Origin of the sequence: Sphingobium sp. BYY-5 (assembly GCF_022758885.1) — a bacterium.
In the GTDB taxonomy this organism is placed as follows: Bacteria; Pseudomonadota; Alphaproteobacteria; order Sphingomonadales; family Sphingomonadaceae; genus Sphingobium.
The window spans coordinates 1,373,367-1,597,389 of sequence record NZ_JALEBH010000001.1; the positions used below are offsets into that span (position 1 = coordinate 1,373,367).

The 224,023-nt window shown below is 64.7% G+C and carries 218 protein-coding genes, 1 tRNA gene and 3 pseudogenes (2 of these 222 only partly in view); 85 read left to right on the forward strand and 137 right to left on the reverse strand.

The genetic code is table 11. From position 1 onward, the window contains the following. Positions 1–82: the 5' portion of a GTP cyclohydrolase I FolE gene (gene folE, locus MOK15_RS06500; RefSeq protein ID WP_242930849.1), read on the reverse strand. The gene continues 524 nt to the left of window position 1, outside the view; only the first 82 of its 606 coding nucleotides appear in the window; its start codon is at positions 80–82; its stop codon lies off the left edge, out of view. Between the two features lie 157 nt (positions 83–239). Here folE and MOK15_RS06505 point away from each other — a divergent pair, with 157 nt between their 5' ends. Further along, entirely contained in the window at positions 240–839 is a 600-nt protein-coding gene (locus MOK15_RS06505) for a nucleotidyltransferase family protein (protein WP_242930850.1), read from the forward strand. Between the two features lie 3 nt (positions 840–842). Here the strand turns inward: MOK15_RS06505 and MOK15_RS06510 are convergent, their stop codons facing one another. Both MOK15_RS06510 and MOK15_RS06515 read right to left on the reverse strand, forming a co-directional pair. Further along, positions 843–2,513 (reverse strand): MFS transporter, encoded by a 1,671-nt coding sequence (locus MOK15_RS06510; protein WP_242930851.1) that lies wholly within the window; start codon positions 2,511–2,513, stop codon positions 843–845. Between the two features lie 39 nt (positions 2,514–2,552). Then, a complete protein-coding gene (locus MOK15_RS06515) occupies positions 2,553–3,287 on the reverse strand; it encodes a metallophosphoesterase family protein (protein ID WP_242932658.1) in 735 nt (244 codons plus the stop codon). A gap of 230 nt (positions 3,288–3,517) precedes the next feature. Between MOK15_RS06515 and MOK15_RS06520 the strand changes: the two genes are divergently transcribed. The 5 genes from MOK15_RS06520 to pgl all read left to right on the forward strand — a co-directional run bounded on the left by MOK15_RS06520 (position 3,518) and on the right by pgl (position 9,261). Continuing rightward, a complete protein-coding gene (locus MOK15_RS06520; RefSeq protein WP_242932659.1) occupies positions 3,518–4,726 on the forward strand; it encodes an acetyl-CoA C-acetyltransferase in 1,209 nt (402 codons plus the stop codon). A 104-nt stretch (positions 4,727–4,830) separates the two neighbouring features. Continuing rightward, the gene (locus tag MOK15_RS06525) at positions 4,831–7,008 is read left to right on the forward strand and encodes a 3-hydroxyacyl-CoA dehydrogenase NAD-binding domain-containing protein (protein ID WP_242930852.1); all 2,178 of its coding nucleotides are present in this window, start codon (positions 4,831–4,833) and stop codon (positions 7,006–7,008) included. A 68-nt stretch (positions 7,009–7,076) separates the two neighbouring features. After that, entirely contained in the window at positions 7,077–8,078 is a 1,002-nt protein-coding gene (gene galE / locus MOK15_RS06530; protein ID WP_242930853.1) for a UDP-glucose 4-epimerase GalE, read from the forward strand. Beyond that, positions 8,075–8,563 carry a YbaK/EbsC family protein gene (locus MOK15_RS06535; RefSeq protein WP_242930854.1) on the forward strand — a complete coding sequence of 163 codons (489 nt, stop codon included), beginning with the start codon at positions 8,075–8,077 and terminating at the stop codon, positions 8,561–8,563. Before galE ends, MOK15_RS06535 begins: the two co-directional genes overlap by 4 nt. 5 nt (positions 8,564–8,568) lie before the next feature. Further along, positions 8,569–9,261, forward strand: a complete 693-nt coding sequence (gene pgl, locus MOK15_RS06540) for a 6-phosphogluconolactonase (RefSeq protein ID WP_242930855.1) — start codon at positions 8,569–8,571, stop codon at positions 9,259–9,261. Positions 9,262–9,379: 118 nt separating this feature from the next. On the opposite strand, the gene MOK15_RS06545 is transcribed toward pgl, so the two are convergent. After that, positions 9,380–9,643: a hypothetical protein gene (locus MOK15_RS06545; RefSeq protein ID WP_242930856.1), complete on the reverse strand. Its 264-nt coding sequence runs from the start codon at positions 9,641–9,643 to the stop codon at positions 9,380–9,382. Between the two features lie 57 nt (positions 9,644–9,700). On the opposite strand from MOK15_RS06545, the gene MOK15_RS06550 reads away from it, so the two are divergent. Next, on the forward strand, positions 9,701–10,837 hold the full coding sequence (locus MOK15_RS06550; protein ID WP_242930857.1) for an aminotransferase class I/II-fold pyridoxal phosphate-dependent enzyme: 1,137 nt from the start codon (positions 9,701–9,703) through the stop codon (positions 10,835–10,837). Here the strand turns inward: MOK15_RS06550 and MOK15_RS06555 are convergent. Beyond that, complete coding sequence (locus MOK15_RS06555; protein ID WP_242930858.1) at positions 10,834–11,130, reverse strand: chorismate mutase; 297 nt, start codon at positions 11,128–11,130, stop codon at positions 10,834–10,836. The two genes, MOK15_RS06550 and MOK15_RS06555, sit on opposite strands and share 4 nt — an antisense overlap. A gap of 213 nt (positions 11,131–11,343) precedes the next feature. Between MOK15_RS06555 and rpsD the strand changes: the two genes are divergently transcribed. Continuing rightward, on the forward strand, positions 11,344–11,958 hold the full coding sequence (gene rpsD, locus MOK15_RS06560) for a 30S ribosomal protein S4 (RefSeq protein ID WP_242930859.1): 615 nt from the start codon (positions 11,344–11,346) through the stop codon (positions 11,956–11,958). 208 nt (positions 11,959–12,166) lie between these two features. Here rpsD and MOK15_RS06565 read toward each other — a convergent pair whose 3' ends face one another. After that, positions 12,167–12,733 (reverse strand): hypothetical protein, encoded by a 567-nt coding sequence (locus MOK15_RS06565; protein WP_242930860.1) that lies wholly within the window; start codon positions 12,731–12,733, stop codon positions 12,167–12,169. A gap of 72 nt (positions 12,734–12,805) precedes the next feature. Here MOK15_RS06565 and MOK15_RS06570 point away from each other — a divergent pair, with 72 nt between their 5' ends. The 4 genes from MOK15_RS06570 to MOK15_RS06585 all read left to right on the forward strand — a co-directional run bounded on the left by MOK15_RS06570 (position 12,806) and on the right by MOK15_RS06585 (position 16,449). Further along, positions 12,806–14,476, forward strand: coding sequence for a M28 family metallopeptidase (locus MOK15_RS06570; RefSeq protein ID WP_242930861.1), 1,671 nt, complete (start codon positions 12,806–12,808; stop codon positions 14,474–14,476). Positions 14,477–14,541: 65 nt separating this feature from the next. Then, positions 14,542–14,892, forward strand: a complete 351-nt coding sequence (locus tag MOK15_RS06575) for a hypothetical protein (RefSeq protein ID WP_242930862.1) — start codon at positions 14,542–14,544, stop codon at positions 14,890–14,892. After that, positions 14,892–16,028: a glutathionylspermidine synthase family protein gene (locus MOK15_RS06580; RefSeq protein ID WP_242930863.1), complete on the forward strand. Its 1,137-nt coding sequence runs from the start codon at positions 14,892–14,894 to the stop codon at positions 16,026–16,028. Before MOK15_RS06575 ends, MOK15_RS06580 begins: the two co-directional genes overlap by 1 nt. Positions 16,029–16,089: 61 nt before the next feature. Further along, positions 16,090–16,449 carry a hypothetical protein gene (locus MOK15_RS06585; RefSeq protein ID WP_242930864.1) on the forward strand — a complete coding sequence of 120 codons (360 nt, stop codon included), beginning with the start codon at positions 16,090–16,092 and terminating at the stop codon, positions 16,447–16,449. Between the two features lie 4 nt (positions 16,450–16,453). Here the strand turns inward: MOK15_RS06585 and MOK15_RS06590 are convergent, their stop codons facing one another. Continuing rightward, positions 16,454–16,906, reverse strand: a complete 453-nt coding sequence (locus MOK15_RS06590) for a DUF6265 family protein (RefSeq protein WP_242930865.1) — start codon at positions 16,904–16,906, stop codon at positions 16,454–16,456. A 95-nt stretch (positions 16,907–17,001) separates the two neighbouring features. Between MOK15_RS06590 and MOK15_RS06595 the strand changes: the two genes are divergently transcribed. The 6 genes from MOK15_RS06595 (at position 17,002) to MOK15_RS06620 (ending at position 20,441) form a co-directional block, all read left to right on the forward strand. Continuing rightward, a complete protein-coding gene (locus MOK15_RS06595) occupies positions 17,002–18,003 on the forward strand; it encodes an agmatine deiminase family protein (RefSeq protein WP_242930866.1) in 1,002 nt (333 codons plus the stop codon). Between the two features lie 82 nt (positions 18,004–18,085). After that, the gene (locus MOK15_RS06600; protein ID WP_242930867.1) at positions 18,086–18,460 is read left to right on the forward strand and encodes a DUF2501 domain-containing protein; all 375 of its coding nucleotides are present in this window, start codon (positions 18,086–18,088) and stop codon (positions 18,458–18,460) included. A 247-nt stretch (positions 18,461–18,707) separates the two neighbouring features. Continuing rightward, on the forward strand, positions 18,708–19,556 hold the full coding sequence (aguB, locus tag MOK15_RS06605; protein ID WP_242930868.1) for an N-carbamoylputrescine amidase: 849 nt from the start codon (positions 18,708–18,710) through the stop codon (positions 19,554–19,556). Positions 19,557–19,611: 55 nt separating this feature from the next. Then, complete coding sequence (locus tag MOK15_RS06610) at positions 19,612–19,821, forward strand: hypothetical protein (RefSeq protein WP_242930869.1); 210 nt, start codon at positions 19,612–19,614, stop codon at positions 19,819–19,821. Positions 19,822–19,828: 7 nt separating this feature from the next. Further along, a complete protein-coding gene (gene folK / locus MOK15_RS06615) occupies positions 19,829–20,344 on the forward strand; it encodes a 2-amino-4-hydroxy-6-hydroxymethyldihydropteridine diphosphokinase (RefSeq protein WP_242930870.1) in 516 nt (171 codons plus the stop codon). A gap of 21 nt (positions 20,345–20,365) precedes the next feature. Continuing rightward, a tRNA-Lys gene (locus MOK15_RS06620) sits at positions 20,366–20,441 on the forward strand. A 155-nt stretch (positions 20,442–20,596) separates the two neighbouring features. On the opposite strand, the gene MOK15_RS06625 is transcribed toward MOK15_RS06620, so the two are convergent. Both MOK15_RS06625 and MOK15_RS06630 read right to left on the reverse strand, forming a co-directional pair. Next, on the reverse strand, positions 20,597–21,211 hold the full coding sequence (locus MOK15_RS06625; RefSeq protein WP_242930871.1) for a class I SAM-dependent methyltransferase: 615 nt from the start codon (positions 21,209–21,211) through the stop codon (positions 20,597–20,599). 192 nt (positions 21,212–21,403) lie between these two features. Next, a complete protein-coding gene (locus MOK15_RS06630) occupies positions 21,404–22,600 on the reverse strand; it encodes a serine hydrolase domain-containing protein (protein WP_242930872.1) in 1,197 nt (398 codons plus the stop codon). Between the two features lie 139 nt (positions 22,601–22,739). Here MOK15_RS06630 and MOK15_RS06635 point away from each other — a divergent pair, with 139 nt between their 5' ends. The 4 genes from MOK15_RS06635 (at position 22,740) to MOK15_RS06650 (ending at position 29,953) form a co-directional block, all read left to right on the forward strand. Then, positions 22,740–23,252, forward strand: coding sequence for a sigma-70 family RNA polymerase sigma factor (locus MOK15_RS06635; protein ID WP_242932660.1), 513 nt, complete (start codon positions 22,740–22,742; stop codon positions 23,250–23,252). 55 nt (positions 23,253–23,307) lie between these two features. Beyond that, positions 23,308–24,234 carry a FecR domain-containing protein gene (locus tag MOK15_RS06640; protein WP_242932661.1) on the forward strand — a complete coding sequence of 309 codons (927 nt, stop codon included), beginning with the start codon at positions 23,308–23,310 and terminating at the stop codon, positions 24,232–24,234. Beyond that, on the forward strand, positions 24,218–26,653 hold the full coding sequence (locus tag MOK15_RS06645; protein WP_242930873.1) for a TonB-dependent receptor: 2,436 nt from the start codon (positions 24,218–24,220) through the stop codon (positions 26,651–26,653). The genes MOK15_RS06640 and MOK15_RS06645 overlap by 17 nt, the downstream gene beginning before the upstream one ends. A gap of 96 nt (positions 26,654–26,749) precedes the next feature. Beyond that, positions 26,750–29,953: an autotransporter outer membrane beta-barrel domain-containing protein gene (locus MOK15_RS06650; RefSeq protein ID WP_242930874.1), complete on the forward strand. Its 3,204-nt coding sequence runs from the start codon at positions 26,750–26,752 to the stop codon at positions 29,951–29,953. A gap of 161 nt (positions 29,954–30,114) precedes the next feature. On the opposite strand, the gene MOK15_RS06655 is transcribed toward MOK15_RS06650, so the two are convergent. The 6 genes from MOK15_RS06655 to gatC all read right to left on the reverse strand — a co-directional run bounded on the left by MOK15_RS06655 (position 30,115) and on the right by gatC (position 35,009). Beyond that, positions 30,115–30,558, reverse strand: a complete 444-nt coding sequence (locus MOK15_RS06655) for a DUF2846 domain-containing protein (protein WP_242930875.1) — start codon at positions 30,556–30,558, stop codon at positions 30,115–30,117. Positions 30,559–30,580: 22 nt separating this feature from the next. Further along, entirely contained in the window at positions 30,581–31,123 is a 543-nt protein-coding gene (locus tag MOK15_RS06660) for a hypothetical protein (RefSeq protein ID WP_242930876.1), read from the reverse strand. A gap of 95 nt (positions 31,124–31,218) precedes the next feature. Then, on the reverse strand, positions 31,219–32,718 hold the full coding sequence (gene gatB / locus MOK15_RS06665) for an Asp-tRNA(Asn)/Glu-tRNA(Gln) amidotransferase subunit GatB (RefSeq protein ID WP_242930877.1): 1,500 nt from the start codon (positions 32,716–32,718) through the stop codon (positions 31,219–31,221). After that, entirely contained in the window at positions 32,715–33,134 is a 420-nt protein-coding gene (locus tag MOK15_RS06670) for a hypothetical protein (RefSeq protein ID WP_242930878.1), read from the reverse strand. The genes gatB and MOK15_RS06670 overlap by 4 nt, the downstream gene beginning before the upstream one ends. Next, a complete protein-coding gene (gene gatA, locus MOK15_RS06675; RefSeq protein ID WP_242930879.1) occupies positions 33,125–34,609 on the reverse strand; it encodes an Asp-tRNA(Asn)/Glu-tRNA(Gln) amidotransferase subunit GatA in 1,485 nt (494 codons plus the stop codon). The genes MOK15_RS06670 and gatA overlap by 10 nt, the downstream gene beginning before the upstream one ends. Before the next feature lie 112 nt (positions 34,610–34,721). Beyond that, positions 34,722–35,009: an Asp-tRNA(Asn)/Glu-tRNA(Gln) amidotransferase subunit GatC gene (gene gatC / locus MOK15_RS06680; protein ID WP_242930880.1), complete on the reverse strand. Its 288-nt coding sequence runs from the start codon at positions 35,007–35,009 to the stop codon at positions 34,722–34,724. Between the two features lie 125 nt (positions 35,010–35,134). Here gatC and MOK15_RS06685 point away from each other — a divergent pair, with 125 nt between their 5' ends. Beyond that, positions 35,135–36,265, forward strand: a complete 1,131-nt coding sequence (locus MOK15_RS06685) for a DUF3089 domain-containing protein (protein WP_242930881.1) — start codon at positions 35,135–35,137, stop codon at positions 36,263–36,265. A gap of 55 nt (positions 36,266–36,320) precedes the next feature. Then, the gene (gene ruvX / locus MOK15_RS06690; RefSeq protein ID WP_242932662.1) at positions 36,321–36,788 is read left to right on the forward strand and encodes a Holliday junction resolvase RuvX; all 468 of its coding nucleotides are present in this window, start codon (positions 36,321–36,323) and stop codon (positions 36,786–36,788) included. A 128-nt stretch (positions 36,789–36,916) separates the two neighbouring features. Here ruvX and MOK15_RS06695 read toward each other — a convergent pair whose 3' ends face one another. Continuing rightward, complete coding sequence (locus tag MOK15_RS06695; RefSeq protein WP_242930882.1) at positions 36,917–37,078, reverse strand: hypothetical protein; 162 nt, start codon at positions 37,076–37,078, stop codon at positions 36,917–36,919. A gap of 245 nt (positions 37,079–37,323) precedes the next feature. Here MOK15_RS06695 and MOK15_RS06700 point away from each other — a divergent pair, with 245 nt between their 5' ends. Beyond that, positions 37,324–38,547, forward strand: coding sequence for an IS256 family transposase (locus MOK15_RS06700; protein ID WP_242929997.1), 1,224 nt, complete (start codon positions 37,324–37,326; stop codon positions 38,545–38,547). Between the two features lie 3 nt (positions 38,548–38,550). On the opposite strand, the gene MOK15_RS06705 is transcribed toward MOK15_RS06700, so the two are convergent. The 9 genes and pseudogenes from MOK15_RS06705 to recO form a co-directional block, all read right to left on the reverse strand. Further along, on the reverse strand, positions 38,551–39,006 hold the full coding sequence (locus MOK15_RS06705) for a hypothetical protein (protein WP_242930883.1): 456 nt from the start codon (positions 39,004–39,006) through the stop codon (positions 38,551–38,553). Positions 39,007–39,404: 398 nt separating this feature from the next. Further along, positions 39,405–39,722, reverse strand: a pseudogene (locus tag MOK15_RS06710) (transposase); the annotation flags it as partial. Between the two features lie 3 nt (positions 39,723–39,725). Next, positions 39,726–39,989 (reverse strand): annotated as a pseudogene (locus MOK15_RS06715) (phage integrase N-terminal SAM-like domain-containing protein); the annotation flags it as partial. 168 nt (positions 39,990–40,157) lie between these two features. Next, positions 40,158–40,949: a LysR family transcriptional regulator gene (locus tag MOK15_RS06720; RefSeq protein WP_242930884.1), complete on the reverse strand. Its 792-nt coding sequence runs from the start codon at positions 40,947–40,949 to the stop codon at positions 40,158–40,160. After that, positions 40,946–41,344 carry a Co2+/Mg2+ efflux protein ApaG gene (gene apaG / locus MOK15_RS06725; protein WP_242932663.1) on the reverse strand — a complete coding sequence of 133 codons (399 nt, stop codon included), beginning with the start codon at positions 41,342–41,344 and terminating at the stop codon, positions 40,946–40,948. The genes MOK15_RS06720 and apaG overlap by 4 nt, the downstream gene beginning before the upstream one ends. Before the next feature lie 38 nt (positions 41,345–41,382). Next, positions 41,383–42,591: an aminotransferase class I/II-fold pyridoxal phosphate-dependent enzyme gene (locus MOK15_RS06730; protein WP_242930885.1), complete on the reverse strand. Its 1,209-nt coding sequence runs from the start codon at positions 42,589–42,591 to the stop codon at positions 41,383–41,385. Continuing rightward, on the reverse strand, positions 42,588–43,580 hold the full coding sequence (locus tag MOK15_RS06735) for a threonine dehydratase (RefSeq protein ID WP_242930886.1): 993 nt from the start codon (positions 43,578–43,580) through the stop codon (positions 42,588–42,590). The genes MOK15_RS06730 and MOK15_RS06735 overlap by 4 nt, the downstream gene beginning before the upstream one ends. Before the next feature lie 69 nt (positions 43,581–43,649). After that, positions 43,650–44,693, reverse strand: coding sequence for a 3-isopropylmalate dehydrogenase (gene leuB, locus MOK15_RS06740; protein ID WP_242930887.1), 1,044 nt, complete (start codon positions 44,691–44,693; stop codon positions 43,650–43,652). Between the two features lie 90 nt (positions 44,694–44,783). Next, entirely contained in the window at positions 44,784–45,518 is a 735-nt protein-coding gene (gene recO, locus MOK15_RS06745; RefSeq protein WP_242930888.1) for a DNA repair protein RecO, read from the reverse strand. 496 nt (positions 45,519–46,014) lie between these two features. Between recO and MOK15_RS06750 the strand changes: the two genes are divergently transcribed. Continuing rightward, complete coding sequence (locus tag MOK15_RS06750) at positions 46,015–46,266, forward strand: hypothetical protein (RefSeq protein WP_242930889.1); 252 nt, start codon at positions 46,015–46,017, stop codon at positions 46,264–46,266. A gap of 57 nt (positions 46,267–46,323) precedes the next feature. Here MOK15_RS06750 and MOK15_RS06755 read toward each other — a convergent pair whose 3' ends face one another. The 3 genes from MOK15_RS06755 to uvrC all read right to left on the reverse strand — a co-directional run bounded on the left by MOK15_RS06755 (position 46,324) and on the right by uvrC (position 50,789). After that, complete coding sequence (locus MOK15_RS06755; RefSeq protein ID WP_242930890.1) at positions 46,324–46,767, reverse strand: ester cyclase; 444 nt, start codon at positions 46,765–46,767, stop codon at positions 46,324–46,326. A 193-nt stretch (positions 46,768–46,960) separates the two neighbouring features. Then, a complete protein-coding gene (locus MOK15_RS06760) occupies positions 46,961–48,574 on the reverse strand; it encodes a methyl-accepting chemotaxis protein (RefSeq protein ID WP_242930891.1) in 1,614 nt (537 codons plus the stop codon). 301 nt (positions 48,575–48,875) lie between these two features. Further along, positions 48,876–50,789 carry an excinuclease ABC subunit UvrC gene (uvrC, locus tag MOK15_RS06765; RefSeq protein WP_242932664.1) on the reverse strand — a complete coding sequence of 638 codons (1,914 nt, stop codon included), beginning with the start codon at positions 50,787–50,789 and terminating at the stop codon, positions 48,876–48,878. Positions 50,790–51,088: 299 nt separating this feature from the next. Between uvrC and MOK15_RS06770 the strand changes: the two genes are divergently transcribed. Further along, positions 51,089–52,141: an NAD(P)-dependent alcohol dehydrogenase gene (locus tag MOK15_RS06770; RefSeq protein WP_242930892.1), complete on the forward strand. Its 1,053-nt coding sequence runs from the start codon at positions 51,089–51,091 to the stop codon at positions 52,139–52,141. Between the two features lie 40 nt (positions 52,142–52,181). Here the strand turns inward: MOK15_RS06770 and MOK15_RS06775 are convergent, their stop codons facing one another. The 3 genes from MOK15_RS06775 to epsC all read right to left on the reverse strand — a co-directional run bounded on the left by MOK15_RS06775 (position 52,182) and on the right by epsC (position 53,845). Then, the gene (locus MOK15_RS06775; RefSeq protein WP_242930893.1) at positions 52,182–52,508 is read right to left on the reverse strand and encodes a YnfA family protein; all 327 of its coding nucleotides are present in this window, start codon (positions 52,506–52,508) and stop codon (positions 52,182–52,184) included. A gap of 285 nt (positions 52,509–52,793) precedes the next feature. Continuing rightward, positions 52,794–53,132, reverse strand: coding sequence for a DUF2794 domain-containing protein (locus MOK15_RS06780; protein ID WP_242930894.1), 339 nt, complete (start codon positions 53,130–53,132; stop codon positions 52,794–52,796). Next, positions 53,132–53,845 (reverse strand): serine O-acetyltransferase EpsC, encoded by a 714-nt coding sequence (epsC, locus tag MOK15_RS06785; protein ID WP_242930895.1) that lies wholly within the window; start codon positions 53,843–53,845, stop codon positions 53,132–53,134. Before epsC ends, MOK15_RS06780 begins: the two co-directional genes overlap by 1 nt. A gap of 164 nt (positions 53,846–54,009) precedes the next feature. Here epsC and MOK15_RS06790 point away from each other — a divergent pair, with 164 nt between their 5' ends. Together MOK15_RS06790 and MOK15_RS06795 are read left to right on the forward strand one after the other, a co-directional pair. Beyond that, positions 54,010–54,783, forward strand: coding sequence for a sulfite exporter TauE/SafE family protein (locus MOK15_RS06790; RefSeq protein ID WP_242930896.1), 774 nt, complete (start codon positions 54,010–54,012; stop codon positions 54,781–54,783). A 38-nt stretch (positions 54,784–54,821) separates the two neighbouring features. After that, positions 54,822–55,751 (forward strand): hydrogen peroxide-inducible genes activator, encoded by a 930-nt coding sequence (locus MOK15_RS06795; RefSeq protein ID WP_242930897.1) that lies wholly within the window; start codon positions 54,822–54,824, stop codon positions 55,749–55,751. A gap of 210 nt (positions 55,752–55,961) precedes the next feature. On the opposite strand, the gene MOK15_RS06800 is transcribed toward MOK15_RS06795, so the two are convergent. Genes MOK15_RS06800 through pgsA form a run of 3 tightly spaced genes read right to left on the reverse strand, consistent with a single transcriptional unit; the run spans position 55,962 to position 57,242 of the window. Continuing rightward, on the reverse strand, positions 55,962–56,405 hold the full coding sequence (locus MOK15_RS06800) for a molybdenum cofactor biosynthesis protein MoaE (protein ID WP_242930898.1): 444 nt from the start codon (positions 56,403–56,405) through the stop codon (positions 55,962–55,964). Next, positions 56,402–56,656, reverse strand: a complete 255-nt coding sequence (moaD, locus tag MOK15_RS06805) for a molybdopterin converting factor subunit 1 (protein ID WP_242932665.1) — start codon at positions 56,654–56,656, stop codon at positions 56,402–56,404. Before moaD ends, MOK15_RS06800 begins: the two co-directional genes overlap by 4 nt. A 22-nt stretch (positions 56,657–56,678) precedes the next feature. Continuing rightward, the gene (gene pgsA / locus MOK15_RS06810; protein WP_242932666.1) at positions 56,679–57,242 is read right to left on the reverse strand and encodes a CDP-diacylglycerol--glycerol-3-phosphate 3-phosphatidyltransferase; all 564 of its coding nucleotides are present in this window, start codon (positions 57,240–57,242) and stop codon (positions 56,679–56,681) included. A 131-nt stretch (positions 57,243–57,373) separates the two neighbouring features. Here pgsA and MOK15_RS06815 point away from each other — a divergent pair, with 131 nt between their 5' ends. Continuing rightward, positions 57,374–58,684 carry an MFS transporter gene (locus MOK15_RS06815; protein ID WP_242930899.1) on the forward strand — a complete coding sequence of 437 codons (1,311 nt, stop codon included), beginning with the start codon at positions 57,374–57,376 and terminating at the stop codon, positions 58,682–58,684. A gap of 83 nt (positions 58,685–58,767) precedes the next feature. Here MOK15_RS06815 and MOK15_RS06820 read toward each other — a convergent pair whose 3' ends face one another. After that, a complete protein-coding gene (locus MOK15_RS06820; protein ID WP_242930900.1) occupies positions 58,768–58,959 on the reverse strand; it encodes a hypothetical protein in 192 nt (63 codons plus the stop codon). Between the two features lie 108 nt (positions 58,960–59,067). Between MOK15_RS06820 and MOK15_RS06825 the strand changes: the two genes are divergently transcribed. Then, positions 59,068–61,140, forward strand: coding sequence for a PBP1A family penicillin-binding protein (locus MOK15_RS06825; RefSeq protein WP_242930901.1), 2,073 nt, complete (start codon positions 59,068–59,070; stop codon positions 61,138–61,140). A gap of 1 nt (position 61,141) precedes the next feature. Here the strand turns inward: MOK15_RS06825 and MOK15_RS06830 are convergent, their stop codons facing one another. Together MOK15_RS06830 and MOK15_RS06835 are read right to left on the reverse strand one after the other, a co-directional pair. After that, positions 61,142–62,314: an NAD(P)/FAD-dependent oxidoreductase gene (locus MOK15_RS06830; protein WP_242930902.1), complete on the reverse strand. Its 1,173-nt coding sequence runs from the start codon at positions 62,312–62,314 to the stop codon at positions 61,142–61,144. Further along, positions 62,315–62,770, reverse strand: a complete 456-nt coding sequence (locus tag MOK15_RS06835) for a YaiI/YqxD family protein (RefSeq protein WP_242930903.1) — start codon at positions 62,768–62,770, stop codon at positions 62,315–62,317. A 380-nt stretch (positions 62,771–63,150) separates the two neighbouring features. Between MOK15_RS06835 and MOK15_RS06840 the strand changes: the two genes are divergently transcribed. The 4 genes from MOK15_RS06840 to MOK15_RS06855 all read left to right on the forward strand — a co-directional run bounded on the left by MOK15_RS06840 (position 63,151) and on the right by MOK15_RS06855 (position 66,358). After that, a complete protein-coding gene (locus tag MOK15_RS06840) occupies positions 63,151–63,573 on the forward strand; it encodes an iron-sulfur cluster assembly scaffold protein (protein ID WP_242930904.1) in 423 nt (140 codons plus the stop codon). After that, positions 63,573–65,375, forward strand: coding sequence for a cation:proton antiporter (locus tag MOK15_RS06845; protein WP_242930905.1), 1,803 nt, complete (start codon positions 63,573–63,575; stop codon positions 65,373–65,375). Before MOK15_RS06840 ends, MOK15_RS06845 begins: the two co-directional genes overlap by 1 nt. Further along, positions 65,372–65,698 carry a DUF423 domain-containing protein gene (locus tag MOK15_RS06850; protein WP_242930906.1) on the forward strand — a complete coding sequence of 109 codons (327 nt, stop codon included), beginning with the start codon at positions 65,372–65,374 and terminating at the stop codon, positions 65,696–65,698. The genes MOK15_RS06845 and MOK15_RS06850 overlap by 4 nt, the downstream gene beginning before the upstream one ends. 195 nt (positions 65,699–65,893) lie before the next feature. Continuing rightward, positions 65,894–66,358: a transcriptional repressor gene (locus MOK15_RS06855; protein ID WP_242930907.1), complete on the forward strand. Its 465-nt coding sequence runs from the start codon at positions 65,894–65,896 to the stop codon at positions 66,356–66,358. A gap of 48 nt (positions 66,359–66,406) precedes the next feature. On the opposite strand, the gene MOK15_RS21850 is transcribed toward MOK15_RS06855, so the two are convergent. Beyond that, positions 66,407–67,123 carry a TIGR02594 family protein gene (locus tag MOK15_RS21850; protein WP_278254127.1) on the reverse strand — a complete coding sequence of 239 codons (717 nt, stop codon included), beginning with the start codon at positions 67,121–67,123 and terminating at the stop codon, positions 66,407–66,409. A gap of 226 nt (positions 67,124–67,349) precedes the next feature. On the opposite strand from MOK15_RS21850, the gene dxs reads away from it, so the two are divergent. The 4 genes from dxs (at position 67,350) to MOK15_RS06885 (ending at position 71,828) form a co-directional block, all read left to right on the forward strand. After that, positions 67,350–69,269 (forward strand): 1-deoxy-D-xylulose-5-phosphate synthase, encoded by a 1,920-nt coding sequence (gene dxs, locus MOK15_RS06870; protein WP_242930908.1) that lies wholly within the window; start codon positions 67,350–67,352, stop codon positions 69,267–69,269. Further along, the gene (locus tag MOK15_RS06875) at positions 69,269–70,771 is read left to right on the forward strand and encodes a DUF4403 family protein (protein WP_242930909.1); all 1,503 of its coding nucleotides are present in this window, start codon (positions 69,269–69,271) and stop codon (positions 70,769–70,771) included. Before dxs ends, MOK15_RS06875 begins: the two co-directional genes overlap by 1 nt. A 285-nt stretch (positions 70,772–71,056) precedes the next feature. Then, positions 71,057–71,506, forward strand: coding sequence for an SRPBCC family protein (locus MOK15_RS06880; protein ID WP_242930910.1), 450 nt, complete (start codon positions 71,057–71,059; stop codon positions 71,504–71,506). Beyond that, entirely contained in the window at positions 71,493–71,828 is a 336-nt protein-coding gene (locus MOK15_RS06885) for a metalloregulator ArsR/SmtB family transcription factor (RefSeq protein WP_242930911.1), read from the forward strand. Before MOK15_RS06880 ends, MOK15_RS06885 begins: the two co-directional genes overlap by 14 nt. Before the next feature lie 18 nt (positions 71,829–71,846). On the opposite strand, the gene MOK15_RS06890 is transcribed toward MOK15_RS06885, so the two are convergent. The 8 genes from MOK15_RS06890 to gpmA form a co-directional block, all read right to left on the reverse strand. Then, a complete protein-coding gene (locus MOK15_RS06890; protein ID WP_242930912.1) occupies positions 71,847–72,266 on the reverse strand; it encodes a DUF3035 domain-containing protein in 420 nt (139 codons plus the stop codon). Then, entirely contained in the window at positions 72,263–72,781 is a 519-nt protein-coding gene (lspA, locus tag MOK15_RS06895) for a signal peptidase II (protein WP_242930913.1), read from the reverse strand. Before lspA ends, MOK15_RS06890 begins: the two co-directional genes overlap by 4 nt. A 119-nt stretch (positions 72,782–72,900) precedes the next feature. Next, the gene (ileS, locus tag MOK15_RS06900) at positions 72,901–75,819 is read right to left on the reverse strand and encodes an isoleucine--tRNA ligase (RefSeq protein WP_242930914.1); all 2,919 of its coding nucleotides are present in this window, start codon (positions 75,817–75,819) and stop codon (positions 72,901–72,903) included. 125 nt (positions 75,820–75,944) lie between these two features. Next, a complete protein-coding gene (locus tag MOK15_RS06905; RefSeq protein ID WP_242930915.1) occupies positions 75,945–76,886 on the reverse strand; it encodes a bifunctional riboflavin kinase/FAD synthetase in 942 nt (313 codons plus the stop codon). A 157-nt stretch (positions 76,887–77,043) separates the two neighbouring features. Further along, complete coding sequence (locus MOK15_RS06910) at positions 77,044–77,532, reverse strand: dihydrofolate reductase (protein WP_242930916.1); 489 nt, start codon at positions 77,530–77,532, stop codon at positions 77,044–77,046. Between the two features lie 112 nt (positions 77,533–77,644). Then, a complete protein-coding gene (locus tag MOK15_RS06915; RefSeq protein WP_242930917.1) occupies positions 77,645–78,715 on the reverse strand; it encodes a 5-(carboxyamino)imidazole ribonucleotide synthase in 1,071 nt (356 codons plus the stop codon). Positions 78,716–78,726: 11 nt separating this feature from the next. Beyond that, complete coding sequence (purE, locus tag MOK15_RS06920; RefSeq protein ID WP_242930918.1) at positions 78,727–79,215, reverse strand: 5-(carboxyamino)imidazole ribonucleotide mutase; 489 nt, start codon at positions 79,213–79,215, stop codon at positions 78,727–78,729. Positions 79,216–79,394: 179 nt separating this feature from the next. Then, positions 79,395–80,081 (reverse strand): 2,3-diphosphoglycerate-dependent phosphoglycerate mutase, encoded by a 687-nt coding sequence (gene gpmA / locus MOK15_RS06925; RefSeq protein ID WP_242930919.1) that lies wholly within the window; start codon positions 80,079–80,081, stop codon positions 79,395–79,397. Between the two features lie 152 nt (positions 80,082–80,233). Here gpmA and sppA point away from each other — a divergent pair, with 152 nt between their 5' ends. Both sppA and MOK15_RS06935 read left to right on the forward strand, forming a co-directional pair. Then, a complete protein-coding gene (gene sppA / locus MOK15_RS06930; RefSeq protein ID WP_242930920.1) occupies positions 80,234–82,117 on the forward strand; it encodes a signal peptide peptidase SppA in 1,884 nt (627 codons plus the stop codon). A 92-nt stretch (positions 82,118–82,209) separates the two neighbouring features. Beyond that, positions 82,210–82,716, forward strand: a complete 507-nt coding sequence (locus MOK15_RS06935) for a hypothetical protein (RefSeq protein ID WP_242930921.1) — start codon at positions 82,210–82,212, stop codon at positions 82,714–82,716. A 13-nt stretch (positions 82,717–82,729) separates the two neighbouring features. Here MOK15_RS06935 and MOK15_RS06940 read toward each other — a convergent pair whose 3' ends face one another. From MOK15_RS06940 to MOK15_RS06960, 5 genes are all read right to left on the reverse strand, one after another. Beyond that, positions 82,730–83,371 (reverse strand): trimeric intracellular cation channel family protein, encoded by a 642-nt coding sequence (locus MOK15_RS06940; protein WP_242930922.1) that lies wholly within the window; start codon positions 83,369–83,371, stop codon positions 82,730–82,732. A gap of 75 nt (positions 83,372–83,446) precedes the next feature. Next, positions 83,447–84,709 carry a M20/M25/M40 family metallo-hydrolase gene (locus MOK15_RS06945; protein WP_242932668.1) on the reverse strand — a complete coding sequence of 421 codons (1,263 nt, stop codon included), beginning with the start codon at positions 84,707–84,709 and terminating at the stop codon, positions 83,447–83,449. 44 nt (positions 84,710–84,753) lie between these two features. Then, complete coding sequence (locus MOK15_RS06950) at positions 84,754–85,299, reverse strand: glutathione peroxidase (RefSeq protein ID WP_242930923.1); 546 nt, start codon at positions 85,297–85,299, stop codon at positions 84,754–84,756. A gap of 43 nt (positions 85,300–85,342) precedes the next feature. Then, positions 85,343–86,056 (reverse strand): VIT family protein, encoded by a 714-nt coding sequence (locus MOK15_RS06955; protein WP_242930924.1) that lies wholly within the window; start codon positions 86,054–86,056, stop codon positions 85,343–85,345. A gap of 118 nt (positions 86,057–86,174) precedes the next feature. After that, a complete protein-coding gene (locus MOK15_RS06960) occupies positions 86,175–87,956 on the reverse strand; it encodes an ATP-binding cassette domain-containing protein (RefSeq protein WP_242930925.1) in 1,782 nt (593 codons plus the stop codon). Positions 87,957–88,148: 192 nt separating this feature from the next. On the opposite strand from MOK15_RS06960, the gene MOK15_RS06965 reads away from it, so the two are divergent. The 4 genes from MOK15_RS06965 to MOK15_RS06980 all read left to right on the forward strand — a co-directional run bounded on the left by MOK15_RS06965 (position 88,149) and on the right by MOK15_RS06980 (position 91,603). Further along, positions 88,149–88,880 (forward strand): SIMPL domain-containing protein, encoded by a 732-nt coding sequence (locus MOK15_RS06965; RefSeq protein WP_242930926.1) that lies wholly within the window; start codon positions 88,149–88,151, stop codon positions 88,878–88,880. Positions 88,881–89,055: 175 nt separating this feature from the next. Beyond that, on the forward strand, positions 89,056–89,394 hold the full coding sequence (locus MOK15_RS06970) for a hypothetical protein (protein WP_242930927.1): 339 nt from the start codon (positions 89,056–89,058) through the stop codon (positions 89,392–89,394). Positions 89,395–89,439: 45 nt separating this feature from the next. Next, positions 89,440–90,105: a response regulator transcription factor gene (locus tag MOK15_RS06975; protein WP_242930928.1), complete on the forward strand. Its 666-nt coding sequence runs from the start codon at positions 89,440–89,442 to the stop codon at positions 90,103–90,105. A 190-nt stretch (positions 90,106–90,295) separates the two neighbouring features. Then, positions 90,296–91,603 (forward strand): HAMP domain-containing sensor histidine kinase, encoded by a 1,308-nt coding sequence (locus MOK15_RS06980; protein ID WP_347567218.1) that lies wholly within the window; start codon positions 90,296–90,298, stop codon positions 91,601–91,603. A 190-nt stretch (positions 91,604–91,793) separates the two neighbouring features. Here the strand turns inward: MOK15_RS06980 and MOK15_RS06985 are convergent, their stop codons facing one another. After that, entirely contained in the window at positions 91,794–92,354 is a 561-nt protein-coding gene (locus MOK15_RS06985) for a sugar O-acetyltransferase (protein WP_242930930.1), read from the reverse strand. 689 nt (positions 92,355–93,043) lie between these two features. Here MOK15_RS06985 and MOK15_RS06990 point away from each other — a divergent pair. Beyond that, a complete protein-coding gene (locus MOK15_RS06990) occupies positions 93,044–93,397 on the forward strand; it encodes a YbaN family protein (protein ID WP_242930931.1) in 354 nt (117 codons plus the stop codon). 318 nt (positions 93,398–93,715) lie between these two features. Here MOK15_RS06990 and MOK15_RS06995 read toward each other — a convergent pair whose 3' ends face one another. From MOK15_RS06995 to MOK15_RS07040, 10 genes are all read right to left on the reverse strand, one after another. Continuing rightward, the gene (locus MOK15_RS06995; RefSeq protein ID WP_242930932.1) at positions 93,716–94,789 is read right to left on the reverse strand and encodes an OmpA family protein; all 1,074 of its coding nucleotides are present in this window, start codon (positions 94,787–94,789) and stop codon (positions 93,716–93,718) included. Between the two features lie 200 nt (positions 94,790–94,989). Then, entirely contained in the window at positions 94,990–95,493 is a 504-nt protein-coding gene (locus tag MOK15_RS07000) for a DUF2793 domain-containing protein (protein WP_242930933.1), read from the reverse strand. Positions 95,494–95,531: 38 nt separating this feature from the next. Beyond that, positions 95,532–96,515, reverse strand: a complete 984-nt coding sequence (locus MOK15_RS07005; protein WP_242930934.1) for a hypothetical protein — start codon at positions 96,513–96,515, stop codon at positions 95,532–95,534. A 243-nt stretch (positions 96,516–96,758) separates the two neighbouring features. Then, a complete protein-coding gene (locus MOK15_RS07010; RefSeq protein ID WP_242930935.1) occupies positions 96,759–97,136 on the reverse strand; it encodes a C40 family peptidase in 378 nt (125 codons plus the stop codon). Positions 97,137–97,146: 10 nt separating this feature from the next. Then, positions 97,147–97,965 carry a DUF2163 domain-containing protein gene (locus MOK15_RS07015; RefSeq protein ID WP_242930936.1) on the reverse strand — a complete coding sequence of 273 codons (819 nt, stop codon included), beginning with the start codon at positions 97,963–97,965 and terminating at the stop codon, positions 97,147–97,149. After that, positions 97,962–100,289: a DUF2460 domain-containing protein gene (locus tag MOK15_RS07020; protein ID WP_242930937.1), complete on the reverse strand. Its 2,328-nt coding sequence runs from the start codon at positions 100,287–100,289 to the stop codon at positions 97,962–97,964. The genes MOK15_RS07015 and MOK15_RS07020 overlap by 4 nt, the downstream gene beginning before the upstream one ends. Continuing rightward, on the reverse strand, positions 100,286–100,849 hold the full coding sequence (locus MOK15_RS07025) for a tail tape measure protein (RefSeq protein ID WP_242930938.1): 564 nt from the start codon (positions 100,847–100,849) through the stop codon (positions 100,286–100,288). Before MOK15_RS07025 ends, MOK15_RS07020 begins: the two co-directional genes overlap by 4 nt. 182 nt (positions 100,850–101,031) lie before the next feature. Then, on the reverse strand, positions 101,032–101,232 hold the full coding sequence (locus tag MOK15_RS07030) for a phage tail assembly chaperone (protein ID WP_242930939.1): 201 nt from the start codon (positions 101,230–101,232) through the stop codon (positions 101,032–101,034). Continuing rightward, positions 101,229–101,537, reverse strand: coding sequence for a gene transfer agent family protein (locus tag MOK15_RS07035; RefSeq protein ID WP_242930940.1), 309 nt, complete (start codon positions 101,535–101,537; stop codon positions 101,229–101,231). Before MOK15_RS07035 ends, MOK15_RS07030 begins: the two co-directional genes overlap by 4 nt. Then, positions 101,534–101,941 (reverse strand): phage major tail protein, TP901-1 family, encoded by a 408-nt coding sequence (locus MOK15_RS07040; RefSeq protein WP_242930941.1) that lies wholly within the window; start codon positions 101,939–101,941, stop codon positions 101,534–101,536. The genes MOK15_RS07035 and MOK15_RS07040 overlap by 4 nt, the downstream gene beginning before the upstream one ends. Positions 101,942–102,078: 137 nt before the next feature. Between MOK15_RS07040 and MOK15_RS07045 the strand changes: the two genes are divergently transcribed. Further along, a complete protein-coding gene (locus MOK15_RS07045) occupies positions 102,079–102,402 on the forward strand; it encodes a hypothetical protein (RefSeq protein ID WP_242930942.1) in 324 nt (107 codons plus the stop codon). A gap of 117 nt (positions 102,403–102,519) precedes the next feature. Here the strand turns inward: MOK15_RS07045 and MOK15_RS07050 are convergent, their stop codons facing one another. From MOK15_RS07050 to MOK15_RS07090, 10 genes are all read right to left on the reverse strand, one after another. Continuing rightward, complete coding sequence (locus MOK15_RS07050; protein WP_242930943.1) at positions 102,520–103,212, reverse strand: isoprenylcysteine carboxylmethyltransferase family protein; 693 nt, start codon at positions 103,210–103,212, stop codon at positions 102,520–102,522. Between the two features lie 247 nt (positions 103,213–103,459). Further along, positions 103,460–103,861: a DUF3168 domain-containing protein gene (locus tag MOK15_RS07055; RefSeq protein ID WP_242930944.1), complete on the reverse strand. Its 402-nt coding sequence runs from the start codon at positions 103,859–103,861 to the stop codon at positions 103,460–103,462. Beyond that, complete coding sequence (locus MOK15_RS07060; protein ID WP_242930945.1) at positions 103,858–104,058, reverse strand: hypothetical protein; 201 nt, start codon at positions 104,056–104,058, stop codon at positions 103,858–103,860. Before MOK15_RS07060 ends, MOK15_RS07055 begins: the two co-directional genes overlap by 4 nt. Further along, complete coding sequence (locus MOK15_RS07065; RefSeq protein WP_242930946.1) at positions 104,055–104,591, reverse strand: hypothetical protein; 537 nt, start codon at positions 104,589–104,591, stop codon at positions 104,055–104,057. The genes MOK15_RS07060 and MOK15_RS07065 overlap by 4 nt, the downstream gene beginning before the upstream one ends. Further along, positions 104,591–104,869 (reverse strand): hypothetical protein, encoded by a 279-nt coding sequence (locus MOK15_RS07070; protein WP_242930947.1) that lies wholly within the window; start codon positions 104,867–104,869, stop codon positions 104,591–104,593. Before MOK15_RS07070 ends, MOK15_RS07065 begins: the two co-directional genes overlap by 1 nt. Continuing rightward, positions 104,866–105,036 (reverse strand): hypothetical protein, encoded by a 171-nt coding sequence (locus tag MOK15_RS07075; protein ID WP_242930948.1) that lies wholly within the window; start codon positions 105,034–105,036, stop codon positions 104,866–104,868. Before MOK15_RS07075 ends, MOK15_RS07070 begins: the two co-directional genes overlap by 4 nt. After that, on the reverse strand, positions 105,023–106,405 hold the full coding sequence (locus MOK15_RS21995) for a tail fiber domain-containing protein (protein ID WP_242930949.1): 1,383 nt from the start codon (positions 106,403–106,405) through the stop codon (positions 105,023–105,025). The genes MOK15_RS07075 and MOK15_RS21995 overlap by 14 nt, the downstream gene beginning before the upstream one ends. 270 nt (positions 106,406–106,675) lie before the next feature. After that, entirely contained in the window at positions 106,676–107,803 is a 1,128-nt protein-coding gene (locus tag MOK15_RS07085) for a phage major capsid protein (RefSeq protein ID WP_242930950.1), read from the reverse strand. A gap of 164 nt (positions 107,804–107,967) precedes the next feature. After that, a complete protein-coding gene (locus tag MOK15_RS21860; RefSeq protein WP_278254128.1) occupies positions 107,968–108,093 on the reverse strand; it encodes a hypothetical protein in 126 nt (41 codons plus the stop codon). A gap of 69 nt (positions 108,094–108,162) precedes the next feature. Next, positions 108,163–108,492, reverse strand: coding sequence for a hypothetical protein (locus tag MOK15_RS07090; RefSeq protein WP_242930951.1), 330 nt, complete (start codon positions 108,490–108,492; stop codon positions 108,163–108,165). Positions 108,493–108,578: 86 nt separating this feature from the next. On the opposite strand from MOK15_RS07090, the gene MOK15_RS07095 reads away from it, so the two are divergent. Then, positions 108,579–109,247 carry a phytanoyl-CoA dioxygenase family protein gene (locus tag MOK15_RS07095; protein ID WP_242930952.1) on the forward strand — a complete coding sequence of 223 codons (669 nt, stop codon included), beginning with the start codon at positions 108,579–108,581 and terminating at the stop codon, positions 109,245–109,247. On the opposite strand, the gene MOK15_RS07100 is transcribed toward MOK15_RS07095, so the two are convergent. Together MOK15_RS07100 and MOK15_RS07105 are read right to left on the reverse strand one after the other, a co-directional pair. Continuing rightward, complete coding sequence (locus tag MOK15_RS07100) at positions 109,244–109,645, reverse strand: HK97 family phage prohead protease (RefSeq protein WP_242930953.1); 402 nt, start codon at positions 109,643–109,645, stop codon at positions 109,244–109,246. The two genes, MOK15_RS07095 and MOK15_RS07100, sit on opposite strands and share 4 nt — an antisense overlap. 172 nt (positions 109,646–109,817) lie before the next feature. Next, positions 109,818–110,138 (reverse strand): DUF6127 family protein, encoded by a 321-nt coding sequence (locus MOK15_RS07105; RefSeq protein WP_242930954.1) that lies wholly within the window; start codon positions 110,136–110,138, stop codon positions 109,818–109,820. A gap of 69 nt (positions 110,139–110,207) precedes the next feature. On the opposite strand from MOK15_RS07105, the gene MOK15_RS07110 reads away from it, so the two are divergent. Further along, the gene (locus MOK15_RS07110; RefSeq protein ID WP_242930955.1) at positions 110,208–110,381 is read left to right on the forward strand and encodes a hypothetical protein; all 174 of its coding nucleotides are present in this window, start codon (positions 110,208–110,210) and stop codon (positions 110,379–110,381) included. A gap of 9 nt (positions 110,382–110,390) precedes the next feature. Here the strand turns inward: MOK15_RS07110 and MOK15_RS07115 are convergent, their stop codons facing one another. The 6 genes from MOK15_RS07115 to MOK15_RS07140 form a co-directional block, all read right to left on the reverse strand. Then, entirely contained in the window at positions 110,391–111,524 is a 1,134-nt protein-coding gene (locus MOK15_RS07115; protein WP_242930956.1) for a phage portal protein, read from the reverse strand. A 350-nt stretch (positions 111,525–111,874) separates the two neighbouring features. Then, positions 111,875–112,213 carry a hypothetical protein gene (locus MOK15_RS07120; RefSeq protein ID WP_242930957.1) on the reverse strand — a complete coding sequence of 113 codons (339 nt, stop codon included), beginning with the start codon at positions 112,211–112,213 and terminating at the stop codon, positions 111,875–111,877. 334 nt (positions 112,214–112,547) lie between these two features. Further along, on the reverse strand, positions 112,548–113,252 hold the full coding sequence (locus tag MOK15_RS07125; protein ID WP_242930958.1) for a hypothetical protein: 705 nt from the start codon (positions 113,250–113,252) through the stop codon (positions 112,548–112,550). 9 nt (positions 113,253–113,261) lie between these two features. After that, complete coding sequence (locus tag MOK15_RS07130) at positions 113,262–113,798, reverse strand: glycoside hydrolase family 55 protein (protein WP_242930959.1); 537 nt, start codon at positions 113,796–113,798, stop codon at positions 113,262–113,264. 141 nt (positions 113,799–113,939) lie between these two features. Further along, positions 113,940–115,265, reverse strand: coding sequence for a terminase family protein (locus MOK15_RS07135; RefSeq protein ID WP_242930960.1), 1,326 nt, complete (start codon positions 115,263–115,265; stop codon positions 113,940–113,942). A gap of 121 nt (positions 115,266–115,386) precedes the next feature. Continuing rightward, positions 115,387–116,694 (reverse strand): M20/M25/M40 family metallo-hydrolase, encoded by a 1,308-nt coding sequence (locus tag MOK15_RS07140; protein ID WP_242930961.1) that lies wholly within the window; start codon positions 116,692–116,694, stop codon positions 115,387–115,389. Positions 116,695–116,844: 150 nt separating this feature from the next. Here MOK15_RS07140 and MOK15_RS07145 point away from each other — a divergent pair, with 150 nt between their 5' ends. Beyond that, positions 116,845–117,858: a nucleoside hydrolase gene (locus MOK15_RS07145; protein WP_242930962.1), complete on the forward strand. Its 1,014-nt coding sequence runs from the start codon at positions 116,845–116,847 to the stop codon at positions 117,856–117,858. Between the two features lie 105 nt (positions 117,859–117,963). Beyond that, on the forward strand, positions 117,964–118,650 hold the full coding sequence (locus tag MOK15_RS07150) for a hypothetical protein (protein WP_242930963.1): 687 nt from the start codon (positions 117,964–117,966) through the stop codon (positions 118,648–118,650). A gap of 116 nt (positions 118,651–118,766) precedes the next feature. Here MOK15_RS07150 and MOK15_RS07155 read toward each other — a convergent pair whose 3' ends face one another. The 4 genes from MOK15_RS07155 to MOK15_RS07170 form a co-directional block, all read right to left on the reverse strand. After that, complete coding sequence (locus tag MOK15_RS07155; protein WP_242930964.1) at positions 118,767–119,018, reverse strand: hypothetical protein; 252 nt, start codon at positions 119,016–119,018, stop codon at positions 118,767–118,769. 124 nt (positions 119,019–119,142) lie between these two features. Then, entirely contained in the window at positions 119,143–119,559 is a 417-nt protein-coding gene (locus MOK15_RS07160; RefSeq protein WP_242930965.1) for a YdeI/OmpD-associated family protein, read from the reverse strand. Positions 119,560–119,647: 88 nt separating this feature from the next. Then, positions 119,648–120,178, reverse strand: a complete 531-nt coding sequence (locus tag MOK15_RS07165; RefSeq protein WP_242930966.1) for a hypothetical protein — start codon at positions 120,176–120,178, stop codon at positions 119,648–119,650. Between the two features lie 157 nt (positions 120,179–120,335). Next, complete coding sequence (locus MOK15_RS07170) at positions 120,336–120,980, reverse strand: glutathione S-transferase family protein (protein WP_242930967.1); 645 nt, start codon at positions 120,978–120,980, stop codon at positions 120,336–120,338. A 209-nt stretch (positions 120,981–121,189) separates the two neighbouring features. On the opposite strand from MOK15_RS07170, the gene MOK15_RS07175 reads away from it, so the two are divergent. After that, on the forward strand, positions 121,190–121,912 hold the full coding sequence (locus tag MOK15_RS07175) for a hypothetical protein (protein ID WP_242930968.1): 723 nt from the start codon (positions 121,190–121,192) through the stop codon (positions 121,910–121,912). 348 nt (positions 121,913–122,260) lie between these two features. On the opposite strand, the gene MOK15_RS07180 is transcribed toward MOK15_RS07175, so the two are convergent. The 3 genes from MOK15_RS07180 to MOK15_RS07190 all read right to left on the reverse strand — a co-directional run bounded on the left by MOK15_RS07180 (position 122,261) and on the right by MOK15_RS07190 (position 126,593). After that, positions 122,261–123,541 (reverse strand): amidohydrolase family protein, encoded by a 1,281-nt coding sequence (locus MOK15_RS07180; RefSeq protein WP_242930969.1) that lies wholly within the window; start codon positions 123,539–123,541, stop codon positions 122,261–122,263. A 119-nt stretch (positions 123,542–123,660) separates the two neighbouring features. Then, positions 123,661–125,070, reverse strand: coding sequence for an amidohydrolase (locus MOK15_RS07185; RefSeq protein ID WP_242930970.1), 1,410 nt, complete (start codon positions 125,068–125,070; stop codon positions 123,661–123,663). Continuing rightward, entirely contained in the window at positions 125,067–126,593 is a 1,527-nt protein-coding gene (locus MOK15_RS07190; protein ID WP_242930971.1) for a peptide MFS transporter, read from the reverse strand. The genes MOK15_RS07185 and MOK15_RS07190 overlap by 4 nt, the downstream gene beginning before the upstream one ends. Positions 126,594–126,756: 163 nt before the next feature. Between MOK15_RS07190 and MOK15_RS07195 the strand changes: the two genes are divergently transcribed. Next, complete coding sequence (locus tag MOK15_RS07195) at positions 126,757–127,335, forward strand: nitroreductase (RefSeq protein WP_242930972.1); 579 nt, start codon at positions 126,757–126,759, stop codon at positions 127,333–127,335. 71 nt (positions 127,336–127,406) lie between these two features. Continuing rightward, complete coding sequence (locus MOK15_RS07200) at positions 127,407–127,751, forward strand: GntR family transcriptional regulator (protein ID WP_242930973.1); 345 nt, start codon at positions 127,407–127,409, stop codon at positions 127,749–127,751. Between the two features lie 198 nt (positions 127,752–127,949). Here the strand turns inward: MOK15_RS07200 and MOK15_RS07205 are convergent, their stop codons facing one another. The 8 genes from MOK15_RS07205 to MOK15_RS07235 form a co-directional block, all read right to left on the reverse strand. Then, positions 127,950–129,989: a tetratricopeptide repeat protein gene (locus tag MOK15_RS07205; RefSeq protein WP_242930974.1), complete on the reverse strand. Its 2,040-nt coding sequence runs from the start codon at positions 129,987–129,989 to the stop codon at positions 127,950–127,952. 3 nt (positions 129,990–129,992) lie between these two features. Continuing rightward, positions 129,993–131,357: a PEP-CTERM-box response regulator transcription factor gene (gene prsR, locus MOK15_RS07210; RefSeq protein ID WP_242930975.1), complete on the reverse strand. Its 1,365-nt coding sequence runs from the start codon at positions 131,355–131,357 to the stop codon at positions 129,993–129,995. Next, positions 131,357–133,420 (reverse strand): XrtA/PEP-CTERM system histidine kinase PrsK, encoded by a 2,064-nt coding sequence (prsK, locus tag MOK15_RS07215; RefSeq protein WP_242930976.1) that lies wholly within the window; start codon positions 133,418–133,420, stop codon positions 131,357–131,359. Before prsK ends, prsR begins: the two co-directional genes overlap by 1 nt. A gap of 10 nt (positions 133,421–133,430) precedes the next feature. Continuing rightward, positions 133,431–134,819 carry a TIGR03013 family XrtA/PEP-CTERM system glycosyltransferase gene (locus MOK15_RS07220; protein ID WP_242930977.1) on the reverse strand — a complete coding sequence of 463 codons (1,389 nt, stop codon included), beginning with the start codon at positions 134,817–134,819 and terminating at the stop codon, positions 133,431–133,433. A 177-nt stretch (positions 134,820–134,996) separates the two neighbouring features. Continuing rightward, complete coding sequence (locus MOK15_RS07225; RefSeq protein WP_242930978.1) at positions 134,997–135,257, reverse strand: hypothetical protein; 261 nt, start codon at positions 135,255–135,257, stop codon at positions 134,997–134,999. A 258-nt stretch (positions 135,258–135,515) separates the two neighbouring features. Further along, positions 135,516–136,154, reverse strand: coding sequence for a sigma-70 family RNA polymerase sigma factor (locus MOK15_RS07230; RefSeq protein ID WP_242930979.1), 639 nt, complete (start codon positions 136,152–136,154; stop codon positions 135,516–135,518). Positions 136,155–136,288: 134 nt separating this feature from the next. Continuing rightward, positions 136,289–136,417 carry a hypothetical protein gene (locus tag MOK15_RS21865; protein ID WP_278254129.1) on the reverse strand — a complete coding sequence of 43 codons (129 nt, stop codon included), beginning with the start codon at positions 136,415–136,417 and terminating at the stop codon, positions 136,289–136,291. A gap of 74 nt (positions 136,418–136,491) precedes the next feature. Continuing rightward, positions 136,492–137,283, reverse strand: a complete 792-nt coding sequence (locus MOK15_RS07235; protein ID WP_242932669.1) for a response regulator — start codon at positions 137,281–137,283, stop codon at positions 136,492–136,494. Between the two features lie 283 nt (positions 137,284–137,566). Between MOK15_RS07235 and MOK15_RS07240 the strand changes: the two genes are divergently transcribed. Then, complete coding sequence (locus tag MOK15_RS07240) at positions 137,567–137,791, forward strand: NepR family anti-sigma factor (protein ID WP_242930980.1); 225 nt, start codon at positions 137,567–137,569, stop codon at positions 137,789–137,791. An 88-nt stretch (positions 137,792–137,879) separates the two neighbouring features. Continuing rightward, positions 137,880–139,385: a sensor histidine kinase gene (locus MOK15_RS07245; RefSeq protein WP_242932670.1), complete on the forward strand. Its 1,506-nt coding sequence runs from the start codon at positions 137,880–137,882 to the stop codon at positions 139,383–139,385. Between the two features lie 31 nt (positions 139,386–139,416). Here MOK15_RS07245 and tgt read toward each other — a convergent pair whose 3' ends face one another. After that, positions 139,417–140,547 carry a tRNA guanosine(34) transglycosylase Tgt gene (gene tgt / locus MOK15_RS07250; RefSeq protein ID WP_242930981.1) on the reverse strand — a complete coding sequence of 377 codons (1,131 nt, stop codon included), beginning with the start codon at positions 140,545–140,547 and terminating at the stop codon, positions 139,417–139,419. A gap of 39 nt (positions 140,548–140,586) precedes the next feature. Then, positions 140,587–140,766 carry a hypothetical protein gene (locus MOK15_RS07255; protein ID WP_347567183.1) on the reverse strand — a complete coding sequence of 60 codons (180 nt, stop codon included), beginning with the start codon at positions 140,764–140,766 and terminating at the stop codon, positions 140,587–140,589. Between the two features lie 230 nt (positions 140,767–140,996). Between MOK15_RS07255 and MOK15_RS07260 the strand changes: the two genes are divergently transcribed. Next, positions 140,997–141,941 (forward strand): crotonase/enoyl-CoA hydratase family protein, encoded by a 945-nt coding sequence (locus MOK15_RS07260; protein WP_242930983.1) that lies wholly within the window; start codon positions 140,997–140,999, stop codon positions 141,939–141,941. A gap of 219 nt (positions 141,942–142,160) precedes the next feature. Here MOK15_RS07260 and MOK15_RS07265 read toward each other — a convergent pair whose 3' ends face one another. Continuing rightward, a complete protein-coding gene (locus tag MOK15_RS07265) occupies positions 142,161–144,143 on the reverse strand; it encodes an EAL domain-containing protein (protein WP_242930984.1) in 1,983 nt (660 codons plus the stop codon). Positions 144,144–144,229: 86 nt separating this feature from the next. Continuing rightward, positions 144,230–147,832 (reverse strand): trifunctional transcriptional regulator/proline dehydrogenase/L-glutamate gamma-semialdehyde dehydrogenase, encoded by a 3,603-nt coding sequence (putA, locus tag MOK15_RS07270; protein WP_242930985.1) that lies wholly within the window; start codon positions 147,830–147,832, stop codon positions 144,230–144,232. A gap of 99 nt (positions 147,833–147,931) precedes the next feature. On the opposite strand from putA, the gene MOK15_RS07275 reads away from it, so the two are divergent. Beyond that, positions 147,932–148,429 carry an Lrp/AsnC family transcriptional regulator gene (locus MOK15_RS07275; RefSeq protein WP_242930986.1) on the forward strand — a complete coding sequence of 166 codons (498 nt, stop codon included), beginning with the start codon at positions 147,932–147,934 and terminating at the stop codon, positions 148,427–148,429. 265 nt (positions 148,430–148,694) lie between these two features. On the opposite strand, the gene MOK15_RS07280 is transcribed toward MOK15_RS07275, so the two are convergent. The 9 genes and pseudogenes from MOK15_RS07280 to MOK15_RS07320 form a co-directional block, all read right to left on the reverse strand. Next, a complete protein-coding gene (locus tag MOK15_RS07280; RefSeq protein WP_242930987.1) occupies positions 148,695–149,924 on the reverse strand; it encodes an SGNH/GDSL hydrolase family protein in 1,230 nt (409 codons plus the stop codon). A gap of 490 nt (positions 149,925–150,414) precedes the next feature. Further along, the gene (locus MOK15_RS07285; protein WP_242930988.1) at positions 150,415–153,324 is read right to left on the reverse strand and encodes a TonB-dependent receptor; all 2,910 of its coding nucleotides are present in this window, start codon (positions 153,322–153,324) and stop codon (positions 150,415–150,417) included. A 187-nt stretch (positions 153,325–153,511) separates the two neighbouring features. Then, positions 153,512–156,223, reverse strand: a complete 2,712-nt coding sequence (galB, locus tag MOK15_RS07290; RefSeq protein WP_242930989.1) for a beta-galactosidase GalB — start codon at positions 156,221–156,223, stop codon at positions 153,512–153,514. A 27-nt stretch (positions 156,224–156,250) separates the two neighbouring features. Next, entirely contained in the window at positions 156,251–157,717 is a 1,467-nt protein-coding gene (locus tag MOK15_RS07295) for a mannitol dehydrogenase family protein (RefSeq protein WP_242930990.1), read from the reverse strand. Beyond that, the gene (uxaC, locus tag MOK15_RS07300) at positions 157,714–159,135 is read right to left on the reverse strand and encodes a glucuronate isomerase (RefSeq protein WP_242930991.1); all 1,422 of its coding nucleotides are present in this window, start codon (positions 159,133–159,135) and stop codon (positions 157,714–157,716) included. Before uxaC ends, MOK15_RS07295 begins: the two co-directional genes overlap by 4 nt. Next, complete coding sequence (locus MOK15_RS07305; RefSeq protein WP_242930992.1) at positions 159,132–160,424, reverse strand: MFS transporter; 1,293 nt, start codon at positions 160,422–160,424, stop codon at positions 159,132–159,134. Before MOK15_RS07305 ends, uxaC begins: the two co-directional genes overlap by 4 nt. Positions 160,425–160,545: 121 nt before the next feature. Further along, positions 160,546–161,757 carry a D-mannonate dehydratase ManD gene (gene manD, locus MOK15_RS07310; protein ID WP_242930993.1) on the reverse strand — a complete coding sequence of 404 codons (1,212 nt, stop codon included), beginning with the start codon at positions 161,755–161,757 and terminating at the stop codon, positions 160,546–160,548. Positions 161,758–161,834: 77 nt separating this feature from the next. Then, positions 161,835–164,207, reverse strand: coding sequence for a glycoside hydrolase family 3 N-terminal domain-containing protein (locus tag MOK15_RS07315; RefSeq protein WP_242930994.1), 2,373 nt, complete (start codon positions 164,205–164,207; stop codon positions 161,835–161,837). Next, positions 164,204–166,588 (reverse strand): annotated as a pseudogene (locus MOK15_RS07320) (glycoside hydrolase family 3 N-terminal domain-containing protein). The gene MOK15_RS07315 and the pseudogene MOK15_RS07320 overlap by 4 nt, the downstream one beginning before the upstream one ends. 141 nt (positions 166,589–166,729) lie before the next feature. On the opposite strand from MOK15_RS07320, the gene MOK15_RS07325 reads away from it, so the two are divergent. Next, positions 166,730–168,874, forward strand: a complete 2,145-nt coding sequence (locus MOK15_RS07325) for an alpha-glucuronidase family glycosyl hydrolase (RefSeq protein ID WP_242930995.1) — start codon at positions 166,730–166,732, stop codon at positions 168,872–168,874. A gap of 77 nt (positions 168,875–168,951) precedes the next feature. Beyond that, positions 168,952–170,028 carry a LacI family DNA-binding transcriptional regulator gene (locus tag MOK15_RS07330; RefSeq protein ID WP_242930996.1) on the forward strand — a complete coding sequence of 359 codons (1,077 nt, stop codon included), beginning with the start codon at positions 168,952–168,954 and terminating at the stop codon, positions 170,026–170,028. A gap of 218 nt (positions 170,029–170,246) precedes the next feature. Here the strand turns inward: MOK15_RS07330 and purB are convergent, their stop codons facing one another. Beyond that, a complete protein-coding gene (gene purB, locus MOK15_RS07335; protein WP_242930997.1) occupies positions 170,247–171,563 on the reverse strand; it encodes an adenylosuccinate lyase in 1,317 nt (438 codons plus the stop codon). 276 nt (positions 171,564–171,839) lie between these two features. On the opposite strand from purB, the gene MOK15_RS07340 reads away from it, so the two are divergent. Further along, a complete protein-coding gene (locus MOK15_RS07340; RefSeq protein WP_242930998.1) occupies positions 171,840–172,250 on the forward strand; it encodes an EF-hand domain-containing protein in 411 nt (136 codons plus the stop codon). A gap of 341 nt (positions 172,251–172,591) precedes the next feature. On the opposite strand, the gene MOK15_RS07345 is transcribed toward MOK15_RS07340, so the two are convergent. Next, positions 172,592–172,798, reverse strand: coding sequence for a hypothetical protein (locus MOK15_RS07345; protein ID WP_242930999.1), 207 nt, complete (start codon positions 172,796–172,798; stop codon positions 172,592–172,594). A 163-nt stretch (positions 172,799–172,961) separates the two neighbouring features. Between MOK15_RS07345 and MOK15_RS07350 the strand changes: the two genes are divergently transcribed. The 8 genes from MOK15_RS07350 to MOK15_RS07385 all read left to right on the forward strand — a co-directional run bounded on the left by MOK15_RS07350 (position 172,962) and on the right by MOK15_RS07385 (position 179,730). Beyond that, positions 172,962–174,104 carry a fumarylacetoacetate hydrolase family protein gene (locus MOK15_RS07350; protein ID WP_242932671.1) on the forward strand — a complete coding sequence of 381 codons (1,143 nt, stop codon included), beginning with the start codon at positions 172,962–172,964 and terminating at the stop codon, positions 174,102–174,104. Then, complete coding sequence (locus tag MOK15_RS07355) at positions 174,101–174,859, forward strand: SDR family oxidoreductase (protein ID WP_242931000.1); 759 nt, start codon at positions 174,101–174,103, stop codon at positions 174,857–174,859. Before MOK15_RS07350 ends, MOK15_RS07355 begins: the two co-directional genes overlap by 4 nt. 1 nt (position 174,860) lies before the next feature. Further along, entirely contained in the window at positions 174,861–175,736 is an 876-nt protein-coding gene (locus MOK15_RS07360) for an SMP-30/gluconolactonase/LRE family protein (protein ID WP_242931001.1), read from the forward strand. Between the two features lie 21 nt (positions 175,737–175,757). Beyond that, a complete protein-coding gene (locus MOK15_RS07365) occupies positions 175,758–177,170 on the forward strand; it encodes a sugar porter family MFS transporter (protein WP_242931002.1) in 1,413 nt (470 codons plus the stop codon). 32 nt (positions 177,171–177,202) lie between these two features. Next, positions 177,203–178,057 carry an aldose 1-epimerase gene (locus tag MOK15_RS07370; protein ID WP_347567219.1) on the forward strand — a complete coding sequence of 285 codons (855 nt, stop codon included), beginning with the start codon at positions 177,203–177,205 and terminating at the stop codon, positions 178,055–178,057. 32 nt (positions 178,058–178,089) lie between these two features. Further along, the gene (locus tag MOK15_RS07375; RefSeq protein WP_242931003.1) at positions 178,090–178,431 is read left to right on the forward strand and encodes a lipopolysaccharide assembly protein LapA domain-containing protein; all 342 of its coding nucleotides are present in this window, start codon (positions 178,090–178,092) and stop codon (positions 178,429–178,431) included. Then, a complete protein-coding gene (gene pyrF / locus MOK15_RS07380) occupies positions 178,428–179,102 on the forward strand; it encodes an orotidine-5'-phosphate decarboxylase (RefSeq protein WP_242931004.1) in 675 nt (224 codons plus the stop codon). The genes MOK15_RS07375 and pyrF overlap by 4 nt, the downstream gene beginning before the upstream one ends. A 109-nt stretch (positions 179,103–179,211) precedes the next feature. Beyond that, entirely contained in the window at positions 179,212–179,730 is a 519-nt protein-coding gene (locus MOK15_RS07385) for a YbjN domain-containing protein (protein WP_242931005.1), read from the forward strand. Between the two features lie 205 nt (positions 179,731–179,935). Here the strand turns inward: MOK15_RS07385 and MOK15_RS07390 are convergent, their stop codons facing one another. The 7 genes from MOK15_RS07390 to MOK15_RS07420 all read right to left on the reverse strand — a co-directional run bounded on the left by MOK15_RS07390 (position 179,936) and on the right by MOK15_RS07420 (position 190,310). Beyond that, positions 179,936–180,349, reverse strand: a complete 414-nt coding sequence (locus MOK15_RS07390; protein ID WP_242931006.1) for a thioesterase family protein — start codon at positions 180,347–180,349, stop codon at positions 179,936–179,938. 606 nt (positions 180,350–180,955) lie between these two features. Continuing rightward, complete coding sequence (locus MOK15_RS07395; RefSeq protein WP_242931007.1) at positions 180,956–181,609, reverse strand: outer membrane beta-barrel protein; 654 nt, start codon at positions 181,607–181,609, stop codon at positions 180,956–180,958. A 179-nt stretch (positions 181,610–181,788) separates the two neighbouring features. Further along, entirely contained in the window at positions 181,789–183,183 is a 1,395-nt protein-coding gene (locus MOK15_RS07400) for an L-serine ammonia-lyase (RefSeq protein ID WP_347567184.1), read from the reverse strand. A gap of 2 nt (positions 183,184–183,185) precedes the next feature. Then, the gene (locus tag MOK15_RS07405) at positions 183,186–187,385 is read right to left on the reverse strand and encodes a translocation/assembly module TamB domain-containing protein (protein WP_242931008.1); all 4,200 of its coding nucleotides are present in this window, start codon (positions 187,383–187,385) and stop codon (positions 183,186–183,188) included. Beyond that, complete coding sequence (locus MOK15_RS07410) at positions 187,385–189,472, reverse strand: autotransporter assembly complex family protein (protein ID WP_242931009.1); 2,088 nt, start codon at positions 189,470–189,472, stop codon at positions 187,385–187,387. Before MOK15_RS07410 ends, MOK15_RS07405 begins: the two co-directional genes overlap by 1 nt. Before the next feature lie 66 nt (positions 189,473–189,538). Further along, complete coding sequence (locus MOK15_RS07415; RefSeq protein ID WP_242931010.1) at positions 189,539–190,009, reverse strand: DUF1465 family protein; 471 nt, start codon at positions 190,007–190,009, stop codon at positions 189,539–189,541. Positions 190,010–190,130: 121 nt separating this feature from the next. Further along, entirely contained in the window at positions 190,131–190,310 is a 180-nt protein-coding gene (locus MOK15_RS07420) for a DUF465 domain-containing protein (RefSeq protein WP_242932674.1), read from the reverse strand. Between the two features lie 203 nt (positions 190,311–190,513). On the opposite strand from MOK15_RS07420, the gene MOK15_RS07425 reads away from it, so the two are divergent. Next, positions 190,514–190,669 carry a YdcH family protein gene (locus MOK15_RS07425; protein WP_242931011.1) on the forward strand — a complete coding sequence of 52 codons (156 nt, stop codon included), beginning with the start codon at positions 190,514–190,516 and terminating at the stop codon, positions 190,667–190,669. A 10-nt stretch (positions 190,670–190,679) separates the two neighbouring features. On the opposite strand, the gene MOK15_RS07430 is transcribed toward MOK15_RS07425, so the two are convergent. The 6 genes from MOK15_RS07430 to MOK15_RS07455 form a co-directional block, all read right to left on the reverse strand. Further along, positions 190,680–190,889 carry a hypothetical protein gene (locus MOK15_RS07430; protein WP_242931012.1) on the reverse strand — a complete coding sequence of 70 codons (210 nt, stop codon included), beginning with the start codon at positions 190,887–190,889 and terminating at the stop codon, positions 190,680–190,682. Further along, entirely contained in the window at positions 190,877–191,248 is a 372-nt protein-coding gene (locus MOK15_RS07435; RefSeq protein WP_242931013.1) for a PilZ domain-containing protein, read from the reverse strand. The genes MOK15_RS07430 and MOK15_RS07435 overlap by 13 nt, the downstream gene beginning before the upstream one ends. Before the next feature lie 68 nt (positions 191,249–191,316). After that, the gene (gene dksA, locus MOK15_RS07440; protein WP_242931014.1) at positions 191,317–191,781 is read right to left on the reverse strand and encodes an RNA polymerase-binding protein DksA; all 465 of its coding nucleotides are present in this window, start codon (positions 191,779–191,781) and stop codon (positions 191,317–191,319) included. A 122-nt stretch (positions 191,782–191,903) separates the two neighbouring features. Continuing rightward, a complete protein-coding gene (locus MOK15_RS07445; RefSeq protein WP_242931015.1) occupies positions 191,904–192,230 on the reverse strand; it encodes a hypothetical protein in 327 nt (108 codons plus the stop codon). A gap of 87 nt (positions 192,231–192,317) precedes the next feature. Continuing rightward, positions 192,318–192,821 carry a hypothetical protein gene (locus MOK15_RS07450; RefSeq protein ID WP_242931016.1) on the reverse strand — a complete coding sequence of 168 codons (504 nt, stop codon included), beginning with the start codon at positions 192,819–192,821 and terminating at the stop codon, positions 192,318–192,320. A gap of 6 nt (positions 192,822–192,827) precedes the next feature. Then, positions 192,828–193,136 (reverse strand): hypothetical protein, encoded by a 309-nt coding sequence (locus tag MOK15_RS07455; protein WP_242931017.1) that lies wholly within the window; start codon positions 193,134–193,136, stop codon positions 192,828–192,830. 213 nt (positions 193,137–193,349) lie between these two features. Here MOK15_RS07455 and serS point away from each other — a divergent pair, with 213 nt between their 5' ends. From serS to rimO, 4 genes are all read left to right on the forward strand, one after another. Then, complete coding sequence (gene serS, locus MOK15_RS07460; RefSeq protein WP_242931018.1) at positions 193,350–194,627, forward strand: serine--tRNA ligase; 1,278 nt, start codon at positions 193,350–193,352, stop codon at positions 194,625–194,627. 239 nt (positions 194,628–194,866) lie between these two features. After that, positions 194,867–195,925 carry a potassium channel family protein gene (locus tag MOK15_RS07465; protein ID WP_242931019.1) on the forward strand — a complete coding sequence of 353 codons (1,059 nt, stop codon included), beginning with the start codon at positions 194,867–194,869 and terminating at the stop codon, positions 195,923–195,925. A gap of 146 nt (positions 195,926–196,071) precedes the next feature. Beyond that, entirely contained in the window at positions 196,072–198,933 is a 2,862-nt protein-coding gene (locus tag MOK15_RS07470; RefSeq protein WP_242931020.1) for a TonB-dependent receptor, read from the forward strand. Between the two features lie 107 nt (positions 198,934–199,040). Then, positions 199,041–200,420 (forward strand): 30S ribosomal protein S12 methylthiotransferase RimO, encoded by a 1,380-nt coding sequence (gene rimO / locus MOK15_RS07475; RefSeq protein WP_242931021.1) that lies wholly within the window; start codon positions 199,041–199,043, stop codon positions 200,418–200,420. A 106-nt stretch (positions 200,421–200,526) separates the two neighbouring features. Here rimO and MOK15_RS07480 read toward each other — a convergent pair whose 3' ends face one another. Beyond that, positions 200,527–201,375 carry a DUF4163 domain-containing protein gene (locus MOK15_RS07480; RefSeq protein ID WP_242931022.1) on the reverse strand — a complete coding sequence of 283 codons (849 nt, stop codon included), beginning with the start codon at positions 201,373–201,375 and terminating at the stop codon, positions 200,527–200,529. Then, positions 201,375–201,575, reverse strand: coding sequence for a hypothetical protein (locus tag MOK15_RS07485; RefSeq protein WP_242932675.1), 201 nt, complete (start codon positions 201,573–201,575; stop codon positions 201,375–201,377). The genes MOK15_RS07480 and MOK15_RS07485 overlap by 1 nt, the downstream gene beginning before the upstream one ends. 140 nt (positions 201,576–201,715) lie before the next feature. Here MOK15_RS07485 and MOK15_RS07490 point away from each other — a divergent pair, with 140 nt between their 5' ends. The 4 genes from MOK15_RS07490 to argC are packed head-to-tail and all read left to right on the forward strand — an operon-like array spanning position 201,716 to position 205,381. After that, positions 201,716–203,113 carry a leucyl aminopeptidase family protein gene (locus tag MOK15_RS07490; RefSeq protein WP_242931023.1) on the forward strand — a complete coding sequence of 466 codons (1,398 nt, stop codon included), beginning with the start codon at positions 201,716–201,718 and terminating at the stop codon, positions 203,111–203,113. Positions 203,114–203,173: 60 nt separating this feature from the next. Beyond that, positions 203,174–203,572 (forward strand): MarR family winged helix-turn-helix transcriptional regulator, encoded by a 399-nt coding sequence (locus tag MOK15_RS07495; protein ID WP_242931024.1) that lies wholly within the window; start codon positions 203,174–203,176, stop codon positions 203,570–203,572. Then, positions 203,532–204,440 carry an NlpC/P60 family protein gene (locus MOK15_RS07500; protein WP_242931025.1) on the forward strand — a complete coding sequence of 303 codons (909 nt, stop codon included), beginning with the start codon at positions 203,532–203,534 and terminating at the stop codon, positions 204,438–204,440. The genes MOK15_RS07495 and MOK15_RS07500 overlap by 41 nt, the downstream gene beginning before the upstream one ends. Continuing rightward, positions 204,437–205,381 (forward strand): N-acetyl-gamma-glutamyl-phosphate reductase, encoded by a 945-nt coding sequence (argC, locus tag MOK15_RS07505; RefSeq protein WP_242931026.1) that lies wholly within the window; start codon positions 204,437–204,439, stop codon positions 205,379–205,381. Before MOK15_RS07500 ends, argC begins: the two co-directional genes overlap by 4 nt. 391 nt (positions 205,382–205,772) lie before the next feature. On the opposite strand, the gene MOK15_RS07510 is transcribed toward argC, so the two are convergent. Continuing rightward, a complete protein-coding gene (locus MOK15_RS07510; RefSeq protein ID WP_242931027.1) occupies positions 205,773–205,976 on the reverse strand; it encodes a hypothetical protein in 204 nt (67 codons plus the stop codon). A 587-nt stretch (positions 205,977–206,563) separates the two neighbouring features. Between MOK15_RS07510 and MOK15_RS07515 the strand changes: the two genes are divergently transcribed. Both MOK15_RS07515 and MOK15_RS07520 read left to right on the forward strand, forming a co-directional pair. Then, the gene (locus tag MOK15_RS07515) at positions 206,564–206,737 is read left to right on the forward strand and encodes a hypothetical protein (RefSeq protein WP_242931028.1); all 174 of its coding nucleotides are present in this window, start codon (positions 206,564–206,566) and stop codon (positions 206,735–206,737) included. A gap of 48 nt (positions 206,738–206,785) precedes the next feature. Continuing rightward, complete coding sequence (locus MOK15_RS07520; RefSeq protein ID WP_242931029.1) at positions 206,786–208,111, forward strand: sorbosone dehydrogenase family protein; 1,326 nt, start codon at positions 206,786–206,788, stop codon at positions 208,109–208,111. 55 nt (positions 208,112–208,166) lie between these two features. On the opposite strand, the gene MOK15_RS07525 is transcribed toward MOK15_RS07520, so the two are convergent. After that, a complete protein-coding gene (locus tag MOK15_RS07525; protein ID WP_242931030.1) occupies positions 208,167–208,985 on the reverse strand; it encodes an ATP-binding protein in 819 nt (272 codons plus the stop codon). A gap of 135 nt (positions 208,986–209,120) precedes the next feature. Between MOK15_RS07525 and MOK15_RS07530 the strand changes: the two genes are divergently transcribed. Further along, the gene (locus tag MOK15_RS07530) at positions 209,121–210,086 is read left to right on the forward strand and encodes an L-threonylcarbamoyladenylate synthase (RefSeq protein ID WP_242932676.1); all 966 of its coding nucleotides are present in this window, start codon (positions 209,121–209,123) and stop codon (positions 210,084–210,086) included. A gap of 78 nt (positions 210,087–210,164) precedes the next feature. On the opposite strand, the gene MOK15_RS07535 is transcribed toward MOK15_RS07530, so the two are convergent. From MOK15_RS07535 to MOK15_RS07565, 7 genes are all read right to left on the reverse strand, one after another. After that, the gene (locus MOK15_RS07535) at positions 210,165–210,428 is read right to left on the reverse strand and encodes a hypothetical protein (RefSeq protein WP_242932677.1); all 264 of its coding nucleotides are present in this window, start codon (positions 210,426–210,428) and stop codon (positions 210,165–210,167) included. A gap of 525 nt (positions 210,429–210,953) precedes the next feature. After that, entirely contained in the window at positions 210,954–211,487 is a 534-nt protein-coding gene (gene msrA / locus MOK15_RS07540; RefSeq protein ID WP_242931031.1) for a peptide-methionine (S)-S-oxide reductase MsrA, read from the reverse strand. A gap of 79 nt (positions 211,488–211,566) precedes the next feature. Beyond that, entirely contained in the window at positions 211,567–213,273 is a 1,707-nt protein-coding gene (locus tag MOK15_RS07545; protein WP_242931032.1) for a long-chain fatty acid--CoA ligase, read from the reverse strand. 147 nt (positions 213,274–213,420) lie between these two features. Further along, the gene (locus tag MOK15_RS07550; RefSeq protein WP_242932678.1) at positions 213,421–214,104 is read right to left on the reverse strand and encodes a DUF1013 domain-containing protein; all 684 of its coding nucleotides are present in this window, start codon (positions 214,102–214,104) and stop codon (positions 213,421–213,423) included. Between the two features lie 116 nt (positions 214,105–214,220). Further along, on the reverse strand, positions 214,221–215,249 hold the full coding sequence (locus MOK15_RS07555) for a glycosyltransferase family 1 protein (RefSeq protein ID WP_242931033.1): 1,029 nt from the start codon (positions 215,247–215,249) through the stop codon (positions 214,221–214,223). A 72-nt stretch (positions 215,250–215,321) separates the two neighbouring features. Further along, positions 215,322–216,194 (reverse strand): UDP-2,3-diacylglucosamine diphosphatase, encoded by an 873-nt coding sequence (locus tag MOK15_RS07560; RefSeq protein ID WP_242931034.1) that lies wholly within the window; start codon positions 216,192–216,194, stop codon positions 215,322–215,324. Between the two features lie 614 nt (positions 216,195–216,808). Further along, positions 216,809–217,795, reverse strand: a complete 987-nt coding sequence (locus MOK15_RS07565) for an NAD(P)H-quinone oxidoreductase (protein ID WP_242931035.1) — start codon at positions 217,793–217,795, stop codon at positions 216,809–216,811. A gap of 161 nt (positions 217,796–217,956) precedes the next feature. Between MOK15_RS07565 and MOK15_RS07570 the strand changes: the two genes are divergently transcribed. Together MOK15_RS07570 and clpA are read left to right on the forward strand one after the other, a co-directional pair. After that, a complete protein-coding gene (locus MOK15_RS07570) occupies positions 217,957–218,154 on the forward strand; it encodes a DUF1192 domain-containing protein (RefSeq protein WP_242931036.1) in 198 nt (65 codons plus the stop codon). Positions 218,155–218,305: 151 nt separating this feature from the next. Continuing rightward, positions 218,306–220,624: an ATP-dependent Clp protease ATP-binding subunit ClpA gene (clpA, locus tag MOK15_RS07575; RefSeq protein ID WP_242931037.1), complete on the forward strand. Its 2,319-nt coding sequence runs from the start codon at positions 218,306–218,308 to the stop codon at positions 220,622–220,624. Positions 220,625–220,840: 216 nt separating this feature from the next. Here the strand turns inward: clpA and MOK15_RS07580 are convergent, their stop codons facing one another. After that, positions 220,841–221,455, reverse strand: coding sequence for a hypothetical protein (locus MOK15_RS07580; protein WP_242931038.1), 615 nt, complete (start codon positions 221,453–221,455; stop codon positions 220,841–220,843). Positions 221,456–221,621: 166 nt separating this feature from the next. On the opposite strand from MOK15_RS07580, the gene MOK15_RS07585 reads away from it, so the two are divergent. Next, on the forward strand, positions 221,622–222,251 hold the full coding sequence (locus MOK15_RS07585) for a glutathione S-transferase family protein (RefSeq protein ID WP_242931039.1): 630 nt from the start codon (positions 221,622–221,624) through the stop codon (positions 222,249–222,251). Positions 222,252–222,271: 20 nt separating this feature from the next. On the opposite strand, the gene MOK15_RS07590 is transcribed toward MOK15_RS07585, so the two are convergent. Next, entirely contained in the window at positions 222,272–223,138 is an 867-nt protein-coding gene (locus MOK15_RS07590; protein ID WP_242931040.1) for an aldo/keto reductase family oxidoreductase, read from the reverse strand. 71 nt (positions 223,139–223,209) lie between these two features. On the opposite strand from MOK15_RS07590, the gene MOK15_RS07595 reads away from it, so the two are divergent. Further along, positions 223,210–223,827, forward strand: a complete 618-nt coding sequence (locus MOK15_RS07595; RefSeq protein WP_242931041.1) for a TetR/AcrR family transcriptional regulator — start codon at positions 223,210–223,212, stop codon at positions 223,825–223,827. A gap of 57 nt (positions 223,828–223,884) precedes the next feature. On the opposite strand, the gene MOK15_RS07600 is transcribed toward MOK15_RS07595, so the two are convergent. Next, on the reverse strand, positions 223,885–224,023 hold the 3' end of the coding sequence (locus MOK15_RS07600; RefSeq protein ID WP_242932679.1) for a Bax inhibitor-1/YccA family protein. It continues 596 nt past the right edge of the window; the window shows 139 of its 735 coding nt (coding positions 597–735); its start codon lies beyond the right edge, outside the window; it ends in the stop codon at positions 223,885–223,887.

The window sequence follows — 224,023 nt, forward strand, 5'->3', positions numbered from 1 at the left end:
GGGTGCGGATCGCTTCGCTGACTTCGGCCGGAACCGGCTCCTTGCCTTCGCCTACGGTTTCGGCATCGAGGTCATATGCCATGAACAGGGCCACTCCTTATGCTGTCGGCCCCCGCATATGGCGACTCGCTGGTCCGATGACCAGTCCTTTCCCACCGCTGGACACAAGATCGCCCCAGTGGCACATCGCACAGAATCGGGGCACATAATCGGGAACGCCCAGGGCATGACAATCATCGATGCGCACTGAAAAAATCGCCGCCGTCCTGCTGGCGGCCGGCACCTCGTCCCGTTTCGGCGAGGAAGACAAGCTGATGGCCGACCTACGTGGAAAGCCGGTGGTGGCGCATACGCTGGAAACGGTCGCGTCCATGGCCTTTGCCGAATTGGTCGCGGTCACGCGCCCGATCGAACTTGCCCCGGTCATCCACCGCAAGCTCGACCGGCGCGGCTACACCATATTGGTCAACGATCGGCCCGAAGAGGGCATGTCGGGCAGCATCATCCGGGCGGTCAGGCATGTGATGCCGGACCACCGCATCCGGGGCATCCTCATCTGCCTGGCCGACATGCCCGATGTACCGCCCAGCCATTATAACCGCATCTGCCTGGCGGCGGAGGATACAGGATCGGTGATAGCCAGCACGGACGGCTTTTCCTCTTCCCCGCCCGCCTTCATCGGCCGCCAGCATTTCCCCGGCCTTCTGGCGCTGAAAGGCGATCACGGCGCCCGCGCGCTGTTGAGCCGTGGCATCCAGATCGAGACGACCAGCGCCATCCTGCACGATATCGATACGCCCGAAGACCTGGCAGGCAGCGGCCCCGTCACGCCGGGCTGATGGTCAGCTCGACCGGGTGGGATCGGTCAGGCCGTCGCCCATCTCGCGGGCGTCGGGCGCGCGGCTGATCGGCAGCGATCCGGTCTGCCGCTCCAGCCGGCGATGCACGACCGGCGCGTCGGGACCGGAATGCAGCGCGTGGATCGCGTCGCTATTGGCAATGTCGGCGACGGTGCGCCGCTGGTTGTGGCGGACATAATCGAGCCAGGTCGACACATGATAGCGCTCGACCCAAAGATCGGATTCCCCCAGGTCGCGCAGCAATTGCCAGCCATGCGCGCCGTCGCGGCGGCGGATGCGGCGACGCTCGCTCATCGCGGTCAGGAACGGCACGACCGACCCGATCGGGATGCGATATTCGATGGTGATGACGATCGGCCCGCTGCGCGGTTCCACCGGGACGGCGGTGTCGGGTTCATGCCAGTCGTCGCGCGGGTCGAGATTGTCGTTCCCCGTCTGCGGCAGCGGCCGCCACAGGCCCAGCATCGCCGCCACGAACTGCGCCGCAGCCGCGCCATACAGGCCCGCGACAACGCCATGATGTTCCACCACCCAGCCGAACAGCCAGGCGCCGCCCGCCATGCCGCCGAAAGCGATCATCTGGTAGAGCGCGACCGCACGTGCCACCACCCAGCGAGGGGCGGACATCTGCACCGACACGTTGAAGGTGGAGAGCGCCAGCACCCAGCCGGCCCCCGCCAGCATATAGCCCAGGATCGCCAGCGCCAGCCAGCCGCTCGCCCCCGTGAGCGCAGTCCCCAGCGCCATTGCCAGCGCGGCGGAACGAACGATCGTCTCGATCGAGAAGCGCGTGCGCAGGTTGCGGCTGGACAGCGCGCCCAACACCGCGCCGACGCCGAACGCCCCGCTGGTGACGCCGAAGGTCAGCGCCCCGCCGCCCAGCAGATCGCGCGCGACCAGCGGCATCAGCGCGGACACGGCGGCAGCGCCGATGCCGAAGGCCCCGGCGCGCATCAGCACCCGCTTGATCTTCGGCGACGCGGACACATAGCCCACGCCCGCCACCATCGCGACGCCCAGCCGCTCGCGTGGCAGCAGCTTGGGCGGCAGGTCCGGCCGCCAGCGCGCCAGCACGACCAGCAGCCCGACATAGCTGAGCGCATTGACAAGGAAGGCGGCCGCCGCCCCCGCCGCCGCGACAATGATGCCGCCCAGCGCCGGGCCGACGCTGCGCGCCAGGTTGAAGCCCATCGAGTTCATCGCCACTGCGCTGGGCAGGATCGTGCGCGGCACCATGTCGCCGACCGACGCCTGCCATGCGGGACCATTGATCGCGGTGGCGCAGCCCAGCAGGAAGGTGAAGCCCAGCAGCAGCCAGGGCGTCATCAGCCCGGCCCAGGCCGCAGCCGCGAGCAGCGCCGATGTCAGCAGCATCGACGTCTGGCAGGCGATCATCACCTTGCGCCGGTCGAGATTGTCGGCCACCGCCCCCGCCCAGAGCGAGAGCAGCATGATCGGCAGCGTGGTCGCGGCAGGCACCAGCGCGATCAGCAGCGGCGAAGCGGACAGCGACGTCATCATCCAGGCCGCGCCGACCGACTGGATCAGGCCGCCGAAATTGGACGCGAGGCTGGCCGTCCAGATTGCGCGGAAAGTGGGAATGGAAAAGGGTGACGGGGGCTGCTGGGTCGGGGCTTCGGTCACACTGTCCATAGGGCGGATATAACCCCAAGGGACAAAGGCGCAACGCTTCTATACCGTCCCGGTACGCAGCGCCCGCGCCCAGTCGGCACGCCCCCGCGCATCAGCCACCCGCGCGGCGGATTCCCAGTCATAATCGAGCTCGACGATCTCCGCCGTCCAGCCGGACGCGCCCTTCTCCACGATCGCATAGCAGGCATGGGGCGATCCCGTCTCCACCTTGTGCGGAACGGGATGGTCGTCGTCATAGGCAGGCAGGCCGACACTGCCGGGATTGACGATCAATCCGCCACCCGCCCGATGATGGACACGCGGCACATGGGTATGGCCGCACAGGATGAGCGGCGGCGCCACGCCCCCTGCCCGCGCCTCCACTTCCCCTGTCGTGGCAGGCCGAACCCCGTCTCCCTCGATCGTTTCCAGGAAATAGACGAGGTCGCCGTTCGGCGATCCATGGACCATCAGCAGGTCGTCGGCCAGCCAGAGTTGTTCGGGCAGACCCGCGATCCAGTCACGATGGCGAGGTTGCAGGACGGAGTCGGCATGACGATCCGACAGCCCCATCTCTTCCGGCGTCCGGGTCAGCAATTGCCGCTCATGATTGCCCCTGATCGTCGGCAGATCCAGCGCCATCAGCCGGTCGGCCGTCTCGCATGGAAAGAGCGGCCCGGACAGGATGTCGCCCAGATTGACGATGCGATCGATGCCCCGCATGGCGATGTCCGCCAGCACGGCGTCCAGTGCAATGATATTGCCATGGATATCGGAGAGGACGGCGATGCGCATGACCCTGAATGCCACGGAGATTCGTGCGATAAAAGGGAATAAACAGAACAACAACCCGGACAGCAGCAACGCCCATGCAACCGATGCACCCCCATTGCCGTTACGGCAGGGCTGCGGCAGCGAAAGCATCGCAATAGAGGCTTGCACTTTACGTAAACGTAAATACATTCACGGCAACATCTTATGCATTTGGCGATGCGCCGGAGCGCCCCCATGGAGAGGGAATGAACATGGAAGCCTATATTTACGACGCCGTCAGGACGCCCCGTGGCCGGGGCAAGGCGGACGGGTCGCTGCACGAAATCACCCCCATCCAACTGGCGACTCAGGTGCTGGAAGCTGTGCGCGACCGCAACCAGATCGACACCGCCGATGTCGATGACGTGATCCTGGGCTGCGTCAGCCCGGTCGGCGAACAGGGCGCGGACATTGCCCGCGTCGCGGTGCTGAACGCCGACTATGCGCAGACCGTGCCGGGCGTGCAGATCAACCGTTTCTGCGCGTCGGGTTTGGAAGCGGTGAACATGGCCGCCGCAAAAGTCTATTCGGGCGAGGCGATGTTCGCGATCGGCGGCGGCGTCGAGTCCATGAGCCGCGTGCCGATGGCGTCGGACGGCGGCGCCTGGGCGATGGACCCGGCGGTTGCCTACAAGACCTATTTCGCGCCGCAGGGCATCGGCGCGGACGTGATCGCCACCAAGTTCGGCATCAGCCGCGATGACGTGGACGCTTATGCCGTGGAGAGCCAGCGCCGCGCCAAGCAGGCCTGGGACGAAGGCCGCTTCAAAAAGTCGATCCTCCCGGTGAAGGATGTGATTGGCCAGCCCGTGCTGAACCATGACGAACATATGCGCCCCGACGCAACGATGCAGTCGCTTGGGTCGCTCAAGCCCAGCTTCGCTGCGCTGGGCGAGGATATGCCCGGCTTCGACACCGTAGCCCTGCTCCGTTACCCGGAGCTGGAGAAGGTCAACCATGTCCACCATGCCGGCAACAGCAGCGGCATCGTCGATGGCGCCGCCGCCGTGCTGGTCGGCAGCAAGGCGATGGGCGAGAAATATGGGCTGAAGCCCCGCGCCCGTATCAAGGCGATGGCCTCGATCGGGTCGGAACCGCTCATCATGCTGACCGGCCCGGAATTCGTCGCGGGCAAGCTGCTGTCGCGCGCGGGCATGACCACCGCCGACATCGACCTGTGGGAACTGAACGAAGCCTTCGCATCGGTGGTGCTACGCTACATGCAGGCGATGGACCTGGATCACAGCAAGATCAACGTCAATGGCGGCGCGATCGCCATGGGCCATCCGCTGGGCGCGACCGGCGCGATGGTGCTGGGCACGGCGCTGGACGAGCTGGAGCGATCGGGCAAGGGCACGGCGCTCATCAACCTGTGCGTTGGCGCGGGCATGGGCACCGGGATCATCATAGAGCGTATCTAATTCCCATTTCCCGTTCGGGCTGAGCCTGTCGAAGCCCCTTCCTTCTTCAAAGAAAGAGAAGCCCTTCGACAGGCTCAGGGCGAACGGAGAGTAAAGGCAAAGCCATGAACACTATTCGCTTCGACATAGACGCCGACGGCATCGCCACCCTGACCATCGACGTGCCGGACCAGTCGATGAACGTCATCGGCCCGGATTTCCTGGCCGATCTGGATGCCGCGATCACGCGCATCGCGTCGGAAGAGGCCATCAAGGGCGCGGTGATCGGGTCGGGCAAGGACAGCGGCTTCATGGCCGGGATGGACCTGAAATATTTCGCCTCCATGCTGGGCACCGCCGATGGATCGCGCCCTGCCCCCGCCGCCATCTTCGACAAAGTATTCGTGCTGAACGGCCTGTTCCGTCGCCTTGAAACCAGCGGCAAGCCGGTTGCCTGCGCGATCGAGGGCACCTGCGTCGGCGGCGGTTTCGAACTGGCGCTGGCCTGTCACCGCCGCATCGTCGGCGACAGCCCGAAGACCCAGCTTGGCCTGCCCGAAATCCTGATCGGCCTCTTCCCCGGCGGTGGCGGGTCACAGCGCCTGCCGCGCGTCATGGGCGTGCAGGCGTCGCTGATGTACATGTTGCAGGGCAAGCTGTTCCGTCCCGCCGAAGCCGCAATGCTCAAGGTCGTGGACCAGGTCGTACCGCAGGGCACGGCGGTCGCGGCGGCGAAGCTATGGGTGAAGGCCAATCCTAGCGCCAATACCCAGCCCTGGGACGTGAAGGGGTTCAAGGTGCCCGGCGGCGCGGGTGGCTTCAACCCCGGCTTCGTCCAGACCATGGCCGCCGCCCTGCCGATGACGCTGAAGCAGACCCAGCGCAACATGAACGCGCCCATTGCCCTGCTGTCGGCCGTCTATGAAGGCATCACCCTGCCGATGGACCGCGCGATCCGGGTCGAGAGCAAATATTTCGCCAAGGTCGCCGCCGACCCGCAGGCCAGCAACATGATCCGCAGCCTGTTCGTCAACAAACAGGCCGCCGAACGCGGCGCGCGGCGTCCCAAGGGTGAGGCCAAGGCGCCGACGAAGAAACTGGCCATGCTGGGCGCGGGCATGATGGGGGCAGGCATCGCCACCGTCGCCGCGCAGGCGGGGATAGAGGTCGTGCTGTTCGACCGCGATCAGGCCTATGCGCAAAAGGGCAAGGCGCATGTCGAGGCGGTGCTGACCAAGCGCCTGGGCAAGGGCATGACACCGGAAAAGCTGGCGGAGACGCTGGCCCGCGTCACCCCGACCACCGACTATGCCGCGCTTGCCGGGGCCGACTTCGTGATCGAGGCGGTGTTCGAGGATGTCGCTATCAAGGCGGAAGTGACCAAGAAGGTCGAGGAAGTGCTGGGCGCGGACACCATCTTCGGGTCCAACACCTCCACCCTGCCCATCACCAAGCTGGCGCGGGCCTGGTCGAAGCCGGAGAATTTTATTGGCGTCCACTTCTTCTCCCCAGTCGAGAAGATGCCGCTGGTGGAAATCATCCTGGGCAAGCAGACCGGCCCGGCCGCGATCGCCAAGGCGCTGGATTTCGTCAGCCAGATCAAGAAGACCCCGATCGTCGTCCATGACAGCCGCGGCTTCTACACCTCGCGCAGCTTCGGCACCTATGTGCAGGAAGGCGCGGAGCTGGTCGGCGAAGGCGTCAATCCGGCGCTGATCGAAAATGCCGGCAAGCAGCTCGGTATGCCCACCGGCCCGCTGGCGGTCAGCGACGAAGTGTCGATCGAACTGGGCGTCAAGATCATGACCGCCGCGAAGAAGGAACTGGGCGACGCCTATGTTCCCCAGGGTTCGGACGACATCATGGTCAAGATGGTCGATGCCGGACGGCTGGGCCGCAAGAATGGCAAGGGCTGGTACGACTATCCCGAAGACGCGAAGAAGCATCTGTCCCCGGTTCTGGGCGAGATGTTCCCGCGCGCGGCGCAGCAGCCCGACGTGGAGGCGGTGAAGGAACGCCTCCTCTATCGCCAGCTTATCGAATGCGCGCGCTGCTTCGAGGAAGGCGTGCTGGAAACGCCGGAAGATGGCGATATCGGCGCGATCTTCGGCTGGGGCTTTGCGCCTTATACGGGCGGGCCGTTCAGCCATATGGACACGGTGGGCATCTCTCATGTCGTGGCCGTGCTGGACCGGCTGGCCGCCAGCCATGGTGAGCGTTTCGCACCCACAGCACAGTTGCGCGAGATGGCGGCCAACGGCGCGACCTTCTATCGCCCCGTTCCGTCCCGCGCCGCAGCATGACCGATTGGTAAATCGTAACGCTTCTGTATTAGGTCTCCCCGAACATCTCCGGGGAGACCTTTTTTCTTATGAGCAAGCCAACGGTCCTGGTTACGGGCGGCGCCGGCTATATCGGCAGCCATGCGGTGCTGGCGCTGAAGGACGCCGGCTATGGCGTGGTGGTGATCGACAATCTGGTCACGGGCTTTCGCTGGGCGGTGCCGGACGGCGTTACCTTCGTGCAGGGGGACATATCCGACCAGCCGCTGGTGCAGGCGACGTTACGCGATCATGATGTGAAGGCGATCATGCACTTCGCCGGGTCGGTCGTCGTGCCGGAATCGGTCGAGAACCCCCTCAAATATTATCATAATAACAGCGCCAAGACCCGCGACCTGATCGAAAGCGCGGTGGCGGTCGGCGTGCCGCACTTCATCTTCTCCTCCACCGCCGCGACCTACGGCATTCCGGAGGAAAGTCCGGTCAAGGAAACGACGCCGCAGCGGCCGATCAACCCCTATGGCATGTCGAAGCTGATGACCGAATATATGCTGCGCGACGTGGCGGCGGCGCATCCGATCAACTTCTGCGCGCTGCGCTATTTCAACGTCGCGGGCGCGGACCCCGAAGGCCGTACCGGCCAGTCGACGGCGGGCGCGACGCACCTTATCAAGGTCGCGGTCGAAGCGGCGCTGGGCAAGCGCAGCCATGTCTCGGTGTTCGGCACCGATTTCGACACGCCCGACGGCACGGGCGTGCGCGACTATATCCATGTCACCGACCTCGCCAACGCGCATCTGCTGGCGCTGGAGGCGCTGATCGCCAAGCCGGAGCAGAATTATCTGCTCAACTGCGGCTATGGCCGGGGTTTTTCGGTGCTGGAGGTGCTGGACGCCGTCGACCGCGTCACCAACATGACGATCGATCGCCGGCTGGAGGGCCGCCGCGCCGGCGATCCGGATTCGCTGATTTCGGACAATCGCGCAATCATGGCCGAATTTCCCTGGCAGCCGCGCTATGCCGACCTCACGCAGATCGTCACCCATGCGCTCGCCTGGGAACGCAAGCTGAGCGATATACAGAAGACATGAGCGAGGCGAGCGTCCGCGCCTTCTTCGCGGCGAATGCGCCCGATATTGCGATCATCGACCAGGGCGTCAGCACCGCGACGGTGATCGAGGCGGCCGCCGCGCTGGGCGTCGAACCGGCGCGGATCGCCAAGACATTGTCGCTGCGCGTGGGCGAGACGGTCGTGTTGGTCTGCGCGCGGGGCGACGCGCGCCTGTCCAATGGCAAGGCGAAGGCCGCGCTGGGCGCCAAGCCCCGAATGCTGGGCGCCGAAGAGGTGGAGGCGATCACCGGCCATCCGGTCGGCGGCGTCTGCCCGTTCGGCCTGCCCTCTCCCCTGCCCGTTTATTGCGACGTGTCGCTGCGCGATTTCGCCACCGTCTTCCCGGCAGCCGGATCGCGCACCACATCGGTCGAACTGACGCCCGATCGCCTTGCCGCCTTGACCGGCGCGCAATGGATCGACATCTGCACGCTTCCAGAAATCCTGGCTGAAACTGTGGAGTGAGCCTCATGCCGACCGAACATCTTTTCGCCACCGGGGCAGAGGCCGCCGCCGACATCGCCGCGCGCATCGCCACCATCCTGTCCGTTGCGATTGCCGAACGCGGCGTGGCGAGCATCGCCGTTTCGGGCGGGCGATCGCCCCGGCCGGTGCTGGAGGCGCTGAGCGCGGCCGATCTCGACTGGAGCAAGGTCGTGGTGACGCTGGTCGACGAACGCTGGGTCGCGCCCGACAGCGCCGACAGCAATGAACGACTGGTGCGCGAGACGCTGTTGCAGGGTGCGGCGGCGCAGGCCCGCTTCGTGCCGATGAAGACGGACGCCGCCGACGCCTATGCCGGACAGCCGGCGGTTGAGGCGGCGATCGCTACCCTGCCCTGGCCGCTCGACATCGTGCTGCTGGGCATGGGCGATGACGGGCACACCGCTTCGCTCTTTCCCGAAGGGCAGGAACTGGCCGAGGGCCTGTCGTCCACCGCGCTGACCATTGCCGCCACGCCGCCCGTCGCGCCCCATCAGCGTCTATCGCTAACCGCCCATGCCATTCTCCAGAGCCGCCATATCTTCCTCCAGATCGGCGGCGCAGGGAAGAAGGCGGTCTATGATTGCGCGCTGGCGGGCGGGCCTGTCGAGGAATTGCCGATCCGGCTGGCGCTGTTGCAGGATGATGTGCCGGTCGAGGTATGGATCGCGGAAGGCTGAGACCATTGTCCGTCATTGCCGCGCAGGCGGCAATCCATCTCCCAACCTTGATCCAAAGTGAAAAGGCGGGAGATGGATCCCCGCCTGCGCGGGGATGACGGGAAGGGAGGAGGCTTGTTTACCATCCCGGTTCATGCTTCGAAATCAGGTAGCGCCACACCCCCACGGCGTTGATCACCAGCAGCGCCACATTCTGCCACCCTATCCCCTCGCTGCCCCTGTTCAGAAAGCCCCAGGCGGTGAGCGCCAACGAGGAGGTAACGAACAGCACGAACGCCCATCCGGTGATGCGCCGCCCCAGGTTCAGCGACACGATCAGCGCTGCCAGGGTCGCCGCCCCTGCGCCATAATATTGCAGGGCGGTGAGAAGCACGGCGTTCATTCTTCCTGAACGCCGCCACTATCGACATGGTTGCGGCGGCGTTCTAGGCACGCGGCCATGGTTGCCGAGATAGATCCGTTCCACGCCATCGCCATCAGCCGCGAAGCCCATGCCCTGGAAGCGCAGGGCCGATCCATCCTGCACATGGAGTTCGGCCAGCCGTCGACCGGCGCGCCCGCCGCCGCCATCGCCGTGGCGCACGCGGTGCTGGACACCGATCCGATGGGCTATTGGGAAAGCCCGGCGCTCAAGGAGCGGATCGCGCGCCATTATGCCGAGCGGCACGGCATTGCCATCGATCCGGAGCAGGTCTTGCTGACCTGCGGTGCGTCGCCGGGCCTGGTGCTGGCGCTGACCAGCCTGTTCACGCCCGGCGCCCGCGTCGCCACCGCGCGGCCGGGCTATGTCGCCTATCGCAACAACCTGAAAGCGCTCTATCTGGAGCCGGTCGAGGTCGCCTGCGGCCCGGCCGATCGCTACCAGATCAGCGCAGACGCGCTGGCCCGGATCGATCCGGCTCCGCAAGGCCTCATCCTCGCCAGTCCCGCCAATCCCACCGGCACGATCATCCCGGCGGACGAACTGGAGCGAATCGCGAAAGTCTGCGCGGATCGCGGCATCCGCATCATTTCCGACGAAATCTATCATGGGCTGAGCTTCGGCGAACCGGCGCGATCGATGCTGGAGTTCGCACCCGACGCCGTGATCGTCAACAGCTTCTCCAAATATTACAGCATGGCCGGGTGGCGGCTGGGCTGGATCGTGGTGCCGAGCGACCTGATCGACGTCGCGCGGGCGCGGATGGGCAATCTCTTCCTGACGCCGCCGGTGCTGGCGCAGCGCGCGGGCCTGACCGCGTTCGATTGCACCGATGAACTGGAGGGGCATGTCGCCACCTATCGGCGCAACCGGCAATTGCTGCTCGACGCCCTGCCCGCGCTGGGCCTTGCCCGCATCGCGCCGCCCGATGGCGCTTTCTACATCTATGCCGACATCAGCCACCTGACCAATGACAGCCTCGGCTTCTGCCAGAGGCTGCTGCGCGAAACCGGGGTGGCGACCGCGCCGGGGATCGATTTCGATCCGGTCGACGGCCATCGCTTCATTCGGTTCAGCTTCGCCGTGTCGACCGACCGGATCGAGGACGCGATCGCGCGGATGATCCCCTGGTTCCAGGCGCAGGGCGGACGTTAGCCCCGCGTCCGGTCGAACACGTCCATCTCATAAGCGATGGACGCTTCGACCAGCTGCTCCCACAGGTCCGCGATCACGTCGCCGGGGACGCCCAGGCGTTCGGCTTCCGCGCGGGCGTTGGCGATCACCTGGGCCTTGCGCGCTTCATCGCGCACGGCGCCGCGATCAGGCTTGATCCGCGCGGCGGCGCGCATATGGGCGAAACGGAGGTCGAGCAGGGCGACGATCTGCCGGTCGATCTCATCGACACCGGCGCGCACCTCTGCCATGCTGCTATAGCTGTCGGGGTTCATGGGCGAAGGAATTAGGCCGCCTGCCCGCCCCTGTCGAGGCTTGACATGCCTGCCCCTTGCGGTCATAGGGCCGCCTTCGCGATTGGTCCCGTATCCCGGTGAAGCGGCGACCCTGTCCCTGAAACACGGAAAACAGGCGATACCGGGGAAACATTCACCCGCCCCGCAAGGCAGGTGGACACATGTTGTTGTTAGCATATCGAAGGACAGATTATGTCGAAGCGTTCCAGCGCAAAGTACAAGCTTGACCGCCGCATGGGCGAGAATATCTGGGGTCGCCCTAAGAGCCCGGTCAACAAGCGTGAATATGGCCCCGGCCAGCACGGCCAGCGCCGCAAGGGCAAGATGTCCGACTATGGCATCCAGCTCCGCGCCAAGCAAAAGCTGAAGGGCTATTACGGCGACATCACCGAGAAGCAGTTCAAGAAGAACTATTTCGAAGCCAGCCGTATGAAGGGCGACACCGGTCAGAACCTGATCGGCCTGCTGGAGCGTCGCCTGGACGCGGTCGTGTACCGCGCCAAGTTCGCGCCGACCATCTTCTCGGCCCGCCAGATCGTTTCGCACGGCCACATCTATGTGAACGGCGTGAAGTGCAACATCGCGTCGCGTCTGGTGAAGCCGGGCGACGAAATCACCCTGGGCAAGAAGGCGCAGGAAATGGCGCTGGTTCTGGAAGCACAGGGCCTGCCTGAGCGTGACATCCCTGATTATGTCGCCCCCGACGGCGCCGCCAAGGTCAGCTATGTCCGCGTACCTACGCTGGACGAAGTGCCCTATCCGGTGAAGATGGAACCGAACCTGGTCGTCGAATTTTATTCGCGCTAATCGGTTCTCCGAACAGAGTTACAAAAAGGGCGGCCCCGCAAGGAGCCGCCCTTTCTTGTTTGGTCGATCATGGCCTTTGCGAACCTGCCTCCTGAATGTCGGTGACGGGACGAAAATCCTCCCCTGGCAGGGGAGGTGGCGCGCGCGAAGCGCGTGACGGAGGGGCGATAGGGGAACACCCCTCCACCACTTCGTGGTCCCCCTCCCCTTACAGGGGAGGATGAAGGTTTGATCGCCCTCGGATGCGCGCGGCTGGAGCTTTCAACGCCATAGTCGCCTTGTTCTTTTGGCGCGTCGGGGTTTTGGACATAGGTTGGATCAGGAAGCGCGAGAGCATTCGTCGATATGGAAGGCAAGGCGTGACTTTCTGATGCGGCCTGGAGACAATTTCCTGCCAGCAGTCGCCTTGGGAGCGGCGATAGCACTCTTCGTCCACCCACAGATTGCCCGATCGATGCCGCAGGATGAAACGCAGGCCGCGGCTTTGAATATTGTCGTTGTTGGCAAGCGCCCCACCCCTGCAAGGATCGACTACAGGCTCCGAAGGGGTCAGCTTGGCTATTGCGGACCGCGAGACAAGCAGCAGGACCTTGCTTCGGTACATATGATCTGCGGGATCGTCGCGGATTGCGTGTTCAAAGGTCAGAAGGCTCCCTCTGCATTGCGCCAGTGCGTCGAGACGAGGATCGCGCAACGAGAGGAAAATGGCCGTAACTAATCCGGTACAGGCCGCCAAAATCCCCGAAAATTCCATGTGTTCAAGCAGAAGCCCCAAAGGCGACGCCCTTGCTTGCCCTTGTCCACGCCCGATGGCATGACCCCGCCATCATAAGAAAGGGGTATTCCCATGCGCAGTTCCATCGCGGCGATCGCCGCAATCCTTGTCCTGTCCGCGCCCGCCGTTGCGGCCGCAGCACCCGTCAGGTCCACCGCCGCCAAATCCGCCGAACCGTCGATCGAGACGATGAAGCGGCTGGTGAAGGAGCTTTCCTCCGACGCCTATGAGGGCCGCGCGCCCGGCAGCGCGGGTGAGGAAAAGACGCTTGCGCTGCTTTCCGCCGAATTTGCCAAGCTGGGCCTCAAGCCGGGCAACAAGGGCAGTTGGTTCCAGGACGTGCCGCTGGTGGAGATCACCGCGAAGAATGTGTCCGCGCTCAGCTTTACCGGCGGCAAGAGCAGCGTGACCGCCGCCTACGGTCCGGAGATGGTTGTCGGCACCTATCGCACGACTGAAAAACATATCGAACTCAAGGACAGCCCGGTCGTCTTCGTCGGCTATGGCATCAACGCGCCCGAAAAGGGCTGGAACGACTATGCCGGGCTGGACGTCAGGGGCAAGACCGTCATCATCCTGGTCAACGACCCTGACTATGAGACGCAGGGGCTGACCGGTCCGTTTAACGGCCGGGCCATGACCTATTATGGCCGCTGGACCTATAAATATGAGGAAGCCGCGCGGCAGGGCGCGGCCGCCGCGATCATCGTCCATGACACGGTGCCGGCCGCCTATGGCTGGAACGTCGTCCAGTCGAGCTGGACCGGCGCGCAGCATGTCGCCGACAGCGCCAATGGCAATGCGGGGCAGAGCCAGGCGATCGGCTGGGTCCAGAAGGACAAGGCCGCCGCCCTCTTCGCCAGTGCGGGCCTCAACCTCGATGCGCAGATGGCAGCCGCAAAGAAGCCGGGGTTCAAGGCGGTGCCGTTGACCGGCGTGACGGCCAATGTCTCCTTCGACAACGACCTGCGCAAGCATAGTTCGAAGAATGTCGTCGCGCTGCTGCCGGGCAAGGCGCGCCCGGACGAATATGTGCTCTACAGCGCGCATTGGGACCATCTGGGCCATTGCCAGGCCGCACCCGACGGCGATGACATCTGCAACGGCGCGGTGGACAACGCCACCGGCACCGCCGCGCTGGTCGCCCTGGCACAGGCCAATGTGAAGGCCGGGCCGACCGACCGCAGCCAGGTGTTCCTGGCAGTGACGGGGGAAGAATCCGGCCTGCTGGGATCGGCCTATTATGGCGCAAACCCGGTCTTCCCTTTCGCCAAGACGGTAGGCGGCGTGAACATGGACGCGCTCAGCGTCGCGGGCCTTGCGAAGAATGTCGTCGTGATCGGCAAGGGCAAGTCGCAGCTCGACGCCTATCTCGACCGCGCTCTCGCCGCGCAGGGCCGCGTCGCCACCGATGAACCGACCCCGGAAAAGGGCTATTATTACCGCTCCGATCATTTCAGCTTCGCCAAGCACGGCCTGCCGATGCTCTATTTCGAGGGCGGCGAGGATCTGGTGAAGGGCGGCACTGCGGCGGGCATGGCCGCGGCGGAGGATTATACCAAGAACCGCTATCATGGCCCCAAGGATGAATATGATCCCAATTGGGACTGGACCGGGGTGCTGGCCGACCTGAAGCTCTATTATGCCGTGGGCCGCGATTTGGCGACCACGAGCGACTGGCCCAACTGGGTGGAAGGCGACGAATTCCGCGCCATCCGCGACAAGGACCGGGCGGGGAAATAACGGGGATGGCTGGCGACGGCAAAATAGTGTCGCCAGCCATTCATGATCTTGAGTATAAGCGCGGCATGACCCAGAAATTCGACCGGCGCATCCTGCCGATCACGTCGGCCGTCGCCGCCGCCCTTCTCGCCACCGGCTGTTCGCGCAGCCCCGACACCGCCAATGCCGACGTGCGCGTCTGCCGCGACGCACAAGGGCGGCGGGTCGAGGACAGCAACTGCCGTTCACATAGCGGCGTCGCTACGGGCGCCTTCGTCTGGTATTTCCTCAATCGCGGCAGCGCGGTGGCGCGGGTCGGGCAGCCGCTCAGCGGCGGCTCGATCGCTCCGTCCTTCGGCAAAAGCTATGGCCAGGTATCGCCCGCCACAGTGACACGCGGCGGCCTGGGCCTGTCCGGGCGCAGCACCCTTTCCTGATGGAACGAATCGACTGCGCACCGCGATCGGGCTGGCAAAGCCGGGTGGAGGAACTCGGCCTCGTTTGGCACGGCGCGAACGACCGGCCCTATTGGAACGAAACAGCGGCTTATCGCTTCTCATCTGCCGAGGTGGAGACGATCGAGGCGGCGACGGCGGAACTTTACCGCCTGTTCCTGGCGGCCGGCCAGCATGTGCTAGATCGGAATCTTCTCGGCGATTTCGGGATTCCCGACTTCTGCCATGAGGCGATCCGGCAAAGCTGGGACGGGGAGCCGGCCGCGCTCAACTATGGCCGCTTCGACCTGGGCTATGACGGGTCAGGGCCGCCCAAATTGTTCGAATTCAACTGCGACACTCCCACCAGCCTGCTGGAAGCATCGGTCATCCAGTGGGACTGGAAGGAAGCCGTCTTCCCGAACGCCGACCAGTATAACAGCCTGCATGAGCGTCTGGTCGCCAAGTGGCGCGACATCGCCCCGCCGCGTGGCACGTCCAAGCTCCATCTCACCTATGTCGACGGCAATATGGGCGAGGATGCGGTCACGGTCGCCTATATGGCAGACACGGCGCAGCAGGCCGGGATCGACACACAGTTGATCCTGACAACCGATCTTGGCTGGGACAGCGCCGGTCGCCGCTTCGTCGACCTCGACAATCGGCAGATCGATGCGCTCTATCATCTCTATCCCTGGGAATGGATCATCCATGAACCCTTCGGACGGGAGGTGATCGAAAGCCTGTCCTCTACCCTCTGGATCGAGCCGATCTGGAAGATGATCTGGAGCAACAAGGCGATATTGCCGATCCTGTGGGATCTCTTTCCCGGCCATCCCAACCTGCTGGAGGCCAGCCGCGCGCCGATGAACGGCGATCATGTCGTGAAGCCCCTGCTCGCACGCGAAGGGGCCAATGTCCGCATCGTCAAGGACGGCGCGACAGTGGCGCAAAGCGATGGCGACTATGGCGAGGAAGGCTTCATCTACCAGCGGCTGTTCGACCTGCCGGGGAAAGGCGATCGGCGGCCGGTGCTGGGCAGTTGGGTGATCGATGGCGAGCCGACCGGTATGGGCATCCGCGAGGATGGCCCGATCACCGGCAATGGCGCCCGCTTCGTGCCGCACATCATCGCCTGAAGTTCAGCACGGGTTCAGGGATTCAAGGCGAATTTCACGGCATTGCCTGGAAGGAGAGCCTATGCGTTTCGCCCTTGCCCTGATGCTCCTTGCCAGCCCCGCCGCCCTGCCTGCCCAGATTGCGCCCGGATCGCAGCCGGAAACTGCACCCGGCCCCATCGGCGTGAGGATCATGCCGTCCACCGGCGCGGATCATGAACTGCGTGAATCGCGCGAGCGTATTCGCGAAGGCCGCAAGAGCGGCACGCTGAAGAAAAGCCAGGCGCGCGGTCTCCGCCGGGAAGCCAACCAGAATGACGCGCTGGCCGAACGCTATGGCCGCGACGGCCTGTCCGATTCCAAGCGGCGCGAACTCGAAATGCGCGGACGGGCGCTCCAGAGCCTGACCGAAGCGCAGCGGACACAGCCCAGGCGCCCTTGATGCCTCACTGCCCCGCCGGGGAATAGGTCCAGTTCTGCGCCGCACTGCCGTCCATCTTCGCTGTTTCCGCCATGAGCAGCCGGCCTTCGCGCCAGTAGCGGATGCGTTGGGGATAATCATGGTCCGGGTTGGCGAAGGTGATGTCCCGGACGCCCTGTTCGACGACGGGAAAGATCGTCGCGGTCCCGCCTTCCGGCGCGCCGTGGAAGGCCAGCGATCCGTCGGCGGCGCGTACGATGCGCATGACTTCCCAGGACCGCAGGCTTTCCCCACGGCCCGTCCGGCCCACGCCGATCATCACCCCGCCGCGCGGCAGCGTCCAGACTTCCTCGGTCCAGCGGTCGCCGATCTCCTGTTGCCATTCCCCGGTCAGCCAGGACGGTAATTCCCCGGCACTGACCGTGGCGGACAGACCCAGCAGCAGCATCGCCGCGATGGTGGAAACTCTTTTCTTCATGGCCGTCAGCCCCTGTCCAGACCCATAAGGGCGCGCTATGGAGCGCGCATGATCCCGCTATCACGGATCGGCCCCCGCCGAGCAAGGATGAACCCATGACTTTCCGTATGCCTGCCGAATGGGCGCCGCACGACTGGACCTGGATCGGCTTTCCGACCAATCCCGCCGAATGGCCCGGCGCCTTCGAGGAAGCCCGGCAACAGATCGCCACCTTCGCCAGCGCGCTCCATGCCGATGGCAAGGGCGAGGAGGTGCGGCTGGTCGTCGCCAATGACGGCGATGCCAACGCGGCCCGTGCGCTGGTCACGCCCGGCGTCACCATCGTCGTGGAGAAGCTGGGCGACGTCTGGCTGCGCGACACCGCGCCGATCGCGGTGCTGAACGGCGCGGGCGCCAGAGAGCATGGGCGTGCGCTGGTCGATTTCGGCTTCAACGGCTGGGGCGGCAAATATCAGATGCCCGGCGACGAGGATATCGGCGCGCGCCTGGCCGCCGCCACGGGCCTGCCGACATCCACCCAACATTGGGTGTTCGAGGGCGGCGCGATCGATACCGACGGCACCGGCCTGTTCGTCTCGACCGAGCAATGTTTGCTCAATCCCAATCGCAACCCGGACCTGGATCGCGGCAAGATCGAGACTTTGCTCGCCGGCAGCCTGGGCCTGTCCGACATGCTGTGGCTGGGTGACGGGCTGCTCAACGACCATACCGACGGGCATGTCGACAACCTCGCCCGCTTCGTCGCCCCCGGCAAGCTGGCGCTGCCCATCGCAACCACCGATGACGATCCCAACGCCGACCTCTACGCCGATGCGCGCGCCCGCGCGAAAGCGCATGGCGTCGAGGTGGTGGACATCCCCTCCCCCGGCCGAGTCGAGGTGGATGGCGAGGCGATCCCCGCCAGCTACATGAATTTCTACGTCGGCAATGCGGCCGTCATCGTCCCCATCTACGGCCGGCCCAACGATCAGGCTGCGCTCGACGCCTTCCGCCCCTTCTTTCCGGGACGGGAAATTATCGGCCTGCGCAGCGACGCCATATTGTCGGGCGGCGGCAGCTTCCATTGTTGCAGCCAGCAGCTGCCATCGCTCGTCTGAACGAACATCATTGCGCATCGGGCCGGATAGGATCAATCTTTGTTCCGATCCGGCCAGAGTCGCCGGGCAGGGAGACATGCTCATGATCCGCACGCCTTTTCGCGTCGCTCTGACGCTGCTGCTTCTCACCGGCGCGACCGCCTCTTCCGCACAACTGCCTAACCTGGGCGGCCTGCTCGGCGGGGGGCTGCCCAATATCGCATCGGTCGGCGCAGGCAATGCGGCGGGCGTGCTCAGCTATTGCGTGAAGAACAAGCTGGTAAACGCCACCAGCGCCAGTTCGGTGTTGGGCAAGCTGACCGGCAAGCCCGGCGTCAAGGAATCGAGCGGGTTCAAGCTGGGGCAGAACGGCACCCTCCAGAGCGACGAAAACAGCTTCTCGCTCGGCAGCCTGAAGGCCAAGGCGAAGACCAAGGCGTGCGACCTGGTGCTGAACCACGCGACCTCGCTGCTCTGAGAGATTCTTTGGGAATGCGCCTATCGGCGCATTACGGCACCGGCCCTCTCCCCCACCCGGCCACCCAACGGCAGTATCATATGGGTGGCCGGGTGGGGGTGAGGGCCGGTGCGGTCTCAAAATGCGCTCTTCCGCGCATTTTCGCACAAACTCTGACGAGATGGGATCAACAAGACGGTTCATGGCCGGTGGCATGTCCGCCGGACATTCTCTATATGGCGCCCTGTTCCCCGCCATGGAGTGAAGAATGACAAGCGTGACCGTCGCCGCCCTGCAACTCGCCTTTTCGGACGACATGGGCGACAATATCGCCATGGTCGCCGATCATGTGACCAGGGCCGCGGCGCGCGGCGCGAAGATCATCCTGCCGCCCGAACTGTTCGAAGGCCCCTATTTCTGCCGGGTCGAGGATGAGGCGCTGTTCGCCAGCGCCCAGCCGACCGACAGCCATCCGGCTGTGCAGGAGATGCGCAAGCTGGCCAGGGAGCTGGGCGTCTACATCCCGACCAGCTATTTCGAGCGCGATGGCCATCATTATTACAACTCGCTCGCCATGATCGATGATGAAGGCGAGATCATGGGCGTCTATCGCAAGAGCCATATTCCCGACGGGCCGGGCTATGAGGAAAAATATTATTTCCGCCCCGGCAATAGCGGCTTCAAGGTGTGGAACACCCGATATGGCACGATCGGCGTCGGCATCTGCTGGGACCAATGGTATCCCGAAACCGCGCGCTGCATGGCGTTGATGGGCGCGGAGATGCTCTTTTATCCGACCGCGATCGGCTCCGAACCCTATGATGCCGATCTGGACACCAGCCGCATGTGGCGCCGCGCGATGATCGGCCATGCCGTCAGCAACTGTATGCCCGTCATCGCCGCCAACCGCATCGGGGATGAAGAGGGACAGCTCTTTTACGGCCATAGTTTCATCAGCGATGAATGGGGCGACTATCTGGCTGACGCCGACGCGAAGGACAGCGGCGCGCTGGTGGCGACGCTGGACCTTGCCAAGGCGAAGATCCACCGCGCCGGCATGGGCTTCTTCCGCGACCGCCGGCCGGAACTGTACGGGCGGATCGCGCAGGATATCTGACGGAGCAAGACCATGACGGACAGCCAATGATTGCAGACGAATGACTCCGGATGAAATGACGAACGACCAGGATAATGGTCTGAGCAGGCCGCAAAGGCGCTTGCTGAAACGGCTCTACAATGCCCGCGCCATTCCCGTCATCGCGGATGGCCGGCCGTTCCTGACCTACAAGGATGCCGTGCGCCATCTGCTGTCGCTTGCCACCGATCAGCGCGACGCGGCCTATGCGGAAATGAAGGCCCATGCCAGGGACAAGGCGCGATAGGCGCTGCATGGCCGAACCATTTCACCTTTATGCGCTGGCGCTGGGATCGAACCGGCCGCTGTCCGCGCGCCGCACGCCGCCGCGCCTGCTGGCGGAAGCCACGGTCCTGATCGGCGATCGGGCACGGGTGCTGGCGGTGTCGCCGACGATCTTCACCCCCCCGCTCGGCCCATCGACCCGGATTTTCGCCAATGGCGCGCTGCTGGTGGAAAGCGCCCTGCCTCCGCCCGCCATGCTCGCCTTCCTCCAGTCGATCGAAAACCGTCTCGGCCGCCGCCGTCATCGCCGCTGGGGCGCGCGCAGCGTGGACATCGACATCATCCTCTGGTCGGGCGGATGCTGGCGCAGCCGCACGCTGACTATCCCCCACGCCGCCTTTCGCAACCGCTATTTCGTCCTCACGCCGCTTCGAGCCACAGCGCCAGGCTGGCGCGACCCGCATACGGGCCTTGCCATCCGCCATCTCCACGCCCGCCTGCAAAAAGCGAAACCCAAGGTTGACCAGCCGCCCCGCCCCCATTAGGGCGTCCTCCACCGCACGGACGGGTCCATAGCTCAGTCGGTAGAGCAACTGACTTTTAATCAGTAGGTCGCTGGTTCGAACCCAGCTGGACTCACCACCTATCCCTTTGAAATAAAATAGATTTATCGGAGCGCGGCGTCAGTATGGGCGTCCACATCGATTCGGCGGGCGTGGATCGCCATGCCCTCGCCCCATCCATCAGGATATTACGCGACCCTCATGCCGGGCGTCCGTTGCGCTAATGCGGACACCTCAGAATGCTAGTTTATAGTCAGACCGCTTCAACGACAGCACCGTTCCGATGTGCAGCCCTTGCCAATGCGATGGAGGAATGTTCGCGGCTTCGAGAGCTTGCTCCGAAAAATCCTGTGTCACATCAAACTTGTCCGGCAGAGAAACGATCTTCCCCAAATGAGATCCAACATCGTCCCTGCCGAACTTCCTGACATGGTCATATTGTCCAAATCTTCTGGACCGCTCCTGATCGCCTATATCTTCAAAGGTCTCATCAAAACGACCGGCCATGAAAGGTATTATGCACAGGTGCGTTCCTGTTTTCTTGAGCATCCTGTGTAAATGAAATAGTGTATACGCAATATTGCAGGGAATATGTTCCATAACATGAATATGAAAGATATAATCATATTCTTCCGATGGCCAATGATCCAGATCAGTTAAATCTATCTTTCTACATCCTTCTGCGAATGCATAATTCTCCGGAGAAATATCCGCAGTTGTGTACCCATCGCCCAATTTATCCCTTAATCCTTGATATATTCCCCTTTCTGGCGCAATATGAAGAACCTTATCTCCTCTTGAGATATTGAAACGTTCCACATACATCCAGAATAATCTGGTGCGTTCCAAGGATTCGCAATTTCTGCATCGAACATTTTTCCGACTGTTCATGTCGACAAAATCTTCACATCCGCAAATATTACACTTCATCACAGCCCTCACCATAAGTAGAATATAATGTACGGTTTTCCCTTTAAACCGCAAGATTGTCTTTGATCGCCCTATCCGCGATTCGACATTCGCTTCTACAAATCTGCTCCTTCAGACCCGATATCTGTCAATCAGCGCGTCCGCCACGCCCTGACGCAATTGCGCGCGCACCGGATAGGCGTTGGATGGCAGCAACTGGGTCATGAAGATGCCGATCAGCCGTTCGACCGGATCGATCCAGAAATAGGTCGAAAAAACACCGCCCCAATAATATTCGCCGCCGCCCAGCCCCACGGCGAAGCCCAGGCCGAAGCCCACGCCCTGATAGTCCGCTTCGCTGAACATGCCGCTGGACAGGCTGGCCAGATCGCCGCCACCGGGCAGCCGGTTCCCGCGCATCTGCTCGACCGTTTCGGACGCAAGCAGACGCACGCCGTCCAATTCCCCGCCTCGCAGCAACATGCGCGCGAAGCGATGATAGTCCGCCGCGCAGGACACGAGACCGCCGCCGCCCGACAGGAAACGTTCCCGTCGCCAACCGCTGCGCGCGCCATGGTCGGCGACCGACCGGCCACTACCTTCTTCCAGCCGCCAGGCGTCGGTCAGGCGGTACGCCTTGTCGCCCGGCAGCAGGAAGCCCGTATCCGCCATGCCGAGCGGATCGAAGATGTGGCGGCGGAAGGCGCGCTCCAGATCGAGGCCCGTCAGCCGCTCGATCACGACGCCCAGCACATCGGTGGACACCGAATAATTCCATCGCTCGCCCGGCGAAAATTCCAGCGGCAGCGTGGCCAGGTCGGCGATGAACTGGTCAGATGTGCGTTTCTGCTGGAACTCGTCCAACCCCAGCTTGCGATAGCGCGCGTCGATCGATGTCTGGCGTTGCAGGCCGTAGGTCAGACCCGATGCATGGCGCAGCAGGTCGACCATCAGCATCGGCCGCCTGGGCCGCGTGCGATTGGCGCGCCCGACTCGCAGGTCCGCAAATTCCGGGATGATGTCCGCCACAGGGGTATCGAGCGCGACTTTCCCTTGCCCGACCATCATCATAAAGGCAACCGACGTGACCGGCTTGGTCATCGAGGCGATGCGGTAGAGCGCATCGTCGCGCAACGGATCGCCCTTCGCCCGCGCCGCTCCCCGCGTCACCGACAGGATAGGCCGTTCGTCGCGCGAGAGCAGGAACTGCATGTGCGGCAACTTGCCCGATTCGATGTAGGTCCGGTCCAGAAAGCCCAGCAACGCATCCAGCCGGTCCGGGTCCATCCCCGCCGCCTGCGCCGCCGCCCTGTCCAGACCTTCCGCCATGCACCCTATGCTCCTGCCCGTCCCGGACGAAGGGCTAAAGCAGCCATGCACGCAGGTAAACAGCCTTGCGGATTGCCAAGACCCCTTCCTCCCCTCTATGGCAACCCGCCTGATCGCCACGCATTGGACAAAGACAGGCATGGCCACCGGCCTTTCCGCGATATTCATGGCAAACCGCCCCGCCCTGCTGCGCTTCCTGCGCGCGCGCGGCGCGGGTGAAGATGCCGAGGATCTGCTGCAGGACATGTGGGTGAAGCTGGAGGCCAAGGATATCGGCCCCGTCGCCGACCCGCTGCCCTATCTTTATCGCATGGCGAATAATCTGATGCTGGATCGTTATCGATCCGCCACCCGGCGCGAACGCCGCGAACAGGATTGGGCGGAGGGCGCGGGCGGCGTGATGGCGGACCCCACCGACGATGTCGCCGTGGATGAACGGATGATCTTGAACCAGCGCCTGGATCAGGCGCGCGGCGTGCTCCGCAGTCTGGGGCCGCGGGTGGAACTGGTGTTCCGCCGTTTCCGGATCGAAGGCGTGGGACAGAAGATCATCGCCGACGAGCTGGGGGTCAGCCTGACAACCGTCGAAAAGGATCTGCAAAAGGCCTATCGTGCGATGTTTGCGCTCAAGCAGAAAATGGATACGGAATGAGCGCGTCGGTGGCGTCAATCTCTGTAAGGGGCAAGAGATGAACAGGGCTGAAGCCATGATGAACCAGGAGGCGCTCGCGTGGGTAATCCGCACGCGCGATCCCCAATTTGACGACTGGGACGCCTTCACCATCTGGCTGGAGGGCGACCCTACGCACGCAGGGGCCTATGACGCCCTGATGGCGGCGGATGCCGATCTGGAGGCGATCATCCCGCCCGAACCGGTAGCGATGCCGGTGGCGGCGAACGACGTCGAACCCAGGCGCCGCCCATGGCGCTGGGTCGGCGGCGGCGCGGTCGCGGCGGCGCTGGTCGCAGCCATTTCCATCGGCACGCTCAATCGCGCCGACATCTACACCGTCACCACCCAGCCGGGCGAGACACGCAATATCGCACTTGGCGACGGCACGAAAATCGAACTGAACGGCGACACCAGCCTACGGCTCGACCGCAAGGATGCGCGCTTCGCTGCCCTGGACAAGGGCGAAGCAGCCTTCACCGTGCGGCATGACGGCGCCAATCCCTTCCGTGTGACGGTGGGCGACGCGGTGTTCGAGGATGCCGGCACGGTGTTCAACATCGTCCATGCCGGCGGCGCGACGCGAATCGGCGTGTCCGAAGGCAAGGTCATCTACAATCCGCAGGCCGAAGCCATCGCCCTGCCCGCCGGGCGCGGGCTGGCCAATGACGAACAGGGCCTGCGCGTGATGGACGTCACGCCGACCGCCGTCGCAAGCTGGCGACAGGGCAGCCTGATCTATGCCAACGCGCCCGTGACCCAGGTGGGCGAGGATATTGCCCGCTCGCTCGGCATCACGGTCCGCTTCACGCCGCAGGCCGGGGTCAGCCGCTTCACGGGCACCATCCGCCTCGACAGGAATCCCGCGCGCTTCTTCGCCGGAGCCGCGCCGCTCATGGGCCTTTCCGCCGTGCAGCAGGGTGACGCATGGTTGCTGAAGGAAGGGGATGCTCCGCAGAACTGACCTTCATCTCGTCACCGCCCTCGCCATAGCGAGCGCAGCGCCCGCGCAAGCGGCGGACAGACAGGCCATCAGCATCGCCCCCGGCAGGTTGGGTGAGGCGACCATTGCGCTCGGCCGTCAGACAGGGGTCAGCATCGGCATGTCCGACCAGTCGCTGGCCGGCATCGCCACGGCAGGCATGGAGGGCAGATTGAGCGTCGAGGCCGCGCTCAAGCGCCTGCTAAAGGGCACCGGCGCGACGGCCCGGCGGATCGACGCCACCACCTGGCGCATCGTGCGCGCCCATCATGCGTCTGCGTCGTCAGCCGCGTCCGCTGCGCCGATCCAGGTCGCGCCGGCGCCCGAACAACCGCCCGTCGAGATCATCGTCACCGCGTCCAAGCGCGACATCCCCTTGCCCCGCTATGCCGGCATGGTCGAGGCGCTGGACGATCGCACCTTTACCAGCGGCGAAGCGGCGAGCGGCTCCGCCACCCTGTTGGCGCGGGTCGCCAGCCTCAGCTCCACCTATGCCGGCAATGGCCGCAACAAGCTGTTCATCCGCGCCATCGCGGATTCCGGCGTCGCCGGGCCGACCCAGGCGACAACGGGCCAATATTTCGGCGACATGCGGCTCAACTATGCCGCGCCCGATCCCGACTTGAAACTCTACGACGTCAGCCGGGTCGAGGTGCTGGAAGGGCCGCAAGGCACGCTCTATGGCGCGGGATCGCTGGGCGGGATCATCCGCATCATGCCCAACGCCCCCAATCTGGGCGAATATGGCGGGCAGATATCAGCGGGCCTTTCCGCCATTCAGCATGGCGACCCCGGCGGCGACCTTTCCGCCACGCTCAACCTGCCCATCGTCGCGGAGAAGGTGGCGTTGCGCCTGGTCGGCTATGGCGTGCAGGAAGGCGGCTATATCGACGACGCCAACCGTGACAAGGACGACGTCAACCGCGTGCGTACCTATGGCGGGCGAGCGGCGTTGCGCATTGCGCCCGACGAGAATTGGGTCATCGACCTGAGCGGCGTCTACCAGCATATCGATGGCGATGACGCCCAATATGCGACACGCTCGGTCGGTCGCCTCGAACGCGCCTCCGCCGTCGCCCAACCTTATGATTCCGACTATCTGCTGGGCAATGTCCGCATCGAGCGGCAGTGGGACAATCTGCGCTTCGTATCCTCGACCGGTTATGTCCGGCACGAATTGAACGAAAGCTATGATGCGACCCAGCCAGGCAGCGCGCCCGCTCTTTTCCGTCAGAATAATCTGGTCAATATTTTTTCCACCGAAAACCGGCTGGTACGCGACCTGGACAATGGCCTGGGCTGGATATTGGGCGCTTCCTATCTCCAGAGCACGTCCCGCCTCCATCGGTCGCTGACGTCATTCGGAACCATGCCCGCGCAGCCGGAAGTCATTCCGGGCGTACCGGTCTATGGCATGGGCATGGCCGCTGCCGCGACTGGCGTGCGCAACAGCGTCAGGGAAGCGACCCTGTTCGGCGAAGCATCCTTCGAACCGGTCAAGGGCCTGATCGCCACGGTTGGCGGGCGGCTGACCAACAGCCGTCTGTCGGGTGAAGCGCTCGATCCCGTCGCGGCGCTCTCCTTCGCCGACCTGGCGCGAGCCGAAGCACAGGCGGATCGCAATGAAACGGTCTTCCTGCCGTCCGCTTCCATCCTCACCGATTCTATTCCCGGCGTCACCCTCTACGCCAAGTTCCAGCAGGGCTTCCGCCCCGGCGGCCTGGCGGTCGACGATCAGCGTGTCCGCCGGTTCCAGAACGACCGCATCTCCACATTCGAGATCGGCTTCCGCAAGGGCGCGCCGGGGCGCGATCCGATCGCGATCAGCGCCAATGTCGCCTATACCGACTGGCGCGACATCCAGGCCGATGTCACCGACCGGATCGGCCTGCCCACCACCGCCAATATCGGCGACGGGCGCATCTACACGGTCGAAGGGCGGATCGTCGTGCGCCCGATCCCCGCGATGACCCTGGACGGCAGCTTCATCTATAATGACAGCCGCCTCAGCCAGCCGGCCCAGTTCCTGCGCACCTTGTCCTATGACGGGCGGTCGCTGTCACTGCCCAATGTCGCCAATCTTGGCGGGCGGATCGCCTTCGACTATCGGGCACCGCTGGGCGACGATCTGGATTTCCATCTGAACGGTGCGGCCCGATATGTGGGCAAGTCGCGGCTGGGCGTCGGGCCGATCCTGGGGCGGACCCAGGGCAACTATGTCGACACCAGCCTGACCGCCAGCCTGACCCATGGCGTTGTGCAATATTCGCTGTCGCTCACCAATCTGCTCGACAGTGACGGCAACCGTTTTTCGCTCGGCACCCCCTTCGACCTGCGCACCGATTATTACACACCAATGCGCCCCCGCACCCTGCGGATCGGGGTCGACTTCGCTTTCTGAACAACCGTTCATCGCATTGCCTGACGGAATGCACCGTTCGGCGCCGTCTCATGCGCACGCGCCATGAAATCGAGCGCGGCACGCAGAGGAGACATCATGCGACATTTATTGGCCTGCACGGCCATCGCCCCCGTGCTGGCGGCCCTGACGGTGGCCGAAGCGGCAGCCGACACCACGATCGGCACCGCCACCACGACCGCCGTCAAAACATCAACCATCGCCAGCGGTGCAGCCGATAATCTCATCATCAGCTCTGCGGGATCGATCACCCTGACCAGCGGCACAGCCGTCACCGTCGACAGCAGCAACAGCGTATCCAACGCGGGCACCATCACGATCAACGATGCGGACAATGTCACGGGCATCCTGGTCGCGCCCGGCACGACCGGCGCCATCACCAACAGCGGCACCATCACGCTGACCGAAAATTATACCGCGACCGACACCGACAGCGACGGCGATCTGGACGGCCCCTTCGCCAAGGGGACGGGCAAGAATGCCATCTGGGTCCAGTCCGGCGCGGCCCATGTCGGCAATATCGACCATAGCGGCACCATCTCGATCGAGGGCAACCAGTCGGCGGGCATTCGCCTGGACAGCACGCTGACAGGCAATTTGTCGACCAGCGGCACAACCTCCGTCATCGGCGACAACAGCTATGGCGTGCTGGCCAATGACATCAGCGGCAATGCCACGCTGCGTGGCACCACCACCGTCACCGGCGCGAACAGCATCGGCGCAGCGCTGCTGGGCGATGTCGGCGGCACGCTCAAGATCCAGGGCGCCATCACCAGCACCGGCTATCGCTACACCACCCGCCCCACCGACGTGTCGAAGCTGGACGCGGACGACCTGCTGCAGGGCGGATCGGCCATCGTCATCGCGGGCAATGTCGCTGGCGGCGTCATCTTCGACATACCGCCGACGCTCAGCGACACGGACACCGACGTCGATGATGACGGGCTGACCGACAGCACCGAAGGTTCCGCCGCCGTCGTCACATATGGTTCCGCCGCCGCGGTTCAGGTCGGCGCGGCCGATGCCAACACCGTAATCGGCGCCGTGACCGGCGACAGTTCGGGCTATGGCCTGATCGTCAAGGGCGGCATCGCCGGTTACGGCATCTATGACGGCGTCAACGCCAACGGCCTGGTCGTCGGCGGGCTGGGCGGCAATGTCGACATCGCCAAGGGCATATTGGTCAGCGGCACCGTCGCCGCCGTCTCCTATGACAGCAACGCCACGGGCCTGCGCCTGGGTTCGGGCGCCAGCGCCGGCACGGTCGAGGTCAACGGCACCGTGGGCGCGACCGGCGCGTCGAAAAGCGGCACCGCCGCGCGCGGCCTGGTGATCGATTCCGGCGCGACCGTCGGCAATATCAAGGTCGGCGGCACCATCGTCGCAACCGCGCTGGACAATAAGAACGGCACCGCCATCGCCATCCTCGATTCGTCCGGCACCGTCTCCAGCCTGTCCAACACCGGCACGATCAGTGCGTCTGGCGGCGTTACCAATGTCGCGATCGACCTGAGCGCCAACAGCAGCGGCATCACCCTGACGCAGGCGCGGGCCTCCTCCACCGCTTCGGCCCCGAAAATCACGGGCGACATTCTGCTGGGTGCGGGCAATGACGCAGTGACGGTTTCCGCGGGCAGCATCACCGGCAATATCAGCTTCGGCGCTGGCGATGACAGCCTCTCCTTGTCCGGCACGTCCAGCCTGACCGGCAATGTCGCCTTCGGCACCGGCAATGCGTCGCTGTCGCTGGCCGACAGCGCGGCAATCACCGGCGGTGTCGATTTCGGCGGCGGCAACGGCACGCTGACGCTGGGCGGCACATCATCCCTGTCGGGCGCGATCAGCAATGGCGGCGGCATGGCCGTGGTGCTGAACGGCGGCACGCTCAACGCCACCAACACCGGCAGCGTCAGCCTGGCGTCGCTTTCGGCCAGCGCGACATCGACCATCGGCGTCACCATCAATGCCGCCACCGGCGCGCATACAACATATGACGTGGCTGGCGCCGCCAGCTTCGCCAGCGGATCTGAGGTCAGGGTCAACCTGGCCCAGGTCGGCGGATCGGCAGGCGATTATGTCATCGTCCGCGCCGGATCATTGAGCGGCGCCCCGGTACTCGATACCGAAACGCTGCTGCCCTATATGTTCAAGGGCAGCGTCGCGAGCGACAGCAGCGCAGGCACCGTCACCCTCTCCGTCGCCGCCAAGAGCGTATCGGAACTGGGGCTGACCGGATCACTGGCGCGCGCCTATCCGGCGATCTTCAACGCGCTCGACAATGACAGCGAAATCGCCAACGCCTATCTGGGCATCACCGACGGCAGCACGCTCAACGCCAACCTGCGCCAGATGCTGCCCGATCATGCCGGCGGCACGTTCGAAGCGGTGACGGCAGGCTCACGAGCGACCGCACGCATCCTGTCGGACCCCAACGGCATCTACCGGACCAAGGACGGCCGCCTGGGCTTCTGGTTGCAGCAGGTGGCCTTCGGCAGCGCCAAGAGCGTGGGCAGCACCGCTTCCTACGACATCACCGGTTGGGGTGCGGGCGGCGGCGCGGAGTATCTGACCGATCTCGGCGCGTTCGGCGGATCGCTTGCCTATATCCATGGCAGCGATTCCAGCGGCGGTTCCAACAATGCGGTCGATTCCGACCAATATGAGCTGGCGGCGCACTGGCGCGGCCAATGGGGTCCGCTGCTCGCCTTCGCCCGCCTGTCCGCCGCAACGATCAACTTTTCGGGCACGCGCCATTTCGAAAATGGCGACGTCACCCGTACCGCCAACGGCAAATGGAACGGCAGGCTCTATTCGGCCACGGCCGGCGCGTCATACCAGTTTCAAATGGGCCGTTTTGGCCTGCGCCCGGCGGTGGGTATCGACTATTATCGCCTGAAGGAGGACGGCTATGCCGAAACCGGCGGCGGCGATGCGTTCAACCTGACCGTGCTGGGCCGCACCAGCGACGAAACGACCGCCAACGGCACGGTGACGGCGGGCTATGACTTTGGCAGCCTCAACCCGGAAGAGGGCTGGCTGCGCCTGGAACTGGAGGGCGGCCGGCGCCAGATCGTCGGCGGATCGCTCGGCAACACCACCGCTTATTTCAAGGGCGGCGACCAGTTCACCCTAGTTTCGGAAGAACGCACCAGCGGCTGGACCGGGCGGGCGCGCCTCTATGGCGGCACGGAAAGTTTCCGCATCGGCGGCGAAGTCGGCGCGGAGGAACAACAAAATCACGTCGCCCTCTCATTTAGGGCGACGGTTAACTTCATCCTGTGACGTCTAGCTGATGAATGGACGGGCCACACCCCACAGACCCTCCCGGTCCGTCCGTTTCGCTCCGGCATGACGCCCCTCCCCAAGGGGCGCCGGGCACAAAAAGAGGGGCGTCGCCGGTCCCCCCCGGTGGCGCCCCTTGTCTTTGTGCGATAGTCCCGGCTTTATTCCGTCTTGATTTCGACCGGCTTCAGCTTCGCGCTCATGGCGTCGAAGGTGCTTTTGTCCGAAGGGGACAGATTGGGACGGCCGGCCATGATCCCCATCGAAATACTGCACTTGGAATAATAGGTTTCGCCCGGCTCGATCTCCAGCCGCAGCGTATCGGTCGCCTCGCTCTTGACCGAATATTCGTGAATGCCCGGTTCGGCATAAACCACCGCAAACTTGCCCGGCGGCAGGCTGGTCAACTTCTCCTCCTTCTCATGCACCGCGCAGGAAATGGCCGCGCCCATCAGGCCACCCTTGCGAAAGAAGATGATCTTCCCCTTGCCTTCGGGAATATCGGACATGGCAGCGCCCGCCGCAGCGATTTCCGGTGCGTCCTGCGCGACCGCCGATGTCGCGCAACCGATCGCCACCAGCGTCAAGATCACATGGCTCTTCATTCCATACCCTCCCGTTGAAAATTCAGTTGCCGCCCGGCGAAGAGACGAACGGCAGATCGGCCACCAATTTGGCCTGTCCCCTGGTGCCCGCGGGTACATCGACGTCACCACCGGCCATGAACAGCGCAACCGGCACCGCGATCAGGCTGAGCCACGCCGCTTCGTCCGTGCGGCTCGTTCCCGCCTGCGCGAAGCGAAAGCTGCGCAGGGCAATCCTCTGCCCCTGATGCTCGATGAAGCGGGCCGCCAGGATCAACTCACCGGCCTTGCCCGCCGCACGCGCCCGCGCGGCATGGATCACCTCGCCCTCGCCCGGCGCGCCTTCCGGAACGACGATCGCCCCGTTCAGCACGACCGGCACCGTGGTCCGAATTCGGAAACGATCCCCCGGCTTGGACAGCTTGGAATTGAGCGGGTCCAATATCTCGAAATCGACATATGTGCCTGCCGGCACGGAGGATGTGGCCGGCTCCGGGCGCGTCACGACCGGTTCTGTCCCGGCTTGCGCAGGCATCGAAAGGCCAAGGCCCAGAAACGCAACAGCCCACAGCCCGATGCGCACCATCTTCCCCCGTTCAGGCCACGAGTCCCCCCGACTCGCTGCGGCCTGACCAAGGGCTTATCGCCCGATTTTATGGGCGTATAGAGGGAAGGCGGCGATCAGCTCGCCAGCCCCTTCTTCACCAGTTCGTTCACGACCTGCGGATTGGCCTTGCCCTGCATCGCCTTCATCGTCTGGCCGACGAAGAAGCCGAACAGCGCTTCCTTGCCGCCCTTATACTGTTCGACCTTGTCGCCATTGTCGGCCAGCACCTTGGCCACCGCCGCCTCGATCGCGCCGGTGTCGCTGGTCTGCTTGAGGCCCTTTTCCTCGACGATCTTCGCGGGCTTGTCGCCGGTTTCGAGCATGATCTCGAACACCTGCTTGGCGATGGTGCCGCTGATCGTGCCGTCCGCCACCAGCGCCAGCAATTCGGCGCCTTCTTCAGGGCTTACCGGGCTATCCTCAAGCGATTTCCCAATCCGGTTGAGCGCGCCGTACAGTTCCGACAGCAGCCAGTTGGCCGAAGCCTTGGCGACCTCGCCCTCGCTCTTCTTCTGGATGCGTGCGCCTTCGGCCAGCAGCGCTTCGAACCAGCGCGCCGTTTCGGCGTCCGCCGTCAGTGTCGCGGCGTTATAGGCGGAAAGGCCCAGCCCCTGCTCGTAGCGCTGACGCTTGGCGTCGGGCAGTTCGGGCAGCGACTGACGGCATTCCTCCAGAAACGCGTCGTCCAGTTCCAACGGTAGCAGATCGGGATCGGGGAAGTAGCGATAGTCATGCGCGTCTTCCTTCGACCGCATCGAGCGCGTTTCGTTCCTGTCCGGGTCATAGAGCCGGGTTTCCTGTACGATCTTGCCCCCGGCCTCCAGCACATCGACCTGACGGTTCGCCTCATATTCGACGACCGCCATGACGAAGCGGACCGAATTGACGTTCTTCGTCTCGGTGCGGGTGCCGAATTCTTCGCCCGGCTTGCGCACCGATACGTTCACGTCGGCGCGCATCGAACCCTGGTCCATATTGCCATCGCACGACCCGACATAGCGCAGGATCGTCCGCAGCTTCGACAGATAAGCCCCTGCTTCTGCAGGAGAACGCATATCGGGTTTCGACACGATTTCCATCAACGCCACGCCCGACCGGTTAAGGTCGACATAGGAACTGGTGGGATGCTGGTCATGCATCAGCTTGCCGGCGTCCTGCTCGACATGGATGCGCTCGACGCCGATCACCTTGGTGCTGGTTTCCGGGTTCTTCTCATCCAGCACGATCTCGATCTGCCCCTCGCCCACGATCGGATGATAGAGCTGGCTGATCTGATAGCCCTGCGGCAGGTCGGCATAGAAATAATTCTTGCGGTCGAAGCGCGACCATTTGTTGATCTGCGCGTCGATCGCCATGCCGGTGCGCACCGCCTGGCGGATGCATTCGCGATTGGGGACAGGCAACATGCCGGGCATGGCCGCGTCGACCAGCGACACCTGCGTGTTCGGCTCCGCGCCGAAAGCCGTGGCCGCGCCGGAAAAGAGCTTCGCCTGGCTCGTCACCTGGGCATGGACTTCCAGGCCGATCACGACCTCCCACTCCCCGGTTGCGCCCTGAATCCTGTAGCTGCTCATAGTTCGTTCCGATGATGAAGATAGACAATGACGGTCAGCGCCGCATCGCTGACCAACAGGGCGAAAAGCCAGGTCGCGGTCAACAGCCGAAGGATGACGACCTCGAAACCGAGCATCCGTCCGGCATGATGCGCCCACAGGCCGCACACGACGCTGAGGCTGATGAAGACCGCCCCCAGCTTGAACTCGCCGCGCAGGATGACGTTGTTGCCCACGCACAGGCCCAGGATGAACAGGGCGACGGCGACGAAAAACTGGGCCAGCATGACATGGTCGAAGGGATGGTTGTCGATATCCGCCAGCGAATTGCCCGCATAGGCGCTGAGCAAAGCCCCGAAGGCGATGTTCAGCGCATTCTGCGCCTCTCGCAGAATGTCGACATTCCGTTCCCGGAACCTGTCGATGCTCACCACCATTTCTCCGGCCGCGCCGTGAAGCCCGCGCGCTCTTCGATGGCAAGGCCCGCATTCAGCACGGTCTGCTCGTCCAGCGCCTTGCCGATGATCTGGAGGCCCAGCGGCAATCCCGCCGAATCCAGCCCGCCCGGCACCGCCATGGCGGGCAGCCCCGCCAGCGACGCCGGCACGGTGAAGACGTCGTTCAGGTACATGGCCAGCGGATCGGCCTGCTTCTCGCCCAACGCGAAGGACGCGCTCGGCGCGGTCGGCGTCAGCAGCAGGTCGCACTTCTCGAAAGCCAGCTCGAAATCGCGCGCGATCAGCGCCCGGACCTTCTGCGCCTGGGTATAATAGGCGTCGTAAAAGCCTGCTGACAATACATAGGTGCCGATCATGATGCGGCGCTTGACCTCCGGCCCGAAACCGGCGGCGCGGGTAGCGGCATACATGTCCTGCAACCCCGCCCCATCGGGCAGATCGCGCTGGCCGTACCGCACGCCGTCATAACGGGCGAGGTTGGACGATGCTTCGGCCGGGGCGATGATATAATAGGTCGGCAGCGCATATTTGGTGTGGGGCAGCGACACCTCGACCACCTCGGCGCCCGCGTCCTTCAACCATGCGATGCCGCGATCCCACAAGGCCGCGATTTCCGCGTTCAGGCCATCGGGGCGATATTCCCTGGGAATGCCGACCTTCTTGCCCTTGAGATCGCTCGACAGATTGGCTTCCCACTGGGGAACGGCCAGATCGAGGCTGGTCGAATCCTTTGGATCGAAGCCCGCCATCACCTCCAGCAGGATCGCATTGTCGCGCACCGTCCGCGCCATCGGCCCGGCCTGGTCCAGCGACGAGGCGAAGGCGACAATGCCCCAGCGCGAACAACGGCCATAGGTCGGCTTGATGCCGCTGATGCCGGTAAAGGCCGCAGGCTGGCGGATCGATCCGCCGGTATCGGTCCCGGTCGCCGCCGGGCAAAGCCGCGCGGAAATGGCCGACGATGACCCGCCCGAAGACCCACCCGGCGCCAGCGCAGCATTGTCGCCACCACTCCGCCGCCAGGGCGAGATGACATTGCCATAATAGCTGGTCTCGTTGGAGGAGCCCATGGCGAACTGGTCGAGGTTCAGCTTGCCCAGCATCCCCGCGCCCGCATCCCAAAGCTTTTTCGAAACGGTGGACTCATAGGTCGGCACGAAACCTTCCAGCATGTGGCTGGCGGCGGTCGTCTGCACGCCTTCGGTGCAGAACAGATCCTTCATGCCGATCGGCACGCCTGAAAGCGGTCCCAGCGCTTCGCCCGCAGCCTTCGCCTTGTCGGCGGCATCGGCAGCGTCCAGCGCCTTTTCCGGCGTTTCGACGATGAAGGCGTTCAGCGCCTTGGCTGCGGCGACATTGGCGTTGAACGCCTGCGCCACGTCGCGCGCCGAAAAATCACCCGCGCGGAAGCCGTCGCGGATTTCGGCTACGGTAAGGTCAGTAAGATCGGTCATGCCACTCCCTCGTCATGCTGACGAAAGTCAGCATCCAGGGCTACTGGACGCAGAGTCTTTGTTTTCCGGATCCCCGCTGGTGCGGGGATGATCGAGCGATGCCGCACCGTCATCACTCGATCACCTTCGGCACCGCGAAAAAGCCATGTTCGGCCTGCGGCGCGTTGGCCAGCACCTTGTCGCGCACATTGCCGTCGGTGACGGCATCCTCGCGCAGGCGCTGGTGGTTCGGGATCACGGCGGTCATCGGCTGCACGCCGGTCACGTCCACCTCGCCCAGTTGCTCCACCCAGCCAAGGATGTTGTTGAGTTCGGGCACCATCGCTTCGGCTTCGGCGTCAGTCACCGAAATGCGCGAAAGGCTGGCGATCTTTTTCACGGTCTGAAGGTCTATCGACATGGGCCGCCGCTACCACCCGTGCCCGTCCGCTTCAAGCGGCTTTAGCACGGCTTGCGCGCGCCCGTTCCATGCGTCAGACAGAGCAGGCATGGGGGCGACACGCTCCTGCTGGTCGGAGAGTGTGGGTGGAGCGCAAATTCCTCTATGTCATCGCGGCGCTGGTGGTGCTGGTGATCGCCGCGCTGCTGGTCTACCGCGTCTGGGGTATGCAATTGATCCGCATGGTGATGGTGCCGCGCGAATCCTTCACCGAGCTTCAGCCGCTGCCCGCCGACGCCTATGTCGACGCGACCATGTGGATCGCCCGGCCGGACATAGAGAAGGGCAATCCGGCGCTCTGGACCCCCGCCGGAGTGACGACGCCCCAGACCGCGCAAAAATCTGCACAGAAGGCCGCGATCTTCTTCATCCATCCGACCAGCTACATCACGACCTTCGGCGACTCCCACTGGAATGCCCGGCTGGACGACAAGGACGCCGACGCCACCGCGAAACGCTTCGTCATGAGCCAGGCGAGCGCCTTCAACGCGGTGGGCACCGTCTGGGTGCCCCGCTATCGCCAGGCCAATTATGGCGCGTTCCTGACCGACAAGCCGGAGGGCGACAAGGCGCTCGCCGCCGCCTATCGCGACATAAGCCAGGCCTTCGCCGCCTTCGTGAAAGCCAACCCGAAAGGCCCGCTGATCCTGGCCGGGCACAGCCAGGGGTCACGCCACCTGTTGCAGCTTCTGCGCGAACAGGTGGCGGGTAAGCCGATCGCCGACCGTATCGCCGCCGTCTATGCCGTGGGCTGGCCGGTGTCGGTGGAGGCGGACCTGCCCGCACTCGGCCTGCCCGCCTGCGCGCGGCAGGACCAGGCCCATTGCATCGTAAGCTGGCAAAGCTATGCCGAACCGGCCGATCCGTCCGCCGTGGTCGAAAGTTTCGAGCGCAAGACCGGCTATACCGGGCAACCGCGCAAGGGCACGCACATGCTCTGCACCAACCCGATCACCGGCGCCTTCAACGGCGCGGCCCCGGCCAGCGCCAATATCGGCACGCTCGACGCGCGCGAACAGGGTAAGGCGCCCAAGCTCATCACCGGCGTGGTTCCGGCGCGTTGCGACACCAGCGGCGTGCTGATGATCGGCGAGCCGGTCGACATGGGCCCGTTCACCCTGCCGGGTAACAACTATCATGTGTATGACTATAGCCTCTTTTGGGGCAATGTGCGTCAGGACGCTCAGAAAAGACTGGCGGCGTTCCTCAGGAAGTGACTTTGGCCCGAATACGTGACAGGGGCATGGTCATGAGAGATTTTGGCCAATGACACTGGTAACGACGGATCGCGTGGCCTTTCGCGAAGCATTGCCGCAGGGCGGACGGCTGATCGGCATGGATGTCGGCACCAAGACGATCGGCCTTGCCCTGTGCGATGCCGCCTGGACAATCGCCAGCCCCGCCTACACCGTCAATCGCGGCAAGTTCAGCAAGGACAAGATCGGCCTCGCCGCCTTCATCACGCAGCAGCAGGTGAAAGGCATCGTCATCGGCCTGCCGCTGAACCTGGACGGCACCAGTTCGCCGCGCAGCCAGGCCAGCCGCGCCTTCGCCCATAATGTCGCGGACCTGGGATGCCCTGTGTTGCTCTGGGACGAACGCTGGTCGACCCAGGCGGTGACACGCACCCTGCTGGAAGCCGACGCCAGCCGCGCCCGGCGCGACGAACTGGTCGACAAGCTGGCCGCCAGCTACATCCTGCAAGGCGCGATCGACGGGCTGGTAGCGGGGTTGGAATAAGCGTTCGAAAGGGGTGCGGAGTGGTTATGCGCATATCCTGGATGCTGACTTTCGTCAGCATGACGGGAATGGGTGGCGAGCAGACAGTCGGCTTTCCGGCAGCGAGTATAGGAAAGCCGCGATGCCGATTAGATTGGCTTAGTTATGACGGCCGCAGCGCGCGCCTGTTGCTGCCCCTCAACGAACGCCGCCTCATAGATGCCTGTCCATTCCTTGAGCATTTCAGGCGATGTGCCACTTTCATCAAGGCTTTCGCTCTGTTTGCTATGCACTTTGTCCCAGAACTTCATTGTGATCGGCCCTTTGGAGCGAACGGCCGATGCGACGGACTGGACGACCGAACGAAGGTTTTCAGTGGAGGGAGGCGCGTTGTCTGTGCCGGACCGCTGGAGATAAGCTAGCCAGCCGATCGATTCCGTGTAACGCTGGGAGGCATCGAGGACACGGAAATGGGTGCGGCTGGAGCCTTCAGCTTCAGGGGACTGTCAGGAATTCCGTGTGTGGGCGGGCATAATGGGTAAGAAGGAGACCCTGTATGCCTCGACGCAAGGAGCCGGCGATCCCGGCTGATTTACTCGATCAACTCTTGGCCGGCAGCGATGCCGCCAGTGCGCTCCAGCAGGGCGGCCTGCTGGATTCATTGAAGAAGGCGCTGGCCGAACGGGCGCTCAACGCCGAGATGGATTACCACCTTGGCGATGCCCCGCAGGTCGGGAACAGCCGCAATGGCTATGGCCGCAAGACGGTGGTGACGGACACCGGCAAGATCGAGATCGAGGTGCCGCGCGATCGTCATGCCAGCTTTGATCCGCAACTGATCGCCAAGTACCAGCGCCGGTTTCCGGGCTTCGACGACAAGATCGTCTCGATGTATGCGCGCGGCATGAGCACACGGGAGATCGTCGGGCACTTGCGCGATCTGTACGGTATCGACGTCTCGCCGGACCTGATCTCGACGGTGACCGACGCCGTGCTCGAAGAGGTCGCCGCCTGGCAGGCCCGACCGCTCGATCCGGCCTATCCGCTGGTTTTCTTCGACGCGATCCGGGTCAAGATCCGTGACGAAGGTCTGGTCCGCAACAAGGCTATCCACATCGCGCTGGGCGTGCGTGCCGATGGCGGCAAGGTCGTCCTGGGCCTGTGGATCGAGCAGAACGAGGGCGCCAAATTCTGGCTGCGGGTGATGAACGAGCTGAGGAACCGCGGTGTTGAGGACATCATGCTGGCCGTCGTAGACGGCCTGAAGGGCTTTCCAGAGGCCATCACCGCCGTGTTCCCCGAGGCGATCGTCCAAACCTGCATCGTCCACCTGCTGCGCAACTCGATGGACTTCGTGTCGTGGAAGGATCGCAAGGCGCTCGCTGGTGCACTGAAGACCGTCTACCGCGCCACCGATGCCATCGCTGCCGAGGAGGCCCTGACAGCCTTCGAGGCCGGCGAATGGGGTCGGCGCTATCCTGCGATCGGCCAGAGCTGGCGCCGTGCATGGGCCGAGGTTATCCCGTTCTTTGCCTTCCCCGACGAGGTCCGCCGCATCGTTTATACGACAAACGCCATCGAGGCGTTGAATGCCCAGCTTCGACGGGCGGTCAGGGCCAGGGGGCACTTTCCCAGCGACGATTCAGCGACCAAGCTGCTCTATCTGATCTTGAACCGATCCGAGAAAGAGTGGAAAATGCCGCCACGTGAGTGGTCCATGGCCAAGGCCCAGTTCGCCGTGCTGTTCGGAGAACGCTTCATCAAGGCCATGGCAGCGTAATGTTCAACCGCCCGCCCACACACGGAATTCCTGACAGTCCCCAGCTTCAGGGAGCCTGTTCCAGACTTCTTGAAGAAAGCCACTACCGAAGCCCAATAGCAAATACTGTTGAGCGGGCTCTCGCGCTGCCAGATCATCATTAACATCGACACTCATCGCGGTGTAATCGGTGTAACCGACATAGCCTTCCGGTCGGCCTAAAAAAATCTCGAAGCTGTCACTCGCCGCTGAAGCGAGTTGGATTGGCCATTTCGACTGGGGATTGCCCATGGCGCTGCGGACATCAGGACGCTTCGAAGTTGCAAGACGTTTGTAGACCGCCGTTAGAGCCAACGCGACAATGACGGTCAATAATCCGAGAAAGTCGTGACGGAAGAGTGCCATGCGCACGATCCCGAATCCCCCCGACAGAATGATGGCGAAGAGAATAAGCGCAGGAAGCCTTGGTTGAATATTCATCCCTCCCGTTTATTCGGCGGTAACCAGCGACACAAGCGCACTGCCCCATCCTTCAATGTCTGCTTCGGAGTGTCGAAATTTAGCTACTGAATGACTGGCTTTTGTGAAGGGTTTCGGGCGCTTGCGTACGAAAGCCTCCAGTGCAGGAACCCGCGGGACCCACGCGCTGGTCTATGGGTAAAGCGGCTTTGGGGTGGTTCGGACGGGTAAGCGAGGCTGATCCGGAAGTGTCGGTTCTGGCCGGATCAACGTGACTTTGTGCGGCGTCAGAGTGCGGACGGTGGTGGTTTTGCTGGTCGGTGTGCCCTGCGCTGGGCTCGCTTCCGGAATGGGCGTGCACTGGGTCATCAGCCAGGACGCCATGGGCGTGACCGTCGTGCAGCCTGAGCCATGCCGGATCATGGCGCATTCCCCCGGATTGGCGATGCCGATGATGGCGGCGCGCGGGGCAGGCACCAGCGGGCGAAGGCCTCGATGATGGTCATGTGCCCGCCGCAACATGGGCATGGCGGGCGATGGTCGGGAAGTTCGTCGGGTTCGGGCTCCTCGACCGGTACAGCAACGCCCAGCAGTCTGCGGGCCAGCGCCATGGTGTCCTTGTGGGTCGAACTGGCGAGCAGGCCGTAATGCCGGATGCGGTGGAAGCCGCGCGGCAGAACGTGGATCAGGAAGCGGCGGACGAACTCGACGGTCGCCAGCGCCATCTCCGGGCGCTTCAGGGTTATCCCGAACAGGAACCGCAGTGCCGACACGGCCCCATTGATCGTGGCCGGCCCCACGGCGCGCTCGTGCTGGTCGACCTGATAACGCCGCAGGTCTTCCATTGTGGCCGTATCCGGCGGACGGCCCAGGAACGCGGCGAAGCTCCGGACATGCCGGATATAGTCCTTCTGCGTGTGCGCCCCGAAGCCACGCATCGTCATGTCTTGCAACATCCGCTCACGCAGCGAATGGGTCGGGGCAGCGGTCGTGATAGCATCCATGGTAAGCTCCTCTCCGTTGAAGGAACTCCACCGTCGGCGGGCGACGCCGCCCCGCCGAAAGCCTCACAAATACTACGCTACGTCACCCCAAGCGACCCTCCCGCGGAGCGGGTTCGTGCACTGGCCAATTGCAGAGACGAAGCACCCCCATCCCCGCCGTCCGTCGCCTTACGCCGTCAGCGCTTCCACCAGCGCCTTGACCTTCTTCTGTCGCCATTGGGGCAGTGGTGCGATCAGCCAGTAGGCGATCGGGGTCGGGCTGGTGTCGCCCACCTGCCGCACCCGGCCTGCCGCCAGGTCCGCCTGCGCCAGCAGCAGCGGCACCCGTGCCCGGCCGAAACCGCTCACCGCCGCCTCGATCGCCAGGCCACCATCGGCGACGCGGATGGTTGCGGGCTTGTCCCCCGCCGGGCAGCCCGGCCAGTCGATGCGATGATCGGGACCGCCCGCCGCCGCCTCGACCGTCACATAGGCGGCCTCGCCAATCTTGACGCCTTCATGCTCGCCCACCCCGTCGGTCAGACGCAGCGCGATGTCCAGATTAGCCTCGGTAAAGTCCAGCGCCTCATCCGCCGCGATCAACTGGAAGGTGAGGTCCGGCTGGCCCACGGCATAGGCGGCGAGACGCGGCTGGAGCCATTTGGCGGTGATGTCGCGCGGCGCGGCGATGGTCAGCGCATGGCTGGACTGGCCCGCCTGCATCGCCCGCACGGCTTCCTCGAACTCCAGGAAACCGGCGCGCAGCGCGTCCAGTCCCGCCTCCGTCTCCGGCGTCAGTTCCAGCCCCTTGGGCGTGCGGCGGAAGAGGACGACGCCCAGCATATCTTCCAGCGCGCGAATCTGCTGGCCCACGGCCGCCGGCGTCACCGCCAGTTCGTCCGCCGCACGGGTGAAGGACAAGTGCCGCGCCGCCGCGTCGAGCACGCGGAGGCCGTTGAGCGGCAAATGGGTGCGCTTCATTCAGCCACCGCCGGAGCGATGAGGGCGAAATGCGGGATGGACACTTCGAAATTCTCGCCGCCGACACCGATCATGCGATAACTGCCCTGCATCGAACCTGTGGGCGTGTTGAGCGGACAACCCGATACATAGTCATAGCTTTTCCCCGGCTGCACCACCGGCTGCTCCCCCACCACGCCGTCGCCATCGACCCGATGCTGGGCGCCGCGCCCATCGGTGATGATCCAGTGGCGGGTCAGGAGCTGCACCGGCTGGTCGCCCATATTCTCGATCCGGATATGATAGGCCCAGAACCAGCGGCCCCGGTCCGGCTCCGACTGTTCGGGCAGGAAAGTGACCGCAACATGCACGGTGATGTCCCGCGTCGTCGCATGGAAGGGAAAGAGCGCAAGCACGGTCATATCTCAGGAATGCGCTCTAAGCCCCTCATCCGTCAACGCCCTATCGCGCGCAGCGCCTGGTCGAAATCGGCGATGACATCGTCCGGGTCTTCCAACCCGACGTTGAGGCGCAGCATGTCTTCGGTGATGCCGACTTCCAGCCGCGCCGCTTCCGCCATGCCGAAATGGGTGGTGGAGGCCGGATGGGTCATCAACGATCGCGAATCGCCGATATTGTTGCTGATGTCGACCAGTTGCAGCGCGTTGAGCAGGCCATGCGCCTCCGCCCGGCCGCCGCCCACATAGAGCGAGAAGATCGGCCCGGCCGCTTCCATCTGCTGCATCGCCAGCGCGTGCTGCGGATGGCTTTCCAGCCCCGGATAGAGGATTTTGGGCAGGCGGGTTTCCAGGAATTGCGCGACCTTCAGCGCATTTTCGCTCTGGCGGCGGATGCGCAGGTCCAGCGTCTCCAGTCCCTTGAGCACTACCCAGGCGTTGAAGGGGCTCAGCGTCGGCCCGGTGTTGCGGTGGAAGGGCAGCAGCACATTGTCGATCCAGTCGCGCGTGCCACAGATCGCCCCGGCAAGCACCCGGCCCTGCCCGTCCATCATCTTGGTCGCGCTATAGGCAACGACATCCGCGCCGAAATCCATCGGCCGCTGCAAGGCTGGCGAAGCGAAGGCATTGTCCACGACGCTGGTGATGCCATGCGCCCTGGCGATGGCACACACCGCCGCCAGATCGACCACGTCCATCGTGGGATTGGCCGGCGTTTCGAAGAAGAAGAGCTTGGTATTGGGCCGGATCGCCGCTTCCCACGCCGCCGTGTCATGCGCGTCGATCGTGGTCGTTTCTATGCCGAATCGGGGCAGCAGCGTGTCGCTCAGCCAGCGGCAGGAGCCGAACGCCGCCTTGGCCGCGACGACATGGTCGCCGGCCGAAAGCTGGCACAGCAGGGCCGCGGTCATCGCCGCCATGCCGGTGGCGGTGGCGCGGCACGCCTCCGCCCCTTCCAGCAGGGCGATGCGCTGCTCCAGCATTTCGACGGTCGGGTTCTGCAGGCGGCTATAGGTCATGCCGACCTGTTCGCCGGCGAAGCGTGCGGCGGCGTCCTCGGCCCGGTCGTAGCAATAGCCGCTGGTCAGGAAGAGCGCTTCGGACGTTTCGCCATATTCGCTGCGAGCCGTGCCGCCGCGAACGGCCAGTGTCGCCGGCTTCCAATTCTTGGTGATGTCAGGGTTCTGCCCGCTCTTCCGCTTCATATCGCTTTCCGCATATCCACTTGTGGCGTCGCGCCGCCCAATATCTCGGCCATCTGGCTCCTGTCGCCATTACCGCCCGACAGGATTACCGCAACCCGCTTGCCGCGCATTCGCTCTTTTTCCTGCATCAGGGCGGCCAGCGCAACCGCGCCCGCCCCTTCGGCCAGGTTATGCGTATCTTCCCAATAGATGCGGATCGCCTCGGCCACCTCATCATCGGTCACGGCGACGAAGCGATCGGCGCGCGGCCCGAAATAGTCGAGCGCCGCCTGGACCGGGGTGCAGACCGCCACGCCATCGGCAAATGTATAGGCGGTCGGGCTGGCGATCAGCCGTCCCGCTTCGAAGCTGCGCTTGGCGGCATCGACATGGGCGGAGACGACGCCCACCACTTTGGTCTTGAGGCCCAGCGCATCCCTTGCCGCAATGGTGCCGCACAGGCCCGATCCGCAACCGACGGGGACATAGACGGTATCGATGTCCGGCACCGCGTCGAACAGCTCCAGCCCATAACTCGCCACGCCGCGCACCAGTTGATCATGATAGGCAGGGACCATGAACAGCCCCTGCTCGGCGGCCAGCCTTGCCGCCTCCGCCTTGGCGCTGTCGAAATCATGGCCATGTTCGATCAGGTTCGCGCCGAATGCACGCATCGCCGCATTCTTTTCCCGCGCATTGCCGTGCGGCACGACGATGGTGGCGGAAAGGCCCGCCGCCGTCGCCGCGCGCACCTGCGCCTGACCGTGATTGCCGCGCGTCGCGGTGATGATGCCCGTCACTTCGGGATGGGTATGCCGCAACCAGTCGATATAGGTGATCGCCCCACGCACCTTGAACGCGCCGGTGGGCGTGTGATTCTCATGCTTCACCCATATGTCGCAGCCGCTCCGCGCAGCCAGCAGCGGCCAGGCATATTGCGGGGTCGGCGGCACCTGGGCATGGACCATGGCGGCGGCGGAGCGGAGCGAGGCAAGCGAAAGGTCGGTCATCCTCGCGCCCTTATCGACCCGGCGCGGACGGCGACAGGACCGATGCCGTGCGATTGGACCGGTCGGGCGTCAGAGCGCAGCGAGGACCGCGTCGCCCATCTCCACCGTGTTCATCGTGCCACCCAGATCGGGCGAGCGCGCGCCACCCGCCAGTGCCTTCGCCACCGCCGCCTCGATCCGGTCGGCCGGTTCGGACAGGTTCAGCGAATAACGCAGCATCATCGCCGCCGACAGGATGGTCGCCAGCGGATTGGCCTTGCCCTGCCCGGCAATGTCGGGCGCGGAGCCATGGATCGGCTCATAGAGGCCCTGGCCGCTGCCGTTCAGCGTCGCCGACGCCAGCATCCCGATCGAGCCGACGCACATGCTCGCCTGGTCGGAGAGGATGTCGCCAAACAGGTTGCCGGTGACGATGACATCGAACTGGCCGGGGTTGCGGACCAACTGCATCGCGGCATTGTCGACATACATGTGGCTGAGCGCCACGTCGGGATAGTCCGCCGACACCTCGATCACCACGTCACGCCAGAGCTGGCTGGTTTCCAGCACATTGGCCTTGTCCACCGAACAGAGCTTGCCGCGCCGGGCGCGGGCGGCCTGGAAACCGGCATGGGCGATGCGCCGCACTTCGGCTTCGTTATAGGACATGATGTCATAGCCTTCGCGCAGGCCGTCGGCGGTGGTGCGGAAGCCCTTTTCGCCGAAATAGACGTCGCCATTGGTTTCGCGGACGATCAGCAGGTCGATCGACCCGGCGACTTCGGGCTTGAGCGCGGATTCATGCGCCAGTTCGGGAAAGACCTTCGCCGGGCGCAGGTTGGAAAAAAGGCCCAGTTCCTTGCGCAGGCCCAATATCGCCTGTTCGGGACGCAGATGACGCTCCAGCGAGTCGCAGTCGGGATCGCCGACCGCTCCGAACAGGATGGCGTCGGCGCGCTTTGCGACCGCCAGCGTTTCAGGCGGCAGCGGATGCCCCACCGCCTTGTAGGCCGCGCCGCCGACCAGCCCATCCTCATAGGTCAGCCCATCGATCGCCAGCGCGTCGAGCACCCGCTTCGCCTGTGCGACGATTTCGGGACCGATGCCATCTCCGGGAAACAGGGCGATCAACATGGAAACTTCCTCACAATATGTTCAGGCCGCCCCACAAGTTGAAACAATAGGGCAGGCTCTCGGCGCAGGCCTTTGCAGAACGAACCCGCATTAGGCAACCGCTCTTTTCAGCCGTTCGACCAGCCGCTCCCGCGCGGCCAGCACATCGGCGCGCCGGTCGATTAAAACCGATCGTTCCAGGAAGAAGCCGGTGAGGCGCAGCCCGTCCACTATCCGCCCCCAATCGCCCATCCCGCCCTCCAGCAGGAAGGGCGGCAGCGGCAGCAGTCGGCTTTCAAAGCCGACCGCGCCTGCCCGGCTCACCGCCGCCGCGCTGCGCGGGCTGACATAAGCGAGATCATCCGTCTCACCGAACGCAGCGCAGCGGGTGAGGTCCAGGCCGAAGCCCAGTTCGGCGAGCAGCAGCAGTTCGTAGCGGACCAGCGCCACTGCCCAGCCCCGCGCCGCCGGCGCCGCCTCGACCGCGCCCAGCACGCCTTCCAGCGCCTGGAACAAGGCGGGACAGGGCGTGCCTTCGGACAGGCTCACGGCCGTAAGCGCGCAACTCCAGTCGATTGCGGCGGCGGGCAACGGTTCCGCCAGCAGGGGCGCGCGGCTATGCTCCAGTTCCACCGTCAGGCTGGGCAGTTGCTCCTCGGTGCGCGCCCGGAATTCCGCCTTCACCGCATTGCCAGGCAAGAGCACAGGACGCAGCGCGCGCGAACGGCCGCCCCGCACATAGCCCGCCACCAGCCCATGGTCCGGCGTCAGCAGCCGGGCGATGGCGCCATGTTCGCCATGATGCCGCACGGCGCAGACGATAGCAGAGGTGGTGAGGTGAGGCATGGTTCCTCTCTGTAAGCGCTGGACGGACGCGCACCAAGTGCGCCACATTAGGTCACAGTTGGTACACGCCGCCAAAGTTCACACCGTCACAGGATACGAAAAACCGGGGCTTTTTGGGCGAACTGCGACCGTGATGCGACGCGGATGCACCCGTGACGCACCGATAAAGCGACAGCGAAGCGCCAGTCGAGTCACACCGACGCGCCATCCAGGTCACAGGCACGCGACAATAGCGCGACAGGTAGCCCGGCGTTGCAGGCGGAGTGGATAGGCTGGCGGATGGGGGAAGGCCGGTCATCCATCAGGATAGATCAGAAAAAATCCTACATTGGTAGGGTCTTGTTACGACGGTCTGCGGGGAGGCAGCGGGATGCCGGGTCAAGCCCGGCATGACGAGGGAAGAACGGCGGCAATCAGGCATTAATCCTCCCCTGCTAGGGGAGGATAGCTGGGAACGGCCACTTGCGGTCGCTCCATATCGCCATATGATTGCGCAATGACTGCCATTCGCACTTACCTGCTAGAGGCGCTTGAGCGTGTCGTTGATGGCGGCGATATCGAGCAAGATGAACTTGAGGCCGTTGTGCCGAACCCGCTGGTCCTCGATCCAGTGGAAAAAGATGCTTGGCAGCAACTGAGCCATTGGGCAGACGACGCGGACATTCGGCAAAGAGACGCGAATTACTCGACGTTCAAACGTGACTGGATGCGAGATCGCATAGCGGCATTAAGGGCGAGCGGCGGCTAACCCTCACCTTATCGAAAGCGGATTGTCCGCTATCAGTTGGACAGTTGAGGTAGGCACCTACGATATGGGCGCCGCTCCGATCTGTTGCATAAGACCTAGGAGGTCTGGCTGACCACGCTCCTCGACGATCTTGCCGTTGTAAATGCGGTAAAAATTCACAGCCTGAACGGCGATCGATTTCCCGGTGGCGGGAACCCCGAAAAAATCGCCTTGGTGCGTTCCCCGCATGGTGAAGCGCGCCGCGATCCGAATATTGTCGGCTCCGAGCTTGTCTTCTTCGGCAACTGTCTCTTCCAGCGTCCACTGGATGTCGGGGAAGCCGCTGCGCATCATACCGATGATGGCGAGATAGCCGCCAAGGCCCTGCATGGGCTCACTCTGGTTCGGGACATGGAAGATCGCGTCGTTGGCGATCAGCTCATTTCCGAGCGTCTCGTCGGCCGTGTTGATGAATTCGACAAAGCGCCGCATGAATGTGTTGGCAATGGCAGACATCATCATCTCCGTTAGAAATCGTTGGCGCGTTATCCGAGCAGCTTCCCGGCATCGGCACAGTTGGACGGAGCATCCTCGAAGATCAAGTGGATGTAGTCGGCGTCGAACGCCTTCGAAGAATTTTCGTCCTGCTGTGAGCTGTCAGCTTTCGCGATGCCGTTACCCAAAGCGGATAGTCGCCTCCCCAGCCTAGCCCTATTCAGGCGGCGCGCAGTTCCTGTAGTACCTTGCGCACGGTTTCCTGCAGTTCGACCGAACGGCTGGACAGCGCGCCGGCGGCCGCGTCGGTGCGGCCCATCGCGTCCTGCGCCTCGACCAGGGCGCTGCTCAGCGCCTCCGCCTGCGCGGCGGCGTCGGCGATATGCCGGGCCATTTCCTCGGTCGCGGCGGCGATTTCGCCGGTCGCGCGAATCTGGTCCGCCACCTGATCGGCAATGGCGGCGGCGGAGGAATCGGCCGTCTCGACGGAGCGGGCCGCTATATCGATCGCGCCCGTCACGCTGCGCGCCGCACGCCGGATATCCTCCAGATAATCATCGATCTGACGGGTCGCTTCCGCCGTCTGCGACGCCAGGCTCTTCATTTCCGACGCGACCACGGTGAAGCCGCGCGTGTCCGCGTCGCTGCGTGCCGCCTCTATCCCCGCATTGAAGGACAAGGTGCGGCTCTGCGCCGCGATGGTGGAAATCAGCGCCACGATCGAACTGGCCGCATCGACGGTCACGGACAGGGCCTGGACTTCCGGATTGAGCGCGCGCGTCGCCACGGCGCCGCTATGCGCGCTATGCCGGGTGCGGCTGGCGCTGGCGCCGACCTCATTGATCGACGCGGCCAGCCGTTCGGTATCCTGGGCGACGGCACGCACGTCGCCTTCGGCCTTGGTATGGGCCGCGCGCAATTCGGTCGACTGGCTGGTCGTGCGATCCAGCAGGCCGAACAGCCATTGCTTGCTGGTGGAAAGCTGACGCGACAACTGTCCCAGATCGCCCACCACCGCGCCCAGCCGCGCCTCCAGCGCGTCGGCGACAAGCCGGCGACGTTCGCCCGCTTCCTCGGCGCGACGCGCCCTTTCCTCGATGACCCGCTGCTTCTCCGCCACGATCTGCGCCTTTTCCAGCGCCGCCAGCGCCGCTTCGGCGCGCTGCTTGGCCTCATCGGCTTCGCCGCGCAGCGCCTCACTCAACGCCCGCGCCTGTGCCTGCGCCCGGATCAACTGGGTCAACCGGTCGATGATCCAGAGGAGCATTGCCGTCTGCAGCAGGACGATCAGCGCATGGAGGCAGACGCGCGAGAGATTGCCGACATCGGCAAAGACCCAGGCGGGTTGCAGATAGGACAGGACCAGGTGATGCGCAGCCGTCGCCGCCGCCCCGGCCAGCATGGCCCGGCGATCGAGCAGCGCCGTCAGCATCGCCAGCGCCGCGAAGAAGGTCATGTGCAGGTCCATCTGCCACTCATGACCGCGTAGCAGGAACAGATAGAGCGCGGGAAAAGCGATCGCGGTGAGCGCCAGCGTCATGCGCGCCGACGCCGAAACGTCGCCGCGCAGCACCATGACGGTGGGCAGCAACGCCAGAACCCCGGCCACCAGCGGCGCGGCGACTGCGTCGGGCGCATCCACCAATGCCGCCGCGAAGGCCAGTATCGGAATGTTCAGCCAGAAGAGGATGATGAGCATCCGGGCGCCGGCAAGCCGCATCGCGCGCAACGGATCATCGCCCTGCCCCGCGGCTCGCCCGGCCAACGCCGGGAAGGAGAAGCGATGCAAGAAATCGCCCCCGCCGGACAGCTCCAGATCAATCCTTCGCGCCATGATCGTCAGCCCCAATAAAGATGCCGGGGCCAAGCTGGCAGAAAAGGGTTAATAGCTTCCTTAACGCTGACGGCCGGGTGGGGTTCAAACGAGTCACGTGCCTCGCCTGAAGGCCGGTGCGATCTTAAAGCATCGAGCTTTAAATAAGAACCGTTCGGGCTGAGCCTGTCGAAGCCCCGCCCTTCTCTTCCGAAGAAAAGAACAGCCCTTCGACAAGCTTAGGGCGAACGGAGGTCAGGTGATCCCGATTTAACGCAGCGCGCTCTTAAATGCGCCCTTCCGCGCATTTTCAAAAAGACTCTCAGCCGTGGAAATAATCATAGACCTGTTGCGCCACCGCACTGGACACGCCGGGGGCGCGTTGCAGGTCTTCCAGCGCCGCGTCACGCACCGCGCGCGCCGTGCCGAAATGCATCAGCAGCGCCTTCTTGCGCGCCGGGCCGATACCCGGCACCTCGTCCAGCGACGACACGGTGATCGCCTTGCTCCGCTTCGCCCGGTGCGCGCCGATGGCGTAGCGATGCGCCTCGTCGCGCAGCCGTTGCAGGTAGAACAGCACGGGATGGTTGAGCGGGAAGCTGATTTCCCGGCCGTCGAGCATGTGGAAGACCTCCCGCCCGTCGCGGCCATGATGCGGCCCCTTGGCGACGCCGATCATGCAGACATCCTCGATGCCCATCTCCTCCAGCATGGTGCGGGCGGCGGAGAGCTGCCCCTTGCCGCCGTCGATCAGCACCAGATCGGGCCATTCGCCGCCGTCGCGATCCGGGTCTTCCTTCTGCGCGCGCCCGAAGCGGCGCTCGAACATCTCACGCATCATCGCGAAATCGTCGTTGGAGATGTCCGGGTTCTTCATGTTGAACTTGCGATAGGCGTTCTTGCGGAAACCCTCCGGCCCGGCGACCACCATCGCGCCCAGGGCGTGAGCGCCCTGGATATGGCTGTTGTCGTAGATCTCGATCCGGTCGGGCACGCCGTCCAGTCCGAAGGTTTCAACCATCTCGTCCAATATCCGACCCTGGCTGGTCGTTTCCGCCAGTCGCCGGTCGAGCGCCTCCACCGCATTGCGCTGTGCCTGCTTGATAAGGCGCGTGCGGTCGCCGCGCTGGGGCACCTCGATCCTGACCTTGCTGCCGATCCGCTCCGTCAGCGCCTGCGCCATCAAATCGCATTCGGCCGGCTGGCGGTCGGTCAGGATCAGCCGGGGCGGCGGCACTTCCTCGTAAAATTGCGCCATGAAGCTTTCCAGCACCTCTTCGGTGGCGACGTCGGCGGTGTGGACCGGGAAGAAGCTGCGATGGCCCCAATTCTGGCCGCCGCGAATGAAGAAGGCCTGGATGCACATCGCCCCGCCCTGCTCCGCCAGCGCGAAGATGTCTGCATCGCCCAGCCCTTCGGCATTGATCGCCTGGCTGCCCTGGATGAAGGTCAGCGCCTTCAGCCGGTCGCGCAGCACCGCCGCCTGCTCGAAATCCAGCGATTCCGCCGCCCGCTCCATCGCCGCGCCCAGCTTCTTCTGCACGGCGGTCGACTTGCCGCCCAGGAAATCCTGCGCATCCTTTACCAGCTCGCCATAGCCGGCAGCGTCGATCCGGTCGACGCAGGGGGCCGAACAGCGCTTGATCTGATAGAGCAGGCAGGGGCGCGAGCGGTTGGAGAAGAAGCTGTCGGTGCAGGACCGCAACAGGAACAGCTTCTGCAGCGCGTTGATCGTGCGCGTCACCGATCCGGCGCTGGCGAAGGGACCATAATAGCGCCCCTTCGCCTTGCGCGCGCCGCGATGCTTCTGGACGCGGGGGAAGGCATGATCCTCACGCAGCAGGATGAAGGGGAAGCTTTTGTCGTCGCGCAGCAGGACGTTGTAGGGCGGGCGATAGCGCTTGATGAGCTGCGCCTCCAACAACAGCGCTTCGGCCTCGCTGTTGGTGGTGACGATGGTCATGCTGCGGGTCTGCGCCACCATGCGCTGGAGCCGTCTGGGCAGGCGATCGACCTGGGTATAATTGGCGACGCGGTTCTTGAGCGCCCGCGCCTTCCCCACATAGAGCACGTCCCCGCGCGCATCGTGCATCCGATAGACGCCGGGACGGGTCGGCAGGGTCTTGAGCGTCGTGCGGATCGCCTCCACCCCCGTATCGATATCGGGCTGGCTGCCGGTGACGGTGTAGGTCGCCTTGTCTTCGTTGAAACGGTCGGGGGATTGCGGATGCGACATGGACGCAGAGATAACGGCGTTGGCGGGGATCGCAATGGCGGGCGCAATGGCAGGCATGGCGATCCCCGGTTTCCGTCCTTATTCATGAACTGCATTCATTGCAGTGTTGAAGGAAATTCTCCTAATCAACAGGGTGTCGGGTGCCTATATGCTGGTCGGGCAATCACTCCCCCGTGGCGGCCCGATCCATAACAGAACAGACCGAAGCATCCGTTCCGCCGCTGCCCGCAAGATGCCGCGCACCGGCGTCGGGCGCCCGTTCTTCCCCTTCCACCGTTCTTTCAGCAAAGGGAATAATCATGGCCGTCAAAGCCTATGGCGCCTATGCCGCCGACAAGCCGCTGGAATCCATCGATATCGAACGGCGCCCGGTCGGCGCCCATGACGTGCAGATCGCCATCGCCTATTGCGGCGTCTGCCATTCCGACCTGCACCAGGTCCGCTCCGAATGGGACGGCACCCTCTACCCCTGCGTCCCCGGCCATGAAATCGTCGGCCATGTCACTGCAATCGGCGGCGATGTGACCCAGTTCCAGGTCGGCGATACCGTCGGCGTCGGCTGCATGGTCGATAGCTGCCAACATTGTCCGGCCTGCGACGAAGGGCTGGAACAATATTGCGACAATGGCTTCGTCGGCACCTATAACGGCCCGACCGCCGACGCCCCCGGCCACACGCTGGGCGGCTATTCGCAGAGCATCACCGTCAAGGATGATTTCGTCCTGAAAATCAGCCATGCGCCCGAACAGCTCGCCGCCGTGGCGCCCTTGCTTTGCGCCGGCATCACCACCTGGTCGCCGCTGCGCCACTGGAATGTCGGGCCGGGGCAGAAGGTCGGCATCGTCGGCATCGGCGGTCTGGGCCATATGGGCATCAAGCTCGCCCATGCCATGGGCGCGCATGTCGTCGCCTTCACCACATCCGATTCCAAGCGGCAGGATGCGCTGGACCTGGGCGCGGACGAGGTTGTCGTATCGCGCAACGCGGAGGAAATGGCTGCCCATACCAACAGCTTCGACTTCATCCTGAACACCGTCGCGGCCAGCCATGATCTCGACGCCTTTACCGCGCTGCTGAAGCGGGACGGCACCCTGACGCTGGTCGGCGTGCCCGAACATGCGCATCCTTCGCCCAATGTCGGGGCGCTCATCTTCAAGCGCCGGTCGATCGCCGGGTCGCTGATCGGCGGCATCGCCGAAACGCAGGAGATGCTCGATTTCTGCGCGGAAAAGGGCATTACCTCGGAAATCGAGATGATCCGCATCCAGGATATCGAAACGGCCTATGCCCGGATGCAGAAGAGCGACGTCAAATATCGCTTCGTGATCGACAGCGCCACGCTGGCGGCCTGACGAAAGAAAGCGGGCGGTTCCAATGGGGCCGCCCGCTTCATCAGGCCCGATGCGGGCCAAAGAAGATCACCGACGCGCCGATCAGGCACAGCGCCACGCCGGTCATATCCCAGCGATCGGGCCGAACCCCTTCCGCCAGCCACAGCCACATCAGCGCGGACAGGATATAGACGCCGCCATAGGCGGCATAGGCTCGTCCGGCTTGAGACATATCGACCAGCGTCAGCAGCCAGGCGAACACGATCAGCGACGCACAGCCGGGAATAAGCCACAAGGTCGATTGCCCCGACCGCAGCCAGGCCCAGAAGGCAAAGCATCCGGCGATTTCCGCCAGGGCGGCGCAGACATAGACAAGTGCGGAGACCATCGTCCGCCTGTCTCAACCCTGTCGCCGCTTGTCTGCCATTTGAGCGGGGAGGAGAAAGGCGCAACATTGGGCTAGCGTCAATCGACATTCAGGTTGAGGCGGGAGCAGTAGGCTCGTTTTCAACGTCATGCCGGACTTGATCCGGCATCCAGGGCCACAAAGGGCGGCACCTGCGACTCTGGATGCCGGATCAAGCCTGTCCTGTGAGCGTGTCGAAGGGTCCGGCATGACGGCGTAGGAAGCATCCAAAATGGGGCGAAAATGGGGAGTGGAACGCAGGCCGCCCTATTCCTCTACGATCCGCAGCAATTTGCGTTCGACCAGGGCCAGCACATTCTGCAGATCCTGCCCGCGCTTCAATATATGGCCGCCCTCGCCCACCAGCGCCCACATGCCCTGCCGGTTGCGCAGCGCCGGGCGTTTCTCGATACGATATTCGGGCCGTTCGGCGGAACGGCGGAAAGCGCTGAATATCGCGGCTTCGCGCCCCAGATCCATCGCATAGTCGCGCCAGTGGCCGGCCGACACCATGCGCCCGTAAAGATCCATGATCCGTTGCAATTCCAGCCGGTCGAAGCCCACCTGTCCGGGCGCGGCCGCAGGGAACGGCGTCACATTGGTCATCAGGCCCGGCCGCGCTCCTTGAACAACACGGTCTGTTCAGGACGATCCGGCACCTGCCGTTCGGCCATCAGTTCGGCCAGCCGCTTCTGCAACTGTTCCACCTCGCACTGGAGCATTTCCAGCTTCTGCTTTTCCGGGTCGAAACAATCGGAGCATGGCGTGCCATAGGGCATGAATTCACGCTGATAGGCGGTGACGTCCACCACCATCTGCCGCGCCGGGATGCCCACCATCGTCGCGCCTTCGGGCACGTCCTTGGTCACGACGGCATTGGCGCCGACACGGGCACGGGCGCCCACCTGCACCGGCCCCAGCACCTGCGCGCCCGAACCGACGATCACGCCGTCGCGCAGCGTCGGATGCCGCTTGCCCGCGATGCCATTGGCCGGATCGGTGCCGCCCAGCGTCACATTCTGGTACAGCGTTACGTCGTCGCCGATCTCGGCGGTTTCCCCGATCACGGTGAAGCCATGGTCGATGAAGAAGCGCTTGCCGATCTTCGCGCCGGGATGGATGTCGTTCCCGGTCAGGAAGCGCGACAGGTGATTAACCGCCCGCGCCACGAAGAAGAAACGAGCGCGATACAGCCGGTGCGCCACGCGATGGAAGGCCAGCGACCAGACGCCGGGATAGAGCAGAATTTCGGCGCGGGACCGCGGCGCCGGATCGCGCGCTTTTACTGAATCAAGATAGGCAACGAGATTGCGCAGCATGACCGCGTCCTTGAAATTCTTCCCTGAATGTCGTCAACATAGGGCCATGGCCCGGATTTTTCCAGAGCCGCCGGAATGTCCGCTTTTCCGCACCCAAGCGAAACTTGCTTGCAATGCCGTATTTGCCTATCAATGAGGTAGACAATCAAACCAAAGGATAACGGATGATTGACGCCTTCATCGCCAATTTCGGCGACATTCTCCCTTTCATCCTGATCGGCTTCAGTGCCCAGATGATCGATGGAGCGCTCGGAATGGCCTATGGCGTGATCTCCAGCACGCTGCTGCTCGCCATGGGCGTGCCGCCCAGCCGCGCGTCGGCCAGCGTCCATGCAGCCGAAACCTTCACGACCGGCGTATCGGCGATCAGCCACATCCTCCATCGCAATGTCGACTGGAAGCTCTTCTCCCGCCTCATCATCCCCGGCGTGATCGGCGGCGTCGCCGGCGCCTATCTGCTGTCGAACATCGATGGCGCGATCGTGAAGCCCTTCATCCAGGTCTATCTGGCCGCGATCGGCGTCTATCTCATCTGGCGCGGCTTCCACCTGCCGCCCAAGCCGCGCGATCCCAAATGGGTGACGCCGCTGGGGCTGGCCGGCGGCTTCATGGACGCCACCGGCGGCGGCGGCTGGGGACCGATCGTCACGTCCAACCTGTTGCTGCAAGGGTCAAGCCCGCGCCACACGATCGGCACGGTCAATACGGTCGAGTTCATCCTGACCACATCGATCAGCCTGACCTTCCTGTTTCACCTGGGCTGGGAAACATTCACCACCTATACGGTCGGCCTGCTGATCGGCGGCGTGGTGGCGGCGCCCTTCGGCGCCATGCTCGCTCGCCGTGTCGCGCCGCAGTTCCTTCTCCGGGCTGTGGGTATCGTCCTGACGCTGACATCGCTGTTCGGCGTGGCCAAATGGCTTGGATATATTGGTTAAATTCCTATATACGGCTTTCTGATCGAGGAAGCCGATATATGTCCAGTTATCTGCCTACGCTCAAGCAGCTCCAATATCTGGTGGCGCTCAAGGAGCAGGGCCATTTCGGTAAAGCCGCCGAGAGTTGTTTCGTCACCCAGTCGACCCTATCGGCCGGCATCCGGGAGCTGGAATCGCTGATCGGCGTCGTGCTGGTGGAACGCACCCGGCGCGTAGTGCGCTTCACGGCGCTGGGCGACCGGATCGTGGAAAAGGCGCACCGCGTGCTGCGTGAGGCGGAGGAACTCGCGGCCATCGCCGAAGCCTCCGGAAAGCCGCTCACCGGCGAACTGCGCATGAGCGTGATCCCGACGATCGCCCCCTTCCTGTTGCCGCGCCTGCTGCCCAAGCTGCGCGCCGAACGGCCCGAACTCAAACTCTATCTGCGCGAGGAGACCAGCCAGTCGGCGATCGAATCGCTGCGTCACGGCAATGTCGACTGCGTGTTGCTGGCCCTGCCCTTCCCCACCGGCGAACTGGATAGCGAGATATTGTTCCAGGACCGGCTCTACATCGCTTTCCCCCATGACGAGCCGCGCGACCCGCCCGAATGGATCGATCCTGAGATGATCGACCAGAGCAAGCTGCTGCTGCTGGAAGACGGACATTGCCTGAAGGACCATGCGCTGGCCGCCTGCAACCGGCCGGATCTGCGGGCAAGCGCGACGATGATGGGCACCTCGCTCCACACGCTGATCCAGATGGTCGACAATGGGCTGGGCGTGACGATGATCCCGGAAATGGCGATCGCGGGCGGCATATTGGAGCATACGCGCATCACCGCGCGCCCGCTGGAATCGGAGCGTTCCTTCCGCGACATCGCCCTGGTCTGGCGCCGCAACAGCCCGCGCGAGAAGGAATTTCACATGCTGGCGGGCATATTGCGCGAATCCGCCGTGAAGAACAGCCGGTTGCCGGAAGCGGCCTGATAACAAGAGGGGAAGCATCTCATCCCCAACTCCGTCATCCCGGCGCACGCCGGGATCCAGAGTAGCGATCAGCAACCCTGGATGCTGACTTTCGTCAGCATGACGGGAAGGGATAGGTGACGGAATGTCGGATTTTCCTATCCTGCCCCTCCAGGGGAGGATGAAGATCTGCCTTTGACCGTCAGCGGACCGCCGATTGGCCTCGGTTGCTTAGACGTCCCACCCCTTCGCCTTCGCCTCATCGTCGGCGCGGGCAGCGACCCATTGGGTCGCGCCGTCCGCGAAATATTCCTTCTTCCAGAAGGGCGCGTGCGATTTCAGCCAGTCGATCAGGAAGGCGCAACTTTCCAGCGCGGCCGCGCGATGGCGTGACGCCGTGCCGACGAAGACGATCCGCGCACCCGGCTCCAGCCGTCCGAAGCGGTGGAGGACGCTGACGCCCAGCAGCGGCCAGCGCGCCAGCGCGTCATCGACGATCCGTTCGACCTGCGCCTGCGTCATGGCGGGATAATGTTCCAGTTCCAGCGCGACCAGGCCGCCTTCCCCACGCACCACGCCAGTAAAGCTCGCGATTCCGCCGCCGCCCAGCGCCTCCAGCGCCGCCAGTTCGCCCGCGACGTCGAAATCCTGCGGCTGGATCGAAATGCGTTTCATCCGCCCGTCACCGGCGGGAACAACGCCACTTCGCGCGCATCGCCGATCATCGTGTCGAGCGGCACGAATCGCTGATCCAGCGCGGCGCGCAGCCGGGACGTATCGCTCAATGCTTCGACATATCCGCCGCCCCGCGCGGCCATTATGGCGATCAGGTCGGCAACCGTCGCGCCCGCCTCCGGCCGCTCCACTTGCTCCTCATCCCGGCCGATCGCTTCGCGCACCCAGGCGAAATAGACGATGGTGAGCATGGAGGTCAGCGGCGCCATCGCGTCAATCCATATGCTTGATGCCGACGCGCAGATAATCCCAGCCGGTAATGAGGGTCAGGATCGCCGCGGCCCAGAGGGTCACGATGCCCACCATCTGCACGAAGGGGAATTGCGGCACGGCGCCGGCAAGAATCAGTGCGCCCAGCGCGATGATCTGAAAGGTCGTCTTCCACTTGGCCAGCCGCGACACCGGCACCGACACCTGCAGGCCCGCCAGAAATTCGCGCAGCCCCGACACGGCGATTTCGCGCAACAGAATTATCATCGCCGCAACGATGTGAATCCCGGCAATATCGCGCGTCGCGGCCAGCATCAATATGACCGCGCCGACCATGATCTTGTCGGCGATCGGGTCCAGGAAAACGCCCAGTTTCGACACCGTTCCCTGCGCGCGCGCCAGATAACCGTCGAAATAGTCAGTCACGCCCATCAGGCAATAGAGTCCGAAAGCCAGAGCATAGCCGGTGATCCAGCGCGCACCGACATCGGCGGGCCAGAGCAGGGCGACGAGCAGCGGCACGGTTAAGATGCGCGAAAGCGTCAGCAAATTGGGCAGCGTCAGCATGGCCGCGAACTGCCACAGACCGGCCCCGTACACAAGCCGAGCCGTGCATCCACGCAACGGCATTGGACACAGACGCCGCCAACCGCTAGACCCCGCCCCGGTCGCTAACGGGAAAGAAGACCCCCTATTCCATGCAAGCCTCTCTCAGGCTCCTGAACAAGCGCCGTTTTCTGCCGCTGTTCATCACCCAGTTGCTGGGCGCGTTCAACGACAACCTGTTCAAAAATGCGATGGTGCTCTTCGTCGTGTATCAGGTTTACAACGACGAACGCTCCGAAACCTGGTTCAGCGCGCTCGCAACGGGCCTGTTCATCCTGCCTTTTTTCCTGCTGTCAGCCCTGTCCGGCCAGCTCGCCGATCAGCGCGACAAAGCGAAGATCATCCGCTGGGTCAAAGCCGCGGAAATCCTTATCATGATTGTCGGCGCGGCTGGACTCGCCCTGATCTGGAGCGGCATCGCGGTCCATACGCTGGCGATTCCCCTGCTGCTCGCCGCGCTTTTCGCTATGGGCATCCACTCGACCTTCTTCGGCCCGATCAAATATGCGATCCTGCCCCAGCATCTGCATGACGACGAAGTGCTGGGCGGCACTGGCCTGGTCGAGGCGGGCACCTATATCGCGATTCTCGCCGGAACCATCCTGGCCGGCATCATCCCCGTCCAGGCGGCGGCGGGCGGCATCATCTTCACCGCGCTGATCGGCTATATCGCCGGACGCAAGGTGCCCGACGCCCCGTCGCTGCTCGAAAAGCAGCCGATCGATTTCCACATCATCCGCTCGTCGGTCGCGCTGGTGCGCGGGACCATGCATATCCGGCGCCTGTTCCTGGCGATCATGTCGATCAGCCTGTTCTGGGCGGTTGGCTCCATCCTCTTCATCCAGTTCCCACCGCTGGTGAAGAATGTGCTGACCGCCGACAAGCCGGTGGCCAGCCTGTTCCTCGCCATCTTCTCGATCGGCATCGCCATCGGATCGATCGCGATCAACCGGCTGCTGCAAGGGCATGTATCGGCCAAATATGCGCCCGCGTCGGTCATCGGCATGGGCCTGTGCATCGTCGCCTTCCACATCGTGTGCGACCTGTGGACGCCCGCGCCGGCGGGCCAGATGTTTTCGCTAGGCGGCTTCCTGGCTCATCCGCTGGCCGTGCCGCTCTCCCTCTCACTGCTCGGCGTCGCGACCTTTGGCGGCATGTTCGTGGTGCCGCTCTACGCCTTCCTCACCACCACGGTCGAGAAATGCGAAGCGGCGCGCACCGTCGCGGCCAATAACATCGTCAATTCCGGTGCGATGGTGGTGGGGTCGCTCTGCGCCATCGGCCTCAGCATCGCCGGCATGTCGGTGGTGATGCAGCTATTGCTGGTCGCGTTCCTGTCACTGCCCTGCGCGGCAATGGCGTGGAAACTGCACAAGGCCTGCGACGGCCCCCTGTGCGACTGAATGACCGCGCAGAGCCTGTCTCGAAATGCGCGACAGAGCGCATTTCGGAAGGCCGCACCGACGGCGCATTTCGAGACAGGCTCTCAGAAGATGAAGCTGTAAAAGGCCGTGAAGAAAGCGCCGAAGCTGAGCGCGAACAATTTCCAGTCCTTGTCGTCGTCGACCGAGCGCTTCTTGCCCGGCCGGACAGCCGATCGCAGCACATGGGCGGGCAGCCGCTGGCGGAAGGGATGCCGGGCCGATTCGGTGGTCAAGACGAGAGGTCGGATTCGCATGGTGATTGGTTAACGCAAAATTTACCATTTTGGCCATCGCCATTCATGGTTAACCTTGGCCTGTCCCGGCACGGGACATGCTTGACTGTATGATGTGAATAATACAGCATGACCGAACCGATGAACGAGTCCGTCCCACCCGTCGATCCGGCCGCGCCACCGCCAGGGAGTGGGGCGCGCGAATTTGGCGCGGGGCCGCCCAGCGCCTTCGCGCCCCCCACACCCTGGCGGCGGCGCTTCCAGATTTTCGGATGGATGGTCGCAGGCGGTCTGGCCGTGCTGATGCTGCTGATCGCCTGGCTGGCGGTCACGGCGCCGCTGTCCCGTTCCCTGAAACCGATCGCCCCGCCCGCCATCAGCCTGACGTCGGCGGACGGGCATCTGATCGCCCGGCGTGGCGCGGTGATCGACAAGCCGGTGACGATGGCCGAACTGCCCGCCCATGTACCGCAGGCCTTCATGGCGATCGAGGACCGTCGCTTCCAGAGTCATTGGGGTGTCGATCCGCGCGGGGTCGCGCGCGCCATGTGGCATAATTTCCGGTCTGACGGCTCCTCGCAGGGCGGCAGCACCATCACCCAGCAGCTTGCCAAGGGCGTGTTCCTCTCCAGCGACCGCACCTTTGGACGGAAAGCGCGCGAGGCGCTGATCGCGGTCTGGCTCGAAGCCTGGCTGACCAAGGACCAGATCATGGAGCGGTATCTCTCCAACGTCTATTTCGGCGACAATGTCTATGGCCTGCGCGCCGCCGCGCGCCATTATTTCAACCGATCGCCCGACCGGCTGACCATCCCGCAGGCGGCGATGCTGGCCGGGCTGCTGAAGGCGCCCTCGCGCCTCGCCCCCACCTCCAACCTGAAAGGCGCGCGCACCCGCGCCGCGCTGGTGACGCAGGCGATGGTGGATGCGGGTTATATCAGCCAGGCCGAACGCAACGCCCTGCCGCCCTTCCGACTCAATGTGCATGACGATCCCGATCCGACCAGCGGCACCTATTTCGCCGACTGGGTGCTGCCGCAGGCGCGCGACCGGGCCGGGGCCGTCTATGGCGAGCAGGAAGTGGCAACCACACTCGACTGGCGGATCCAACGGCTCGCCGAAGCCGCGATCCGCCGCGCGCCGCTGGGCCAGGCCCAGGCCGCTTTGGTGGCGATGAAGCCCGACGGCAGCGTCGTCGCCATGGTCGGCGGGAAAAATTACGAGAAGAGCAGCTTCAACCGCGCGGTGCAGGCAAAGCGCCAGCCGGGATCGACCTTCAAGCTGTTCGTCTATCTCGCCGCCTTCCGGGCCGGCATGACTCCCGATGACATGATCGACGACACGCCGATCACCACCGGCGCCTATCGCCCGGCCAATCATGGCGGCAAATATCGCGGTCGCATCACCCTGCGCCAGGCCTTCGCCGCGTCGAGCAACGTCGCCGCCGTGCGCCTGACCCAGAAGGTCGGCGTCGACAATGTCATCAAGGTCGCCCGCGACCTGGGCGTCACCGCGCCGCTGACGGAGGATCTCAGCCTGGCGCTCGGCACGTCGGAAATGCCGCTGGTCGAACTGGCCGAAGCCTATGCCTCGGTCGCGGCGGGCGCCTATCCGGTACTTGCCCACGGCCTCCCGCCAGAGGAACAGAGCTGGTTCGAAAAGCTGATGCAACGCCAGCGCCGGTTCAGCGACGACCAACTGGAAATGATCCGCGACCTGCTTTCGTCCGCCGCCAATCGCGGGACCGGCAGCGCGGCGGCGCTGCGCACCAGCACGTTCGGCAAGACAGGCACGACACAGGACAGCCGTGACGCCATCTTCGTGGGCTATGCCGGCGGGCTGGTGACGGCGGTGTGGATCGGCAATGATGACAATGCCCCCCTGCCCGGCGGCGCGGCCGGTGGCGGCATCCCCGCGCGCATCTGGCGCAATTTCATGAGCGGCGCGATCAACGAGCCGGTCGAGAAGGTGCCGGAGGAGGAGCAGGACCCCGATCTGGTCAATGCCATCGCCAATATCGCCGTCGAAACCGGCATCGGCAATGTCGGCGTGGGCGTCGATCAGGGTGGCATGACGGTCAATATCGGCGGCAATCAGGTCCTCCGCATCCCGTCCGATCAGCCCCTTCCCCTGCCGCCGCCAACTACGCCACCGCCCCGCATCGCCCCGACCCAGCCCGAAGGCGAGGATGGCGGGCCGTAAGCTATAGCGCCTGCCCGGCGGCCCAGCCGCTGGCCCAGGCCCATTGAAAATTATAGCCGCCCAGCCATCCGGTGACGTCCACTGCCTCCCCGATGGCATAGAGGCCCGGCGTCTTGGCCGCTTCCATGGTGCGGGACGAAAGACCGGCCGTGGCGATGCCGCCCACCGTCACCTCCGCCTTGGCATAGCCTTCGGTGCCAGACGGCACGAACGGCCAGTCGGCCAGGCGCGCGCCGGCCTGCCGCAATATCTTGTCGGAAAGATTGCCCAATTCCCCCTGCGCCCCGATCCGTTCCAGCAATGCGTCGGCCAATCGTTCGGGCAGTACCTGCCCCAGCACGCGGCGCAGGGCGACGCGCGGCCGCTCGCGCTTTTCATCCAGCAGCCAGTCGATGGAGCGATCGGGCAGGAAATTGACCGGGATCGGCGTACGGTGCTGCCAATAGGAACTGATCTGCAACATCGCGGGGCCGGACAGGCCGCGATGGGTGAAGAGCGCCGCTTCACGGAACCGCGTCTTGTTCCAGCGCACCTCGACATCGGCCGACACGCCGGACAGCGACTGGAACAGCGCGTCCTCCGGCCCCAGGGTGAAAGGCACCAGCGCCGGGCGCGGCTGCACCACCGCCAGGCCAAAGCGCCGAGCGATATCATAGGCGAAGCCGGTCGCGCCCAGCTTGGGAATGGACGGCCCGCCCGTCGCCAGCACCAGCGCAGGCGCGCGATGCTCGACCGCGCCGATACGCACCCGGTATAGCCCGTCGCCATGGCCGATATCCGCAATCGGCTGGCCCAGCGCCATGGTGACGCCGCCCTTGGCGCATTCCTCTTCCAGCAGCGCGACGATCTGCCTGGCAGACCCGTCGCAGAAGAGCTGCCCCAGCGTCTTTTCGTGCCAGGCGATGCCATAGTGATCGACCAGCGCAATGAAATCCTGCGCCGTATAGCGGCCCAGCGCCGACTTGGCGAAATGCGGATTGGTGGACAGATAGCGGTCGGCCGCGGTGTGGATATTGGTGAAGTTGCACCGCCCACCGCCGGAAATCAGGATCTTCTTGCCCGGCGCATCGGTATGGTCGACCAGCAGCACCTGCCTGCCGCGTTGCCCCGCGACGCTGGCGCACATCATGCCCGCCGCGCCCGCGCCCAGGACGATCGCGTCATAATCAGCCATTCAGCGGCCCCGCTTCAAGCGCACCAGCGCCTCATCCAGCGAAGACAGAAAGCGCGACCGGTCGGCCTTGGAGAAGGGCGGCGGCCCGCCGATCGGATCGCCCACGGCGCCCGCGCGCAAATCCGCCATGATCGCCCGCGTCGCGACGGCCGCGCCGATTGAACTCGACGTGAAGGGCTTGCCATTGGGTGCAATCACGACAGCGCCCGCCTTCAGGCACCGGTCGGCGAGCAATATGTCCGCCGTGATGCACAGGCTATCCGCCCCCGCCCGCTCCGCAATCCAGTCGTCGGCGGCGTCGAAACCGTCGCTCACCACCACCCGGTCGAGCAGGGGATGGGCGGGAATCCGGATCGGGCTGTTGCTGACGATTGTCACGGGCACTTCATGCCGCCAGGCGACCTTATAGATTTCCTCCTTCACGGGGCAGGCATCGGCGTCGACCAAAATCTTCATGCCCGCGCGATAAGGGGATGGGGCGGTGGAGACAATGGGCTGGCAATAAATCCGTTCATGAAGGGGAAGAGAAACGCATAAGGATTCCCCTTGGCCTGCACGTCATGCTGAACTTGTTTCAGCATCCATTCCTCCGCTTGCGCCGAAATATTCGGAAGCGTAACCGGCCGCCGCAAGGATATGCGGCCTTCTGATACGCCTCCGAAAAATCTGCTCCCGTGGCACGATGGATGCTGAAACAAGTACAGCATGACGGCGATGGGAGATGCCGGCGCTACCCCCTGCCCCTTCCTAAAACGGAAGGATTTTTCTGCCTCTACTTGCCGATAGGACCATTCGCCGCCTTCACCCCGCGATATTCCTGCCCTACATGGGTCGGCATGAACGCCCCCCTGTATAACAAGGACATATTGCGGCTCGCCGCCAGCATCCCGCATCACCAGCGCCTGGCCGATCCGCAGGCAAGCGTCGAGAAACGCTCACCCACCTGCGGGTCGCGCGTGACGGCGGACGTGCGGATGGCGGGCGGCAAGCTCGCGGAAATGGGGTTGGACGTGAAGGCCTGCGCTCTGGGCCAGGCGTCGGCAGCGCTGATGGCCGCCCAGGCGATTGGCCTGACGGCGGAGGAACTGGCCGATGCGCGCGATCGACTGACCGCCTATCTGGCCGGGGACAGCGACGATCTCGATTTCTGGCCGGGCCTTGCGGTGCTGGCTCCGGCGCGCGCCTATCCCGCCCGCCACGCCTCGATCCGCCTGGGGTTCGAAGCCATCGCCGAAGCCGCGCGGATGGCCGACGCCTGATGTCCGGTGCCACAAGCCCCATCAGCGCAACCGACATACTCTTGTCCGAAGGCGTCATCCTGCTGGGCGCCGCCGTCTTCTTCGTCATGCTCTTTCGCCGGTTCGGTCTGGGCGCCGTGCTCGGCTATCTGGTCGCGGGCGCGCTGGTCGGATCGCAGGGGCTGGGCCTGGTCGGCGGAGCCGAATCGAAGCTCGCCATTGCCGAAATCGGCATCGTCCTGCTGCTCTTCCTCGTCGGCCTCGAACTCCACCCGGCGCGGCTCTGGCGATTGAAGCGCGACATTTTCGCCCTGGGTCTGGCGCAAGTCGTCATATGCGGCTGCGCGCTGACCGCGATCATCTTCTATTCGACCGGCTTCACCTGGGGCGCAGCGATCGCGCTCGGCCTGCCGCTTGCCCTCTCCTCGACCGCGCAGGTGCTGCCCAGCCTCAAGAGTAGCGGCCGCATCAACTCGCCCTTCGGCGAAAAGGTCTTCTCAATCCTGCTGTTCCAGGATCTCTCGATCGTCCCGCTCATCACCATCGTCGCCGCCCTCTCCCGCAATCCGACCGACGTCGGCGGCCCGCCGGGATGGATGATGGCGGGCTATACCGTCGCCGCAATCGCCGGCCTGGTGCTGGCCGGACGCTTCATCCTGCGCCCCCTCCTCGCGCTGGTCGGGCGGCTGGGGGAGCGTGAACTGTTCGTCACGGTCGGCCTGTTCACCGTCCTTGCCGCCGCCGCGCTGATGCACAGCCTGCATCTATCGACCGCGCTGGGCGCCTTCGTCGCGGGCGTGATGCTGGCCGATTCACCCTATCGCCACGAAATAGAGGCGGATGTCGAACCGTTTCGCTCGATCCTGCTCGGCCTCTTCTTCCTGGCCGTGGGCATGGTGCTGGATTTGCGCGCGGTGGCGGCCAACCCGCTCTTCGTCCTCTCCATGGCGGCGGCGCTGGTCATCACCAAGGCCGCGATCATCTCCGGCCTCGCCCGCCTGTTCGGCATGAACTGGCAGCAGGCGCTGGGCGCGGGCCTGCTTCTCTCCCAGGGCGGTGAATTCGGCTTCGTCCTCTTCGCCCAGGCGCAGGGCGCATTGCTGATCGCGCCGCAGGCGGCCAGCCTGTTCAGCGCCATCGTCACCTTCTCCATGGCGACGACCCCATTCCTGATGCTGTTCGCCCGCCGCTTCGAATTTGCGCGGCCCAAGGATGGCGGCGACCTGTCCGGCCCCGAAGACGCGCCGCGTGGCAACGCCATCATCGTGGGCTATGGCCGCTTCGGCCAGACCGTCGCGCAGATGCTGATGGGCCACGGCTTCGGCGTCACCCTGATCGACAAGAAGCCCGCGCAGATCGAGGTGTCGAGCCAGTTCGACATGAAAGTCTATTATGGCGACGGCACCCGCATCGACCTGCTCCGCCGCGCGGGCGCTGAAGAGGCGCGGCTGATCGCTTTCTGCATCGACGATCCCTCGCTCGACACCCGCGCGCTGGGACCGATCACCGAAGCCTTCCCGCAGGCCGCGCTGATGGTCCGCGTGTTCGACCGGCGGCAATTGCTGGCGGTGCAGGACATGGATCTGGCCGGGGTGGTCCGCGAGGTCTACGAATCGGCCATCTGCATGGGCGTGCGGGCGATGCAGGCGCTGGGCGTGCCGCAGGAGGAAGTGGAAGAGGTCGAGCGCCAATATCGCGCCAATGATGAACAGCGTCTCGCCGTCCAGATCGAAACTGGCACTTTGCTGGCGGCCAAAGATTTGATGTATCGACCGGGCAAGGCGATGCGGTTGCTCAGTAGAGGGGATGGAGAAGAAATATGATCGCGTTATTGGCCTGCCTGTCGGCAGCGATCGCTATCGGCGCGGGCGCATTCGGGGCGCATGGCGTCACCGATCCCAAGGCCGCCGAATGGCTGCGCACCGGCGGCCTGTACCAGTTGATCCACGCCGTAGCGGCAGTGGCCATCATGGGCCTGGCGCGCGGGGCGGCGGCCCTGCTGCTCGTCGGCGCGGCGATCTTCGCCTTCACCCTCTACGCCATGGCGCTGGGTGGACCGAAATGGCTGGGCGCGGTCACGCCGATCGGCGGCACGCTGATGATCGCGGGATGGCTCTGGGCCGCCTGGAGCTTCACCCGGCCCTGAAAGTCTGTTTGAAAATGCGCGGAAGAGCGCATTTTGAGGCGGCACCGGCCCTCTCCCCCACCCGGCCACCCATATGATACTGCCGTTGGGTGGCCGGGTGGGGGTGTGGGCCGGTGCCGCTATGCGCCGAAAGGCGCATTCCAAACGGACTCGCCCGCACTTGCCGGACGCGGCGGCGGCGCATAGATACAGGGCATGGCCGACCATCATCATCACCAGGAACCGACCGGCGCGAAGCTGGCCGACGCCGCGCGCGCTACGCTGGAGGCGCAGAACGAGCAATGGACGCCGATGCGCGCCGCCATTTTCGACGCGCTGGCGGCCGAGGAAAAGCCGGCCTCCGCCTATGACATCGCCGACACCGTGTCGAAGGCACGCGGCAAGCGGGTGGCGCCCAACAGCGTCTATCGCATCCTGGACCTGTTCGTGGCGAACAACATCGCCATGCGGGTGGAAAGCGCCAACGCCTATATCGCCAACGCCCATCCAGGCTGCCATCATGACTGCATCTTCCTGGTCTGCCGCAACTGCAAGCAGGCCACCCATGTCGATGACGACAAGGTGACGGGCCAGGTCCGCACCATCGCCGAACAGGAAGGTTTCCGCCCCGAACGGCCGGTGATCGAGATATTGGGCGTCTGCGCCAAATGCGCAGCCTGATGCGGTCGCCCGCCTGAACGAGCGACCGCCGCCGGATCAGGTCCTAGATCAGGCTTCGTTGGTCGAGAAGAAGGTTTCGTTCGCCGCCAGGATGAGCGGCCCGGCCCCGGTCTTCGGCGCGGTCGCGGGCCAGCGGGCGTCGAGCAGCCGATCCTTGGCGATGCGGGTGATCGACACACTGTCGCCCTGATTGCCGCCCAGCACATGATAGGCGCTGCCATCCTCGCCGGCATAGAAGCCGACATGCCCCAGCCAGCCATTCCGGCTGCCGCGCCAGAAGACCAGGATCGCGCCCAAGGTCCGCTCACATGTCGTACCGAACCGTTGCCAGGCGCGCGCGCCCAGCGGATTGGCGGGCAGCGCCTCCCCCGCCAGCGTCGCGCTGACGCAATGGGCGACGAACAGGCCGCACCAGGGAATATCGTCCGAATCATAGTCGATCCCGGTATGTTTCGCCCAATCGATGATCTTGGGATTATTGCCCGGCCCCACCACTTCACGCACGCCGATCAGGCGGCGCGCTTCCTGGAACCAGGGAATGGCGGGATTGTCCGCACTGACGATCTTTTCGGTTTCGCCGAGCAGGGCCTTCCACGTCTTGGGTCCGACGATGCCGTCAGCCACCAGACCCTCCGACCGCTGGAAAGCCTTGACGGCAGACTCTGTACGCCGCCCCCAAACACCGTCGATGATTCCCGGATCGAACCCCTTGCGCGCCAGCGTATGTTGGATCTGTTCAATCGCCGCTTTTGATCTACTTGTCATGATCGCATCCCTTTTTGAAGAAATATTAAAATATCTCAAACAATTATGCGACCATCTATTGTCAGCCTTTCTATTTCATTACACGAAACCATCTTCTCTTCAATTTACAGAGTCCGTCATATCTTTTCATGACCGCCTATCTCCCGCATTTTCGGGCAGCTTCGGACAGATGGTAGCCATGACCGAATTTTCTTCCTAAATAGGACCATCCTTGCAGATTGGCTTTATGAACGACCTACCCCACACACCGCTGCTCGATCAGGTCATCTGGCCGTCGGACCTGCGCACTCTCAAGCCCGAACAGCTTCGCCAGTTGGCCGACGAACTGCGGCAGGAGGTGATTTCCGCCGTGGGCGTGACCGGCGGTCATCTGGGGTCGGGCCTAGGCGTCGTCGAACTGACGACCGCCATCCATTATGTGTTCGACACCCCCAACGACAAGCTGGTGTGGGACGTCGGCCACCAATGCTATCCGCACAAGATATTGACCGGCCGGCGCGACCGTATCCGCACCCTGCGTCAGGGCGGCGGCCTCAGCGGCTTCACCAAGCGCGCCGAGTCCGACTATGACCCCTTCGGCGCGGCGCACAGTTCCACATCGATCAGCGCGGCACTGGGTTTCGCCGTCGCCAACAAGATGCAGGACAAGCCGGGCAAGGGCATCGCCGTGATCGGCGACGGCGCCATGTCGGCGGGCATGGCCTATGAGGCGATGAACAATGCCCGCGACGCCGGCAATCGCCTGATCGTCATCCTCAACGACAATGACATGTCGATCGCCCCGCCGGTGGGCGGCCTTTCCGCCTATCTCGCCCGGCTGGTGTCGAGCCGCGAGTTCCTGGGCCTGCGCGACCTTGCCAAGCGACTCGCACGCAAACTGCCCCGCCCGCTCCACAAGGCGGCGAAGAAGACCGACGAATTTGCGCGCGGCATGGCGATGGGCGGCACCCTGTTCGAGGAACTGGGCTTCTATTATGTCGGCCCGGTCGACGGCCATAATCTCGACCAGTTGATCCCGGTGCTGGAAAATGTCCGCGACGCGGCCGAAGGGCCGTGCTTGATCCATGTCGTGACGCAGAAGGGCAAGGGCTATGCCCCGGCCGAAGCGGCGGCGGACAAATATCATGGCGTGCAGAAATTCGACGTCATCACCGGCACGCAGGCCAAGGCGCCGCCCGGACCGCCCAGCTACACCCATGTCTTCGCCCAGGCATTGATCGCCGAAGCGCAGCGCGATCCCGCCGTCTGCGCCATCACCGCAGCCATGCCGGCGGGCACCGGCCTCGACCAGTTCGAACTGGCCTTCCCCAACCGCAGCTTCGACGTCGGTATCGCCGAACAACATGCCGTGACCTTCGCGGCGGGCCTGGCGGCGCAGGGAATGCGCCCCTTCTGCGCCATCTATTCGACCTTCCTGCAACGCGCCTATGACCAGGTGGTGCATGACGTGGCGATCCAGAATCTGCCGGTCCGCTTCGCCATCGACCGCGCCGGGCTGGTCGGCGCAGACGGATCGACCCATGCCGGCAGCTTCGATGTCACCTATCTCGCCAGCCTGCCCAATTTCGTGGTGATGGCCGCCGCCGACGAAGCAGAACTGGTCCATATGGTCCACACCTGCGCCATGCACGACAGCAGCCCGATCGCCGTGCGCTATCCGCGCGGCAACGGCACCGGCATCGCCATGCCGGAAGTCCCCGAGCGGCTGGAGATCGGCAAGGGCCGCATCGTGCGCGAAGGGCGGCAGGTCGCGATCCTCTCGCTCGGCACCCGGCTGGAGGAAGCGCTCAAGGCCGCCGAAGCGCTGGAGGCCAAGGGCCTGTCCACCACCGTCGCCGACCTGCGCTTTGCCAAGCCGCTGGACGAGGCGCTGATCCGTAAGCTGCTGACCACCCATGAAGTCGCCGTGACGATCGAGGAAGGCGCGATCGGCGGCCTGGGCGCGCATGTGCTGACCCTGGCGAGCGATCTGGGCCTCATCGACAATGGCCTGAAACTGCGCACCATGCGCCTGCCCGACATCTTCCAGGACCAGGACAAGCCGGAAAAACAATATGCCCAGGCGCGACTGGACGCCGACGCGATCGTGGACACGGTGCTGACCGCCCTGCGCCACAACAGCGTGGGGACGGAGGCGCGGGCCTGATGGCCGGAGCCGACCGTGTCATGCGGTCGGCGATTGCCGGTGCAATGGGTGCCGCGCTGCTCCTCGCCCTGCCCGGCTGTCATCGCAAGGTAGAGGACAAGCCGCCGCCCCGTGCGGACGATCCCGTCCTGGCGCAGCAGAAATCCTCCATCCTGACCGCACCGATCGAAGGGGATGCGGCGATCATCCGCCGCGCCATCGAAACGGCCGTGCCCCGCACCCTCTGGTCGATTGACCAGCCCGCCGCCCGCTGCATCCCGCCCCAGCGCATCAAGCTCTTCGGCAAACGGATCAAGGTCACGCCGCCGATAAAATGCACCATCACCGGCATCGTCACGCGCGGTCCCATCCGCTTGCGTGGCGAAGGGCAGGATATCGTCGCCGACATGCCGATCCGTGCGCAGATCACCGCGCGCGATGTCGGCGGCCGGTTGAAGGGCGAAACCGCGACCGGCGCAGCCATGGCCCATGCCCGTATTCGTCTCGACCTGACGCCCGGCTGGGCGCTGACCGGCAAGATCGGGCTCCACTATGACTGGACGACGCCGCCCGGCATCGATTTCCTTGGCCAGCGCATTGGCTTCGCAGACCAGGCGGACGAAAAGCTGCAACCCATCGTCCGCCAGTTGGAACGGGATTTGCCGCGCGAACTGGCGCGGGTCCAACTGCGGCCCAAGGTCGAGCAGCTTTGGCGTCAGGGCTTCGCCACGCTGGGACTCAACGCCCGCGACCCCGCCGTGTGGATGCGCGTGACGCCGCAAAAACTGCTTTATGGTGGCTATGCCCTGCGCGGCGACCGGCTGCGGCTCGACCTGGGGCTGGAAGCGATCACAGAGAGCTTCGTCGGGCCGCGCCCCACCGATCCGCAGCCAATTCCCCTCCCACCGCCTTCCCGCACCCGCGCCAATGGCCGTTTCACCATGGCGATCCCCGTCACCGCCGACTATGCGCAACTCGAACCGGTGATCCTGCGTGCGCTCACCAAACGCGCGGCCCAGCCCTTCACCCTGCCCGCCATCGGCCCCGTGACCGCGCGGTTCGACACGGTGGAGGCCTACGGCACGACCGACGGCCGGATCGCCGTCGGCATCACCCTGGCCGTCCATCCGGCGTCCGGCAGGATCGGCGACACTCATGGCCGCATCTGGCTGGTCGCCCGCCCGGTCAACAACCCCAATTCCGCCGAAGTCCGCTTCACCGACCTGACGGTCACGGGCGCCACCGACAGGGTGGCCGGCGACATGCTGGTCGCACTTGGCAGCAGCCCCGGCTTCTCCCAGCTTATTGCTACGTCGCTGACCCAGAATTTCACACGCGATCTGGACAATCTCCAGGGCAAGATCCGGCGCGCCATCGCCGAAAAACGGCTGGGCGACCTCCTGATAAACAGCCGGATCGACCGGATGGAAACCGGCCAGATCCATGCCTATGGCGCAGGGCTGCACCTGCCGGTCGAAGCGCAAGGCACGGCCCGGATTCGCTACCAGCCAGCCCGGCGCTAAGAGCACAATGCGGAAACCCTGTTCTGAACCAGAGTTCCACAGAAAGGCGAGATAAAGCGCAACATCGTCATTGCGAGCGCAGCGAAGCAATCCATCGTCGCAACATGGATTGCTTCGCTGCGCTCGCAATGACTGGATGGTTTCACGATTGTGTAGTTTTCCTTCGGAATTAGCCCCGCGCGCTCCAATCGACTGAGCCGATACAGGCGCGGATCATTATAAGCAACCATATGGTTGCAAATTATCGCCGCTGCGCTATGGTCAGGCAATCAGGAGGTTGCCTATATGACCGACAGCATCATCAAGACCATTGAGATCGCCGCTCCCATCGCCAGAGTGTGGGACGCGCTCATCGATCATGAGAAGTTCGGCGCCTGGTTCCAGGTGGCGATCGACCAGCCCTTTGTCGTCGGTCAGACGACGACCGGCCGCATGACCTATCCGGGTTATGAACATTTTCCCTGGGAATCCCGCACCATCGCGATCGAACCGATGACGCGCTTCGCGTTCGAATGGCCGGCGACAGGTGGGGACGAGGACGCGATCACGACCGGCGTGCCGGAATGGACCCTGGTGGAATTCGTGCTGGAGCCGGTTGCGGGCGGGACCAGACTGACCGTCACCGAAAGCGGCTTCGATGCGGTGCCCGAACCGCGGCGGTCCAATGTGCTGCGCTCCAACGACGGCGGCTGGGCCGAGCAGGTGCAGAATATCAAACGCTATGTCGAAGGCTGAACCGGCGCCGCCGTCCGCCGCCCGGCTCTTTTCAGCATTGGGGGATTCGACGCGGTTGGGACTGATCGCCCGACTGTCCGATGGCGGCGAACGATCCATCGTGCAGTTGGGCGAAGGGCTGCCCATGAGCCGGCAGGCGATCGCCAAGCATCTGGACGTGCTGCATGGCGCGGGGGTGGTCCATCGCCGCAAGAGCGGGCGGGAGATCCATTATGCCCTGCGGCGCGATGCGATAGAGGCTGCGCGGCTCTGGCTGGACGAGGTGAGCGCCCAATGGGACAGCACGCTCGCCCGGCTCAAGGCACTGGTGGAGGAGGACTGATCCCCCTCCATTTGCCTGTTACTGCTGCGGCACCGCCGCGCGTGCGTCCTGGCCATCGCCTTCGGGCGCAGCGATGATGTCGCGGGTGGTAGCGCCCTTGTCGACCACTTCGGTTTCCGGATCGCCGACGGAGGATCGAATGCCCGCAGCGGCGTTGGCGCCGCCTGCGGCACTCAGCGTCGTGCTTTCGCTGGCGCTACGCGCCGAAGGACCGCCGAACATGGCCTGCATCGCTTCGCTGCGCGAATCGACCGCAGCGGCGGCCGGCGTGCCGGGAGCGGGCGGGACCAGCGCGAAGTCGGGCGGGATTACCAGCGGCGCCTGGCGCGAGACGGCGAATTCGTCGGGACGGCCGCGATTGAGCAGGCTGCCGCCACCACCGCCGCACGCCGACAGGGTTGCAACAAGGGCAGTGGCAAGGATCAGGTTACGCTTCACTTCAAAGTCTCCGTCTTTGCGCCCTTGTCGCGCAGCAGCAACGCCCGCGCAAGCAGGATCAGCACGCCGATCGTGATCGCCGCGTCAGCCAGGTTGAAAATCAGGAAGGGCCGCCATTCGCCGAAATGGAGATCGGCATAATCGACCACATAGCCCAGCCGCACCCGGTCCACGATATTGCCGATCGCGCCGCCCAGCACCAGGCCGAGCGCCGCGACATCCTGCCGCGCCCGTTCGCGCCACATCCACACCCCCACGAAAGCGGCGATGAGCATGGTCATGCCGACCAGCGCCCAGCGCATCATATTGGTGTCGGCATGGAAGAAGCCCATGGAAACGCCGCGATTTTCCAGCCAGCGCAGGCGGAAGATCGGCAATATGTCGATCCCCACATCCGCGCGGCTCTTAAGCGCCAACGGATAGGTGACGGTATATTTGACCAACTGGTCGAGCGCGAGCGTCACGATCGCAACGGTCAAGCCCAGCGGGCGGTGGTTGATGGTCGGGGTCGGCATGGGTGCGTTATCTCAGCCTGATTATATCGTCATGCTGACGAAAGTCAGCATCCAGGGTCGGCACAATAGCGCCCTGGAACCCGGATCAAGTCCAGGATGACGAAAAGGAACATGGTCGCTCAAGCCTTCAGCACCTCGTCGCAGCGGTTGCAGAGCGTGCCGTCCTCGGTGACTTCGGGCAACAGGCGCCAGCAGCGGCCGCATTTGTGCCACTCGCTGGGTTTCACCACGATGCCGTCGCCCACGCCCATTTCGATGCGGGCGACGATGGCGATTTCCGCGAAGTTCACACCGTCGCTGGGCAGCATTTCGCCCATGGTCACATCGGCCTCCAGGCTGGAGCGGATCACCTTTTCGCGGCGGAGCGGTTCGATCGCCTCGTTGACCTGCTCACGCTGGTCGCGCAGTTCGGCCCATTTGTCGTCGAGATGCTTGTTGATCCAGTGATGGTCGACCTCCGGCCATTCCAGGAAATGGACGCTATCCTCGTTACTTGGGAAACGGCTTTGCCAGATTTCCTCGGCCGTGAAGGGGATGATCGGCGCGACATAGCGGACCAGCGCGTGGAACAACGTATCAAGCAGCGTGCGATAGGCGCGGCGCTTGGGGTCCGACTTCGCATCGCAATAGAGGCAATCCTTGCGGATGTCGAAGAAGAAGGCCGATAGGTCGCTGTTGGCGAAGTCGAAGATCGCGCGGGTATAGCGGCTGAACTCCAGCCAGTTGTCGCTCTTCGCCGCCTTGTCCACGACCGAGCGCAGTTCCGCGTCGAGGGTCGCGAGGCGATGGAGCATATAGCGCTCCAGCTCCGGCATCTCGACATAGCTGACCGCTTCCGTCTCTTCATCATAGTCGGAAAGCGCGCCCAGCATGTAGCGGAATGTATTGCGCAATTTGCGATAGGCGTCGGACGAACCGGCCAGCACCTCCTTGCCGATGCGCACGTCATCGAAATAATCGGTGCTGGCGACCCAGACGCGCAGGATGTCGGCGCCGCTTTCGCCCATGATCTTGAGCGGATCGACCACATTGCCCAGCGACTTGGACATTTTCTTGCCCGTCCCGTCGAGCGCGAAGCCGTGGGTCAGCACCGCCTTGAACGGCGCCTGACCGCGCGTGCCGCAGCTTTCGAGCAGCGAGGACTGGAACCAGCCGCGATGCTGGTCCGACCCTTCGATATAGAGGTCGGCGCGCGTGCCTTCACCATAGCGACCCTCGACCACGAAGCTGTGGGTCGAGCCTGAATCGAACCAGACGTCGAGAATGTCGTTCACCACCTCATAGTCATTGAGGTCGTAATCGGGGCCGAGCAGCGCCTGATGGTCTGCGCCGAACCAGGCGTCCGCGCCCGCACCCTTGAACGCCTCAATGATGCGGGTATTGACCGCCGGATCAACCAGATAGTCGCCGCTCTTGCGATGGACATAGAGAGCGATCGGCACGCCCCAGGCGCGCTGGCGGCTGATGACCCAGTCGGGGCGGCCCTCCACCATGGCGCGGATGCGGTTGGTCGAGCGCTCCGGCACCCAGCGGGTATGCTCGATCGCATCGATCGCCACTTCGCGCAGGGTCGGGCCGTTGCCGGTGACGATCGGCGTCGGCATCACGCCGCCATCCACATCGACCACCGCGCCTTCCTGCGGCTTGTCCATCGGGATGAACCATTGCGGGGTGCAGCGGAAGATGATCTTCGCCTTGGACCGCCAGCTGTGCGGATAGCTGTGCCTGAAGTCGTCCGACGCCGCGAGCAGGCCGCCTGCGGCGCGCAGATCGGTACAGATCGGCCCGTCCTTGCTCACGAACTTCGGGTTGATGACCGACCCCTGCCCGCCGAGCCATGCCCAGTCGGCGCGATATTTGCCGTCGCCCTCGACCGCGAAGACCGGGTTGATGCCGTTCGCCTTGCACAGCGCGAAATCGTCCTCACCATGGTCGGGCGCCATATGGACGAGGCCGGTGCCCGCATCGGTGGTGACGAAATCGCCCGCGAGGAAGGGGCGCGGTTTGGCGAAGAAGCCGCCGAGCGCGTGCATCGGATGGCGGGCTACGGCGCCGGCTAGGTCGGAGCCTTTGCCGCGCCAAACAACATCGTCATCCCCGCGAAGGCGGGGATCCACCTCCGACGCTGCGGCCGGTGCTAGGTTAGGAGATGGGTTCCCGCCTTCGCGGGAATGACGGGAAAGGACCGATGCGACCAGCGCCTCCGCCAGCAGCAATTTGCGACCATCGCTTTCCACGACCACATATTCAACCTCCGGCCCATAAGCCAAAGCCTGGTTCACCGGGATCGTCCACGGCGTCGTCGTCCAGATCACCGCATGGGCGCCGACCAGTTTGGGCGCATTCGGCGCCTCCACAATCTCGAACGCCACGTCGATCTGGGTCGACGTCACGTCCTCATATTCGACCTCAGCCTCGGCCAGCGCGGTCTTTTCGACCGGGGACCACATGACGGGCTTGGCGCCGCGATAGAGCTGGCCGCTTTCCGCGAATTTCAGCAGTTCGCCGACGATCGTCGCCTCGGCATCGAACTTCATCGTCAGGTACGGATCGGCCCAATCGCCCATCACGCCCAGACGCTTGAACTGCTCCTTCTGCACGTCCACCCATTTGTCGGCATAGGCGCGACATTGGGCGCGGAACTCGGACGCGGGCACCTCGTCCTTGTTCAGCTTCTTCTTGCGATACTCCTCCTCGATCTTCCATTCGATCGGCAGGCCGTGGCAGTCCCAGCCGGGCACATAGGGCGCATCCTTGCCGAGCAAGGACTGGCTGCGGACGATGATGTCCTTGAGCACCTTGTTCATCGCATGGCCCATATGGATATCGCCATTGGCGTAGGGCGGGCCGTCATGCAGGATGAAGCGTTCACGCCCGGCGCGCTTTTCGCGCAGCTTGCCGTACAGGTCCATCGCCGCCCACTTCGCCGCGATGGCCGGTTCCTTCTGCGCGAGGCCGGCCTTCATGGGGAAGTCGGTGACGGGCAGGAAGACGGTGGACTTATAGTCTTCAGTTTCTTGGCGAGGTGCGTCGGTCATGCGTATCCAGAACAACCAATCCGTTCGCCCTGAGCTTGTCGAAGGGCCGCACTTTCTTCAAAAAGAAAGAAACAGGGGCTTCGACAGGCTCAGCCCGAACGGGTGAGAGAAATGTGCCCGGTGCCCTACGCGAGCCGTGGCGTTCCCGCAAGGATTTGCCGCGCTTGCGTGCAGTCCTTCGCGATCTGCGCGATCAGCGGGTCCAGGCCGTCAAACTTCGCCTCCGGCCGCAGATAGTGGATCAGTTGCACCTCTATCACCTGGCCATAGAGGCTTTCGGCGAAATCGAAGAAATGCGGCTCCAGCAATTCCTTGGGCGGATCGAAGCTGGGGCGGATGCCCAGGTTCGCCGCACCGTCCAGCACGCGCCGTTCTCCGGAAGAATTGGCGGGCAGCAGCCCGCGCACCGCATAAATGCCATAGGCCGCGCGCAGATACGGCCCCATGTCGATATTGGCGGTGGGGAAACCGATGGTGCGGCCCAGCTTGTCGCCATGCTGGACGACGCCCTGGATGGTGAAGGGCCGGGTCAGCAGGCGGGTCGCGGTGGCGCAATCGCCCCGTTGCAACGCATCGCGAATACGGCTGGAGGAAATGACGCCCTCCCCATCTGCAACCGGCGCGACCGCTTCGGCCGCCATGCCCAGCGCGGCAAAACTGTCGATGGTGCCGCTGCGCCCCTTGCCGAAGGTGAAATCCTCCCCCGTGACGACGGCGGCGACGCCCATCCCTTCCGCCAGCAGGCGGACATAGGCGGCGGGGTCCAGCGCGGCGAGCTGCGGCGTGAAGGCGAAGACCAGCATCGCGTCCGCCCCGGCGCGCGCGAACAACGCCTGCCGCTGGTCCAGCGTGGTCAGGCGGAAACTGGGCGTGTCGGGCTTGAACAGGCGCATCGGATGCGGGTCGAAAGTGGCGACGATCGCCGGCCGCCCTTCGGCGCGCGCGCGCGCGATGGCGCGGCCCACCACCGCCTGATGGCCCGCATGAAAGCCGTCGAAATTGCCCAGCGCCATGATGCTCCCGCGCAGATGCGCGGGCATCGGGGCATCGCTTGTCAGCCGCTCCATGGCGCGGCCTATAGGGGGGCAGCGGGGGCGTGGCAATTGGGATCATCCCCGCCTTTGCCCGCTCCACAGCCGTCATTCCGGCGAAGGCCGGAATCCAGGGTTACTGGCACTGAGCGATCACGCTCCAGATCCCGGCGTGCGCCGGAATGACGGAGCATTACACGCGGCAAAAGGTCACGAAACTATAGGCGGGCCGCCCGTCCAGCGCAGGATGATCCTCCCGCGCCGTTTCCCGCCACACCGTCGCATCGGGATAGGCAATGGCGGCGTCGCCCTCCGCCTCCAGATGCACTTCGGTCAGTTCGATCCGGTCCGCCAGGGGCAGGAACAGGCGATAAATCTCCGCTCCGCCAATCACCATCACGGCAGGCGCATCCGCCAGCGCGATCGCGCTCTCCACATCATGGGCAACCTCCGCCCCCTCCGCTGTCCACGCCCTGTCGCGCGTCAGCACGATATGGCGACGGCCGGGCAGCAGGCCGGGCAGGCTGTCGAACGTCTTGCGCCCCATCACCATCGGATGACCAGCCGTGATGGCCTTGAAATGCCTGAGATCCGCCGGCAGCCGCCACGGCAGGTCGCCATCCTTGCCGATCACGCCATTATCGGCGCGGGCGAGGACCAGGGTGATTTCTGCGCGGTTCATCTTCCAATTTCCTCGTCATCCCCGCGAAGGCGGGGATCCATCTCCAAAGCTTGCGCCTGGGGATGATGAGGGAGATGGATTCCCGCCTTCGCGGGAATGACGACAATCTCGCTCACAGGCTGAGCCGCGTCACATGCCCCATCTTGCGGCCGGGACGCGCTTCATGCTTGCCGTACAGGTGCAGGTGATTGGCGGGGTCGGACAGGATCGCCGGCCAGTCATTGGCCTCGTCCCCGACCAGATTGCGCATCTCCACGCGCGGCGCGGCCAGGCCGGCGTCACCCAGCGGCAGGCCGCAAATGGCGCGGACATGATTTTCGAACTGGCTCGTCACCGCGCCCTCGATCGTCCAGTGGCCGCTATTATGGACGCGCGGCGCCATCTCGTTGAAGACCGGGCCGTCAGCGCTGGCGAAAAATTCGCAGGTCAGCACGCCGACATAGTCCAGCGCATCGGCGATCCGTCGCGCCAGCGCGCGCGCCTGCGCCACCTGTCCCTCGATCAGCGGCCCGGCGGGCGCGGTCGATGTCGCAAGGATGCCGTCCACATGGACGTTCGCGGCCGAATCCCAGAAACGCACCGCGCCGTCCGCGCCCCGCACCAGGATCACCGAAAATTCCTCGGCAAAGGTGACGAACCCCTCCAGGATCGCGCTCTGCCGGCCGATGGCGTTCCAGGCGCCGGCCGCATCGTCCGGCGCGTTGAGGCGCGCCTGCCCCTTACCGTCATAGCCCATGCGATTGGTCTTCAGGATCGCGCGGCTGCCGACCTGCGCGACCGCGCCGTGCAGCTCGTCCAGGCTCTCGACCGAGGCGAAGGGCGCGGTCAGGCCGCCAAGATCGGCGACGAAACGCTTTTCCGCCAGCCGGTCTTGCGCCACGCGCAACGCCTGCGCGCCGGGGCGGACCAGGCCATGCGTGGCCAGCACCTCGACCGCTGCCGGATCGATATTCTCGAACTCGTAGGTGACGACATCCACGCCGTCCGCGAACGCTGCCAGCGCACCCGCATCCTCATAGGCACCCCGCGTCCAGCGCGGCGACACGTCGGCGGCGGGGCCGCTCTCCTCCGGCGCGTAGATGCAGGTGCGATAGCCCAGTTGCGCCGCCGCCATGGCGATCATCCGGCCAAGCTGGCCGCCGCCGATTATGCCGATGGTGCCGCCGGGCGCGATGGTCGTCATGGGTCTTCCGCTTAGTCTTCGACGGTTTCGGCGACGGCGTCGGCCTGGCGCGCGCGCCACACGTCGAGCCGCTGCGCCAGATCGGGATCGTTGGTCGCCAGGATCGCGGCGGCCATCAGCCCCGCATTGATCGCACCGGGCTTGCCGATGGCCAGCGTGCCCACGGGAATGCCGCCGGGCATCTGGACGATGGACAGCAGCGAATCCATGCCCTTCAAAGCCTTGGATTCGACCGGCACGCCCAGCACCGGCAGGCGGGTCATCGACGCGGTCATGCCGGGCAGATGCGCCGCGCCGCCCGCGCCCGCGATAATGACCTTCAGGCCACGCCCTACGGCGCCTGTCGCGTAGTCATAGAGGCGCTGTGGGGTGCGGTGGGCGGACACGACCTTGCATTCATGGGCGACACCCAGCGCTTCCAGCGTCTCGGCGGCATGGCGCATGGTCTCCCAATCGGACCGCGACCCCATGATGATGCCGACCTCAACTGCCCCGCTCATATGCTGCTTCCCCTGGAAGGACGGCATGTGCAGCCGCCCGGAAAGCAAAGCCCCTTAGCGGGCGAGCCGCCAAGGAGCAATTACTATACACATTAAAAGTCCGTTCGGGCTGAGCGAAGTCGAAGCCCTGCACTGAGCGAAGCGAAGTGGCTTCGCTACGCTCAGGGCGAACGGCGCTTTTATCGTTCCGACAGATAATAGCGATCCGTCGCGCTCAGATCGTCCGCCAGTTCGTAAACGATCGGCTGGCCGGTCGGGATTTCCAGTTCGGTGATCTCATCGTCGGGAATGTTCGACAGATGCTTCACCAGCGCGCGCAGTGAGTTGCCATGGGCGGAAATCAACACGCGCTTGCCCGCCTTCAGGTCAGGCGCAATGGTCGCCTCCCAATAGGGCAGAACGCGGGCGATCGTGTCCTTCAGGCTTTCGGTCGACGGAATGGCGATGCCGGCATAGCGGCGGTCCTGCGACAGGTCGAATTCGCTGCCCGCTTCCAGCACCGGCGGCGGAATGTCGAAGCTGCGACGCCAGATCTTGACCTGATCGTCGCCATGCTTGGCCGCCGTCTCCGCCTTGTTTAGGCCGGTCAGGCCGCCATAATGACGCTCGTTCAACCGCCAGTCCTTCTCGACCGGCAGCCACAGCCGCCCCATTTCCTCCAGCGCCAGGTCCAGCGTCTTGATCGCGCGAGTCTGGAGGCTGGTGTAGCACTGGTCGAAGTCCAGCCCCTTTTCGGCCATCAATCGCCCGGCCGCGCGCGCTTCTTCCGCGCCCTTCTCGGTCACATCCACGTCCCACCAGCCGGTGAAGCGGTTTTCCAGATTCCAGGCCGACTGGCCGTGACGGATAAGGACGAGAGTGGGCATGGGGCACGTCTCCTGCGCTTGGGCGTTCGTTGCGCTCCCCATAACGGGCAAAATCGCGGGCGCAAGCCTTGCAGCCGTTCGTTTCAGGCCCACATTGCAGTCGATCCGCCGATAGGTTAGCCCTTGGCACTTCAACCGGAAGGACATCCCACTTGGCATTTGTGAAGGGCGCCTGGCGCATATTGGTGGCGATCAAGGACGGCCTCGTCCTCCTCTTCCTGCTGCTCTTCTTCGGCGGGCTATACGCCGCCCTCTCCTTCTCGCCCAAGCCGGGCAAGGCGATCACCTCCGGCGCGCTGCTCCTCGATCTGGACGGCAGCATCGTGGAGCAGCCCGCCGAGGTCAGCCCCATGGCCCTGCTCACCGGCTCCGGTCCGGAGGCGAAGGAATATCGCCTGTCCGACATTGTCGCCGCGCTCGATGCCGCGAAAAGCGACAGCAAGGTCAAGGCCGTGGTCCTCAACCTCGACGGATTCCAGGGCGGCGGCCAGGTGGCGATGGCCCGCGTGGGCAAGGCGCTCGACGCCGTGCGCGCCGCCAAAAAGCCGGTGCTGGCCTATTCCACCCTTTACAGCGACGACGGCTATCAACTCGCAGCCCATGCCAGCGAAGTGTGGAGCGACCCGCTGGGCGGCGTCGCCATCCTGGGCCGGGGCGGTTCCAACCTCTATTATAAGGGGCTGATCGACAAGCTGGGCGTCAACACCCATGTCTATCGCGTCGGCACCTACAAGAGCTTCGTCGAACCCTTCATCCGCACCGAACAATCGCCCGAAGCGAAACAGGCCAATCAGGCGCTGGCCGACGCGCTGTGGCAGAATTGGCAGGAAGATGTGGCGAAGGCCCGGCCCAAGGCGAAGATCGCTGCCTATGCCGCCAATCCGCTGGCGGCAGCGCAGGCTGTCGGCGGCGACATGGGCAAGGCGGCGCTTGCCAACGGCCTGGTCGACAGGCTGGGCGACGAGTCCGCCTTCGGCGATCGCGTCGCCCAGGTCGCGGGCGACGGCTCCGGCGACAAGGCGGGCGACTTCGCCACCATCGATCTCGCCGGCTATGTAAAGGCGCGTAAGCCCGCCAATGACGGGCAGATCGGCGTGCTGACCGTCGCGGGCGACATTGTCGACGGCGAAGCCGGTCCCGGTTCGGCGGCGGGCGACACCATTTCCGACCTGCTGCTGACCGCGCTCGATGAAAAGAACTTGAAGGCGCTGGTCGTGCGCGTCGATTCGCCGGGCGGCTCCGTCATGGCGTCGGAAAAAATTCGCAACGCCATATTGCAGGCCAAGGCTGCCGGGCTGCCGGTGGTCGTCTCCATGGGCAATGTCGCGGCGAGCGGCGGCTATTGGGTCTCGACGCCGGGCGACGTCATCTTCGCCGAGCCGGACACCATCACCGGCTCCATCGGCGTGTTCGGCATCATCCCCAGCTTCGAAGGCACGTTGGCGAAGATGGGCATCACCACCGACGGGGTGCGCACCACGCCGCTGTCGGGCCAGCCCGACGTCACCGGCGGCACCACGCCGGAATTCGACCAGATCATGCAATTGGGGGTCGAGGATATCTACCGCCGCTTCGTCGGCCTGGTCGCGCAGTCGCGCCACAAGACCCCAGAGGCGATCGACGCCATCGCGCAGGGCCGCGTCTGGGACGGCGGCACCGCGCACCAGATCGGCCTGGTCGACCGCTTCGGCGGGCTGGAAGACGCCATCGCCGAAGCCGCCCGCCGCGCGAAGATCGACCCGGCCAAGGCGCGGACCTATTATATCGAGAAGCAGCCCGACAAGTTCGCCCAGTTCATCCAGTCGATCGCCGACCGCGAACAGGACAACGCCACCGCCCCGCGCGACATGCTGGCCCGCCAGGCATGGACGCAGCGCGGCTGGGCGATACAGGCCGTGTCGGACGTAAAAGCGCTGGTCATGGGCGCGGGCGTCCGCGCGGACTGCCTGGAATGCCGCGGCTATGGCGCACCAAAACCCCGCAATGCGGCGGAGGAACGCGGCGTGCTGGCGATGCTCGCAGGGTTGTGGCGGTGATCTGAAAACAGATGCTCCCCTCCCGCCTGCGGGAGGGGCAGCGAGACTTACGCGCGCAGTGCGTTAGTCGCAGCGGGGTGGGCAAGGCGATAATGAACGACCATGATGCGTATATGGATATGCCGTGTAAAAGCAGAAGGTTGCTCAACCCCCTTGCTTTAACGCCATTCCTCGCTGTTCTTTTATCGTGCGGCCTAACCGGGCAGATGATGCCCAAAGGCGCTATTGTCCTGAAGCCGTCAGAAATTCCTGGAATGCTTGCGCAATGCTCACGATCCGCGCCGGCAAAAGGCGAAGGAAGTTGGACACCAACTGCCAAGGACGTTCTAGCGCTCGAAGCCAAACTGCCGCCAGCATTGAAGAATGCTCAGCCAAACGAAGACTGGAAAGGCTTTCCATCAAAGTGGCAGCGGCAATTCGTCGGCATTGTTCGGGGTAGGCAACATTTTATCTACGGAAGTTATGCGCCGATCGACATAGACTGGCCGCTTTCCGATCAAGCAATGAGAGTGTGTGACGGTGGCCCGGTCTTTTTCGGTGCCGAATATCAGATAGAGACTGGGAAAATCACACATCTCGCGTTCAACGGATCGGTGTAGTCCTCCTTTTCATTTACCCCTCCTCCCGATACCCCGGCAATCCCAACCCGCGCCAGATCGCCACCGCGCGCAACCCGAACCCCAGCAGCGCCGCGACAACCCCGGCGACCGGCACCTCCAACCCCATCCAGCGCAACGCCACGAACAGGCCCGAAGCGAACGCCGCCGCCGTCACATACAGCTCCGGCCGCAGCAGGATCGACGGCTCCCCCGCCAGCAGATCGCGCATGATGCCACCGACGCAGCCGGTGACGACCCCCATCATCCCCGCAACGAAGGGCGGGACGCCAAAGCTCATCGCCTTGGCCGCACCGAACACGGCGAAGGCGGCCAGGCCCACGGCGTCCAGCCAGTCGAGCGCGCGGGCGCTCCACCAGCGGCGCGGGGTGAACCAGACGACCACCGCCGCGCCCATGCAGGCGATGGCCGGCACCGGGTCCACCACCCAGAAGACCGGCGCGCCGATCAGCAGGTCGCGCACCGTGCCGCCGCCCACCCCCGTCACCAGCGCGAAGAAGGCGAAGGTGACGAGCGTCTGCCGCAGCCGCGCCGCCGCCAGCGCGCCCGACGCGGCGAAAACGAACGTGCCGACGATGCTCAATGTTTCGAGCACCGGGCCGATCGATGGAATGAGCAAAGGTGTGGGCGGGAGCATGATCTTTTCCACAGGATAATGCAGGCATTCAAGAATCCCGTCATTCCCGCGCAGGCGGGAATGACGATCAGAGCGCTACTTCCGCCCCTTCTCTCCCGCCAGCCGACTCATCAGGATGGCGGCGCGCTTGGCCTGGCGCTTCATGGTGGACAGGTCCGCCTTCTCCGCCGGGCTATGATCGCCGCTCGACGCAAGGCCCAGCCCCACCAACCCGTCCGTATCCGCCGCGACGAAGGCGATGTCGCCCGCCCCGCGCTTCAGCGGATCGAGCGCCGGCATCTCCGGCAGGCCAAGGTCGCGGTTGATGCCATTGAGCTTCGTCAGCAACGCCTTGTTGCCCTCGGTCGGCGCCATCGACGGATAGCCAAGGTCAAAGGCAATGCTGGCCGACGTGCCGGTCAGGTGGCCGCTGCCGACGATTGCCTGCATCTTTGCCTGCACCCGCTTCGTCTGTTCCTCGCTCAGCGTCCGGAAATCGCCCTTGGCCACCGCGATCGGCGGGATGATGTTGGTCTTGCCCGTCACCGCGATGCGCACGCCGTCCTTGTCGACATCCGCGCTCTGGCCGCCGCCGATCAGGCCAACGTTGAAGGTCAGATTGGGTTCGGGCAGTTCCTTGCGGAACGCAACGATGATCCGCGCCAGTTCATAGATGGCGCCATCCCCCGCCGCGGCGGAGAAGATGCCCGAACTATGCCCTGACTTGCCCGTCGCGGTCAGCGTCCAGCTATTGGAGGAACGGCGGGCGATCGATCCCATGTCCCTGCCATCCTCTTGCGCCAGCCCCTCGAAATCCAGCGCCACATCGGCGCGCTTACCCGCCTGGATCAGGTCGGCGCGCGCAATCTCGACCGGATCGCCCGAATCCTCCTCATCGCCGGTCAGCACCACCTCGATATTCGCGGCCTTGAGCGTCCCGGCCGCCTGCATCGCCTTCAGCGCCAGCAGCATCGTCACCAGCCCGCCCTTGTCGTCGGACACGCCGGGGCCGCTCGCGAAATCCCCCTCACGCTTGAAGCTCTGGAAAGGCGAATCCGGTTCGAATACCGTGTCGAGATGCCCGATCAGCAGCATCTTGGTGCTGCCTGCCTTGCCCTTATGCACCGCGATCAGATGACCGGCGCGCTTGGCCGCGTCCATCGGCTTCCACGTCACGGTAAAGCCCAGAGCCTCGAACTCCGGGCGCAGCATGTCGGCCACCGCCTTCACGCCCGCCAGGTTCATCGACCCGCTATTCTGGTTCACCAGTTTTTCGAGCAGCGCGACGGACGGTTCATAGCCCGCCTCGACCGTGACCCCGATCTTCTGCTCGGCGGGGCTGAGCGCGGCATGGGCCATCGGCGCGCCACCCAGCAGCAGCGCGCCTGCAAATATCGTCCGAATCACTTGGCCAGTTCCGCCTCGATCGCCGCCACCAGCACCGGGTCGCCCGGTTCGGTCGTCGGCGCGAAGCGCGCAGCGACGCTGCCATCCTTGGCGATCAGGAATTTCTCGAAATTCCAGAGGATTTCCGGGACCGGATTGGGCGTCATGCCATAGCCCTTCAGCTTTTCGCGGAAGGCATCGCCATCTCCCTGGGCCTCCGGCTGCGCGCCGGTCAGCGCGGCATAGAGCGGATGCTTGTCCGGCCCGGTAACGACGATCTTCTCGAACATCGGGAAGTCGACGCCGAAATTGGTGGTGCAGAAGGTCGCGATCTCGTCGTTCGATCCCGGCTCCTGCGCGCCGAAATCATTGGCGGGGAAGCCCGTGACCACCAGCCCCTTGGCCTTATAGTCGGCATAGAGCTTTTCCAGCCCTTCATATTGCGGCGTCAGGCCGCATTTGGACGCGACATTGACCACCAGCACCACCTTGCCCGCATAGTCGGAAAGGCTGGCATCCGTCCCCTTGATGGTCTTGAGCGGAATCTGTTGGATATCGGTCATGCTTCGTCTCCTATGGCGGATCAGGTTGCGGCGGACCTTGCCATCATATCGCCGCGCCGAAAAGCCGTCCCGCGCCCGCCGTCACCGCCATCGCCAGCCCACCCCATAACAGCGTGCGGACGATCGAGCGCAACGGCTTCGCCCCGCCCAGCCGCGCGCCGACATGGCCCAGCAGCACAAGGCACAACAGGCAGGTGCCGACGATCGCGACGATCGCGTTCCCCGCCGGCGCGATCGCGGCGGCCAGCACCGGCGGCGCAGCGCCCACCGCGAAACTCGCTGCCGAAGCGAGCGCCGCCTGCACCGGCCGCGCCGTCGCCAGATCGGAAATGCCCAGTTCGTCGCGGGCATGGGCGCCCAGTGCGTCGGCCGCCATCAACTGTTCGGCGACCTGCTCCGCCAGTTCCGGCGTCAGTCCGCGCTCCACATAGATGTCGCGCAATTCCGCCCATTCGACATCGGGCTGGGTGGCGATCGCCTTCTTTTCCTTGGCAAGATCCGCCCGCTCCGTGTCCGACTGCGCGCTGACGGAAACATATTCGCCCGCCGCCATCGACATCGCCCCCGCCACCAGCGCGGCGACGCCCGACAGCAGGATCGACTGGCTGCCCGCGCCCGAAGCCGCAACGCCCGTCATCAGGCTGGCCGTGGACACGATCCCGTCATTCGCGCCGAGCACCAATGCCCGCAGCCAGCCGACGCGATTGACATAATGAACGACATGATGCGGCTGCGGCGAAGTGGTTTGCGCGTCCATCGGGTAGCTATCACCTCCTATTTCCGTTCGCCCTGAGCCTGTCGAAGGGCCCCTTTCTTCTTTTGGAGGCAGAAAGAGGCTTGGACAAGCTCAGCCTGAACGGAAGCTATGACAGGGACTAGCCCGCCAACCCCTCCGCCTTTTCCGCCAGTTCCAGCCAGCGTTCCTCCGCGGCGTCCTTGTCCGCCCGCGCTTTCTCGATCGCGCCCGTCAGCGCCGCGAACTTCGTGGGATCGCGCGTATAGAGCGCCGGATCCGCCAGCGTCGCCTCATGCCCTGCGATCACCGCATCCAGTTCCTCGATACGCCGCGGCAGCAGGTCCAGGTCGCGCTGGTCCTTGTAGCTGAGCTTGGCGGATACAGGCTTGGGCGGCGCAGGCGCGGCCACCGCCTTCTTTTCGACCTTCGCCGCCTTGCGCGGGTCGCGCTTGGCGATCCAGTCGGCATAGCCGCCGACGATCACATCGACCACGCCCGTACCATCTAGGCCCAGAGTCACCGTCACCGTGCGGTCCAGAAAGTCGCGGTCATGGCTGACGATCAGCACCGTGCCGTCATAGTCCGCGATCACTTCCTGCAACAGGTCGAGCGTTTCGAGGTCAAGGTCGTTGGTCGGCTCGTCCAGCACCAGCAGGTTGGATTCGCGGGCAAATTCCCGTGCGAACAGCAGGCGCGACCGCTCCCCGCCCGACAGCGTGCCGACCTTCGCCTCGGCCAGACCCGGATCGAACAGAAAATCCTTCAGATAGCCATGGATATGCTTGCGCACCCCGCGCACGTCGATCCAGTCGCCCCCTTCGGCCAGAACGTCGCGCACGCTCTTGTCGCCCTGCATCAGGCTGCGCTGCTGGTCGATGAAGATCATGTCCAGCGTCTTGGCCAGCGTCACGCTGCCGCTGTCGGGCGCCAGTTCGCCAGTCAGCAGCTTGAGCAGCGTCGACTTGCCCGCGCCATTGCCGCCGACGATGCCGATCCGGTCGCCCCGCTGCACGCGCAGGGACAAGTCATTGATGATGGTCCGATCAGCGAAGGCCTTGGTGACATGCTCGGCCTTGATGACGCTCTTGGTCTTGCTGTCGTCGCTCGCCACCGCGATCTTGGCGGTGCCCTGCGGCCCCTGCATCGCCGCTCGCTGAGCGCGCATTTCCCACAGCTTCGCCAGCCGCCCCTGGTTGCGCTTGCGCCGCGCGGTGACGCCGCGCTCCAGCCAGTGCGCCTCGATCTTCAGCTTCGCGTCCAGCTTCTCCGCCGCCCGCGCCTCCTCCGCATAGACCGCCTCCATCCACTCCTCGAAACCGCCAAAGCCGATCTCGTTGCGCCGCATCTGCCCGCGGTCGAGCCAGAGCGTCTGGCGCGTCAACCGCGTCAGGAAGGCGCGGTCATGGCTGATGACGATGAAAGCGCCATTATAGCGTGCCAGCCAGTTTTCGATCCAGTCGATCGCCGCAATGTCCAGATGGTTGGTCGGTTCGTCCAGCAGCAGCAGGTCCGGCTCGCTCGCCAGCGCGCGGGCGATGGCGGCGCGGCGCCGCTCACCCCCGCTCGCCGTCGCCGCCTCGCGCGACAGGTCGATGCCAAGCTGGTCGGCGATCGCCTCCACCTCGTGCGCGGGCGGTGCATATTCGCCCGCCAGCGCGAAATCATGCAGCGTCCTGAACGGCGTCACGTCCGGGTCCTGCTCCAGCGTAATGACCCGCGCGCCCGGCTGGACCGACCGCGTGCCCTCGTCCGGCTCGATCTGCCCGCCCAGCAATTTGAGCAAGGTCGTCTTGCCCGCGCCGTTGCGCCCGATCAGCGCCAGCCGGTCGCGCTGTCCGACATGGATGTCGATGCCCCGGAACAGCCAGTGGGTGCCTTGACTAAGGCCGAGATTTTCGAAGGATAGGATAGGAGCCGCCATGCAGGTGCAGCTAGAGCATTTTCGACGCAGGTGGAACACCTGCCGGCCTGGAAAATGCGGAAACGAAAAACCGCCTTCGCGCCGGGGAAAAAGTGGAACCGGAATGCTGTCCCACGGCTTTCAACGCACGTCAGCGTCCATTCATCGCACCCAGGCCAAATGGGGTGCAGGACCTATAGAGGAGACAAGTCCATGAAATCCGCTCTCGCCCTGATGGCGCTCAGTGCCGCCGCGCTGCCTGTCGCGGCTGTTGCCCAGACCAGCGTCACCATCGCCGAGACTGCGCCGGTGGTGACGCTCAACGTCACCGAAAGCGTCGAGGCCGCGCCCGATGTCGCGACCGTCGGCACCGGCGTCCAGAGCCGCGCGCCCACCGCCGCTCAAGCGATGCGGGACAATGCGACCAAGACCGAAAGCCTGATCGCCGCGCTGGCCAAGGCCGGCATCGCCAAGAAGGATATCCAGACCAGCGGCATCAATCTGGGCGCTCAATATGATTATAACAACCGCGACGGTGATGCCTCCGGCCCGCGCTTCCTGGGCTATGAGGCGTCGAACCAACTCACGGTGAAGCTGCACGACGTACGACAGGTCGGCAAACTGCTCGACGCCATGGTCACGGCGGGCGCGACCAATGTGAACGGCCCCAGCTTCTCGATCGAAAACCCCGCCCCGCTCCAGGCGCAGGCGCGCGCCAACGCGCTCAAGAGCGCCAAGGCCCAGGCCGATTTCTACGCTCAGGCGGCGGGCTATCGTTCGGCGCGCCTCCTGTCGATCAGCGAAAGCAACAGCGGCGGCAATCCTCCCATGCCGATGATGGCCAGCGCCCGCTTCAAGGCCGAAGCCGCCGCCGACACCCCCGTCGAACCCGGCCAGGTCAGCGCATCCGTATCGCTGACGGTGCAGTACGCCCTGGAAAAGTAGCCGCCAATAACGTCATCCCCGCGCGGGCCGAAATCCCTCTCCCGACCTGTCACCTGTAGGTGAAGCAAGGAGATGGATTCCTGTCTTAGCGGGGATGACCGGATGGCAAAGGCGGCGAAGTGCTTGTGCATCGCCGCCTTTTCTGTTCATCTCCCTGTCATTCACCACCTGTTCAATGCCTTGCGCCTATGCCATGCCCATGATGATGAAGAGGAACAGCCTGCTGGCCGCCATCGGCGCGTCGCTTGTCGTGGTGCTCGCGATCCCTTGCGCCGACGCTGGCGGCCGCCGCGACGAGCAGGACGCCGCGCGCAAGGCGATGCTGGACGGCCAAGTCATGCCCTTTTCCCTGATAAAGCGCCGCGTCGACGCGGTGGTGGGCGGCGCGACCTATGTCGGCAGCGAATTCAACCCCTCGACCAACCGCTATCGCCTGAAATATGTGAAGGATGGCAAGGTGATGTGGGTTGATGCGGACGGCCGGACAGGCGATATTATCGGCATGGCGCGCTGACCGGCGTGCCCTTTAAAAACACTCATAACAGAAACGGATAAGGCCATGCGTCTGTTGATCGTCGAGGATGAACCGAGCCTGGGCCAGCAGCTCAGGAATACGCTGGAGGGTGCGGGCTATGCCGTGGACCTCGCCACTGATGGCGAGGACGGCCATTTCCTCGGCTCGACCGAAAGCTATGACGCGGTCGTGCTGGACCTGGGCCTGCCCACCATCGACGGGCTGACCGTGCTGGACCGCTGGCGCAAGGAAGGCCGCAGCTTCCCGGTGCTGGTGCTGACCGCGCGCGATAGCTGGTCGGACAAGGTGGCGGGGCTGGACGCGGGCGCGGACGACTATCTCGCCAAGCCTTTCCAGAGCGAGGAGCTGATCGCCCGCCTGCGCGCGCTCATCCGCCGCGCGTCGGGCAATGCGTCGAGCGAACTCACCGCCGGCGACGTGCGCCTCGACACCCGTTCGGGCAAGGTGACGCTCAACGGCGACCCGGTGAAGCTCACCGCACAGGAATATAAATTGCTCTCCTACCTGCTCCATCACAAGGGCAAGGTGGTCAGCCGCACCGAGCTGATCGAGCATATTTACGACCAGGATTTCGACCGCGATTCCAACACGATCGAAGTGTTCGTGACGCGCATCCGCAAGAAACTGGGCGCCGACGTCATCACCACCATCCGCGGCCTGGGCTACAGCCTGGACGAGCCGGGGAGGTAAGCCATTTGCGCCTCCACCGTTCGCCCTGAGCGAAGTCGAAGGGCCACGCCGAACGAAGTGAGGCGCCTTCGCTCCGCTCAAGCACGGGCTTCGACAAGCTCAGGCCGAACAGTTATGGGGGGAGCGAATTAGCATGGCCGATCCCATATCCCCTCCCCCCGTCCGTTCCACCGGCTCGATCAGCCGCCGGATGATCGGCATCGCCGCGCTGTGGATCAGCGTGCTGCTGATCGGCGGCGGCGTGGCGCTGGACCGGGTGCTGGCGGACGCGATCACGCGCAATTTCGACGACGGCATGAACTATGTCCTCACCGCCATGATCGCGGCGTCGGAAATCGGCCCGGATGGCGAAGTGCTGTTCAACCGCGAACTCGCCGACCAGCGTTTCCTGGAACCCAATAGCGGCCTCTATTACCAGATCAGCGCCAAGGGGCATGAGGATTGGCGTTCCCGCTCGCTCTGGGACCGCGCGCTCGCCGTGCCGGCCGAACATCATGACCGCCACCTCCATGTCTATGACAGCAAGCAGTTTCCGGACGAGGATCTGCGCATCATGGAGCGCACCGTCATCCTGCCCGGCTCCAACGCGCGCTGGATGTTCATGGTGGCGCAGGCGCGCGAAGGGCTGGACGGGCAGATCAGGACGCTGCGCTCCACCCTGTTCAAGAGTTTCGCGCTGCTCGCGCTCGGCCTGTTCGTGCTGGCCACGCTCCAGACCATCTACGGCCTGCGCCCGCTGCGCAAGGTGCGGCTGGAGATCGTGCGGATGCGCGGCGGCGAAAAGAGCCGCGTCACCGAACCCATGCCCGCCGAAGTGCTGCCCATGGTCGAGGAACTGAACGCCCTCCTCGCCCATAATGAACGCCAGGCGGAGGAAGCGCGCACCCATGCGGGCAATCTCGCCCATGCGCTCAAGACGCCGCTGACAGTCGTCATGAACGCGGCCACCGCGCAATCCCCCGATCTGGGCGAAACCGTGATCCGCGAAGCGACGACGATGCGGCGGCAGGTCGACCATCATCTCGCCCGCGCCCGCGCCGTCGGCCGGCGCGGCGCGGCGCAAAGCCGGGCGGAGGTCTGGACCAGCCTGGAAGCGGTCGAACGCGCCGTGCAGCGCCTCTATCCCGACGTCCGCGTCGACATGGACGGCGACAAGGCGGCGGCAGTCCGCGTCGAGCGCCAGGATCTGGACGAAATGCTCGGCAACCTGATCGAGAATGCCGCCAAATATGGCGGCGGCAGCGTCTTCGCCACCGTGGTCGCCCGCGCGGCGGGCATGGTGGAGATATTGGTCGAGGATGACGGCATGGGCATCCCCGAAACCGAGCGCATACGCATTTTCGACCGCGGCGTGCGCCTCGATTCCGGCAAACCCGGCACCGGCCTCGGCCTCGCCATCGTCCGCGACGTGGCCGAAATCTACGGCGGCACGGTCAAGCTTGAGGAAAGCGAGGACCTGGGCGGCCTGTTGGTGCGCCTGCGGCTGCCCGCGGCGTGAGACGGCTTGGTCCTTCCTGCGAAAAGACGGAAAACGGCCAGAAGCGGACATAAGAAAAACCGTTGAGGCTGAGCCTGTCGAAGCCCCTGCACTTCTCTTTTGTCGTTAACTTGAAAAAAGTGCTGCCCTCCGACAAGCCCTGGGCGAACGGTAAGCTAAGGTCATAAAACAACCAAGGTCAGACAGAATCCTACTCGCCTTGAATTGACCGAACAACCTTCGCAGGGTTGCCTGCTGCAAGTGTATTTGCCGGAATATCTCGCGTTACAACCGACCCGGCAGCTACGACTGCATTCTCGCCAATGGTTACGCCGCCGATGATCGTCACGCCCGCCGCGATCCATACCCCCTTCTCAACAATGATCGGCTCCCCTCGAAGAAAAGCATGACGCTGCGATGGGGCGACCGGATGTTCGGAAGTTATCAGGCTGACATTTGGGCCGATCATAACATCGTCGCCGATAATGATTTCCGCGAGCGAGTAGAAAGTGCAATTCTGATTGATGAAAACACGGTTTCCAATGCGGATATTCGTTCCGCAATCGGTGTAAAATGGTGGAATAAGACGGAAATTCTCTCCCACCCTACTACCCGCCAGCGCTTCAAAAAGGGACTGGATCTCTTCGGTATCGGCGTATGTCAGGCGATTGAGAAGCGGCGTGATGGCCAGAGCTTTCTCCACGTCAACGACAAACTGCTTTGATTCCAGCGTCTGCCTCGGAATGACCCTTACGCTCCGTTCATCCGACATATTCACCCCTCCAGAGTCAGGCACCCGCCCGCCCTTCGGAAACCCGCGATAAAGAAGTCGTCAAGAAACAACTAGGACCGATCGACATTCAGGTTAAAGCGGAAGCCTCAGCCTCATTTTCAACGCCATGGTCAAAAACAACATTGAATATCAGTCCGCATGAACACAGTTGCTCAGGGCAGGCCTGATCCGGCATCCAGAGTCGCAGGTGACGCCTTTTATGGCCCTAGTGGTCCGATTCCGGCATTTGCTACCCTTTGCCTCATGCTCCGGAGCAAATGCCGGAATCATCAGGACCACTAGCAACTATTTGATTCTAGTGGAGCTTTTGAATGTGACATGTGAGCGCGAGTCTAGCCCCAGGGGGGACTCAAATGTCACATTCGCTCCACTAGATGCCGGATCAGGCCTGTCCTTGCATATTGGGGTTGGCATTCATTTCAGCTTTGGTTGAATTGATGCCGTCGGGAGGGCGTCTACCCCATCGCTTAGCCGCGCGCCCTCGCAAACCATGTACCTATCGCCATCAATGATCCGATCTCCGGCCGCAAATTACCCGGCACAGCCGCAGCAATCAGATCGGCAAAATCGAAAAGCCCGCCACATCCGCCTTGCCACACCACCCGGCACCTGCGAAGCATTAGCATGTAAGGCAGCATTATGATCCACCTCTCAAATACGGGAAGACCATGCGGCGGCATCTTTACCTTATCGCGGGCTTCCTCTCGATCGGCCTGGGCACGATCGGTGCGTTCCTGCCGCTGCTACCGACCGTTCCCTTCATGATCCTGGCCGCCTTCTGCTTCGCCCGCTCCAGCCCCCGGCTGGAGGCCAAGCTGCTGGATCACAAGCATTTCGGTCCACATATCCGCCGCTGGCGCGAGCATGGCGCGATCAGCCGCCGCGGCAAGAAAGCCGCCCTCGCCGCCTTTGCCTTCAGCGTGCTGCTGGCGCTGATCTTCTCCCCCTGGCCCTGGTTCCTCGTCCCGATCGCCGCCGCGCTGATCGGCGGCAGTTGGATCTGCACCCGCCCGGAAGCGTGAAACCGGGGAAAAAGGCATCAAAAGATATGCGATGCCCGGAACAGCGTCGCGCGATCACAAGCGGACTGGCGCCTTCCCCTCGCCGTCATGCTGACGAAAGTCAGCATCCAGGGTTATGAGTAACCGCCTTCGCCCCCTCCTGTGCCGGGATGACGATCGGGTGAGCAACCCGACCAAAGAAGCCTCCCGCCCATATTCTTCGGTCCGTGGACTGCGCTCCATGGAGCATCCGGGCCACACTCTTCCCCAACGAAAAAAGGGCCGGTCTTGCGACCGGCCCCTCTTCCTTCATCCATCCTTAAAGGACGGACAATCTGATTACTGACCCGAACCCGGACCGTAGGTGATTTCCACCCGACGGTTCTGGACTTCGCGGACACCGTCGGCAGTTTCGACGCGCGGCTGCGATTCACCGAAGGCCTGGGTGGTCATCACACCATCCGGGATACCCTTCGAAGCCAGATAGGCCTTGACCGAGTCAGCGCGGCGCTGCGACAGGCCGACGTTGTACGAGGCCGAACCTGAACGGTCCGCATGGCCCGCCAGCATGACCTGGGCGCTGCCACAGCTGCTGTAAGCCGAAACCGCGTTATCCAGAATGGTGGCGGCGTCAGGCGTGATGTCCGACTTGTCCCATTCGAAGAAGACGATGTACGGCCCAGGCGAGCATTCCGGAGCCGGCGGAGGCGGCGGCGGAGGCGGCGGGGGCGGAGGAGGCGGCGGAGGCGGCGGCGGAGGCGGAGCAGCCGGTTCGCCGAAGTTGTAGGTCAGGCCGAGCAGCAGGCTGTGCGTGCGCAGCTTGGTTTCCGCGTTCGAGCCAGCAACGCCGTAGATCGACGAATAGGCAGGGATCAGCTTGATATCGTCCTGGTTGAAGAAACGATATTTCAGCGAAACGTCGACATGGCTCGTGACCGGATAGCGAACACCCGCAATCGCCTGCCAGGCGAAACCGGTGTCGGAATCGTTAACCAGGTCGTTGGCGAGCTTGCCGCGCGATACGCCGACACCGCCGCCGACAAAGCCCTGCAGGCCGTCATCGGGACCGAAGTCCAGCAAACCGTTCAGCATGAACGACAGGGCCGAAGCCGCGCCGCCGAAACCGCCACCGGTACCGTCGAAGTCGATCTTGGCGCGCTTGTAACCAGCTTCGGCTTCCAGGCGGAAACCGCCGAAGTCGTAACCGATGTTCGCGTCAAAATCATACCCCTTATGATAGTCGATCGACGGAACCGTCGAGCCACCAACAGGGACGTTGTCGAAGGTCAGGTTCTGATCTTCGACGAGCAGCACGCCGGCGTCCACGCCAACATACCAGCTATTATCGCGCGCCAAGGCCGGGGTGGCCAGGGCACTGGTCGCAAGCGCAGCCGCGAGGGCAAGCTTCCGCATATGGATTCCCCTTTCAAAAGTGTCACGAAGGACTGCTGAAACCCTGTATCCGGAAGAAGGTTTCATGGCAAGTCCACATTTAGTGAAACCGTTGCAAAAATAACGCAGTAGGCCATTGTTGGTGAGGGCTTTACACTATTTTAAAAGAAATTAAGGCTAAAACGCACCTTGGCGGGCAAACGAATGCAATTGTGACAAAATTACGAATATATCAGCCCATGCCCGCGCAAGGCGTCTAGCACCGCCAGCAGCGTATTGCGCGCCTCAACGTCAATCACAGCGCCGCCAGCCGGATCCGCGATTGCGCCCTGACGGGGACCGATCACCTTCTCCTCATTGAGATACAGCCCATCGGCCCGCACCGGAGCATCGCGCCATTCAACGCCATCATGCCGCAGTTCATGACCGCGATCCATAATGACCAGCCACGCCCCGGCCTGCGGGGCGATAAAACGCCATCCGCCCTCGCTCCAGCAGGCGATCTTCCCCTCCTCTCCGCTCCACGCGCCGGTCGCGCCTGCGGCCACGATCCAGCACCGGCCGATCACCGGCGCGGCCGGCGGACTCACCAGGTCGGCACTCTCCGCCCGCCCGTGCAGCAGCGCGTCGATCCGCACCAGCGCCTCATTGTGGAACAGCTCCTTCTGCGCCTGCCCCGCCAGCAGCAGCGGCAAGGCCCATCGCGGCGTCGTCTCCATGCTCATCGTCCCGTCCTTTTCCGAAAACCCGTCAGGGCGCATTCTCAAACAGACTCAATCACGATCCGCCCCGGCCGCCCGGTGGCATAGGTGCCGACCTGCCGCACCTCGACCGTCAGCGTCCGGCCCGCCATACCGTCGGCCGCCATCATCGGCCCGGCGTAGGTCCAACCCGGCGCCACCGTCTCCGCGCGCCGAACAACGTGCGCGCCGTCCATCACCTGCACCACATAGCGCTCGCTTTCCTCGCCCAGCGGCACATCGCCTCCGCTCAGCCAGCGCCAGCCGTTGCGGCTGCGCCGGGTCCAGCCGATCGCCCATCCACCCGCGCCGTCCCTCCGCGCCGTCAGATGCACCGGCGACGGCGGCATCAGCGCCTCGCTCGCCACCTCCAGCATCGCCACGGCCGGCTCGACATCCCCGATGCCGATCGCGGACAGGCGCAACACGCCGCCCGGCTCGCCCTCCCCGCCCGACAGCGCCAGCGGCTCGACCAGCCGATCCTCGAACACGACATAAGCGACGCCCCGATGCGCCGGCGTCAGCCCGATCCCTTCCGCCGACGCGATCAGCGGGTCCGCCGCCTGATCCTCGCCGCCCAAATAGACGCGAAAGCCCGTCACTTCGGTCTTGAAGTCCCCCGCCGCCCCGCGCAGCAGATTGCCGTCGGCCCAGATGCGCCTGATCCGCCGGATCGCCCGCGCAGACAGCGCCACCGCGAAACTCGCCGAATAGCTGTAGCTGGTGACGCTCCCCCGCCCCTTGCCGCCGCCGCTCCTGCTCTTCGTCTCCCTCAGGTCCGTCGCCCAGATCACCGTCCCGGCGACCCGCATCGTCCCGAAAATCTTCGGCACCTGCGTGCCATAGCTCGACGTCTGCAATTGCAGGTCCGCCAGCCGCGCGCCTTCGCGCCCCTTGGGCTTGAACAGCACCTGATTGTCGATGACGTTGCCGATCAGCCCCCCGATCGCCCCGCCGATCGGCCCGCCCAGCACCGTGCCCACCGCCGTCAGCACCACCGTCGCCATAAGATTCTCCCCAAGAAAATCCTCCCCTGGAAGGGGAGGTGGATGGCCGAAGGCCAGACGGAGGGGTGTCAGCCTATCGCCACGCGCCTCATTCCACCCGACCGCATGACCGACCGACATTTCGTGCAGGTGGAGCCGAAAAGCGTGATTTTTGAGCACCGGAGCGCAGCGGACTTAGAGTCCGTGAGCACCGGAGCGCAGAAAAGCGCGCTTTGCAGGCCCGCCTGGGCGGAATGTCGGCGGTCATGCCCGCCACCAGCCCATGATCGGCCAGGGCGACGCGCCCGGCATCTCCACCACCCGCCCCAGCCCCGCATGGGCGTGGACGAAACCCTCGCCCGTCCCGATCATCAGATGGAGTTGCAGCGGCCCCGGCTGCACCAGCGCCAGATCGCCCGCCCGGCCACTCGCGACCCGCCGCAACCCCGCCGCCCGCAACCAGCCCTCGGCCCGCGCGACATCCCCGCTGCGCAAACCATAAGCGCAGGGGACATCCACCCTGCCGATCGCCAGCGCCGCCAGCCCCACGCAATCCAGCCCGGCCCGGTCCCGCCCATGCAGCCGGAACGGCACCCCGATCAGCGCCCGTGCCACCGCGACGGCGCGCTCTCCCCCGCTCATGCGCCGGGCCTCATGCACCTGGATAGCGCGTCAGCAGGTCCATCCCCGGCAGATAAGGTTCGCCGCGAAAATTCGCGACATTGCCGAACCGCCCCGAACAGGTCGCCAATTGCCGGTCGCACCCCTCGGTCAGTTGCGCCAGCGTCCCCGCCGTCACCGCAAAGGCAGGCGGATCGGCCAGCGCCACCCCAGCCGCGCCATTATCCACCACCGCCTGCACCAGCCCGGCATTCGCCCCGGTCAGCCAGCGCAGCGTCCCGAACGCATAGGCGCCCGCCGCCAGCCCGCTCACCATCGCCTCGGCCCCGTCCACGCCAGTCACCGCTACGATCCGCCGCCGCTTGGCCATGTCGACCCGGCAGGCCTTGTCGCCCAGCCGCGCCCGGCAATCGGGCGATGTGCTGGGCGCCACCGGTTCCCCCAGCACCGCCGTCGCCCCGATCAGTTCGGCGGAAAAGCCCGCTCCCTTGCGCGACACCGCACCGATCTCGCCCCGCGCCAACAACAGCCACAGCGCGCCCGGCGCTTCCCATTGGGTCAGCCGCAACTCCAGCGCCGCGCCGTCCCATCGCCCCGCCATCAGGTCCGCTTCGCTGATCGCATCGCTGGAGAGCGCTCCGGCCAGATCGCTGTCCTCCCCGTCCAGCCCGATGCCCGATCGCACCGCCGAAGGCGTCATCCCCGGCGCGGCGCGATAGATCAGGCCGCCAATCTCCAGGTCGCGATCATGGCTGGTGAGGCCGATCGTCACCCCGTCCCGCCGCTCGATCCGCCAGCAGAACGCCAGCGTGCAGAGAGGCTGCTCCAGCATCGCCTCCGCGCCGCTCATTCGCGTATCTCCACCAGCGGCACCGACACCGCTTCGCCCGCGGCAAAGGTCGCGCGGCTGATCTCCAGCCGGTCCTCGGCAAAGCGCACCGGCACGTCGAAGCGGAACCCCGCCGTCAGCATCACCCCCGCCGCCGGCGCGACATCGAACACGATCACGCCCAGCCCCGCATGGCTCCACCCGCTCGTCATCTCCACGCCATCGGCCGCGACCCGTATGCTCCCCGCCACCGGCCGGGTGATGATGCGCGCCTGCGCCTCCTCCCCCGCGCCATAATAGCGGGTCAGCGCGAACGCGGCCTTTACCCCGTCGCCCATGCCCAGCCTCTGGTCCAGCGGCCCCGGCGCCACGCCACGTGCACCGCTGCGGTCATCATAGGGATCGGTGAAGCGAAACCCCCGCGCCGCGCCCCGCCGCGCCCGGAAAAATTCGATCAGCGTCGCAATGTCCGCGTCGGACCGCACCCCCGGCCCTGCATCATAGGACAGCCGCGCATCCGCCCAGTCGCTGCTGCGCCGCTCATGCCCGGACGGACTTTCCACCACCTGCGTCGAAAAGGCCGGAGCCAGGCTCGCCTCGCGCCCGATCGCAATCGGAAACCGCACATCGTCAAAGGCTTGCACATCATCCTCCCCATCGATGCTGAAACAGGTAAAGCCGTCGCGGCAGACTTGCGGCAACGCCCACACGAACGTCGCCGCCGTTCCCCGCGCGACCGACGCCTGCGCCGCCGCTACGATCTCCCGCCATTGCGTCGCCTGGGTCGGCAACAGCACGAAGCCCGAAAAATAATGCTGCTCCCCGATCGGATAGCCCAGCCGCGCCGTCGCCAGCGCCACGCCCCGCCCGGTCAGGTTGGGCCGCCCCTCCGTCACCCAGTCATAATCCTCCAGTTGCAGCACATCGAAAGCGGGCGACGCCCATCCCACCGGCATGTTGGCCCGTTTGGCCTCCGGCGCGCGCGGATCAAGGATCGTTGGCAGATAGGCCAGCAGATGTGTCACCGCGCCCAGCGCCACGGCCTTGACCGAAGCGCACAACGCCGCCGTCGATCCGGCAAGCAAAGCCCCCGCCGCATCCAGCAGATCGCATTGCGCCGCGCTCAATTCGCCCCACACGCTCGGTATCGACACCGGCGATCCGCCCAGTGCCGCCCGCGCAGCCTCATCATAGACGCATATCCGCCCATCCCCCGGCATCACCCACCACCAGGGTTCGCCGACCTGGAACAGGACCGGCAATCCCGCCTCCATCCCGATGGCGACGAACGCCACCGCCACCGCCTGCAAATAGGCCATCGCCCCGCCATGCGCCGGCGACAACAGGGTGGACGGCGGTTCCCATCCGGTCAGCGCCGGGTCGCCATTCTCCGCCCGCTGTTTCCAGTCGTTCCAGCAATGCGCGTCGAACAATTCATAGGATAGCGACCAGATCACCCCCATGCCCAGCGCCTTGGCCTGCCGGGCGAAATCCCGGTGCCACGCCGCGCACGGCCCGTTCAGCGCCCCGCCCGCCAGACTGACATAAAGCCCCGTTCCCAGCCGCTCCAGCCGGAAATAATGGCTCATCCCCACATAATGGTTGATCGCCCCGCGATAGCCCAGCGCCTGGATCGCCTCCACCACCCGCTGCGGCGTCTGGTTGAAACAATCGTCATAGCCGGTCGCCATCGACAGCCCATGTTCGGGCAGCATCACGTCGCCCACGCTCAGCACCGACCCCGCGCCGTCGCACCTTATGCCGGTCAGTTCCGCCCATCCCTCGACCGCCCCGGCAAAGGGCGCATCCCCCTCGTCATAGCCCGGCGGCACCAGCGAGATGAACATCCGGTCGACATCCCCAGCCCACACCGGATCAGCGTCGCCCGGCAGGCTGAAGCCGCCCTTCAGCGCCGAAAAATCCAGCCGGACGACGGCATCCTCCGGCCCGCCGCTCGCATAGTTCCACAACCGCACATACCAGGCGCGCGGCGTCCCCGCCGCATCCCGCCCCTCGATCGTCAGCGTCGGTCCATGCGTCTCGTCCAGCTTGCGCAGCCCCGAAGACCGCCAGCGGAAGGACAACAGGCAATCCCGAAAATCCCGGTCCGTCTCATAGGCCAGCAGCTTATGGCTCCATCTATCCTCCGCCTCCCAGATCAGCCCCGCCAGGTCGCCTGACCCATGGAACACCGCATCGACGCGCAGCGCGTCCGGCGCCGTCGTCACCACGCTCGCCATCATCGGCCGGGGAAAATTCACCGTCCAATGCGTCGCTGCAAAGCGCTTGAGGAAACCCGCCTCCTGCCCCCGCCGCGCGTCCGCCAGCCAATAGCCTATGCTCATCGCTCCAGCGCCCCCCGTACCGCCCGCGCCACCTGCCGCGCACTGCGCGCCAGCAACTGCGGCGCGCCATCCTGCCCGCGCCCATTGACCGCGATGCTCACCCGCACATCGCGTCCGCCGCCACCGCCATTGGCCACCACCTGCCCGCTCGTCGTCGGCACGAAGACCTCCGGCCCGCGCTCGCCGACCATATAGGCCCGCCCCGGCGCCACCGGCCCGCCGGTCGCCCGCCCCGGCAGCCCCAGCACCGACGTCAGCAGCGACGCGCCCAGGCTCGCCAGCCCGCCCGATCCGCCACCCCCGCCGCCGCCCACGGCCGACCGCAGCGCGCTCATGGCGATCTCGTCCAGCGCGCTCACCGCGATCCGCCGCAGATCCTCGAACCCGAACTTCCCCGTCCGCGCCGCGCGCAGCAACCCCTGCTCGATCCGCCGCCCGGCCCGCTCGGCCCCGTCCGCCAGCGGCCCTTCCATCCCCGCCCGCATCGCCTCGACATCCCGCGCCAGCCCCTGCGTATCCGCCCGCACCCGCACCACCAGCGTCTCGATTTCCTCGTCCATTCGGATCACTCCCGATGAATTATAAGACCGTCATTGCGAGCGCAGCATCGGAAAATCCTCCCCTGTAAGGGGAGGTGGCTGGTCGCAGGCCAGACGGAGGGGTGTCACCCTCACGATAGGGTGACACCCCTCCACCACCAGCTTCGCTGGCGGTCGCCCTCCCCTTTTCAGGGGAGGACGCCTCAATCCGGCATCACCCCCATCAGCCGGGCCAACTCTCCGCCATCCACCCCGACCTCGCCCGCCGCCTCTTCGCCCCGCGCCGCACGCAACACCGCCGCCAGTTCCGCCGGGGTCGCGCGCCAGAACTCATCCGGACGCCAGCCCAGCAGCCACCCGGCAACCCCCGCCAGCCGCCCGGCCGCCTCGGCAAAGCGCATCATTTCCCCGCCAATATCTGTTGCAGGATTGCTTTCAGCACCGGCGTCGTCCGCGCCAGCCCCATCGCCAGCACCGCCTCGCCCAGCGCCTCGCGCGTCATCCGCTCGCGATCCACCAGGCAGTGCCAGAACAAGGCGACCAGATCGCCCAGTGACAGCTTCCCATCCGCCGCCCGCTCAACCAGATCAAACAGCGGCCCCAGTTCCGCCTCCGCCGCCACCAGCGCAGCGAAACTCGGCCGCAGCGCCAGCCGCTCGCCCCCCAGCTCCAGCGCCGTCTCCCCGCGCTCCGCATTCGGCGCGCTCATTCGCTCACCACCGCGCCGGAGCTTTCCAGGCTCAGCGCATAGTTGCGCTCGCCATTATAATCGCCCGCATAGTCGAGCCGCGTGACCAGGAACCGTCCCCGCATCCGCTCCCCGCTCTCGAAACTCAGTTCATAATCTTCGATCGTGCCGGCCAGCGCATGGTTGCGGATGCGCACCTCGGCCGCCGATCCGGTGAACAGCCCTGCCGCCGACACGCTGACCGACCGCACCCCCGCGCCCGACAGCAGCTCGCGCCAGCCGCCCGAATCCTTGCTGGTGATGTTCACCGCCTCGCCGTTCACCGACAATTGGGTGGTCCGCATCCCGGCCACCGTCGCATATGTTGCAGGCATGTTGCCGTCGCTGACCTTCAGCAAAAACGCACTTCCTTTTTCGACGCCCATGGCGCATTCTCCAGCCAAGCGACACCGACGCGCGAAGCCCTTTGCTCCGCCCCGGAAAATCGCGAAAAAACAAGTGAATCGGCGGCACCTTGGCCGACCGGTCGCAGCGTGAACTAATGGGTTAAGGAGAGGTCTCGATGTTTGTTGCTGCTTCGCTCATGATGATGCTCGCCGCCGCCCCGTCCGCCGACGCCGTCGGCAACGGGCGCAAGGAATTTTCCAAGTGCCTCAGCGCCCAGATGCAGCCGGCGCTCGACAAGAAACTGCCAGTCGGCGAGTTTCAGTCCACCATGCGAAAGGCCTGCGCCGACAAGGAATCCGCCTTCCGCTCCGCCATCGTCGCGCAGGACAAGGCCGACAAAATGTCCGACGCCGCCGCCAACAGCGACGCCGACGACCAGATTTCCGAATATATCGACAAGATCACCGCCGAATATGAGGACAACAGCAAACCAAGCTGACCTTCCTCGCGCGCTCCCGCGCAGGCGGGAGTGACGAAAAATCCTCCCCTGTAAGGGGAGGTGGATGGCCGCAGGCCAGACGGAGGGGTGTCCCCCTATCGATACGGGATACCCCCCTCACCAGATACCCGGCAGCAGGCGGAAGCGCACCTTCGCCGCATAGTCGGAATAGCCGGCCAGGCCTTCCCTCAACACCGTCTCCTCCCCGATCAGGCGTATGACGATGATCGCGAGAAAGGGGATGAGGCCCAGCAGGCCCCAGAGCGAGCCGAGCATCAACGGCGTCCCGATCGCATAGGGGATGCAATAGGCATACATGGGATGCCGCACGGCTGCATAGGGACCGGTGGAGATCACCGTCTGGTCGCGCTCGCCCTGCACCCGCACGTTCACCGCGGCGAAACTGTTGGCGCGCAGCACGGCCGTCCAGCCCCAGAAACTCCACAACAAAAGCGCCGCGCCCACCAATTGCGCCCATAACGGACCATGCGACCATCCATAGCGCCGTGCGTCGAACGCGATGAAGATGAACCATGCGCAGAACACGATCAGCAGGACGCCGAAAGTCATCCGATCGCCCGGTCGCTGGTCGCTGCTCAGCGGCGATTGCATCCGCCCGGCGAGCAATTGCGGATCGCGCTTCCACAGCCACAGGCCGGTCGCCAGGCTATATCCGATGAACAGCAGGAGATAGGCCCAACCCTGCGGCCATGCCCAGGTGCCGGCGGGCAGGAACAACAGCAAAGCCATGAAGACCGCGCCCGACAGCGATCGAATCAACAATTGTGCGAGCATGGGACTGCTCCTCATGAAGGCAACCGGACCGGCCCGCAATTTGCCAGTTCCCGCCCGCCATGACGAGGGAATAATGGTAACAATCGATCATAAGCGGACCTTCTTTCTCCCCTCCCTTTTAAGGGAGGGGGAGGGGGAGGGGGTGGGTGCGCCGCGTTAGCGGCGTTCTGGCCTGGCGGTTGCAGGCTCGCTGCGCTCGCCACCCACCCCTAACCCCTCCCTTGAAAGGGAGGGGAATGTCTTGGTTCCACCCAACTCTCCCTCACTCCCGCACCGCCCGTATCCGATAATCCACCACCGCCCGCCATCCGCTCATGGCCCCGGTGCCGCCCCGCGCCACCCGCGACCGCAGCAATCGCGCGCTGACGATCCGCCATCCGTCCCGCGCGCCCGCCGCCTGTATCGCCGGATCGACCCGCGCGATCATCCCGCCCAGCCGCCCCGGCCCCTCCTCCGCGACCGCCAGCCCGATGGTCAGCCGCAATTCGCGCCCCTCGACCTCCTTGCCGCCCCAGTCCGCGCCCAGGCATTCGCCGACATGGCCATAGGGCGCCGCCGCCCGCCCCGGCTCGCCGTCATACACTCCGTTCACCGCCGCCATCAGCGCCCCGTCCGCCCGCAAGGCGTCCAGAACCGCCGCCCGCACCGCCACTTCCGCGCTCATCGCATGATCTCCGTCCCTCGGCCCGCCTCGCGCAGCGCCAGCTCCCGCGACCAGCGTCCCGCCAGCCCCCGCGCGGACGCCCGCACATCCTCACCCTCGATCACCGCCGCCACATCTTCATCCGCCAGCGACGCCGCGATCCGCGCCCGCCGCCGCGCCGCGCGCGCCTCGGCCAGCCGCTCCAGCGCCGCCCTCATGCCAGCCGCATCCGCCGGAACGGCCGCCACAGCGCGCTCACCACGGCGGGCGGCGCCGCGCTCTCGGTCCCGCGCGCCAGATAATGGTCCGCCGCCAGCCGCACGATCCCCTGCCGCAACGCTTCGGGCAAGCCATTCATCTCGCTCGCCATCCCCGCGCGATAACTGACCGCCAGCACCCGCCGGTCCCCCGCCCGCGTCGACCGGACCCAGCCATCGCCCGCCGCGTCGATGTCGATCGCATAGCCCCCGACCGGCAGCGCCTCGCTCACCCCGTCGGCATCCACCGCCGCCACGCTCTCGATGCCCAGCACTGGCCGCGCCGACAGCCTTTGCCAGCCGCCGTCGCCCGCCACCGTTTCCCGCACGTCCCGCGCGACCAGCCATTGCCCGACAAACTGCTCGCACAATGTCGCCGCGCTGCGCAGCAATCCCGCCAGCACCGCGTCCTCGCCCCCAGTCTCGATCCGCAGATAGGCCTTCAATTCCGCCAGCGACGCCGCCAGGTTCCCGCTTTCCCGTTCCGCCAACATCAGCGCTCCTCCACCCGGATCGTCACCGACCGCTCGTCCACCTGCCCGTCGGACAGGATCACATGGTTGGTCAGCCGATAGAGGCGTCCCACCACCCCGCCCGACAGCCGCGCGCTGCTCCGCTGCGCCTCGAACGCCGTCGCCTCCACGATCACCCCGCCTGCCTCCTCCGGGCTGACGGCCCAATCGCTGGCGATCAGCGTCTGTGCCGCCAGATAGGCGGACCAGTCGATCGCATGGTCGATCCGCGCCTGCGGATCTTTCACAAACAGGCTCATCTGATCTTGCTCCCCCGTTCCGTTTCCGCTCGCGCGGCCCGCTCATCCGCCCCGGCCCGCGCGCCAAGGCCCGGCCGCACGCCCGCCCGCCACGGCCCAGCCCAACCCGGCCGCACCGCCTCCAGCGCACCGATCACGTCCGCGCCCAGCGCCTCACCCTGCACCATATTGCGCCTCCAGCACGTCGATCCGCGCCTCGATCCGCGCCATCCGCCGCCGCTGCATCGCCGCCTCCAGCGCCAGGCATTCCTCGTAGCGCAGGCCCCAGCGTTCCCCCTCTTCCCATATGTCGTGGCACAGCAGCCCCAGTCGCACCGCTGTCCCTTCGCCCAGCCGCGCGTCGATCGCATCGCGCACCGCCTGCGCCACCAGCCCGACATGCCAGCGCGCTTCCTCGCCCTTGGCCGCCACCGCCTCGACAAAACGGAACCGCTGCCAGTCCACCATCTCCCAGGCGTCGAGCAGATCGTCGCCGACCGCCGCCACATCCTGCTTGGCCCGCGCGTCCGACGTGTTGATCGCCCCGCTCGCGGCATAGACGGTCGACCATCGCGCCGCCGCGCTCCCCAGCGCAAAGCCATTGTCGCTCGACGGCGCCACCGCGCCAAAGGCGGTCAGCGCCTGATGCTCCAGCCGCAACACCTCCGCCAGCGCCGCCGACCCGTTGCGCCCGACATGGAAACTCATCCGCGACGCCAGGTTGGTCGCGCCCGGCGAAGTGGCGATAAAGGTGGTGCGGATGCGCGACAGTTCGGCGAACGTCCCGCCGATCTGTCCCCAGACATTATAGTCCCCGATCACGTCGTTGCTGACGACATCCGTCCGCGCCGCCAGCGTCCCGTTCGCGCGATAGAGCCGGTTGTTCGCCAGCCCGCCGATCCCGGCCACACGGAAACTCGCCTGCCCGCCGTCCATCAGCACCGCCATCGCCGGCGTCAGGATGCTCAGCCGCCCCATCCAGCCATCGACGCCATAATCCGCCGCTGCCACCGTGTTGATATGCAGTTCGGCCGCGTTCATCCGCTGCGCGCCGGTCGTGCCCAGCGCACCGATGCTCGCCCGCACCCCCGCCGCGCTATCCTGCGTCAGCAGCGACCGCCCGAACGCCGCCGTCGGCAGCGCCGCGATCGCATCCAGTGCGCCACTCGCCGCCTGCCGCCCCGCCAGCGCCACCGTCAGCCCCTCGACCTCGGCCAGGCCATGGCCATGCCCTTCCATCGCCGCGATCCAGCCGGCATGGACCGCCAGCCCCACGCGCTTCTCGCCCTCCGCGAAATCCACCGCCGCGCCATCGGCCGACGACGCCACCGGCTCCCGCACCAGCCGCCCCTCGGCATCCAGCATCCCGGTCCCCGCCTCCCAGGCCAGCGGATCGCCCGTCCCGATAATCACATAGGGAAAGGCCGCCCCCTCACCGACCGCCCCGGCAAAGGCGCGATACCCCGCCATCGCCCCGCCCAGCCGCAGCGGCCCCGTCCCCACATCAAAACAGACCTCCCGCACCAGGTCGGCCATCTCCAGCCCCGTGATCCCCACGCCAGCCTCCCCAAAAACAAAAAAACGATTATGGCGTTAAGAGCCAACCATATGAAAATCCTCCCCTGGAAGGGGAGGTGGCTGGCCGCAGGCCAGACGGAGGGGTGTCCCGCTCTCGATAGGGTGACACCCCTCCATCATTGCTTCGCAGATGGTCCCCCTCTCCTTCAGGAGCACGGGGCCGGTCATGCCGGGTCGGGGTGGGGCCGCGCCCCACCATCGGATGCCCGTCAGGAAACGGCAAACTTCATCAGCTTGCCACCGCCTCGTTTATGAGGCGGCAAACTTCATCAGCTTGATCGCCTCCGAATTGGCCACGCCGCCGCCGATCCGCTTCACCGCATAGAAATGCACGAACGGCTTGTTGCTGAACGGATCGCGCAGGATGCTGGTGTCGCTGCGCTCGGCGATGACATAGCCCGCCTGGAAATTGCCGAAGGCGATCGACAGGCTGCCCGCCGCGATATCGGGCATGTCCTCCGCCTCGACCACCGGATAGCCCAGCAGGCTCGCGGGCTGCGCCGCGCTCAGCCCCGGCTGCCAGATGAACGCCCCGTCGCTCGTCTTCATCTTGCGGATCACCGCCAGCGTGGCGCTGTTCATCACGAACACTGCCCCCTGGCGATAGGGCGCACGCAGGCTCTGCACCAGGTCAATGAGCTTGTCCTGCGGGTTCAGCGCCGGGAACGCCCCCACCGCGCCCGACGCCACATATTGCAGCGATCCGAACGCCCGCGCCCCGTCCCCCTCATTGGTGGCCGTATAGGTCAGGAAGCCCTTGGGCTTGTTCGTCCCATTGCCGGTGACGAAGGCCGCGCCCTCCGCCACCGCGAACTCGCGCGCAATCTCGCCCGCCAGCCAGCCTTCGACATCGAACTGCGCATCGTCCAGCATCGCCTGGCTCGCCGCCGGATTGGCGAACAGCTCGCCTGCGGGCGGCACGATCTCGTTGAAGCTCGGCGTCCCCGTCTCGGCCCGTGCGCCCGTTTCGCTGGCCCATCCCGACACGATGCCGCCCGCACTCACCAGCTTGCGATAGCCCGCTGTCCCGGTGCGCACGACATTGGCGATGCCGCGAATGGGCGAGATCGCCTTCAGCGTCGCCCCGATCAACTGGTCGATCTCCCGCGGCACCGCATAGCCGCCCGCCGCGCCCGACGCCCCGGGAAAGCTTTTCAGCTCCACCCCCGCCTCAAGCCCCTGCCGCAGATAGCGCTCCACGAAATTGGCCCGCGCCGGGTCCACGGCGCCACCCTTGACCCCATCCAGCGCCGGCCGCTGCTGCGCCAGCAACACGCCCTTCAACGCCGCAATCTCCCCCTCCAGTCCATCGATCCGCTCCCCCTGAAGCACCGCATCAAAGCTGGCTTCCAGACTATCCGTCACCTGATCCGTCATGCACATTCTCCCGCTTGCAGAAACGAAAAAAGGCGGCCCCAAATGGGACCGCCTTGAACCAAAAACCTTCTCCCCACGGGGAGAAGAATAGGCAGCCTTACCGGCGCAGCCAGTTAGGCGAAGTTGGATGAGGGAGCAGCGCCCTCTATCACCCCATCACCGGTTCATCCGAAATACAGATACCAGGCGATCTTCTCCCTGGGAGAAAACACCGCCAGACCCTCACCATGATTAAAGATCTTGTACCAGTTGCCAGGCGCACTCAGCGCCCGCTGATAGCGGTCGGGCATATCCAATTTTTTGCCGTCTCGGACGCACATGTTGTTCCATGGTGCGCATAAAGCGTGATCGGCTTACGCTCAGACCCGATATAGGCATATTGATCGTCTTCCATTTCGCAAAGGTGTCGGATACCAGCCGAACGGCAAATCCTGTCCATCTGCAAAGCGCGCGCTTGTCTCTGACGAAATGCGATAGGCGCCAAAACCGCAGCCGTCGCGCAACCCATAAGTCTCACCAAAGGCGATGATTTCGGTCCACTCGACTTCCGGCGGCAACAAGCTTCTGGGCGCCTCCCATCGCGCCCATCCGCAAAAGCCCAGCATGAAGACAAACGGCAGGATCATCAGAATCAGGCAACCCCGCCACACAATGTCGCCAACGGTTGCTCGCTGCTCGTCTGCGTCCATGCCCACTCCGTCTTGCAATCATCTCCCTAGCGAAGAAAGATGAAGCGAATATTGTCGGCAACATCTTACTGACCTACGCATCGATCATGCCCCTCACCCTCGCCACCCACGGCGCCCAACACATCCCCGCCGCCCTCGACGAAACCGCGCTCGCCGCGATCGAAGCCGCCTTCTCGGCGCTCCCCACCGACCGCGCCGGCCAGCGCCTCGCCAGCCTCCCCGCGCTCGCCGAAATCCTCGCCCCCACCGGCCCCATCGGTCGCCACGCCGCCGCGCATCTGGGCACCGCCGCAAAGCCCGTCCGCGCCATTCTGTTCGACAAGAGCGCCGCCACCAACTGGGCGCTCGGCTGGCACCAGGACCGCACCATCGCCGTGCGCGCCCGCATCGACACGCCCGGTTTCGGTCCCTGGACCGTCAAGTCGGGCATCCAGCATGTCGCCCCGCCGCAATCGCTGCTCGACCGGATGCTGACCCTGCGCATCCATCTCGATCCGGTAGACGCCGCCAACGCCCCGCTGCTGATCGCCCCCGGCTCGCACCGCCACGGCCGCGTTCCCGAAAGCGCCATCGCCACGCGCGTCGCCACCTGCGGCACTCAAGCCTGCCTCGCAGAACGCGGCGACATCTGGCTCTACGCCACGCCCATCCTCCACGCCTCCGACGCCGCAATCCACCCACGCCACCGCCGCGTCCTGCAACTTGACTATAGCGCCGACCTGTTGCCCGGCGGACTGGAATGGCTGAGCGTCTAACCCTCCACCCGCACCACCCGCGCCAGATCCTGCATCGGGTGCGTCACCAGACTCACCTCCACCAGCTCCAGCGCCAGCAATTCCCGCGGCCCGGCGCCCCGCGCCGCCTTCACCCGATACCCGAACGACAGCCCATCGAGCGCCCCGCTCGCCAAAGCCGCCGCCGCCTCGCGCCCGGCCGCCGTACGCCGCGACACCCGCCCGATCACGCGCAGCCCGCGCTTGTCCTCCCGCGCTTGCTCGACCACGCCGATGACGCTGCCCGGCCCATGCTGCCACAATAGCGGCACGCCCGCCGCGACCACCGGCCCGAACGCTCCCGCCCGCACCACGTCCCCGCCCCGGTCCACCCGGTCGAAAACCGCCGCATAACCGGCAAAGCGTATGTCTACCTCCATCTCCAAATCTCCGTTTGCCTCGCCCCTGCTGCTTGCGTCGAGATTCAGTTCAGGGTGAACCGAAAATGGTACTGCTCGGGAACCGGCGCGCAGCATGCTCAAAGCACGTGAGCACCGGAAGCGCAGAACAGCGCCATTTGCAGGCCGCCCTGGGCTGAATCTCGATGCAAGCTCATGCCTTGACCAGCCCCAGCAACCCCATCTTCACCGCCACGCCCAGCAGCACCAGCGCCATGACGATCCGCACCGCCCAGCCGATCACCGCGCCGCGCGCCGCCTTCTTCGCGTCGCGCCAGGCGGACAGGAGTTCGCGCAGCTCCCGCATATCGCTTTCGGCGCGCCGGTCGGCCAGCCCCAGCCGCTCCAGCGCCCGCCCCGCGCCCAGTTCGCTCGCCTCCTCGATCAGCGCGCGGATCATCACCATGTCCCCGCCGCCCGGTAGCCCCGATCCTTCGGCCTGCGCCACCAGCCGCGCCAGCATCTCCGCTTTCATCCCGCCCTCCCAAAATCTCCGCGCGAACCAATCTTCCCCTGGCCCTCGCCCGCGCCTATCTAGGCGCGCATGAAGCGCACCCATCGCAAAATCCTGATCCTCGTCCTTCTGCTGGTCCTAGGCGGGATCGCCTGGCAATTCGACCTGTTCCGCGTCGGCGACTGCCTGATGCAGGGCGGCCGCTGGAACTGGGACGGCAATTTCTGCCGCCTCGACTCCCTCGCCAGACCCCCGCAACCCTAAAACCCGCCCTCACATCCCCAACAATCCCTTCTTCTCCTCCGCCGTCAGGAAGTCCGCCGCCGCGACCCGCTCCCACAGCGCCGCGCGTTCGTCCGACAGCGCCGGCACCGCGTCCAGGTCCGCCTCAAGTCCCACGCCCGGCCACCAGCCGTTCAGCCCCTGGCTCACCCCCGCGCAGATCTTCGCCACCAGCGGCAGGATCGTCTGCCGCCACAGCGCCTTGTTCGCCTCGCGATAATTGGCGTAGCTATTGTCGCCCGGCAGCCCCATCAGCATCGGCGGCACCCCAAACGCCAGCGCGATCTCCCGCGCCGCGCCGCTTTTCAGCCCCACGAAATCCATCTCGGCAGGCGTCAAACTCATCGCCTGCCAGTTCAGCCCGCCCTCCAGCAGCATCGGCCGCCCTGCATTGGCGGCCCCGGCAAAGGCGACCTCCATCTCCCGCTTCACCCGCTCAAACTGTTCGGGCGACAGCACCGATCCGTCGCCCGGATCATAGACCATCGCGCCCGAAGGCCGCGCCGCATTATCGAGCAGCGCCTTGTTCCACGTGGCTGCCGCATTATGGATCGCCACCGCGCCCGCCGCCGCGCCGACGCAGCCCAGTCCATAATGATCGTCCAGCGGATGCAGCGCCTTGATATGCAACAAGCTCGTGCGCCCCGCCCCATCCTCCGGGCACAGCCGCGTCGCGCTCTCCCCCACGCGATAGAGATAGGCCGCCGGCCACCCCCGCGCATCCGCCTCCACGCTTACCCGCTCGGGCCGCAGCGCGAACAGCTCGGCCGGCATCCCGTCCGCGCCCGCGATCACCTGGACATAGGCATTGCCGTGCAGCAGCAGGTGACAGGCCAGCGTCTCCACCAGCCCTTGCCCCGCAGAAGCCCGCCCGACCAGCCCCAGCACCCGCGCACTATCCTCCACGCCCCGCACCTTGAGCGCCGTCGCGCCAGCCCCTTCGGACACCAGCCGCATCGCCCGCTGGGCGACGGCATTGCCCATCACCCCGGCGCGCAGCTGCGCCTCATAGCTGGCCGGCCACTCCCCCAACGCCACCGCACCCGAACCCCATGCCCGCGCCAGCACCGGCCGCGCATCGCACTGCCCATATCCCTGCGCGCTTTTCGTCCCGAACCATTTCATGGATTTATCCCCCAGAACGCAAAAAATCCCCTCCCGCAGGGGGAGAGGATCGTGAAGATCAACGGCGCCAATCGCCGGTTGAAATATGGAGAAAGGGCTTGGCCGCCCTCAAAATTCACCCGTAAACCACCGCAGCGCTACGCCATCCCAATTTGAGAAATCCTCCCCTGGCAGGGGAGGTGGCGCGCGCGAAGCGCGTGACGGAGGGGTATCCCGCTATCGATAGGGGGACACCCCTCCACCACTTCGTGCCCCCTCCAGGGGAGGATTCTCATGCCCACCACTATAGCAACACGGCGGCAGGATTTCGCGACAAAGGCGCTGTCTACGACCTGATCGAGGCAAGCCTCTCACTTATTCCGCGCCAGCACCCGATCGCATTCCTTGTTGGTGCCCTGCCCCTTGCCGATCACCCGGCCCGCCAGCGCGCCCGCGCCTGCGCCGAGCAGCGTCTCGCCCACGCCACCCCCGGCGATCAGGCCCACGCCCGCGCCACCGGCCGCGCCGATCACCGTGCCCTTGTCGCGGCCCTTCTTGCCCTTGAGCAGGCAATAGCGCACATCGTCGCGATCGCGCGGCGCGGCCCGTGCCACCCGCGCACGCTCCTTGCTGCTCAGGCTCGCCGCCAACACCGGCGTCGCGACCACCGACACGCCCACCGCAACCGCCATCAGCTTCACCATCTTCATGTCACATCCTCCTGGTTACGCCATGAAAACGACCCGCCCGCGCGCCGGTTCCCCGACAGGCGGCCCCGATTACATCATTAGATCCAAACGCGAGACGGCATCCTCTTTCCGAAGATACTAGGGCCGATCGACATTCAGATGATGGCGTGGCGAAAATGGTGGGTTTTCGCGACCCGGAGCGCAGCGTACTAAAAGTACGTGAGCACCGGAAGCGCGGAAAGCCGCCATTTGCAGCCCGTCAGGGCTGAATGTCGATCGGCCCTAATATATCTTTCACCATTACAAACATCGTTATTAATAAATCTCAGCCATCACGCCTAAACTAACGAATAATCTACAGCTTTGAATTGTTATTCACTTGCTTTGAGACAGAGCCTGTCATATCTCTAATTACACTACCCATATCATAACACACATTATTTGAACAAGAGAATTTATTTGTATTTGGTCCAATAATAGATATTATATAACTCCCATTAGAATTTGCTTCCATATTATCGGATATTTTGAACCGCTGACAATCTTGGTCAATATTAATTAATGCATAAGGAGAAATGCATCCGTCAAACGTACAATTTTGTACATCAAATCCCGACATGCCAACAAAATATATAGGCTGTTGTACACCTCCTATCATACCAGACTGGATTTTCACGTTGGCAACTTGAGATTCAGTAGTATTTTTAGAAAAAATAAATCCACGATCATATCCAACGATGTAAAAATCGCTGAACATTATCTTATTCATTTGTCCGTTTTGATTTACATCAACGACAATCGCAATAGGTCTATTATTTGCATCCCATGCACAATTATTGAACCAAATATCAGCCGTTTGTCCATTTGTCGAACATGCAACAAACGTCTGCCCGCCATAGAATACGCAGTGATTAAATCTAATACCTCTGAGCTGGGTCGCATATTGCGCACCGACAGTTGAATATGAATTCAAATACGCTGCATAATGACCATCGGCCTGCGACTGGAACTGGCAATCATTAAAAGTTATGTCTCCAGTGAATTTCCCGGACCCAGCCAATATTTGTAATCAATCTCCAGTGTAATTATCTGTTCTTGCTATGAATTTATCGACATCAAAATGCGCTGCATTCTGTATTCTGAGAGCTATTCCACCAAGCTGTGAAGTAAGTATGTTATAAAACATAGGACCTCGTCCATCACCGTACATCTTTGGTGTAGCCATATTGTCAAAATTTTGCCCGACATCGAACCCACTGGCAGAAGAACCAGCAATTACCATATTTCGAAACTGAGGGATACCGCGGACATCATCTTGCGCGGCGATAATTTTAAATGCAAAATCTGCCGAAGTCATCGTAATTGTCGAGCCATTTCCATCGAGATAAAGGTTGTTCTGCCCAGTATAAACAGGAACAAGCATCGGTTTCGTTATACGAAAATTTTTACCTGATCCAAGGTACAGCTTTAATCTATAAGTAATAGCATAATTGATTGCCTCTTGAATGGCAAATTCATCATTTACTAATCCATCACCGACCGCGCCAAATTCCTCTACCGAAATCCATGAAGATACACGTTGCGTTATATTTGAATTAAAAGTCATTTAAATATCCTAAAATTGCCATTTAAAACCTTATAAGAAATATTTATATTTCATGTATACTGGCGATGGATTAGCGCTTTTTCTCGAAACCGGTTATTCCACTGCCTACCCAACCTCGTCATTCCCGCGCCGATGCCCCCCTCACATCCCCCGCACCCGCGCCTCCCCCCGCCGCCCCAGCATCAGCTCGCTCAAGCCCCACACCAGCGCATCGGCGCGATCGGGCGACCGGCCCGGCCCGACATAGCCGCCCCCTGCCAGCAGCCCGCACATCTGGTCCTCCAGTTCCGGGAAAGCGCCGCGATGCGCCACCCGCCCTGCTTCATAGAGCGCCGCCACCGGTTCCGCCCGCGCCGACTTGCCCCGACTCGCATGGACCAGCTTCACCGGCATCGTCTCCTCCGCCGCGCGCAGCACGCTTTCGACCATCGCGCCGCCCATATTCGCCTCGGCCACCACCCGGTCCGCGCCATGCACCATCGCCGCCGCCGCGACCGCCCGCGCCCAGCCTTCGGGCCGCAGCCCCGCGACGCTCGCATCGGCGATCACATAGGCGCGCGCGCCATGTTCACCATCGGGACCGCCCAGCCCCACCACCACGATGCCGCACGCATCGCCATCGGCCGACGCCGGCGGATCGACCGCCACCACCACCCGCGCCAGCACGCCCGGCACATGTCGCACCCGGCACCGCTCGATCAGGTCGCGCGTCCACAATGCGCCCTCCATCTCCTCGATCAGTTCGCCGTCCAGTTCCTGCCGCCCCAGCCGCGTGCCGCCATAGCTTGCCGCCATCGCCGCGACGAAGCCCGGCGCCAGGTTCGCGTCATTGTCCGCCGTCCGCCCCCGCGTCACCGCCACGTCTCCGTCCTCACGCCCCACCAAAGCCCGCACCAGCGGCACCGGGCGCGGCGTCGTCGTCGCCAGCACGCGCGGGCATTCGCCCAGCCGCATCCCCATCATCAGATTATGCCACACCGCCTCGCCGCCCGCCCATTTGGCGATCTCGTCGGCCCAGCCATGGCTGAACTGCGGCCCGCGCAGCGCCTCCGGCTCGGCCGCGCCGAACAGGGTCGCCACCGCGCCATTGGGCCAGGTCAGCTTGCGCAGCGCCGGCGCATAGACCGGCCGCGCCCACCATGGCGCGACGGAGAGCAGCCCCGACGCCCCCTCCACCATCACGCTGCGCGCCTCGCCCAGCGTCGCGCCGACCAGCGCGATCCGCGCGGCGGGGTCCGCCTCCGCAATTCCCCGCACCCATTCCGCCCCGGCCCGCGTCTTGCCAAAGCCGCGCCCCGCCATCATCAGCCAGATGCGCCAGTCCCCCGGCGGCGGCAACTGCTCCGGCCGCGCCAGGAAATCCCATTCCCACTCCAGCCGCTCGGCCGCCACCGGCGTCAATCTCTTGCGGATGCGCGCCAAGGCCCGCCGATCCTCGGCCAGCCATTTCTGTTCCGAAACCTTCATCGCCCCTCACTTCCGCCGTGCTCCTGCGAACGCAGGAGCCCAGGGTTCAAGGCATGACCAAGCCTCCTGGACTCCTGCTTTCGCAGGAGCACAAGCCAATCATCCGTCTTTCGCAGTCAGCTTATTTCCTCGGCGCCATCCCGCCGAACGTCACCAGGCTTTCCGCCCCATCCTTCGCGACAGCCGCCACGCCGATGAAATGATCGTCCACCACCACATCCTTCAGCACCGTCTGCGTCGCGCCCGTCACCGCCCGGCTGTCGGTCCAGTCCTGGGCATCCGCCCGCCGCCAATAGACCTTATATCCCGCCGCTCCCGGCACCGCGTCCCAGAACACCCGCGTATCCATCGACAACGCCCCGTCCAGCGATACGCTCGCGGGCGCCGCCGGCGCATCCGCCAGCACCCGCAGCGTCGCGACGTTCAGCGCCGTCACCTTCGCCAGATAGGGGAAGTCCATCCCCTCCACTGTATCGCCATAAACCCGGCCATTCTCCGTCCGCAAATCCTGATGCTGCCGGTCATAATTTTCGATCCCCACCGAAAAGCGCACGGCGGGAAAGCCCAGCTCCAGGAAGGGCGAATGATCCCCGCCCCGGCCGAACCGGTCCAGCCGCCGCACGGCGAACACGTCCAGCCCGATCCCCGGATCGCCCTTCGCGATCCCGTCGATCTTCTTCGCCAGCGCCCGCGACGGCCCGTCATCCTCGCCGCCGATCGCCCGCCGCGTCAGATTTGCCTTGGCATCCTCCGAAAAGCGGATGCCTTCCGAAAACACCCGCACCCGGTCGGCCACGCGCTGGCCATTCTGCCCAACCGTGTTGCCGACGATATCGTTGTTCAGCATCGCCCGGACCTGCCAGCCGCGCTTCTTCGCCGTCTCCGCCAGCAGCTTGCCGCCCCACAGCCCCTGTTCCTCGCCCGACAGCAGCGCATAGACGATCGTCCCATCGAACTTTTCGCCCGCCAGCACCCGCGCCGCCTCGATCACCAGCGCGCTGCCCGACGCATTGTCGTTCGCGCCCGGCGCATCGCTGATCGCGTTCATCACGTCGCTCACCCGGCTGTCGATATGCCCCGCGACGATCACCACCTGGTTCGGATCACCTGTGCCCTTCTGGATCGCCAGCACGTCGACCACCTCCACCCCGTCCGGCGCGCGCGGCCCGGTGAAGGGGCCGGAAATCGTCTCGACGCTCAGGCACCCGCCGCACCCCTTGGAAATCCGCGCAAACTCTCCCGCGCCCCATCGCCGCGCCGCCCCGATCCCCCGCTTGGGGTCGGTCGCCGAAGACAGCGTATGCCGCGTCCCGAAGCTGACCAGCTTCTCCACCGTCCCCTTCAACCGCGCCGCATCGGGCGCTTTGGTCTGGGCCAGGACGGGCGCGCAAAGCGCGGAGGCGGCGGCGATCAGGATCAGCTTTTTCATGGGACCAAACTCATATCGCCTGCCCCGCCCCTGTAAAGCCGACATCACCCCCTCCCCTTGCGGGAGCGGGCGACGCAAACCCACATATATGCTTGCCCCTTTTCAATCCTCCGCCCAGGATGCGCCAACGAAGAGGGGGGAGAGACAACAATGCCGCACGATCCGACACATATCGCCCGGCGCACGCTGCTGGGCGCATTCCCCGCCCTCGCCCTTCTCCCCGCCACCGCGCAGGCGCTTACCGCCACGCCGCGCTGCCGCGTCATCATCGACAATGATTTCTCCGGCGACCCGGACGGTCTGTTCCAGCTCGCCCACCATCTGCTCTCGCCGTCCACCGAAATCGCCTTCATCATCGGCTCGCACATCCACGATCCCGAACCCTTCGACCCGTCCAAGGTCCAGGCCGACAATGCCGCCCGCATCGCGCGCGATCTCATGGACCAGATGCGCCTCGCCCGCCGCCCGGACGTGATCGCCGGGCGCAACGCCGCCCCCGCCCCCGGCGCGCCTCCCGAACAGACGCCCGCCGTCCGCCGCATCCTCGCCGAAGCGCGCCGGGACAGCAAATTGCCGCTCTATTATGTCGCGGGCGCCGGCCTCACCGACCTCGCCGAAGCGATCCGCGTCGACCCGTCGATAGCCCCGCGCCTGACCCTCATCTGGATCGGCGGCCCGGAACATCCCGATTCCCGCCCGGCGGTCCCTGTCCAGCAGCGCCAGGAATATAATCTCACCATAGACCTGCCCGCCGCCCGCTTTCTCTTCAACGACAGCGCGCTCCCGATCTGGCAGGTGCCGCGCGACATCTACCGCACGCTGATGATCTCGCACGCCGAACTGGAAAGCGGCCTGTCCGGCGCGGGCGCGCTCGGCCGCTTCCTGCTCGACCATCTGGAAAAGATCATCCGCATGGTTCCGAACCATCTGGGCGAAACCTATATATTGGGCGACAGCCCGCTGGTCACGCTGACCGCGCTGCAATCCTCCTTCGAACCGGACGCGGCCTCCAGCGACTATCTGATCCGCCCTACTCCGCGCATCACGGAAAAGGCGACCTACGAACCGGCCCCCAACGCCCGCCCGATGCGCCTTTACACCAGCATCGACACCCGCCTGACCTTCGCCGACATGTTCGCCAAGTTCCGCGCGGGCAGTCTCTGAAACATCCGGATTCCACCTTTTAACGCTTGACTGCCCATCCGGTCCGATAGCACCTGTCGCGCCTTGGCTCCTGTGGGGGGAGCCGAGTCATTTGGGGGGTTATCCATGAAGTTCCTGTCCAGCGCCGTTCTCGGCGTGATTGCCTGTGCCTGCGCGCCATCCGTCCATGCCCAGCTCGCCACCGAAACCAGCGCGCCCGCCGCGCCGGTCGCCACCATCATCGCCACGCCCGGCGGCAACGTCCTGCGCGCGGGCACGCAGATCGCGGTCAAGACCGCAGAGCCGCTCACCACCGAGCATAAGAAGCTCCAGGTCGGTCAGCGCGTCCAGCTCGAAGTCGCCGAAGCCGTCCTACTGAACGGTCAGATCGTCATTCCGCTCGGCAGCCCGGTCATGGGCGAAATCACCGATGTCCGTAACAAGGGCATGTGGGGCAAATCCGGCCGCATCAGCGCCCGCATCCTCTATGTCCGCGCCAACGGCACTCAGATCCGCCTGACCGGCCAGTTCGATGACAAGGGCGTCACCGGCACCGCGGGCGTCGTCGCCGCCATCGCCCTGGTGCCCGTCGCCGGCTTCTTCACCACCGGCACCAGCGCAAAAATCCCGCTCGGCACCCCCGTGACCGCCTTCATCGACGAAGACATCGACGTCGCCTTCACCGCCCCGACCACGGCAACCGCCCCGGTCACGCCGGCAGCCGTCCCCGCCGTAGCACCGACGGCCACAACGCCCGCCGCGACCAAGACCTCGCTCGTCGACCCGTCGCTCGAAATCAACGTCGTCAACTAACACCGGCCGGGCCGGTCATTGCCCGGCGCGTCATCCCCGCGCGGGCGGGTCGAAGAGAGGCATGGGCCTCTCTTCGACATTTCCCATTCGTCACCCCGGCCACAGGCCATGAACCTTCACCCCAAGGCCGGCAGCGCCGCATCCTCGTGCGCCCTGCCCTCGCGCCGCCACGCCACCGGGACCGGGACCGGCGCGATCATATATCGGTGCCAGTAGAGCGAAACCCATCCCGCCTTCATGCAAATCTGCCGCCGCGCCGCCATGAAATGCAGCGTCCTTACCAGCTCATCCCCTTCCGCATCCTCAATGTCCAATGTCCGCACCGGTCCAGCGCCCAGCTTCTGTAAAATCCTGTTTTCCAACGTCATGCCCGGCATAATGCTGCGATCGCACAATGGGTTCCGGCACGGAAATGGTTAACGAAAATCACGTCGCGCCCGCGGCCCGGATCATCGCTCGACATCGCGGAAAAAGGCATCCGCGCAGGCCCGCCTACGGCCTGCCCTTCCCCTGCCGATCGATCAGGACGGCCTGTTGCCATCGGCTCGGCGCCTTGTCGGTCCGGTGAATGCAACCCACCCAGCAGCAGGGGCGTTTCTTCCCCTCCAACAATTCCTCGCAGCTTCGCTCGATGCGCCGCAGCCGCGTCTTTGCCTGTTTCGCGTCATCCACCCAGCAGATAAACTCGTTCCGGCCGAGCGGCGTCAGCCCCTCCCACAACGCAAACACTACGGGGTCCGATCGCAAGGCCGCCTGCATGTCTTCGCCCGCCTCGTGGACAGTGCCATGTGGAAAAGCGTCCGCCACAAAATCTCCCAATATTCTGCATGGAACGACGATGGTCGAGCTTGGCCGCTGGACGGCATAATGTCCACAGTTGGGCGATCGTTGCCATTTCCCTCCCGTCATGCCGGGTCTGACCCGGCATCCCGCTTTCGTTTCCAAACCGGGGCGGGGTGCCGATCAAGACCATACCCCCCGCTCACGTCCGCCCCCGTCACGTCCCCGCCGCCGCACGCCGTCGCCGGATTTCGTCCAGCACGTCGCGCACCCGCGCCACCGCGTCGGCGCTGTCGGGGCGATCGACGCCCGTCTCCCCCCGGATCTTCGCCACCTTGTCGCGATAATGCTGCCACAGCCGCAGCGCGACGGTCAGGTTCGGCGCGCGCTTCACCTTGCGCGTCTTCACCGCGCCCTCGCTGTCCAGCACGGTCTCCTCGCTCTCGCTGCCGTACAGGGCCGCGCGCATCAGCATCATCTCGATCTCGACATAACCCTGGTCCAGCGCCGCGTTCCACGCGCTGGCAAAGGCCGGGTCGCTCCGCCTGCGGTCATAGGCGCGCGCGCGGCACTTGCCCACCGCACGCGCCGCCTCGCTGACGTTGCACGTCTCGGCCAGCACCGCCATGAACTCCGCCACCTGCGTCTTGCTCCAGCCGTCCTTGCGCGGCTTGCGCAACTGCGTCCGCACCGCCCCGCCCGTCTTCTGCCGCTGCGCCACCAGCGCGCCGCGCATCCTCTCCGCCATGACAGCCCCTCCATCACCCCCGCCGCACAGCGAAAAGGGCCGGCCCCACAGGACCAGCCCCTTGCACCGCCATCCCGGCGACTCACATTTTCCCAATATCCACATCCCTGCCACAGCAGCGTGACGATGTCAAGAAGAATGTTCCATATGGGTTAATTCATGCCGCCATCCGCGCCAGGATCGCCGCTTCCTGCGCCAGCGCCCCGGCGACGCTGGGCCGTGCCTTCACCTGCGCCATCCACGCCACCACTTTGGGCCAACGTTCCGCCGTCAACCCCTTGGAACAATAGCAGACATTGATGAGCGGACTGGCGGCGGCGATATCCGCCAGGGTGAAGCGATCCTCCACCAGCCAGCCGCTGTCGGGCAGCACGCTTTCCAGATAATCATAGATGCCGGGGATCTTCTCCGCCTCCGCAACATCGGCCAGCGCGGGATCGTGCGGCAGCTTCAGCGCCTTCCCCACTATCCGGTTGAAGAACATCTGCCCCCCCACCGGCTGGGCGATGGTGTCGCCAAACTCCTCATACCAGATGGTCCGCGCCCGCGCCTTCGGTTCGGTCGGGATCAGGTTGGGTTCGGGGCGCAGTGCATCCATATAGGTTATGATCGCGGTCGAATCGCAGATCGTGAAATCGCCATCCTCCAGCGCCGGTATCTTGCCGAAGGGCGACGCCTTGGCAAAAACCGGCTCCCCCCGCCCGTAGCCCGCCGACTTCACCTCGATCTCAATTCCCTTTTCCGCTGCAAAAACAACAACCTTGCGCACAAAGGGCGACGGCCGGGCGCCATGGACAATCATGCCTGTTCCTCCTGTCCTGTGGTCGGATGAAGCCATCCTGCCCCCTCAATAGCAATTTGCAACTCATATCCACCGATAGGACCGACAAGATCGCGCGCGCGTTAGCCAGCAGATCAATCCGGCAATTGTTGCTGGAGAAATATAATAATCATTCTTGAAAAGGCGCACAAAACATTTCATCATTACAAGTAAATCAGGGGCATTCCAAAATGATTGATCGTGAAGAGGCACAAGAAATCATTGACCGTTATGGCGTGAATTTGACGCTGCCGGCAGTATGGCTGGACGATGTACCGCTGGACAAGTCAAATCGCGGGAATAATTTGGAATTTCACAAAATGGGTCGCGACAATCAGATGATTGTCGGCAAATATCAAATACTCGAAAATTCCCTTATCCGTATCCGTGGCAATCGCAACACCCTCATCATCGGCGATGATGTGCGAATCAGAAATTTGAAACTGCTCATCTCAAGCGACGACAATGTAGTGATGATCGGCGCGGGTACGTCGTGGGAACATGGCGCCATCCAATGCGGACCTGGCGGATCAACCGTGCTGATCGGTGACGACTGCATGGTGTCGTCCGCGGTCGTGATTCGAACGAACGACGGGCACGGCATATTCGACCTGGCCAGTCGCAAACTCGTCAATGAGCCGCAGAACGTCATCATTCATAACCATGTGTGGCTTGGGAACGGTTCACGGGTGGGGAAGGGCACGACGATCGGCGCGGGGTCTGTGCTTGGGCAAATGTCGCTGGCCACCGGCCGGTTGGAACCGAATGCCGTCTATGGCGGCATACCGGCCAAAGCGATCCGGCGCGGGATCGTGTGGTCGCGCACGTTCGACTTACCCGAAGACCTGATCGAAGATGGTTTCGTGCCGAAATTGGTGGCGAACGGTGAAAGAATGGGGCTTGTCGCCCCCTGACCCGCAGCACTGCCCGTCCCGCGGCCTGCCCCTCCTGAGTTATCTTGCATGCCCCGCAGATGCAGATGGCTTGCAGGCGATCCATTCCGCTCGCCCTCATGCAAGGAGGGGGGAGTTATGCCGTCAATTGGTCACTTACAATCATCCTCCCCTGGCAGGGGAGGTGGCAGGCGCGTAGCGCCTGACGGAGGGGTGTCATCCTCTCGATGGCGCGACATCCCTCCACCGACTACGCCGGTCCCCTTCGGCAGAGTCACGTGCCTCTGCCCAACCTTACAGGGAAGGATAAAGGTCCACCCGCAACCCCAACCCCGCCCAAAAAAAGGGGGCCGCCCCCCCTCCCCCCCCTCACCACTCATAGGCCTTGGGCAATGCGCCTTCGGTCGGCGTGGCGTAGCGGTCGCGCAGCTTCGTCTGGCGATTGTCGATCGGCTGCTGGACGCCGTCGATCCACACCGCGACCGGGGCGGACGTCATTTCCAGCGGGTCGCCGTCCCATATCACCACGTCGCCCGCCTTGCCCGGCTTGAGCGAGCCGATCCGGTCGCCCAGCCCCATCGCCTCGGCCGGGGCGGATGTGATGGTGCGCAGTGCCTGACCCCAGCTAAGGCCGGTCGCGCCCGGCACCTTGTTCAGCGCCACCATATTGCCCGCCTGTTGGGTGGCGAGGCGGAGCTGCAACCCTTCGTCACGGTCCATCAGGCCCATGGAAACCGCGACGCCCGCCTTCACCATGCGGCCGACATTGCTCTGGGTCGCGGCCAGCTTTTCGAAGCTGGAGGGCAGGTCGTCGAGGCCGCCTGCGATCACCGGCACCTTGGCGGCGGCGATCTGGCTCGCCACCATCCAGCCTTCGGCCGCGCCCGCCAGGATCAGCTTGAGCGCCGGGAAATCCTGCCGCAACGCCAGCACGGCCAATATGTCGCGCGCGCTTTCGGCATGGACCATCAGCGGCATGGCGCCGGTGACGACCGGGACCAATGCCTGCGCATCGACGCGGTTGAGCAGCGCATCCTTCGACCGGCCGTCATAGCTGGCGGGCGCCTTCGCATAATCCTGCGCCTCGCGCAGCATCATCTTGAAGGTCAGGATCGCCGCGGCGCGGCTGCCGCCCGCTTCCTCCGCGCCGGTCTCGCCCATTTCCACATATTGGAAGGCCCGCGCCTTGGTGATCGGGTTCATGTCCGCGCCCAGGTCCACCACCGCGCCCTGCCCGGCGAAGATGCCGGTGCCGGTGGCGGGCACGACCACCGCGCGGGTGACGCCGGCGGTGCGGCTGACCGCGATCGGGTTCGCCAGCGGATTGATCGCCGGGGCAATGTCGATCGCCGCCGAAAAGGGCGATCGCGCGCTGCTGTCATTGGTCTGCCTGACCCCCGGCACCTCGACCAGCCCGACGCGGGAATAGCCCGAAACCAGGCCTGGCGTCACCCATTTGCCGCTGGCGTCGATGGTCTTGGCCCCGGCCGGCACCGCGACACCCACGCCGGCCGCGACGACCTTGCCCGCGGTGATGACGACCGTGCCGTTCCGGACGGGTTCCGAACCGTCGCCAATGGCCAGCGTCGCCCCGGTGATGGCGATGGACTGGGCGAGCGCTGGGGTGGCGGTCGAAAGACACAAGGCCACCACTAACGCCGTTCGGTTCGAGCAGCTTCGAGCAAAGCCGAGAAGCGTCTGTCGAGAACTGTACCTGGCACCTGTTCTCGACAGGCTCGAACCGAACGGAATCTTGTGGGCGATCTTCCTCATTTCACGTCTCCCGCGCCGATCTGGCCCAGTTCGAAGTCGCTCACCGACCGCAGCTTCGGGTTGGAACTGTCATAGAGCAGCGCCCCGTCGACCCACACCTTCTCAGGCCTTGTATAGGTGCTGAAAGGATTGCCGTTCCACAGCACGACGTCGGCCATCTTGCCGACCTTCAGGCTGCCGGTCTGGTCTGCGATCCCCATGGCGCGCGCCGGGTTGATGGCGAGCCAGGTCCAGGCGACCTCGTCGGGAATGTTGATCCCCATGCGCCGCCCCGCGCCCAGCGCCTTGGCCGCTTCCTGGTTCAGCCGCTGGATGCCGTTTTCGTCATCCGAATGGACGATGGCGCAGGCGCCCGCCTGCTGCACCAGCGGGATATTCTCCTTGATGCCGTCATAGGCTTCCATCTTGAAGCCGTACCAGTCGCCCCACATGGCCGAACAGATGCCGTTCTCGCGCAGCAGGTCGGCGATCTTATAGGCTTCGACCGCGTGGTGGAATGCCGTGACCTTGTAGCCGAACTCCTTCGACATATCGATGACATTGGCCATCTCGTCCGCGCGGTAGCAATGATTGTGGACCAGGATCTTGCCCTCCAGCACATCGGCCAGCGTCTCCATGCCCAGGTCGCGGGTCTGCTCTTTCCCGGCGGCGCGCTTCTTCTGATATTCGCGCGCCTTGATCCAGGTCTGGCGATCGACCGCGATATTGCCCATGCGGGTGGAGGGTTCACGGCCCTTGGAACCGTAGACGCGCTTGGGGTTCTCGCCGCACGCCATTTTCAGGCCATAGGGCGCGCCGGGGAACTTCATCCCCTGCTGGGTGCGGGCCGGGACATTCTTCACCGTCACACTGCGCCCGCCGATCAGATTGCCCGAACCGGGCAGTATCTGGAGCGTGGTGACGCCGCCATTGGCCAGCGCGCGGCCGAAGCCTGGGTCCTGCGGCCAGATGCTATGTTCGGCCCAGACATGGGGCGTCACCGGCGACGTCATCTCATTACCGTCCGACAGCGCATCGACGCTGGGCGATGCATAGACTCCCAGATGGCTGTGAATGTCGATCACGCCCGGCGTCAGATATTTGCCGGTGCCGTCGAACACCGCGACATCGGCCGGGATCGGCGTGTCGGGGCCGCCGATGGCGACGACCTTACCCTCCGACAGGAAGACGACGCCATTGTCGATGCGGCCCCCTTCCCCGTCGAAAATGGTCGCGCCACGGATCACCGTGGGACGGCCGGGATAGGCTTTGTAGGTGGAAGGATAGGGATTGTCCGGCTCTGCCGATGGTCCCTGATTCTGGCCCTGCGACGCGGGCGCCGCCTCCTTGTCCTTCTTCGCGATCGCCGGTCCGCTCACGCCCGCCAGGAGCGCAAGGGCCAGCAGCGCACGGCCGCCTGTTCTCATCGTGCGATGTCCCCCTTTTTCGTATCGATTTGCTTGGTATGCATCAAGCGCTTGACCAGCGGCGCCACCGCCATGACGGCGATGCCGAACCCGACCGACCACCAGCCGATACTGTCGAACACGGCCAGCATGGCGTCGCGCGACGCGACGCCTTCCGCATTGCCGGTCGCTGCGGAAATCACGCCTGCGGCATATTCGCCCAGCGCCATGGCCAGGAACCAGATGCCCATCATCAACCCCACCATGCGCGACGGCGCCAGGCTCGACATGGCCGAAAGCCCCACGGGCGACAGGCACAGCTCGCCGATCGTGTGGCAGAGATAGAGGAGGAAGATGAAGAGTATCGGCGTCAACGTTCCGGGCGCGCCGGTGCCCGCGTCCAGGACCAGGAAACCCACGCCCACCAGGACGATGGCGATGCCGAACTTGGCGGGGGTCGACGGTTCCCACCCGCGTCTGGCGAGCCATATCCATAGGCCCGCCATCACCGGCCCGAAGATCAGGATATAGGCCGCGTTCAGCGACTGGAAGACGGAGGCAGGCACATCGACGCCCAGCATCGTCCGGTCGGTATAGCGGTCGGCGAACAGGTTGAGCGAAGAGCCGGTCTGTTCGTAGAGGCCCCAGAAAATGGGGTTGATGACCAGCAGGAAGAGCGCGGCGAGCATCCGGTGCCGGTCCGCCCCGTGCAGCCGCCCGAACGCTTCCCACAATATATAGCCGACCATCAACGGCCCCGCGATGCCCAGGCCCCAGCCGACGATGTTGTGATTCTGGATCAGGAACCAGCAGACCGGGATCGCCAGCAGGCTGAGGAGATAGACCAGCCACTCCCGGCTGATGAGGCCGCCAACCTTCTCCGCCAGGCGGACGGGATCGGCCGGCTCCCCCTTGCCCTGCAACATCGGCTTGCAGAAGGCGAAGCCCAGCGCGCCGGCGGTCATGCCGACCGAAGCGGCGCCGAAGCCCCAGTGCCAGCCCCATACCTGGCCCAGATAGCCGCAGATGATGGGGCCAATGGTGCCACCCACATTGATGCCCATGTAGAAGATCGTATAGGCCGGGTCGCGGCGCATGTCGTCGCGGGGATAGAGTTGGCCCACCAGCGCGGAGGCGCTGGACTTGAGGAAGCCGGTGCCGGTGATGACGGTGGCGAGGCCCAGCCAGAACAGGCCCAGCCCCATCGATCCCGCATTGTCGCTTTCCATCCCCAGGATGAGGTGGCCGATGGCGATGACGATGCCCCCGAACAGCACCGCCTTGCGCTGCCCCAGATAACGGTCGGCCAGATAGCCGCCCATCAGCGGCGAAATATAGATGAGCGACATATAGGCGCCATAGGCGTAGCTGGCGTCGCGGTCGGAAAAGAGGAAATGCTGCGTCAGGTAGAAAATCAGCAGCGCGCGCATTCCATAGAAGGAAAAACGTTCCCACATCTCCACGAAGAAGAGCAGGAACAGCCCGCGCGGATGGCCGAGCCAGCTTTTGCCAGCCTCCGCCGGATCGGTGATTGCGGTCGCCATCGGACCCCCTTGCATAATATTTTTTGTGCCGGCCGTCGAACGCGGCGGCGTGATGGCGCGGACCCTAGAGCGGAATGGCGGCGCGAGTCAAAGCGCGCCTGGAGCGATCGGAATCGTGCCTTGCCCCTTGCGCCCGGCGCGGTCGCAGCCCATCTGGCAACCGATGTTCAACGACCGTTCCAGCCCGCTCGCCCTGCTTCAGACCCGCCGTTCCGGCAAGCCCCGCGACCTCGTCGCGCCCGGCCCCGACGACGGCCAGTTGCGGCAGATATTGGACGTTGCGCTGCGCACGCCCGACCATGGCAAGCTGGCGCCCTGGCGCTTCGTGATCGTGCCGCTGGAAAAGCGGGCGGCGCTGGGCGATTTGCTGGAAACGGCCTATCGCGCCGAAAAGCCCGACGCCGGACGGCTGGAGATCGAGGCGATGCACCAGTTCGCGCATCAGGCGCCGGTCCTGGTGGTAGCGCTCTCCGCGCCGGTCGCGGGCAGCAAGATCCCGGTCTGGGAACAGGAATTGTCGGCGGGCGCGGCGATCATGAACCTGCTTCATGCCACCCATGCGCTGGGTTTTGCCGGCGGCTGGCTCACCGGCTGGCCGAGCTATAATGAAGATGTGCGCGCCGCCTTCGGTCGGGAGGGCGAGAAGATCGCCGGCTTCGTCTTCATCGGGACTCCGGGCAAACCGCAGGAAGAACGGCCCCGGCCAGATTATGACGCGACCATATCCGTTTGGGACAGATAATTACGCAGACAAAAGGACTTACGCAATGTCATGGGTTGACCCCCATGGCTGTATTATGGCACTGATGCACCATGGCTGACGAATCCAAACCCGTCTATCTCCGCCTGCGGGAGATCATTGCCGCCTCCATCCTGGATGGGGAATTTTCCGATGGCGACCTGCTCCCCTCGGTGCGCGCCTTCGCGGCGGCGCAGGGGGCCAATCCGCTGACGGTGGCCAAGGCTTATCAGAGCTTTCAGGATGACGGTCTGGTGGTGGTGAAACGCGGTGTCGGCATGTTCGTCGCCGACGGCGCCACCCGCCGCCTGCGCAGCGCCGAACGCGAACGTTTCCTGGAAACAATATGGCCCCCGGTCGCGGCGCAGATCAAGCGGCTGGGCCTGCGGATCGACGAACTGGACCTGGCGAAGGCCTGAATTTCTTCATCCCCCCTGTATGTATCATCCTCCCCTGTAAGGGGAGGTGGCTGGCGAAGCCAGACGGAGGGGTGTCACCCCATCGATAGCGGGACACCCCTCCACCACTTCGTGGTCCCCTTCAGCAGAGTCACGTGCCTCTGCTGAACCTTACAGGGGAGGATTTTCGCACAGCCCGCTCTGCTCGCAATCACGAATTTACAGCGCCGCCAGCGCGTCCATAGCTTCCCGACGTCCGTCAAACCCCGCCACCGCCGCCGCGCGGCCCAGCGCCAGCTTCGCCTCCCCCTTGCGTCCCGCCGCAATATAGGCCTGCCCCAGATGCATCTGGAGCGCGGGCGCGCCCGGCGCCAGCGCCACTGCCTTTTCCAGCAGATCGACGGCGGCCGGTCCCTTCTCACCGGTACGCAGCAGCACCCAGCCGAGCATGTCGGCGGTCATCGGGTTGCCGGGCATCAGCCGATAGGCATGGGCGGCATAGGCGCGCGCGGTCGTGCGATCCCCGCTTTCCAGCGCCGCGCGGGCGAGGTCGGCCATCAGCACCGCGTCATTGTCGCCGATCCGGGCGCGGACGGCGCGCAGCATCCGCAGCGCACTGCGCCAGTCCTGCGCCTGGGCGGCAATATCGGCGGCAAGGCGCTGCGCCTCCACGTCATTGGGGTTCTGCGCCAGAAAAATCTGCACCACCTGAGCGGCGCGGGCGGGGTTGCCCGCCCTGCCCCAGGCGGCGGCAAGGCGCAGCGCGGCGTCCCGGTCGAAACGGATATTGGCGGCGCTCTCATAGGCGCGCGCGGCGTCCCTTGGCTGGCTCGCCGCGCCCAACGCATCCCCCAGGATCAGCCAGGCGGCAGGCGCGCCGGGATTGGCGCGGCTGAGCAGCCGGGCGCGCGCAACGGCATCACCCGCCCGGCCGGTGCTGAGCAGCGCACGGATATAGGGGATATTGCCGCGTGCGGTTGTGGCGTCGGCAGGCGCGGGACCGTTCGCCAGCATGGCGTCATGCGGGCTGGCGAACGGATCGGCGGCCGCGCGAACCGGCCAGTCGGCGCGGGCGAGCATGTCGGCGGCCATGGCGCGATTGCCCATGCCCTCCTGCGCACGGGCGGCCAGCGTCAGCGCATAGGGATCGGCGTCCCGCTGGGCGACGATCGGCGCGATCGTGGCGGCGGCCGTGGCGAAATCACCGTTCAGATAATAGGCCCGGCCCAGCAGGATGCGGGCGGTGCGGTTGTCCGGCTGCGCATCGACCAGCGGCGCGAGCGCATCGGTGGCGAGCACCGCATTGCCATCCTCCAGATGCAGCACGCCGCGCAGCAACTGCGTCGCCGGCTCGCTATCCAGCCGCCCGCGCGTGCGATCCAGCAGGGCACGAGCCAGATCCGCCTTGCCCGCTCGCGCCGCCATCACCGCCTGGATCATCCAGGCGCGCGGGTTGGACGGATCGAGCGCCAGGATACGGCGCGACAGGCTGAGCGCCTTGCTCGCCTGTCCCGCATCGGCAAGCGTCGCGGCATATTGCTCCAGCGCGGGCAGGGAATCCGGATTGGCAGCCAGCGCGCGATCGAACCAGGGCAAGGCGGCGGTCAGGCCATATTGGGCGCGGATCAACTCGCCGCGCAGGGTCAGCCCCCTGGCATTGGCCGGCGCGATCGCCACCGCCCGGTCGGCGGCCTGGATCGCCCCCGCCTGGTCGCCGGTCGCCAGGCGGAACCGGCTGAGGTCGATCCAGTTTTCCGCATCATCGGGGGCGATCGCCAGGGCCCGCTCCAGCGCCGCCCGCGCGCTGTCCGGATCACCCTTCGCCAGAGAGGCGCGCGCGACCACACGCGCCGCCTCGACGGCGGATGCCTGCGGCACGTCCGGTGCCTGCGCCTCGCGCAGCGCGCCGTCCAGATCGCCCTGCAACAACAGTGCCTGCGCCATCACGGCACGGCTTTGAGCAGCGGGCCAGCCAAGCGCGCGGGCGCGTTCCACTTCCGCCTGCGCACCGGCGCCGTCGCCCAGTTCGGCCAGCGCGCGCGCCTGCGCGGCATGGGCCTGCGCCCGGCCGGGATGGCGCTTGATCGCATTCATCAATTCGACCCGCGCGCTGCGGGCGTCCCCCTTGTCCAGCGCGGCGAGGCCACGGGCCAGCGCCGCACTGCCGTCCCGCTCATGCGCGCGCCATTGCCACAGGCCCGCGCCGCCCAGCAGCAAGGCCGCCGCACCGGTTAGCAGGAAGAGGCGGGACCGGCGCATGGCTCAGTTCTGCATCTGATATTGCTTGAGCAAATCGTAGAGCGTCGGGCGGCTGATCCCCAATATCTTCGCCGCGTTGGAGATATTGCCGCCGGTGCGGGCGATGGCGTGGCGGATGGCGCGGCGGTCGGCCATTTCGCGCGCGGCCTTGAGGTTCACCACGCAGGTCCCCTCCAGCCGGTCGTCGTCCAGATCAAGGTCGGCGGCGGTGATGAGCTTGCCGTCCGCCATGATGATCGCCCGCTTCATGCGGTTTTCCAGCTCGCGGACATTGCCGGGCCAGGCCCAGGCGTCGAGCGCGGCGAGCGCGTCCGGCGCAAGGCCTTTGACCTGCGGGTTCATATCGCGGGTGAAGCGCGTCAGGAAATGCCGCGCCAGCAGCGCCGGGTCGCCGGGCCGCTCCTTGAGCGCGGGGATGCGCACGACGATTTCAGCGAGACGATAATAGAGATCCTCGCGGAAGCTGCTGGCCGCGATCATCTCCTCCAGATTCTGGTGGGTGGCGCAGACGATGCGGGTATCGACCGCAATGGGCTGACGCCCGCCGATCCGCTCGATCACCCGCTCTTGCAGGAAACGCAGCAGCTTCACTTGCAGGGGAAGCGGGATGTCGCCGACCTCGTCCAGGAAGAGCGTGCCGCCCTGCGCCTGTTCGATCTTGCCGGGCGTGGTCTTGATCGCGCCGGTAAACGCGCCCTTTTCATGCCCGAACAATTCGGATTCCAGCAGCGTCTCCGGAATGGCGGCGCAGTTGATCGCGACGAAGGCCTGCTTGCGGCGCGGGCTGGCGTCATGCAGCCCCTGCGCCAGCAATTCCTTGCCGGTGCCGCTCGCGCCCAGCAGCAGGACGGAAACGTCGGCATGGGCGACCCGCTCGATGGTGCGGGCGACCTTCATCATTTCGGGCGCGCCGGTGATGAGGCGGCCCAACACCCGACAATCGTCCGGCGCGGTCTCGGCGAGGCGCAAATTCTCCCGCTCCAGCGCATGAACGTGGAAGGCACGGCGAACGATCAGGCCCAGTTCGTCGATATCGACCGGTTTCTGGTAGAAATCATAGGCGCCGCCCGCGATCGCATCCAGCGCGCTTTCGCGCGCACCATGGCCGGACGCGACGATCACCTTGGTATCGGGCTTGACCTTCAGCATCTCCGCCAGCGTGGCGAACCCCTCGCTGGTGCCGTCGGGATCGGGCGGCAGCCCCAGGTCCAGCGTCACCACGTCGGGCGCCTCGGCGTGCAGCATCTCGATCGCTTCCTGACGGTCGCCGGCGATGAAGAGCTGATAATCCTCATAGGCCCATCGCAATTGCCGTTGCAGGCCCGGATCATCCTCCACGATCAGCAATTTGGGGCGGATGTCGCTCATCAGGCGGCCTTTTCTCTTTTGTCTATGCGGGACGCCAGCGGCAGGCGCAGGGTAAAGCGACTGCCCAGCCCAGGCTGGCTTTCCACCTCTATCCGGCCGCCCATCGCCTCGGCCAGGCTGCGCGCCTCGAAGGCGCCAAGGCCGAAACCGCCCGCCTTGCTGGAGGAAAAGGGCTTGAACAGGTCGCGGCGAACATAGTCGGCGCTCATGCCCCGTCCCTTGTCGATAACCTCCACGATGGCGTCGCGATCGTCGGCGGACAGGCGCAATTCCACCGGGCTGTCGGGTGGGCTGGCGTCGATGGCATTCTGCATCAGGTGGATCACTATCTGCTCCACGCGGGCGGAATCGGCGACCGCCATGGGGGCGTCGCCCGTGACATGTACCGGATGCTGGCGGGCGCGGGTCCGCGCCACCTGGCCCAACAGGTCGCGCAGCGCCATCGGGCGCGGTTCTTCGGGCCGGCCCTTATTATGCTGCGACAGCCGGGCCAGCATGTCGTTCATCTTGCCGACCGACTCCTTGAGCGTCAGCACCATGTCGGCGCGGAATTGCGGATTGTCGGCATGACGTTCGGCATTGCGGGCGAGCAGCGAAAGCTGGCTGACCAGATTCTTCACGTCATGGATGATGAAGGCGAAGCGGCGGTTGAACTCGTCGAACCGTTGCGCGTCGGCGAGCGCCTGCTGGCCCTGCGCCTCGCTGATATAGGTTGCGGCCTGCCGTCCCGCCGCCCGCAGCATGTCGAAATCCTCCCAGTCGAGCCGCCGGTCGATGGGGGGACGCGCCAGCAGGATCGCCCCGATCAGCCGGCCATAATGGATCAGCGGCGCCAGCGCCCACATGCGGCGGTCCTGCCGCAGCCAGTCGGGCAGGCGATACGCATGATCGGCCTTGCCCAGGTCGATGATCCATGTGCTTTCCTCCAGCCGGGCGACCAGTTCGGGCGCCAGGGTCGCGGCCTGGGGCAGGTCGCCGCTCCAGTTCCAGTGCGTTTCGAAGGCCAGACCACCCCGCTCGTCGCGCAGCAGCAGGATGGCGGCGGGGGATTCAGTGATGTCGGCCACCGCCTTCGCCACGCGCTGGCCCAGCGGCGCGGGGTCTTCGCCGGGACGGCCGATCGTCTCGCCAAAGCGCATCCATTCGGTACGATAGTCATAGCGATGCTGGAAGAAATGCTTGGCCACCTGCACCTTCCACAGCGCCCGCATCTGCGGCGAGGGCAGCAGCACCAGCGCGGTGACGGCAGTGAAGAAGACCGCGCCGATCTCCACCAGCCGGGCATAGGGACCGGCGATCAGCTCGATCAGCACCGCCGCCGCCGTCAGCATGACGACATACAGGGCGACCGCGAAGATGGAGAGCGACTGGACGGTGAGCGTCCGCGACAATTGCAGCCGCCCGGCCATGTCCTTGCGCACGCCAACCGCGATGACCGGCGCGAGCAGCGACATCAACAGGCCGCGCAGGGCGTAAAGTTCGCTCACCCGGTTGGGAACGATATAGCAGAGCGCATAGAGATTGAGGTCATAGGTCCACATCGCCGCGAGCGCGCCGAGCAGCAGCGACATCCGCCCCCGCTCGCGCAGGGGCCATGCGCTATAGAGGTGATGGACCAGCAGCAGGCATCCGATCGCGGTCATCATCCGCAGGATCAGCGAACAGGTGACGAGCGCATGGTGCATGTCGCTGTCGACGGGCAACTGGCGCCAGCTAAGGTCGATGAAGGTCTGTAGCAGGACTAGCCCGGCGACCGCCGCATAAACCGCCGCGACTGCGCCGATCGCACCGGAGCGCCCCGCCGGGCCGCGCCGGAGCATGACGAACATCGCCAGCAGCCAGGCCGCGTTGCGAATGCTTTCGCCAGCCCCCGACAACGGCTTCGACACGCCGCCGAAGGAGACGTAGAGCGCCCAGCAGGCGGTGAGCAGCAAGGCGACGGCCAACATCCGCAGCTCGACCGCCTCCGCGCGCCGTCGCAGCAGGAAGATGCCCAGCGCGGCGAACAGCACCGCTGCCAGCGCATGGCCCCAGTCGCCGACAAATTGAAGGAGCACGCCCACGTCCCGCCCCTCAGCGCGCGCCGTCGGGCCAGAGGACGACCCGCACCGTCTGGAGCAGGATCAACAGGTCGAGGAAGGGCGTGTAATTCTTGGCGTAATAGAGATCATATTCCAGCTTGTGCCGGCTATCCTCGATCGACGCGCCATAGGGATAGTTGATCTGCGCCCAGCCGGTGATGCCGGGCTTCACCATATGGCGTTCGGCATAATAGCGCAGATGCTGCTCCAGATCCTCGACGAACTGGCGGCGCTCCGGGCGCGGGCCGACGAAGCTCATCTCCCCCTTCAGCACCGTCCAGGTCTGCGGCAATTCGTCGATGCGCAGCTTGCGCAGCCAATAGCCCAGGCGCGTGATGCGCGGATCGTCCTTTTCCGCCCATACCGCCTGACCGGCGATTTCCGCGTCCTGGCGCATGGTGCGCAGTTTCACGATCCAGAATTCCTGGCCGTAAAGACCGACGCGCTGCTGGCGGTAGAAGGCCGGCCCCTTGCTGGAAAGCTTCACCAGCAATGCGGCAAGCAGGATGATGGGACCGGTCAGCAGCAGCAGGATCGAGCTGGCGGCGATGTCGAACAGCCGCTTGGCGATGCTGGACAGGCGGCGACCGGCGGAAAAGCCGTCGGAGAAGATCAGCCAGCTCGGATTGACGCTGGCCAGGTCGACGCGGCCGGTTTCCCGCTCCAGAAAGCTGGAAAGATCGTTCACATGGACGCCCGTCGTCTTGATGCGGAGCAGATCGGACATGGGGACTGAGTTGCGCCGTTCCTCCAGCGCCAGCACGACTTCGCTGGCGTTCAGGCGCACCACGAAATCGGAGAGATTATAGACGGCGTTGCGGTTGATCGCCTCCGCAATCACCTGCGCGCCGTCATTCATCGCGATATAGCCGACGACGAGGAAACCGGAGCCTTTCCGGCGCTCCAGTTCGCGGATGCGGTCGGCGCGATTGCCCGCGCCCAGCACCACCAGCCGCCGCTTGAACACCTCGCCACCCAGCATCGAGCCGAGCAGCAGCCGCGCCAGGACGAGCAGCGACAGCGCCAGACCCATGGCGTAGAGCGAATTGGACCGCCAGAGCGTCATCCCCGGCAGCAGGAAATAGAGGACCGACTGGAAGATCACCCCCAGCGACACCGCGACCAGCAGCCGGGCAAAGGCGAAGCGGATCGACTGGAGCGCTTCGGGGCCATAGACGCCCACGGCGATCATCGCCGTCTGGATCGCCAGCGCGAAGCTGAGCAGCGGTCCCATGCGGGTGACGACATGATCGACCGTCATGCCGATCTGCTGCGCGCGCATGATCCAGCCCGCTTCCGCCGCCCCGAGCAGCAGCAGGAAATCGAACAGCCCCAGCAGCAGCACAGCGTGCGGCACATAATGTTTGAACAGCCTGATCATCGTCGCGCTTGCTTCCCACCGTCGTTCGACAGCGAATCCCGGGTTGCGCCGGACAACGCCTTACAGCGGCTGTAAGGAAATCCGACGCTGCGCACTCTGTCCGAAAATGACGAAGAAAGTCTGAATCAGGCGAAATCTGTCGGCGGAACCGACTTTCACCGGCTCATGCCGATGACATCAATTATTGTTAAGCAACGTGTCCGCCGCATTCTTCGCGGCGTCGGCGACGACCGAAACGGCATTGTCCGCATTGTCGACCGGCTCCGTCACCTGGTCCGCCTGACGCCCGCTCCGGTTGCCATTGGTGATGTAGAAGAAGGCGATCGCCAGGATCAGCGCCAGCGCCACCAGTATGAAGACGATACTGCCGCCATATGGCCGCCCCGGTTGCTCGTCGCCCTTCGGCGGCTCCCGCGGGGCAAGGGGATCTTCGCCCATGTCGCTTCTCCTCCTCCGCGAACAACCAAGCGCTGCGCCAAAATGTTCCGGCCGTCAGCGTCTGTGCGGCAATGCGCCGCCGCACCAGCCTCATTTGGCCGCTCCTACTCCGTCATGCCGGACCTGATCCGGCATCCAGGGCCACAAAGGGCCGCACTTACGACTCTGTATCCTGGGTCAAGCCCAGGATGACGCAGAAAATGGAGCTTCAGCCTGAATGTCGATCCGCCCTAGAAAAGCGCTCCTCCGCGAACAGACTCAGTCCTCCTTGTCCAGACGGCTTTCGGCGCCGCGGCTCAGGCGATCGACATCCTCCATGATCTCGTCGAGCACCGCGCCTTCGGTGGTTTCCTGGCTGCGGCGCGACGGAAGGTCGCCATTCTCCATTATCTGTTCCAGCGCGGCGCGACCACGCGCGACCCGGCTCTTGATCGTACCCACGGCGACACCACAGATTTCGGCGGCTTCCTCATAGGCGAAACCGCCCGCACCGACCAGGATCAGCGCTTCGCGCTGCGGCTGGGGCAGTTGCAGCAAAGCACGATGCATGTCGCCCAGTTCCACATGCTTGTCCTGCCCAGCCGGGGCGGCAAGGATGCGGTCGGCGGTCAGATCGTCCCAGTCTCCACGGAAGCGGGAACGCCGCATCTGCGAAAGATAATGGTTGCGCAGGATGATGAAGGTCCAGGCGCGCATGTTGGTGCCCGCCTGAAAGCGCGCCCGCGCCGCCCATGCCTTCAGCAGGGTTTCCTGCACAAGGTCGTCCGCGACGTCGCGGTTGCCGGAAAGCGATCGGCCGAACGCGCGGAGATGCGGGATGACAGCGGCCAGTTCCCGCTTGAAATCCCCATCCGACAGCGCAGCCCGTTCCTCCGCACCGTCAATTTCTTCATCCATGGGAACACCCCCCCTGCTGGCCGTCGCCCTCGTCGTATGAGCCGACGCCGTCAAAGCCATAAGTGCGCCCGTATCCTAGACCGTTTATCGTCAAAATTCAGTGCCCTGTATACGCCTTGTCAGCGCACGCCCCATCACCAAAGCACCAACAACATCACGATGACCGCCAGCGCGAGAGAAATGCCGAGAACGTAACGCACGACATTTTCCGTGGAACCCGCCCGCGCCTTATCGGTTGTGATGTGCTGTTCATGATCGACCATGACACCTCTCCCGATCGTTACGGTTCATTAACGCAACCGCTGACCGGGAGTTCCGTCCCTTCGTCAAAAGCCGTTCAGGCGGGCGCCGTGGCCTGATCGAAGAACAGGGCCTGCGAAATCGCCGCCTTCACCGTCGATCGCTGGAATGGCTTTGTGATAAGGAAGGTGGGTTCGGGCCGCTCGCCGGTTAGCAGCCGTTCGGGGAAAGCGGTGATGAAGATCACCGGGACCGAGATTTCGGCGAGAATATCCTTCACCGCATCGATCCCGCTCGAATCGTCGGCAAGTTGGATGTCGGCAAGGACCAGGCCCGGCCGTTCGGCCATGGCTTCGCGCACCGCATCCTCCCGCGTCACGGCAATGGCGGTGACATCATGGCCAAGGTCGCGGACGATGGTCTCGATATCCATCGCGATGATCGGCTCATCTTCGATGATGAGCACCTTGGCGCGGGTCTGCGCCTCGATATCCGACAGCGCTTCATCCACCAGCACTTCGACATCGGCGCTATCCAACCCGACCAGATAGGCGACGTCCTCCACCGCAAATCCTTCCAGCGCCGTCAGCAGCAGCGCCTGACGCGGCAACGGGGTCAGCCGGCCCAATCGCGCCTGGGCGATCGCTTCCCGGCCATCACCGGCGCTCAGCGGGACATCATCCAGATGCGAGGACGACCAGATGGCGTGAAAGGTCTTGTACAGGCCAAGGCGCGGATCAACGTCCGATGGAAATTCCTCCGGCGCCGCCACAATCGCCTCCAATGTCGCGCGGACATAGGCGTCGCCATGCGCCTGGCTGCCCGTCAACGCACGGGCATAGCGCCGCAGGAACGGAAGATGGGGGTGGAGTTTCTGTCCAAGCGACATCGTCAAATCTTCTCCCAGCCCGTAACAGGCTTACTCTCTCCGGCCCGCGGACGGAGGAAGGCAAGGATGGAATGCCCATGCCGCAATGGCAACCCCCACCCCCCTTCTCACCGCCATCTGACCGACAGCGCCAAAAAAACGCTTCGTGCACCGGAACCATCGACAAACGGAATTGTTTCATAATGACATGGTTTTTTCGATGATATTGAGAAATTCGCAACCTTTGCGGGCGCGGTGAATTGACGTCCAACGTGATTCCCGCGAATACGCACAGGCTGGCGTGATGGACATTGGTTCAGAGGGGCGGATTTTGGTTTCTTCAACAACGGAACAACGGTCGACCGGAGGAGGCAGGAAGGACGCGAAATCGTCTTTGCCGCGCGGGAACCGCGACGCCGGTGCCAAGGATGAAGGCCATGTCTCACAAGCGCTGCGCACCGTCTATCAGCATGCAGTGGATGAGGATATTCCCGCTGAAATGCTGGATCTTCTGAGCAAACTGGACTGAAATCATCATGACCAGGGGCAGCCTTCTTCCGGCGGCCCGGTTACTGACTGTGCCTCTCTCTCCCTTCTTCCGGTCCACTGGCGTCAAGATGTTCCTCATCCTGACGCTCGCGCTTCTGCCGCTGGGCCTGATCGCGCTGATCGCCTCGCTTCAGGCGATCCGGACCGCCGATCTCGAAAAGGAAGCGCTGCTGCGTGTCGCGGTCACGCAGAGCGCGCGCAAGCTGAGCGCCGACATGCAGTCGGATCGCACCGCGCTGCGGCTGACGATCAACAATCTGACCGGCACGGACACCCGTATCTGCGACCATCTCGGCCTCCTTCTCTCCTCCAACGATCTCGAAGGCGGACTTTTCTATATTTATAACCGCGCCGGACGCCGTATCTGCGGGTCCAGCCGGGCGGAGCCGAAGGGGCTTGATCCAGGTGAACGTTTCGGCGGCCCGTCGATACAGCTCCTGCCCGGCGCGCCCATTCTGGTGAACCGCGTCCACAGCCAGGACAATCGCCTGGTCGGGCTGATCTATTATTCGCGCCAGCATCTCGAAAGCGTCGCCGACCCTTCCACCGCGCTGCCGAACAGACAGCTCAGCCTGCACCAGGGCGAACGGCGGCTGACCATCAGCCAGCCGGACTTCCCGGCGGACGAAGGGCGCACCACCAGCCTGTCCGCCCGACTCGATCCACCCGACATGGTGTTGACGATGACCGTGCGCGATCCCACAGCGACGCTCGCGCGCACCCTTTCGCTCTTCTTGCCGCTGGTCATGTGGTTCGCCGCCGCCGCAATCGGCTGGTTCGTGGTCAATCGCCTGCTCATTCGCCCACTGGTGCTGCTGCGCCGCGCGGTGGCGAACTACCATCCGGGCGAGGTGCTGGAACCGATGCGGCGGGTGCGCACCCCTGCGCAGGAAATCGTCGCGCTGGGCGAAACCTTTCGTGAAATCAGCGAAGATGTCGCCACGCACGAAGCCGAGATGGCCGAAGGGCTGGAAACGCAGCGCAAGCTGACCCGCGAAGTGCATCACCGGGTCAAGAACAACCTGCAGATCATCGCCAGCCTCATCAACCTGCACGCCAGGTCAGCCCATGATCCAGAGGCGGTGGAAGCCTATGCATCGATCCAGCGACGGGTCGATGCGCTTTCGGTCGTCCATCGCAACCATTTCGCGGAGCTGGAGGAAAATCGCGGCGTCGGAATCCGGCCCCTCATCAGCGAACTGACCGCCAGCCTGCGCGGCACCGCTCCCGTCCAGGCCCGGCGTTTCGGTATCCAGATCGACAGCGACAATCTGCACATCAGCCAGGATGTCGCCGTGCCGGTCGCCTTCCTGGTCACGGAACTTGTCGAACTGGCCATGCTGCTCGACCCGCATGGCAAGATGCGCATTTCCGCGCATTTGCAGCCCGGCAGCCACAACCGCGCGCTGCTGCACATCCTGTCCCCCGGCCTGTGCGCATCCCCGGACGTGACGGGCCATCTGGAAGATCGCTATGGCCGTGTCCTGACCGGCCTGTCACGCCAGTTGCGCGCGCCGCTGGATTATGACGGCGAAGCGGGGTCATTCGCCATCGCCGTCGCCATCCTTCCCTGAGCCTGTCCCCTGAACCTGTCGGCGCCCGGCGTCAGACGCGGCGATAGTCCCGGCGGAAATCAGCGGCGAAGGCGGTCAGGCGGCCGGCCGCGATGGCGTCGCGCAACCCCTGCATCAGTTCCTGGTAGAAATGGATATTATGCTGGGTCATCAGCATTGCGCCCAGCATTTCGCCCGCCTTCACCAGATGATGCAGATAGGCGCGGCCCCAGGTCGCGCAGACCGGGCAGCCGCAGCGCGGATCGATCGGTCCCATATCCTCCGCGAACTTCGCGTTGCGGATGTTGAGCGGCCCGGCCCAGGTGAAGGCCTGGCCGTTGCGGCCCGACCGGGTCGGCAGCACGCAGTCGAACATGTCGATGCCGCGCTCGACCGCACCGACAATGTCGTCTGGCTTGCCCACGCCCATCAGGTAGCGGGGCTTGTCCACCGGCAGCATGGCGGGCGCGAAGTCGAGCGTGGCAAACATCGCCTCCTGTCCCTCGCCCACAGCCAGACCACCCACGGCATAGCCGTCAAAGCCGATCTCGATCAGCTTTTCCGCCGATATGCGCCGCAGTCCTTCATCCAGCGATCCCTGCTGGATGCCGAACAGGGCCGCGCGCTCCGCATGGTCGCCACCCGCGTCGAACCCGTCGCGCGAGCGCTTCGCCCAGCGCATCGACCGCTCCATCGATCGGGCCGCCTCGTCATGGGTGCAGCCATTCTTGGTGCATTCGTCGAACGCCATGACGATGTCGCTGTCGAGCAGCCGCTGGATCTCCATCGAGCGTTCGGGGGTCAGCATATGCTTCGACCCGTCGATATGGCTGGAGAAGGCGACGCCCTCCTCGCTCATCTTGGTCAGGGCGCTGAGGCTCATCACCTGATAGCCGCCACTGTCGGTCAGAATCGGCCGGTCCCATCCCATGAAGCCGTGCAGGCCGCCCAGCCGCGCCATGCGTTCGGCGCCGGGGCGCAGCATCAGATGATAGGTATTGCCCAGGATGATGTCCGCGCCGGTCGCGCGCACCTCGGCCGGGCGCATCGCCTTGACGGTGGCGGCGGTGCCCACGGGCATGAAGGCCGGCGTGCGGATTTCGCCGCGACGCATCTGGATAGCGCCGGTGCGTGCCTTGCCATCGGTGGCGGCGATCGAGAAGGAAAAGCGGGGTTCAGTCACCCGGCGCGCTCTAGGAGTGAAACCCGGCGCATTCAAGCATCAACCCGCCTTGCGCACCCCTTCGAACAGCAACATCGCATCGATATTGAAGCCCTCTATCCGCCGATAGGGACCGATGAAGCGCAAACAGTCGGCCGACAGGCGCAGCGGCCATGCGACACCGACCTCATTCTGCAACATCAGTGTAACCGGTTTTGGGGGAATCGCGCGTGGGCTCATGAAAAAAACTGGTAAGAAACAAAGGTTAACAAAGCCCTTAACGGGGCTATCAACGAGCATGAGCCTGTTGTATTATCACCACAACATCTCCGATTTCGGGGCATTCCGAGCTGCACCTTTGCAACAGTCCGGAATAAAGATGGTTAACGTGCTGTGCACCCTACGCGGGTTGATTGCATCCTGTCATCCAGCCTGTTCACTTCATGCCGAATGAAAAAGCGGGGGCGCAGATGATTGATTCAGGACAGTTTCATCCCACAGGCGGAACATCCGGCGCGGCGTCGAGCACGGATAGCGCCCATCCATCAGGCGCGTCCGTCGCGGGAAGCGGACATATCGCCGACATCGCACAGTCCACCCTGTTCGACCTGGGGCAGATCGACGTGCGCTGGGACGCGGAACTCGCCACGCTCTGGGCCTTCATGACCCCGATCGAGCGGCCCAATTCCAACATGGGCCTGATTCGCGACACCATGGCATGGCAGCAGGAAAGCCGCCGCGTCTTTGCCGGGAAGAGCGGTCTGTTGAAGTTCATGGTGCTGGGATCGCGTTTTCCCGGCGTATTCAACCTGGGCGGCGACCTGGAGATGTTCGCCGAGTGCATCCAGCGGCGCGACCGAGAGGCGCTGCTGAAATATGGCGTGGCCTGTTGCGAGATCGTCGATCGCATCTGGCACTGCAACGACATGAACATCATCAATATCGGCCTGGCCCAGGGCGACGCGCTGGGCGGCGGGCTGGAGGCGTTGATGTGCTTCGATGTCATCATCGCCGAGCGGCAGACCCGCTTCGGCCTGCCGGAGGTGCTGTTCGGCCTTTTCCCCGGCATGGGCGCCTATTCAATCCTGCAACGCCGGATCGGGCCGGTACTGGCGCGGCAGATGATCGCGGACGGACGCATCTACACCGCCGACGAGATGTGCGAGATGGGGATCGTCACCCAGGTGGTCGACACCGGCGATGGCGAAGCGGCGACGGCGCGATGGATCAAGGATCATATGCCGCATCATAGCGGCTATGTCGGCATCAACCGCGCCGGGCGGCGGGTGAACCCGATGACGCTGACCGAACTGACCGACATCGTCGAGATGTGGACGGAAACGGCGCTGTCGCTGTCGGATCGCGACCTGCGCATGATGCGGCGGCTGGCAGCGGCGCAGACCCGGCTGCGATAGAGGGGTTTCGGAAACGCGGTTCGTCCCCAGATCGACATTCACGGCTGCTTCTTAAGCCGTCATGCCGGACTTGATCCGGCATCCAGGGCACAAAGAGCGGCGCCTGCGACTCTGGATGCCGGATCAAGTCCGGCATGACGTTGAAAATGAGGCCGAGACTTCTGCTTTAATCTGAATGTCGATCCGCCCCAGAGAATCACGGAAAACCAAAACCGGAAATCAGATGCGGCGACGGCGCGTCTGGACGATCGGGTCCGGCCGTCCCGTTCCTGCGAGCGGGCCGGCGGCGATCATCTCGGCGATATGCTCGCTCGGCACGGGGCGGCTGAAAAGATAGCCCTGAACGTTGGTGAAGCCGGCTTCACGCGCGTGGCGAAGCTGGTCCTGCGTCTCGATGCCTTCGGCCACCGTATCCATCGACAGATCACGCGCCAGATTGCCGATCGCGTGCACGATGGCGCGATCCTCAACATTGGCACTGACGCCGGCCATGAAGCTCTGGTCCACCTTCAGCGTGTCGAACCGATAGGAACGCAGATAGGAGAGCGACGAATAGCCGGTGCCAAAATCGTCGAGCGCCAGCCTAAGGCCGATGCGCTGCAATTCGCGCAATATCGCGTTGGTCTGGCCGCTATCGTCCAGGAAGATGGATTCGGTGACTTCCAGTTCCAGCCGGCGCGCGGGAATCCCGGTTTCCAGCAGCGCGGCGATGATATGGCCGGGCAGGTCCGCCGACTTGAGCGACACGGGGGAAATGTTGATGGCGATGCGTATCTCGCGCGGCCAGGAGGCTGCGGCGGCGCAGGCCTGATGCAGCACCCATCCGGTCATCGCCTCGATCATGCCGATATTTTCCGCGATCGGAATGAACTCCGACGGCGGGATCGCGCCCAGCACCGGATGATCCCAGCGCAGCAGGGCTTCGCAGGCGTCGATCTCTCCGGTGGCAAGGTCGACGATCGGCTGGAACAGCAGCTTGAGTTCGCCCGCGTCGAGCGCGCGGCGCAGCCCCGTCTCAATCTCATGCACGCGGTTGAAGCGTTCCTTGAGCGACCAGTTGAAGCTGGCGGACCGGTTGCGCCCCTCCCCCTTGGCTTCATAGAGCGCCAGGTCGGCATGTTGCATCAATTCGTCCATGTCACGCCCGTCCTGGGGCGCGACGGCATAGCCGATCGAAGCAGTGACCTGCAGATGATTGTCGCCCAGGTCGAAACCATGGGCGAAATAATCGATCAGTTCCTGCGCGATGCCCGCGGCCGTCACACGGTCCGTGTCGGGGCAGATGATGACAAATTCGTCACCGCCGAACCGCGCGATTCTGCCCCGGTCCTGCACGACGTCGCTCAACCGCTCGGCCACCGCCCGCAGCAACTGGTCGCCGACCATATGCCCCAGCGAATCGTTGATCTCCTTGAAGCGGTCAATATCCATCCACAGGATCGCCACCGCATCGTTGCGCTTCTGACTGGTGTGGAAAATGTCGCGCAGCCGCATCTGCATCGCCATGCGATTTTCCAGCCCGGTCAGGCTGTCGAACCGGGCGAGCCGTTCGAACTTCTCCGCCAGCAATGACTTGTCGCGCTTGCCGATCAGCGCCTGGACGACGATGCGATGGGTGGTGGAACTGATCTCCGCCAGACCCAGCACCATCATCAGCATCGCGCTCGAAAGCACGCGATAACCGGCAGAGCCTTCGAGCCACAGCCCAATGGCGGTGGGGAGCAAGGTCAGGCAGACCTGTCCGATGGCGATCTGAACCCGGCCCGCATTGCGTCCCGAAATGCCGCCGGCATAGCCGGTCGCCATCGAGACGGTCAGCATATGGATGACGCTGTTGTTCGAACCGGCCAGCGTCACGAAAGCCATCAGGCCCAGCAGGCCCGCATAGACCCAGGCGCCCAGTTCATAGGCCAGTTCCCAGCCACGCGAAGCCACCGCCGTACCGCGCACAAGCTGGCGATGGAAGAATATGGCGGAAACGACCCGCAACGTCGCGACCAGGCATAGCAGCGTGACCACGGCATGGATCGCGATACCGCTGGACATGCGGACGACGACCAGGCCGACCGCGACGCCCGTCACCGCGCCGATGGTGAGGGAAGCGGGCGAAGCGTAGAGCGTTTCGATCAGATCGCGATGGACAATCGCATCCTGGGCCGACCGCCGCGCCTGCTTTCCCAGAAATGTCTTCAAAGCGCGCAAAGGGCGGATCTCCGATTCTCCGCCGGTCTTCGCATCTTCCCTTTATTTTTTCGTTAACCGGAGCGCTCCGGAAATGGGGCCACGGGTCAGCCGATCATCATCAGGCTGGCGTTGCCGCCGGCCGCCGTGGTGTTCACGGAAACGGACACCTCTTCCAGCAACCAGTCGAGACAATAGCCATGGCCATGATCGTCGGCATGGACCGACAGGATCGGGCCGGGCAGGTCGGCGACGCACTGGGCGGTCGCAGCGATCTTGGCGGCGTCGCCCTCCACCAGAACGGCGGCGTAGGGGCCGGTGGCGTCGGCGCTGAAGCAGGCCGCGACCTCGGCGGGCAGGCCCGGCGGGATCGTCATCCCCTGCACCACGCCGCTGTTCCCAGTGGCGAGGACGGCGGCCATTTGACGGAACAGACCCTGACGGGTCGCGGGGCGCAACAGGATGCGGCCGCGCGGATGCAGGGCGTAGAGATTGCGTTCCCCCACAGGGCCAGGCAGCGTCAGTTCGACGCCCAGCGCGGAGGCGTCGCCGGTGCGGCGGGCCTGGACCGCCACATCCCCCTCACCCTGGCTGTCGAGCCAGTCGGCGAAGGCATGGAGCGGCGAGCGCAGATGGCTGACGCGGGCGGCGAAGACCGGGGGTGTGGCGACCAGACGCCCCAGATAGAGCGGCCCGCCCGCCTTGGGACCGGTGCCCGACAGGCCGCAGCCGCCAAAGGGTTGCACCCCGACGATCGCGCCGATGACGTTGCGGTTCACATAGATGTTGCCGACCTTCACACGGGCGGTCACGCGGGCGATGGTTTCGTCGAGCCGGGTGTGAAGACCGAAGGTCAGGCCGTAGCCGGTGGCGTTGATCTGATCCACCAGCGCGTCGAGCCGGTCGCGCCTGAAGCGCAGGACATGGAGAACGGGGCCGAAGACTTCGCGGCTGAGGTCCGCGATCGAATCGATCTCGATAATCGTGGGCGGAACGAAGGTGCCGTGCGCGGTTTCGAGCGGCAGCGGGCTTTGTTCGACCTTGCGGCCCAGCGCCTTCATGGCGTCGATATGCCTGGCGATGCCCTCCTGCGCTTCGGCGGTGATGACCGGGCCGATATCGACCTTGAGCGCATCGGTGCGGCCGATGCGCAATTCGGCCAGCGCGCCCTTGAGCATCGTCAGCGTCCGGTCGGCGACATCCTCCTGCAGGCACAGGATGCGCAAGGCCGAGCAACGCTGCCCCGCGCTGTCGAAGGCGGAGGCGATGACGTCGGCCACCACCTGTTCGGCGAGGGCGGAGCTATCGACGATCATCGCATTCTGGCCGCCGGTCTCGGCGATCAGCGGGATAGGCCGGCCAGCGGGTGACAGGCGGGTGGCGAGCTGACGCTGGATCAGGCGGGCGACTTCGGTCGATCCGGTGAACAGGACGGCAGCGGTTTCAGGCGCGGCCACCAGCGCGGCGCCGATCCGCCCGTCGCCGGGGAGGAGTTGCAGCGCGTCGGCGGGGACGCCGGCTTCGTGCAGCAGGCGGATGGCCTCTGCCGCGATCAGCGGGGTTTCCTCGGCGGGCTTGGCCAGCACCGGATTGCCCGCCACCAGCGCGGCGGCGACTTGCCCCGTAAAAATGGCGAGCGGAAAGTTCCACGGGCTGATGCAGGTGACGGGGCCAAGCGCGACCTGCGCCGGGCCGAAGGTGCTGCGCGCCTGCGCGGCGTAATAGCGCAGGAAGTCGATCGCCTCGCGCACTTCGGCGATGGCGTTGGGTAGCGACTTGCCCGCCTCGCGGACGATGAGGCCGAGCAGGATCGGCATCCGTGCCTGCATCGCGTCGGCGGCGCGATCCAGCGCGGCGGCGCGATCGGCGACCGGGGTTTCGGTCCAGCTACTGGCGGCGGCACGGATGGCGGCGGCGCGGGCCTCTTCGGGTGTCGCTTCGGTGACGCGGCCCACCACATCGCGATGATCGGCGGGGTTGAAAACGGTATGCGCATTCCCCGCTCCGCTCGCCGGCGCGGCGGTCCAGGCGAGCGTGGCGCTATGCCGGAGCGCTTCGTTCAGGCTGGCGAGCGTCACTTCGTTGCTGAGGTCGAGGCCGTCCGAATTGCGGCGATCGGGATAGAGGTCGGTGGGCAGCGCGATCTGGTCATGGCGGTGGCCGGGATGGGCCATGGCGCGCACGACGTCGACCGGATCAGCGATCATCTCTTCCACCGAGACATCGGGGTCGGCGATGCGGTTGACGAAGCTGCTGTTCGCGCCATTTTCCAGCAGGCGGCGGACGAGATAGGCGAGCAGGGTCTCATGCGTGCCGACCGGCGCATAGATGCGGCAGGGCCGGTTCAGCTTGCCCAAGCCGACCACCTGTTCGTAGAGCGGCTCGCCCATGCCGTGGAGGCACTGAAATTCGTAGCGGCCGATCGCGAAGTCCGGACCGGCAAGATGATAGATGGTCGCCAGCGTCTGGGCATTATGCGTCGCGAATTGCGGGAAAACCGCATCGGGCGCCGCGAGCAGCTTTTGCGCGCAGGCGATATAGGCGACGTCGGTATGGACCTTGCGCGTATAGACCGGGAAGTCCGGCAGGCCGTCGACCTGCGCGCGCTTGATCTCCGCGTCCCAATAGGCGCCCTTGACCAGCCGGACCATGATGCGGCGGTCGGCGCGGCGGGCGAGGTCGACGATCCAGTCGATGACGAAGGGGCAGCGCTTGCCATAGCCCTGCACCACGAAGCCCAGGCCGTTCCAGCCGACAAGGTCCGGGTCCAGCGCCAGGCTTTCGAGCAGGTCGAGCGACAGTTCGAGCCGGTCCGCCTCCTCCGCGTCGATGTTGAGGCCGATGTCATAGCGTTTCGACAGTTGCGCCAGCTTCTTCACGGCGGGCAGCAGTTCGGCCATCATCCGGTCAGCCTGCGCGCGGACATAGCGCGGGTGGAGAGCGGACAGCTTGATCGAGATGCCCGGCCCCGCATAGATGCCGCGCCCGGCCGACGCCTTGCCGATGGCGTGGATCGCCTGTTCATAGTCCGCATAATAGCGGGCGGCGTCGGCGGCGGTGGTGGCCGCTTCACCCAGCATGTCGTAACTGTAGGCGAAGCCCTTCGCCTCCATCTCCCTGGCGCGCCTGAGGGCTTCCTTGATCGTCTCGCCGGTGACGAACTGTTCGCCCATCATGCGCATGGCAAGGTCGACGCCACGGCGGATGACCGGCTCCCCGGCGCGGGCGACCAGGCGGGTGAGCGCCGCGCCCAGGCCGCGGTCATCGACGCTGCCGACCAGCTTGCCGGTGACGACCAGGCCCCAGGTGGCGGCGTTGACGAACAGCGACTTGTCCCCGCCCAGATGCGCGGCCCAGTCTCCATCGGCAATCTTGTCGCGGATCAGCGCGTCGCGGGTTGCGGCATCCGGGATGCGCAGCAACGCTTCGGCAAGGCACATCAGCGCCACCCCCTCCTGACTCGACAGCGCATATTCCTGCACCAGCCCCTCGACGCCCGTCCCCTTGTGATTGGCGCGCAGCGCGGTGACGAGGGTGCGGGCGGTCCCGGCGATGGCGGCGCGGGTCTCGTCCGGCAGGGTCGCGGCCTCCATCAGGGGAGCGAGCGCTTCGGCCTCATCGCGGCGATAGGCGGCGGTGATGGCCTGGCGAAGCGGGGTGGCTTCCCGGATGGCGGGGGCGAATGTGGCGAAGGGTGGCTGGTCGGTCATGACGGCCAGAATAATCGAAGTCCGGATTTCGTTCCGTCTTTTGAATGGACCAGATCAAGGCAAAGTGACTTATTAAGTCGGTTATGCTAGGCATATTGGATGGATGGAAAGCCAAAGACAGTCGATATGGATGAGTTCGATCGGCGGATCATAGCCGCCCTGGTCGAGGATGGACGGATGACCGTCACCGATCTTGCCGCATCGGTCGGCCTGTCCAAGACGCCCTGCCAGGTGCGGCTGAAACGGTTGCAGGAAGCAGGCGTCATTCGCGGTTTCCGCGCGATCGTCGATCCGGCGAAGCTGGGGATGGATCATATCGCCTTTACCGAGGTGAAACTGTCCGACACGCGGGAGACGGCGCTGCGCGACTTCAACGCGGCGGTGCGACGCATTCCGGAGGTCGAGGAATGCCATATGCTGGCGAGCAATTTCGACTATCTGCTCAAAGTGCGGACCGCGGACATCAGGCGATACCGCATCGTGCTGGGCGAGAAGATCAGCGCCCTGCCCCATGTCGCCAGCACATCGACCTTCGTGGCGATGGAAACGGTGCTGGAGGCGGGGAGCGCGCGGGGGCGCGGGGGCAAGGCCGGGTGAAACAAAGGCGCGAACCGGACTGACTGCTGACGGCCAGAATCGGACACAAAATCCTCCCCTGTAAGGGGAGGGAGACCACGAAGTGGTGGAGGGGTTCGATCAGGTTCGACTGCCCCCGGCAGTCGAAGGTCATGCCGGGGGCATGACCGACCTGATCGACGCTATCGATAGGGTGACACCCCTCCGTCTGGCCTGCGGCCAGCCACCTCCCCTACAAGGGGAGGATGGAAAAACCGACATTCCCCCCGCCCCCCCTCCTCAACGCCTAATCAAACAGGTTCAGCGCTATCGCCTCCCCCATCGCGCGATACCCCTCCGGCGAGGGATGCAGCGCATCGCCGCCGTCATAGGCGGGCAGCAGGCGGTCGGGTCGCGCGGGGTCGCGGGTTATGCGGTCGAAGTCGATCACCGCGTCGAAATGGCCCGGCGTCCTGATCCAGGCGTTGACCGCCTGCCGGTCGGCCTCATTGCGCGCATCGGCATGATAATAATCATTGCCGATGAAGGGCATGACCGTCGCGCCGATCACCTTGATCCCCCTGCCATGGGCGCGGGCGATGATCTGGCGATAGGCGCCGATGATGCGGGCGACATGGGCCTGATGCGCCGCCGCGCTCACCGGCGCGTCGCGGGTCAGGGTGCCAAGGTCGTTGATCCCTTCTAGCAGGATGAGGTGGGTGACGCCCGGCTGGGCGAGGACGTCGCGGTCGAGGCGCGCCAGCGCATTGGGGCCAAGGCCGTCGTTCAGCAGGCGGTTGCCACCGATCCCCTGATTGACGATAGCGATGTGGCGGCGCTTGGGATCGGCCTGGAGCCGCTGCGCCAGCCGATCGGTCCAGCGGTCGTTGCCGTTGGTGGTGGAGCCCCTGCCGTCGGTGATGGAATCGCCCAGCGCAACGATGAGTTTAGCGGGCGCGCAACGCTCGACCTCCAGCGCGGCGAGGTTGAACCAATGGTCGAAACTGGCCGCGCCGGTCATGGTGTCGTCGGTCAGATGATCGCCGGGCAGATGCCAGGAGGTGGCGCGCGATCCGGGGTGCGACGTCTGTTCGGGGTCGCCCTCATAGCGGATCGACACGGCGATATTGTCGAGCGCCTGCGTCGGGAGGGCGACCGGATCGGAGAGATAGTCTGCGCCTGCGGGGACCAGCACATCGGGCTTGCCGTCGAAGCGCAGCGAGATGAGCGTGGCGGGATCGACCGCTGCGGAGGCGGCGCTGCGCGCGCGGGCGATGCTGGCGCCGGCAATGCGCAGCGGCTTCGTGCCGGCGAGGTTGGAGAAGCGGACGCGCAGCCGGTCGCCGGAGATGGAGGGGCGGACGATCTGGCGCAGCGTCTGGTCCGCCAAGGTGCCGGGCGGAAGCGCGGCGTCGCCGGTGGGCAGGAATTGGGAGGAAGCCCAGCCCGCGACCCAGGTCGGCGTGCAGACCTTCGCCTGAGTCGGCGTCGCGATGAGGGCGAGTGGAAGGCAGAAGAGAAGAGAGAGACGCACCATCGTCTTCCTTTGCAAGGTCACAATCAGGTCACAGCCGGAAAGTTCACACCGTCGCAGGTTCCGTTTTCTCGGACTTTTTTGCGGAAAAGGCGACGGGAATGCGACGCGGACGCCACTCCCGCGCGGCCATGACGCGACAGATGCGCGCCATGAACGCAACAGTCACGCGCCACCTCGATCACAGCGACGCGACACCTGCGATACAGGGTGCGCCGCCTCTGCGGGAAGCGGGTGAACGAAGAGGCCGGATGCGGCAGGAGCATATTGTTGTCATGGAACAGGATTGACCAAAATAAATCCAACATTGGAAGGATTTTCTCCTGCCGGCGTCAGCCCTGCCCGGCGTAAAGAAAAGGTGCCTATGCCGTTTGCCAACCCGCTTCCCAAATGTGGGGACGGGAGCAAGCCATAAGAAAATCCTCCCCTGTAAGGGGAGGATAAAATAGGGCCGGCGTTGCGACCGGCCCTTGAGGATATCCCTGGGGGAGGATCAGAAATTCGCCCGGATGCCGGCCATGACCGTGCGGCCGGGATAATAGACCGAGTAAGGGGCGTTATCATATTCGAAGAGGGTGCGGATCGGCTCGTTGGTGATGTTGAGCGCATCGAGCGTCAGGCGCACGCCATTGTTGAGGAAAGGCAGTTGATAGCCGGCCGACAGGTCGAGCTGGCCACGGGCGGCCGAACGCAGCGATGCATTCTGGATGCCGTTCTGCGGCCGGTTCACGGCGATCGCCTTGTCGTTCCAGACATAGTTCAGGCTGAACGACAGACCGTGATTTTCGTAGAAGCCCTGAAGGTTATACGAGTATTTCGAAACGCCGGTCGCAACCAGGCCCGATGAGGAGGACTGGTCGAGATAGGTGCCGTTGGCGGAGAAGCCGAGGCCCTTCACGAGGAAATCGAGCGGCTGGACCCAGGTGACTTCCAGACCCTTGATCTTGAGGTCCCGCAGATTGACCGGACGGTTGACGGTTATCAACTGGTCCGCGATCGGAACGCCTGGCCTGCCCGGAACGCTGATCGTGCGCGCTTCCATAGCTTCACGCTGCGTAGACAACAGCGTATCGAACGGAATGCCCAGTGAACCGAACGTCCTCTCCTCGCCCAAAGTCACGGAAAAGCCTTGAATGTTTTTCATGAACAGCGAAAGGCCGATATAACCAATGCCACCGGTGTAGATTTCGCCACCCACATCATAATTGTCCGACGTGTAAGGCTGCAAATTCGGGTTGCCCGCACTTGCGACAAGCGCCGAAGGATCGGAGAAAGTGATGCCCGGCAGAATCTGGCCAGCATCGGGCCTGGTCATCGTGCGCGAGGCTGATGCGCGCAGCTTCACATTATCCAGGACATCATAGGTCAGGTTGATCGAGGGCAGGAAGTTTTCATATGTCGAGCCTGCCGTGAAATCGACCACGCTTCTGTCAGGCAGTTGCGTCGGTGCGACGACGAACTGCCTGGTCCGCGCATAACGCATACCTGTGTTGATATGCAGGTCACGACCGGCAATCGTGGTGACACCGTTCAGTTCGAAATAGGCGCCCCAAACCTTTTCATCCATATCGCCGGTCGCTCCGCCAGTGACCGCACCGATGGCTTGAGGCGCGCTGTCTCGGTAGCTGGCATAATTGGTCGCCTGTTTGATCGCATCGAAATCCGGGCGGATATATTGGGTGAAACCGATATCGCCGCTGGCCAGATGACCGAAATTGCTGGTCGATCCAGGGCTGAGATAGCCCGGGATCGCGCTGGTCGGAATCGAGCCTGTATTACCGAAACAGTCCGAGCCGCAGACAGAAGTCTGGTAATTCTGGCTGTTGTCATAGGCACGGATCGTCCGCTGCGCCCGGTCATAGGCGGCACCGACCTTTACGTTAAACATCTCATCACCATAGGTGACGTCGAGATGCGCGCCCTTGGTCTCGGTCGTGCGGCGCACCAGCGCGACATTCTGGCGATACCATCGCCAAAGACCGTTATTGGGATCGTTCAGATCGACATTGGTGGTGATCGACGGATAGTCGCCCTTGCCCGTATTGTCGTAATAAACGTCAACGCCCGATTGCGGCGCTGTCTGGAAGGCCCAGGTCGGCTGTTCGCGGAAGAAGCGGCTCTTCGACCAGTTGGCGCTCAGATCAACCTTGAGCATGTCGCTGGGCTGCCAACTGACGCTGGGGTTGATGTTCCAGAATTTCGTCGTCTGTTTGAACTGGCTCGCTTCCAGGAAGAAGGAGGAATTGGCGAAGGTGCCGCTGGTGACGACGCCATTATCGTCGACGGTCAGGTCGATCGGAATCATGCCACCCGTGGATGTCGCGCTGGTACCGGGGCCGGAATTACGTACCTGCCAGTTCATGATGAGCCGGTCATAATTGCGCTTGGACTTGGCCCACAGGCCGTCGAGGGCGAAATGCAATTCGTCGCTGGGGCGCCATTCGAGCGAGGCGAGCGCCGAGATGCGCGAACGATCACCCTCCGTCAGCGCCTGACGACCAAGGCGGGGGATGAGCGCGGTGCTGAGCTGGTCGCGCGTCAGGCCCGATGTCGCTACGACATCGACCGGTTGGCCGGCGACGAGGCCATGACCGGCATTATTCGGCACGACCGAAGCGTAGGAGAAATTATTGCCGCCCGGATCGCCAGCCCCCAGATTGCCATCGGTGTAACCCAGCGATTCAAAGCCGTCGACGCGGGTCTTGGTCTTCACGCCGGCGACACCCAGCAGGATGCCGAAGGTGTCGCTGGTGTGGCTGGCGACGATCGCGCCGCGCGGGCTGATCCTGTCATTGCTGTCGGTGTACTGGCCCTGCGCCACGACGGTGACATGGGTGCCCGGCTTGTCGAAGGGACGCGCGTTGCGCAGGTTGACGGTGCCGGCGATGCCGCCCTCCAGCGTCGAGGGCGACGGGCTTTTCGCCAGGTCGAGGCGGGTGAAGAGTTCGGAGGGGAAGAAGTCGAGATCGACTTCGCGGTTGGCGCTGCCGCCGTTGGTGCCGCCGTCGGACGCGACCTGAAGCTGCGATCCGTTCAGCAATACGCGGGTGAAGCTGGGGCCAAGGCCACGGATCGCGACCTGGGTGCCTTCGCCGTTGATGTCGCGGTTGAGGCGAACGCCAGGCATCCGGTTCAGCGTTTCAGCGAGGTTGGTGGCGGGCAGCTTGCCGATATCCTCCGCGAAGATCGAGTCACCGAAGGCGACGGCGTCCTTCTTGGCATTGGTCGCGCTCTGGAGGCTGCCGCGGATGCCGGTGACGACGATGTCGGCGACGTCGCTGTCCTGCTGCGGCGCGGTGGTGGTGGCGTCGACCTGCGCCAGGACGGCATGCGACAGCGTCAGCGAGCCGAGCGCGGAGGCCGCGAACAGCGCGATGCGAAAATGGCGGTTGCGTGAAGACATGAGCATTTCCTCTCCCTGAGCGCGGCTCCCGACTCTCCGGTGAGCTTCAACTGGTAGCGCTATCAATAGCGCTTGGATATACGCCGTGTCTTTTTTGTCAAGACACAGCGTTTAGCGCTGGTGGTAACGGTATATTTTTTTTGGTGACTGTGTGAAAAATGCGCCGGAAGACACATTCCCCAAACCCTTATCGAGTGTGGCCCGATGTCGCGATTTCCACCTGCGCTTCGGCCAGACCCGCCGCGCGGGCGCGCACCACGATCCTGCCGGCCCGGCCCGGATCGCCCTTCACGATCACCAGCGCGAGGCCGTTGAACGCGGCGCGCTGGTGCGAGGGGAAGGCGGTCATGTCGGTCGGGTCGCCATTGTCCGTGGCGACGATTGCGCCCGGCCCTTCGATCGAGAAATCGATCTGCTGCTTGGCGGCGGGGACGACATTGCCGTCCTTGTCCAGCACCCGGAGCGTCACGAAGCTGAGGTCGCGGCCGTCATCGGCGATGGCGGACCGGTCGGCGGCCAGCGACAGCTTGGCCGCCTCGCCCACGGTGCGGACCGTCTCCGTCGCCCAGGGCTGCCCCTTCTTCCAGGTGACGACCTTCACCTCGCCCGGCTCATAGGTCACATAGTCCCAGCGGAAGCGATATTCATAGTCGCGCTTCTTGATCTTCCCCTGTGACTTGCCGTTGACGAACAGCTCCGCCTCGTCGGCCGAGGAGAAGACATGGACCGGAGTGACCTGCCCCTCCCGCCCCGGCCAGTTCCAATGCGGCAGGATATGCGCGAATTTCAGGTCCGGCCGCCAGCGCGCCTGGTAGAGCCAGAAGCGATCCTTGGGGAAGCCGGCCAGATCGACGATGCCCGAATAGCTGCTGCGCGAGGTGTAATAGGGCGTCGGCTCGCCCAGATAGTCGAAGCCGGTCCAGACAAATTCGCCCGCGACATAGGGGTTCTGGTCGTCGGCCGCCCAGACCCGGTCGGCGGACGAGCCGAAGTCGGAGGCGTGCAGTTCATAAGCCGACACCTGATGCGTGTCGGGATTGCCGCCCGACCAGGGGCGCACCGGCCCGCTGATCGCGCCCGCGACCGGGAACATATATTCGCCCCGGCTGGAGAGCGCGGAGGCGCTTTCGGTGCTGAGGATCATCTTGTCGGGGAATTTCGCGCGGAAAGCGGGATATTGGCCGACGATGCCGCGTATCCCCGCGCCCTGATAGTTGAGGCTGATGACGTCCACCTTGGTCGGCAGCAGCATGTCCGCCTTGGCATAGTTCATCGCGCTGGTCGCGGGGCGGGTCGGGTCTTCCTCATGCGCGATGGCGACCAGTTCGCGGCCGATCTTCGCGCCCGGTTCGCCGTCATATTGCTCGCCGACCTCGTTGCCGATGCTCCATAGGATGATCGAGGGATGGTTGCGGTCGCGGCGCAGCATGGCGCGCGCGTCAGCCTCGTGCCAGTCGGGGAAGATCAGGTGGAAGTCGTGCGGCGTCTTCTTCTTTTCCCAACTGTCGAACACCTCGTCCATCACCAGGAACCCCATCTGGTCGGTGAGTTCGAGCAGTTCGGGCGCGGGCGGATTGTGGCTCATGCGGATGGCGTTGGTGCCCATGTCGCGGAGGATTTCGAGCTGACGCTGGGCCGCACGCCGGTTGAAGGCCGCGCCGATCGCGCCCAGGTCATGATGATTATTGACCCCGCGCACCGGGATATGTTCGCCGTTGACGATCACGCCCTTGTCGGGATCGAACCGGATGTCGCGCACGCCGAACCGGGTTTCGTAACTGTCGATTGACCTGCCGCCCTGCGTCACGGTGGAGACGGCGACATAGCGGTTGGGCTGCTGCGTCGGGGGCGGACCCCATAGGCGCGGACTGGAGAGGATGGTCGAGCCGTTCAGCACCGCCTTGGCGCCGGGCGCGATGCTGGCGGACTGGCGGGGGATGCTGGCGACGGGGCGGCCGATGCGCTTGCCGTTCGCGTCCAGCGCATAGAGGGCGGTCGCCACCTCCACCTGCGCGGGGGTGTCGCCGTCATTGTCGAGGGTGAGGCTGAGGGCGACGGTCGCCTGGTCCTTGCTGACCTGGGGCGTGCGGACGATGCTGCCCCACTGGCCGACATGGACCTTGTTCGTGGTCGTCAGATAGATGTCGCGATAGAGGCCGCCGCCCGGATACCAGCGCGCCGACGCCTGCGGATTGTCGAGGCGGATCGCAAGCTGATTGCGCGCGCCCGGCACCGCATAAGGGGTCAGGTCGAGGCGGAAGCTGTTATAGCCATAGGGCCAGCCGCCCACGAGCTTCCCGTTCAGCCATACGGTGGCGTAGGACATCGCCCCTTCGACATCGAGGAAGAGGGATTTGCCCTTGTCGCTCGCCGGAATGTCGAGCGCCTTGCGATACCAGCCGATGCCCCAACTGGGCAGGCGGCCCATGCCGCCATAGGGGCCGTCCTTGATGAACGGCCCGGCGATCGCCCAGTCATGCGGCAGGTCGACATGGGTCCAGCCGCTGTCGTCGAAATTCGCCTGGACATAGGGCACGTCGCCGCCGGGATTGCCCGCCGGGCGGACATGATGCTTCGCCGGGTCGTTGATGAAGGGATTGGCGCTGGGGAGAATCCAGGGCTTCAGAACCTGCGTCCCGCTGTCATCCACCTTCACGGCGGCGTCGGGACGGGCGTCGGCGACCTTGCCGTCGCCCGTGTCCTCTATGGGAGGGCGAACATCATAGCGCAGGTCGGTGGTGAGGCCCGCCGGATCGCCTTTGGTAAAGCGCCAGTCGCGGCTGATCGACACGCTGTCGCGGGCCAGCGCACCCTGCGCGAGCAGGCAGCCCGCGAGCATGATCGCCCATGCGGAGGGTGCCCATAGCCGATCGGATCGCGATATCGTGATGGTCGTCATGGGCACCTTCTGCTTGGGAGTGTCGTGTCAGGCCGTAAAATGGCCGAGCGCCGCGCGGGCACCGTCACTTTCGAGGATGGTCAGCCAGCGCGTGAGCGCGCCACGGAAAGCCTCGCTGTCTGCCAGAGCCGGCGGCACCACCGCGTCGAAGGCAAGGATCGCGGCGACGCGCGCCTCCGGCGTGGCGGCACCGGCCAGCGCGGCGGCGATGGCGTCGGCCAGCGGATCGTCCACGACATGAGCGTTGCCAAGATCGTCCCGCCCCGCCTGCCAGCGAACCCAGGCAGCCACCGCGAGCGACAGGGCATCGATCCCCTGCCCCTTGTCGAGCCGCGCGGCGATGGTGGCGAGCAGGCGCTGGGGCAGCTTCTGCGATCCGTCCATCGCGATCTGGCGGGTGCGGTGCTTGAGCGTGGGATTGTCGAACCGGGCCATGAGGTCGCGGCGATAGGCGGCGACATCCAGTTCGAGCGGCGGCGAGAGGGTGGTTTCCGCCTCGTCCCAAAGGCTTTCGACGAAGAGGCGCGCTTCGGGCAGGGCCAGCACTTCATGGACATGGTCGATAGCGGCCAGGCCGCCTAGGTAGGCGATGCCACTATGCGACCCGTTGAGCAGGCGCAGCTTCGCCTCCTCCCAGGGGGCGACCGCCGCCGTCACCTGAACGCCTGCGCCGAAATCGGGGCGCGGGCCGCAGAAACGATCCTCTATCACCCATTGGAGGAAGGGTTCGGTCTTGACCATGGCCTGATCTTCCAGGCCGAGGCGCATCGAAAGCGCGGCGATATCCTCCGCCGTGGTGGCGGGGACGATGCGGTCGACCATGGTCTGGGGGAACGCCCCCTCCCCCGCGATCCAGTCGGCAAGGTCGGCGTCATGGCGGCGCGCCAGTTCGATCACCGCATCGCGCAGCCGCGTGCCGTTATGCGGCAGATTGTCGCAACTGATGGCGGTGAAGGGCGGCAGGCCCGCCGCGCGCCGGGTGGCCAGCGCCGCGACCAGATAGCCCGGCGCGGTCTGCGGATTGTCCAGCGAGGCGATGTCGGCGGCGAGTTGCGGGTCGTTTTCAATCAGCGCGCCGGTGGCGGGATCGAGCTTATAGCCCTTCTCCGTGATGGTGAGCGTCACGATATGGGTGTCGGGCGAGGCGAGCGCGGCGAGCAGCGCCTGCGGATCGTCCGGCGCGACGATCACGCGCTGCACCGCGCCGATCACCCGCGCCTGCTCGGCCGATCCGTCGCGCACCAGCATGGTGTAGAGGCCGTCCTGCGGCGCCATCTGGTCGCGCACCCGCGGCGATCGCAGCGAGGCGGCGGTGATGCCCCAGCGCAGGTCGCCCGCGTTCAGCGCATCGTCGAACACCACCGCCTGATGCGCGCGGTGGAAGGCGCCGATGCCCAGATGCACGACGCCGCTGGTGACGGCAGCGCGATCATAAGCGGGGCGGACGACATCGGCCGGCAAGTCGGGAAGCGCCTTCGTGGACAGGCGCGTCACAGCTTGTACGCCTTCTTCACCAGATCATAGGCGAGCGCATGGGCGACTTCGAACGCTTCATCCGCCTCCAGCCGATGTTCGGCGACGAGCTGGGCAAGCCAGGCGCAATCCATGCGGCGGGCGACGTCATGACGCGCCGGGATCGACAGGAAGGCGCGGGTGTCGTCGTTGAAGCCGACCGTATTGTAGAATCCCGCCGTCTCCGTCGCGCGCTCGCGGAAGCGGCGCATCCCTTCGGGGCTGTCATGGAACCACCAGGGCGGACCCAGCTTGAGCGCGGGATAATGGCCGGCGAGCGGGGCCAGTTCGCGCGAATAGACATCCTCGTCCAGGGTGAAGAGGATCAGGGTCAAGCGCGGGTCGTTGCCGTAAAGGTCGAGCAGGGGCTTGAGCGCGGACACGAACTCACCGGCGGTCGGGATGTCGGCCCCCTTGTCCTTGCCGAAGCGGGCGCGCACGCCGTCATTATGGTTGCGGTGGACGCCCGGATGCAGCTGCATCACCATGCCGTCCTGGGTCGACAGGCGCGCCATTTCGGTCAGCATATGGCCGCGGAACAGTTCGGCCTCCTTGGCCGTGGCGGGGCCGGTCGTGACCCTGGCGTAGAGCGCCTCGATCTCTTCGCGCGGCAGGTTGGCGGTGAAGGCGGACGGGTGGCCATGGTCAGTGGAGGTGGCGCCCGCCTCGCGGAAATCGGCGCGGCGCTTTTCATGGGTGCGCAGATAACCCGCATAGCTGCCCGCATCCTCGCCAGCCATGGCGCAGAAACGCTGCACATTGTCGATGAACTTCGGATCGTCCGGGTCCAGCACCGGGTCGGGGCGATAGGCGGTGACGACCTTGCCGCTCCAGCCCGACGCACGGAGCGCGCGATGATGGTCGAGCGGATCGAGCGGTCCTTCGGTCGTGGCGATCACTTCGATATTATAGCGTTCGAACAAAGCGCGCGGACGGAAGGCGTCGGTCTTCAACGCGGCGTCGATGATGTCGTAATAATGGTCGGCCGTCTCCGGCTCCAGCCGCACGTCGATGCCGAACGCCTCGGCAAAGACCCAGTCCAGCCACATGCGCGAGGGCGTGCCACGGAAGAGGTGATAATTGGCCGCGAACCGATGCCAGATGGCGCGCGGATCACCTGCCGTCGCGCTGCCGTCGATCGTGGGGACGCCCAGTTCCTCCAGCTTCACGCCCTGGCTGTACAGCATCCGGAACACATAATGGTCCGGCACGATCAGCAGGTCGGCGGGATTGGCGAAAGGTTCGTCATAGGCGAACCAGCGCGGATCGGTGTGGCCATGGGGGCTGACGATCGGCAGATCCTTGACCGTGGCGTAGAGCGCGCGGGCGATGTCGCGCGTTTTCGGGTCGGACGGGAACAGGCGATCGGGGTGAAGACGGAGGGGTTTGGTCACGGTCATGCTCCTTTGACACCGGCTGTGCCACCGGTGGCAACGACCTGATAGCGCGGAATTATGAGATGAATAGTGCAAAGTGCGACTAGGTAGGCGCAGGCGGCAACGATGAAGATCGGCTGGAAGCTGCCGACCGTTTCCAGGATGGCGCCGGCGAATTTCGCCATCATCATGCCGCCGATCGCACCGGCGAGGCCGCCCAGCCCCACGACCGATCCCGCCATCCAGCGCGGGAAGACATCACCGGGCAGCGCGTAGAGATTGGCGGAGAAGCCCTGATGCCCGGCGCAGGCGAGGCCGATCAGGCCGACCGCGACCCACATATTGGGCGAGTAGGTGGCAAAGGCGATCGGCACGGCGCAAAGCGCGGCGAGGAACATGGCGCTCTTGCGCGACCGGTTGATGCTCCAGCCCCGGCCGATGAAGCGCGATGAGGCCCAGCCGCCCGCCACCGACCCGACATCGGCCAGCAGATAGACGGCGATCAGCGGTGGACCGAAGTCCAGCATCTTGACGCCATATTGCTTGTTGAAGAAATCGGGCAGCCAGAAGAGGAAGGTCCACCAGACCGGATCGATCAGGAAGCGGCCCGCCATATAGGCCCAGGTCTGGCGCAGGCGGAACAGGGTCGCCCATTTGACGGCGCGCTTTTCTTCGACGGGATCGGTTTCGATCCAGGCCAGTTCCTCCGCCGAAAGGCTCTTCTTCTCGCGCGGGCGGCGGTAGAAGGTCAGCCAGGCGGCGAGCCAGACCACGGTCAGCAGGCCGGTCAGGATGAAGGCCCAGCGCCAGCCGAGCGTCACCGCGATGATCGGCACCACCAGCGGGGTCAGGATCGCGCCGACATTGGACCCGGCATTGAAGATGCCGATGGCCAGCGCCCGTTCCTTCTTGGGGAACCATTCGTTGGTCGCGGCGATGGCGGCGGGGAAAGTCCCCGCCTCCCCGATCGCCAGCGGAATGCGCGCGAACAACATCCCGGCGGTCGAGGTGAAGAAGATATGCGCGACATGGCCGATCGTCCACAGCGACACCGCCAGCGCATAGCCCGCGCGCGCGCCGATCCGGTCGATCAGCCGGCCGAAGACGACATAGGAAATGCCGTAGCCCGCCTGGAACCAGATGGCGAGGTCGGCATAACCGCTCTCGCTCCAGCCATAGCGGGCCTGAAGATCGGGCTTGAGCGTCGGCAGCACCAGCCGGTCGATATAGCTCAGCACCACCGCCGCGAAGAGCAGGCCGCAGACGATCCAGCGGATTTTACCGGAGGGTTTGGGGATGGGGACGGTAGTCATTGCCCGCTCCAAAAATACTTCGTCATCCCCGCGAAAGCGGGGACCCATCTCCCGACGTTGCGACGAAGGATAGGGTGGGAGATGGGTTCCCGCGTTCGCGGGAATGACGGATGGTGGGCCATCACCAGCTATGCATGGTGCCGTCTTCGAGCCGGTTCACCGGCAGGAAGGCGCGACTATATTCGTACTTTGCGGCCAGTTCCTCGTCGATCTCGACGCCCAGGCCCGGCTTGTCGCCCGGATGCATCATGCCGTCCGCGAAGCTATAGGCATGGGGGAAGACCGCGTCCGTTTCCGGGGTATGGCGCATATATTCCTGAATGCCGAAATTGGGCACGCTGAGGTCGAAATGCAGCGCTGCGGCCATGCAGACCGGCGACAGGTCGGTCGCGCCATGGCAGCCGGTGCGGATCTGGTAGAGGTCCGCCAGCGCGGCGATGCGGCGCAGATGGGTGATGCCGCCGGCATGGACCACGGTCGCGCGGATATAGTCGATCAACTGGTTCTGGATCAGATCCTTGGCGTCCCAGATCGAGTTGAAGATTTCGCCCACGGCCAGCGGCGCGGTGGTGTGCTGGCGGATCAGCTTGAAGGCTTCCTGATTTTCCGCAGGCGTCGCATCCTCCAGCCAGAAGGGGCGATAGGGCTCCAGATCCTTGCCCAGACGACCCGCCTCGATCGGGGTCAGGCGGTGATGGATGTCGTGCAGCAGATGCACGTCCCAGCCCAACGCCTCCCGCGCTGCCTTGAACAGTTCGGGGACGACCCGCATGTACTTGCTGGTGCTCCAGACATTTTCGGTCGGCAGGTCGGCGTCGGCCGGTTCGTAGAAATATTTGTCCTTCGACACGCCATAGGTCGATGCCATGCCGGGCACCCCGCACTGGATGCGGATCGCCTTGTAACCCTGCGCCTGATAATCGAGCGCGACCTTGACCGTATCCTCGATCGTGGTGCCGTTGGCATGGCCATAGACCATCACGCCCTCGCGGCTGGCGCCGCCCAGCAACTGGTAGACCGGCAGGCCCGCAATCTTGCCCTTGATGTCCCACAGCGCGGTATCGACGGCGGCAATGGCGGACATGGTGACGGGACCGCGACGCCAATAGGCGCCCTTGTAGAGATACTGCCAGATATCCTCGATCCGGTGCGCGTCCCGGCCGATCAGGCAGGGGATGACATGGTCGGTCAGATAGCTGGCGACCGAGAGTTCGCGGCCGTTGAGCGTCGCGTCGCCCAGGCCGTAAACCCCCTCGTCCGTCTCGATCTTCAAGGTCACGAAATTGCGGCCGGGCGATGTGACGATCACCTTGGCGCCGGTAATGATGGGCATAGAGACTCCTAAATTGGTAAAGCCAATATCTGACTATTCCGAAATTACGTCAACAGCGGCCTGACCAATTTCCCCGATCAGACGATTTCAAGCGTCACCGACTGAAGCGCTTCGCTGTCCGGCCCGACCATGATGTCGAACAGGCCCGGCTCCACCACTTCAGCCATGTCGAGGTTCCAGAGCGCGAAGGCTTCGGGACCGAGCGACAGGCGCACGGTGCGGCTCTCGCCGGGGTTCAGGGTGACGCGCTCAAACCCCTTCAATTCCTTGATTGGGCGGGTGACGCTGGCGGTCTGGTCATGGACATAGAGCTGGACGACCTCATCCCCCGCCCTGTCGCCCACATTGCGGACGTCGACCTCCACCATGACGGTCCCGCCGGTGCCGATGCGCGGGGCGGACAGGCGCGGCTTGCCGATCTCGAACTTCGTGTAGCTGAGGCCGAAGCCGAAGGGGAAAAGTGGCGATATATCCTCAAACACATAGCCGCGCCGGGCGCTGGGCTTGCGGTTGTAGAAGATCGGAATCTGCCCCGCATCGCGCGCAACAGTGACGGGCAGCTTGGCGCCGGGATTGACGTCGCCGAACAGGATGTCGGCCATGGCGGCGCCACCCTCCTGCCCCGGATACCAGCATTCGAGCAGCGCGTTGCACCCCTCCGCCACGGCGGGATAGCTGGGCGGGCGGCCGTTGATGGCGCAGACCACCACGGGCTTGCCGGTCGCCTTCATCGCGGCGAACAGGTCATTCTGTTCCCCGACCAGATCGATGCTGGTGCGATCGCCCAGATGCTGCTTGGCAAAGCCCTCGCGGCTGGTCTGTTCGGTGTCGCCGATGGCGAGCAGAATGATGTCGGCGGTCCTGGCCACCTCGACCGCTTCGGCAATGAGCTGGCGGTTCCTGGCGGGATCGGCCAGCAGCACCGCGTCCGCCGAACGATCCTCGCTCTGGGTGATAAAGACGCCCTGGGCGTGGACGACCTCTGCTTGGCCCTTGAGCTTCGCCTGCACCCCTTCGAGCAGCGACACGTCCTGACGCGGGACGGAGGAATAGCCGCCCAGCCGCGCGATGGCGGCATTGGGACCGATCACCGCGACGCGCCGGTGCGCGCCGGGGGTGAGCGGCAGGGTGCCGTCATTCTTGAGCAGCGCGATCGATCGATGCGCGGCCTTGAGCGCCAGCGCGCGGGCTTCGGCATTGCCGGTCAGCGCGTCAAAATCCTTGCGCGGCCAGGGGTTTTCGAACAGGCCCGCGCGGAATTTGAGGGTCAACATGCGCGTGCAGGCGATATCGACCGCTTCCAGGGGCACTGTGCCCGCGCGGACCTGTTCCACGAGCGTCCGATAGGCCAGGCCATCGGGCAACTCGCAATCGACACCGGCCCGCAGCGCGGCGCGCGCCGTCCCTTGCAGGTCGGGCTGGACATGGTGGATGGTGTCGAGTTCAGGCACGGCGCCATAGTCGCTGACCACTGCACCGTCGAAATGCCATTCGCCGCGCAGGATATCGCCGAGCAGCCAGCGGTTCTGGTGCGACGGGATGCCGTCAATTTCATTGTAGGACGGCATGACGGCGGCGATGCCGGTGCGCTTCACCACCTGACGGAAGGGCGGGAAGAAATTCTCGCGCAACTCGCGCTGGCTGATCGGCGCGGGCGCGACATTCTCGCCGCTCTGGGGCTGGCCGTGGCCGGTCATATGCTTGAGCGTGGCCATGACCTTGTCCGGGCCGAGTTGCTTGCTCTCCCCTTGCAGGCCGAGTACGGCGGCGACGCTCATCTCGCCGCAGAGATAGGGGTCTTCGCCGAACGTCTCCTCGATCCGGCCCCAGCGCGGGTCGCGGGCGATATCGACCACCGGGGACAGCGCCAGATGCACGCCGCGCGCGCGGACTTCGCGGGCGATGACCGACTGGACTTCCCTCATCAACTGGCGGTCGAAGCTGCCGGCCAGACCGATCGCCATCGGGAACATGGTGGCGTCGGTCGCCATATAGCCGTGCAGCGATTCCTCGTGGAAGAGGACCGGGATACCGAGCCGGGTTTCCTGCGTCGCCCATGTCTGGACGGCGGTGATGAAGGCGACCGTGTCGGCCGGGGTGCGCCAGCGCGCGCCGACGCCGCCCGCCTGATTGGAGCCATTGGGCGCACCGCGCCGGTCGGACGGGCGGGTGATCTGGCCGAAACTCGCCGGATAGGCCCTGCTCGCCTTGGCGGGCGAGAAGGTGAGGCCGTCCATGATATCCGCCTTGGTCGCCCAGAGCGCGATGATCTGCCCCACCTTCTCCTCCAGCGTCATGCGCGAGAGGAGATCACGGACGCGCAGGTCGATGGGGGCGGCGGCGTCCTTGTAGAGCGGGCCGCCTTTCCCCTTCGCGGCCATGGCAGGCGTCGCGGCGAGGAAGGAAGTGGAGGCGAGCAGGCCCAGCGCCTGACGACGAGCAAGCGTCATGGCGTCACCGTCAGCGTCGCGGATTTCAGCGCGACCGAACTGTTGCCGGTCATGATCTCGAAATCGCCCGGCTCGACCACGCGATGCATCTCGTCATTCCACATCCACAGGCTTTCGGGGCTGATGGTGAAGGTCATAGTGCGGACTTCACCCGGTTTCAGCGTCACCCGCTGAAAGCCCTTCAATTCCTTGATCGGGCGCGTGACCGAACTGACCTTGTCACGGATATAGAGCTGGACCACTTCGTCGCCCACGCGCTGGCCGGTGTTGCGAACATCGACCGAGACAGTTGTTTTGCCACCCGTGCCGATGCTGGTCGCGGCCAGGCGCGGGGCCGACAGGTCGAAGCTGGTGTAGCTGAGGCCGAAGCCGAAGGGATAGAGCGGATCGGTGGTGTCGAACAGATAGCCGCGCCGCGCACTGGGCTTGGCGTTGTAGAAGATCGGCAATTGCCCGACCGAGCGCGGGACAGTGACGGGTAGCTTGCCGCCGGGGTTCACGTCGCCGAACAGCACGTCTGCGACCGCATTGCCACCCTGCTCGCCCAGATACCAGCCTTCGAGAATGGCGTCGGCCTGTTCGGAAATCTTGACCGTCGATGCCGGGCGGCCGTTGATGAGGACGACGGTGATCGGCTTGCCCAGCGCCTTCAAGGCGTCGAACAGCTCCTGCTGCTCACCGACCAGATCGAGGCTGGGGCGGTCGCCCAGATGATTGCCGGCCCAGCCCTCGCGGCTCGACTGTTCGGTATCGCCCAGGGTGAGGACGATGCGATCCACGCCCCTGGCGGCTTCCACCGCCTGCGCGATCAGCCTGCGGTTTTCGGCGGGATCGGACTTCACCACCTTGTCTTCCCACCAGTCGTCATTCTCGGTGATCTTGACGCCCTGCGCGAAGACGATCTTCGCGCGGCTGCCGACCTTCGCCTTGATGCCTTCGAGGATGGAAACGCTGTGCGGCGGCTGGCCATAATAGCCGCCCAGGCGGGCGACGGCGGCGCTGGGGCCGATGACGGCGATCGTCCCTTCGGGCTTCAGCGGCAGCATGCCGTCATTCTTGAGCAGGGTGATGGAGCGCTGCGCCGCCTTCAGCGCCAGGGCGCGGGCTTCGGCATCGTTGGTGAGCCTTTCGGCAGCGGCGGCGTCGGCATAGGGATTTTCGAACAGGCCCGCGCGGAACTTGAGTTCCAGCATCCGGCGAACGGCAAGGTCCAGCTTCGCCTCGCTCACCTTGCCTTCGCGCACCAGCTTGGCCAGCGTGGCGTAGGACAGGCCGTCGGGCAGGTCCGCATCGACCCCGGCGTCGAGCGCGCGGGTCGCGGCCTGCTCCAGATTGGCGGCGATATGATGGATGCTCATCAACTGGTCGATCGCCGAATAATCGGAAACGACCGCGCCCTTGAAGCCCCATTCCCCGCGCAGCACATCCTGCAACAGCCAGCGATTGGCGTGGCTGGGGACACCGTCGATTTCATTATAGCTGGCCATGACCGCCTCGATCCCGGTGCGCATCACCACCTGTTCGAAGGGCGGGAAGAAATTCTCCCGCAATTCGCGTTCGGAGACAGGCGCGGGGCCGATATTGGTGCCGCTTTCGGGCTGGCCGTGGCCGGTCAGATGCTTGAGCGTGGCGAACACCTTGCCGGGGCGCAGGTTGCGCGAGCGGCCCTGGCCTTGCAGCCCCTCGACCGCGGCGACGCCCATCTCGCCGACCAGATAGGGGTCTTCGCCATAGGTTTCCTCGATCCGGCCCCAGCGCGGGTCGCGGGCGATATCGACCACCGGGGACAACACCATCGGCACACCCCGGACACGGATTTCGCGCGCGATCACGCTGTTGACGTCGCGCAGCATGTCCGTGTCGAAGGAGGAGGCCATGGCGATCGACTGGGGAAAGCTGGTCGCGCCGACGGCGGTATAGCCGTGCAGCCCTTCCTCATGGAACAGGACCGGGATGCCCAGGCGCGTTTGCGTCATCGCCTATTTCTGCATGGCGTTGACCAGGGCGACGGTCTGGCGCGGATCGCGACCCGGCGCGACCCGTGGGCTGACCGGTCCTTTCGCATCGGACGGACGGGTGAACTGGCCCAGGCCGTTGGGATATTGCGCCGCCAGCCTGGCGGGATCGAGCTGGAGCCGGTCGTCGAAAATCTTGACCTTGTCTGTCCAGACGGCAGTGATCTGGGCGATCTTCTCCTCCAGCGTCATGCGCGAAAGGAGATCGTCGACGCGCGCCTCGATCGGGGCGCTGGCGTCCTTGTAGATGGGTTTTGCCGATGCGGCTGGAGCGGCCTGAGCAGCGGCCCGAACTGGCGCCTGCACCCCGGCGATGCCCAGCGCCAGCGCCGAAGCGGCGCAGAGGATTTTGCAGGTACGGATCACGAAGCCCCTCTCCATTTTGCGATGCGGCCACCTTTTTACTTGCCGCGATCGAACTGATAGCGTTACCATTGATCGGACAAGAGAGACTTGTCAATGCCCGTTGAAAGGGCTTTGACGACTAAGCTGCAAGGGAGTGGATGAGTGATAGCGCGCCTGTTTTGCTGGATTGTTGCCATGGTCGCGGTCGGCCTGACGCCGATGGCGCGGGCCGAGGACGGCTATGATCTGTGGCTGCGCTACGCTCGCGCGGACCCGTCGCGCAGCGCTGCCCTCTCGGCCCATGCGACGGCGATCGTCGCCACCGGCGCCGGCCCGACATGGGCTGCGGCCACCGGCGAATTGCAGCGCGGTATCGGCGGCATGACCGGCGCGCCGCCCGCCCTTTCGGAAACGATCCAGCAAGGCGCGCTGTGGCTGGCGACGCCCGCCTCCACCCCTGCGCTGCCGGTCAGGACCGATGGCCTGGGCAGCGAAGGCTATGCGATTCGCTCGACCATGGTCGACGGCAAGGCGGTGACGCTGATCGCCGCGAACGGCGATGTGGGCGTGCTGCACGGCGTCTATCACTGGCTGCGACTGGCGCAGAGCGGGGCGAGCCTCGATGCGCTCGACATCCGCAGCGCGCCGAAGATCGGCCTGCGGCTGCTCAACCATTGGGACAATCTCAACGGCACGGTCGAGCGCGGCTATGCCGGGCAATCCATCTGGGACTGGTGGCGGCTGCCCGACTGGAAAGGGCCGCGCTATACCGACTATGCCCGCGCCAATGCGTCGATCGGCATCAACGGCACGGTCCTCAACAATGTGAATGCGAAGGCGGACAGCCTGACCGCGCCCTATATCGCCAAAGCGGCGGCGCTGGCCGATATCTTCCGTCCCTATGGGATCAAGGTCTATCTGTCGGTCAAATGGACCGCGCCGATGGAACTGGACGGCCTCAAGACCGCCGATCCGCTCGATCCCGCCGTCGCCGCCTGGTGGAAGGCGAAGGCGGACGAGATTTACAAGGCGATCCCCGATTTTGGCGGCTTCCTGATCAAGGCCAATAGCGAGGGCCAGCCGGGGCCGCAGGATTATAACCGCACCCATGCCAATGGCGCGAACATGCTGGCCGCAGCGGTCAAGCCCCATGGCGGCATCGTGATGTGGCGCGCCTTCGTCTACGCGCACGACAATCCCGACGATCGGGCGAAGCAGGCCTATAGCGACTTCAAGCCGCTGGACGGCCAGTTCGCCGACAATGTCATCGTGCAGGTGAAGAATGGCGCGATCGACTTCCAGCCGCGCGAGCCGTTCCATCCGCTGTTCGGGGCGATGCCCAGAACACCGCTGATGATGGAGTTCCAGATCACCAAGGAATATCTGGGCCAGTCGACGCACCTCACCTATCTCGGCCCGCTGTTCGAGGAGGTGCTGCGCAGCGACACCTTTGCGAAGGGCAAGGGATCGACCGTCGCCAGGGTGATCGACGGGTCGCTGGAGGGCCACACCCTCACCGGCATTGCGGGCGTGGCCAATATCGGCGTCGATCGCGACTGGAGCGGGTCGATCTTCAACCAGGCGGACTGGTACGCCTTCGGCCGCCTCGCCTGGGACACCAGCCTGTCGGCGCAGGCGATCGCGCAGGAATGGGCGGCGCAGACCTTCTCGCCCGATCCCAGGGTGGTGCAGCCGATCGTCGCGATGATGATGGGATCGCGCGAGGCGGCGGTCGATTATATGACGCCGCTGGGCCTGGCCCATGTCATGGGCACCGGCCATCATTATGGCCCCGCCCCCTGGATCGCCGACCTGGCGCGGCCCGAATGGAACCCGGTCTATTATCACAAGGCCAACGTCCAGGGCATCGGCTTCGACCGGACCGGGACGGGCAGCAACGCCATCGCCCAATATGCGCCGCCCGTCGCCAGGAGGCTGGCCGATCCGAAGACGACGCCGGAACGCGACCTGCTCTGGTTCCATCACCTGCCCTGGGATTATCGCCTGCGATCGGGGGAGACATTGTGGGACGGGCTGGTCCATCATTATGAGCGGGGCGTGGCCTATGTCGCCGACATGCAGAAGACATGGGAGGGCCTGCGCCCCTATGTCGACGCGGAACGGTTCGCGGAGACGGAGGCGTTCCTCACCATCCAGCATCGCGAGGCACTATGGTGGCGCGACGCCAGCATCGCCTATTTCCAGTCCATGTCGAAACGCCCCCTGCCCGCAGGATCGGCCGCGCCCGCGCATGATCTGGACTGGTACAAGGCGCAGAGCTTTCCCTATGCACCGGGACATAATTGATTTCTTGCCCCAGTTATAACAAATGATGTCGTTACCATTTCGACGATGACATTCCCCGCTCCAAAAAAGGCGCCGCATTGACCGACACACGATCCTCCCGCCGCCAGCGCAACGCCCCCACCATCAACGATGTCGCCCGCCAGGCCGGCGTGTCCCCCATGACGGTGTCGCGCGTCATCAATGGCGAGCAGGTGGTGAAGGCGGAAACCCGCGCCAAGGTGGAGGCGGCGATCGCCGCGCTCAATTACTCGCCCAGCGCCGCCGCGCGCAGCCTGGCCGGTGGGGACGACGTGCGGATCGGTCTGCTCTACAGCAACCCGTCCGCCTCCTATCTCAGCGAGTTTCTGGTCGGCAGCCTGGATCAGGCGAGCCGCAGCGGCATCGACCTGGTGGTCGAGAAGTGGGACGAGCAGACATCGGTACAGTCGGTGGTCGACCATCTGCTGCGCGGCCGGATCAACGGCGTCGTGCTGCCGCCACCGCTCTGCGACCTGGAGGAAATGGTCGCCGCGCTCACCGCCGCCAACATTCCCGCCGTGGCGGTGGCGACCGGCCGCCCGCCGGCGGATCTTTCCGCCGTCAGCATCGACGATCGCAACGCCGCCTATGAAATGACCCGGCACCTGATCGCGCTCGGCCACACGCGCATCGGCTTCATCAAGGGCAATCCCAACCAGACGGCCAGCGCCAAGCGTCTCGACGGCTATGTGGACGCGCTGCGCGAATCCGGGCTGGCGGTCGAGGATGACCTGATCGCCCAGGGTTTCTTCACCTACCGGTCGGGTCTGGATGCGGCCGAACATATATTGTCGCTGGCCGAACCGCCGACCGCCGTCTTCGCCAGCAATGACGACATGGCCGCCGCGACCGTGGCGATCGCGCACCGCAACGGGCTGGACGTGCCGGGCGACCTTACCGTCTGCGGCTTCGACGACAGTTCGCTGGCGACGACGATCTGGCCGGAACTGACCACCATCCGCCAGCCGATCAGCGCCATGTCGCGTGCGGCGGTGGAAGTGCTGGTGCGGCGGCTGAAGGGGAAGAAGGGCCAGAAGAGCGAGGAGACCGAGCATCTGGTGCTCGACCATGCGCTGATCCGCCGCCAGTCGGATGCCGCGCCCAGGGTGCGGCCACGGACGGGGGGACGCGGTTAAACACAAGTTCCGTTCGCTTCGAACAGCGCATGCGGTTCATACCGACCTGTTCCCCGGCGCAGGCCAGCATAAGTTCTCATCAATGTATCTTGGTATTAGGACCGATCGACATTCAGGTTAACGCAGAAGCCCTGGCCTCATTTTCAACGTCATGCCGGACTTGATCCGGCATGACGGCTTGGGAAGCGCATAAAACTGTGAATGTCGATCGGTCCTAGTTAGCCTTCCCCGAACACCCGCTGGAAGATCGTGTCGACCTGGCGGAAATGATAGTCGAGGTTGAACTTGTCCTCGATCTCCTGCGCGCTGAGCGCGGCGGTGACGTCCGGGTCGGCCTTGAGCAGTTCCAGCAGCGAAAGCTGGCCGTCCGATTCCCACACCTTCATCGCGTTGCGCTGGACATAGCGATAGCTGTCCTCGCGGCTCACGCCCGCCTGCGTTAGCGCCAGCAGCACGCGCTGCGAGTGGACAAGCCCGCCCATCTTGTCGAGATTCTTCATCATCCGCTCAGGGTAGACGAGCAGCTTGTCGATCACGCCGGTCAGGCGGCCCAGCGCGAAGTCGAGCGTGATGGTCGCGTCGGGACTGATATAGCGCTCGACCGACGAATGGCTGATGTCGCGTTCGTGCCAGAGCGCCACATTCTCCATTGCGGGCAGCGCATAGCTGCGCACCATGCGGGCCAGGCCGGTCAGGTTCTCGGTCAGCACCGGGTTGCGCTTGTGCGGCATCGCGCTGCTGCCCTTCTGGCCGGGCGAGAAATATTCCTCGGCTTCGAGGACTTCGGTGCGCTGGAGGTGGCGGACCTCGACCGAGAGGCGCTCGATCGAGCTGGCGATGACGCCCAGGGTCGCGAAGAACATCGCATGGCGATCACGCGGGATGACCTGGGTCGATACCGGCTCGATGGCGAGGCCCAGCTTCTGCGCTACATGCTCCTCGACGCGCGGGTCGATATTGGCGAAGGTGCCGACCGCGCCGGAAATGGCGCAGGTGGCGACTTCGGCGCGGGCGGCGATCAGGCGCGCCTTGCAACGACTGAACTCGGCATAGGCTTCGGCCATTTTCAGGCCGAAGGTGACGGGTTCGGCGTGGATGCCGTGGCTGCGGCCGATGGTGGGCGTCAGCTTATGTTCGAAGGCGCGGCGCTTGATGACTTCCAGCAGCTTGTCGAGATCCTCGATCAATATGTCGGCGGCACGGGCAAGCTGCACGGCAAGGCAGGTGTCGAGCACGTCGCTCGACGTCATGCCCTGATGCATGAAGCGGGCTTCGTCGCCCACCTGTTCGGCCACCCAGGTCAGGAAGGCGATGACGTCATGCTTGGTGACGGCCTCGATCGCGTCGATCGCGGGCACGTCGATCGCGGGGTTGGTCGCCCACCAGTCCCACAGCGCCTTGGCGGCGGACGGTGGGACGACGCCCAGCTCGCCCAGCTTCTCGGTCGCGTGCGCCTCGATCTCGAACCAGATTTTGAACCGGGCTTCCGGTTCCCAGAGGGCAGTCATGTGCGGGCGGGCGTAACGGGGGACCATGGGCGAATCCTGCGTGGCTAGGGGTGGGAGTCGCCGCGCCGACTAGCAGCACCGTCCCCAGCTAGCAAATCGCGCGCATTCCATCCCGTTTCTGCTTCACCTTTTCGCAACTTTTGCCGGGAAAAAGGGCGAAACGAACCAATTTTCAAGACGAATGACGGGATATGAACGGATGTTCAGGAACAATGGCGCGAATTCGACTATTATGACTGCATGAATATAGGAGTCGGGTGGACGCGATTGTTTCCCGGCACGGTCGCACACCAGGAGATCTCAATGATCCGCACGTTTTTGTTTACGATGACCTTGGCTATCGCTGCCCCCGCCATGGCGCAGCAGGCCACCAGCCCCGATCAGGGCGCCACGCCATCCGCCCCCGCCCAGCCGCAAACCGCAACCCCTGCCCAGCCTGCGGCCCCAGCCAATTCGGCCAACACGGTGGCGTCGATCGTCGACAGCGAATTTCCCGCCTATGACACGAACAGCGACGGCCAGTTGGACAAGGCCGAATTTTCCCGATGGATGGTCACGCTGAAGGATCAGGAGATGAAGGCGACCGGCAAGGTCTATTCGGCCGAACAAGTGACCGCCTGGGCCAATGGCGCCTTTACAAGTGCGGATTCCGACAAGAACACGACCGTCAGCAAGCCCGAACTGATCCGCTATCTGAGCGGCGGGGCAGCCTGACCCCACATTGTATTCCCCCGCCTGTCACGAACGGCGGACAATAAACCCTCAACGGGTCGCATCATGGGGCGGCATGGAACGAAGGCCATGCCGCCCCATTTTTGTGGCGATCATGGCGTTTGCAAACCCGCTCGCTGAATGTGGGTGACGGAGGCGAAAATCCTCCCCTGCAAGGGGAGGGGGATCACGAAGTGGTGGAGGGGTGTCCCGCTATCGATAGGGTGACACCCCTCCGTCAGGCGCTGTGCGCCTGCCACCTCCCCTACCAGGGGAGGATGAAGATTTCTGATCCTTCTCATCATCGCAAACGCAACGACACCCCGCCGCGCGGCGGCGCGGGATCAGCCCTTCTTGCGGGCGTAGAGGAGGGCTGCGACGATGGCGGCCGATCCGATGCCGACGGCCGTTCCCATCCATACGCTCTTGCCGGCGGACTTGCGCGCGGCGCTGGCGAGGTCGGCCTTCTTTCCAGCCTTTTCGGCAGCGGCTGTTGCGGGAGAAGCGGCGTCTGCGCCGGTGGCCGGCGCGCTGTCTTCGGTCTTGCTCATAGTCCTTGCGCTTATGCCCCAAAGTGAAGGCCCGGAAAAGATATAACCCTCTCCACTTGTCGACTTTCCGTTTGAGCGGCTTTTGCGTAACACCCTCTTGACTTGGCGTGCCATTCCATGCTGGTAGCGCTATCAATTACGACCACCGTTTTAGGAGTTGATGATGCCGGGCGATGCTTCCCTGCTCGATTGCCTGCCTGCCGACTGGCGCGAAGGCTTGTTCATCGGCCGCGTTCAAACCGCTGCCGGTCCCAGCCCGATATTGGTCGCCGATGGCCAGGCCTATGACATGAGCCGCGTCGCACCGACCGTCGCGCAACTGGTTGAGAAATTGCCGCTTTCCGCTGCTTCCGGCGAAGCGCTCGGCCCGCTCGAAACCCTCGGCCTGCCGCTGCTCAGCCCGGTCGACCTGCAATGCGTCAAAGCGTGCGGCGTGACCTTCGCCCTGTCCGCGCTGGAGCGGGTGATCGAGGAGCGGGCGCGGGGCGACTCCAGCGCCGCCGCCGAGATTCGCGGCCGGCTGGAAGAGCGCGTGGGCGGTTCGATCCGCGCCGTGGTCCCCGGCACCGAAGAAGCCGCCGCGCTCAAGGCTGCGCTGATCGAGGACGGCCTCTGGTCGCAATATCTGGAAGTCGCGATCGGCCCCGATGCGGAAGTCTTCACCAAGGCGCCGGTGCTCTCGACCGTGGGCCTGGGCGCGGAGATCGGCATCCGGTCCGATTCCACCTGGAACAATCCCGAACCCGAAGTGGTGTTGATCGTCAACGCCGCCGGCAGCGCGGTGGGCGCGACGCTGGGCAATGACGTCAACCTGCGCGATTTCGAAGGCCGCTCCGCGTTGCTGCTGGGCAAGGCGAAGGACAATAACGCCTCCTGCTCGCTCGGCCCGCTGATCCGCCTGTTCGACGGTGATTTCACCATCGACGACGTGCGCAATGCCGAAGTGGGGCTGACCATCGACGGGCCGGAAGGCTATCGGTTGGAAGGCAAGAGCAGCATGAACCAGATCAGCCGCGATCCGCTGGACCTGGTGCGCCAGACCCTGTCGGAACATCAATATCCCGACGGCTTCACGCTGTTCCTGGGGACGCTCTTCGCCCCCGTTCAGGACCGTGACGAGCCGGGCCGCGGCTTTACGCACAAGGTTGGAGACAGCGTTGCCATCTCCACTCCGCGCCTGGGCAAGCTGGTGAATACGGTCGTGACGTCGAAGGACGCCGCGCCCTGGACCTGGGGCCTTACCGCCCTGATGACCAATCTGGCCGCGCGCGGCCTGCTGACCGCCCAGGAGACCGAAACCGCATGAACGGCGCCATCTACCCTAGTCTCCGGGGCAAGCGGGTCTTTATCAGCGGCGGCGGCAGCGGCATCGGCGAAGGGCTGGTCGAGGCGTTCGTCGGCCAGGGCGCGCATGTCGCCTTCTGCGATATCGCCGTGGCCGAAAGCGAGGCGCTGGTCGCCCGGCTTGCCGACACGGATGTCGCGCCAATCTTCCACGCGGTCGACCTGCGCGACATTGAAGCGGTGCAGGCGATGATCGGAAAGGTGGAGGCGCAGCTTGGCGGGATCGATATTCTCGTCAACAATGCCGCCAATGACGACCGCCACAGGATCGAGGATGTCACCCCCACTTATTGGGACGAGCGGATGGCGGTGAACCTGCGCCACCTCTTCTTCGCATCGCAGGCCGCCGTGCCCGCGATGAAGCGCGCCGGTGGCGGCGTGATCCTGAATTTCGGGTCGATAAGCTGGCATCTCGCCCTGCCCGAACTGACGCTCTACCAGACCGCCAAGGCCGCGATCGAAGGGCTGACCCGCAGCCTTGCCCGCGACCTGGGCCGCGACAATATCCGCGTCAACACCATCATCCCCGGCAATGTGAAGACCCCGCGCCAGGAAAAATGGTACACGCCCGAAGGCGAGGCGGAGATCGTCGCGGCGCAATGCCTGGACGGCCGCATCCTGCCGGTGGACGTCGCCGCGCTGGCGATGTTCCTGGCGTCGGACGATGCGCGTTACTGCACCGGCCATGATTATTTCATCGATGCGGGCTGGCGCTGAGATGCCGACCGCCGAGCCACAGAGCATCCTGTCGGTCGGCGCGACGCTGGGCGAAGGGCCGGTCTGGGTGGCGCGCGACGCCGCCCTCTGGTTCGTCGACATCAAGGGGCATCGCGTCCACCGCTACGACCCGGCGCTGGAAGTCGGCCGCAGCTGGGCCGCGCCGGAGCAGGTGGGCTGGATTGCGCCGACCGACGACGGGCTGTTCGCGGTCGGCCTGCAATCGGGCGTGCATCGCTTCGACCCGGAGCAGGGCAGCTTTGCGCTGCTCCACGCGCCCGAAGCGCACCTGCCCGGCAATCGCCAGAACGACGCCAGCGTGGCCCCCGACGGGGCGCTCTGGTTCGGGACGATGGACGATGGGGAAAAGGCCGATAGCGGCTATTTCTACCGCCTGCACAGGGGCGTCTGCGCCGAAACGGGCCTGCCGCCGGTGTCGATCACCAACGGCCCCGCTTTTTCGCCCGATGGCCGCATTCTCTATCATACCGACACGCTGGGCAAGCGCATCTGGCGCACCGAGCTGACGGAAGAGGGCGCAGTCGGCAATACCCGCCTGTTCACCAAGATCGAGGATGGCGCTGGCTATCCCGACGGGCCGACGGTCGATGCCGAAGGCTGCCTGTGGACCGGGTTGTTCGGCGGATGGGCGGTGCGCCGCTACGATCCGGCGGGCAAGCTGATGCGCGAAATCCGCTTCCCCGTCGCCAACATCACCAAGATCGCCTTTGGCGGCGAGGGACTGAGCACCGCCTATGCGACGACCGCGCGCAAGGGGTTGAACATGACAGCGTTGACAGAGCAACCCTTGGCAGGCGATCTCTTCGCCTTCGATCCCGGTGTCACGGGGCTGCCAGGGACTATCGCCGAGATATAGAAGAGCAGGAAGGATGAACGAATGAGTGAGGGGAGCGCCGGGAAGGTCAATATGGCCTTCATCGCAGCGATCGTCGCGGTGGCGACGATCGGCGGTTTCATGTTCGGTTATGATTCGGGCGTCATCAACGGCACGCAGAAGGGGCTGGAAAGTGCCTTCGACCTGGGCAAGCTGGGCATCGGCATTAATGTCGGCGCGATCCTGGTCGGGTCGTCGATCGGCGCGTTCGGCGCGGGCCGCATGGCCGACATCATCGGCCGTCGCGGCGTGATGATGCTGGCCGCCATCCTGTTCCTGGTCAGCGCGCTGCTGGCAGGCGCGGCCGGTTCGTCGGCCATCTTCATCTTCGCGCGCATCATCGGCGGCCTGGGCGTCGGCGCGGCGAGCGTCATTTCGCCCGTCTATATCTCCGAAGTCACCCCCGCCAACGTGCGCGGCCGGCTATCGTCGGTGCAGCAGGTGATGATCATCTCCGGCCTCACCGGCGCGTTCGTCGCCAATTTCGTGCTGGCGCGCTATGCGGGCGGCTCCACCGCGCCGCTGTGGCTCGACTTCCCGGCCTGGCGCTGGATGTTCTGGTTGCAGGCAATCCCGGCCGCCATCTATTTCCTGGCGCTGCTGGTGATCCCGGAAAGCCCCCGCTACCTCGTCGCACGCGGGCAGGACGAGCGCGCCCGCGCCGTCCTCACCCGCCTGTTCGGTGCGGCCGAAGCCGACCGCAAGGTCGCCGAAATCCGCGCCAGCCTGGCCGCCGACCATCATCGCCCCAAGCTCAGCGACCTGATCGATAAGGTCAGCGGCAAGGTGCGCCCGATCGTCTGGACCGGCATCGGCCTCGCCGTCTTCCAGCAGCTCGTGGGCATCAACGTCGTCTTCTATTATGGTGCGACCCTGTGGGAAGCCGTCGGCTTTTCGGAGGATAATGCGCTCCAGATCAACATCCTGTCGGGCGTGCTGTCGATCGGCGCGTGCCTGGGCACGATCATGCTGGTCGACCGGATCGGCCGCAAGCCGTTGCTGCTGATCGGCTCGGCGGGCATGGCGGTGACGCTGGCGATCGTCGCCTATGCCTTCTCCACCGCCGTCACCGGTGCGGACGGCGGCGTCATCCTGCCCGGCCATAACGGCCTGATGGCGTTGATCGCGGCCAATCTCTACGTGATCTTCTTCAACCTTAGCTGGGGTCCGATCATGTGGGTCATGCTGGGCGAGATGTTCCCGAACCAGATCCGCGGCTCCGGCCTGGCGGTGGCGGGCTTTGCCCAGTGGATCGCCAATGCGGCGATCTCGGTCAGCTTCCCGGCGCTGGCCGTGTCGCCGGGCCTGGTCTTCACCTACACCGGCTATGCGTTGTTCGCGCTCATCTCCTTCTTCTTCGTGCGCGCCATGGTGCATGAGACCAAGGGCCGCGAGCTTGAGGATATGGTCGGCTGAGCCAGGGCAACATCATCCTGCGGGCGGGGGCGCTGGAGGCAGCGCTCTCGCCCGCGATCGGCGGGTCGCTGCTGCGGCTGACGCTGGACGGCGCGGACCTGCTGCGGCGCGCGCCCGAAGGAACCGATGATCCGCTCGCCATGGCCAGCTTCCCGCTGGTCCCTTATGCCAATCGCATCGCGGACGGGCATTTCGCGTTCGGGGGGCAGGATTACCGGCTCCCCCTCAATTTCGGCGACCATCCGCACAGCATCCATGGCTTTGGGTGGCAAGCGGCATGGACAGCGAAAGCGACAGATGGCACATCCGCGCACCTGATCCACGAGCATGAAGGCGATGCGGGCTGGCCCTGGCCCTATCGCGCCGAACAGCAGATGGCGATCACGCCGTCGGACCTGTCCATGTCGCTGTTCGTGGAAAACAGGGGCGATCGCCCGATGCCGGTCGGCCTGGGCTTCCACCCCTATTTCGTGGCCGATGACGCGACCACGCTCCGGTTCGATGCGCGCAGCCTGTGGCTCTCCACCCCCGACATGCTGCCCGAACGGGAAGCGCCCGCCGACACGCTGGGCGACTGGTCGCGACCCGCGACCGTGCGCGGCGACAGCCTGATCGACAATGTCTATGGCGGCTGGGGCGGCGTGGCGACGGTCGAGCGCGGCGACGGCCTGCGCCTCACCCTGACCGCCACGGGCGCGGACTGGCTGCATGTCTATCGCCCGCCGGATGCGGGCTTTTTCTGCCTGGAACCGGTCAGCCATATGCCCGACGCGATCAATCGCGGCGGCATGGCGACGCTGGCGCCGGGCGCGGTCGCACGCCTGTCCATGACCGTCGCGATCGACGAAATCGATCAGGCGCTTCCGAAATCCGCTTCGATCGCCTAAGCTGCGGTAAACCAGCAGCGAGGTATCAGCCTATGCAATTTTTGCGGACAGCCTTTTGGGTCGCCATCGCCGTGGCGCTCGCCTTCTTCTGCATGGCGAATTATGTGCCCGTGACCGTGCGGCTGTGGGGCGATCTGGTGATGGAAACCAAACTGCCCGTGCTGCTGATCGGCGCGTTCCTGCTCGGCGCCCTGCCCTTCTGGGTGATGGCGCGGGCGACACGCTGGCGGTTGCGGCGCCGGCTCGACAGCACCGAACGGGCCTTGGTGGTGGCGACCGCCGCCGCCACGCCGCCGCCCGCTCCCGCCTTTTCGGATGTTCCGGACACGCCGGACTCCCTTACCCCATCTTCCAGCCTCACAGGACCCGCATGACCAGCCCCATCTACGTCGCCATCGATACGCCCGACCTTGCCAAGGCGCAGATACTCGCCGGGCAGGTGCGGCATCATGTCGGCGGGCTGAAGCTGGGCCTGGAGTTCTTCTGCGCCAATGGCCATCATGGCGTGCATGAAATGATGAAGTTCGACCTGCCGATCTTCCTGGACCTCAAGCTGCACGACATTCCCAATACGGTGGCGAAGGCGGTGCAATCGCTGCATGTGCTGGAACCCGCGATCCTGACCGTCCATGCGGCGGGCGGACGCGCCATGCTGGAGGACGCCAAGGCGGCGGCGGGCATCAATACCAAGGTGGTGGCCGTCACCGTGCTTACCAGCCTGGACAATGGCGACCTGCTCGACATCGGCGTAGGTGGGAAAGCGGAGGATCAGGTCCGCCGCCTCGCCGACCTGGCGCAGAGCGCGGGCCTGGACGGCATCGTCTGTTCGGGCGCGGAAGTGGCGCTGGCCAAGGCGGCCTGGAATGACGGCTTCTTCGTGGTGCCGGGCGTACGCCCCACCGGCGGCGCGATGGGCGACCAGAAGCGCGCGGTGACGCCGCGCCAGGCGCTCGACCGGGGCGCATCCGTCCTGGTGGTCGGCCGCCCGATCAGCCTGGCGGACAATCCCGACCACGCCGCGCGCGAGATCGAAGCGACGCTTTAGAGCCGGTCGATATCAGCCTGATCCCCCCGTCATTGTGAGCGTGACGCTTCAACGAGAAATCCCCCTTGGTGGGGTCCGCCATTCCTGTTCGACCCCGTCTATGGAGATCATGATGCCCCCCTTCCGCCTGTCGCTGCTTGGCCTTGGCCTGGCCCTGTCGATTACCGCGTCGATCCCCACCTACGCCGCGCCGAAGGACGAGACCGGCTGCGGCACCGACCTGGTATGCGCCGCCAGTCCCCAGACGATCGCCAGCGCCCTGCAGAAGGCCGGCTACACCGCCGAACTGACCAAGGACAATCTGGGCGACCCGATGATAAACAGCGCGGCGGCGGGCTATAAATTCTCGATTCTCTTCTACGATTGCACGGAGCACGTAAAATGCGAATCCCTGCAATTTTATGCATCCTATGATGCGAATGAGAAGATCACGGCCGATTATGTGAACAAATGGAACAATGAAAAACGCTTCGTCAGCGCCATCGTCAACGACGAGCATGAACTGACCCTGCGCTATGACGTCGCCACCATAGGTGGAATTAATCAGACCAATTTCAAGGATATACTCGACTGGTGGTCAACGCTGCTGGGCGACTATTCCAACTTCTCGAAAGAAAATCTCAACTGATCGGCGCGAGGCTGGAGTGCGTTTGGGAATGTGCTCTTCCGTGCATTCCCAAGCAATCTCTCCTACCAAGCTGCATAGAGAATAACGCATCAGGATCGACTGGTTGCTGTTCCCCGGTGAAAGCCGGGGAACAGCTCCACGGTTCGAACTGGACCCCGGCTTTCGCCGGGGAACAGCGATGCGTCATTCTCTATGCATCCCGGTATCAGTCCTTCGGCTCATCCCCGGCGAAGAAATGCTGGATCACCTCGCGCGCCAGCCGCGCGGGGCGCAGCGTGCTGGCGTCGATGCAGCACCAGCTCGACTTGACCTCCGCCAGCACTTCCTCACCCCGGCGGATGATCGTTTCGTAGAAGGCGCGCGCGCCCTGCACCTTTTCGAGGAGAACGGTGGCAATCACCTCATCGTCCAGGAAAGTGGGCTTGCGATAGGTGATCTCATGCTTGAGCGCGACCCAGAGATGCTCCGCGACCGCTTCGGCCGGGGCCAACGCGCGCCAATGGTCCAGCACCGCGCTCTGCACCCATTTCAGGTAGCTGGCATTGTTCACATGACCCATGAAGTCGATGTCATCCGGCTCGATGCCGACGGGATAGAGATGGGGAATCGCGTTACTCACAATGATGTCAATAACATTCCTGCGGAGAGACCGATAGGGGGTTTGACGCGATCTTCCCGCGCCCCGTCGCCTTTCATTGCAAGGCGCGGGTCATGGCCGCAGAAAAAATTGCGCAACATATCAGTATACATATGCTGCACCGCAGTATTCATCATTGACTTATTTCCCCTGCGTCGCATTCTTCCCTAAATCTGACAAGACGGGGGTTCTTTATGGCGATTGGCGATGAGACTGCGGCTCAAGTTGCCGCACAACTTACGCAAGCATGGGCGCTTCGATCCGGGGTTAGGAAACCTGATCCTACCAGGCCAATCGAAGATCAGGTTGTAACCATCTACAAGCGCTTTCTGGATTCCGTGCAGAAAATCTGAAACATATCATCAACGAATATGTCATCCATTAAATGGATGATTCCTTGTTAGATTAACTGATCACAGCCTTCTATTTCATGATATAAAAAGGGGCCGATCCAATGACCGACCCCTTCCCCCGGAAGAATTTTGTTCTATCTTTCCGAAATAGAACAATAATTTAGTTATTTATTTTCGTACAATTCCGTGTGCAGAGCCATTTTTCGTGCTCCGGCCGACTCCTGCACATGATGTTCTAGAAACGCCAGCCGACGCTGCCGACAACCTGATGGCGGTCGGTGTCGATGCCGAACTGGTCGCTGGTCGTTCCATCGGCGAAGTTGATGTGGGCGTCATCATATTTGGAATAGCGATATTCGATCTTGGCGAAGGTGTTGGCGTTGATCGCCCGCTCCACGCCCGCGCCGACACGCCAGCCGTTCAGCTTGAACGATGTGTCGGTGGTTTCGTCGGTGTCGCCGGCCAGCACGTCGAGCTTGGTGTTGGTATAGCCGCCCTTCACGTAGAGGAGCGTGGAGGGATTGGCGAGGATACCCGCGCGCGCGCCGACATAGAGATCGCGGCCCTGCTTCACCCGGCCGAAGCCGAACTGGTCGGTGAAATCGCGGCGGCTGCTCTTCGATGTGGAGTCGGTCCATTCACCTTCGACACCCACGACCGCGCCGCCCAGATTCACGTCATAGCCTGCGCCGACACCGTAGAGCAGGCCGTTGATCGACTCATCGTCACGGCCATTGTCATTATCGACGCTGCTGCCCGCGCCGGTATGATCCCAGCCGAGAATGCCCTCGACACGGGGACCGGTGAAGCTTGGGGCGGCGTCCTGCGCCAGCGCCGGGGCGGACACGGTCACGCCGGCCAGAAGGGTTGCGACCATCAACTTACGCATAAGAGGTACTCCGTTCGTCATTCTCCCCCATCAGGGGGTGAGACGCTCAAGCCGGAGCAAAGCCGTTTGTTTCATGAATGGGAGATAAACGACTGATTATGTTGCATTAATGGCACAAAATCCGCTCAACTCATCGCGAAATCGTGCGAGGGAGGCGATAAGGCGAAGGAACTATTTTCTCAACATTCGACGACATTGACCGCCAAGCCGCCAAGCGAGGTTTCCTTGTAGCGGCTCGCCATGTCCTCGCCGGTCTGGCGCATGGTTTCGATCACCGCGTCCAGGCTGACGATATGCCGCCCGTCGCCCTGGAGCGCGAGATAGGCGGCGTTGATCGCCTTGACCGCGCCCATGGTGTTCCGTTCGATGCACGGAATCTGGACAAGGCCGCCGATCGGATCGCAGGTAAGGCCCAGATTATGCTCCATGCCGATTTCGGCGGCATTTTCGATCTGCTGGTTGGTGCCGCCCAGCACGGCGGCGAGGCCCGCCGCCGCCATCGAGCAGGCGACGCCCACCTCCCCCTGACAGCCCATTTCGGCCGCGGAGATGGAGGCGCGCTTCTTGTAGAGGAAGCCGATCGCCGCCGTCGTGAGCAGGAAACGACGCTCCCCCTCGCGGTCGGCGCCGGGTACGAAGCGGCGGTAATAATGCAGCACCGCCGGGATCACCCCCGCCGCGCCATTGGTGGGCGCGGTGACGACGCGGCCGCCCGCTGCATTTTCCTCATTCACCGCGAGCGCGAACAGGCTGACCCATTCGAAAATCTGCGCCGGTCCCAGCGCATCCTGTTGCAGGCGCAACCGCTGGTGAATGGCGCGGGCGCGGCGGCGGACCTTGAGGCCGCCGGGCAGCAGCCCTTCCTGCATCAGTCCCCGGTCGATCGAGGCGGACATGGCGTCGATCACGCTGTCGAGAAACGCCTCCGTCTCCTCCTGCGCGCGCCAGGCGCCTTCATTGCGCAGCACCAGCGTCGCGATCGACAGGCCGCTGCGCTCGCCCTGCGCCAGCATCTCCTCGCCAGAGGAGAAGGGAAAGGGCTGCACGACATTATGGCCAAGCGGCGTGTCGTCGTTGACCGGCACTGCGCCGGGCAGGACCGCGCCGCCGCCGATGGAATAATAGTCGCGCACCAGCGGCGCGGCCTGCCCTTCGAACCAGGCGGAAAAGCGCATACCATTGCTGTGCGCCTCCAGAAATTCGCCCATGCGGAACAGCAGGTCGCTATCCTCCGCGAACGGCACCCAACGGTTGATCGCGCTGCCGGCCTGGATACGTCCCTCGCTGCGGATGGCGGCGAGGATGGCGGATATGGCGTCGGGATCGGTGCTTTCGGGGCGATGGCCCGACAGGCCCAGCAGGATTGCGACATCGGTCGCATGGCCCCTGCCCGTCAGCGCCAGCGATCCGAACAATTCGCACTGCACCCGGACGGGGATGGCGGGCAGCGTGTCCATGAACATCAGCGCGGCGCGCATCGGCCCGACGGTATGCGAACTGGACGGGCCGATGCCGATGGTGAACAGGTCCATCACGCTGATCGCGGTGCCGGCATCAATGCGGCTCTTGGTCACTTTCAATAATCCTTGGAAATGCGGACGTTGGCGCTCTGGCGCCCCAGGGTGGAGATGGCGCCCAGCAGAGAGAGCCAGCGCGTGACCTGATATTCCATCCGGGTGGCGCTATAGCCCTGTCCGTCGGTAATCAGTTCGACATAGGTTTTGCGGGTCAGATATTTGCCCGCCGCGATCGACGTGCCCTGCCCCTGGGTCGGGTCGGCGGCGATGATGCGCAGCCGGTCGAGACCCGCCGCCTTGCGCACCGCGTTGATCGGATCGAGGCCGCCATTGCCCTGGAGCGAACCCACCGCCGAGGCAAGCTGGAGCGCTTCGGGCGCGGACAGGTTGGTGATCGACGTGCCGAACAGGATGCGGGAGAGCAGTTCGTCCTGCGGCAGCGCGGGGGTGCTGGTGAAGGTGATGTCGGGCTTCAGGCCGGTGCCACCGACATGGATGGTAGCGCTAAGGTCGCTGACATCGGCCTCCGCGCTGATGTCGAGCGTGGGGTTCACCGGGGTCTTGCCGTCGAACTGGATATGGCCTTCGCGCAGGTCGAACCGGCGACCCGCGAACTCATAGCCGCCGCGCACCAATTCAGCGCGGCCGGCGATGGCCGGGTTGGTGACGGTCCCGCCGAGGTTCAGGTCCGCGCGCCATTCGCTGTCGAGGCCAAGGCCCGTGACGGTCAGGCGGTTGCGCGCCCGCGCCTTCACCGCCAGCGTCCAGGGGGCGGTGGCGCGCGGCTGATCTATTTCCTCGCCGCGCCGGTTGACCTCGATCACGCGCAGTTCGGGGATTTGCGCCACGGCGGCGGCGCGGCCCATCGTGAAACGGCTTCTGTTGAGCACCAGATCGCCGCCGATCGTGCCGCCCACGCCATCGGAACGCAGGGTGATGGGGCCGGTGACGGTAGCGGCGATGTCGTCCCGCTCCAGCAGGGCGGCATTGTTCGCCTGCAACGCCAGGTCCATGCCTACGCCGCCGATGCCGTTGAAGGTGAAGCGGCCGGTGCCATTGACGGTGCCGCCATTCTGCGCGGTCGCGGCGAAGCTGGAGATGACGAGCTGCGCGCCGGAGAAGCGCCCCTGCGCCTTGACATCGCGCAGGCGCATACCGGTGACGGGGCTGTTGATCGTGGCATTGTCGGTCGCAAGTTGCCCGGTGATGCGGGGGTCGCCCAGCGTACCGCGCATGTCGGCCGACACGCTGACCGGCCCGGCGATATCGACAATCTCCACGCCGAGCAGCCGCCAGAGCGTATCGGCGGTCCCGCCATAGCGAAGCTGCGCGAAGAGCTGCGCGGCATTCAACCGCTCCACCAGCCCGCCCTCATGGCTGAGCGGCGTCAGCAGCGCCTGCGCACGCCCGATCGTCTTGCCGTCGGCGACAAAGACCATGCGCGTCGCCAGCCGATCCGGCGTCAGCGCGGCATTGACGCCGACATCCACTGGTCGGGAACTCAAGGACAGGCCGGAACGCGACAGGCCGCGAATGCGCAACTCCGCCTTGCCGCTGGGCAGGCCGCCGCGCGGCTGGGCATAGCTCAGGGAGCCGGTCGCCATGCCGCCCAGGCCCAGATTGTCATAGGCGATGTCGAGCAGGGAAAGCGGCAGCTTCTCCATCCGCGCCTCGACATGGGTCGATGCGGCGCCCAGTTCGCCCGCCAGTTGCAGCGATCCACCGGCATAGCTGAGCGTGGCGGGCGACAGGCGCCAGCCATCCTCGGTCCGGGTCAGCAGCGCCGCGCGGGTCAGGCGAATGGGACGCTTGTCGACCGTGCCGCTGGCGGACAGGCGGATGCGGTCGGGTTCGACCTGGGCCTCCCCCTGCAAATCGAAGATCCGCCCGCGCTGGCCGGACAGGCTGCCGCTGATCTTGCCCTTGCCATCGACCAGCGCGGCGTCGGCGGCAAAGCGGCCCAGCAACACGCCGCCCACCCGCAAGCCGCGCGCCTGAGCGGTGGCGGTGACGGTGGTGCCGTCGGGATCGAGCAGGATCGTGCCGTCCAGCGTTCCGCGCCGCACCGCGATGACCGTCGGCCCTTCGAAACTGGCGTCGGTGGCGTTCAGCTTCAACTGCACCTGCTGGACATCATTCACCGGCTTGAAGTTGATATAGCCAGTGACCGGGCCGATCACGCTCAATTGACCGTCCAACCCGTCCTTGATGGGACGGATGTCGCCGCTGGCGGTGACGCCCGATACGGCAAGATTGGCGACGCGCACCACTGCCTGACCGCCCGGCGGCAGCAGGATGACGCCATGCCCGGTGAACGGGCCGAGCGTCGATCCGCCCTGCGCCGTATAGCTATACCCGGTGGTGGCATCCGGGATCAGTTTCGCCCGCACGTCGCGCAGGCCCAGCGCGTCCATCGGCCGGGCCAGCAGCAGGTCGATGGTCGGATGTTCGATCATGCCGTCCAGCATCAGGGTGACGGGACCATAGCGGCCATGGCGGCCGCTCGCTTCCAGATGCAAAGACCCGTCGCGGTGGCGCAGGCCCTGACCCGCCAATGTCAGCAGCGGCGAATCCAGACGCAGATTGCTGAGCGCGATCTGCCCATCGGGCCGCAGTTCCAATGCACTGCGCACGGACGGCAGGCCGCCACCCAGCGTCCGCAGGAAATCATTGTCCAGCCGCCGGACCCGCGCCTGCGCATTGCCGCTGAGGCCGAAGCCGCCGTCGCGACGGGGCGCGGCGTGCAGCTTGGAGGTCAGATCGACCACGCCCAGGCCGCGGATGAACAGGCCGTTGAGCTGGCCGTCCAAGCCGACATCATAGCGGCCCGTCTTGAGGTCGGCGATCATCGCCAGCTTGCCGCGCAACTTGTCCGACCGGAACTGCATCGGGTTGCCGATGATCTGCTGCCCCTTGAGTTGCAGCACGCCGTCGAGCTGGAAATTGCGGACGATCCCCTCGACCAGGTCGCCCTGCCCGTCCAGCCGGTGCGCGCGCAGCTTGACCGGAATCAGCGCCGCGCCTTTACCCGCGTGCCGCCCCTTGCCCTCGGCGCGCACGTCGCGGATCACCGTCTTGTCGAAGACCAGCTCACGCGCCGTCAGCAGATATTCGTATCCCGGCGCGCTGAACGGCCCGTCCAGCCGGACCTTCGCCGCTATGTCGCGACCGCGCATGGTTTTGAGCAAGGCCTGGGGCCGGGCGAGCTTCAGGGTGATGAGCAGGTTGTCGAGTGCATTGTTGCGCAGATCGATCGCGCCGTCGGCGTCAAGATCGAAAGCGGCCGACCGGAGCGTCAGCTTCCCGTCGATCACCCGGTCGACCATCGTGCCGCTGGCGCGGACCGACAGGCGCGGATCGGCCATACGACGGAGCAGGCCATTGCCCGCGATCGCCGCCCCCTCCATCGTGCCGCGCGCCGAATAGGCGCCGCTGCGCGCGGCCAGCACCATGTCGGCGGTGGGCGCGCCGTCCAGCGTCGCGGACAGGCGACCGTCCCAACGGCTCCAGCTCCCCTTGCCGCCGATGCGGAGATTGGCGTCCTGCTTCAGGCCCGCCATCGCCGCCAGCACGCCATTTTTCGGCGCGTTGACGGTGACGTCGAGCTGGAAGCGATCATTGTCCGGACGGCTGTCGAGCGCGATGGTCAACGCATCGCTGCCGTCCAGCGTGCGCGCCGACAGGTCGATGATCGCCCGGCCACCGCGAATATCGGCGTCGCCGGTCATGGTGGCGGTCTGGGCGCGACCGGTGATGCCGGGCGCGATGGTCAGCCGCCCGACCGAAAACTGCATCAGGCGGATGTCGAAGCCGGGCAGGATCGGCCCCCGCCGCTGGGTCGGATTAAGCTGGGGCAGCTTGTGCAGTGTCGCCTGCGGTATAGCGAGCCGGTCGATGTCCAGCCGGTTGGACAGCCAGGCGAAAGGCCACCAGTCCAGCTCCACGCGCGGCGCGTCCAGGAAGCGCCCCTTGGGATCGGACAGGGTCAGGTCGCGCAGCACCGCCTTGCGATAAATGCTGCCTTCGATCCCGCCGACCTCGATCCGCAGGCCCGACGCGGATTTGATGGTCGCGATGCGGCTGGCGAGGAAACGATGGCCGCCCGACGTGTCGAGCCAGACCAACGCGCCGACGACGATCAGCAGCGCCGCCGCCAGCAGACCGGCGAGCCAGCGCTGCCAGCGCCCATCCCAGGCGCGCCGATGCCGCGTTGGCGGAGGCGGCGGCACGACAGCCGGTTGGGATGTCTCTTCGGCCATCAGAAAGCCTGCCCCAGCGAGACATAGACGGCGACTTTGGGATCGCCCGCCTGCGGATTGAGCGGCGTGCCGACATCGACGCGGATCGGCCCGAAGCTGCTATAATAACGCACGCCCATGCCCGCGCCGATGCGCAGGTCGCGGAAACGCGGCAGGAAGCTGGTGGAGATATTGCCGGCATCGACGAAGGGCACGACGCCGAAATTGCCGAACCGGATGCGGCTTTCCAGCGAAAATTCGGCCAGGCTCTTGCCGCCGACCGGATCGTCATCCGGGCCATAGCGCGGGCCGATCTTTTGATAACCATAGCCGCGCACCGATGCGCCACCGCCCGCATAGAAGCGGCGGGACGGCGCGATCTGATCCACCGTCGAACCCAGGATGGTGCCGAAGCGCGCACGGGCGGCGAGCACCACCCGGTCGCTCATCGGCTGGTAGACGCTGCCGTCCACCTGCACCTTGGCATAGCCGAACGTCTTGTCCTGGAAGGAGAGTTCCGGGCTGACGCGGCCGCCCAGGCGGAACCCCTTGGTCGGATTGAGCAGGTCGTCGCTGCCGTCATAAGTGAGGCTGAGCGGCACCGCCGCGATCAGGAAGGTGCGGCGCGCGCCGTTGCTGAACGCATCGGCTTCATCCGACGCGATCAATTCCCCGCCGACACGCCAGACCCAGTTCTTCTGGAACAGGATATTGGTCTGCCGCTCGATCGCCCCCGACAGGGTGATGGTGCGCGCGTCATAGGCGTCGCGCTTGATATTGCTGATCGACACCAGGCCGGTCAGCACATTGTCGCGCCGTTTGAAGTTGTTGCGGCGATAGGTGAAGGAGGCGGTCTGCTCCTGCGTGCCGACGACACCGCGCACCGTCACCGCCCCTTCGGGCGGGAAGAAGTTGCGGTGCTGCCAGCTCACTTCCGCGCGATAGCCTTCGCCCGTGCCATAGCCCAGTTCGCCCGCGACGGTGCGCAGCGGCGCGGCGCGCATATCGACGTCCAGGTCGACATGCGCGCCATCGCCCGCATCCTTGGGTGTCAGCGTGACGGAGGAAACAAGGCCGGTCGCGACGATGGCGCGGCGCAGATCCTCGACATCGGACGCCATATAGGTGTCGCCGGGCTTGAAGCGGGCGATTTCCTGCGCATGATGCGCGTTGAACAATTCTTCGTCATCCATGCGGATCGCCCCGAAGCGGCGGAAGCCGCCCGGCGTCACAATGATGTCGAGATCGCCCTTACGCTCCTCATGGTCGATCCGCACTTCGGGTTCGTCCACCTTGGCGAAGGGGAAGCCGTTTTCCAGCAGCGCGGTGGCCAGCCCCTCCTGCCCGGCGAGGATCGCGTCCGCATCGACCGGATCGTCGACCTTGGGCGGGAAGGCCGCGCGCAGCTTCGCTTCGCGATCGCCCGTCTCGGCCAGGCCAGTGACATCGACGGACGAAAGCAGGTAGCGCGGGCCGGGTGTGATGTCGAAACCGACCGACAGCCGGTCACTGCCGGCCGGCGGCGGCGCCACGCTCCCCCGGATGCGCGCGGCATAATAGCCCTTGGCGCGCAGCAGCCGGTCGATCAGGTCGCTGTCTTCCTTGATGCGCCGGTTGATCTGGGCAAGGTTGGCGGGCTTGTCCTGACCCAGGCGCAGTACGGACAGCTCATCGAAGCGCTGGGTGAACTGCGCGTTGGCGATCGCATCGATGCCATTCAATTGCACTGTGTAGCGACGTTCCTCCCCCGCATCGGTGAAGGTCGCGACATCCTCCACCGGTTCGGGCGCGACCGGTATGGCCCCGGCGGCCGGATCGGGTGCGGCCGCGGTGTCCTGTTCGGCGGGATCGGCGGGAAGCGGATCGATATTGTCGGGCTGCCCCATGTCCGGCCAATCCAGGCCGATGTCGGGCATGGCGTCGAGCGGCGCATTCACGTCAGGCGGGGCTTGCGGGGGCGTTGCTTGCGGAAGCGGGGCCTCAGGCGTTGACGCCTGCTGCGCCTGCACCGCACAGGGCGCAAGCAGCAGCAATGGCGCAATACAGAGCCGGGCAGAATGCGGGCAGCGGCCAGAAGCGCGGCGTCGGGTCCGCAAACCATGGGTCATGGCGGATTGTCTAGACCAACTTCGCCCGCAATGACCAGTGCAGAAGCGCCAAGACAGGCGATGCCGTCAAAAAGCCGTGTTGAGCCGATCGAGCAACGCGCGCGCCGGGCCGGGATCGGACAAGACCGAGTCCCGGTCCAGCCGGGCCTGCAAGCGGGCGACACGGTTGTAGAGATCCTGGCTCGCCTCGATCAGCGCGCGGGCGGGAAAGGGGAAATCCGCCACCTGGGCGACGTCTGTCAGGGTGGCCCTCCCCAGCCTGTATTTCTCGTCGGTCAGGTCGGCGTCGCCAATCTCGCCCCGCTGCCAGGCGCGCTGGCTCAGCAACCAGGCGATGATGTGCATCAACCGGGTCGTCACCTTGAGCGATTCGCAGGCGAAGGCGACGCGGCGCAACGGTTCCTGGATATCCTTGTCGCCCTGAGCGACGCCGTCGAAATAGGAACGCGCCTCATCCGCCATCATCATCGCCTCGCCATATAGGCCATCGACCAGGCGTCGATGAAGGCCGGGATTAAGAAAGGCTGCGTTCCTCATGGTCGATCACTGACATAAAAATGCCAATCTGTCAGGCGTGTTAACGACCATTTGCAGTTCCTGTCCCATTCGGGGCCGGTCGGCGATGGTCAGGGGAAAAAGCGCTGAATGGGACGGATCGTCAGGCGATGATGTCCGGAACCAGTTGGTCCTCCAGCAGCGCGATTTCGTCGCGCAGGCGCAGCTTGCGTTTCTTGAGTCGGGCGATCTGCATCTGGTCGCCGCCGCCCGTATCCACCAGCGCGGCAATGGCGCTGTCGAGATCGCGATGCTCGACCCGCAGCGATTCCAGGCGGCGCATGATATCTTCCCGGCTCACCGTCCCGCTCGCATCCTGCCCGTTCGCACCCTGATTGCTACCCGAACGATCATCAATAGCGCCGCGACGGCGGACGGGCCACCGCAAATTTACCCGCAGTCCATCGCAACGGCCGAATCTGCCCGCGACAGGCATTCCGAATCATGATCTACTTCGTCATCCATCGCCCTCGTAAGGAGAATGTCATGGAAAACACCCATATTTCAGCTCTTTCAGCCAAGCACGCCGGCCTTGAAGCCCGAATCAAGGCGGAATCGAGTCGGCCCATGCCCGACGCGATTCTGGTGGCCTCGCTCAAAAAGCAGAAATTGCGGTTGAAGGAAGAAATGGCGCAGCACTGACGGGCCGTCGTCAATCCGGGAGGAGGTCGGTATCCAGCGGCGCAGACCGCGGGTCCGGCCCGCCCGGCCCTAAAAAAGAAGAGCGGATCGACCGCAGAACAAAACCCGTAACCATCGGTTCGCGGTTTTTTTCAGGTCCTGATGACATCAGCCTGACCCCGCCATTGCGAGCAAGATCATCCCGCTCCAATCGGCTGAAAAAACGAATCAGCGGCGCCATGTCGGCGGTTGATGCAACCGCAGATAGTCCGACATCCGCTGCGATGCGTCGGACGCCACCGGCTTGCGCGCAAGCTGCGGATCGATCGCTTCGTCAAAAGCTACGCCGATCTTGTTTTCGCGCGACCAGACGACACGGCCGCTGACCCTGCCCACGCCGCGCAGGTCCAGCGCGATGCGCGCGCCCACCGCCACGGCGCCCTCGCAATCCGCCATCAGCCCGGTTGCCGACAGATTGCGAATGCGGGCCTTGCCCAACGGCGCGCCATCGGACGTACAGAGATTGGTCAACAGGAACAGGCTGTCGCGCGGCGCGGCCCGCGCCGGCCCTCGATCGGAAATGCCCTGTTCGTCGTCCATACCAAATCCGCAACTAGCTGCCATTATTCAATCGGCAGCCTATGCGTGGGGGATGGAAAAAAGGTTAATCAATCGTCGCGGGAGATCTTTTCCTGCCGCTCATGACGCTCCTGCGCCTCGACGGTCATGGTTGCGATCGGGCGGGCTTCCAGCCGGCCGAGCGAAATCGGTTCCCCCGTCACTTCGCAATAGCCATATTCGCCGTCGTCGATCCGGCGCAGCGCGGCGTCGATCTTGGAAATGAGCTTGCGCTGGCGGTCGCGGGTGCGCAGCTCGATCGACCAGTCGGTTTCGCTCGATGCGCGATCGTTGAGGTCTGGTTCGCGCAGCGGTTCATTCTGAAGCACGGCCAGCGTGCCCTCCGCTTCGGCCAGTATCTGTTTCTTCCAGTCCCAAAGACGCTGCCGGAAATATTCCAGTTGCACGGGATTCATGAACTCTTCGTCAGGCGAAGGGCGATAGTCAGGGGGAAGTGTTACCGTCGATTTGGGCGGCTTTTCGCCGTCTTTATCGGAATTCAGGACCGATGCCATCTGGCTCTCCGACTCATTGGCCCCGATGCTAGACACTCCGGGGCGCCCATGACTTTTCATTGAGCGCGCCTCATAGCCATGGGCGCGGGACGACACAAGCGGGCATTCAGCAACTTAGACCTTCATTTGGATGATTTTGCCGCAAGCTGGTGGACGGCGACCAGTTGCCGGAGTCCGGCACGGCAGTCCGCCCATGCGTTCCATAGTGGGACGTTAACCATATCCATTGAGGAGGAAGCCGGATTTGCCTCGACTTGCGGGATCGAATCAGGGTTAACAACATTGCGATTAACCCTTTCTTTTGCGTTCATGCGCATAGGGAGTTCCCTATATCCGCCATCCTCATCCATGGACGGCTGGATGAGGGGCAACAAGATAAGAGTGGATCCTATGTCGGTACGGATGGCGTTGGCCAAATTATGCGCCTGCACTTGCGGCGGAGCGATCATCGGCGGGGGCGCCGTGCATGTCGCCGAAAGTGCGCGTCCGGCCGTGGTCCACAGCTACAAGAGCGCCAAGGCCGCGCCCAGGATGCGCTACGCCGTGCGCACCGTGAAGCGGAAGGTGGTCAAGACCGTCACCGCCTGCGCGCCGCAGACCGTGACCGTGACCAGCCAGCCGGCCCCCATTCCCCTGCCCGCCCCCGTGGCCGAAATGCCGATGATGTCGGGCGGCGGCGGCGCGGTGCCGGTGGTGATGGGCGGAAGCGGCGGCTTCGGCGGCGGCGGGTTCATCGGCGGCTTCTTCGGTGGCGGCGGCGGCGGAAGCGGCGGCGGATCGGTGGTGATCTCCTCCACCAGCAGCTCGACCGGCGGCGTCAGCAGTTCGACCAGTTCGACGACGGGCGGTGTTTCCACGTCAACCGGTGGCGTCTCCACCTCAACGGGCGGCGTATCGACCTCGACCGGCGGCGTTTCCACGTCGAGCGGCAATGTCTCGACTTCGTCGGGCGTCAGCAGCAGCTCGTCTTCGTCCAGTTCAAGCTCGTCATCCTCCGCTTCATCGTCCAGTTCTTCATCGAGCAGTTCGGGCGGGGACAAGCCGGATCATCCCGGCTCAAGCGGCAGCAGCGGATCGTCTGGCAGTTCGTCCTCGTCAGGCGGATCGTCGAGCTTCGGCAGCACGGGCAGTTCCTCCTCCTCCACGTCGAGCAGCAGCGCCTCATCCAGCAGCAGCTCCAGCAGTTCGAGCGGCGGATCGACCAGCACGGGCGGCACCGACGTTCCGGCGCCGCCGATGGTCCTGCTCTTCGGCGCGGCCGCCGTCGCGCTGGTGGCGCGCCGCCGCTTTGCCGAACGCAAGGTGCAGGCCGCGGCGTAAATCCCCGCTTCCTGCGGGATAGTAGCAAGCTGCAAGCCTATATCTCGTCATCGCAATGAGCCATTGTTCCCCGGCGCAGGCCGGGGTCCAGTTCAGACCGTGGAACTGGACCCCGGCCTGCGCCGGGGAACAGGTTGGCTCCAATCAATGCGAGTTGGCATAAGAAGCGGCTATGAAGGACAGGCTATTCGCGTACGGGCGGCACGCAGGGTTGCGCGGCCGGTCACGCGGCGGCATAGGACTGGCCCATGCATGACATCCGCTTCATCCGCGAAAACCCCGCCGCTTTCGACGCCGCCCTCGCCCGGCGCGGCCTGTCGCCGCTCTCCGCCGACATATTGGCAATCGATGAGAAGAGCCGCGCGATCAAGACCGAATTGCAGCAGGGTCAGGCCCGTCGCAACGAGGCGAGCAAGGCGATCGGTCAGGCCATGGCCGCCAAGGACGCGGAGACGGCCGAGGCGCTGAAGGCGGAAGTCGCGGCGCTCAAGGAACGGATGCCCGCGCTGGAAGCGGAGGACCGCGACACCGGTGAGGCGCTGACCGCGATGCTCGCCGCTATCCCCAACCTGCCGGCCGACGACGTGCCGCAGGGCGCGGACGAGGCGGACAATGTGGAACTCAGCCGCTGGGGTACGCCGCGCGCGTTCGATTTCACCCCGCAGGACCATGCCGATTTCGGCCCGGCGCTGGGTCTGGATTTCGAGGGTGGCGCAGCCCTGTCCGGCGCGCGCTTCACCGCGCTACGCGGGGCGATGGCCCGGCTGCACCGCGCGCTGGCGCAATATATGCTCGACACCCAGACGACCGCCAACGGCTATGAGGAAACCAATCCGCCGCTGCTGGTCCGCGACGAAGCGCTGTTCGGCACCGGACAGCTACCGAAGTTCGCCGAGGATCTGTTCAGGACCACCGACGGCCGCTGGCTGATCCCGACCGCCGAAGTCAGCCTCACCAACTTGGTGCGGGAGCAGATCGTGCCGGTGGAAAGCCTGCCGATCCGCCTGACCGCGCTGACCCCCTGCTTCCGGTCCGAGGCGGGATCGGCGGGCCGCGACACGCGCGGCTTCATCCGCCAGCATCAGTTCGAGAAGGTCGAACTGGTCGCCATCTGCCAGCCCGACGAGTCCGAGGCCGAGCATGAACGCATGGTCGCGGCGGCCGAGGGCATATTGCAGGCACTGAACCTGCCCTATCGCAAGATGCTGCTCTGCACTGGCGACATGGGCTTTGGCGCGCGCAAGACGTACGATCTGGAAGTCTGGCTGCCCAGCCAGAACACCTATCGCGAGATCAGCTCCGTCTCCAACTGCGGCGATTTCCAGGCCCGGCGCATGAACGCCCGCACCAAGCCGGAGGGCGCCAAGCAGACCCTGTTCCTGCACACACTGAACGGGTCGGGCCTGGCGGTCGGCCGCACGCTGGTCGCGGTGCTGGAGAACTATCAGCAGGCCGACGGCAGCGTCATCGTGCCGAACGTGCTGGCCCCCTATATGGGCGGGATCACGAAGATCGCGCCGCGCTAGGGCCGGATGACGTTATATTGATCCCACTCGTCATTGCGAGCGCAGCGAGGCAATCCATGATCCGACGATGGATTGCTTCGCTGCGCTCGCAATGACGATTCAGACATATGTCATCCGACTCCAAGAGGGCTGGCAACGGCCGCGCGATGCGATACATCTAGGCGGATGCAGCGCCCGCCCCATGCCTTCGCCAGTCTGAACCGCGCGCCGGTGCCCCCTCTTATGCCGCTTGCCCCCGCATGAGGATCAACCGGCCGTCCCCTTCCTCTCCCACGGCCGGATTTCTGCGGCGGCGCTCTTCGCTGCCGATGTGGGCAGACCTGGCATGGCGCGTGGCGCTGGTGCTCGGCCTCATCGCCCTGGTGGTGGTGCTCCACTGGTTTGGGCGCACCGGGCTCAGAGATAATTACGACAACCAGATCAGCTTCGTCGACATCCTCTACTTCACGACGATGACCGTCACCACGGTCGGCTATGGCGACATCGTGCCGGTAACGCCGCAAGCGCGGCTGTTCGAATCCGTCTTCGTGACGCCGATCCGCCTGTTCGTCTGGCTGATCTTCCTTGGCACCGCCTATAATCTCTTTTTCCGCAACATCCTTTACAGGTGGCGTATGGCACGCATCCAGGCCGATCTGCACAACCACATCATCGTCACCGGCTTTGGCACCAGCGGGCAGGAGGCGGTGAACGAACTGCTCGCCCGCGGCATCGACCCGCGCGAAATCGTCGTCATCGACGGCAGCGAACGCGCGCTGGAACTGGCCGAAGCGCGGGGCTGCAACGTCCTGTGCGGCGATTCCACCCGCGACAGGACGCTGAAGGATGTCGCCATCCACCGCGCGCGCAGCATGATCGTGTCGGCGGGGCGCGACGACACGTCCATCCTCATCACCCTGACCGCCCGGCACCTCTCCCCGCGCCTGCCGATCAGCATCGTCGTGCGCAATGAGGATAATGAACTGCCCGCGCGGCAGGCGGGCGCGACCACGGTCATCAACCCGGTCAGCTTCGCCGGGCTGTTGCTGGCGGGCAGCACCGACGGCAGGCATATTGCCGACTATATGGCGGACCTGGCGGGATCGGGCGGGCGGGTGCACATCACCGAACGCTTCGTCCTGCCGGAGGAGATTGGCGGGCCGTTGTCGGCCATCCGGACGGGCCTGGGCGTGCGCATCTATCGCGACGACCGGCCGATCGGTTTCTGGGAGGACGCCGCGCGGCAGCTCCAGACCGGCGATCTCATCATCGAGATTGTAGAAGAAAAGACGCGACTCACCCCGCCGTCCGACGAATAGTTCCCGATCGAAGACGAACCGAATATTCTTGTTGCGGCCCGGCAACATGTTGAAAAATTCGCGCTACAGGACCGGCCGCCCTAATTGCTATGCTGTAGTAAAACGGAAACACTCCTTCGCAGGTTGAAAAAAGGGGTGTCATCATCATGCGCTTGAAGAGTGCCTTGCAATGCGGCGTCATGCTTTCCGTCGTCGCCTGGACCGTTCCCGCCTTTGCCCAGTCCACCGCGCCGCAGGCCGATGATGGCGACGCCATCATCGTCACCGGCTCCCGCATTCGCCAGAACCCGCTGGAACAGGATTCCCCGGTCATCACCGTCGATCAGACGGCGCTCGCCAGGACCGGCCTGTCGGCCGTGGCCGACGTGCTGCAACGCCTGCCAAGCGCGAGCGGCGGCCTCAACAGCAAGGTCAATAATAGCGGCAATATTGGCAATCCACCGGACGGCGGCGGCGTCGGCGCGGGTTCGGCGGAAATCGACCTGCGCTACCTCGGCGCCAAGCGCACGCTCGTCCTTGTCGACGGTATGCGCTACGTCAACGGCGCGTCGGCGAGTGGCATCCCGTCCACGGTCGACCTCAACACCATCCCGGCCAACATGATCGAACGGATCGAGGTGCTGCAATCGGGCCAGTCGCCTCTCTACGGTTCTGACGCGCTGGCGGGCGTGGTCAACATCATTACCAAGGCCACTCAGGAAGGATTGCAGGCCTCAGCCCAGTTCGGCACCTACCGCCAGGGGGACGGCCACACCCAGGATTATCAACTGAGCTACGGCGTCAAGGGACCGACCACCAACGTCGTGTTCGGCGTCAGCTATGTGAAGCAGGAAGCGGTCCTCACCCGCGACCGCAAGACGTCCCAATTCCCCAATCCGGGCCAGACCAGTTGTTCCGATCCGATCGGCGGATGCTCCAGTGCGCCGCTTAACGGCTTCATCGACCTTGGTAATGGCACGCCGGTGCTGACGCCCAAAAATCCGCCGCTTAACGGGCGCGGGCGCTATGATCCGCTGAACCCGACCGGCCCGAACAGCGACTTCCGCGCCTTTACGACCGCCGACCGGTTCAACTTCTCGCCCTATAATTATTTCCTGACGCCTTCGGAACGATATGGCGGCTTCCTCAGCGTGAAACAGGAATTGAGCGACAACATCAATTTCCGCGCGAAGCTGGTCTATAACCACCGCAAATCGCAGAACCAGGCGGCGTTCCTGCCCCTGTTCGTCGGCCCTGACGCGGGCAACGGCAATCTGCTCGACACCATATCGATCGACGCCACCAATCCGTACAACCCCTTCGGCTACACCCTGTCGGCCGGGACGAGCGGCGACACGCCCACCTATTCGACCGTGCGCCGTCGCCTGGTCGAGGCAGGCCAGCGCACCTACAGCCAGACGGTCGACACCATGACCATGTCCGGCGGCCTCGACGGGTCGTTCCATATCGGCGACCATAAATGGTATTGGGACGCGACCGCCTTCATCGGCTTCAACGACGCCAAGCAGCTCTTCACCGGCAACATCAACGCCGCCAAGTTGCAGCAGGCCCTTGGTCCCGTGGCCGACTGCGTGGCGCCCTGCGTGCCGTTCAACATCTTCGGCGGCGCAGGTTCGGTGACGCCGGAAATGCTGGCCTTCGTCGCGTTCGACGAAAAGGCCCGCTCCAGCCAGCAGATCCGGGATTATACCGCGAACCTGTCGGGCGACCTGTTCGACCTGCCCGCCGGTCCCGTGGGACTGGCGATCGGCTACGAACATCGTTTCCAGCAAGGCAGCTTCACGCCCGACCCCGTCATTACCGCCGGCCTGGGCGCGGACATCCCCGCACAGCCGGCCAAGGGCCATTATAATTCCGACGAAGTCTATGCCGAATTGCGCGTTCCCGTGTTGAGGAACACGCCTTTCTTCCATTCGCTCGACCTGGACGGCGCGGTGCGCCACGCCAATTATTCGACCAGCGGCAGCAGCACCACCCTCACCGGGTCGGTCCTGTGGAAACCGGTCGCCGACCTGCTGCTGCGCGGTTCCTATGCAGAAGGTTTCCGCGCACCCAGCATCGGCGAACTGTTCGGGGCCGAATCGCGTTCCGACGCACCGATCGACGATCCGTGCACCAGCGCAGCGGGTGGCTTGTTCAATTCCAACCCGACCGTCAGGGCGAACTGCATCGCCAATGGCGTACCAGCCAACGGCAGCTACGACGAACCCACCGGGGGCCAGTTGGGCGTCCTGACGGGCGGCAACGACCAGTTGAAGCCCGAAACGTCGAAGACCTGGCTGTTCGGCGGCGTCTACAGCCCATCCTGGGCGCGCAACAGCGGTTTCGCGAGCACATTGAGCCTGGAGGTCAATTATTACGACATCCAGGTGAACAACGCGATCGCCAACATCGCGCCCCAGACGACGTTGTCGCGCTGCGCCCTGCTGGGCGATCCGCTGAGCTGCGCATCGATCACCCGCACCAACAGCGGTCTTATTTCGCGGATCAACGGCCGGTTGCAGAATATCGGCGACATCAAGACGCGCGGCATCGACGTCACGTTCAACTATCGCTCGCCCGAAACCGGAGTCGGCAATATCGGCTTCGCCGTGAACGGCAATTTCCTGCTGAAATATGCCGAAACCTTCCCGTCCGCCGATGGCTTCACCACCACCAGCTATCGCGGCACGACGCGCGGCTTCCCGGACCAGTCCTATCCCAAGTTCAAGGGCAATGCGGTTCTCGACTGGAGCCTGGACAGTGTGTCGGCATCGTTCACCGGCCGCTATATCCGCAGCGTTACGGAAGCGGACGGCAGGCGCCTGGGTAACACCTTCTACGGCGACGTCCAGCTCAGCTTCACGCCCAATTTCCTCGACGGGCGCGCCAGCTTCACGATCGGCGTGAACAATGTCTTCAACCAGGACCCGCCAGCCTGCTTCAGCTGCACCGGCCCCAACTACGACCCCACAACCTATGATGTGCCGGGCCAGTTCGGTTACGCCCGTATCAGCTATAAAATGTAATAAAAACAAATACTTGACTTTTAAGAAGGGCGTGCCTGCATGGCGCGCCCTTCGTCATTTTCCCGGTCCCCTTCTACGGCCCCGTGACATTTGGCGCAAAAATCCCTATGTGCGCGCCGATCATGGCAACCAAAATCCCCGAACCGCCAAAAGTCGGCATGGTGTCGCTCGGCTGTCCCAAGGCTCTTGTGGACAGCGAACGCATCCTCACCAAGCTGCGCTCCGACGGCTATCAGATGTCCGCCGACTATGCCGGCGCCGACGTCGTGCTGGTCAACACCTGCGGCTTTCTCGATTCGGCGAAGGAAGAATCGCTCGAAGCCATTGGCGAAGCGATCGCGGAAAATGGCCGCGTCATCGTCACCGGCTGCATGGGCAATGAGGCGGAACTGATCCGCGCGAAATTCCCGCAGGTGCTGGCCGTAACCGGCGCGCATCAATATGAGGCGGTGGTGAATGCGGTGCATGAAGCGTCCCCGCCCGTGCCCAACGCCTTTGTCGACCTGGTGCCCGAAGGCGGGCTGAAGCTGACGCCGCGCCATTACAGCTATCTGAAGATCAGCGAAGGCTGCAACCATCGCTGTTCCTTCTGCATCATTCCGTCCATCCGTGGCGACCTGGCGTCGCGCCGGATCGACGCGGTGCTGCGCGAGGCGGAAAAGCTTGTTGCCGCCGGGACGAAGGAACTGCTGGTCATCAGCCAGGATACCTCGGCCTATGGCGTCGACACGCGCCACGAAACCCGCCAGTGGAAGGGCCGGGACGTGCGCGCGCACATGACCGACATGGCGCGCGAACTGGGGCAATTGCGCACGGCGGAGGGCATCGCCCCCTGGGTGCGGCTGCACTATGTCTATCCCTATCCCCATGTCGATCAGGTCATTCCGCTGATGGCCGACGGGCTGCTGACGCCCTATCTCGACATCCCGTTTCAGCACGCCGCGCCATCGGTGCTGAAAGCGATGAAGCGCCCGGCCAATGAAGCCAAGGTGCTGGACCGCATCCGCAAGTGGCGCGACATCTGCCCCGACATCGCGATCCGCTCCAGCTTCGTCGTCGGCTTCCCCGGCGAGAGCGAGGCGGATTTCCAATATCTGCTCGACTGGCTGGACGAAGCGCAGTTGGACCGCGTCGGCGCCTTCCGCTTCGAACCGGTCGAGGGGGCGGCCGCCAACGATCTGCCCGGCGCGGTGCCCGAAGAGGTCAAGGAAGAACGCTACCAGCGCATCATGGAAAAGACCGCTGCGATCAGCGCCGCGAAATTGCAGGCGAAGGTCGGTCGTATCCTGCCGGTCATCATCGATGAGGTGGGCGAACCGGGCGAGGATGGCAACATCGGCGCGACCGCCCGCAGCCAGGCCGACGCGCCGGAGATCGATGGCAATGTCTTCCTGCGTGACGTGGGCGAAGGGCGGAAGGCCGGGGACATTTTCGACGTCAGAATCGAGGATGCCGACGACCATGATCTCTATGGGGCGCCGGTTTAATCTTCTTCCGTCATTCCAGCGAAGGCTGGCATCTCTCTTTCTTGATCCAAGCGCTGAAGAAGAAGTGAGATCCCAGCCTTCGCTGGGATGACGGTGAGTAGAAGCGTTATCGCGCCACAAAACCGTCCTGATACTCCGTCTTGATCGCGTTGCGCATCGCCGTGTCGACGGGCAGCGCGACCTCATAACTGCCTTCCGCATAGGGACCGGCGCTATAGGGACCGATGACGAAGGTCATGCTGTCGATCAGCTTGCCGTCCTGTGACGTGGGGACAAGCACCTGCTCCATCGGGTCGATGCATTTGGTGAAATCATCGTCGCTGCGCACAACCGGTTCGCCGCGCTTTTCCGCGCGCTGCTTGTCCAGTTCGGCGCAGAAGCGGTCATGGATCGCGGCGGCGAAGGCGGCGGGCGTGGTCATCAGCGCCTTGACGCTCGTCTCCCGATTGCGCGCCTTGTCCCACAGCACAGCGTCATAGCCGGTCATGCCATGCGCGCCGCCGGTATAGACATAGGTCTGGGACTGGAGCGACAGGAAGCGTGGCGTGTCCGCCGCGACGCTCCATTGGGTTTCCAGGCTGTGCGGGCGGAAGGGATAGTCCGATCGCTTCGCCGATGCGCTGTCGTCCTTCGCCATCTTGAGCGCGTCGGCCTTGGACGATGTCCTTTCCTTGCCGAACTTCTCGACCAGGAAGGGAACTGCCGCCGCCTGCGCCGGATAGCTATAGGAAAATTCCAGGAAGTCGCTCTTGTCCTTCTCTTCGAAGGCATGGCCGGAAGGGGCGGGAGGCGCCGGTGGCGGCGTTCCCGCCATCCGGTCGACGAAGCGGGCCGCCGCCGCATTGGCGGCCGCGTTGCCCGCTGCCCCATCCTTGTCCTGCGACGGCGAACAGGCGACGAGCAGCGCCGCTGCCGCCGGAACCAGCCCCCTGACCTGTATGAATTTGGCCCGCATCAATGCGCCTGCGCCGCGCGGCAGCGTTCGCCGATCGCCTTGCGCGCATAGTCGCTGTCGAGCGCGCGGCCCGCATTGGACCAGCCTTCGGCGATCAGCGCCTGCTGCACGGCATTGCTGTTGCCAAACCGGCCCGTCTCGGCCAGCATATAAGCGCGCGCGCGCACCGCCTGCAGGCTGCGGTCGTCACCATGAATCATCATCCTTCTCCTTCTCTGTTCTGCGGAGGAAGCTAGGCCCCCGCCATTCATATCGCAAAGGAAGAATGGGCCGGTCGTGCGGTGCGGACGACGAAAATAATGGCTTTTCATGGCCGATCGCTTTCCCTTACATCCACGCAATGACCAATTTCTCCGATCTGCTCAAAGCAGACAAGCAACAACCCGCCCATTCGATCCATGTGATCGACACGAAGGGGTTTGAGGCATGGCTTTCGGCCCAGCCCGAACGGGTGCGCACGCTGGTCGCGGCGCAGCGGTTCAAGGGCAAGGCCGGCGACCAGGCGATCCTGCCCGGCAAGGGGGCCGACGACTGGTCGGTGGCGGTCGGTGTCGCCAGTAAGGAAACGCTAGGCCCCTGGTGCCTTGCGCGGCTGGCGGAAACCCTGCCCAAGGGAACATACAGGCTGGCGGAAGGCACGCCGGGCGACGCCGCGCTGGGCTGGCTGACGGCGCAATATCGCTTCGACCGCTATCGCAAGGATGACGCGCCCGCCGGGTCGCGTGTACTGCTGACCGGCAGCGTGGCGCAGATCGAACCGACGGTGCAACTGGCCAAGGCCGTGGCGCTGGTGCGTGACCTGGTCAATACGCCCGCCGCCGATATGGGACCGCCCGATCTGGAGGCGGCGGCGGAAAAGGTCGCCAAACCCTTTGGCGCGGTCGTCACGACGACCCGCGGCGACGCGCTGGAGCAGGGTTTCCCAATGATCCACGCCGTCGGCAAGGCGGCGGACAAGAGCTTCGCGCCGCGCCTGATCGAACTGACCTGGGGCGATCCATCCCATCCGCGCATCGCGCTGGTGGGCAAGGGCATCTGTTTCGACAGCGGCGGCCTCGACATCAAACCGTCGGCCGGTATGCGCCTGATGAAGAAGGATATGGGCGGCGCGGCCCATGCGCTGGGGCTTGCCCGGCTCGTCATGGCGGCGCATCTGCCGGTGCGGCTCCATCTGCTGATCGCGGCGGCCGAAAATGCGATTTCCGGAAAGGCCTTCCGCCCCGGCGACATATTGCGCACGCGCAAGGGGCTGACGGTGGAGATCGGCAACACCGACGCCGAAGGGCGGCTGGTGCTGGGCGACGCGCTGACCCGCGCGGGGGAGGAAAAGCCGGACCTCATCATCGATTTCGCCACCCTGACCGGAGCGGCGCGCGTCGCGGTCGGCCCCGACCTCCCCGCCCTGTTCGCCAATGACGACGGGCTGGCGGCGGACATGGCCGCGCTGGGCGCGGAAGTCGACGACCCGACATGGCGCCTGCCGCTGTGGGACGGCTATGCCGATATGCTGAAATCGGACATCGCCGACCTCAACAATGCGGGCGAAGGCGGCTTTGCCGGGGCGATCACCGCCGCCCTGTTCCTCAAGCGTTTCGTGCCCGACGATACGCCCTGGCTGCATCTCGATACGTTCGCCTGGCGTCCGGTGGCCAGGCCGGGACGCCCAAAAGGGGGCGAAGCGCTTGGAATGCGGGCAGCTTTCCGCCTGCTGCAACATCGTTACGGTAAAGACACCTAACGCTACAATAAAGCGCCGATCCGTTACGCAACCGGATTGGCCATCGCGCGTTGAAGCGGCATGAACGCGCCCGAATCGCCTGCCCAAACCGACCGCCCGGACATGCAGCCGCTGCGTCAGTGGATGCGCACGCTGGTCGATTATGTCCGGTCGGGGAAACCCGACCTTACCAACCGCCAGATGGCCCTGATGATGACGGTCTATATCAGCGACGGACCGCATACGGTGCGTGGCCTGGCGGAGACTCTGCACGTCTCGAAGCCGGTCATCACCCGTGCGCTCAACAAGCTTTCGGCCCTCGGTTATCTCCGACGAGAGCGCGATGTGGCCGATCGTCGGAATATTTTCATCACTCGGACCTCGAAAGGGGCGGAATTCCTTGACGCCTTTCACCATTTCATCGCAGGAACCGCGCGCGATGACAGGCCCCGACACCCCCCCGCGGAACACACCGCCTGAGAGAACCCGGTTCACACTAGACGGCCGTTCGGTCGCGCTCGATCGCCGCCTCCACGCGGCGCGCGGCGACCTGGCCGATCTGGCGCTCGCGGGCACGCTTTTTTCCGCCCATTATGCACGCGCTGTCCCGCTTACCTGCGTCGCCCCCGGCACGCCGATCCTGTCGGCCACCGCCGCTACATCCGAAGCGGTCAGCGAATTGCTGCGCGGCGAAATCTTCCATGCGCTCGACGTGACGACGGACTGGGCCTGGGGCTTTTGCGGCCATGACGGCTATGTCGGCTATGTCCGGCGTGATGCGCTGGACATAGAGGAGCAGCCGACCCACCGCGTCACCACGGCCACCGCCCCGCTGTTCAGCAGCCCCAACATCAAGTCGCCGATCGCCGACTATTGGCCGCGCGGCGCGCGCTTTTCGGGCGAAGTGCAGGGCGCCTTCATCGCCTGCGCCGAAGGCTTCATCCATAGCCGCCATGCCGCTCTGGCGGCGGACCGGGAACAGGATTGGGTCGCCGTCGCCGAACGCTATCTGGGTCAGCCCTATGTCTGGGGCGGACGCGGCCATCGCGGCGTCGATTGTTCGGGCCTGGTGCAGGTCGCGCTGGGCGCGGCCGGTATCGCCGTCCCGCGCGACACCGACCTGCAATGCGAAGGCATCGGCGCGCCGATCGACAGCGAAACGCGCCTGCAGCGCGGCGACATCATCTTCTTCCCCCGTCATGTCGGCATCATGACCGACGGCAAGACGCTGCTGCACGCCAATGCCCATTGGATGGCAGTGGTCGCAGAGCCGCTGGCGGACGTCGTCGCGCGGCTTGCCGACACACATGCCCAGCCGATCATCGCGCGGCGGAGGATCGGCGCATGAGCACGGCCATCTTCATCGACGGCGGCCACGGCACCACCGGCATCGAGATTGGCGACCGGCTGGCCGGCCGCCCCGAACTGTCGCTGATCGCGCTGGAGGAAAAGGACCGCAGGGACGCCGGCGCGCGCCGCGACGCGCTCAACGCCGCCGACATCGTCATTCTCTGCCTGCCCGACGACGCCGCCCGCGAAGCCGTGTCGCTGATCGACAACGACCATACGCGCGTCATCGACGCATCGACCGCGCATCGCGTCGCAGACGGCTGGACCTACGGCTTCCCCGAACTGGAACCGGGCCATCGCGAAAAGCTGGCGAACAGCCGCTTCGTCGCCAATCCGGGCTGCTGGCCGACCGGCTTTCTGGCACTGGTCCGGCCGCTGGTGCTGGCCGGGCTGTTGCCCGCCGACTGGCCGGTGACGGTGTCGGGCGCATCAGGCTATTCGGGCGGCGGCAAGGCAATGATCGCCGAATATGAGGGCGAAGCCGGCGTGCCGACCGCCTTCCGCCCCTATGGCCTCAGCCTTGCCCACAAGCATGTGCCGGAAATGACCCGCTATTCAGGCCTCACCCATCCGCCGCTGTTCGCGCCCGCCGTGGCGGACGCCTATCGCGGCATGATCGTCGAGGTGCCGTTGCAACTGCGCGCCATGCCGGGCGCGCCATCGGTCGCCGACATCCAGGCCGCACTGGCCGCCGCCTATGCCGGCTCCCCCCTCGTCGGCGTCGCCTCACTGGAAGAGAGCGCCTCCCTGACGCAAGTGGCGCTGGAGCATGTCGGCGCGACCGACCGGCTCGCCCTGTTCGTGTTCGGCAATGCGGACAGCGGCCAGGCCCGCCTGGTCGCCGCGCTCGACAATCTGGGCAAGGGCGCAGCGGGCGCCGCCGTCCAGAACCTCAACATCCTCGCCGGCCTGCCGGAAACTGCGGGCCTGCGCCTTTAGGGCGGATTTCAGAGCGGGATGTCACGTCCCCCGCCTTCGCGGAGGCAGGCTCCGAGTAGCCCCTTCGACCTCGGCAGGCATTGAGTGAAATCGAGGTGGCGTATCGAGGGACTAGGACCGATCGACATTCAGGTTAAAGCAGAAGCCTCAGCCTGATTTTCAACGTCATGCCGGATCGGGTCCGGCATGACGGCTTGGGAAGCGCATAAAACTGTGAATGTCGATCCGCCCTAGGCACAGCATCTGATACTTCGACACGGACCTTCGGCAAAACTCATACCAAGTTGCAGTCGGCAGGTTGTTCCCCGGCGTAGGCCGGGGAACAGGTCTGCATGAGTTCCCATCGATGCATCCTGACGTCAGTCCCCACTCAGCGTTAAGGCCCGATCCTCTAATGGATCGTCCCCAGCGGCTGGTCGTGGGCGAGGAACAGGATCAGCCGCTCGATCTGTCGCCAATGGCAGAAATGGAGATGGTTGCCCTGATTCAGGCTGCGGTCGGCCCGCGCCGCCGCTTCATGGCCCGCATGGTCGCCGAACAGGCTGATGAGTTCGGCGGCATCCTCATAGCTCTTGCGGTTCGCAAGATATGGCATCTGCACGATATTCCCCGACTTTATTGGCGACATCTTCTTGTTGGGGACAGCCATTCAATCGGCGTGCCAGTTTCAGCCTTTGGCTGCTCCGGCGGGGGAGCAGGGTGAACAGCCGGTTAGGCAAGTCCCGTCATGGGACAAACGCATCATTTCAGGACAATATGTCTACAAACGAGGCAATCGCCAAAACCGCCAGTGACCCGAATCTGAAGTTCGTCACCCTATTTGGCTGGCGTTGAACGAACTTCAGATTCATAAGGGTCACTAGGGCGGATCGACATTCACAGTTTTGGCGCTTCCCAAGCCGTCATGCCGGATCAGGTCCGGCATCCAGGGCCAAAAAAGGCGTCGCCTGCGACTCTGGATGCCGGATCAGGCCTGTCCTGAGCCGGTCGAAGGGTCCGGCATGACGTTGAAAATGAGGCCAAGGCTTCCGCTTTAACCTGAATGTCGATCCGTCCTAGCAAATATATGATTCCAGTGTGGTTTATGGATTTGACATACGCTCCCTACCAAGCCGCCATAATGTGGCGTATTTCAAATCCATCACACTGGCCTTGCCGCCCAAGGCATGGCAAGGGATGTCGATGAGCAAAGGCAGGCATAACCCCACCGGCGCGGGCGCGATCATCGCGCTGCTGATCCTGGCCGGCGCGATCGGCGGCGGCATGTTGGGGCAGCCCAGCATCGGCCTGCTCGCGGGCGGCGGGCTGGGCATCCTGATCGCCCTCCTCCTCTACCTGCGCGAGCGTGGGAAATAAGCGCCATCCACCTTGCCCAGCGTGGCGCACCCGCATAGATGTGGGCGCATGAACAAGCATGTCATCGTCCTGCCGCTCGTCGCCCTGGCCCTGGCCGGGGGCGCCTTCCTCTATCTGGCGCAGGGCGATACCGCGCGCCTGCCGGTGGGCGCCGACACGGGCCGCGAACCGGTCTTCACCAGCCCGCGCAACGAAACGCTGCCGACGATCAACATCGCTGAGGTGAAGCCGTGGCAGGGCAACGCCAAACCGGTGGCGGCCAAGGGGCTGGCGGTGGCGCGCTTCGCCGATGGCCTCGCCCATCCCCGATCGCTGCTGCGCCTGCCCAATGGCGACATATTGGTCGCCGAAACCAACAGCCCGCCGCGGCCCAAGGACGGCATCGTCCAGCGGGTGATGAACTATCTGATGAACAAGGCGGGCGCGGGCGTGCCGTCGGCCAATCGCATCACCCTGTTGCGCGACGCCGATGGCGACGGCCGCGCCGAAACCAAGACGGCGTTCCTGACCGGCCTCAACTCGCCCTATGGCATGGCGCTGATCGGCGACACGCTGTATGTCGCCAACACCGACGCGCTGCTGGCCTTCCCCTATAAGGAGGGAGAGACGCAGATCACGGCCAAGGGCCGCAAGATCATCGACCTCCCCGCCCAGGCGCCCAACCAGCATTGGACCAAGAGCCTGGTCGCAGCGCCCAACGGCCTGCTCTATGTCGGTGTCGGCTCCAACAGCAATATCGGCGACAATGGCCTGGAACTGGAAGCCAATCGCGCCGTCGTGCTCGAAGTGAATCCCAGGACTGGCTACAAGCGCATTTTCGCATCAGGCCTGCGCAATCCGGTTGGCCTGGCGTTCGAGCCGAAGAGCGGCGCGCTCTGGGGCGTGGTCAACGAACGCGACATGCTGGGCGGCGATCTGGTCCCCGACTATCTGACCCGCGTCGAATTTGGCGCTTTCTATGGCTGGCCGTGGAACTACTGGGGTGGCTATGAGGATCGCCGCGTCCAGCCGCAGCGGCCGGAAATCCGCGAATATACCAAGCGCCCTGATTATGCGCTGGGCAACCATGTCGCGCCGCTGGGCCTGACCTTCGCCGACAAGGTGCAACTGGGCGCGCCCTATACCGACGGCGCCTTCGTCGGCCTGCACGGCAGCTGGAACCGCAAGCCTGCCGCCGGCTACAAGGTCGTCTATGTCGGCTTCGATGATGGCGAGGCGGGCAAGGCCAAGCCGGTGGACGTGCTGACCGGCTTCCTCGACAAGGACGGCAACGCCCAGGGCCGCCCGGTCGACGTGACCGCCGACGCCAAGGGCGCGCTGCTGGTCAGCGACGATGTCGGCGGCGTGGTGTGGCGGGTGACGAAGGTGCAATAACATCGTCCTTGCGGGCGGATCGCTGCCTTCTACTCGCTGCGTCCGCCAGGACGAGTCAGACTGTCAGCCCATTCCGCCCGGCCAGTTCGACCACATATTGCCAGGCGACGCGGCCTGACCGGCTGCCGCGCTGGGTTGCCCACTGGATCGCTTCCAGGGGATCGAAACTGAGCCCCAGCTTGCCCGCATAACCACCGACGATCGCGACATAGGCGTCCTGGTCGATCGCATGGAAGCCCAGGCTCAGCCCGAACCGGTCGGACAGCGCCATCTTGTCGTCCACCACGTCGCGCGGATTGACGGGATCATCCTGCTCCGACAGGTGGCGCGGCACGATATGGCGGCGGTTCGACGTCACATAGAGGCGGACATTGGCCGGCCGCGCCGCCGTCCCGCCCTGCAACAGCGAACGCAGCGACCGCGCATCGCCCACTCCTTGCTCGTCAAAGCCCAGATCGTCGAGGAACAGCACAAAGGGCCGCGTCGTGCCGCGCAGCAGCGAAAACAGCGCAGGCAGGCTCGCCAGTTCATCGATCGCGCATTGCAGCAGGGCGACGTCCTGCCCCTCCGCCTGCAACTGGCCGACGACCGCCGCGACCACGGCCGACTTGCCGGTGCCGCGCGCGCCCCACAGCAGCACGTCATGCGCGGCGTGACCGGCGGCGTGACGGCGGGTATTCTCCAGCAGCGATCCCTTCTGTGCGTCGATGCCGGTCAGCAAATCGTACGCCACCGGCGCGAAAGCCTCCACCCCATGGATCGCATGGCCGTCCCATATATAAGCGGGCGCGGCGGCCAGATTGGCGGAAACGGGCGGCGGCGGCGCAAGCCGTTCCAGCGCTTCGGCAATGCGGGTGAGAAGGTCATCGGTCATGGCGCGGGCTTAATGATCGATCCTGCCCGCCGCAAGTTGTTGCGGCAATGTCCCCCGCCGCGAATTGCGGCAATGTCATTGTCCTGTCGCAATGGCCTTTTACTCGCCGCAACCGGGGACTATATCGCGGGGACCGTGACTATCGCCAATCCAGCCTATTCCACCAGATCCTGCCGCTACAGCGCCGAGGCGTTGCGTGAGGCGGCCTTGCTCATCCGTGCCGGCGAACCCGTCGCCGTCCCGACCGAAACGGTCTACGGCCTTGCCGCCGACGCGACCGACAGCCATGCGGTGGCGGCGATCTACAGCGCCAAGGGCCGCCCCAGTTTCAATCCGCTGATCGTCCATGTCGCCGATCGGGAGATGGCGCGTGGGCTGGCGGATTTCTCGCCCGTCGCGGAACGGCTCGCCGACCGTTTCTGGCCCGGTCCGCTGACACTGGTGCTGCCCGTGCGCGCCGACAGCGGCCTGTCGCCGCTCGTCACCGCCGGCCTGCCCACGGTCGCGCTGCGCCTGCCCGCCCATCCGGCGATGCGCGCGCTGATCCGGGAAAGCAGCCGCCCTCTGGCGGCCCCTTCCGCCAATCGCAGCGGGTCGATCAGCCCGACGCGCGCGGAGCATGTGCTCGACAGCCTGGGCGGCAAGGTGCGGATGATCCTGGACGAAGGGCCGACCAGCGAGGGCCTGGAATCCACCATCGCCGCGCCGGAAGCGGGCCGCATCCGCCTGCTGCGCCCCGGCCCCGTCACCGCCGCCATGCTGGAGGAAGCGACTGGCCTGCCGGTCGTCACCGGCAATAACGATGGGGACGACGGGAAGGTCGAGGCGCCCGGCCAGCTCGCAAGCCATTATGCGCCGTCCAAGCCGGTGCGGCTGGACGCGCTGCGGGCCGAGGCCGACGAATATCTGATCGGCTTCGGCCTGATGCCCTGCCACATCAACCTCAGCGCGGAAGCAGACCTGCGGGAAGCGGGCACGAACCTGTTCGCCGCCCTGCACATCGCCGACGCCAGCGCAGCGGCCCGGATCGCGATCGCCCCCATCCCGACCGAGGGCATCGGCGCGGCCATCAACGACCGGCTCAGGCGCGCGGCGGCGTAAGCCCGGAATGGCAGGAGCGTTTCCCGGCTTTAGACAAGCTCAGTCCGAACGGGAATTGAAGAATATGAGGCAATCCCCTCACCCGCAATTGTCGTTGCCCGCCTCGCGGCACTGTTTGCGGCGTTCCTTCTCCGCCTTCTTGGCGGCCTTGCCGTCCCGCGCTTCCTGCTCGCGCATCTTGCGGCCGTAATTGCGATCCGCCTCTTCCTGGCTGGTGGTGGACCAGTCCACGACCTGCGCCCCGGCGCGAACCGGCGCGGTCACGACGCTGGCGACGGTCCGAACGCATCCCGGCAATGCCAACAGCATCAGCGGCGCGGCCAGCAACATCATCTTCTTCATCATTCCTCCCCCGGCATGGTGGTCGATGCAGCCATAGCATGGTTCCCATGAACCACCGACTAAAGACGACAACAAAGACAAGCGCCCGTTCAGGGAAGCGGTCAGGTCTGGCTTGGGGTGGCTTTCCCTCCATCGTCATCCCCGCGAAGGCGCGGAGCCATCTCCGGCGCAGCCGAAGTGAGACGTCGGGAGATGGATTCCCGCCTTCGCGGGAATGACGGATTGGGGTGGAGCCAAGACATTCCCCTCCCTTTCAAGGGAGGGGTTAGGGGTGGGTGGCGAGCGGAGCGAGCGTCTGCCTTATCGTAAGAAGAGCGCCGCTAACGCGGCGTACCCACCCCCTGCCCCTCCCTTGCAGGGAGGGGAGAAAGAAGGGGCGCTTCTGGTCGTTTGCGGATATCACACCCACCCCGCTGCGACTAGCCACGCCTGCGGCGCGGTAAGTCTCGCTCCCCTCCCGCTTGCGGGAGGGGTTGGGGGTGGGCCTGCGCAACGTTCGCGTATGGCCGCTTCCGCCCCGCCCCCTCAGGCCTCGATCCGCGCGGCGAAGCCTTTGCGTAGTTTGGCGAGCTTGGGCGGGATTACGGCCATGCAGTAGGGATTCTGGTCGCCGACCCGGTCCCAATATTTCTGGTGATAATCCTCCGCCGGATACCAGGGCGCGTCCAGTTCGATCGCGGTGACGATCGGGTCGGCCTGGTCCGCCTGCGCCCGCTCGATGCCTGCGCGTGCCTCTTCCTCCTGGGCGGCCGAATGGGGGAAGATCGCGGACCGATATTGGGTGCCGATGTCGTTACCCTGGCGGTTCAGCGTCGTCGGATTATGCGTCGCGAAGAAGATGTCGAGCAGGTCGGCATAGGAAATCACCGCCGGGTCATAGGCGATGCGGATCGCTTCGGCATGGCCGGTCGCGCCGGAGCAGACCTGTTCATAGGTCGGATTGGGCAGCGTGCCGCCGATATAGCCGCTCGTCACCGCCTTCACGCCCTTGAGGTTCTGATACACCGCCTCGGTGCACCAGAAGCATCCCCCGGCAAGCGTCGCGATTTCGTCGGCCATATGTCCAGTTCCTTGTATTTTGCAGCGGAGTAGTTCGGCGCCAAACGCGCATTTCCAAACACCCCACAGATAGGAAGGATCAGGCCGCTGTTCCAGCCTCCTTCGCCGCCGCTTCCGCCTTGGCGCGTTCTTCGGCCACCAGTTCCTTGCGCGACAGCTTGCCGACCAGAGTCTTGGGGAGGTTCAGGCGCACCTCCACCTCGCACACTCGCTCATGCTTACCGAGTTGCGGATTGAGCCAATCCTTGAGGCCCGGCCCGTCAATCTCCGCCCCTTCGTTGAGCGTCACGAACGCCTTGGGCTGCTCGCCGCGGTAACGGTCGGGCACGCCGATCACCAGCGCCTCCTTGACCGCGGGATGATGGTAGAGGATCGATTCCACCTGGCTGGGGAAGACCTTGAAGCCGCCGACCGCGATCATGTCCTTCAACCGGTCGACAATCTTCACATAGCCGTCCTCGTCGATGATGCCGACGTCGCCAGTGCGGATAAATTCGCCGATGAACACCTCCGCATCCGCGTCGGGCCGGTTCCAATAGCCCTTCATGATCTGCGGCCCGGCAAAGAGCAGTTCGCCGGGCTCCCCTTCGGGCGGCGGGCGGGTCGGGTCTTCGCGATCGACCAGCTTCACCCGCGTTCCGGGCACCGGCTGTCCGACGGTGCCGCTCTTGTTCAATCCCTCATAGGGATTGGTGCAGACGATCGGGCTGGTTTCCGTCAGGCCATAACCCTCGATCAGCCGGGCGCCGGTCGCCGCCTCGAACCGCTGTTTCAGTTCGAGCGGCAACGGCGCGCCGCCCGAAATACAGGCACGCAGCGAGGAGAAATCGACATTGCGGATCGACGGATGATCGAGCAGCGCCTGATACATGGTAGGCACGCCGGGCAGCGACGTCGCCCTGGTCCGCTGGACCGCCGACAGCACCTGCGCCGCGTCGAAGCGCGGCAGCATCACCATTTCCCCGCCCTTCACCACCGTCCGGTTGAGCGTGCAGGTATTGGCGAAGACGTGGAAGAAGGGCAGCACCGCGATGATGCGGTCCTCCTCATCGCCGCGCGGATCGATCACCTGCGCCTGCCGCGCGTTGGCGGTCAGATTCTGGTGCGTCAGCATCGCCCCCTTGGGCGTGCCGGTGGTGCCGCCGGTATATTGCAGCAGCGCGATGTCGTTGACCGGATCGATCTCCGCCACCACGCAGTCGCCCTTGTTCGCCATGAACCGGTCATAGCGGATCACGCGCGGATCGTTGGGCAGCGCCACGCTCTCGCTCGCCTTGAACAGGCGGAACAACAGCGACTTGACCGGCGACAGCACCTCCGCGACCGACCCGACGATCAGCGTTTCGAGCGTGCTGTGCTCCAGCACCTCCAGCGCGGTCGGCAGCAGCGCCTTGGCCGACAGGGTGAACAATATCCTGGTGCCGCTATCCTCGACCTGATGCTCCAGTTCGGCGGCGGTGTAGAGGGGGGAGAAGTTGACGACGATCGCGCCGGCCATCAGCGCGCCATAATAGGCCGCGACATAATGGGGGGTGTTGGGCAGATAGAGGCCGACCCGATCGCCCTTCTTCACGCCCATCGCCTGCAACCCGCAGGCGATGCGCCTGATCTGGCCGAACATCTCGCCATAGCTGAACTTGCGGCCCATGAAGTCGATCATATGGGCCTGCGGATGCGCGGTGGCGCTGTTCGTCACCATCTGTCCCATCGACAGCGGCGGGAAGGTCTGATCCCACGCGGTGGGATGACGATATCTATCCTTCAGGATATTTTCTATGCTCTCCATGGCCCGAAGTGTATGGCCATCACCTACTTTACGCAAGCGTCAACCAACGGAAAAAGGGCCGCGCCGAAAGCCGGCACGGCCCCTAATATCGTTGCTGCCATTCCAGCGCCGCAGCGGCCTGGCATGGCCGCCGCTGACGCTACGGCATTACGCTTCGCTCTTGCTCCCGCCAAAGGGATCGAGGATCGCGGCGTCGCTGGAAATCAGTTCGGACTCGCTCTTCAGCGCCTCTTCGGCGCGGCGCACGGCGTCCTGGCGCTCGCGGCGCAGCTCCTCGATCAGCGCCTCGCGGTCGCCGTCCAGGCGCGAATCGGTCGGCGCCTCGATGCCCGCCTTCTTCGCCGCCTTCGCGACCAGCGAATCCAGCTCGCGCTGCGAGCAGAGGCCCAGCGTCACCGGGTCCTTGGGCGTGATGTTGGAGATGTTCCAGTGGCTGCGGTCGCGGATCGCGGCGATGGTGGTGCGGGTGGTGCCGATCAGCTTGCCGATCGCGCCGTCCGAAATCTCCGGATGATTGCGCAGGATCCAGGCGATGCCGTCCGGCTTGTCCTGGCGCTTGCTGACCGGGGTGTAGCGCGGCCCCTTGGTCCGGCGAACCGGCTCCGGCCCCTTCAGCATCTTGAGCTTGTAGTCGGGATTGCTCTCACCCTTGTGGATTTCGTCCATGGTGATTTCATGGGCGCGCACCGGATCGCGGCCGGTATATTTGATGCTGGCGGTATCGTCGGCGATCGCCTGCACTTCGAGGATATGAAGCCCACAGAATTCCGCGATCTGGTCGAAGCTCAGAGCGCTGTTGTCGACCAGCCAACTGGCGGTCGCGTGGGGCATGAGAGGCTGGGACACGGGGTCTTCTCCGGCACGTAAAAACGATAAGGGCCGCCCAATCAGGGCGGCCGCGACGGGTCGGGAATAGTGCATCCCGGCCCTGGCGGCAAGGAAAAGCGTCAGGCGGCGCTGTCGATCACATCCGGGTCGATTTCATGCAGGCCCGACAGGAACTCCCGCGCGCTCCGTTCCCAACTGAAGCTGCGGCCGTAAATGGCGCAGGCCTGCCGATCCCGCACCAGCGCCCCGGTGATGGCCCGCCCCAGATCCTCCGACAGCGCGCCGGTTTCCGGCGTCACGATATCGACCGGCCCCGTCACCGGATAGGCCGCGACCGGCGTGCCGCAGGCCAGCGCCTCGATCATTACCAGCCCGAACGTGTCGGTGCGGCTGGGGAAGACGAAGACGTCGGCGCCCGCATAGACGCCCGCCAGCTCCGCCCCGAACAGCGCGCCCAGGAAGCGCGCCTGCGGATAGGCCCGCTCCAGCGTCACGCGCGCCGGCCCGTCGCCCACCACCACCTTGGTCCCGTCATGGTCGGTGGCCAGAAACGCCTCCAGATTCTTCTCGACCGCGACCCGCCCGACATAGAGCATGATCGGGCGCGGCAGATCGGCGAACAGGGCGGGCGGCCGGGCATCGGGCGTGAAGGCGGTCAGGTCCACCCCCCTGCCCCAGGGCCGCACATTGGCGACGCCATGGGCGCGCAACTGCTCGCGCACCGACCGGGTCGACACCAGCACCGCCTGCGCCGGGCCATGGAACCAGCGGATATAGCGCCAGAACCAGGCTGCGGGCAGGCCGGTGCGCTGCGCCACATAATCGGGGAAATGGGTGTGATAGGCGGTGGTGAAGGGCACGCCGCTGCGCAGGCACCAGCGCCGCGCCGCGATGCACAGCGGCCCTTCGGTCGCCAGATGCACGGCATCGGGGCGGAAGGCGGCGATCGCCTGCCCCACCACGCTCGACCGCACCAGCGCCAGCCTTATTTCGGGATAGGTGGGGCAGGGAATGGAACCGTAGAGATCGGGCGAGATCACCTTCACCTCATGCCCCATCCGCTCCAGTTCCCCCTGGATCGTCTGGAGCGTGCGCACGACGCCATTCACCTGCGGCGTCCAGGCGTCGGTAACGATGGCTATACGCATGGCCTTATGCTCCGTCATCGCCGGGGGGAGCCACACCCACCCCGCTGCCGCCTCAAGTGCATCACCAAAAATTCAAGCCGCTATCCGCGCCTGCTCATTGCCCGCGCCCTGTTGCCGCGCGGCGATCTCGTCGGCCCAGTGCAGCACTTCCATCCGCCCGTCGGAATGCTCGACCAGCGCGGTGCAACCTTCCACCCAGTCGCCATCATTATAATATTGCACGCCCTCGATCTCGCGCATTTCGGCATTGTGGATATGGCCGCACACCACGCCGTCCACCCCGCGCGCGCCGGCCTCATGCGCCACCACTTCCTCGAAGCGGGAGATGAAGGACACGGCGTTCTTGACCTTGTGCTTGGCCATCTTGCTGAGCGACCAATAGGGCAGGCCCATGCGCTGCCGCACCGCGTTCACCACTATGTTCAGGCGCATCAGCGTCGTGTAGGCGGCGTCGCCGACGAAGGCGAGCCAGCGATGCGCCAGCATGATCGTGTCGAACTCGTCGCCATGCAGCACCAGCAGCTTGCGCCCGTCGGCAGTCTGGTGGATCGCCTTGCGCCGGATTTCCACGCCGCCAAAGCTCATGCCGGTGAACTGGCGGAACATCTCGTCATGATTGCCGGGGATATAGACGACCCGCGTGCCGCGCTTGGCGCGCTTCATCAGGCGCCAGACCACGTCATTATGCGTCTGCGGCCAGTAGAAGCGCTTCTTGAGCCGCCAGCCATCGATGATGTCGCCGACCAGATAGATGGTGTCGCTGTCCACGCTGTCGAGGAAATCGATCAGCATCGTCGCGTTGCAACCGCGCGTGCCAAGATGGATGTCGGAGATCCAGATGGTGCGATAGCGACGACGCTCCCCCTCCCGCTCAGGGATATGAAGCTGGTCGTCGGCGCCCTCTTCCATGTCGCCCGGAAAGGGCAGGCGCGTGATGGCGTTCATGATACGATCCCCAAAGACGATGTCCTTGGGAGCGAATCCCTAGCGCCCCAATGTTACAACTTTGCAGAGAATATGACGGAAATGCTACGATTTGCAGGGGTTTGCAGTTGATCCTCTCCACCTGTCATGCCGACAAAAGCCGGCATCCCGCTTTTTTCTCGACGAAACGGGGCAGTGATATCTAGCGTTCGCTGGGATGACGAAGTTGTGATGGAGAAGAGCCTTTCGTTTTCCCATCGTCATCCCCGCGCAAGCGGGGATCCATCTCTATGCGGGGCATCTAGACGAGAGACTGGGAGATGGATTCCCGCCTACGCGGGAATGACAAAGAGGGTTAAGGGAGGATCGACCAAACCCTATTAATGAGCCAGCGCGATCCCAGTCCAACAGCGGCAATGGTCGGTATTATCAACCAGAAAAACGGGTTTTCGCCTACAACACCGATAAAAAACATAAGGATTAGCGGGGCCGCCAGGGCAGCCAACCCACACCCCCATCTTCCACCCAATGTGCTTCCACCTTGGTATTTGCTGTCGCTCATTAGTAAGTATTTGCACGAATGACTTAAGGTCTGAAAGAGGCCAAAAGCGAAAATCTCACCCGACCATCCCCCCTCAAACCACCAGCACGATCTTCCCGAAATGCGCGCCTGCGTCCATCCGCGCGTGCGCCTTGGCCGCGTCCGCCAGCGCGAACCGCTGGTCCATCGCCGGGCGCAGCTTGCCTTCGTTCACGAACGACCAGACCGTGCGCATCAGTTCATCCGCGACCAGGCTCTTGAACCCCGTCGACCGCGCGCGCAGCGTCGATCCGGTGATCGTCAACCGCCGCTGCATGATGGCCGGAATGAATATCTCCGCCTTCGCCCCGCCCAGAACCGCGATCGACACATGCCGGCCGTCCTCCGCCAGGCATTCCAGGTTGCGCGGCAGATAGTCGCCGCCGACCATGTCGAGCACCGCCTGCACCCCCTGCCCGCCGGTGATCCGCTTCACCTCCGCGACATAGTCCAGGTCACGATAGTTGATCGCATGATCCGCGCCCCACGCCTTGGCCTGCGCGCACTTCTCGTCACTGCCGCAGGTGACGATGATCGTCACGCCGAACAGCCTGCACAGCGTGATCGCCATGGTGCCAATGCCGCTGGTGCCGCCATGGACCAGCACCGTGTCGCCATCCACCGCATAGGCACGCTCGAACAGGTTGGTCCATACGGTAAAGAGCGTCTCGGGCAGCGCCGCCGCCTCGACCAGGTCATAGCTGTCCGGGACCGGCAGGCACTGGCCGGCGGGCGCGACCGCATATTCGGCATAGCCCCCGCCCGCCAGCAGCGCGCAGACCTTCTGCCCCACCAGCATGTCCGCGCCGTCCCCGGCCGCGACGATGGTGCCCGCCACCTCCAGCCCCGGAATGTCGGAAGCGCCCGGCGGGGGCGGATATTTCCCCTGCCGTTGCAGCACGTCGGGCCGGTTCACGCCCGCGGCGGCGACCCGGATCAGCACCTCGCCCTTGCCCGGCACCGGCACCGGCCGCCGTTCGGGCACCAGCGCCTCCGGCCCGCCCGGCACGGCGATGCCGATCGCCATCATGTCCCTTGGCATGTCCGTTGGCGCCTCCCCCGGCGTCGTCAATCCATTCGCCATCCCCGCCGTCCCCGAAAAACTGGCCCGAAAGCTGTCGTTATATTGCGCCGCATCAAAATCATGCGGTGAAGCGCGCGCCCTTATTGACAGAGTGGCCCATAGGGTCAACATTGGCCTTCATGGACTTGGATGACGATCTGCCACGCAAGGGAGATGATCCGCTGGCCCGCCTGCTGAAACAGGATCTGGGGCCATTGTCCGTTGCCGAACTGGAAACCCGCATCGCCGCACTGGAGGCGGAAATCGGGCGAACCAGGGCAAAGATTGAAAGCGCCGCCGATCACAAGGCCAATGCCGAGGCGCTATTCAAACGATGAACCGGCGCCCCGCCCCCAGCACCCTTCAGGGTTTCTTCGGGCATGAGCAGTGTGGCAATTCCGCTGATCGGGCGACACGCCTTGATCGAGCGTCGAGTAATGCCGACATAGGGTTCAAGGTCGCTCCCATGGGGAGCTTGGAGTAGAATATATGCCTTCTTTCGCACCCGCCCTTGAAACCACCCTGCACAACGCGCTGACCCATGCGTCGGAGCGCAAGCATGAATATGCCACGCTGGAGCATCTGCTGCTCGCGCTGATCGACGACGAACATGCGTCGAAGGTGATGCAGGCGTGCGGCGTGGAGCTGGGCGAGCTGGGTGACGCCGTGACCCATTATCTCGACACCGAACTGGACAGTTTGAAGGTCGAGGGAACGAGCGACCCGTCCCCCACCAGCGGTTTCCAGCGCGTCGTCCAGCGCGCCATCCTGCACGTCCAGTCGTCCGGCAAGGATGAGGTGACGGGCGCCAACGTCCTGGTCGCGCTCTTTTCCGAACGCGAAAGCTATGCCGTCTACTTCCTGCAACAGCAGGATATGAGCCGTCTGGATGCCGTCAGCTATATCAGCCACGGCGTCGGCAAGGGCACGCCCACGCCCGAGCGTCAGGAGACCAAGGGCGCCGCCGAGGAGGAAAAGAAGGTGCAGGACGGTAAGGCCAAGAAGGACAGCGCCCTCGACCAGTTCACCGTCAACCTCAATGAAAAGGCGGAGCGCGGCAAGGTCGATCCCCTGATCGGCCGTTCGGCCGAGGTGGATCGCACCATCCAGATCCTCTGCCGCCGCTCGAAAAACAACCCGCTCTATGTCGGTGATCCCGGCGTCGGCAAGACCGCGATCGCGGAAGGACTGGCGCGCAAGATCATCGAGGGTGATGTGCCCGACGTCCTCAAGGACGCGGTGATCTACTCGCTCGACATGGGCGCGTTGCTGGCCGGCACCCGCTATCGCGGCGATTTCGAGGAGCGGCTGAAAGCGGTCGTCACCGAACTGGAAAAGATGCCCGATGCGGTCCTCTTCATCGATGAAATCCACACCGTCATCGGCGCGGGCGCGACCAGCGGCGGCGCGATGGATGCGTCCAACCTGCTGAAACCGGCCCTGTCGGGCGGCACGATCCGCTGCATCGGTTCGACCACCTACAAGGAATTCCGCAATCATTTCGAAAAGGATCGCGCGCTGCTGCGCCGGTTCCAGAAGATCGACGTCAACGAACCGTCGATCGACGACACGATCAAGATCCTGGCCGGTCTGCGCACCGCGTTCGAGGATCATCATCACGTCAAATATACGCCCGACGCGATCAAGGCGGCGGTGGAACTGTCAGCGCGCTACATCAACGACCGCAAGCTGCCCGACAAGGCGATCGACGTGATCGATGAAGTCGGCGCGATGCAGATGCTGGTGGTCCCATCGAAACGCAAGAAGACGATCACCCCCAAGGAGATCGAACAGGTCATCGCGACCATGGCTCGCATCCCCCCCAAGACGGTGTCGTCCGACGACAAGAGCGTGCTGGAATCGCTGACCACGGACCTGAAAAGGGTCGTCTTCGGCCAGGACAAGGCGATCGAAACCCTGTCCTCCGCGATCAAGCTGTCGCGCGCGGGCCTGCGCGATCCCGACAAGCCGATCGGCAACTATCTCTTCTCCGGCCCCACCGGCGTCGGCAAGACGGAGGTGGCGCGCCAGCTCGCCACGCTGCTCGGCATCCCGCTCCAGCGGTTCGACATGTCGGAATATATGGAACGCCATTCGGTCAGCCGCCTGATCGGCGCCCCTCCGGGCTATGTCGGCTATGACCAGGGCGGCCTGCTGACCGATGCCGTCGACCAGCAGCCGCACAGCGTGCTGCTGCTCGACGAGATCGAGAAGGCGCATCCCGACCTGTTCAACATCCTGTTGCAGGTGATGGACAATGGCCGCCTGACCGACCACCACGGCAAGACCGTCGATTTCCGCAACACCATCCTCATCATGACCACCAATGCCGGTGCGTCGGACATGGCGAAGGAAAGCATCGGTTTCGGCGAACTGACGCGCGAGGATGTGCAGGAGGATGCGGTGAAGAAGCTCTTCACCCCCGAATTCCGCAACCGTCTCGATGCGGTGGTGCCCTTCGGCTATCTGCCGCCGGAAATCGTCGCCCGCGTCATCGACAAGTTCGTGCTGCAACTGGAACTGCAACTGGCCGACCGCGACGTCCACATCACCCTGGACGAGGATGCCAAGGCCTGGCTCACCAAGAAGGGCTATGACAAGCTCTACGGCGCCCGCCCGATGGGTCGCCTGATGCAGGAGAAGATCAAGCAGCCGCTGGCCGAGGAACTGCTGTTCGGCAAGCTGGTCCATGGCGGCGAAGTCCATGTCCGCATGAAGGATGAGGCCCTCTCCTTCGAAATCACCCCCGCCGCCCCCAAAAAGGGCAAGAAAGGCGGCAAGGCGAAGACAGCCGAAGGCACTAAATAAGCGCCTTCAGGACATAAACGGAAAGGGCGGCCCGTAATGGCCGCCCTTTTTCATGCCCAGCCCCACGGCACTGTCACAGTTCCGCTCAACCCATTGCAAACTCAGGCAGGGCGAACGGAGGCACGGGTCTGGTAGCGACCATTTCTCGCCTTTCATTGGCAATTTTTCGAGCTACGAAACCTGCCGCCCGTTCACGTTCCGCAGCGAGGTGTTGCTTCACGGATTTTCGCCATACTTCTCGTTTCCGATAAAGCCGAAGGGGTATCCAGATGCCGCTGCCCCATTTACGAGGCACCAAAATGTTTCGTCGTCCAGCTTACCAGACGAAATGGCAGTGCCTTCGAAGGTGCCCATTCCGTGCATGACTTTAACTGTGCCAATTGCTTTGGGGCCGCACATAGCTTCGAGTTCCCGAACGAAAGCTGCCTCATCTAAATGCTGGGGGTCATAAACTGGCAGACGGGAGAGCAGGCCTCTCTTTTCCAACCAAGCCTTTGCGACAGTCCTGTCCTGTTCATTTGACAGACGCCGATACAACGCCTGATAGGCCCGCTCTATCGACGATGGGAACACCACATAATAATGTGAAGCCAGCGAAGCATGGGCTACGCACCTTAGCTGCTCTTCCGAAGCGGAGGTCATATATTCCACTTCGATCACGTCTTCTTGAAGAGTGTCATCAAACTTTAGCCGGACGCTCTTGACGCCACACGCGGCGACCTGTGCAACTGCGACTTCTGGTTTGACCAACTCGACAGGAATATCGAGCGGATTGGCTGGGCTGGCTCCAGCTAAAATAGCAGCCATAAGTTTGATTAAAGTGCCAAGCATAGGAGTAGGATGTTGCATTCTCCGGGAATGGCCGCAAGCTGTCAGATACTCTCCGAAACCCGACCGTCCGCTTCCCACCCCCATTCCCGACATGCCGGCCGATTGATTGCTGGCATCCCTGCGCATGTTGCGGCACCCTCCGCATCGTAATTCAGGAGAGCGTGCCATGCCCCATAACCTCACCCTCTATACCAACCCCATGTCGCGCGGGCAGATTGCCCGCTGGATGCTGGAGGAGGTTGGCGAAGCCTATGAAATGGTGATCCTCGATTTTGACAGCGGCATGAAATCTGCCGATTATCTGGCGATCAACCCGATGGGCAAGGTGCCTGCCATCGTCCATGCGGGCAGGATAGTGACCGAATGCGCCGCCATCTGCGCCTATCTCGCCGATGCCTTCCCCGCCGCCAACCTGGCCCCGCCGGTCGATCAACGGGCGGATTATTATCGCTGGCTCTTCTTTGCCGCTGGTCCGGTGGAAGCGGCGATCACCAACAAGGCGTTCGGCTTCGTCGTTCCCGAAGGGCGGGAACGCAGCGCCGGATATGGTTGCTTCGACGACATGATCGACGCGCTGGAAAGCGCGGTGTCGGACGATGGCTGGATCTGCGGCGCGCAATTCACCGCCACCGACGTCTATGTGGGGTCGCAGATCGACTGGGGTCTGTCCTTTGGCACCCTGCCCAGCCGCCCCGCCTTCGAAACCTATGCCGCCCGCCTGCGCAAACGCCCGGCCTATCAGCGGCAGAAGGCGCTGGACGGCGCGCTTATCGCGCAGATGCAGAAGAAGGGCTGAAACTCAGCCCTCCCCCTTTTTTACGCCCCGATGCGATCGAGCGCCGCGATCGCCTCATCGGGCAATGCCAGCTCCGCCGCCGCCAAATTCTCGCGCAGGTGCGCCACGGACGTTGTGCCGGGGATCAGCAGGATGTTGGGCGATCGGCGCAACAGCCAGGCCAGCGCCACCTGCATCGGTGTCGCCCCCAAATCCTCCGCAACGTCCGACAGCGCCGAAGACTGCAAAGACGAAAAACCGCCCAATGGGAAGAAGGGCACATAGGCGATGCCCTGCCCCGCCAATATATCGATCAGGGCGTCATCCTGCCGGTTCGCAATATTGTACATATTCTGCACGCATATAATCTCCGCAATCGCCCGCCCTTCCTCGACCTGCGCGGCCGTGACGTTGCTCAAGCCGATATGTCGCACCAGCCCCTGCCGTTGCAGGTCCGCCAGCACGTCCAACGGCTCCGCGATTGAACCCTCGGCCGGCCCATGGGCGTCGAACATGACACGCAGGTTGACCACGTCCAGCACCTCGCGCCCCAGGTTGCGCAGATTGTCATGCACCGCCTGCGTCAGTTCTTCCGGCGAGAACGCCGGCAGCCAGGACGCATCCTCACCGCGCCGCGCGCCAATCTTGGTCACGATAGTCAGGTCCTCGGGATAGGGGTGCAGCGCCTCGCGGATGATCCGGTTGGTGACATGCGGTCCATAGAAATCACTGGTGTCGATATGGTTCACGCCCAGCGTAACCGCTTCCCGCAGTACGGCCAGCGCCGCCTCATGGTCCCTGGGCGGTCCAAACACGCCCGGCCCGGCAAGCTGCATCGCGCCATAGCCGATCCGGTTCACCGTCCGCCCACCCAGAGTAAAACTGCCGCTCTTCTCGATCATGCGCATGGCGATCCTTTCTTGCCTTTGCTGTCCGGCACAAGATATGAAGGATGCCTCACATTTTTAATTCGCATTTCATGGCCGATACCGAAACGCCCCTAAAGCCCCGCAAATCACCGGTTCAGGCGCGATCGCAGGTCAGCATCGCGGCATTGCACGTCGCCACCATTCAGATATTGACGCGCGACGGCCTTGCCCGCTGCACCACGACCCGCATCGCCGCGCGCGCGGGCCTGTCGGTGGGCAGCCTTTACCAATATTATCCCAATCGCGACGCCCTGCTCATGGCGGTGCTGGGGCGCCATCTGGCCGATATGGCCGATACCGTTGAGCAGGCGTGCCGGGCGCACCATGGCCGTCCGGTCGCCGACATGGCGGCCGCGCTGGCAACCAGCTTCCTCGCCGTCAAGCTGCGCGATCCGGAGAAATCAAAGGCGCTCTACGCCGTCGCCGGGGAGCGTGGCGGCCCGGAACTGGTCGCCGCGGCGCTGGCCCGCATCTCGACCGCCATCACGTCCATGCTGGCCAGCGCGCCGGACGCCCGTTTCGACGATCCCGCCATGACCGGCGCCATCGCCTTTGGCGCCATGGTCGGCCCCGTCCGCGCCTTGCTTGAGGGCCATGTTCCACCCGATTATGAAGCCCGGCTGGAGGGGGAGCTGATCCGCCTGCTGACGGCCTACCTCACGGCATGAAAAAAGGCCCGGCGGACATCTCCGCCGGGCCTTTCGCATTTCCACCTGTCAGCGCGATCAGCGGCGATCGCCCATGAAGCGCAGCAGGAACAGGAACATGTTGATGAAGTCGAGATAGAGGTTCAACGCCCCCATCACCACCGACTTGCCCATCATGTCAGTGCCCGCAACATGCGCATAGATGTTCTTGATCTTC

Bases quoted from the DNA above. Each gene is read 5' to 3' on its own strand.
- MOK15_RS06505 (WP_242930850.1), top strand. From the start codon at position 240: ATGCGCACTGAAAAAATCGCCGCCGTCCTGCTGGCGGCCGGCACCTCG.
- MOK15_RS06510 (WP_242930851.1), bottom strand. From the start codon at position 2,513: ATGGACAGTGTGACCGAAGCCCCGACCCAGCAGCCCCCGTCACCCTTT.
- MOK15_RS06515 (WP_242932658.1), bottom strand. From the start codon at position 3,287: ATGCGCATCGCCGTCCTCTCCGATATCCATGGCAATATCATTGCACTG.
- MOK15_RS06520 (WP_242932659.1), top strand. From the start codon at position 3,518: ATGGAAGCCTATATTTACGACGCCGTCAGGACGCCCCGTGGCCGGGGC.
- MOK15_RS06525 (WP_242930852.1), top strand. From the start codon at position 4,831: ATGAACACTATTCGCTTCGACATAGACGCCGACGGCATCGCCACCCTG.
- galE (WP_242930853.1), top strand. From the start codon at position 7,077: ATGAGCAAGCCAACGGTCCTGGTTACGGGCGGCGCCGGCTATATCGGC.
- MOK15_RS06535 (WP_242930854.1), top strand. From the start codon at position 8,075: ATGAGCGAGGCGAGCGTCCGCGCCTTCTTCGCGGCGAATGCGCCCGAT.
- pgl (WP_242930855.1), top strand. From the start codon at position 8,569: ATGCCGACCGAACATCTTTTCGCCACCGGGGCAGAGGCCGCCGCCGAC.
- MOK15_RS06545 (WP_242930856.1), bottom strand. From the start codon at position 9,643: ATGAACGCCGTGCTTCTCACCGCCCTGCAATATTATGGCGCAGGGGCG.
- MOK15_RS06550 (WP_242930857.1), top strand. From the start codon at position 9,701: ATGGTTGCCGAGATAGATCCGTTCCACGCCATCGCCATCAGCCGCGAA.
- MOK15_RS06555 (WP_242930858.1), bottom strand. From the start codon at position 11,130: ATGAACCCCGACAGCTATAGCAGCATGGCAGAGGTGCGCGCCGGTGTC.
- rpsD (WP_242930859.1), top strand. From the start codon at position 11,344: ATGTCGAAGCGTTCCAGCGCAAAGTACAAGCTTGACCGCCGCATGGGC.
- MOK15_RS06570 (WP_242930861.1), top strand. From the start codon at position 12,806: ATGCGCAGTTCCATCGCGGCGATCGCCGCAATCCTTGTCCTGTCCGCG.
- MOK15_RS06575 (WP_242930862.1), top strand. From the start codon at position 14,542: ATGACCCAGAAATTCGACCGGCGCATCCTGCCGATCACGTCGGCCGTC.
- MOK15_RS06580 (WP_242930863.1), top strand. From the start codon at position 14,892: ATGGAACGAATCGACTGCGCACCGCGATCGGGCTGGCAAAGCCGGGTG.
- MOK15_RS06585 (WP_242930864.1), top strand. From the start codon at position 16,090: ATGCGTTTCGCCCTTGCCCTGATGCTCCTTGCCAGCCCCGCCGCCCTG.
- MOK15_RS06590 (WP_242930865.1), bottom strand. From the start codon at position 16,906: ATGAAGAAAAGAGTTTCCACCATCGCGGCGATGCTGCTGCTGGGTCTG.
- MOK15_RS06595 (WP_242930866.1), top strand. From the start codon at position 17,002: ATGACTTTCCGTATGCCTGCCGAATGGGCGCCGCACGACTGGACCTGG.
- MOK15_RS06600 (WP_242930867.1), top strand. From the start codon at position 18,086: ATGATCCGCACGCCTTTTCGCGTCGCTCTGACGCTGCTGCTTCTCACC.
- aguB (WP_242930868.1), top strand. From the start codon at position 18,708: ATGACAAGCGTGACCGTCGCCGCCCTGCAACTCGCCTTTTCGGACGAC.
- MOK15_RS06610 (WP_242930869.1), top strand. From the start codon at position 19,612: ATGACGAACGACCAGGATAATGGTCTGAGCAGGCCGCAAAGGCGCTTG.
- folK (WP_242930870.1), top strand. From the start codon at position 19,829: ATGGCCGAACCATTTCACCTTTATGCGCTGGCGCTGGGATCGAACCGG.
- MOK15_RS06630 (WP_242930872.1), bottom strand. From the start codon at position 22,600: ATGGCGGAAGGTCTGGACAGGGCGGCGGCGCAGGCGGCGGGGATGGAC.
- MOK15_RS06635 (WP_242932660.1), top strand. From the start codon at position 22,740: ATGGCCACCGGCCTTTCCGCGATATTCATGGCAAACCGCCCCGCCCTG.
- MOK15_RS06640 (WP_242932661.1), top strand. From the start codon at position 23,308: ATGATGAACCAGGAGGCGCTCGCGTGGGTAATCCGCACGCGCGATCCC.
- MOK15_RS06645 (WP_242930873.1), top strand. From the start codon at position 24,218: ATGCTCCGCAGAACTGACCTTCATCTCGTCACCGCCCTCGCCATAGCG.
- MOK15_RS06650 (WP_242930874.1), top strand. From the start codon at position 26,750: ATGCGACATTTATTGGCCTGCACGGCCATCGCCCCCGTGCTGGCGGCC.
- MOK15_RS06655 (WP_242930875.1), bottom strand. From the start codon at position 30,558: ATGAAGAGCCATGTGATCTTGACGCTGGTGGCGATCGGTTGCGCGACA.
- MOK15_RS06660 (WP_242930876.1), bottom strand. From the start codon at position 31,123: ATGGTGCGCATCGGGCTGTGGGCTGTTGCGTTTCTGGGCCTTGGCCTT.
- gatB (WP_242930877.1), bottom strand. From the start codon at position 32,718: ATGAGCAGCTACAGGATTCAGGGCGCAACCGGGGAGTGGGAGGTCGTG.
- MOK15_RS06670 (WP_242930878.1), bottom strand. From the start codon at position 33,134: ATGGTGGTGAGCATCGACAGGTTCCGGGAACGGAATGTCGACATTCTG.
- gatA (WP_242930879.1), bottom strand. From the start codon at position 34,609: ATGACCGATCTTACTGACCTTACCGTAGCCGAAATCCGCGACGGCTTC.
- gatC (WP_242930880.1), bottom strand. From the start codon at position 35,009: ATGTCGATAGACCTTCAGACCGTGAAAAAGATCGCCAGCCTTTCGCGC.
- MOK15_RS06695 (WP_242930882.1), bottom strand. From the start codon at position 37,078: ATGAAGTTCTGGGACAAAGTGCATAGCAAACAGAGCGAAAGCCTTGAT.
- MOK15_RS06700 (WP_242929997.1), top strand. From the start codon at position 37,324: ATGCCTCGACGCAAGGAGCCGGCGATCCCGGCTGATTTACTCGATCAA.
- MOK15_RS06705 (WP_242930883.1), bottom strand. From the start codon at position 39,006: ATGAATATTCAACCAAGGCTTCCTGCGCTTATTCTCTTCGCCATCATT.
- MOK15_RS06720 (WP_242930884.1), bottom strand. From the start codon at position 40,949: ATGAAGCGCACCCATTTGCCGCTCAACGGCCTCCGCGTGCTCGACGCG.
- MOK15_RS06730 (WP_242930885.1), bottom strand. From the start codon at position 42,591: ATGAAGCGGAAGAGCGGGCAGAACCCTGACATCACCAAGAATTGGAAG.
- MOK15_RS06735 (WP_242930886.1), bottom strand. From the start codon at position 43,580: ATGACCGACCTTTCGCTTGCCTCGCTCCGCTCCGCCGCCGCCATGGTC.
- leuB (WP_242930887.1), bottom strand. From the start codon at position 44,693: ATGTTGATCGCCCTGTTTCCCGGAGATGGCATCGGTCCCGAAATCGTC.
- recO (WP_242930888.1), bottom strand. From the start codon at position 45,518: ATGCCTCACCTCACCACCTCTGCTATCGTCTGCGCCGTGCGGCATCAT.
- MOK15_RS06750 (WP_242930889.1), top strand. From the start codon at position 46,015: ATGACTGCCATTCGCACTTACCTGCTAGAGGCGCTTGAGCGTGTCGTT.
- MOK15_RS06755 (WP_242930890.1), bottom strand. From the start codon at position 46,767: ATGATGATGTCTGCCATTGCCAACACATTCATGCGGCGCTTTGTCGAA.
- MOK15_RS06760 (WP_242930891.1), bottom strand. From the start codon at position 48,574: ATGGCGCGAAGGATTGATCTGGAGCTGTCCGGCGGGGGCGATTTCTTG.
- uvrC (WP_242932664.1), bottom strand. From the start codon at position 50,789: ATGTCGCATCCGCAATCCCCCGACCGTTTCAACGAAGACAAGGCGACC.
- MOK15_RS06770 (WP_242930892.1), top strand. From the start codon at position 51,089: ATGGCCGTCAAAGCCTATGGCGCCTATGCCGCCGACAAGCCGCTGGAA.
- MOK15_RS06775 (WP_242930893.1), bottom strand. From the start codon at position 52,508: ATGGTCTCCGCACTTGTCTATGTCTGCGCCGCCCTGGCGGAAATCGCC.
- MOK15_RS06780 (WP_242930894.1), bottom strand. From the start codon at position 53,132: ATGACCAATGTGACGCCGTTCCCTGCGGCCGCGCCCGGACAGGTGGGC.
- epsC (WP_242930895.1), bottom strand. From the start codon at position 53,845: ATGCTGCGCAATCTCGTTGCCTATCTTGATTCAGTAAAAGCGCGCGAT.
- MOK15_RS06790 (WP_242930896.1), top strand. From the start codon at position 54,010: ATGATTGACGCCTTCATCGCCAATTTCGGCGACATTCTCCCTTTCATC.
- MOK15_RS06795 (WP_242930897.1), top strand. From the start codon at position 54,822: ATGTCCAGTTATCTGCCTACGCTCAAGCAGCTCCAATATCTGGTGGCG.
- MOK15_RS06800 (WP_242930898.1), bottom strand. From the start codon at position 56,405: ATGAAACGCATTTCGATCCAGCCGCAGGATTTCGACGTCGCGGGCGAA.
- moaD (WP_242932665.1), bottom strand. From the start codon at position 56,656: ATGCTCACCATCGTCTATTTCGCCTGGGTGCGCGAAGCGATCGGCCGG.
- pgsA (WP_242932666.1), bottom strand. From the start codon at position 57,242: ATGCTGACGCTGCCCAATTTGCTGACGCTTTCGCGCATCTTAACCGTG.
- MOK15_RS06815 (WP_242930899.1), top strand. From the start codon at position 57,374: ATGCAAGCCTCTCTCAGGCTCCTGAACAAGCGCCGTTTTCTGCCGCTG.
- MOK15_RS06820 (WP_242930900.1), bottom strand. From the start codon at position 58,959: ATGCGAATCCGACCTCTCGTCTTGACCACCGAATCGGCCCGGCATCCC.
- MOK15_RS06825 (WP_242930901.1), top strand. From the start codon at position 59,068: ATGACCGAACCGATGAACGAGTCCGTCCCACCCGTCGATCCGGCCGCG.
- MOK15_RS06830 (WP_242930902.1), bottom strand. From the start codon at position 62,314: ATGGCTGATTATGACGCGATCGTCCTGGGCGCGGGCGCGGCGGGCATG.
- MOK15_RS06835 (WP_242930903.1), bottom strand. From the start codon at position 62,770: ATGAAGATTTTGGTCGACGCCGATGCCTGCCCCGTGAAGGAGGAAATC.
- MOK15_RS06840 (WP_242930904.1), top strand. From the start codon at position 63,151: ATGAACGCCCCCCTGTATAACAAGGACATATTGCGGCTCGCCGCCAGC.
- MOK15_RS06845 (WP_242930905.1), top strand. From the start codon at position 63,573: ATGTCCGGTGCCACAAGCCCCATCAGCGCAACCGACATACTCTTGTCC.
- MOK15_RS06850 (WP_242930906.1), top strand. From the start codon at position 65,372: ATGATCGCGTTATTGGCCTGCCTGTCGGCAGCGATCGCTATCGGCGCG.
- MOK15_RS06855 (WP_242930907.1), top strand. From the start codon at position 65,894: ATGGCCGACCATCATCATCACCAGGAACCGACCGGCGCGAAGCTGGCC.
- MOK15_RS21850 (WP_278254127.1), bottom strand. From the start codon at position 67,123: ATGACAAGTAGATCAAAAGCGGCGATTGAACAGATCCAACATACGCTG.
- dxs (WP_242930908.1), top strand. From the start codon at position 67,350: ATGAACGACCTACCCCACACACCGCTGCTCGATCAGGTCATCTGGCCG.
- MOK15_RS06875 (WP_242930909.1), top strand. From the start codon at position 69,269: ATGGCCGGAGCCGACCGTGTCATGCGGTCGGCGATTGCCGGTGCAATG.
- MOK15_RS06880 (WP_242930910.1), top strand. From the start codon at position 71,057: ATGACCGACAGCATCATCAAGACCATTGAGATCGCCGCTCCCATCGCC.
- MOK15_RS06885 (WP_242930911.1), top strand. From the start codon at position 71,493: ATGTCGAAGGCTGAACCGGCGCCGCCGTCCGCCGCCCGGCTCTTTTCA.
- lspA (WP_242930913.1), bottom strand. From the start codon at position 72,781: ATGCCGACCCCGACCATCAACCACCGCCCGCTGGGCTTGACCGTTGCG.
- ileS (WP_242930914.1), bottom strand. From the start codon at position 75,819: ATGACCGACGCACCTCGCCAAGAAACTGAAGACTATAAGTCCACCGTC.
- MOK15_RS06905 (WP_242930915.1), bottom strand. From the start codon at position 76,886: ATGGAGCGGCTGACAAGCGATGCCCCGATGCCCGCGCATCTGCGCGGG.
- MOK15_RS06910 (WP_242930916.1), bottom strand. From the start codon at position 77,532: ATGAACCGCGCAGAAATCACCCTGGTCCTCGCCCGCGCCGATAATGGC.
- MOK15_RS06915 (WP_242930917.1), bottom strand. From the start codon at position 78,715: ATGACGACCATCGCGCCCGGCGGCACCATCGGCATAATCGGCGGCGGC.
- purE (WP_242930918.1), bottom strand. From the start codon at position 79,215: ATGAGCGGGGCAGTTGAGGTCGGCATCATCATGGGGTCGCGGTCCGAT.
- gpmA (WP_242930919.1), bottom strand. From the start codon at position 80,081: ATGCCCACTCTCGTCCTTATCCGTCACGGCCAGTCGGCCTGGAATCTG.
- MOK15_RS06935 (WP_242930921.1), top strand. From the start codon at position 82,210: ATGAACGACCATGATGCGTATATGGATATGCCGTGTAAAAGCAGAAGG.
- MOK15_RS06940 (WP_242930922.1), bottom strand. From the start codon at position 83,371: ATGCTCCCGCCCACACCTTTGCTCATTCCATCGATCGGCCCGGTGCTC.
- MOK15_RS06945 (WP_242932668.1), bottom strand. From the start codon at position 84,709: ATGGCCCATGCCGCGCTCAGCCCCGCCGAGCAGAAGATCGGGGTCACG.
- MOK15_RS06950 (WP_242930923.1), bottom strand. From the start codon at position 85,299: ATGACCGATATCCAACAGATTCCGCTCAAGACCATCAAGGGGACGGAT.
- MOK15_RS06955 (WP_242930924.1), bottom strand. From the start codon at position 86,056: ATGGACGCGCAAACCACTTCGCCGCAGCCGCATCATGTCGTTCATTAT.
- MOK15_RS06960 (WP_242930925.1), bottom strand. From the start codon at position 87,956: ATGGCGGCTCCTATCCTATCCTTCGAAAATCTCGGCCTTAGTCAAGGC.
- MOK15_RS06965 (WP_242930926.1), top strand. From the start codon at position 88,149: ATGAAATCCGCTCTCGCCCTGATGGCGCTCAGTGCCGCCGCGCTGCCT.
- MOK15_RS06970 (WP_242930927.1), top strand. From the start codon at position 89,056: ATGCCTTGCGCCTATGCCATGCCCATGATGATGAAGAGGAACAGCCTG.
- MOK15_RS06975 (WP_242930928.1), top strand. From the start codon at position 89,440: ATGCGTCTGTTGATCGTCGAGGATGAACCGAGCCTGGGCCAGCAGCTC.
- MOK15_RS06980 (WP_347567218.1), top strand. From the start codon at position 90,296: ATGATCGGCATCGCCGCGCTGTGGATCAGCGTGCTGCTGATCGGCGGC.
- MOK15_RS06985 (WP_242930930.1), bottom strand. From the start codon at position 92,354: ATGTCGGATGAACGGAGCGTAAGGGTCATTCCGAGGCAGACGCTGGAA.
- MOK15_RS06990 (WP_242930931.1), top strand. From the start codon at position 93,044: ATGCGGCGGCATCTTTACCTTATCGCGGGCTTCCTCTCGATCGGCCTG.
- MOK15_RS06995 (WP_242930932.1), bottom strand. From the start codon at position 94,789: ATGCGGAAGCTTGCCCTCGCGGCTGCGCTTGCGACCAGTGCCCTGGCC.
- MOK15_RS07000 (WP_242930933.1), bottom strand. From the start codon at position 95,493: ATGAGCATGGAGACGACGCCGCGATGGGCCTTGCCGCTGCTGCTGGCG.
- MOK15_RS07005 (WP_242930934.1), bottom strand. From the start codon at position 96,515: ATGGCGACGGTGGTGCTGACGGCGGTGGGCACGGTGCTGGGCGGGCCG.
- MOK15_RS07010 (WP_242930935.1), bottom strand. From the start codon at position 97,136: ATGAGCGGGGGAGAGCGCGCCGTCGCGGTGGCACGGGCGCTGATCGGG.
- MOK15_RS07015 (WP_242930936.1), bottom strand. From the start codon at position 97,965: ATGAGCGGCGCGGAGGCGATGCTGGAGCAGCCTCTCTGCACGCTGGCG.
- MOK15_RS07020 (WP_242930937.1), bottom strand. From the start codon at position 100,289: ATGAGCATAGGCTATTGGCTGGCGGACGCGCGGCGGGGGCAGGAGGCG.
- MOK15_RS07025 (WP_242930938.1), bottom strand. From the start codon at position 100,849: ATGGACGAGGAAATCGAGACGCTGGTGGTGCGGGTGCGGGCGGATACG.
- MOK15_RS07030 (WP_242930939.1), bottom strand. From the start codon at position 101,232: ATGATGCGCTTTGCCGAGGCGGCCGGGCGGCTGGCGGGGGTTGCCGGG.
- MOK15_RS07035 (WP_242930940.1), bottom strand. From the start codon at position 101,537: ATGAGCGCGCCGAATGCGGAGCGCGGGGAGACGGCGCTGGAGCTGGGG.
- MOK15_RS07040 (WP_242930941.1), bottom strand. From the start codon at position 101,941: ATGGGCGTCGAAAAAGGAAGTGCGTTTTTGCTGAAGGTCAGCGACGGC.
- MOK15_RS07045 (WP_242930942.1), top strand. From the start codon at position 102,079: ATGTTTGTTGCTGCTTCGCTCATGATGATGCTCGCCGCCGCCCCGTCC.
- MOK15_RS07050 (WP_242930943.1), bottom strand. From the start codon at position 103,212: ATGAGGAGCAGTCCCATGCTCGCACAATTGTTGATTCGATCGCTGTCG.
- MOK15_RS07055 (WP_242930944.1), bottom strand. From the start codon at position 103,861: ATGAGCGCGGAAGTGGCGGTGCGGGCGGCGGTTCTGGACGCCTTGCGG.
- MOK15_RS07060 (WP_242930945.1), bottom strand. From the start codon at position 104,058: ATGAGGGCGGCGCTGGAGCGGCTGGCCGAGGCGCGCGCGGCGCGGCGG.
- MOK15_RS07065 (WP_242930946.1), bottom strand. From the start codon at position 104,591: ATGTTGGCGGAACGGGAAAGCGGGAACCTGGCGGCGTCGCTGGCGGAA.
- MOK15_RS07070 (WP_242930947.1), bottom strand. From the start codon at position 104,869: ATGAGCCTGTTTGTGAAAGATCCGCAGGCGCGGATCGACCATGCGATC.
- MOK15_RS07075 (WP_242930948.1), bottom strand. From the start codon at position 105,036: ATGGTGCAGGGTGAGGCGCTGGGCGCGGACGTGATCGGTGCGCTGGAG.
- MOK15_RS07085 (WP_242930950.1), bottom strand. From the start codon at position 107,803: ATGACGGATCAGGTGACGGATAGTCTGGAAGCCAGCTTTGATGCGGTG.
- MOK15_RS21860 (WP_278254128.1), bottom strand. From the start codon at position 108,093: ATGCCCGACCGCTATCAGCGGGCGCTGAGTGCGCCTGGCAACTGGTAC.
- MOK15_RS07090 (WP_242930951.1), bottom strand. From the start codon at position 108,492: ATGGACGCAGACGAGCAGCGAGCAACCGTTGGCGACATTGTGTGGCGG.
- MOK15_RS07095 (WP_242930952.1), top strand. From the start codon at position 108,579: ATGCCCCTCACCCTCGCCACCCACGGCGCCCAACACATCCCCGCCGCC.
- MOK15_RS07100 (WP_242930953.1), bottom strand. From the start codon at position 109,645: ATGGAGGTAGACATACGCTTTGCCGGTTATGCGGCGGTTTTCGACCGG.
- MOK15_RS07105 (WP_242930954.1), bottom strand. From the start codon at position 110,138: ATGAAAGCGGAGATGCTGGCGCGGCTGGTGGCGCAGGCCGAAGGATCG.
- MOK15_RS07110 (WP_242930955.1), top strand. From the start codon at position 110,208: ATGAAGCGCACCCATCGCAAAATCCTGATCCTCGTCCTTCTGCTGGTC.
- MOK15_RS07115 (WP_242930956.1), bottom strand. From the start codon at position 111,524: ATGAAATGGTTCGGGACGAAAAGCGCGCAGGGATATGGGCAGTGCGAT.
- MOK15_RS07120 (WP_242930957.1), bottom strand. From the start codon at position 112,213: ATGAAGATGGTGAAGCTGATGGCGGTTGCGGTGGGCGTGTCGGTGGTC.
- MOK15_RS07130 (WP_242930959.1), bottom strand. From the start codon at position 113,798: ATGACTTTTAATTCAAATATAACGCAACGTGTATCTTCATGGATTTCG.
- MOK15_RS07135 (WP_242930960.1), bottom strand. From the start codon at position 115,265: ATGAAGGTTTCGGAACAGAAATGGCTGGCCGAGGATCGGCGGGCCTTG.
- MOK15_RS07140 (WP_242930961.1), bottom strand. From the start codon at position 116,694: ATGAAAAAGCTGATCCTGATCGCCGCCGCCTCCGCGCTTTGCGCGCCC.
- MOK15_RS07145 (WP_242930962.1), top strand. From the start codon at position 116,845: ATGCCGCACGATCCGACACATATCGCCCGGCGCACGCTGCTGGGCGCA.
- MOK15_RS07150 (WP_242930963.1), top strand. From the start codon at position 117,964: ATGAAGTTCCTGTCCAGCGCCGTTCTCGGCGTGATTGCCTGTGCCTGC.
- MOK15_RS07155 (WP_242930964.1), bottom strand. From the start codon at position 119,018: ATGACGTTGGAAAACAGGATTTTACAGAAGCTGGGCGCTGGACCGGTG.
- MOK15_RS07160 (WP_242930965.1), bottom strand. From the start codon at position 119,559: ATGACGGGAGGGAAATGGCAACGATCGCCCAACTGTGGACATTATGCC.
- MOK15_RS07165 (WP_242930966.1), bottom strand. From the start codon at position 120,178: ATGGCGGAGAGGATGCGCGGCGCGCTGGTGGCGCAGCGGCAGAAGACG.
- MOK15_RS07170 (WP_242930967.1), bottom strand. From the start codon at position 120,980: ATGATTGTCCATGGCGCCCGGCCGTCGCCCTTTGTGCGCAAGGTTGTT.
- MOK15_RS07175 (WP_242930968.1), top strand. From the start codon at position 121,190: ATGATTGATCGTGAAGAGGCACAAGAAATCATTGACCGTTATGGCGTG.
- MOK15_RS07185 (WP_242930970.1), bottom strand. From the start codon at position 125,070: ATGAGAACAGGCGGCCGTGCGCTGCTGGCCCTTGCGCTCCTGGCGGGC.
- MOK15_RS07190 (WP_242930971.1), bottom strand. From the start codon at position 126,593: ATGGCGACCGCAATCACCGATCCGGCGGAGGCTGGCAAAAGCTGGCTC.
- MOK15_RS07195 (WP_242930972.1), top strand. From the start codon at position 126,757: ATGTTCAACGACCGTTCCAGCCCGCTCGCCCTGCTTCAGACCCGCCGT.
- MOK15_RS07200 (WP_242930973.1), top strand. From the start codon at position 127,407: ATGGCTGACGAATCCAAACCCGTCTATCTCCGCCTGCGGGAGATCATT.
- MOK15_RS07205 (WP_242930974.1), bottom strand. From the start codon at position 129,989: ATGCGCCGGTCCCGCCTCTTCCTGCTAACCGGTGCGGCGGCCTTGCTG.
- prsR (WP_242930975.1), bottom strand. From the start codon at position 131,357: ATGAGCGACATCCGCCCCAAATTGCTGATCGTGGAGGATGATCCGGGC.
- MOK15_RS07220 (WP_242930977.1), bottom strand. From the start codon at position 134,819: ATGATCAGGCTGTTCAAACATTATGTGCCGCACGCTGTGCTGCTGCTG.
- MOK15_RS07225 (WP_242930978.1), bottom strand. From the start codon at position 135,257: ATGGGCGAAGATCCCCTTGCCCCGCGGGAGCCGCCGAAGGGCGACGAG.
- MOK15_RS07230 (WP_242930979.1), bottom strand. From the start codon at position 136,154: ATGGATGAAGAAATTGACGGTGCGGAGGAACGGGCTGCGCTGTCGGAT.
- MOK15_RS21865 (WP_278254129.1), bottom strand. From the start codon at position 136,417: ATGGTCGATCATGAACAGCACATCACAACCGATAAGGCGCGGGCGGGT.
- MOK15_RS07235 (WP_242932669.1), bottom strand. From the start codon at position 137,283: ATGTCGCTTGGACAGAAACTCCACCCCCATCTTCCGTTCCTGCGGCGC.
- MOK15_RS07240 (WP_242930980.1), top strand. From the start codon at position 137,567: ATGGACATTGGTTCAGAGGGGCGGATTTTGGTTTCTTCAACAACGGAA.
- MOK15_RS07245 (WP_242932670.1), top strand. From the start codon at position 137,880: ATGTTCCTCATCCTGACGCTCGCGCTTCTGCCGCTGGGCCTGATCGCG.
- MOK15_RS07255 (WP_347567183.1), bottom strand. From the start codon at position 140,766: ATGAGCCCACGCGCGATTCCCCCAAAACCGGTTACACTGATGTTGCAG.
- MOK15_RS07260 (WP_242930983.1), top strand. From the start codon at position 140,997: ATGATTGATTCAGGACAGTTTCATCCCACAGGCGGAACATCCGGCGCG.
- putA (WP_242930985.1), bottom strand. From the start codon at position 147,832: ATGACCGACCAGCCACCCTTCGCCACATTCGCCCCCGCCATCCGGGAA.
- MOK15_RS07275 (WP_242930986.1), top strand. From the start codon at position 147,932: ATGGATGGAAAGCCAAAGACAGTCGATATGGATGAGTTCGATCGGCGG.
- MOK15_RS07280 (WP_242930987.1), bottom strand. From the start codon at position 149,924: ATGGTGCGTCTCTCTCTTCTCTTCTGCCTTCCACTCGCCCTCATCGCG.
- MOK15_RS07285 (WP_242930988.1), bottom strand. From the start codon at position 153,324: ATGTCTTCACGCAACCGCCATTTTCGCATCGCGCTGTTCGCGGCCTCC.
- galB (WP_242930989.1), bottom strand. From the start codon at position 156,223: ATGACGACCATCACGATATCGCGATCCGATCGGCTATGGGCACCCTCC.
- uxaC (WP_242930991.1), bottom strand. From the start codon at position 159,135: ATGACCGTGACCAAACCCCTCCGTCTTCACCCCGATCGCCTGTTCCCG.
- MOK15_RS07305 (WP_242930992.1), bottom strand. From the start codon at position 160,424: ATGACTACCGTCCCCATCCCCAAACCCTCCGGTAAAATCCGCTGGATC.
- manD (WP_242930993.1), bottom strand. From the start codon at position 161,757: ATGCCCATCATTACCGGCGCCAAGGTGATCGTCACATCGCCCGGCCGC.
- MOK15_RS07315 (WP_242930994.1), bottom strand. From the start codon at position 164,207: ATGACGCTTGCTCGTCGTCAGGCGCTGGGCCTGCTCGCCTCCACTTCC.
- purB (WP_242930997.1), bottom strand. From the start codon at position 171,563: ATGGTCCCCCGTTACGCCCGCCCGCACATGACTGCCCTCTGGGAACCG.
- MOK15_RS07340 (WP_242930998.1), top strand. From the start codon at position 171,840: ATGATCCGCACGTTTTTGTTTACGATGACCTTGGCTATCGCTGCCCCC.
- MOK15_RS07345 (WP_242930999.1), bottom strand. From the start codon at position 172,798: ATGAGCAAGACCGAAGACAGCGCGCCGGCCACCGGCGCAGACGCCGCT.
- MOK15_RS07350 (WP_242932671.1), top strand. From the start codon at position 172,962: ATGCCGGGCGATGCTTCCCTGCTCGATTGCCTGCCTGCCGACTGGCGC.
- MOK15_RS07355 (WP_242931000.1), top strand. From the start codon at position 174,101: ATGAACGGCGCCATCTACCCTAGTCTCCGGGGCAAGCGGGTCTTTATC.
- MOK15_RS07360 (WP_242931001.1), top strand. From the start codon at position 174,861: ATGCCGACCGCCGAGCCACAGAGCATCCTGTCGGTCGGCGCGACGCTG.
- MOK15_RS07365 (WP_242931002.1), top strand. From the start codon at position 175,758: ATGAGTGAGGGGAGCGCCGGGAAGGTCAATATGGCCTTCATCGCAGCG.
- MOK15_RS07375 (WP_242931003.1), top strand. From the start codon at position 178,090: ATGCAATTTTTGCGGACAGCCTTTTGGGTCGCCATCGCCGTGGCGCTC.
- pyrF (WP_242931004.1), top strand. From the start codon at position 178,428: ATGACCAGCCCCATCTACGTCGCCATCGATACGCCCGACCTTGCCAAG.
- MOK15_RS07385 (WP_242931005.1), top strand. From the start codon at position 179,212: ATGATGCCCCCCTTCCGCCTGTCGCTGCTTGGCCTTGGCCTGGCCCTG.
- MOK15_RS07395 (WP_242931007.1), bottom strand. From the start codon at position 181,609: ATGCGTAAGTTGATGGTCGCAACCCTTCTGGCCGGCGTGACCGTGTCC.
- MOK15_RS07405 (WP_242931008.1), bottom strand. From the start codon at position 187,385: ATGGCCGAAGAGACATCCCAACCGGCTGTCGTGCCGCCGCCTCCGCCA.
- MOK15_RS07410 (WP_242931009.1), bottom strand. From the start codon at position 189,472: ATGACCCATGGTTTGCGGACCCGACGCCGCGCTTCTGGCCGCTGCCCG.
- MOK15_RS07415 (WP_242931010.1), bottom strand. From the start codon at position 190,009: ATGAGGAACGCAGCCTTTCTTAATCCCGGCCTTCATCGACGCCTGGTC.
- MOK15_RS07420 (WP_242932674.1), bottom strand. From the start codon at position 190,310: ATGCGCCGCCTGGAATCGCTGCGGGTCGAGCATCGCGATCTCGACAGC.
- MOK15_RS07425 (WP_242931011.1), top strand. From the start codon at position 190,514: ATGGAAAACACCCATATTTCAGCTCTTTCAGCCAAGCACGCCGGCCTT.
- MOK15_RS07430 (WP_242931012.1), bottom strand. From the start codon at position 190,889: ATGGCGCCGCTGATTCGTTTTTTCAGCCGATTGGAGCGGGATGATCTT.
- MOK15_RS07435 (WP_242931013.1), bottom strand. From the start codon at position 191,248: ATGGACGACGAACAGGGCATTTCCGATCGAGGGCCGGCGCGGGCCGCG.
- dksA (WP_242931014.1), bottom strand. From the start codon at position 191,781: ATGGCATCGGTCCTGAATTCCGATAAAGACGGCGAAAAGCCGCCCAAA.
- MOK15_RS07445 (WP_242931015.1), bottom strand. From the start codon at position 192,230: ATGATCGCTCCGCCGCAAGTGCAGGCGCATAATTTGGCCAACGCCATC.
- serS (WP_242931018.1), top strand. From the start codon at position 193,350: ATGCATGACATCCGCTTCATCCGCGAAAACCCCGCCGCTTTCGACGCC.
- MOK15_RS07465 (WP_242931019.1), top strand. From the start codon at position 194,867: ATGAGGATCAACCGGCCGTCCCCTTCCTCTCCCACGGCCGGATTTCTG.
- MOK15_RS07470 (WP_242931020.1), top strand. From the start codon at position 196,072: ATGCGCTTGAAGAGTGCCTTGCAATGCGGCGTCATGCTTTCCGTCGTC.
- rimO (WP_242931021.1), top strand. From the start codon at position 199,041: ATGTGCGCGCCGATCATGGCAACCAAAATCCCCGAACCGCCAAAAGTC.
- MOK15_RS07480 (WP_242931022.1), bottom strand. From the start codon at position 201,375: ATGCGGGCCAAATTCATACAGGTCAGGGGGCTGGTTCCGGCGGCAGCG.
- MOK15_RS07485 (WP_242932675.1), bottom strand. From the start codon at position 201,575: ATGATTCATGGTGACGACCGCAGCCTGCAGGCGGTGCGCGCGCGCGCT.
- MOK15_RS07490 (WP_242931023.1), top strand. From the start codon at position 201,716: ATGACCAATTTCTCCGATCTGCTCAAAGCAGACAAGCAACAACCCGCC.
- MOK15_RS07495 (WP_242931024.1), top strand. From the start codon at position 203,174: ATGAACGCGCCCGAATCGCCTGCCCAAACCGACCGCCCGGACATGCAG.
- MOK15_RS07500 (WP_242931025.1), top strand. From the start codon at position 203,532: ATGACAGGCCCCGACACCCCCCCGCGGAACACACCGCCTGAGAGAACC.
- argC (WP_242931026.1), top strand. From the start codon at position 204,437: ATGAGCACGGCCATCTTCATCGACGGCGGCCACGGCACCACCGGCATC.
- MOK15_RS07510 (WP_242931027.1), bottom strand. From the start codon at position 205,976: ATGCCATATCTTGCGAACCGCAAGAGCTATGAGGATGCCGCCGAACTC.
- MOK15_RS07515 (WP_242931028.1), top strand. From the start codon at position 206,564: ATGAGCAAAGGCAGGCATAACCCCACCGGCGCGGGCGCGATCATCGCG.
- MOK15_RS07520 (WP_242931029.1), top strand. From the start codon at position 206,786: ATGAACAAGCATGTCATCGTCCTGCCGCTCGTCGCCCTGGCCCTGGCC.
- MOK15_RS07525 (WP_242931030.1), bottom strand. From the start codon at position 208,985: ATGACCGATGACCTTCTCACCCGCATTGCCGAAGCGCTGGAACGGCTT.
- MOK15_RS07535 (WP_242932677.1), bottom strand. From the start codon at position 210,428: ATGAAGAAGATGATGTTGCTGGCCGCGCCGCTGATGCTGTTGGCATTG.
- msrA (WP_242931031.1), bottom strand. From the start codon at position 211,487: ATGGCCGACGAAATCGCGACGCTTGCCGGGGGATGCTTCTGGTGCACC.
- MOK15_RS07545 (WP_242931032.1), bottom strand. From the start codon at position 213,273: ATGGAGAGCATAGAAAATATCCTGAAGGATAGATATCGTCATCCCACC.
- MOK15_RS07550 (WP_242932678.1), bottom strand. From the start codon at position 214,104: ATGCCCCACGCGACCGCCAGTTGGCTGGTCGACAACAGCGCTCTGAGC.
- MOK15_RS07555 (WP_242931033.1), bottom strand. From the start codon at position 215,249: ATGCGTATAGCCATCGTTACCGACGCCTGGACGCCGCAGGTGAATGGC.
- MOK15_RS07560 (WP_242931034.1), bottom strand. From the start codon at position 216,194: ATGAACGCCATCACGCGCCTGCCCTTTCCGGGCGACATGGAAGAGGGC.
- MOK15_RS07565 (WP_242931035.1), bottom strand. From the start codon at position 217,795: ATGCCAAGGGACATGATGGCGATCGGCATCGCCGTGCCGGGCGGGCCG.
- MOK15_RS07570 (WP_242931036.1), top strand. From the start codon at position 217,957: ATGGACTTGGATGACGATCTGCCACGCAAGGGAGATGATCCGCTGGCC.
- clpA (WP_242931037.1), top strand. From the start codon at position 218,306: ATGCCTTCTTTCGCACCCGCCCTTGAAACCACCCTGCACAACGCGCTG.
- MOK15_RS07580 (WP_242931038.1), bottom strand. From the start codon at position 221,455: ATGCTTGGCACTTTAATCAAACTTATGGCTGCTATTTTAGCTGGAGCC.
- MOK15_RS07585 (WP_242931039.1), top strand. From the start codon at position 221,622: ATGCCCCATAACCTCACCCTCTATACCAACCCCATGTCGCGCGGGCAG.
- MOK15_RS07590 (WP_242931040.1), bottom strand. From the start codon at position 223,138: ATGCGCATGATCGAGAAGAGCGGCAGTTTTACTCTGGGTGGGCGGACG.
- MOK15_RS07595 (WP_242931041.1), top strand. From the start codon at position 223,210: ATGGCCGATACCGAAACGCCCCTAAAGCCCCGCAAATCACCGGTTCAG.